General features: G+C 73.3%; 196 protein-coding genes, 3 tRNA genes, 4 pseudogenes and 1 riboswitch (1 of these 204 cut by a window edge). Of the genes and pseudogenes, 145 read left to right on the forward strand and 58 right to left on the reverse strand.

Annotated features, from left to right (window positions below):
• The 4 genes from IRY44_RS07190 to IRY44_RS07205 form a co-directional block, all read left to right on the forward strand.
• A protein-coding gene (locus tag IRY44_RS07190) for a hypothetical protein (protein ID WP_013284522.1) crosses the window boundary here: on the forward strand, positions 1-61 show its final stretch. It extends 236 nt beyond the left edge of the window; 61 of the gene's 297 nt are visible here — the last part of the coding sequence; the start codon falls outside the window, past its left edge; the stop codon is at positions 59-61.
• A gap of 9 nt (positions 62-70) precedes the next feature.
• A complete protein-coding gene (gene arfB, locus IRY44_RS07195) occupies positions 71-496 on the forward strand; it encodes an alternative ribosome rescue aminoacyl-tRNA hydrolase ArfB (protein ID WP_194799667.1) in 426 nt (141 codons plus the stop codon).
• Positions 497-545: 49 nt separating this feature from the next.
• A complete protein-coding gene (locus tag IRY44_RS07200; RefSeq protein ID WP_194799668.1) occupies positions 546-1,118 on the forward strand; it encodes a GNAT family N-acetyltransferase in 573 nt (190 codons plus the stop codon).
• An 87-nt stretch (positions 1,119-1,205) separates the two neighbouring features.
• The gene (locus IRY44_RS07205) at positions 1,206-2,363 is read left to right on the forward strand and encodes a cellulose binding domain-containing protein (RefSeq protein ID WP_194799669.1); all 1,158 of its coding nucleotides are present in this window, start codon (positions 1,206-1,208) and stop codon (positions 2,361-2,363) included.
• 23 nt (positions 2,364-2,386) lie between these two features.
• Here the strand turns inward: IRY44_RS07205 and IRY44_RS07210 are convergent, their stop codons facing one another.
• Entirely contained in the window at positions 2,387-3,271 is an 885-nt protein-coding gene (locus tag IRY44_RS07210) for a 3-methyladenine DNA glycosylase (RefSeq protein ID WP_194799670.1), read from the reverse strand.
• 34 nt (positions 3,272-3,305) lie between these two features.
• A complete protein-coding gene (locus tag IRY44_RS07215) occupies positions 3,306-4,790 on the reverse strand; it encodes a hypothetical protein (protein ID WP_194799671.1) in 1,485 nt (494 codons plus the stop codon).
• Between the two features lie 215 nt (positions 4,791-5,005).
• Here IRY44_RS07215 and IRY44_RS07220 point away from each other — a divergent pair, with 215 nt between their 5' ends.
• The 4 genes from IRY44_RS07220 to IRY44_RS07235 all read left to right on the forward strand — a co-directional run bounded on the left by IRY44_RS07220 (position 5,006) and on the right by IRY44_RS07235 (position 6,361).
• Positions 5,006-5,809, forward strand: coding sequence for a fumarylacetoacetate hydrolase family protein (locus tag IRY44_RS07220; protein ID WP_194799672.1), 804 nt, complete (start codon positions 5,006-5,008; stop codon positions 5,807-5,809).
• A 107-nt stretch (positions 5,810-5,916) separates the two neighbouring features.
• Positions 5,917-5,988, forward strand: a tRNA-Gln gene (locus tag IRY44_RS07225).
• 76 nt (positions 5,989-6,064) lie between these two features.
• Positions 6,065-6,137, forward strand: a tRNA-Glu gene (locus IRY44_RS07230).
• Positions 6,138-6,288: 151 nt separating this feature from the next.
• Positions 6,289-6,361 (forward strand) — tRNA-Glu (locus tag IRY44_RS07235).
• 140 nt (positions 6,362-6,501) lie between these two features.
• On the opposite strand, the gene IRY44_RS07240 is transcribed toward IRY44_RS07235, so the two are convergent.
• Complete coding sequence (locus IRY44_RS07240; protein ID WP_013284529.1) at positions 6,502-7,188, reverse strand: IclR family transcriptional regulator; 687 nt, start codon at positions 7,186-7,188, stop codon at positions 6,502-6,504.
• Between the two features lie 49 nt (positions 7,189-7,237).
• On the opposite strand from IRY44_RS07240, the gene leuC reads away from it, so the two are divergent.
• From leuC to IRY44_RS07260, 4 genes are all read left to right on the forward strand, one after another.
• Positions 7,238-8,680: a 3-isopropylmalate dehydratase large subunit gene (gene leuC / locus IRY44_RS07245; protein WP_194799673.1), complete on the forward strand. Its 1,443-nt coding sequence runs from the start codon at positions 7,238-7,240 to the stop codon at positions 8,678-8,680.
• 16 nt (positions 8,681-8,696) lie between these two features.
• Positions 8,697-9,284 carry a 3-isopropylmalate dehydratase small subunit gene (leuD, locus tag IRY44_RS07250; RefSeq protein ID WP_194799674.1) on the forward strand — a complete coding sequence of 196 codons (588 nt, stop codon included), beginning with the start codon at positions 8,697-8,699 and terminating at the stop codon, positions 9,282-9,284.
• A 159-nt stretch (positions 9,285-9,443) separates the two neighbouring features.
• Positions 9,444-10,055, forward strand: coding sequence for an HU family DNA-binding protein (locus tag IRY44_RS07255; RefSeq protein WP_135243714.1), 612 nt, complete (start codon positions 9,444-9,446; stop codon positions 10,053-10,055).
• A gap of 136 nt (positions 10,056-10,191) precedes the next feature.
• Positions 10,192-12,171, forward strand: a complete 1,980-nt coding sequence (locus IRY44_RS07260; RefSeq protein WP_194799675.1) for an endonuclease/exonuclease/phosphatase family protein — start codon at positions 10,192-10,194, stop codon at positions 12,169-12,171.
• Between the two features lie 6 nt (positions 12,172-12,177).
• On the opposite strand, the gene IRY44_RS07265 is transcribed toward IRY44_RS07260, so the two are convergent.
• The 4 genes and pseudogenes from IRY44_RS07265 to cofC form a co-directional block, all read right to left on the reverse strand.
• A complete protein-coding gene (locus tag IRY44_RS07265) occupies positions 12,178-13,095 on the reverse strand; it encodes an NUDIX hydrolase (protein ID WP_194799676.1) in 918 nt (305 codons plus the stop codon).
• Between the two features lie 7 nt (positions 13,096-13,102).
• Complete coding sequence (locus IRY44_RS07270; protein WP_370584876.1) at positions 13,103-15,409, reverse strand: RNA degradosome polyphosphate kinase; 2,307 nt, start codon at positions 15,407-15,409, stop codon at positions 13,103-13,105.
• A gap of 54 nt (positions 15,410-15,463) precedes the next feature.
• Positions 15,464-15,661, reverse strand: coding sequence for a cold-shock protein (locus IRY44_RS30620; RefSeq protein WP_043330566.1), 198 nt, complete (start codon positions 15,659-15,661; stop codon positions 15,464-15,466).
• A gap of 24 nt (positions 15,662-15,685) precedes the next feature.
• Positions 15,686-16,309, reverse strand: a pseudogene (cofC, locus tag IRY44_RS07275) (2-phospho-L-lactate guanylyltransferase); the annotation flags it as partial.
• A 95-nt stretch (positions 16,310-16,404) separates the two neighbouring features.
• Here cofC and IRY44_RS07280 point away from each other — a divergent pair.
• From IRY44_RS07280 to IRY44_RS07300, 5 genes are all read left to right on the forward strand, one after another.
• A complete protein-coding gene (locus IRY44_RS07280) occupies positions 16,405-17,130 on the forward strand; it encodes a 1-acyl-sn-glycerol-3-phosphate acyltransferase (protein ID WP_194799679.1) in 726 nt (241 codons plus the stop codon).
• A complete protein-coding gene (locus IRY44_RS07285) occupies positions 17,127-18,134 on the forward strand; it encodes an NAD(P)H-dependent glycerol-3-phosphate dehydrogenase (RefSeq protein WP_013284538.1) in 1,008 nt (335 codons plus the stop codon). Before IRY44_RS07280 ends, IRY44_RS07285 begins: the two co-directional genes overlap by 4 nt.
• A gap of 11 nt (positions 18,135-18,145) precedes the next feature.
• Entirely contained in the window at positions 18,146-19,264 is a 1,119-nt protein-coding gene (locus IRY44_RS07290) for a cystathionine gamma-lyase (RefSeq protein ID WP_194799680.1), read from the forward strand.
• Between the two features lie 172 nt (positions 19,265-19,436).
• Complete coding sequence (locus IRY44_RS07295) at positions 19,437-20,228, forward strand: putative protein N(5)-glutamine methyltransferase (RefSeq protein WP_194799681.1); 792 nt, start codon at positions 19,437-19,439, stop codon at positions 20,226-20,228.
• Between the two features lie 87 nt (positions 20,229-20,315).
• The gene (locus tag IRY44_RS07300; RefSeq protein ID WP_194799682.1) at positions 20,316-21,365 is read left to right on the forward strand and encodes an ROK family protein; all 1,050 of its coding nucleotides are present in this window, start codon (positions 20,316-20,318) and stop codon (positions 21,363-21,365) included.
• 22 nt (positions 21,366-21,387) lie between these two features.
• Here the strand turns inward: IRY44_RS07300 and IRY44_RS07305 are convergent, their stop codons facing one another.
• Together IRY44_RS07305 and IRY44_RS07310 are read right to left on the reverse strand one after the other, a co-directional pair.
• Complete coding sequence (locus IRY44_RS07305; RefSeq protein WP_194799683.1) at positions 21,388-21,579, reverse strand: DUF397 domain-containing protein; 192 nt, start codon at positions 21,577-21,579, stop codon at positions 21,388-21,390.
• A gap of 4 nt (positions 21,580-21,583) precedes the next feature.
• Positions 21,584-22,429: a helix-turn-helix transcriptional regulator gene (locus IRY44_RS07310; RefSeq protein WP_194799684.1), complete on the reverse strand. Its 846-nt coding sequence runs from the start codon at positions 22,427-22,429 to the stop codon at positions 21,584-21,586.
• A 234-nt stretch (positions 22,430-22,663) separates the two neighbouring features.
• Here IRY44_RS07310 and IRY44_RS07315 point away from each other — a divergent pair, with 234 nt between their 5' ends.
• Both IRY44_RS07315 and IRY44_RS07320 read left to right on the forward strand, forming a co-directional pair.
• Positions 22,664-22,888: a hypothetical protein gene (locus IRY44_RS07315; RefSeq protein WP_194799685.1), complete on the forward strand. Its 225-nt coding sequence runs from the start codon at positions 22,664-22,666 to the stop codon at positions 22,886-22,888.
• A gap of 166 nt (positions 22,889-23,054) precedes the next feature.
• The gene (locus IRY44_RS07320) at positions 23,055-24,158 is read left to right on the forward strand and encodes a D-alanine--D-alanine ligase family protein (protein ID WP_194799686.1); all 1,104 of its coding nucleotides are present in this window, start codon (positions 23,055-23,057) and stop codon (positions 24,156-24,158) included.
• Positions 24,159-24,196: 38 nt separating this feature from the next.
• Here the strand turns inward: IRY44_RS07320 and IRY44_RS07325 are convergent, their stop codons facing one another.
• Together IRY44_RS07325 and IRY44_RS07330 are read right to left on the reverse strand one after the other, a co-directional pair.
• Entirely contained in the window at positions 24,197-24,784 is a 588-nt protein-coding gene (locus IRY44_RS07325; RefSeq protein ID WP_194799687.1) for a DUF3515 domain-containing protein, read from the reverse strand.
• A complete protein-coding gene (locus IRY44_RS07330; protein WP_013284547.1) occupies positions 24,785-25,018 on the reverse strand; it encodes an Lrp/AsnC ligand binding domain-containing protein in 234 nt (77 codons plus the stop codon).
• A 163-nt stretch (positions 25,019-25,181) separates the two neighbouring features.
• On the opposite strand from IRY44_RS07330, the gene IRY44_RS07335 reads away from it, so the two are divergent.
• On the forward strand, positions 25,182-26,132 hold the full coding sequence (locus tag IRY44_RS07335; RefSeq protein ID WP_194799688.1) for a thiamine-phosphate kinase: 951 nt from the start codon (positions 25,182-25,184) through the stop codon (positions 26,130-26,132).
• A gap of 156 nt (positions 26,133-26,288) precedes the next feature.
• Positions 26,289-26,756 carry a GNAT family N-acetyltransferase gene (locus IRY44_RS07340; protein ID WP_135243728.1) on the forward strand — a complete coding sequence of 156 codons (468 nt, stop codon included), beginning with the start codon at positions 26,289-26,291 and terminating at the stop codon, positions 26,754-26,756.
• On the opposite strand, the gene IRY44_RS07345 is transcribed toward IRY44_RS07340, so the two are convergent.
• Together IRY44_RS07345 and rpmB are read right to left on the reverse strand one after the other, a co-directional pair.
• Complete coding sequence (locus IRY44_RS07345; protein ID WP_194799689.1) at positions 26,753-28,009, reverse strand: ATP-grasp domain-containing protein; 1,257 nt, start codon at positions 28,007-28,009, stop codon at positions 26,753-26,755. The genes IRY44_RS07340 and IRY44_RS07345 overlap by 4 nt on opposite strands.
• Positions 28,010-28,228: 219 nt before the next feature.
• Positions 28,229-28,420 (reverse strand): 50S ribosomal protein L28, encoded by a 192-nt coding sequence (gene rpmB / locus IRY44_RS07350; RefSeq protein ID WP_011905179.1) that lies wholly within the window; start codon positions 28,418-28,420, stop codon positions 28,229-28,231.
• A 209-nt stretch (positions 28,421-28,629) separates the two neighbouring features.
• Here rpmB and IRY44_RS07355 point away from each other — a divergent pair, with 209 nt between their 5' ends.
• From IRY44_RS07355 to IRY44_RS07410, 12 genes are all read left to right on the forward strand, one after another.
• Positions 28,630-30,243: a DAK2 domain-containing protein gene (locus IRY44_RS07355; protein ID WP_194799690.1), complete on the forward strand. Its 1,614-nt coding sequence runs from the start codon at positions 28,630-28,632 to the stop codon at positions 30,241-30,243.
• Positions 30,240-32,441: an ATP-dependent DNA helicase RecG gene (gene recG / locus IRY44_RS07360; protein WP_194799691.1), complete on the forward strand. Its 2,202-nt coding sequence runs from the start codon at positions 30,240-30,242 to the stop codon at positions 32,439-32,441. The genes IRY44_RS07355 and recG overlap by 4 nt, the downstream gene beginning before the upstream one ends.
• A gap of 76 nt (positions 32,442-32,517) precedes the next feature.
• Positions 32,518-33,453 carry a serine hydrolase gene (locus IRY44_RS07365; RefSeq protein ID WP_194799692.1) on the forward strand — a complete coding sequence of 312 codons (936 nt, stop codon included), beginning with the start codon at positions 32,518-32,520 and terminating at the stop codon, positions 33,451-33,453.
• Positions 33,454-33,533: 80 nt separating this feature from the next.
• Positions 33,534-34,097, forward strand: a complete 564-nt coding sequence (rsmD, locus tag IRY44_RS07370) for a 16S rRNA (guanine(966)-N(2))-methyltransferase RsmD (protein ID WP_194799693.1) — start codon at positions 33,534-33,536, stop codon at positions 34,095-34,097.
• A complete protein-coding gene (coaD, locus tag IRY44_RS07375) occupies positions 34,094-34,570 on the forward strand; it encodes a pantetheine-phosphate adenylyltransferase (protein ID WP_194799694.1) in 477 nt (158 codons plus the stop codon). Before rsmD ends, coaD begins: the two co-directional genes overlap by 4 nt.
• 263 nt (positions 34,571-34,833) lie before the next feature.
• On the forward strand, positions 34,834-35,331 hold the full coding sequence (locus IRY44_RS07380; RefSeq protein ID WP_135243736.1) for a hypothetical protein: 498 nt from the start codon (positions 34,834-34,836) through the stop codon (positions 35,329-35,331).
• Positions 35,332-35,455: 124 nt separating this feature from the next.
• A complete protein-coding gene (locus IRY44_RS07385) occupies positions 35,456-36,019 on the forward strand; it encodes a DUF177 domain-containing protein (protein ID WP_135243737.1) in 564 nt (187 codons plus the stop codon).
• Between the two features lie 5 nt (positions 36,020-36,024).
• Positions 36,025-36,198 carry a 50S ribosomal protein L32 gene (rpmF, locus tag IRY44_RS07390; RefSeq protein WP_030500827.1) on the forward strand — a complete coding sequence of 58 codons (174 nt, stop codon included), beginning with the start codon at positions 36,025-36,027 and terminating at the stop codon, positions 36,196-36,198.
• A 132-nt stretch (positions 36,199-36,330) separates the two neighbouring features.
• The gene (locus IRY44_RS07395) at positions 36,331-37,290 is read left to right on the forward strand and encodes a phosphate acyltransferase PlsX (protein ID WP_194799835.1); all 960 of its coding nucleotides are present in this window, start codon (positions 36,331-36,333) and stop codon (positions 37,288-37,290) included.
• A complete protein-coding gene (rnc, locus tag IRY44_RS07400) occupies positions 37,287-38,075 on the forward strand; it encodes a ribonuclease III (protein ID WP_194799695.1) in 789 nt (262 codons plus the stop codon). Before IRY44_RS07395 ends, rnc begins: the two co-directional genes overlap by 4 nt.
• Positions 38,068-38,925, forward strand: a complete 858-nt coding sequence (mutM, locus tag IRY44_RS07405; protein ID WP_194799696.1) for a bifunctional DNA-formamidopyrimidine glycosylase/DNA-(apurinic or apyrimidinic site) lyase — start codon at positions 38,068-38,070, stop codon at positions 38,923-38,925. Before rnc ends, mutM begins: the two co-directional genes overlap by 8 nt.
• Before the next feature lie 240 nt (positions 38,926-39,165).
• Positions 39,166-41,379, forward strand: a complete 2,214-nt coding sequence (locus tag IRY44_RS07410) for an MMPL family transporter (protein ID WP_194799697.1) — start codon at positions 39,166-39,168, stop codon at positions 41,377-41,379.
• A gap of 261 nt (positions 41,380-41,640) precedes the next feature.
• Here IRY44_RS07410 and IRY44_RS07415 read toward each other — a convergent pair whose 3' ends face one another.
• Both IRY44_RS07415 and IRY44_RS07420 read right to left on the reverse strand, forming a co-directional pair.
• Positions 41,641-42,510: an endo alpha-1,4 polygalactosaminidase gene (locus IRY44_RS07415; RefSeq protein WP_194799698.1), complete on the reverse strand. Its 870-nt coding sequence runs from the start codon at positions 42,508-42,510 to the stop codon at positions 41,641-41,643.
• Positions 42,511-42,587: 77 nt separating this feature from the next.
• Entirely contained in the window at positions 42,588-43,757 is a 1,170-nt protein-coding gene (locus IRY44_RS07420) for a CAP domain-containing protein (RefSeq protein WP_194799699.1), read from the reverse strand.
• A 372-nt stretch (positions 43,758-44,129) separates the two neighbouring features.
• On the opposite strand from IRY44_RS07420, the gene IRY44_RS07425 reads away from it, so the two are divergent.
• The 3 genes from IRY44_RS07425 to IRY44_RS07435 all read left to right on the forward strand — a co-directional run bounded on the left by IRY44_RS07425 (position 44,130) and on the right by IRY44_RS07435 (position 48,853).
• A complete protein-coding gene (locus tag IRY44_RS07425) occupies positions 44,130-44,324 on the forward strand; it encodes a hypothetical protein (RefSeq protein WP_013284566.1) in 195 nt (64 codons plus the stop codon).
• Between the two features lie 315 nt (positions 44,325-44,639).
• Entirely contained in the window at positions 44,640-48,239 is a 3,600-nt protein-coding gene (gene smc / locus IRY44_RS07430) for a chromosome segregation protein SMC (RefSeq protein WP_194799700.1), read from the forward strand.
• Positions 48,236-48,853, forward strand: a complete 618-nt coding sequence (locus IRY44_RS07435; protein ID WP_194799701.1) for an HAD-IA family hydrolase — start codon at positions 48,236-48,238, stop codon at positions 48,851-48,853. The genes smc and IRY44_RS07435 overlap by 4 nt, the downstream gene beginning before the upstream one ends.
• A gap of 6 nt (positions 48,854-48,859) precedes the next feature.
• Here IRY44_RS07435 and IRY44_RS07440 read toward each other — a convergent pair whose 3' ends face one another.
• The 5 genes from IRY44_RS07440 to IRY44_RS07460 all read right to left on the reverse strand — a co-directional run bounded on the left by IRY44_RS07440 (position 48,860) and on the right by IRY44_RS07460 (position 53,796).
• Complete coding sequence (locus IRY44_RS07440) at positions 48,860-49,387, reverse strand: DinB family protein (RefSeq protein WP_194799702.1); 528 nt, start codon at positions 49,385-49,387, stop codon at positions 48,860-48,862.
• A 68-nt stretch (positions 49,388-49,455) separates the two neighbouring features.
• Positions 49,456-49,944 carry a universal stress protein gene (locus IRY44_RS07445; RefSeq protein ID WP_194799703.1) on the reverse strand — a complete coding sequence of 163 codons (489 nt, stop codon included), beginning with the start codon at positions 49,942-49,944 and terminating at the stop codon, positions 49,456-49,458.
• Between the two features lie 2 nt (positions 49,945-49,946).
• Positions 49,947-51,536, reverse strand: a complete 1,590-nt coding sequence (locus IRY44_RS07450; protein ID WP_194799704.1) for an MDR family MFS transporter — start codon at positions 51,534-51,536, stop codon at positions 49,947-49,949.
• Positions 51,537-51,644: 108 nt separating this feature from the next.
• Positions 51,645-52,070, reverse strand: a complete 426-nt coding sequence (locus tag IRY44_RS07455) for a MarR family winged helix-turn-helix transcriptional regulator (protein ID WP_013284573.1) — start codon at positions 52,068-52,070, stop codon at positions 51,645-51,647.
• Between the two features lie 13 nt (positions 52,071-52,083).
• On the reverse strand, positions 52,084-53,796 hold the full coding sequence (locus IRY44_RS07460) for an alkaline phosphatase D family protein (RefSeq protein WP_194799705.1): 1,713 nt from the start codon (positions 53,794-53,796) through the stop codon (positions 52,084-52,086).
• A gap of 146 nt (positions 53,797-53,942) precedes the next feature.
• Here IRY44_RS07460 and ftsY point away from each other — a divergent pair, with 146 nt between their 5' ends.
• The 8 genes from ftsY to IRY44_RS07500 all read left to right on the forward strand — a co-directional run bounded on the left by ftsY (position 53,943) and on the right by IRY44_RS07500 (position 63,585).
• Positions 53,943-55,133: a signal recognition particle-docking protein FtsY gene (ftsY, locus tag IRY44_RS07465; RefSeq protein WP_013284575.1), complete on the forward strand. Its 1,191-nt coding sequence runs from the start codon at positions 53,943-53,945 to the stop codon at positions 55,131-55,133.
• An 8-nt stretch (positions 55,134-55,141) separates the two neighbouring features.
• The gene (locus tag IRY44_RS07470; protein ID WP_174361701.1) at positions 55,142-56,005 is read left to right on the forward strand and encodes an aminoglycoside phosphotransferase family protein; all 864 of its coding nucleotides are present in this window, start codon (positions 55,142-55,144) and stop codon (positions 56,003-56,005) included.
• Between the two features lie 166 nt (positions 56,006-56,171).
• Positions 56,172-57,527: an ammonium transporter gene (locus IRY44_RS07475; protein WP_194799706.1), complete on the forward strand. Its 1,356-nt coding sequence runs from the start codon at positions 56,172-56,174 to the stop codon at positions 57,525-57,527.
• Between the two features lie 25 nt (positions 57,528-57,552).
• Positions 57,553-57,891 (forward strand): P-II family nitrogen regulator, encoded by a 339-nt coding sequence (locus IRY44_RS07480; RefSeq protein ID WP_013284578.1) that lies wholly within the window; start codon positions 57,553-57,555, stop codon positions 57,889-57,891.
• A gap of 17 nt (positions 57,892-57,908) precedes the next feature.
• Positions 57,909-60,173 (forward strand): [protein-PII] uridylyltransferase, encoded by a 2,265-nt coding sequence (locus IRY44_RS07485; protein WP_194799707.1) that lies wholly within the window; start codon positions 57,909-57,911, stop codon positions 60,171-60,173.
• Positions 60,174-60,287: 114 nt separating this feature from the next.
• Positions 60,288-61,841, forward strand: a complete 1,554-nt coding sequence (gene ffh, locus IRY44_RS07490) for a signal recognition particle protein (RefSeq protein ID WP_194799708.1) — start codon at positions 60,288-60,290, stop codon at positions 61,839-61,841.
• 67 nt (positions 61,842-61,908) lie between these two features.
• Complete coding sequence (locus IRY44_RS07495) at positions 61,909-62,487, forward strand: Uma2 family endonuclease (protein ID WP_194799709.1); 579 nt, start codon at positions 61,909-61,911, stop codon at positions 62,485-62,487.
• An 18-nt stretch (positions 62,488-62,505) separates the two neighbouring features.
• Complete coding sequence (locus IRY44_RS07500) at positions 62,506-63,585, forward strand: amidohydrolase family protein (protein WP_194799710.1); 1,080 nt, start codon at positions 62,506-62,508, stop codon at positions 63,583-63,585.
• 42 nt (positions 63,586-63,627) lie between these two features.
• Here the strand turns inward: IRY44_RS07500 and IRY44_RS07505 are convergent, their stop codons facing one another.
• Positions 63,628-64,221 (reverse strand): TetR/AcrR family transcriptional regulator, encoded by a 594-nt coding sequence (locus IRY44_RS07505; protein ID WP_194799711.1) that lies wholly within the window; start codon positions 64,219-64,221, stop codon positions 63,628-63,630.
• A gap of 75 nt (positions 64,222-64,296) precedes the next feature.
• On the opposite strand from IRY44_RS07505, the gene proS reads away from it, so the two are divergent.
• From proS to IRY44_RS07565, 12 genes are all read left to right on the forward strand, one after another.
• Positions 64,297-65,703, forward strand: coding sequence for a proline--tRNA ligase (proS, locus tag IRY44_RS07510; RefSeq protein WP_194799712.1), 1,407 nt, complete (start codon positions 64,297-64,299; stop codon positions 65,701-65,703).
• A 1-nt stretch (position 65,704) separates the two neighbouring features.
• Positions 65,705-66,373, forward strand: coding sequence for a DUF402 domain-containing protein (locus IRY44_RS07515; protein ID WP_135243758.1), 669 nt, complete (start codon positions 65,705-65,707; stop codon positions 66,371-66,373).
• A gap of 242 nt (positions 66,374-66,615) precedes the next feature.
• The gene (gene rpsP, locus IRY44_RS07520) at positions 66,616-67,074 is read left to right on the forward strand and encodes a 30S ribosomal protein S16 (protein WP_018786330.1); all 459 of its coding nucleotides are present in this window, start codon (positions 66,616-66,618) and stop codon (positions 67,072-67,074) included.
• Complete coding sequence (locus IRY44_RS07525; RefSeq protein WP_026268109.1) at positions 67,049-67,309, forward strand: RNA-binding protein; 261 nt, start codon at positions 67,049-67,051, stop codon at positions 67,307-67,309. Before rpsP ends, IRY44_RS07525 begins: the two co-directional genes overlap by 26 nt.
• A complete protein-coding gene (gene rimM, locus IRY44_RS07530; RefSeq protein ID WP_194799713.1) occupies positions 67,309-67,848 on the forward strand; it encodes a ribosome maturation factor RimM in 540 nt (179 codons plus the stop codon). The genes IRY44_RS07525 and rimM overlap by 1 nt, the downstream gene beginning before the upstream one ends.
• 27 nt (positions 67,849-67,875) lie before the next feature.
• Entirely contained in the window at positions 67,876-68,664 is a 789-nt protein-coding gene (gene trmD, locus IRY44_RS07535; RefSeq protein ID WP_194799714.1) for a tRNA (guanosine(37)-N1)-methyltransferase TrmD, read from the forward strand.
• Between the two features lie 143 nt (positions 68,665-68,807).
• Entirely contained in the window at positions 68,808-69,167 is a 360-nt protein-coding gene (gene rplS, locus IRY44_RS07540; protein ID WP_013284591.1) for a 50S ribosomal protein L19, read from the forward strand.
• A 168-nt stretch (positions 69,168-69,335) separates the two neighbouring features.
• The gene (lepB, locus tag IRY44_RS07545) at positions 69,336-70,220 is read left to right on the forward strand and encodes a signal peptidase I (protein WP_194799715.1); all 885 of its coding nucleotides are present in this window, start codon (positions 69,336-69,338) and stop codon (positions 70,218-70,220) included.
• Positions 70,217-70,849 (forward strand): signal peptidase I, encoded by a 633-nt coding sequence (gene lepB, locus IRY44_RS07550; protein ID WP_194799716.1) that lies wholly within the window; start codon positions 70,217-70,219, stop codon positions 70,847-70,849. Before lepB (IRY44_RS07545) ends, lepB (IRY44_RS07550) begins: the two co-directional genes overlap by 4 nt.
• A gap of 90 nt (positions 70,850-70,939) precedes the next feature.
• Entirely contained in the window at positions 70,940-71,407 is a 468-nt protein-coding gene (locus IRY44_RS07555; protein ID WP_194799717.1) for an NUDIX hydrolase, read from the forward strand.
• Positions 71,401-72,276, forward strand: a complete 876-nt coding sequence (locus IRY44_RS07560; RefSeq protein ID WP_194799718.1) for a ribonuclease HII — start codon at positions 71,401-71,403, stop codon at positions 72,274-72,276. Before IRY44_RS07555 ends, IRY44_RS07560 begins: the two co-directional genes overlap by 7 nt.
• Positions 72,273-72,596 carry a DUF2469 domain-containing protein gene (locus IRY44_RS07565; protein WP_011905215.1) on the forward strand — a complete coding sequence of 108 codons (324 nt, stop codon included), beginning with the start codon at positions 72,273-72,275 and terminating at the stop codon, positions 72,594-72,596. The genes IRY44_RS07560 and IRY44_RS07565 overlap by 4 nt, the downstream gene beginning before the upstream one ends.
• Positions 72,597-72,620: 24 nt before the next feature.
• Here IRY44_RS07565 and IRY44_RS07570 read toward each other — a convergent pair whose 3' ends face one another.
• Together IRY44_RS07570 and IRY44_RS07575 are read right to left on the reverse strand one after the other, a co-directional pair.
• On the reverse strand, positions 72,621-73,727 hold the full coding sequence (locus IRY44_RS07570; RefSeq protein WP_194799719.1) for a sulfite oxidase: 1,107 nt from the start codon (positions 73,725-73,727) through the stop codon (positions 72,621-72,623).
• Positions 73,724-74,383 carry a methyltransferase domain-containing protein gene (locus IRY44_RS07575; RefSeq protein WP_194799720.1) on the reverse strand — a complete coding sequence of 220 codons (660 nt, stop codon included), beginning with the start codon at positions 74,381-74,383 and terminating at the stop codon, positions 73,724-73,726. Before IRY44_RS07575 ends, IRY44_RS07570 begins: the two co-directional genes overlap by 4 nt.
• A gap of 131 nt (positions 74,384-74,514) precedes the next feature.
• Here IRY44_RS07575 and IRY44_RS07580 point away from each other — a divergent pair, with 131 nt between their 5' ends.
• Positions 74,515-75,135: a M23 family metallopeptidase gene (locus IRY44_RS07580; RefSeq protein ID WP_194799721.1), complete on the forward strand. Its 621-nt coding sequence runs from the start codon at positions 74,515-74,517 to the stop codon at positions 75,133-75,135.
• A gap of 13 nt (positions 75,136-75,148) precedes the next feature.
• On the opposite strand, the gene IRY44_RS07585 is transcribed toward IRY44_RS07580, so the two are convergent.
• Together IRY44_RS07585 and IRY44_RS07590 are read right to left on the reverse strand one after the other, a co-directional pair.
• A complete protein-coding gene (locus IRY44_RS07585) occupies positions 75,149-76,330 on the reverse strand; it encodes an aminotransferase class V-fold PLP-dependent enzyme (RefSeq protein ID WP_194799722.1) in 1,182 nt (393 codons plus the stop codon).
• 48 nt (positions 76,331-76,378) lie between these two features.
• Positions 76,379-77,365 carry a tyrosine recombinase XerC gene (locus IRY44_RS07590; protein ID WP_194799836.1) on the reverse strand — a complete coding sequence of 329 codons (987 nt, stop codon included), beginning with the start codon at positions 77,363-77,365 and terminating at the stop codon, positions 76,379-76,381.
• Positions 77,366-77,806: 441 nt separating this feature from the next.
• On the opposite strand from IRY44_RS07590, the gene IRY44_RS07595 reads away from it, so the two are divergent.
• Positions 77,807-78,148, forward strand: coding sequence for a hypothetical protein (locus IRY44_RS07595; protein ID WP_194799723.1), 342 nt, complete (start codon positions 77,807-77,809; stop codon positions 78,146-78,148).
• A gap of 5 nt (positions 78,149-78,153) precedes the next feature.
• Here the strand turns inward: IRY44_RS07595 and IRY44_RS07600 are convergent, their stop codons facing one another.
• Together IRY44_RS07600 and IRY44_RS07605 are read right to left on the reverse strand one after the other, a co-directional pair.
• A complete protein-coding gene (locus IRY44_RS07600) occupies positions 78,154-79,335 on the reverse strand; it encodes a DNA-processing protein DprA (protein WP_194799724.1) in 1,182 nt (393 codons plus the stop codon).
• Positions 79,332-80,048 (reverse strand): annotated as a pseudogene (locus IRY44_RS07605) (ATP-binding protein); the annotation flags it as partial. The pseudogene IRY44_RS07605 and the gene IRY44_RS07600, both read right to left, overlap by 4 nt.
• 37 nt (positions 80,049-80,085) lie before the next feature.
• On the opposite strand from IRY44_RS07605, the gene IRY44_RS07610 reads away from it, so the two are divergent.
• The 6 genes from IRY44_RS07610 to IRY44_RS07635 all read left to right on the forward strand — a co-directional run bounded on the left by IRY44_RS07610 (position 80,086) and on the right by IRY44_RS07635 (position 86,957).
• Entirely contained in the window at positions 80,086-81,552 is a 1,467-nt protein-coding gene (locus tag IRY44_RS07610) for a recombinase family protein (RefSeq protein ID WP_194799725.1), read from the forward strand.
• 146 nt (positions 81,553-81,698) lie between these two features.
• A complete protein-coding gene (locus tag IRY44_RS07615) occupies positions 81,699-81,896 on the forward strand; it encodes a hypothetical protein (RefSeq protein ID WP_194799726.1) in 198 nt (65 codons plus the stop codon).
• On the forward strand, positions 81,893-82,279 hold the full coding sequence (locus IRY44_RS07620; RefSeq protein ID WP_194799727.1) for a hypothetical protein: 387 nt from the start codon (positions 81,893-81,895) through the stop codon (positions 82,277-82,279). The genes IRY44_RS07615 and IRY44_RS07620 overlap by 4 nt, the downstream gene beginning before the upstream one ends.
• A gap of 101 nt (positions 82,280-82,380) precedes the next feature.
• Positions 82,381-82,596, forward strand: coding sequence for a hypothetical protein (locus IRY44_RS07625; protein ID WP_194799728.1), 216 nt, complete (start codon positions 82,381-82,383; stop codon positions 82,594-82,596).
• A gap of 92 nt (positions 82,597-82,688) precedes the next feature.
• Entirely contained in the window at positions 82,689-84,152 is a 1,464-nt protein-coding gene (locus IRY44_RS07630; protein WP_194799729.1) for an AAA family ATPase, read from the forward strand.
• Positions 84,153-85,508: 1,356 nt separating this feature from the next.
• Entirely contained in the window at positions 85,509-86,957 is a 1,449-nt protein-coding gene (locus IRY44_RS07635) for a phage major capsid protein (RefSeq protein WP_194799730.1), read from the forward strand.
• 140 nt (positions 86,958-87,097) lie between these two features.
• On the opposite strand, the gene IRY44_RS07640 is transcribed toward IRY44_RS07635, so the two are convergent.
• On the reverse strand, positions 87,098-87,301 hold the full coding sequence (locus tag IRY44_RS07640; RefSeq protein WP_194799731.1) for a hypothetical protein: 204 nt from the start codon (positions 87,299-87,301) through the stop codon (positions 87,098-87,100).
• 288 nt (positions 87,302-87,589) lie between these two features.
• Between IRY44_RS07640 and IRY44_RS07645 the strand changes: the two genes are divergently transcribed.
• From IRY44_RS07645 to IRY44_RS07655, 3 genes are all read left to right on the forward strand, one after another.
• Entirely contained in the window at positions 87,590-88,147 is a 558-nt protein-coding gene (locus IRY44_RS07645; protein ID WP_194799732.1) for a hypothetical protein, read from the forward strand.
• Positions 88,144-88,446, forward strand: coding sequence for a hypothetical protein (locus IRY44_RS07650; RefSeq protein WP_194799733.1), 303 nt, complete (start codon positions 88,144-88,146; stop codon positions 88,444-88,446). The genes IRY44_RS07645 and IRY44_RS07650 overlap by 4 nt, the downstream gene beginning before the upstream one ends.
• 496 nt (positions 88,447-88,942) lie before the next feature.
• Positions 88,943-89,194, forward strand: coding sequence for a flavin reductase (locus tag IRY44_RS07655; RefSeq protein ID WP_145753154.1), 252 nt, complete (start codon positions 88,943-88,945; stop codon positions 89,192-89,194).
• A 225-nt stretch (positions 89,195-89,419) separates the two neighbouring features.
• On the opposite strand, the pseudogene IRY44_RS07660 reads toward IRY44_RS07655, so the two are convergent.
• Positions 89,420-90,313 (reverse strand): annotated as a pseudogene (locus tag IRY44_RS07660) (magnesium chelatase domain-containing protein); the annotation flags it as partial.
• A 1-nt stretch (position 90,314) separates the two neighbouring features.
• Positions 90,315-90,674 (reverse strand): YraN family protein, encoded by a 360-nt coding sequence (locus IRY44_RS07665; protein WP_194799734.1) that lies wholly within the window; start codon positions 90,672-90,674, stop codon positions 90,315-90,317.
• 138 nt (positions 90,675-90,812) lie between these two features.
• Here IRY44_RS07665 and IRY44_RS07670 point away from each other — a divergent pair, with 138 nt between their 5' ends.
• From IRY44_RS07670 to IRY44_RS07710, 9 genes are all read left to right on the forward strand, one after another.
• Complete coding sequence (locus tag IRY44_RS07670) at positions 90,813-90,974, forward strand: hypothetical protein (protein WP_194799735.1); 162 nt, start codon at positions 90,813-90,815, stop codon at positions 90,972-90,974.
• Between the two features lie 91 nt (positions 90,975-91,065).
• On the forward strand, positions 91,066-92,115 hold the full coding sequence (locus IRY44_RS07675; RefSeq protein ID WP_194799736.1) for a hypothetical protein: 1,050 nt from the start codon (positions 91,066-91,068) through the stop codon (positions 92,113-92,115).
• A 328-nt stretch (positions 92,116-92,443) separates the two neighbouring features.
• Positions 92,444-93,310 carry a 30S ribosomal protein S2 gene (gene rpsB, locus IRY44_RS07680; RefSeq protein ID WP_194799737.1) on the forward strand — a complete coding sequence of 289 codons (867 nt, stop codon included), beginning with the start codon at positions 92,444-92,446 and terminating at the stop codon, positions 93,308-93,310.
• A gap of 126 nt (positions 93,311-93,436) precedes the next feature.
• On the forward strand, positions 93,437-94,264 hold the full coding sequence (tsf, locus tag IRY44_RS07685) for a translation elongation factor Ts (protein WP_030269902.1): 828 nt from the start codon (positions 93,437-93,439) through the stop codon (positions 94,262-94,264).
• Positions 94,265-94,421: 157 nt separating this feature from the next.
• Positions 94,422-95,189 carry a UMP kinase gene (pyrH, locus tag IRY44_RS07690; protein ID WP_013284607.1) on the forward strand — a complete coding sequence of 256 codons (768 nt, stop codon included), beginning with the start codon at positions 94,422-94,424 and terminating at the stop codon, positions 95,187-95,189.
• An 86-nt stretch (positions 95,190-95,275) separates the two neighbouring features.
• On the forward strand, positions 95,276-95,833 hold the full coding sequence (frr, locus tag IRY44_RS07695; RefSeq protein WP_013284608.1) for a ribosome recycling factor: 558 nt from the start codon (positions 95,276-95,278) through the stop codon (positions 95,831-95,833).
• 254 nt (positions 95,834-96,087) lie between these two features.
• On the forward strand, positions 96,088-97,413 hold the full coding sequence (locus IRY44_RS07700; RefSeq protein WP_194799738.1) for a phosphatidate cytidylyltransferase: 1,326 nt from the start codon (positions 96,088-96,090) through the stop codon (positions 97,411-97,413).
• Between the two features lie 104 nt (positions 97,414-97,517).
• Positions 97,518-98,663, forward strand: coding sequence for a 23S rRNA (adenine(2503)-C(2))-methyltransferase RlmN (gene rlmN / locus IRY44_RS07705; protein WP_135243775.1), 1,146 nt, complete (start codon positions 97,518-97,520; stop codon positions 98,661-98,663).
• Between the two features lie 22 nt (positions 98,664-98,685).
• Positions 98,686-99,885: a DivIVA domain-containing protein gene (locus tag IRY44_RS07710; RefSeq protein ID WP_194799739.1), complete on the forward strand. Its 1,200-nt coding sequence runs from the start codon at positions 98,686-98,688 to the stop codon at positions 99,883-99,885.
• Between the two features lie 78 nt (positions 99,886-99,963).
• Here IRY44_RS07710 and IRY44_RS07715 read toward each other — a convergent pair whose 3' ends face one another.
• A complete protein-coding gene (locus IRY44_RS07715; protein WP_013284612.1) occupies positions 99,964-100,188 on the reverse strand; it encodes a hypothetical protein in 225 nt (74 codons plus the stop codon).
• A gap of 248 nt (positions 100,189-100,436) precedes the next feature.
• On the opposite strand from IRY44_RS07715, the gene IRY44_RS07720 reads away from it, so the two are divergent.
• Both IRY44_RS07720 and IRY44_RS07725 read left to right on the forward strand, forming a co-directional pair.
• Complete coding sequence (locus IRY44_RS07720; protein ID WP_194799740.1) at positions 100,437-102,017, forward strand: Rieske 2Fe-2S domain-containing protein; 1,581 nt, start codon at positions 100,437-100,439, stop codon at positions 102,015-102,017.
• A 108-nt stretch (positions 102,018-102,125) separates the two neighbouring features.
• On the forward strand, positions 102,126-102,764 hold the full coding sequence (locus IRY44_RS07725) for a TMEM175 family protein (RefSeq protein ID WP_194799837.1): 639 nt from the start codon (positions 102,126-102,128) through the stop codon (positions 102,762-102,764).
• A gap of 4 nt (positions 102,765-102,768) precedes the next feature.
• On the opposite strand, the gene IRY44_RS07730 is transcribed toward IRY44_RS07725, so the two are convergent.
• Positions 102,769-104,367: an NAD(P)/FAD-dependent oxidoreductase gene (locus IRY44_RS07730; protein ID WP_194799838.1), complete on the reverse strand. Its 1,599-nt coding sequence runs from the start codon at positions 104,365-104,367 to the stop codon at positions 102,769-102,771.
• Between the two features lie 124 nt (positions 104,368-104,491).
• On the opposite strand from IRY44_RS07730, the gene IRY44_RS07735 reads away from it, so the two are divergent.
• On the forward strand, positions 104,492-104,911 hold the full coding sequence (locus tag IRY44_RS07735; RefSeq protein WP_194799741.1) for a ribosomal protein L7/L12: 420 nt from the start codon (positions 104,492-104,494) through the stop codon (positions 104,909-104,911).
• A 104-nt stretch (positions 104,912-105,015) separates the two neighbouring features.
• Positions 105,016-106,185 carry an alkaline phosphatase PhoX gene (locus IRY44_RS07740; protein WP_194799742.1) on the forward strand — a complete coding sequence of 390 codons (1,170 nt, stop codon included), beginning with the start codon at positions 105,016-105,018 and terminating at the stop codon, positions 106,183-106,185.
• A gap of 10 nt (positions 106,186-106,195) precedes the next feature.
• Here the strand turns inward: IRY44_RS07740 and IRY44_RS07745 are convergent, their stop codons facing one another.
• The gene (locus tag IRY44_RS07745) at positions 106,196-107,038 is read right to left on the reverse strand and encodes a YhjD/YihY/BrkB family envelope integrity protein (protein ID WP_194799743.1); all 843 of its coding nucleotides are present in this window, start codon (positions 107,036-107,038) and stop codon (positions 106,196-106,198) included.
• A gap of 51 nt (positions 107,039-107,089) precedes the next feature.
• Here IRY44_RS07745 and IRY44_RS07750 point away from each other — a divergent pair, with 51 nt between their 5' ends.
• The 7 genes from IRY44_RS07750 to ispG all read left to right on the forward strand — a co-directional run bounded on the left by IRY44_RS07750 (position 107,090) and on the right by ispG (position 114,151).
• Entirely contained in the window at positions 107,090-107,635 is a 546-nt protein-coding gene (locus IRY44_RS07750) for a GNAT family N-acetyltransferase (protein ID WP_194799744.1), read from the forward strand.
• A 62-nt stretch (positions 107,636-107,697) separates the two neighbouring features.
• Complete coding sequence (locus IRY44_RS07755; protein WP_194799745.1) at positions 107,698-108,927, forward strand: PP2C family protein-serine/threonine phosphatase; 1,230 nt, start codon at positions 107,698-107,700, stop codon at positions 108,925-108,927.
• A 75-nt stretch (positions 108,928-109,002) separates the two neighbouring features.
• The gene (locus IRY44_RS07760; protein WP_194799746.1) at positions 109,003-109,476 is read left to right on the forward strand and encodes a YcxB family protein; all 474 of its coding nucleotides are present in this window, start codon (positions 109,003-109,005) and stop codon (positions 109,474-109,476) included.
• Positions 109,477-109,589: 113 nt separating this feature from the next.
• Positions 109,590-110,378 (forward strand): Uma2 family endonuclease, encoded by a 789-nt coding sequence (locus tag IRY44_RS07765; RefSeq protein ID WP_194799747.1) that lies wholly within the window; start codon positions 109,590-109,592, stop codon positions 110,376-110,378.
• Between the two features lie 129 nt (positions 110,379-110,507).
• Entirely contained in the window at positions 110,508-111,722 is a 1,215-nt protein-coding gene (gene dxr / locus IRY44_RS07770) for a 1-deoxy-D-xylulose-5-phosphate reductoisomerase (protein WP_194799748.1), read from the forward strand.
• On the forward strand, positions 111,719-112,966 hold the full coding sequence (locus IRY44_RS07775) for an RIP metalloprotease (protein WP_194799749.1): 1,248 nt from the start codon (positions 111,719-111,721) through the stop codon (positions 112,964-112,966). Before dxr ends, IRY44_RS07775 begins: the two co-directional genes overlap by 4 nt.
• Positions 112,967-112,975: 9 nt before the next feature.
• Positions 112,976-114,151 carry a flavodoxin-dependent (E)-4-hydroxy-3-methylbut-2-enyl-diphosphate synthase gene (ispG, locus tag IRY44_RS07780; RefSeq protein WP_194799750.1) on the forward strand — a complete coding sequence of 392 codons (1,176 nt, stop codon included), beginning with the start codon at positions 112,976-112,978 and terminating at the stop codon, positions 114,149-114,151.
• A gap of 57 nt (positions 114,152-114,208) precedes the next feature.
• Here ispG and IRY44_RS07785 read toward each other — a convergent pair whose 3' ends face one another.
• On the reverse strand, positions 114,209-114,883 hold the full coding sequence (locus IRY44_RS07785; RefSeq protein WP_194799751.1) for a helix-turn-helix domain-containing protein: 675 nt from the start codon (positions 114,881-114,883) through the stop codon (positions 114,209-114,211).
• A gap of 128 nt (positions 114,884-115,011) precedes the next feature.
• Here IRY44_RS07785 and IRY44_RS07790 point away from each other — a divergent pair, with 128 nt between their 5' ends.
• Positions 115,012-115,830 carry a class I SAM-dependent methyltransferase gene (locus IRY44_RS07790; protein WP_194799752.1) on the forward strand — a complete coding sequence of 273 codons (819 nt, stop codon included), beginning with the start codon at positions 115,012-115,014 and terminating at the stop codon, positions 115,828-115,830.
• 48 nt (positions 115,831-115,878) lie between these two features.
• On the opposite strand, the gene IRY44_RS07795 is transcribed toward IRY44_RS07790, so the two are convergent.
• Positions 115,879-116,466 carry a PadR family transcriptional regulator gene (locus tag IRY44_RS07795; protein ID WP_194799753.1) on the reverse strand — a complete coding sequence of 196 codons (588 nt, stop codon included), beginning with the start codon at positions 116,464-116,466 and terminating at the stop codon, positions 115,879-115,881.
• Positions 116,467-116,588: 122 nt separating this feature from the next.
• Here IRY44_RS07795 and IRY44_RS07800 point away from each other — a divergent pair, with 122 nt between their 5' ends.
• The 6 genes from IRY44_RS07800 (at position 116,589) to IRY44_RS07825 (ending at position 125,847) form a co-directional block, all read left to right on the forward strand.
• Complete coding sequence (locus tag IRY44_RS07800; RefSeq protein ID WP_194799754.1) at positions 116,589-117,815, forward strand: MFS transporter; 1,227 nt, start codon at positions 116,589-116,591, stop codon at positions 117,813-117,815.
• A 64-nt stretch (positions 117,816-117,879) separates the two neighbouring features.
• Entirely contained in the window at positions 117,880-118,719 is an 840-nt protein-coding gene (locus IRY44_RS07805) for a DUF4081 domain-containing GNAT family N-acetyltransferase (RefSeq protein WP_194799755.1), read from the forward strand.
• Positions 118,720-118,812: 93 nt separating this feature from the next.
• On the forward strand, positions 118,813-119,520 hold the full coding sequence (locus tag IRY44_RS07810; RefSeq protein WP_194799756.1) for an ATP-binding cassette domain-containing protein: 708 nt from the start codon (positions 118,813-118,815) through the stop codon (positions 119,518-119,520).
• Positions 119,517-121,667 carry a YhgE/Pip family protein gene (locus tag IRY44_RS07815; RefSeq protein WP_194799757.1) on the forward strand — a complete coding sequence of 717 codons (2,151 nt, stop codon included), beginning with the start codon at positions 119,517-119,519 and terminating at the stop codon, positions 121,665-121,667. Before IRY44_RS07810 ends, IRY44_RS07815 begins: the two co-directional genes overlap by 4 nt.
• A gap of 10 nt (positions 121,668-121,677) precedes the next feature.
• Complete coding sequence (locus tag IRY44_RS07820; RefSeq protein ID WP_073830318.1) at positions 121,678-122,271, forward strand: TetR/AcrR family transcriptional regulator; 594 nt, start codon at positions 121,678-121,680, stop codon at positions 122,269-122,271.
• A 90-nt stretch (positions 122,272-122,361) separates the two neighbouring features.
• Positions 122,362-125,847: an ABC transporter ATP-binding protein gene (locus IRY44_RS07825; RefSeq protein ID WP_194799758.1), complete on the forward strand. Its 3,486-nt coding sequence runs from the start codon at positions 122,362-122,364 to the stop codon at positions 125,845-125,847.
• 103 nt (positions 125,848-125,950) lie between these two features.
• Here IRY44_RS07825 and IRY44_RS07830 read toward each other — a convergent pair whose 3' ends face one another.
• From IRY44_RS07830 to IRY44_RS07845, 4 genes are all read right to left on the reverse strand, one after another.
• Positions 125,951-127,018, reverse strand: a complete 1,068-nt coding sequence (locus IRY44_RS07830) for an NADH:flavin oxidoreductase/NADH oxidase (RefSeq protein WP_194799759.1) — start codon at positions 127,016-127,018, stop codon at positions 125,951-125,953.
• Between the two features lie 69 nt (positions 127,019-127,087).
• Entirely contained in the window at positions 127,088-128,368 is a 1,281-nt protein-coding gene (locus IRY44_RS07835) for a dicarboxylate/amino acid:cation symporter (RefSeq protein WP_194799839.1), read from the reverse strand.
• A gap of 137 nt (positions 128,369-128,505) precedes the next feature.
• Positions 128,506-129,174, reverse strand: a complete 669-nt coding sequence (locus IRY44_RS07840; RefSeq protein WP_194799760.1) for a DUF998 domain-containing protein — start codon at positions 129,172-129,174, stop codon at positions 128,506-128,508.
• A complete protein-coding gene (locus tag IRY44_RS07845) occupies positions 129,167-130,132 on the reverse strand; it encodes a glutathione S-transferase family protein (protein ID WP_194799761.1) in 966 nt (321 codons plus the stop codon). The genes IRY44_RS07840 and IRY44_RS07845 overlap by 8 nt, the downstream gene beginning before the upstream one ends.
• 87 nt (positions 130,133-130,219) lie before the next feature.
• Here IRY44_RS07845 and pcaF point away from each other — a divergent pair, with 87 nt between their 5' ends.
• From pcaF to IRY44_RS07875, 6 genes are all read left to right on the forward strand, one after another.
• Positions 130,220-131,425: a 3-oxoadipyl-CoA thiolase gene (pcaF, locus tag IRY44_RS07850; RefSeq protein ID WP_194799762.1), complete on the forward strand. Its 1,206-nt coding sequence runs from the start codon at positions 130,220-130,222 to the stop codon at positions 131,423-131,425.
• A 116-nt stretch (positions 131,426-131,541) separates the two neighbouring features.
• Positions 131,542-132,360 (forward strand): SAM-dependent methyltransferase, encoded by an 819-nt coding sequence (locus tag IRY44_RS07855; RefSeq protein ID WP_194799763.1) that lies wholly within the window; start codon positions 131,542-131,544, stop codon positions 132,358-132,360.
• 5 nt (positions 132,361-132,365) lie between these two features.
• Entirely contained in the window at positions 132,366-134,516 is a 2,151-nt protein-coding gene (locus IRY44_RS07860) for a bifunctional diguanylate cyclase/phosphodiesterase (RefSeq protein ID WP_194799764.1), read from the forward strand.
• Between the two features lie 9 nt (positions 134,517-134,525).
• Positions 134,526-135,026, forward strand: coding sequence for a DUF456 domain-containing protein (locus tag IRY44_RS07865; RefSeq protein WP_194799765.1), 501 nt, complete (start codon positions 134,526-134,528; stop codon positions 135,024-135,026).
• A 262-nt stretch (positions 135,027-135,288) separates the two neighbouring features.
• On the forward strand, positions 135,289-136,863 hold the full coding sequence (locus IRY44_RS07870; RefSeq protein WP_194799766.1) for an amino acid permease: 1,575 nt from the start codon (positions 135,289-135,291) through the stop codon (positions 136,861-136,863).
• Between the two features lie 29 nt (positions 136,864-136,892).
• A complete protein-coding gene (locus IRY44_RS07875) occupies positions 136,893-137,270 on the forward strand; it encodes a nuclear transport factor 2 family protein (RefSeq protein ID WP_194799767.1) in 378 nt (125 codons plus the stop codon).
• A gap of 33 nt (positions 137,271-137,303) precedes the next feature.
• Here the strand turns inward: IRY44_RS07875 and IRY44_RS07880 are convergent, their stop codons facing one another.
• Positions 137,304-138,584 (reverse strand): MFS transporter, encoded by a 1,281-nt coding sequence (locus IRY44_RS07880; RefSeq protein WP_194799768.1) that lies wholly within the window; start codon positions 138,582-138,584, stop codon positions 137,304-137,306.
• An 88-nt stretch (positions 138,585-138,672) separates the two neighbouring features.
• Here IRY44_RS07880 and IRY44_RS07885 point away from each other — a divergent pair, with 88 nt between their 5' ends.
• Positions 138,673-139,602: a helix-turn-helix transcriptional regulator gene (locus tag IRY44_RS07885; RefSeq protein ID WP_194799769.1), complete on the forward strand. Its 930-nt coding sequence runs from the start codon at positions 138,673-138,675 to the stop codon at positions 139,600-139,602.
• Between the two features lie 245 nt (positions 139,603-139,847).
• Here IRY44_RS07885 and IRY44_RS07890 read toward each other — a convergent pair whose 3' ends face one another.
• On the reverse strand, positions 139,848-141,038 hold the full coding sequence (locus IRY44_RS07890; protein ID WP_194799770.1) for a serine hydrolase: 1,191 nt from the start codon (positions 141,036-141,038) through the stop codon (positions 139,848-139,850).
• Positions 141,039-141,217: 179 nt separating this feature from the next.
• Here IRY44_RS07890 and IRY44_RS07895 point away from each other — a divergent pair, with 179 nt between their 5' ends.
• From IRY44_RS07895 to IRY44_RS07930, 8 genes are all read left to right on the forward strand, one after another.
• Complete coding sequence (locus tag IRY44_RS07895; RefSeq protein ID WP_269696302.1) at positions 141,218-142,378, forward strand: histidine kinase; 1,161 nt, start codon at positions 141,218-141,220, stop codon at positions 142,376-142,378.
• Positions 142,366-143,061 carry a response regulator transcription factor gene (locus IRY44_RS07900; RefSeq protein ID WP_194799772.1) on the forward strand — a complete coding sequence of 232 codons (696 nt, stop codon included), beginning with the start codon at positions 142,366-142,368 and terminating at the stop codon, positions 143,059-143,061. Before IRY44_RS07895 ends, IRY44_RS07900 begins: the two co-directional genes overlap by 13 nt.
• A 46-nt stretch (positions 143,062-143,107) precedes the next feature.
• Positions 143,108-144,472, forward strand: a complete 1,365-nt coding sequence (locus IRY44_RS07905) for a glutamine synthetase family protein (protein ID WP_194799773.1) — start codon at positions 143,108-143,110, stop codon at positions 144,470-144,472.
• Positions 144,473-144,601: 129 nt separating this feature from the next.
• On the forward strand, positions 144,602-145,948 hold the full coding sequence (locus tag IRY44_RS07910) for an aldehyde dehydrogenase (protein WP_370584887.1): 1,347 nt from the start codon (positions 144,602-144,604) through the stop codon (positions 145,946-145,948).
• A 5-nt stretch (positions 145,949-145,953) separates the two neighbouring features.
• Entirely contained in the window at positions 145,954-146,721 is a 768-nt protein-coding gene (locus IRY44_RS07915) for a 3-oxoacyl-ACP reductase (RefSeq protein ID WP_135243808.1), read from the forward strand.
• Positions 146,718-147,431 carry a gamma-glutamyl-gamma-aminobutyrate hydrolase family protein gene (locus IRY44_RS07920; RefSeq protein ID WP_194799775.1) on the forward strand — a complete coding sequence of 238 codons (714 nt, stop codon included), beginning with the start codon at positions 146,718-146,720 and terminating at the stop codon, positions 147,429-147,431. The genes IRY44_RS07915 and IRY44_RS07920 overlap by 4 nt, the downstream gene beginning before the upstream one ends.
• A gap of 206 nt (positions 147,432-147,637) precedes the next feature.
• Complete coding sequence (locus IRY44_RS07925) at positions 147,638-151,306, forward strand: SpoIIE family protein phosphatase (RefSeq protein WP_194799776.1); 3,669 nt, start codon at positions 147,638-147,640, stop codon at positions 151,304-151,306.
• 54 nt (positions 151,307-151,360) lie between these two features.
• A complete protein-coding gene (locus IRY44_RS07930; protein WP_194799777.1) occupies positions 151,361-152,608 on the forward strand; it encodes an aromatic acid exporter family protein in 1,248 nt (415 codons plus the stop codon).
• A gap of 20 nt (positions 152,609-152,628) precedes the next feature.
• Here the strand turns inward: IRY44_RS07930 and IRY44_RS07935 are convergent, their stop codons facing one another.
• Entirely contained in the window at positions 152,629-152,973 is a 345-nt protein-coding gene (locus IRY44_RS07935; protein ID WP_194799778.1) for an STAS domain-containing protein, read from the reverse strand.
• 64 nt (positions 152,974-153,037) lie between these two features.
• Between IRY44_RS07935 and map the strand changes: the two genes are divergently transcribed.
• Entirely contained in the window at positions 153,038-153,895 is an 858-nt protein-coding gene (gene map, locus IRY44_RS07940; RefSeq protein ID WP_073830294.1) for a type I methionyl aminopeptidase, read from the forward strand.
• Positions 153,892-154,608, forward strand: a complete 717-nt coding sequence (locus tag IRY44_RS07945; protein ID WP_194799779.1) for a VIT1/CCC1 transporter family protein — start codon at positions 153,892-153,894, stop codon at positions 154,606-154,608. The genes map and IRY44_RS07945 overlap by 4 nt, the downstream gene beginning before the upstream one ends.
• A gap of 19 nt (positions 154,609-154,627) precedes the next feature.
• Here IRY44_RS07945 and IRY44_RS07950 read toward each other — a convergent pair whose 3' ends face one another.
• From IRY44_RS07950 to IRY44_RS07980, 7 genes are all read right to left on the reverse strand, one after another.
• On the reverse strand, positions 154,628-155,356 hold the full coding sequence (locus tag IRY44_RS07950) for a nucleotidyltransferase domain-containing protein (RefSeq protein WP_194799780.1): 729 nt from the start codon (positions 155,354-155,356) through the stop codon (positions 154,628-154,630).
• A 100-nt stretch (positions 155,357-155,456) separates the two neighbouring features.
• On the reverse strand, positions 155,457-155,924 hold the full coding sequence (locus tag IRY44_RS07955) for a nitroreductase family deazaflavin-dependent oxidoreductase (protein WP_194799781.1): 468 nt from the start codon (positions 155,922-155,924) through the stop codon (positions 155,457-155,459).
• Between the two features lie 162 nt (positions 155,925-156,086).
• Entirely contained in the window at positions 156,087-158,765 is a 2,679-nt protein-coding gene (locus IRY44_RS07960; protein ID WP_194799782.1) for an FtsX-like permease family protein, read from the reverse strand.
• Positions 158,762-159,493 carry an ABC transporter ATP-binding protein gene (locus tag IRY44_RS07965; RefSeq protein WP_194799783.1) on the reverse strand — a complete coding sequence of 244 codons (732 nt, stop codon included), beginning with the start codon at positions 159,491-159,493 and terminating at the stop codon, positions 158,762-158,764. The genes IRY44_RS07960 and IRY44_RS07965 overlap by 4 nt, the downstream gene beginning before the upstream one ends.
• Before the next feature lie 19 nt (positions 159,494-159,512).
• The gene (locus IRY44_RS07970; RefSeq protein ID WP_013284661.1) at positions 159,513-160,094 is read right to left on the reverse strand and encodes a PadR family transcriptional regulator; all 582 of its coding nucleotides are present in this window, start codon (positions 160,092-160,094) and stop codon (positions 159,513-159,515) included.
• Positions 160,095-160,163: 69 nt separating this feature from the next.
• Positions 160,164-160,610, reverse strand: coding sequence for a ferritin-like domain-containing protein (locus IRY44_RS07975; protein ID WP_194799784.1), 447 nt, complete (start codon positions 160,608-160,610; stop codon positions 160,164-160,166).
• Positions 160,607-161,050: a hypothetical protein gene (locus IRY44_RS07980; RefSeq protein ID WP_194799840.1), complete on the reverse strand. Its 444-nt coding sequence runs from the start codon at positions 161,048-161,050 to the stop codon at positions 160,607-160,609. Before IRY44_RS07980 ends, IRY44_RS07975 begins: the two co-directional genes overlap by 4 nt.
• Positions 161,051-161,313: 263 nt before the next feature.
• Here IRY44_RS07980 and rimP point away from each other — a divergent pair, with 263 nt between their 5' ends.
• From rimP to IRY44_RS08040, 12 genes and pseudogenes are all read left to right on the forward strand, one after another.
• Positions 161,314-161,964 (forward strand): ribosome maturation factor RimP, encoded by a 651-nt coding sequence (rimP, locus tag IRY44_RS07985; protein ID WP_018785889.1) that lies wholly within the window; start codon positions 161,314-161,316, stop codon positions 161,962-161,964.
• Positions 161,961-163,004 (forward strand): transcription termination factor NusA, encoded by a 1,044-nt coding sequence (gene nusA, locus IRY44_RS07990; protein ID WP_194799785.1) that lies wholly within the window; start codon positions 161,961-161,963, stop codon positions 163,002-163,004. The genes rimP and nusA overlap by 4 nt, the downstream gene beginning before the upstream one ends.
• Before the next feature lie 15 nt (positions 163,005-163,019).
• A pseudogene (locus tag IRY44_RS07995) lies at positions 163,020-163,356 on the forward strand (YlxR family protein).
• 93 nt (positions 163,357-163,449) lie between these two features.
• Complete coding sequence (infB, locus tag IRY44_RS08000; protein ID WP_069089329.1) at positions 163,450-166,455, forward strand: translation initiation factor IF-2; 3,006 nt, start codon at positions 163,450-163,452, stop codon at positions 166,453-166,455.
• 82 nt (positions 166,456-166,537) lie between these two features.
• Positions 166,538-167,581 carry an SAM-dependent methyltransferase gene (locus IRY44_RS08005; protein ID WP_194799787.1) on the forward strand — a complete coding sequence of 348 codons (1,044 nt, stop codon included), beginning with the start codon at positions 166,538-166,540 and terminating at the stop codon, positions 167,579-167,581.
• A 41-nt stretch (positions 167,582-167,622) separates the two neighbouring features.
• Entirely contained in the window at positions 167,623-167,916 is a 294-nt protein-coding gene (locus tag IRY44_RS08010) for a DUF503 domain-containing protein (protein ID WP_194799788.1), read from the forward strand.
• A 181-nt stretch (positions 167,917-168,097) separates the two neighbouring features.
• Positions 168,098-168,586, forward strand: a complete 489-nt coding sequence (gene rbfA / locus IRY44_RS08015) for a 30S ribosome-binding factor RbfA (protein ID WP_194799789.1) — start codon at positions 168,098-168,100, stop codon at positions 168,584-168,586.
• Positions 168,583-169,596: a bifunctional oligoribonuclease/PAP phosphatase NrnA gene (locus tag IRY44_RS08020; RefSeq protein WP_194799790.1), complete on the forward strand. Its 1,014-nt coding sequence runs from the start codon at positions 168,583-168,585 to the stop codon at positions 169,594-169,596. The genes rbfA and IRY44_RS08020 overlap by 4 nt, the downstream gene beginning before the upstream one ends.
• Before the next feature lie 135 nt (positions 169,597-169,731).
• A complete protein-coding gene (locus tag IRY44_RS08025; RefSeq protein ID WP_194799791.1) occupies positions 169,732-170,139 on the forward strand; it encodes a hypothetical protein in 408 nt (135 codons plus the stop codon).
• Positions 170,139-170,348, forward strand: a complete 210-nt coding sequence (locus tag IRY44_RS08030) for a DUF6186 family protein (RefSeq protein ID WP_175438725.1) — start codon at positions 170,139-170,141, stop codon at positions 170,346-170,348. The genes IRY44_RS08025 and IRY44_RS08030 overlap by 1 nt, the downstream gene beginning before the upstream one ends.
• A gap of 551 nt (positions 170,349-170,899) precedes the next feature.
• A complete protein-coding gene (locus IRY44_RS08035; protein ID WP_269696310.1) occupies positions 170,900-171,409 on the forward strand; it encodes an adenylate kinase in 510 nt (169 codons plus the stop codon).
• 47 nt (positions 171,410-171,456) lie between these two features.
• Positions 171,457-172,776 carry an MATE family efflux transporter gene (locus tag IRY44_RS08040; protein ID WP_194799792.1) on the forward strand — a complete coding sequence of 440 codons (1,320 nt, stop codon included), beginning with the start codon at positions 171,457-171,459 and terminating at the stop codon, positions 172,774-172,776.
• Positions 172,777-172,782: 6 nt separating this feature from the next.
• On the opposite strand, the gene IRY44_RS08045 is transcribed toward IRY44_RS08040, so the two are convergent.
• The 3 genes from IRY44_RS08045 to IRY44_RS08055 all read right to left on the reverse strand — a co-directional run bounded on the left by IRY44_RS08045 (position 172,783) and on the right by IRY44_RS08055 (position 175,147).
• Positions 172,783-173,724: a hypothetical protein gene (locus IRY44_RS08045; protein ID WP_194799793.1), complete on the reverse strand. Its 942-nt coding sequence runs from the start codon at positions 173,722-173,724 to the stop codon at positions 172,783-172,785.
• Between the two features lie 84 nt (positions 173,725-173,808).
• Positions 173,809-174,108, reverse strand: a complete 300-nt coding sequence (locus IRY44_RS08050) for a hypothetical protein (RefSeq protein ID WP_194799794.1) — start codon at positions 174,106-174,108, stop codon at positions 173,809-173,811.
• 43 nt (positions 174,109-174,151) lie between these two features.
• Complete coding sequence (locus IRY44_RS08055; protein WP_194799795.1) at positions 174,152-175,147, reverse strand: hypothetical protein; 996 nt, start codon at positions 175,145-175,147, stop codon at positions 174,152-174,154.
• A 108-nt stretch (positions 175,148-175,255) separates the two neighbouring features.
• Between IRY44_RS08055 and truB the strand changes: the two genes are divergently transcribed.
• From truB to IRY44_RS08090, 7 genes are all read left to right on the forward strand, one after another.
• Entirely contained in the window at positions 175,256-176,140 is an 885-nt protein-coding gene (truB, locus tag IRY44_RS08060; RefSeq protein ID WP_194799796.1) for a tRNA pseudouridine(55) synthase TruB, read from the forward strand.
• Between the two features lie 32 nt (positions 176,141-176,172).
• The gene (locus IRY44_RS08065) at positions 176,173-177,099 is read left to right on the forward strand and encodes a bifunctional riboflavin kinase/FAD synthetase (protein ID WP_013284677.1); all 927 of its coding nucleotides are present in this window, start codon (positions 176,173-176,175) and stop codon (positions 177,097-177,099) included.
• Between the two features lie 182 nt (positions 177,100-177,281).
• Entirely contained in the window at positions 177,282-177,551 is a 270-nt protein-coding gene (gene rpsO, locus IRY44_RS08070; RefSeq protein WP_013284678.1) for a 30S ribosomal protein S15, read from the forward strand.
• A 220-nt stretch (positions 177,552-177,771) separates the two neighbouring features.
• On the forward strand, positions 177,772-180,117 hold the full coding sequence (locus tag IRY44_RS08075) for a polyribonucleotide nucleotidyltransferase (protein WP_194799797.1): 2,346 nt from the start codon (positions 177,772-177,774) through the stop codon (positions 180,115-180,117).
• Between the two features lie 121 nt (positions 180,118-180,238).
• Positions 180,239-181,606: a pitrilysin family protein gene (locus IRY44_RS08080; protein ID WP_194799798.1), complete on the forward strand. Its 1,368-nt coding sequence runs from the start codon at positions 180,239-180,241 to the stop codon at positions 181,604-181,606.
• A 54-nt stretch (positions 181,607-181,660) separates the two neighbouring features.
• A complete protein-coding gene (gene dapB, locus IRY44_RS08085; protein WP_194799799.1) occupies positions 181,661-182,422 on the forward strand; it encodes a 4-hydroxy-tetrahydrodipicolinate reductase in 762 nt (253 codons plus the stop codon).
• Between the two features lie 77 nt (positions 182,423-182,499).
• Positions 182,500-182,967 carry a GNAT family N-acetyltransferase gene (locus tag IRY44_RS08090; protein ID WP_194799800.1) on the forward strand — a complete coding sequence of 156 codons (468 nt, stop codon included), beginning with the start codon at positions 182,500-182,502 and terminating at the stop codon, positions 182,965-182,967.
• 185 nt (positions 182,968-183,152) lie between these two features.
• Here IRY44_RS08090 and IRY44_RS08095 read toward each other — a convergent pair whose 3' ends face one another.
• Complete coding sequence (locus tag IRY44_RS08095) at positions 183,153-183,737, reverse strand: GNAT family N-acetyltransferase (RefSeq protein ID WP_194799801.1); 585 nt, start codon at positions 183,735-183,737, stop codon at positions 183,153-183,155.
• Between the two features lie 35 nt (positions 183,738-183,772).
• Between IRY44_RS08095 and IRY44_RS08100 the strand changes: the two genes are divergently transcribed.
• Entirely contained in the window at positions 183,773-185,077 is a 1,305-nt protein-coding gene (locus tag IRY44_RS08100) for a glycosyltransferase family 87 protein (protein WP_194799802.1), read from the forward strand.
• On the opposite strand, the gene IRY44_RS08105 is transcribed toward IRY44_RS08100, so the two are convergent.
• On the reverse strand, positions 184,982-185,527 hold the full coding sequence (locus tag IRY44_RS08105; RefSeq protein WP_194799803.1) for a GNAT family N-acetyltransferase: 546 nt from the start codon (positions 185,525-185,527) through the stop codon (positions 184,982-184,984). The genes IRY44_RS08100 and IRY44_RS08105 overlap by 96 nt on opposite strands.
• Before the next feature lie 79 nt (positions 185,528-185,606).
• Between IRY44_RS08105 and IRY44_RS08110 the strand changes: the two genes are divergently transcribed.
• The 6 genes from IRY44_RS08110 (at position 185,607) to IRY44_RS08135 (ending at position 192,865) form a co-directional block, all read left to right on the forward strand.
• Positions 185,607-186,836: a winged helix-turn-helix domain-containing protein gene (locus tag IRY44_RS08110; protein ID WP_194799804.1), complete on the forward strand. Its 1,230-nt coding sequence runs from the start codon at positions 185,607-185,609 to the stop codon at positions 186,834-186,836.
• A gap of 4 nt (positions 186,837-186,840) precedes the next feature.
• Entirely contained in the window at positions 186,841-187,521 is a 681-nt protein-coding gene (locus IRY44_RS08115; protein ID WP_370584884.1) for a DUF2752 domain-containing protein, read from the forward strand.
• Positions 187,522-187,683: 162 nt separating this feature from the next.
• Positions 187,684-188,421: an FAD-dependent thymidylate synthase gene (gene thyX / locus IRY44_RS08120; RefSeq protein WP_194799842.1), complete on the forward strand. Its 738-nt coding sequence runs from the start codon at positions 187,684-187,686 to the stop codon at positions 188,419-188,421.
• Between the two features lie 52 nt (positions 188,422-188,473).
• On the forward strand, positions 188,474-189,400 hold the full coding sequence (dapA, locus tag IRY44_RS08125) for a 4-hydroxy-tetrahydrodipicolinate synthase (RefSeq protein WP_194799806.1): 927 nt from the start codon (positions 188,474-188,476) through the stop codon (positions 189,398-189,400).
• A gap of 51 nt (positions 189,401-189,451) precedes the next feature.
• Complete coding sequence (locus tag IRY44_RS08130) at positions 189,452-191,140, forward strand: ribonuclease J (RefSeq protein ID WP_135243833.1); 1,689 nt, start codon at positions 189,452-189,454, stop codon at positions 191,138-191,140.
• Between the two features lie 174 nt (positions 191,141-191,314).
• On the forward strand, positions 191,315-192,865 hold the full coding sequence (locus tag IRY44_RS08135; RefSeq protein WP_194799807.1) for a S1 family peptidase: 1,551 nt from the start codon (positions 191,315-191,317) through the stop codon (positions 192,863-192,865).
• A gap of 145 nt (positions 192,866-193,010) precedes the next feature.
• Here IRY44_RS08135 and IRY44_RS08140 read toward each other — a convergent pair whose 3' ends face one another.
• Positions 193,011-194,660: a YbjN domain-containing protein gene (locus IRY44_RS08140; protein WP_194799808.1), complete on the reverse strand. Its 1,650-nt coding sequence runs from the start codon at positions 194,658-194,660 to the stop codon at positions 193,011-193,013.
• Positions 194,657-195,136 (reverse strand): YbjN domain-containing protein, encoded by a 480-nt coding sequence (locus IRY44_RS08145; RefSeq protein ID WP_194799809.1) that lies wholly within the window; start codon positions 195,134-195,136, stop codon positions 194,657-194,659. The genes IRY44_RS08140 and IRY44_RS08145 overlap by 4 nt, the downstream gene beginning before the upstream one ends.
• A 113-nt stretch (positions 195,137-195,249) precedes the next feature.
• Here IRY44_RS08145 and IRY44_RS08150 point away from each other — a divergent pair, with 113 nt between their 5' ends.
• Positions 195,250-197,706 (forward strand): DNA translocase FtsK, encoded by a 2,457-nt coding sequence (locus tag IRY44_RS08150; RefSeq protein WP_194799810.1) that lies wholly within the window; start codon positions 195,250-195,252, stop codon positions 197,704-197,706.
• Between the two features lie 63 nt (positions 197,707-197,769).
• Here IRY44_RS08150 and IRY44_RS08155 read toward each other — a convergent pair whose 3' ends face one another.
• Together IRY44_RS08155 and IRY44_RS08160 are read right to left on the reverse strand one after the other, a co-directional pair.
• The gene (locus IRY44_RS08155; protein ID WP_194799811.1) at positions 197,770-198,015 is read right to left on the reverse strand and encodes a hypothetical protein; all 246 of its coding nucleotides are present in this window, start codon (positions 198,013-198,015) and stop codon (positions 197,770-197,772) included.
• An 84-nt stretch (positions 198,016-198,099) separates the two neighbouring features.
• Positions 198,100-198,414, reverse strand: coding sequence for a multidrug efflux SMR transporter (locus IRY44_RS08160; RefSeq protein WP_194799812.1), 315 nt, complete (start codon positions 198,412-198,414; stop codon positions 198,100-198,102).
• A 59-nt stretch (positions 198,415-198,473) separates the two neighbouring features.
• Positions 198,474-198,539: riboswitch (guanidine-III (ykkC-III) riboswitch) on the reverse strand.
• A gap of 96 nt (positions 198,540-198,635) precedes the next feature.
• Between IRY44_RS08160 and IRY44_RS08165 the strand changes: the two genes are divergently transcribed.
• The 7 genes from IRY44_RS08165 (at position 198,636) to IRY44_RS08195 (ending at position 204,763) form a co-directional block, all read left to right on the forward strand.
• Positions 198,636-199,559, forward strand: a complete 924-nt coding sequence (locus IRY44_RS08165) for an ornithine cyclodeaminase family protein (protein ID WP_194799843.1) — start codon at positions 198,636-198,638, stop codon at positions 199,557-199,559.
• Between the two features lie 50 nt (positions 199,560-199,609).
• Positions 199,610-201,112 carry a 30S ribosomal protein S12 methylthiotransferase RimO gene (gene rimO, locus IRY44_RS08170; RefSeq protein ID WP_194799813.1) on the forward strand — a complete coding sequence of 501 codons (1,503 nt, stop codon included), beginning with the start codon at positions 199,610-199,612 and terminating at the stop codon, positions 201,110-201,112.
• A 47-nt stretch (positions 201,113-201,159) separates the two neighbouring features.
• A complete protein-coding gene (gene pgsA, locus IRY44_RS08175) occupies positions 201,160-201,741 on the forward strand; it encodes a CDP-diacylglycerol--glycerol-3-phosphate 3-phosphatidyltransferase (protein WP_194799814.1) in 582 nt (193 codons plus the stop codon).
• A gap of 71 nt (positions 201,742-201,812) precedes the next feature.
• Positions 201,813-202,355, forward strand: a complete 543-nt coding sequence (locus IRY44_RS08180) for a CinA family protein (protein ID WP_194799815.1) — start codon at positions 201,813-201,815, stop codon at positions 202,353-202,355.
• 210 nt (positions 202,356-202,565) lie between these two features.
• A complete protein-coding gene (locus IRY44_RS08185) occupies positions 202,566-203,006 on the forward strand; it encodes a helix-turn-helix domain-containing protein (protein WP_194799816.1) in 441 nt (146 codons plus the stop codon).
• A 127-nt stretch (positions 203,007-203,133) separates the two neighbouring features.
• Positions 203,134-203,985 carry a PspA/IM30 family protein gene (locus tag IRY44_RS08190; RefSeq protein ID WP_091419792.1) on the forward strand — a complete coding sequence of 284 codons (852 nt, stop codon included), beginning with the start codon at positions 203,134-203,136 and terminating at the stop codon, positions 203,983-203,985.
• A gap of 16 nt (positions 203,986-204,001) precedes the next feature.
• Positions 204,002-204,763: a hypothetical protein gene (locus IRY44_RS08195; RefSeq protein ID WP_194799817.1), complete on the forward strand. Its 762-nt coding sequence runs from the start codon at positions 204,002-204,004 to the stop codon at positions 204,761-204,763.
• Positions 204,764-204,830: the final 67 nt, after the last annotated feature.

Genomic DNA, 204,830 nt, shown 5'->3' on the forward strand with positions numbered 1-204,830 from the left:
GGAACGGGCCGGTCCCACGCCGAGCGCCACCCCCACCCCGAGTCACCGCGCCGGGCGCTAGCCTCGGGGAGTGGACGACGGACTGCGGGTCACCGATCGGCTCACGGTGCCCGCCGCCGAGCTGCGCGAACGGTTCTCCCGCTCGTCCGGCCCGGGCGGGCAGGGTGTGAACACCACCGACTCCCGGGTGGAGCTGAGCTTCGACCTGGGCGGCTCGCCGAGCGTGCCGGAGGCGCTGCGGGAACGCGCGCTCGCCCGGCTTGAGGGCCGTCTGGTCGGCGGCGTGCTCACCGTCACCGCCAGCGAGCACCGCGCCCAGCTGGCCAACCGGGAGGCGGCCCGCGAACGGATGGCCACGCTGCTGCGCGAGGCCGTCGCCCCGCCGCCGAAGGCGCGCCGCCCGACCCGCCCCTCCCGTGGCGCGAAGGAGCGCCGTCTGGCCGAGAAGAAGCGCCAGTCCCAGCGCAAACGCGACCGCCGGGTGGACGGCGACTGACCGAAAATCCGTTGAGCCGCCACGCGCGCCGCGCGGAGAATTCCGCCACGTGATCGACTTCTCCGTCAAGCCCACGCTCACCGGCGAGCTCGTCGTGCTGCGCCCGTTCCACGACGACGACCTGCCGGCGCTCGCCGAGATCCTGGCCGACCCGGAGGTGGCCCGGCTGACCGGCAGCCCGGCCGGCGAGACGTTCGAGCCGTCCCGGCTGCGCGCCTGGTACGGCACCCGCAACAGCCAGGACGACCGGCTCGACCTCGCCGTGGTGGACCGGGCCAGCGGCGCCTGCGTCGGCGAGGTGGTCCTCAACGAGTGGGACCGGACCAACGCCAGCTGCAACTTCCGCACGCTGATCGGCCCCGGCGGCCGCGACCGCGGCCTCGGCACCGAGGCGGTCCGGCTCATCGTCGGGTACGGCTTCGAGCAGCTCGGCCTGCACCGCATCGGCCTGGAGGTGTTCGCGTTCAACCCCCGTGCCCGGCGCGCCTACGAGAAGGTGGGCTTCGTCGCCGAGGGGATACTGCGGCAGGTGCTGCGCGACGGCGACGACTGGGTGGACGCCACAGTCATGTCGATCCTCGCCCCGGAGTGGAACCGGCACCGGGGGCACCCGGAGGGTTGAGCCGAAGGCGTCGAAGCGCTTCAATGCGTACGGGAGCTTCAGGGCCGTCACCGACCACCACGTCACAGTGACAGGAGTCCCTTCCGCATGTCCCGAAACCCCCTGCGCGCCGCGCTGACCGCGCTCGCCGCGCTGCTGCCGGTCCTCGCTCTCGGCCTCGCCCTCACCGCCACCACGCCCCCGGCCGCCGCGGCGGCCACCCCGGTCCGCGTCATGCCGCTGGGCGACTCCATCACCGGGTCGCCCGGCTGCTGGCGGGCGATGCTCTGGAACCGCCTCCAGTCCACCGGCCACGCCGACGTCGACTTCGTCGGCACGCTCGGGCCGCAGGGCTGCGGCGTGCCGTACGACGGCGACAACGAGGGCCACGGCGGCTACCTCGCGACGAACGTGGCGAACCAGAACCTGCTGCCCGGCTGGCTTGCCGCCACCCGCCCGGACGTCGTGCTCATGCACTTCGGCACCAACGACGTGTGGAGCAACATCGCGCCCGCCACGATCCTGGCCGCGTACTCGAAGCTGGTGGACCAGATGCGGGCCGCCAACCCGGCCACCACGGTGCTGGTCGCGAAGATCATCCCGATGAACCCGGCGAGCTGCCCCGAGTGCGGCCAGCGGACCGTGGCGCTCAACGCGCTGATCGACGGCTGGGCGGCCGGGAAGACCACAGCCGCCTCCCCGATCGTGGTGGTCGACCAGTGGACCGGGTTCAGCACCGCCACCGACACGTACGACGGCGTGCACCCGAACGCCGCCGGCGACCAGAAGATGTCCGATAGGTGGTACCCGGCGCTGGTCGCCGCGCTGGGCCGCACCACGCCCGGTCCGACCACGTCCCCGACCGTCAGCCCCACCTCGTCGCCCACCGTCAGCCCCTCACCGACGACCAGCCCTTCACCCACGACCAGCCCGTCACCCACCACCGGCCCGACGTCCGCGCCCGGCGGCTGCACCGCCACCTGGCGGGTCGCCGGTCAGTGGCCGGGCGGCTTCCAGGGGGAGGTGACAGTCCGCAACGACGGCGCCGCGCCGATCGCCGGCTGGACCGTGCGCTTCCCGCTCACCGCGGGCCAGCGGATCAGCCAGGCGTGGAGCGCCGACGTGACACAGAGCGGAACCACTGTGACCGCCCGGAACGCGAGCTGGAACGGCGCCCTGGCCCCGGCCGCCCAGACCACGTTCGGGTTCCTCGCCGACGGTGCCGTCCCGAGCCCGGCACCGGCAGTGAGCTGCGCCGCGAACTGATCCCGCGCCGGCCGGCCCCGCGCTCAGCGGCGGTCGGCCGGCACGGCGCGGTCCAGCGCGGCCAGCAGCCGGGCGCGCAACCCGGCGGCCCGCTCGGCGAACCCGCGCTGGGCCGTGGCGTACTCGGCCCGGCCCTCCGGCGTCTCCACCCGCACCGGCGGGTAACCCAGGTCGGCCAGGTCGTACGGGCTGGCCCGCATGTCCAGCGCCCGGATTTCCCGGGCCAGCGCGAAACAGTCCGCCACCAGTTCCGACGGCACCAGCGGCGACAGCTTGTACGCCCACTTGTAGAGATCCATGTTGGCGTGCAGGCAGCCCGGCTGCTCCAGCGCGTGCTGGCCCTCCCGGGTCGGCTGGAGCACGTTCAGCGGCCGGGCCGGCGCGGTGAAGAACCGGAACGCGTCGAAGTGGCTGCACCGCACGCCGCGCTCGGAGACCACAGCCGCCGTCTCCGCCGGGCTCAGCCGCAGCGGCCAGGCGTTGTGGCGTACCTGCTCCTGGGTCTGCCGGTAGACCATCGCCCACTCGTGCATACCGAAACAGCCGAACTGCGCCGGGCGTCCGGCGGTCGCCGCGAGCAGCGAACGGATCCAGGCGATCGACTCGGCGCGCCGCGCGCGTACCCGATCGGTGTCGAGGGTGAGCCCGGCGGCGGCCGCGGTGTAGTCCGGGCCGAAACCGGCCGGGTCGGCGTCGCGCAGCACCACGCCCGCGCCCGGGTGCCAGCGGCGCAACTGCGCCGGGCGGTGGGAGTAGTAGGTGAACAGGAAGTCCTCCACCGGGTGCTTCACCCCGGTGCGGCGGCGCTCCAGGTGCGGCGTCAGCCAGGCGTCCACCCGCGCCTCGTGGGCGTGCCGGCGCGCCTGCCAGTCGGCCAGGTCGAGCGCGGGGGCGAGGGCGGCGGTCACACACCCCAGGGTACGACCGCCGCCCGTGCCCGGATCACGCCACGTCCACCCGCACGCCCGCCGAGAAGACGCCGCTACGCAGCTCCAGCCGTTTCGGCGGCTCGTCGCCGCGCATGGTGAACACCAGCGGCAGCAGCACCCGCCGCCCGGCGGCCACCGGCTGGGAGAAGACGTCCCGGCCCAGGTTCGCCACCCGGGTGGCGTCCTCGTCGGCGGCGACCCAGTTGCCGCTGGGCAGGTACGCCCGCTGCAACTGCCCGTGCCAGGTCTGGTCCTCGTTGGTGAGATTGCGCACCCCGACCGTGGCCAGGCACGGCCGGCCACCACCCGGCGCCGGCGGCAGGACGTCGGCGCCGCAGCTCAGCCGGTAGACGGTGAACTCGAACGCGGTCTCGCGCAGCGGCTGGCCCAGCGCGCCGGTGACGCTGCTGCCCACCCACGCGCCGCTCGTCGGCTGCTTGGTGGTGTCCATCGCGGCCACCCGCTGCGTGGCCGACCAGGCCGCCGCGCCGACCACACCGGCCAGCACAGCCGCCGCCACGCCGACCACGAGCCACACCGGCGGCCGGCGACGACGGCTCGCGGGCGACGGCACCGCCGTACGCGGATAGACGGTTCCGCGCTCGGCCGGCCCGCTGTGGCCCGGCACGCCGTGGCCCGCTCCGCCCTGGCCAGGGCCGGCCCGGCCGGGCTCGGCTCCGCCCGGCACGCCCGGGCCGGGCACGCCGCTTCCCGGGGCGCCGGTGTGCATGGCGCCGCCTCCGGGCGTACCGGAGGGAGTCGCGGCGCGTCCCGCCGCCGTGCGCCGGCGGCGGCGCCACACCGCCCACCACAGCACGCCGGCGGTGACCACCAGCAGCGCGGTGAACGCGGCGAGCAGCACCGGCGGCCGCCGCCAGGCCGGGGCGGCGGTGACCTGCGCCGCCGGGGCCGTCGCGGCGCCCACCCAGGTCGCCGTGGCGCAGTCGAACGGGCGCGTGCCGTCCGAGCCGTAGACGCAGGTGGGGGCCGTTACCGAGCGGCCCGGACCGGGGACCGACAGCGCGGTGTGCAGCGTGGTGGTGCTCTTCGCCGGCAGCCGCAGCCGCCAGGTCACCTCACCGGCGCTCATCCCGGCGGGCCGGCTGGCCCGGCCGCCGCCGGTCACCGTGGTGGCCCGCGACCCGTTCGGCAGCTCCTGCCGGACCATCGTGTCGACGGGCGAGGTGCCGGCGTTGCGGACCTCGATCCGGTAGCCCGGCGCCGGGGTGCCCGACGCGCCCACCGCCACGCTGACCGGGGGCATCGACGGCCGGACCGGTGCCGGGCCGGTGGTCGGCACCGCCGGGGGCACCGCCGGCACGCCGGTCGGGATCGGGGTGGCCGCGGCGCCGGGGATGACAGCCGGTGCCGGGGCCGGACGGGCGGGGGCGGCGGCCGCGCCGGGCGTCGCCGGGGACAGCGCCGGTACGGCGGCGATGACGCCGAGGCAGTTCACGAACACTGCCAGGGCCCTCTGGTGTCGTCTCGATGCAGGCATACCAACGAACCTCCGGACCCGAAGCTATGGGCCGGGGACCGCCGGGCGGGTACGAAGCCGCCATTCCTGCCCCGTCCGGCGCGATCGCGCGTACCCTGTCCGGCCCTTGCCGATCCGGTGCCGCCGGCGCCGGTGAGGGTGTGGCGCGCGGCGGCCGGGGCGTGCCGCCTGCCGGTGTCCGCCGGGCGGCCCGCGGGCGGGGATAGATTGGCCGGGTGCGTATCGCTCGTTTCGCTCATGCCAAGGGAATGTCGTTCGGGGTCGTCGAGGGCGAGCCGGAGGCCGGGCCGCAGGGCCTGACCATCGCCGAGATCGAAGGCCACCCGTTCGGGCAGATCCAGTTCTCCGGCGCCCGCTGGGCGCTCTCCGACGTCCGGCTGCTGTCGCCGATCCTGCCCAGCAAGGTGGTGTGTGTCGGCCGTAACTACGCCGAACACGCCTCCGAGCACGGCAGCGAGGTGCCGAAGGAGCCGCTGCTCTTCCTCAAGCCGTCCACCTCCGTGATCGGCCCGCGCGACGCCATCCGGCTGCCGATCTTCTCCAAGCAGGTCGAGCACGAGGCGGAACTCGCCGTGGTGATCGGCGCCCCCGGTGCCCGCCGCGCCGACCGGGCCGCCGCCGAACGGGCCATCTTCGGTTACACCTGCGCCAACGACGTCACCGCGCGGGACCTCCAGCGCTCCGACGGGCAGTGGACCCGCGCCAAGGGCTTCGACTCGTTCTGCCCGATCGGGCCGTGGATCACCACCGGGCTCGACGTCAGCGACCTGGAGATCCGGTGTGAGGTGGGCCGCAACCCGGAGGAGATGGAGGTACGCCAGCTCGGCCGGACCAAGGACATGGTGTTCGACGTACCGGGCCTGGTGTCGTACATCTCGCACGTGATGACGCTGCTGCCCGGCGACGTGGTCCTCACCGGCACGCCGGCGGGGGTTAGTCCGCTCACCGAGGGGGATACGGTCACCGTGCGGATCCAGGGGATCGGGGAGCTGAGCAACCCGGTGGTCCCTGTCGCCTGATCCGCTCCGATGCCTCGTTTCCGCTGGTCAGGTGGGTTTCGAGGGGTTGGATTTGGCCTGTCGGCACCGGGAGGGTAAAGTTCATTCCCGGCGCCGCAAGGGGCCAATGGGGTATGGGGTAATTGGCAGCCCGACTGATTCTGGTTCAGTTAGTCTAGGTTCGAGTCCTGGTACCCCAGCGCAACCGAGGGTTCGTGAGAGCCCTCGGACGCTGGATTCCGGCAGTTCACGCTGGCGGAGTGCAATGAAGGTTCTGGCCCCGTCGTCTAGCGGCCCAGGACGCCGCCCTCTCAAGGCGGTAGCGCCGGTTCGAATCCGGTCGGGGCTACAGCACCGACAGCCCGTCCCGTTCTCCGGGGCGGGCTTTCTGCTGTCCGGCGCACGTGTGCAGGGGGTGACCCCCCTCCGTGGTGCCGCGCGGGATGCCGCTAGACTACTGCCACACCGCCCGGCAGGGTGGTGAAGCACGAAAAGTGCCTGGCCCCGTCGTCTAGCGGCCCAGGACGCCGCCCTCTCAAGGCGGTAGCGCCGGTTCGAATCCGGTCGGGGCTACACCCACGAACGGCCCGTCTCGCCAAGCGAGGCGGGCCGTTCCGCGTCCCCGCCCCGCCCCGTTGATCATGAAGTTGGCGGCAGCCGGGGAGATCAAAAATGCCGCCAACTTCATGATCAACGCGGTAAGAGGGGCGGGGTCAGAGGCCGGAGAGGCGCTGGCCGGCTCGGACCACGGCCATGGCGTGGCGTTCGCCGGGGCGGCGGCCGAGGCGCTCGATCGGGCCGGAGATGCTGATCGCGGCGATCACCCGGCCGGTGCGGTCCCGGATCGGTGCCGAGACGCTCGCCACACCCGCCTCCCGCTCGGCGACGCTCTGCGCCCATCCGCGCCGCCGCACCTCGGCCAGCGTGCGGCCGGTGAACTTGGAGCGGGGGAGCAGCGGCATGACCGCCTCCGGGGGCTCCCAGGCGAGCAGGATCTGCGCCGCCGAGCCGGCGGTCATCGGCAGCACCGAGCCGACCGGGACGGTGTCCCGCAGGCCGCTGGCGCGCTCGGCGGCGGCCACGCAGATCCGCTCGTCGGCGCGGCGCAGGTAGAGCTGGGCGCTTTCGCCGGTGGCGTCCCGTAGCGCGGCGAGCAGCGGCTCGGCGGCGGTCAGGAGCACGTCCGGGGCCGCGTTCGCCAACTCGCCCAGGCGTGGACCCGGGCGCCAGCGCCCCTGGGTGTCCCGGACGAGCATCCGGTGGATCTCCAGCGCCTGTGCCAGCCGGTGCGCGGTGGCCCGGGGCAGCTTGGTGCGTTCAACGAGTTCGGCCAGGCTGGCGCCGTCGACACAGGCGGCCAGGATGACCACCGCCTTGTCGAGAACGCCGACACCGCTCATACTGTGTCCCACAAGCCGAAATTTACCTCCCAGAATTTAGGATGTCCAGATGGTGGGAGTCACTCAACCGAGGACCCTGGCCGAGAAGGTCTGGGACGCACACGTGGTCCGCTCCGCCGCCGGCGAGCCGGACCTGCTCTTCATCGACCTGCACCTGCTGCACGAGGTGACCAGCCCGCAGGCGTTCGACGGGCTGCGTCTGGCCGGGCGCGGGGTCCGCCGTACCGACCTGACGATCGCGACCGAGGACCACAACACCCCGACCGGGTACGACGACCCGGCGTTCCGCCTCCGGCGCGGCGACCTGCTCACGATCGCGGACCCCACCTCCCGCACCCAGATCGAGACGCTGCGCCGCAACTGCGCCGAGTTCGGCGTCCGCCTGCACCCGCTGGGCGACGAGAACCAGGGCATCGTGCACGTCATCGGCCCGCAGCTCGGCCTCACCCAGCCCGGCATGACGATCGTGTGCGGTGACTCGCACACCGCCACCCACGGCGCGTTCGGCGCGCTGGCGTTCGGCATCGGCACCAGTGAGGTCGAACACGTGCTGGCCACGCAGACGCTGCCGCAGGCCCGCCCGAAGACCATGTCCGTGAACGTGGTCGGCGAGCTGGCGCCCGGCGTCACCGCCAAGGACCTGGTGCTCGCGCTGATCGCGCAGGTCGGCACCGGCGGCGGGCGCGGGCACATCGTCGAGTACCGGGGCGAGGCGATCCGCGACCTCTCGATGGAGGGGCGGATGACGATCGCGAACATGTCGATCGAGTGGGGCGCCAAGGCCGGCATGATCGCGCCGGACGAGACCACGTTCGCGTACCTGAAGGGGCGGCCCAACGCCCCCCAGGGCGACGACTGGGACGCGGCGCTGGAGTACTGGCGGACGCTGCCCACCGACGAGGGCGCGACCTTCGACACCGAGGTCACCCTCGACGCGAGCCGGATCACGCCGTTCGTCACCTGGGGCACCAATCCCGGGCAGGGCGTGCCGCTGGGCGCCACCGTGCCGGACCCGGAGGACTTCGTCACCGAGCCGGAGCGGGTCGCCGCCCGCCGCGCGCTGGAGTACATGGACCTCACCCCGGGCACCCCGATGCGCGACCTCGCCGTGGACGTGGTGTTCGTCGGCTCCTGCACCAACGGCCGCCTGGAGGACCTGCGGGCCGCCGCCGAGGTGCTGCGCGGGCGCCGGGTCGCCGACGGCGTACGCATGCTCGTGGTCCCCGGCTCCGCCGCGGTCCGCGAGGCGGCCGAGATCGAGGGGCTGGACAAGGTCTTCACCGACGCGGGCGCCGAGTGGCGCTTCGCCGGCTGCTCCATGTGCCTGGGCATGAACCCGGACACGCTGAAGCCGGGTGAGCGCTCCGCCTCGACCTCCAACCGCAACTTCGAGGGCCGCCAGGGCCGGGGCGGGCGTACCCACCTGGTGTCCCCGCCGGTCGCCGCCGCCACCGCCGTGGTCGGCCGGCTGGCCGCCCCCGCCGATCTGTAAGAAGGGCAGCCGACTGATGGACAAGTTCACCACCCACACCGGCACGGCCGTGCCGCTGCGCCGATCCAACGTGGACACCGACCAGATCATCCCCGCCGTGTACCTCAAGCGGGTGACTCGGACCGGATTCGCCGACGGTCTGTTCAACGCGTGGCGGGAGGACCCGTCATTCGTCCTCAACGATCCCGTCCATTCAGGTGCGTCGATTCTGATCGCCGGCCCCGAGTTCGGCACCGGATCCTCGCGGGAGCACGCCGTCTGGGCGCTGCGGGACTGGGGCTTCCGGGCCGTCATCTCGCCTCGCTTCGGCGACATCTTCCGCGGCAACGCGCTCAAGGAAGGCCTCCTTCCGGTCGAGCTGGAATTGAAAGCCGTGGAAGAACTGTGGGATCTCGTGGAATCCGAGCCGACCACGCCGATCACTGTCGACCTCGCCGCCCGCCAGGTCCACGCCGGTGACGCCACCTGGGCGTTCCCGCTGGACGACCACAGCCGTTGGCGGCTGATGGAGGGCTTGGACGACATTGGACTCACCCTCCGGCACGAGTCCGAGATCAGCGCGTACGAGGCGGCCCGGCCGGCGTTCCTGCCCTCGATCGCCTGACCTCAAGCGCTATTCGCCCCCACCGGTGCATCCGGTGGGGGCGAATCCGTTACGACACAAGGGCTTTTTTCCACCGAATGTTTGTGTCCAGGCAGCACAGGGCATACCGTGCGCGCAGAATGGCTCGCGTCGAGTCAGTTGCACAATCGGGAGGAAGTCGTGAACAAGGCCGAGCTCATCGAGGCGCTCGCCGTTCGCCTGGGGGACCGGAAGACGGCGACGGCCGCGCTCGACGCGGTTCTCGCTGAGGTCCAGGCGGCGGTCACCAAGGGCGAGAAGGTGGCGATCACCGGTTTCGGAGCGTTCGAGAAGCGCGTCCGGGGAGCCCGAACAGCGCGCAATCCGCGGACCGGCGAGGCGGTGAAGGTCAAGAAGACCTCCGTCCCGACGTTCCGGGCGGGCGCGGGCTTCAAGGAGATGGTGGCCAGCGGCAAGGTGCCCAAGGACACCGCCGCCGCGAAGAAGACCACCGGTGCCGCCAAGGCCACCGGCGGCCGGACCACCGCTGCCGCCAAGAAGACCACGGCGGCGAAGGCCACCAAGGCCACCAAGACCACCGCTACAAAGAAGGCCGCGCCGGCGAAGAAGGCCGCCGCGACCAAGACCACGGCGGCGAAGAAGACGACCGCGGCGAAGTCCACCGCGGCGAAGAAGACCACCACCGCCAAGAAGACGACCGCGGCGAAGTCCGCCACGGCGAAGAAGACAACGGCGGCCAAGAAGGCGCCCGCGAAGAAGGCACCGGCCAAGAAGGCCGCCACCCGGCGCTGACCGGACGGTCCACGAAAGGGCGCCCACCGTTCGCGGTGGGCGCCCTTTCGCATGGGTACGTCGTTGACCGCCCGCCGTCGCGCCCCGCAGAATCGCCGTGCCGAAAACCCCCGTCGGTCACGAGAAGAGGCGCCCCGTGCGGCACCGTCACCTCTCCACCCTCACGCTCGCGCTCGGTGTCGCGGTCCTGCTGGACGTGCTCCGGGTCTGGCTCCCGTCGGTCATCACCCTGTTCGGCCGGGCCGCCGAGACGCCCGCCGAGCTGCTCGGCGCGTTCGCGCTCGGCTGGTTCGTGCTGGCGCTCGCCGCGCCCACACTCGTACGCCGCATCGGCGCCGCCCCGGTCGGACTCGCCGCGGCGGGTGTGCTGGCGGTCGCCCGGCTGGCGCTGACCGCGCAACCCGGCGGCCCGGCCCAGCTCTGGCTGGCCTGCGCCGGACTGCTCGCCGGCCTGATCTGGCTCGCCGCGATCGCCGCGTCGGTGCCGAGGCCGGTCGCCGGGCTGGCGCTCGGGCTGGCCGGGAACGCGGTCGGGCACGCCCTGCTCGGCACCGAGGACCTGGTGTGGCGCGGCGGTGTGCTCGCCTGGAGCCTGAGCGCCCTGCTGGTGCTGGCGTTCCTGGCCGCCTCGGTGGCGGTGCGGCGGGAGCGGGCCGCCGCTCCGGTACGCGGCGACGCGGCGCGGACGGCCGCCCCGGCGACGGATGTGACGGACGGCGACGCCGGGCGGCGCGCGCCCAGCCCGGGCCGCCGGGCCTGGTTGCTGTGCGGTCCGGCGCTGTTGCTGGCCGGTCAGGTGGCGCTCGCCCCGGCGCTCTGGAGCGCCGCCGCCGGCACCGGATCGCCTGATTTCCCCGGCCTCGTCCGTCCCGGAAACGGTGCCCTGCCGGGCGCGCTCGCGGTGCTGCTGTTCCTCGCGGCGGCGTTGTTCCGGGCACCGGCGCGCGTGGCGCGGGTGCTGTGGCCGCTGGCGCTGCTCGCCGGGTCGGTGCTGTTCGTGACCGGGCTGCTCGTCCCGGCGTACCTGCTCACCGCCGCCGGTCTCGGCGGCTGCCTGGCCCGCACCGACACGGCCGCCGACGACGGCCGGGCCGCCGCCACTGACGAACGAGGCGCGGACGACGGGCGGGTGGAGGCGCGGCGCGGGCGGGCGGCGGCGCTCGGGATGCTTGTGTTCGCGGTGGCCACGGTGGCCTACTACGCCGCCTACGACCTGGGGTACCCCAACGGCTGGGCGCCGGTCGCCACGGCCGTCCTGGTGGCTCTGGTGGCGGCTACCGCGCCCGTCCAGCCCGGCGCGGCCCCACCCGGCCCGATGCTGCCCACCACGGTCCGGGTCGCGGCCCTGGCGGGGCTCACCGCGCTGGCCGGGCTCGCCGCCGCGCTGCACGTACCGCCCGCGCCGGCCCGGGCCACGACCGCGCCGGCGGCGGTACGGGTGGCCGCGTACAACATCCGGATGGGGTTCGGCCTGGACGGGCGGCTGGACCTGGACGCGGTGGCGCGGGAGCTGCGCGGCGCGGACGTGGTGCTGCTCAGCGAGGTCGACCGGGGCTGGTGGCTCAACGGTGGCCACGACACGCTGGCGTTGCTGGCCGGGCGGCTGGGGATGCCGTACGTCTTCGGGCCCGCCGCCGACCCGGTCTGGGGCGACGCGGTGCTCAGCCGTTTCCCGATGCGGTCCGGGCAGACGCGGCGGCTGACCGCGCACGGCGCGCCGACCGGGGCGCAGGCCCTCGGCGTCACGCTCGACCTCGGCGGGCGGGAACTGGCGGTGGTCGCCACGCACCTGCAACCGCCGCCCGGCCGGGATCCGGTCGAGCAGGCGGGTGAGGTGGCCGAATTCGCCGGCCGGTACGCGAACGGCCGTCCACTGGTGCTCGGCGGTGACCTGAACACCGAGCCGGACGACCCGGCGTTCGCCGCGTTCACCCGCGCGGGGCTGGTGGACGCGCTGGCCGCGGCCCGGCCGCTGCGGACCAGCCCGGCCGACGATCCGCGCACCCAGATCGACCACGTCCTCACCTCGCCGGGGCTGACCGCCACCGAGGTACGCGCGCCGCGCACCGAGGCCAGCGACCACCTCCCGGTGACGCTCACCGTCACGCTGCCCTGAACCGCCTCACAGGCGGTCGGGGAGGACCAACCGGTCACCGGCGAACGGCAGCAGCCAGCCGCCGCCCTTGTCGGTGGTGAAGTCCTCGTCCACGCGGCCGGTGAGCCGTTCCAGCGCGCCCGGGATCACCTTGCCCTGGCTGCACACCGCCACCGTCCCGGCGGCCTGCGCCAGCGCGACGAGCCGGGCCGCGGCGGCGAGTGCGCACTCCTCGACCTGCTGGCCCGGCGCCGGCTCGTCGAAGTCGCCGCAGACCTCGATCGGCAGGTCCAGCCGGGCCGCCGCCGGGTCCAGCGTCTGCACGCAACGCCGGGCCGAGGCGGAGAACAGGCGGGCCGGACGGACCAGCGCGACGAGCGGGACCAGCGCCCGCGCCTGCGCCCATCCCTCGTCGTCGAGCGGGCGGCCGTGGTCCGGGCCGGTCCAGGTGCCGCGCTTGCCGGCGTGCGCGTGCCGGAGCAGCAGCACCGTCGCGGTGACCGGCGGCAGCGCCGCGAACGCGGCGATCACCTCGGCGTCGTGCGGGTAGCTGACCCGGCGTACCGCGTCGTCGACCGGGAACCAGGCCACGTCGTCGACCTCGGTGCCGGGCTGGAAACCGCCGGTGCCGGCCGCCCGCATGGACCAGTAGTCGACCGCCTTGGCGAGACCCTCGCTGCGGTAGCGGACGGTGGGCAGGCGGACCTGCGGCACGGCGCGGACGTCCGATTCCTCGGCCACCTCGCGAACGGCGGCCACGAGCGGGTGCTCGCCACGGTCGAGCTTGCCCTTCGGCAGCGACCAGTCGCCGTACCGGGGGCGGTGCACCAGGCAGACCTCGACGCCGGCCGGACCCGGGCGCCACACCACGCCACCGGCGGCCCGGATCCGTACCGGTTCGTCGTCGCTCACCCGCTCACCGTATGCCCGCCCGGCACGCGCCACGGCCCGGTCAGTCCGCCCGGCCGCCGACCCGGCGCAGCAACAGATCCTGGAGGTGGGTCAGCGGCACGTCGCCGTCCCCGGTACGCCGGTGCCAGGTGCCGTCGGCGGCCAGCTCGAACGCGTCCACGTCCGGGTCGAACGCGGCGGTGAGGACGTGGTCCAGTTCGGCCCGTGCCACCGGGTCGCTCACCTGCACCAGCGCCTCGACCCGGCGGTCCAGGTTGCGGTGCATCAGGTCGGCCGAGCCCATCCAGAACTCGGCGTCGCCGTTGTTGCCGAACCGGAAGATCCGGGAGTGTTCCAGGAACCGGCCGAGGATCGAGCGGACCCGGATGTTCTCCGACAGCCCCGGCACGCCCGGCCGCAGCGTGCACATGCCGCGGATCAGCAGGTCCACGTGCACGCCGGCCCGCGACGCCCGGTAGAGCGCGTCGGTGATCTCCTCGTCCACCAGGGAGTTCACCTTGAACTGCACGAGCCCCGGCATGCCCAGCCGGACGTGTTCGATCTCCCTGTCGATGCGTTCGATCAGGCCGCTGCGGATGCCCTGCGGCGCCACCAGCAGCCGCCGGAACGCGGTCTGCCGGCTGTAGCCGGTGAGCACGTTGAACAGGTCGGTCAGGTCGGCGCCGATCTCCGGGTCGGCGGTGAGCATGCCGAAGTCCTCGTAGAGCCGGGCTGTCTTCGGGTGGTAGTTGCCGGTGCCGATGTGGCAGTAGCGGCGGATCTGGTTGCCCTCCTGGCGTACCACCAGCGCGGTCTTGCAGTGCGTCTTGAGCCCCACCAGGCCGTACACCACGTGGCAGCCGGCCCGTTCCAGCGTGCGGGCCCAGCCGATGTTCGCCACCTCGTCGAAGCGCGCCTTCAGCTCCACCAGCACCACCACCTGCTTGCCGGCGGCGGCCGCATCGACGAGCGCGTCCACGATCGGGGAGTCGCCGCTGGTGCGGTAGAGCGTCTGCTTGATGGCGAGCACGTTCGGGTCGGCCGCCGCCTGCTCGACGAAGCGCTGCACGCTCGTCGCGAACGAGTGGTACGGGTGGTGCACCAGCACGTCGCCGTCGCGCAGCGTGGCGAAGACGCTGCGCGGCACCTCACCCTCGGCCAGCCGCGGATGGGTGGCCGGCACGAACGACGGGTCCTTCAGGTCGGGCCGGTCCGCCTCGCCGTACACCTGCCACAGCGCGGACAGGTCGAGCAGGCCACGGACCCGCAGCACGTCGTGGCCGTCCATGTCCAGCTCACGGACCAGCAGCTCCAGCATGTGGTCGGAGATGGACGCGGCGACCTCCAGGCGTACCGGCGGGCCGAACCGGCGCCGGGCCAGCTCCCGTTCCAGCGCCTGGAGCAGGTCCTCGTCTCGGTCCTCGTCCACCTCCACCTCGGCGTTGCGGGTCACCCGGAACAGGTGGCACTCGACCACCTGCATGCCGGAGAACAGCTGGCCGAGGTGTACCGAGATGAGGTCCTCGACCGGCAGGAACCGCACGCCCGGCTGGTCGCGGTGCACCCGGACGAACCGGGGCACGTTGTTCGGCACCTTGACCCGGGCGAACAGCTCCGAGCCGCCGTCCGGGTCGCGTACCGACACGGCCAGGTTCAGTGACCGGCCGGAGATGTACGGGAACGGGTGCGCCGGGTCGACCGCCAGCGGGGTGAGCACCGGGAAGATGTGCTCCCGGAACCAGGTGCGCAGCCGCTCCCGCTCGGCGTCGTCCAGGTCGCTCCAGCGCAGTATGCGGATGTCCTCGGCGGCGAGCTTCGGCAGCACGTCGTCGACCAGGCAGGCGGCGTGCCGGGCGACCAGGCCGGCTGCCTTCTCGGTGATCAGGTCGAGCTGGGTGCGCAGCGGCAGCCGGTCGCCGCCGCGTACCGGCAGGCCGGCGGAGAGCCGCCGCTTCAACCCGGCGACCCGGACCATGTAGAACTCGTCCAGGTTGCTGGCGAAGATGGCCAGGAACTTCGCCCGTTCCAGCAGCGGGGTACGCGGATCCTCGGCGAGCGCCAGCACCCGGGCGTTGAAGTCGAGCCAGGACAGCTCCCGGTTGAGGAACCGGTCCTCCGGCAGCGGCGGTACGGCCGGCGGGGCGGCGTCCGCGGCGGTCTCGCCGGCCGGGCCGGGGCCCTCCACCGGGTCGAGCGGCTCGTCCAGGCCGGTCGCGCCGGCCGCGTCCGGGTCGGCGCCGAGGCGCTCCTCCGGGGGCCGGGTCTGGCGGAACCGCCCGTCCGGGCCGCGGGTGGGGCGGCCGTTGCGGGGCGTGCCGGGGTCGAGGATCGGCGGCGGGCCGTCGGGGTGCTCGCGAGGGGTGCTCACCACCTCATGATTCCCCGACAAGGGTGAACGGAAAATGAACTCGGGCCAGGTTGTTCACGCCATCGTCGGCAAGGTCACCCGGACCACCTCGCCGTCGGCGTCCCGCTCGATCCGGACACGCTGCCCCAATCGGAGCAGCCGCAGCCCGGAGGCGTCGAACGCGCGGGCCGGGAACGCCAGCTCGGTACCGTCGTCGAGCAGCAGCACGCCACTGCGGGTCGACGCGTCGTAGGTGGCCACCGTCCCCTGCATGCCAGCACCGTACCGGACCGCCCCGGCGACCCGGGCCAGCAGCGCGGCGGTGCGCGGCCCCACGCCCAGCCCGGCGGCGTCGGCCAGGTCCGCCGGGGTGTCCACGTCCCGGCGCAGGCTGGGCCACTCCCCGGCGAGCGGCAGCGCCCCGCTCGCCGCGTGCGCCGCGGCCGAGCCGGGCCCGAACCGCGGCGACAGCGCCGCGCCGGCCGGCGCGGCGAGCAGCACCGTGCCTCCCCCCGGGGCATCAGCCACGAACCCGCGTACCCGCTGGGTGGCCCGCAGCGCGGCGGCCAGGTCGGCCGGTCGCAGCGCGGGCAGGTCGGCGGTCAGGCAGGCCACCGCGGCGCGCGGCCCGGCGACCGCCGCGCCGTGCCGGAACGCCGCGTTGAGGCCGCCGCCGGGGTCGCCGGCGACGTCGGCGCCCGTCGCGCCGGCCGCCGCCGCCACCAGCGGGTCGTCGGTGACCACGAGCACCAGGGCCACCGCCGGGCACGCCCGCACCGCGCGCAGCGTGTCGGCCGCCAGGGCCAGTGCCAGCTCCTCATGGGGTACGCCGGGCAGCGCGCCCCGCAGACGGCTCTTCGCCGCCGGCAGGCGCTTCACCGGCATCACCACGGTCCAGCGGGCCTCAGACACGCCGACCATCCTGCCAGCGGGGCCGCCGGTACCCGCACTGGCCGCAGCGGGGGCGAACAGGCATGATTCTGTGCCGGGGCGCGTGGGCGGATCGAGGAGGCACTGTGGCACGGCGCAGGCTGGGGTTCTGGCGACGGCTCGCCGTGGTGCTGGTGAAGCCGCTGATGACGGTCTGGACCCGGCGCACCTGGCGGGGCATGGAGCACCTGCGCGGCGACGGCGGCGTGATCCTCGTGCCGAACCACATCTCGCACGCCGACCCGCTCGTGGTCGCGCACTACGTCTACGACGCCGGGCGCTGGCCGCGCTTCCTCGGCAAGGCCAGCGTGTTCCGGGTGCCGGTGGTCGGCTGGATCCTGCACCGCTGCCAGCAGATCCCGGTCGAGCGGGGCACCGTCGAAGCGGTCAAGTCGCTGGACAAGCTGGTCGCCGCGCTGGCCGAGGGAGGCGCGGTGGTGATCTACCCGGAGGGCACCACCACTCGGGAGCCGGACCTGTGGCCGATGAAGGGCAAGACCGGCGCGGCCCGGCTGGCGCTGGCCACCGGCGCCCCGGTGGTCCCGATCGCGATGGTCGGCCCGGAACGGATGTTCGACCCGCGTACGGCCCGGTTCGGGCTGCGCCCGCGTACCCCGGTGACGGTGATCGCCGGGCCGCCGGTGGACCTGAGCCGCTGGGCCGGCGCCACGCCGACCCGGCCGATCCTGGAGGAGATGACGGACACCATCATGCTGCGCATCCGGGATCTGGTCGCGGAGATCCGCGGCGGCACACCACCGCCGCTCTGGCAGCGGCCCGCCCGCACCGGCACCCGGGAGGTCACCGAATGAGCGGGCACGTCGCCGTGCTGGGCGCCGGTTCCTGGGGGACCGCGTTCGCCAAGATCCTCGCCGACGCCGGGCGGGACGTGACGGTCCTGGCCCGCCGGGCCGCCGTCGCCGAGGCGATCCGGACCGGGCGGCACAACCCGGAGTACCTGCCGGGGATCCGCCTGCCCGAGCGGGTGACCGCCACCGGTGACGCCGCCGAGGCGATCGAGGGAGCCGAGGTGGTGGTGCTCTCGGTGCCCTCGCAGACGCTGCGCGGCAACCTCGCCGACTGGACGCCGTACCTGGCGCCGGACGCCACGCTCGTGTCGCTGATGAAGGGCATCGAGCTGGGCACCACCAAGCGGATGAGCCAGGTGATCACCGAGACCGCCGGGGTGCCCGCCGACCGGGTGGTGGTCGTCTCCGGGCCCAACCTGGCCCCGGAGATCGCCGCCGAACAGCCGGCCGCCACAGTGGTCGCGGGCACCGACAGCCGTCGCACCGCGCTGGTGCAGGCGTCCATCCGCACGCCGTACTTCCGCCCCTACACGAACGACGACGTGATCGGCTGCGAGCTGGGCGGCGCGGTGAAGAACGTGATCGCGCTGGCGTACGGCATCGCCACCGCGATGGGCTTCGGCGACAACACCCGCGCCATGCTGATGACCCGCGGCCTGGCCGAGACCGCCCGGCTGGGCGTGGCGCTCGGCGCCGACCCGATCACGTTCGCCGGGCTGGCCGGCATGGGTGACCTGGTCGCCTCCTGCTCGTCGCCGATGGCCCGCAACCGCACCTTCGGCGAGCACCTGGGCCGGGGCGAGACGCTGGAGCAGGCCCAGGCGGCCACCCGGCAGACCGCCGAGGGCGTCAAGAGCTGCCTGGCCATCCGCGACCTGGCCCGGGCGCACGGCGTCGAGATGCCGATCACCGAGCAGATCGAGCGGATCTGCCACGAGGGGATGGATCCGCGCCTGGCGGTGGACGCGCTGATGAGCCGTACCGCCAAGCCTGAGTCGTACGAGTGAACGGAGCGGGGATGAGCAGCGAGCACTGGGGTGACGGCACGCGCAGCGTGCACGCCGGCCTGCCGGACGCGGTACCCGGGCAGCCGTTCCTGCCCGGCCCGGTCTTCGCCGCGCCGTACCACCTGGACCCGGAGCGCGGCCCGTCGGCGGCGGTGGACGGGTACGGGCGGCCCGACAACCCGACCCGGCGGCTGCTGGAGACCGCGATCGGTGAGCTGGAGGGCGGCGACTGCCGGGTCTTCGCCAGCGGCCAGGCCGCCATCACCGGGCTGCTGCTGACGGTGCTGCGTCCCGGCGACACCGTGCTGCTGCCCGCCGACGGCTACTACTCGGTGCGCTCCTTCGCCTCCGGCGCGCTGGAGCAGCTCGGGGTACGTGTGGTGCTCGTGCCCACGGCCGGGCCGTACCCGTCGTTCGACGGTGTCCGGCTGGTGCTGCTGGAGACCCCGGCGAACCCCGGCCTGGATGTCGTCGACGTCGCGGCGGTGGCCGCCGCCGCGCACGCCGCGGGAGCGCTGGTGGCGGTGGACAACACCACCGCCACGCCGCTCGGCCAGCGCCCGCTGGACCTCGGCGCGGACGTGGTGGTCGCCTCCGGCACGAAGGCGCTGACCGGCCACTCGGACCTGCTGCTCGGCTACCTGGCGACACGGGACGCCGGGCTGCGGGACGCGGCGACCACCTGGCGCAACACCACCGGCGGTGTGCCCGGCGCGTTCGACTGCTGGCTGGCCCACCGGTCGCTGGCCACGCTCGACCTGCGGCTGGCCCGGCAGACCGCGAACGCGCGGGCGCTGGCCGACCTGCTCGCGGACCGCCCGGACGTCACCGGCCTGCGCTGGCCCGGACGGCCGGACGATCCGGCGTACCCGGTCGCGTCGGCCCAGATGCGGCGCGTACCGGGTGTGCTCTCGTTCGACCTGGATGACGAGCGCCGGGTGGCCCGGTTCCTCGCCGCCTCCCGCCTGGTGGCCGCCGCCACCTCGTTCGGTGGCCTGCACAGCACCGCCGACCGGCGGGCCCAGTGGGGCGACGACACGACGCCGGGCTTCGTGCGGTTCTCCTGCGGCGTCGAGGACACCGCCGACCTGCTCGCCGACGTGACGGCGGCGCTGGACGCGGCGGGCTGACGCCGTATCGGCCGCTGGGCTAAGGTGACGGGCAGCCACGGCCCGTGCGGCCCCGACCCGAGGAGGTGAGTCCGATCCACGAGCAGAGGACCGGCGCTCCCTCCGAGTCCGCGTCGCTTCGGGGCTGAGGCGACGCCGGGGGCGCCGACGAGCGCTTCCCGAAAGGCTTGCCATGGCATCCACCGTGTTCACCCCCGACCGCCCGGCCCTCGTCCGGCGGCTGCGCGCCGCCGGTTGCGTCTTCGCCGAGGACGAGGCGGACCTGCTGATCGCCGCCGCCGACTCGGCGCAGTCGCTGACCCGGCTGGCCGACCGTCGCGTCGCCGGCCTGCCGCTGGAGCACCTGCTCGGCTGGGCCGAGTTCTGCGGCCGGCGCATCGCCGTCCACCCGGGGGTCTTCGTGCCGCGCGGCCGGACCGCCCTGCTCGTCGACACCGCGACGGCGCTGGCCGGGCCGGCGCCCGCGGTGCTCGACCTGTGCTGCGGCTCCGGCGCCGCCGCCGTGGTGCTGCACGAGCGGCTGACGCCGCGCTGGCTGGCCGCCGCCGACATCGATCCGGTGGCGGTGGCCTGCGCCCGGCGCAACCTCGAACCACTGGGCGTCCCGGTCTACCAGGGCGACCTGTTCGACGCGCTGCCGGCCGGCCGGCGCGGGACGCTGGACCTGGTAGTGGCGAACGCGCCGTACGTGCCGACCGCCGCGGTGGCCTCGCTGCCGGCCGAGGCACGCCTGTACGAGGCGCCGGTGGCGCTGGACGGCGGCACCGACGGCCTGGCCGTGCTGCGCCGGGTCGCCTCCGGCGCGGCGCAGTGGCTCGCCCCGGGCGGGCACGTCGTGGTCGAGGTGAGCGTCGCGCAGGCCCCGGAGCTGTGCGCCGTGTTCACCGCCGCCGGGCTGCAACCGGCGGTGGTCCGCGACGAGGAACGCGAGGCGACAGCGGTGACCGCCCGCCGTCCCGGCTGACCGCGGCCGGGGAGTCCCGCCGGGGGGCGTGGCGGGTGGCCCGGACGGGAACTAGCCTCGGGTCAGGCGCGGCGGGAGGCGGTGGCGGTGGGCAGCGCAGGTGTGCCGGTGGTGGTGGGGCTGGACAACGGGGGCACTAGTGACAACGCCACGGTGCTCACAGTCGACGGCCGGTTCCTGGTGGACGGGCTGCTGGAGATCCCGAGCGACGTCGGCGCCGGCCCGGAGGCGGCGGTGGAGGCACTGGCGCGGGCGTTCGACGGCGTCCTGGCCCACACCGGCGTACCGCGTGACCTGGTCCGCGCGGTCGGGCTGGACACGCCCGGCCCGGCCAGCGCCACCGGTGTGATCTCGTCCCGCGGCTCGACGAACTTCTCCCAGCCCGCATGGCGGGGCTTCGACGTGCGCTCCGCGCTGGAACGGCGGCTGGGCCTGCCTGTGGTGTACGCCAACGACGGCAACGCCGCCGCCCTCTACGCCCACCACGTCTACTTCGGCGCCGAGGCGATGGCCCGGTCGTCGGTGTCCGCGATCGTCGGCACCGGGCTCGGCGGGGGCGTGGTGGAGTCCGGCCGGGTGGTCGGCGGCGCGGCCGGCATGGCCGGCGAGTTCGGGCACGTGCACATCCCGCTGGACGGCCTGATCGAGCCGGACCAGGCGGCGCCGGTCTGCGCCTGCGGTTTCACCGGGGACGCGGAGAGCGTCGCCTCGCTCACCGCGATCCGGCGCAACCTGCTGCCGTACTGGCTGGCCCGGCATCCGGAGCATCCGCTCGCGGCGGAGGAGCCGGACCGGGCGGCGAAGCTGCTGCGCGGCTACGGCGAACGCGGCGACCCGCTGGCCCGCCTGGTCTTCACCCAGCAGGCCAAGGCGCTGGGCCGGCTGTTCACCATCGCGGCCAACTTCACCGACCCGCACGCGTACTTCGTCGGCGGGGGCGTGGTGGAGGCGGCGCCGGAGTTCCGGGACTGGTTCCTCGCCGCGGTCGCCGAGCACACGGTGCTGCGGGAGGAGCAGCGGGCGGTGGCCACCTTCGCGCTGGTGCCGGACCGGGACATGGCCGGCGCGCGGGGGGTGGCCATCGCGGCGCTGGAGGCGGTACGCGGTGCCGCCACCGCCGCCGCCCCACTCGGCTGACGCCGCCCGCCGGACGGGCCGGTCAGGCGCTCGGCGGCGCGGCGGTGAACGCGGCCCAGGTGTGCGGCGGGAACACCAGCACCGGGCCGGCCGGGTCCTTGGAGTCGCGGACCGCCACCGCGCCGGGCAGCGGCGCCATCTCCACGCACGCGCCCTCGTCGCCGCTGTGGCTGCTCTTGCGCCAGCGGGCCGGTGTGGGATTCGTGCCGTTCATCTGGTCACCTCTCGTTCAGCAGGCGGAGGAGCTGGTCCCGACTGGCCGCCGGGCTCAGCGCCACGGTCCGCAGGTGCTCCATGATCTTGGCGCAGGTACGCAGGTCACTCGGCCGGTCGAGGACCATCTGCCCGGCGACTGTCTCCACCGAGGCGATGATCGGGTCCTCCGGGTCGGCGAACTCCAGGATGTGCAGCGATCCCCGGGTGCCCCGGTGGTAGCCGGCGGCGAGCGGGATCACCTGCACCGTGACGTTCGGCAGCTCGGCCATCTTCAGCAGGTGCTGGAGCTGGCCGGACATGACCGAGTGGTCACCGACCGGGCGCAGCAGCGCGCCCTCGTCGATGATGGCGTCGAGGATCGGCGGCTCGGACCCGGAGAGCCGCTGCTGGCGGTCCAGCCGTAGCTGGACCCGTTGCTCCACCTGCTCGTCGGTGAGCGTGTGGGGGCCGCCGCGCATCACCCCGCGGATGTAGTCGGCGGTCTGCAGCAGACCGGGCACCACAGACGGTTCGAAGTTCGCGATACCGGTGGCCTCGGCCTCCAGCGCGATGAAGTCGATGGTGCGCTGGTCCAGCAGGTACGAATAGGACACCCACCAGCCCGGCTTGCGGGCGTCCTTCGCCAGCTGCACCGCCGCGGCGATGTCGGCCGGGTCCACGCCGTAGCTGGTCAGCAGCGCGCGCACGGTGGCGGGGCTGACGAGCGTCTGCGCGTTCTCGTAGCGGGACAGCGTGCTCCGGGTGCTGTTGATCTCGTCGGCTGCGGCCTCCAGGGTGAGGCCGACGGCCTCCCGGTGGGTCCGCAGGGCGATGCCGAGCCGTCGGGCCCGGGCGGTCTTCGGCGCCATGCATCGATGGTCGCACATCTCTCGGGAAAGTGGGCGTGAGAGAAAGTCGATGAGAGTTGCATTCACGCCGGTCAACCTGTCAATGTGTGACGGCGTCCTCACCGCCGGTTGTCGTGGCGACGGTGGTGGTGAGCGACCGGAGGGGATGGGGCGCGCGGTGGTCGGATTCTTCACTCCCCCACGATCCGACCGCCGCGTGCCCCTGCCGGTCCACGAGACGGGAGGAATTGCGCGGTGACCAGGTTCCTCGTCGTCCTCACCGACGTGCGTCCGCCGGACGGCAGTCGACGCGACGAACGGACCAGCCCGGAACGCCGCCGTCAGGTCGTCGGCGCCAGCAGCCGGGAGGCGGCCGACCGGATCGCCGGCGCGTTCATGGCGCTGGGCATGGTGCGGGCGGGCCGGCAGCGGGTGAAGGTCATCGCGGTCGGCCGCCGGCCCCGGCACCCGGCCTTCTGAGGCACACCACTCCGTTACTCCCCGTATATGTCACCTTGACCGTTTGCCACGCGACTCCGCGTCTCCCCGGGTAACGACCACCGCTTGCGGCAACGCACAGTAAGGTCAGTCGGGTGAGCGCCACCGGCGAGCACGGCCAGCCGCAGTCGCGAACGATGAGGTGACCATGACCACCCCAGGCAAGACCCGTGTGGCGATCGTCTTCGGCGGCCGCAGCCCCGAACACGGCATCTCGTGCGTCAGCGCCGGCAGCGTGCTGGCCGCGCTCGACCCGGACGAGTTCGAGGTGGTCCCGGTCGGCATCACCCGGCAGGGCCAGTGGGTGCTCGCCAGCGGCGACCCGAGCCGGCTCGCCATCGCCGACCGCAAGCTCCCCGAGGTGACCGCCGGCTCCGGCGCCGAACTGGTGCTGCGCGCCGACCCCGCCGTCGGCGGCCTGATGGTGCTCGACCCCGCCCAGGGTCCGGTCGCGCTGGCCGACGTGGACGTGGTCTTCCCGGTGCTGCACGGCGCGTACGGGGAGGACGGCACCATCCAGGGCATGCTGGAGATGGCCGACATCCCCTACGTCGGCGCGAACGTCTTCGCGTCCGCCGCGGCCATGGACAAGGAGTTCACCAAGAAGCTCTGCGCCGCCGAGGGCATCCCGGTCGGCCCGTACGCGGTGCTGCGCGCCGGGATGTCGCTCAGCGACGAGGACAAGGAGCGCCTCGGGCTGCCCGTCTTCGTCAAGCCGTCCCGGGCCGGCTCCTCGTTCGGCATCACCAAGGTCGACGACTGGGCGGACCTGGACGCCGCGCTCGTCACCGCGCGGGAGATCGACAGCAAGGTGCTCGTCGAGGGCGCCGTGGTCGGCCGCGAGATCGAGTGCGGCGTGCTGGAGGGCGAGGCCGGTGGCGCGCCGGAGGCCTCCGTGCTCGCCGAGGTGCGGATGATCGGCGATCAGGACTGGTACGACTTCGAGGCCAAGTACATCTTCGCCGACCAGGTCTGCGAGTACGACGTGCCGGCCGACCTGCCCGAGCCGGTCGCCCGGCAGGTGCGCGACTACGCCACCCGGGCCTTCACCGCGCTCGACTGCTCCGGCCTGGCCCGGGTCGACTTCTTCGTGACCCCGCAGATGGATGTCTACCTCAACGAGATCAACACGATGCCGGGCTTCACCCCGACGTCGATGTTCCCGCGGATGTGGTCGGCCAGCGGGCTGGAGTACCCGAAGCTGGTCAACCGGCTGATCCGTACCGCCCTGCACCGCCGCGCCGGCCGCTGACGGCCGGCACCGCCCGCCGGCCGCTGGGCCGGCGGGCGTCAGGCGGAGCAGCCCGAGGGGGCCTGCTTCGCCGAGGGGACCGAGCTGACGATCGTGTCGGAGATCGAGGTCACCCACTGCAGCGGCGGCTCGTACGACTTCGGCATCCGCACCCGGATCGGGGTCTCCCGGTCGACGGTGGTCAGCACCGTGGCGTCGGCCTCCTGCGCCGCGTGCCAGCAGACCTGGTTGACCGTCCACACCTCGTCGGTGGGCGGGAACTCCGCCGGGCTGCCGCCGCAGGCCACGGTCAGCGCCGGGTCGCCGTACGCGGCGTTCTGCTCCGGGCCCGCGGTGACCGGACGCTGCGGCAGGTCACGCACGCTGTCCGGGAGCTGCGACATCAGGGCGCGGCAGAGGATGGTCGGGCGCTCGGCCAGGGCCGGGGCGGGCATCTCGACCGGCGCGCTGGACTGCGCCCGGGGACTCGCCGACGCGCTCGGCGCGGCGTCCGGCGACTCCGGGGCCAGCTTGGCGAACGTGAACCCGGCCACCGCCAGGGTCACCGGCACCGCGACCAGCGTCGCCCAGAGCGCGGCACGGCGGGTGGCGCCGTCCCGGCGGGGGGAGGTGTCCTTCTCGTCCACTTACAGCCGCACCACCGAACACGTGAGGGTGCGGGTGATGCCGGGCACCATCTGCACCTTGCTGACGATGAGTTTGCCGAGCTCGTCGACGGTGTTCGCCTCGGTGAGCACCACCACGTCGTACGGCCCGGTGACGGCGTCGACCCGTACCACGCCGGCCAGGTCCGCGATCAGACCGGCCACGTCACGCGCCCGGCCGACCTCGGTCTGGATGAGGATGTACGCCTGTACCACGACTCGACCTCCGTCCGTCGCCTCCGGGCGACCCGAAGGGTGAAACTACCGTACTGAGCGGCCGTGATCCCTATCGGTTGCCGGTCGGACGCGGTGAGCGAGCACACGCCGGTGCGGACAGGGGTGGGACGTGCGGAACGACGCAGCGGAGCGAGGGGACGGAATGACTGTCACTGATGTCGGCGAGTTCGGCCTGATCGGCCGGGTGACCGCCCGGCTGGCACAGGGACGGAACTGCCTGCTCGGCCCCGGCGACGACGGCGCGGTGGTGGCCGCGCCGGACCGGCGGGTGGTCGCCTCGACCGACGTGCTGGTGGAGGGGCGGCACTTCCGCCGTGACTGGTCGTCGGCGCGGGACGTGGGACACCGGGCGGCGGCGGCCAACCTCGCCGACATCGCCGCGATGGGCGCCACCCCGACGGCGCTGCTCGTCGCGCTCTGCATGCCGGCCGAGCTGGACCCGGCCTGGGCCGAGGAACTGGCCGACGGGCTGGGCGCGGAGGCGGCGCTGGTCGGCGCGAGCGTGGTCGGCGGGGACATGTCCGGCAGCCCGACGCTCACCGTCGCGGTGACGGCGCTCGGCGACCTGGCCGGCCGTGACCCGGTGGTGCGCTCCGGCGCCCGCCCCGGTGACATTGTGGCGCTGGCCGGACGCACCGGCTGGTCGGCGGCCGGCTACACCGTGCTGTCCCGGGGTTTCCGCACGCCGCGGCTGCTGGTCGAGGCGTTCCGCCGCCCCGAGGTGCCGTACGCCGCCGGACCCGCTGCCGCCGCGGCCGGGGCCACCGCCATGATCGACGTGTCGGACGGGCTGCTGGCCGACCTCGGGCACGTGGCGACCGCCAGCGGCGTCGCGATCGACGTGAGCCGCGACGCGTTCGAGGTGCCCCGGCAGATGCGGGACGCGGCGCAGGCGCTCGGCGTCGACCCGTACGCCTGGATCCTGGCCGGCGGCGAGGACCACGCGCTGGCCGCGACGTTCCCGGCGGACGCCGCGCTCCCGGACGGCTGGTTGCCGGTCGGGCGGGTGGCGGCCGGCGCCGGGGTCACCGTCGACGGCGCCGCCTACAGCGGTCCGCGCGGCTGGGACCACTTCCGCCGGACGGCGGAATAGTCGGCCCGGCCGCCGGACGGCGGAATAGTCGGCACGGCCGCCGGACGGCGGAGTAACCGGCGCAGCCGCAGGGCGGAGTGACCGGGCGGGAGTGATCTGCGTCCGACCCCCGGCGGCCGGGCCGGGCCGGGCCGGCGGCGGTCGTAACCTGGCACGGTGAGCGAGATCGAGATCCGGGAGCGGCGCTTCGACGCGCCCGAGTCGCAGGCGCTGATCCGGGCGGCGCTGGCCGACCTCGGCGCCCGGTACGGCGGCAGCGGCGACGAGACCCCCGTCGACGCGGCCGAGTTCACCCCGCCGGACGGCACGTTCCTCGTCGCCTACCTGGACGGGCGGCCGGTCGGCTGCGGCGGCTGGCGCAGCCACGGCGAGGACGGCGACACGGCCGAGCTGAAGCGGATGTACACCGACCCGGCGGCCCGGGGCCGGGGCGTGGCCCGCGCGGTGCTCGGCGCGGTCGAGCGGTCCGCCCGCGATCACGGCCGCAAGCGGATCGTGCTGGAGTGCGGCGACAAGCAGCCCGAGGCGATCGCCATGTACACCTCGGCCGGCTACGAGCGGATCCCGAACTTCGGCTTCTACAAGGACGCCCCGGGCTGCCTGTCGTACGGCCGTACCCTCTAGCCCACCGAGATGCGGATCGCCCCGGCGGCGCGACGGGCGGCGTCCGCCGCCTCGTCCGGGGTGGCACCCCAGGTCATCAGGTGCCCGCTGCGGTGCGCCGAGGAGAGCAGCTCCGGCACGGTCTGACCGACCTTCGTCTCCACCTGCACGTCGAGCACGCCCGGCACGCGCAGCGCGTCGCGCCTGCCGTCCACGGCGGTCACCCGGCCGGGCGGCGCGATCAGGAACTCGATCGCCGCCGCGCCGGTCGCCCGCGCCGGCAGCTCCGGCCGTTCGCCACGCAGGATCCGCAGATACGCCTCGATGACGTCCCGCTCGTAGGCGATCGAGATGAGCGCGGTGATCATGTCGCCCGGCATCCGGGCCGCGCACTCCACCAGCGTCGGCACGCCGTCGGCGAGGATCCACTCGCTGTGCAGCATGCCGCTGCGGAAGCCGGCCGCCTCGGCGAGGCGTACCGCGGCGGCGCGCAGCGCGTCGTTCGCGTCGGCGGGCAGCGCGGACGGCACGGTGTGGCCGGTCTCGACCGGGTAGCGGCCACCGGCGATCCGCTTGTCGGTGACGTTGGCGAAGACCACCTCGCCCTCGGCCACGAGCAGCTCCACGCTGTGCTCGGAACCGACAAGCAGCTCCTCGACCAGCACGCCGGTGGGCAGGCCGCGCTCGGTGGCCTCGGCCGGGTCGGGCGGGGCGGCGCTGGCCGCCCAGCGGGCCGGCACCTCGGCCGCGTCGGTGATCAGCTGCACGCCCAGGCTGCCCGAGCGGCGGGTGGGCTTGAGCACGCACCGCCCGCCGTGCGCCTGCGCGAACTCCACCGCCCGCGCCGGGTCGTCGACCAGCTCGTACGCCGGGTTGGCGAGCCCGATCCGGTCGGCGAGCAGCCGCATCCGGTGCTTGTCGGAGAAGACGTCGGCGGCCTCCACCCCGGCGCCGGGCAGGCCGAGCCGGTCGGCGAGCCGGGCGGTGGCGCCGACCGCGTACTCCAGGCCGGGCAGGACCAGCCGGGCGTCGGCGAGGCCGGGCTCGCGGGCGAGCAGGGCGTCCGGGTCGAAGCCGGTCTGGTACTCGGCCGCGACGAGACGCCCGATCATCGGCAGCCGCTCGGCGAACCGGGCCAGGTCGCGGCGGGCGATCACGTCCGGCTCCTCGACCAGCACCACGCTGCCCGGCGGCAGCTCCTGGTCGAACCAGCTCAGCGAGCCGAACGACGCGCCGACCACCACCAGTTGCTCGCGACCCAGATCGAGGTCCACCGGTCACCCTCCCCACGGCTCGCGCCGGAACCGGACGGCCGGCGCAGCAGCACCCTAACCGGCCGGATCGAGGCGGTCGCCGTACGGTCGGTCAGGGGTGCGGGGGCGGGTCGGCCGATACCGGGCCGGTGGGCACGGCGGGTCGCCGGACACGACAGAAGCCGGCGGACCCCGAAGGGATCCGCCGGCGACCGACGATGTTCCGGTGGCGCTACCGCGTCAGGCGCGGGTGACCTTGCCGGCCTTGATGCACGAGGTGCAGACCTTCAACTTCTTGGTGTTGCCGCCACCGGCCGGGGTGCGCACCGACTGGATGTTCGGGTTCCAGCGGCGGTTGGTCCGCCGGTGCGAGTGGGACACGTTGTGGCCGAAGCCCGGCCCCTTGCCACAGACGTCGCACACGCTAGCCACGGGATACTCCTGGGATTGAAACGTTCATGAGGTCGCCGCCAGGCGCTGCCCGGGCAACCTGGTCAGGTTACCCGATGACAGTCGGTACGCCCAACCGGCCCTTTCGCGAGCCCACCCAGCGTACCGGCGTCCCGGCCGGGCCGTCCGCCGGGGCGGACACGCGGCGACGACCCCGGCGCGTGTCGGTGTGCGCCAGTAGGCTTCCCGACGTGCTGGAGACCCTCGACGCCGCAGCGGTACGCCGCTGGTGCGCGAGCGGGCTGACCGCCCTCCGGGCCCACCAGGGCGAGATCGACGACCTGAACGTCTACCCGGTGCCCGACGGCGACACCGGCACCAACCTGGTGCTCACGTTCACCTCGGCCCAGCAGGCCCTGGCGATGGACCTCGGCACCCTCCCCGACGACGGGCACACCCCGCACGGGCACGCGCTGCGGCTGATGGCCCGGGGCGCGCTGCTCGGCGCACGCGGCAACTCCGGGGTGATCCTCTCGCAGATCCTGCGCGGTCTCGCCGACACGCTCGCCGCCGTGCCCGCGGTGCGCGGGCGGCAGCTCGCCGACGCGCTGGCCGACGCCACCACCGCCGCCTACGCCGCTGTCGCCCGGCCGGTCGAGGGCACGCTGCTGAGTGTGGTCGCCGCCGCGGCGCATGCGGCTCGCCGGGCGGACAGCGACGACCTGCGCGCCGTGGCCCGGGCCGCGAGCGAGGCGGCGGCGCACGCGCTGGCGCGTACCCCCGAGCAGTTGCCGGAGCTGGCCCGCGCGGGCGTCGTCGACGCCGGCGGGCGCGGCCTGTGCCTGCTGCTGGACGCGCTGGTCGAGGTGATCACGGGGGAGAGCCCGGGCCGGCCGGCGCCCGCGCCGCCCGCCCGCCGCGCGCCGGTCACCTCCGTGCGGGAGAGCGGCTCCGACGCGTACGCCTACGAGGTGCAGTATCTGCTCGACGCAGGCGACGACGCGGTGACCCGGCTGCGCGCCGAGCTGGACGCGCTCGGCGACTCCCTCGCGATCGTCGGCGACGGCGCCGGCACCTGGAACGTGCACGTGCACGTCAACGACATCGGGGCGGCGGTCGAGGCAGGCGTGGTCGCCGGCCGCCCGCACCGGATCAGCGTGACCCGCTTCGCCGACCAGACCGCCCCGGCGCCCGGGCCGCAGGTGCCGCTGCCGGAGGGGCGGGCCGCCGTGGTGGTCGCCACCGGCGCGGGCATCGCGGAGCTGTTCGCCGCCGAGGGCGCCGTCGTGGTGCCCGCCAACCCGTCCACCGGTGAACTGCTCGACGCGATCCGGGCCACCGGCGCCGCCCGGGTGGTGGTGCTGCCGAACGACCCGAACACCCAGTCCGTGGCGAGCGCGGCAGCCCGGGAGGCGCACGGCCTCGGCGTGAAGGTGAGCGTGGTGCCCACCCGCTCACCGGTGCAGGCGCTCGCGGCGCTCGCCGTCCGCGATCCGAAGCGGCGGTTCGAGGACGACGTGATCGCGATGGCCGAGGCGGCCGGCGCCTGCCGGTACGCCGAGGTCTGCCACGCCGCCCGGGAGGCGCTCACCGTCGCCGGCCCGGCCCGCCCGGGTGACGTGCTGGCCCTGGTCGAGGGCGAGGTGCACCTGATCGGGCAGGATCTGGTCGACACCTGCACCGCAGTGGTGGACCGGATGCTCGGCGGTGGCGGCGAACTGGTCACGCTGCTCTGCGGCGCTGACGCGCCGGCCGGGCTGGCCGACCGGGTCCGCGCGCACGTCGAGGGGGCCTGGCCGTTCGTCGAGGTGCAGGCGTACGAGGGCGGGCAGCCGCACTATCCGCTCCTGGTGGGGGTCGAATGACTGGTGAAGCGGCCACAGTGGACACGCCGCTGAAGAAACTGGTCGGTGAGCGCACCGCGAAGGCGCTGGCCGGGCATCTCGACCTGCACACCGCGGGCGACCTGATCTACCACTTCCCGCGCCGGTACGACGAGCGCGGCGAGCACACCGACATCCGCTCGCTCGACGTGGGGGAGCAGGTCACGGTGCTCGCCCAGGTGCAGCGCACCGCCGTGCGCCCGATGCGCCAGCGGCGCGGCAACCTGCTGGAGGTCACCGTCGGCGACGGTTCCGGCGGCGTGCTCACCTGCACGTTCTTCGGCAACCAGGCGTGGCGCGAGCGGGAGCTGCGGCCCGGCCGGTGGGGGCTGTTCGCCGGCAAGGTGACCGAGTTCCGGGGCAAGCGGCAGCTCAACGGCCCGGAGTACGTCCTGCTCGGCGAGGGCGGCGAGGGCGAGGCGGCGGCGAACGAGGAGGTCGAGGAGTTCGCCGGGGCGCTGATCCCGGTCTACCCGGCCGCGGCGGCGGTGCCGACCTGGGTGATCGCCCGCTGCGTCCGCGTCGTGCTCGACACGTTCACCCCGCCGGAGGACCCGCTGCCGGCCACCGTGCGGGCCACCCGCAACCTGGCCGACATCGGCACCGCGTTGCGTGAGATCCACCGTCCGACCAGCAAGGAGGCGCTCTACCGGGCCCGCCGCAGGCTGAAGTGGGACGAGGCGTTCGCCGTGCAGCTCACGCTGGTGCAGCGCAAGCAGCGGGCGGCGGCGTCCCCGGGACGGGCCCGGCCGGCGAAGGCGGGCGGCCTGCTCGACGCGTTCGACGCGCGGCTGCCGTACGAGCTGACCTCCGGCCAGCAGGTCGTCGGGCGGGAGATCGCCGCCGACCTGGCCCGGCCGCACCCGATGCACCGGCTGCTCCAGGGCGAGGTGGGCTCCGGTAAGACGGTGGTGGCGTTGCGCGCCATGCTCCAGGTGGTCGACGCCGGTGGACAGGCCGCGTTGCTGGCCCCGACCGAGGTGCTCGCCGCTCAGCACCACCGGGGCATCCTCGACCTGCTCGGCCCGCTCGGCCGGGCCGGTGAGCTGGGCGCCGCCGAGGACGCCACGCGGGTCGAACTGATCACCGGTTCGCTCGGCGCGGCGGCCCGGCGCCGGGCGCTGGCCGAGGTGGCCGAGGGCCGCGCCGGCATCGTGCTCGGCACGCACGCCCTGCTCTACGAGGGCGTCGACTTCCACGACCTCGGCCTGGTGGTGGTGGACGAGCAGCACCGCTTCGGCGTGGAGCAGCGCGACGCGCTGCGCGCCAAGGCCGAGCAGCCGCCGCACGTGCTGGTGATGACCGCGACACCGATCCCGCGCACCGTGGCCATGACCGTCTACGGCGACCTGGAGACCTCCACGCTGTCCCAGCTCCCGCAGGGCCGTTCGCCGATCGCCTCGCACGTGGTCCCGGCCGCCGAGAAGCCGGCGTTCCTCGACCGGGCCTGGCGCCGGTTGCGCGAGGAGGTCGCGAAGGGCCACCAGGCGTACGTGGTGTGCCCGCGGATCGGTGAGGGGCCGGTGTCGGACGAGGAGGCGCCGCGGGAGGACGACAACGGCCGGCGCCCGCCGCTGGCGGTGACCGAGGTGGCCCCGCTGCTGGCCGAGGGGCCGCTGCACGGCCTGCGGATCGGGGTGCTGCACGGGCGGCTGCCGGCGGACGAGAAGGACGCGGTGATGCGCGCGTACGCCGACGGCGAGCTGGACGTGCTGGTCGCGACCACAGTGGTCGAGGTCGGCGTGAACGTGCCGAACGCGACGGTGATGATCGTGCTGGACGCCGACCGGTTCGGAGTCTCCCAGCTGCACCAGTTGCGCGGCCGGGTGGGCCGGGGCTCGGCGGCCGGTCTGTGCCTGCTTGTCACCGAGGCGGCCGAGGGCTCGTCCGCGCGGGAACGGCTGGACGCGGTCGCCTCCACCACCGACGGGTTCAAGCTCGCCGAGCTCGACCTGGAGCAGCGCCGCGAGGGCGACGTGCTGGGCGCCACCCAGTCCGGCCGGCGCTCGCACCTGCGGCTGCTGTCGCTGCTGCGCGACACCGAGCTGATCCGCGACGCGCGGGCCGAGGCGATCGAACTGGTCGAGGACGACCCGGATCTGGCTCGGCACCCGGCGCTCGCGGCGTCGGTGGCCGCGCTCGTCGACGAGGAGCGCGCCGAATACCTGGAGAAGGGCTGACGCGCGGGCCCGGCCGGCGCCCCGGTGCGGCGTCGCGGGACTGCGGCACGGGCGTCGCGTGCCTAGGCTCGCGCAGATGTCGACACCATCACTCGAACACGGCGTGCTGCTTCTGACCCGGGGCGACGACCACGTGGTGGACCGGGTGGCCGGCGTCGCCGACGAGGCGTCCGGCCGGCGGTGCACCGCGGCGACGCGGTTCCAGATCGCCTCGATCAGCAAGCAGATGGCCGCCGTGGCGGTGCTGCTGCTCGCCGAGCGGGGAGCGCTGAGCCTGTCCGACCCGGTGGTACGCCGGCTGCCCGGCACGCCGCCGCCACAATGGTCCGGCATCACGCTGCACCACCTGCTCACCCACACGTCGGGCCTGGGCCACTGGGAGGACTACCCGGCGATCGACCTGCACGGGCCGGCCGAGCCGGACGAACTGCTCGACCGGTTCGCGGCGCTGCCGCCGCTGTTCCGGCCCGGAACCGCGTGGCACTACAGCAGCCCCGGCTACGTGCTGCTGGCCCGGACCGTCGAACGGGTGGCCGACCGGCCGTACGCCGATTTCCTCGCCGAGGAGGTCTTCGCGCCGCTGGGCATGACTCGTAGCTTCGCCGGTTCCGGCGACGGGCGAGCGGACGTGGCGATCGGGCACGAGGGCGGCCGTCCGGTGCCGTCCTGGGACCTGACGACGGTCAGCCTGGGCGCGGGTGACGTCTGGAGCACCGGGGCGGACCTGCTCACCTGGCTGGACGTACCGCGCCGGGGCCGGCTGCTCGGCGCGGCCTCGGTGGCGGCGATGACCGCGCCGCACGCGCCCACCGGGCGACCCGACGAGGCGTACGGCTACGGCTTCTTCGTCGGCCCGCTGGCCGGCCGGCGGGCGCTGCACCACTCCGGGGACAACGGCGGCTACAAGGCGTTCGCCGCCTGGCTGCCCGACACCGACCAGCGGCTCGTGCTGCTGACCAACCGGGCCGAGGTCGATCCGCGAACGATCACGTCGGCGCTCGACGCGGTCTGACCGCCCGTACGCACGGCGAGGGCGCGCCGGCCGGGTGCTCGGCGCGTCGCGTAGCGTCGGGGTATGCACAGGGAGCGACGGTGACCCGGATCGTGGCCGGCACGCTCGGCGGCCGGCGGATCGCCGCGCCGCCGGGTGCCGGCACCCGGCCCACCTCCGACCGGGTCCGCGAGGCGCTGTTCAGCGCCGTGCACTCCCACGTCGATTTGGACGGGGCGCGCTTCGCCGACCTGTACGCCGGTTCCGGCGCGGTCGGTCTGGAGGCGCTGTCCCGGGGCGCGGCGCACGTGCTGCTCGTCGAGTCCGACGCGCGGGCCGCCCGGGTGATCCGGGAGAACATCGCCGCGCTGCGGGCCGCGCCGGCCGCGCGCCTGGTCACCGGCAGGGTCGCGACCGTGCTGGCGGCGGGTCCGGACGGCGGGCCGTACGACGTGGTCTTCGCCGATCCGCCGTACGCGGTGCCGGACGCGGAGATCACCGCGATGCTGGCGGCGCTGGTCGACGGCGGCTGGCTCGCACCGGACGCCCTGGTGATCGTCGAGCGGTCCAGCCGTACCGGACCGGTCACGTGGGTGGAAGGTGTCACTCCGGAGCGCAGCAGACGTTACGGCGAGACCACTCTTTGGTACGGTCGCCGATCATGAGACGTGCGGTCTGCCCGGGCTCGTTCGACCCGGTCACCAACGGACACCTCGACATCATCGGCCGGGCCAGCCGGCTGTTCGACGAGGTGATCGTCGGAGTGCTGGTCAACCAGTCCAAGCAGGGCCTGTTCACGGTCGAGGAGCGGATCGACATGCTCCACGAGGTCACCGCCTCGTACGACAACGTCCGGGTGGAGTCGTTCCGCGGCCTGCTCGTCGACTTCTGCCGGGCGCAGCAGGCGAGTGTGCTGATCAAGGGCCTGCGCGCGGTGAGCGACTTCGACTACGAGTTGCAGATGGCCCAGATGAACATCGGCCTGGCCGGCGTGGAGACGCTCTTCATGCCGACCAACCCGCTCTACTCGTTCATCTCGTCCAGCCTGATCAAGGACGTGGCGAAGTGGGGCGGCGACATCTCCGCCCACGTCCCCGACCTGGTCCGCGCCCAGCTGACCGCCCGCCTCCGCCCCTGACCCCCGTCTCACCCTCCCTCCGCCCACCCACCCCCGCGATCTTGCAGTTTCGGCCCGGACATTCCTCCCGCAAGGGACGGACGCCGGGCCGCAAGTGCAAGATCGCCGGGGAGAGGGGACGGGGAGGGTGAGGGCGGGGCGACGCGCCGGGTGGGGCGGGTGGGGCGGTTGTGGCTCGGGCGCGACATGATGTCTGCAACGCCGAGACCGGGCGCGAGGCCGCATGATGGAGGGCGGCCGACGAAGACAGGAGTGAGGTACCGGTGGACCCGCTCGATCGCATCGACGAACTGATCGCCATGGTGGAGCAGGCCCGCTCCGTCCCGATGTCGCGCAACAACTGCATGGTCGACCGGGGCGAGATGATCGCCGCGCTCGACGAGCTGCGCGCGGAGCTGCCCGCCGACCTGCGCCGGGCCGCCGCGCTGCTGGAGGAGCGGGACAAGATCATGGAGGCCGGCAAGCGCGAGGCCGACCGGATCATCAGCGAGGGTGAGGCGGAACACGCCCGGCTCGTCTCGGTCAACGAGATCACCGTCTCGGCCGAGCACGAGGGCGCGCGGATCATCGCCGAGGCGCGGGCCGAGGCGCAGCGCCTCCGCGAGGAGGTGGACGACTACGTCGACACCGCGCTGGCGAACTTCGAACAGTTCCTCACCCGGGCGCTGGCCTCGATAGAGCGCGGCCGGGACAAGATGCACGCGCTGCGCGAGATCGGGACCTTCGGCGGGGACGAGGCGGACCGCCCGCTACCCTTCTGAGCGGCGCGCGGGCCGGTCGCCGACAGCCGGCTCCCGCCGGGCCGGAGGCGAGCCCCCGGTTCGACGGTCCGCCCGTCTGGCAGGTAACCTTCTTTGTCGGCCTCTCAACGGCCGGAGTCTGACTATGCCCAAACACTCGCCAAGCACACTCAACCCCAGGTCGCCGCTGGTCCTCGACACGAGGGAACTGCCGCGCCGACCTGGCGCGTTGCGTACGCACAAGCGGGTCGTGCCGGCACCGGCGGACCTCGGCGTGGAGTTGATCGGCGTGCCGGAGGGCGCGGACCTCGACCTCGACCTGAGGTTGGAGTCGGTGTCCGAGGGCGTACTCGTCTCCGGGACCGTCACCGGTCCCGTCAAGGGCGAGTGCGGCCGCTGCCTGCGCGAGATCGACGACTCGTTGGCCGTGACGATCCAGGAGCTGTACGCGTACGAGAACAGCACCACGGACGACACGACCGAGGAGGACGAGGTGGGCCGGATGCAGGGCGATCTGATCGACCTGGAACCGGCGTTGCGGGACGCGGTGGTGCTGGCGCTGCCGACGAACCCGCTCTGCCGGGAGGACTGCCCAGGCCTGTGCCCCGAGTGTGGGGTGCACTGGGACGATCTGCCGGCCGACCACAGCCATCAGCAGGTCGACCCGCGTTGGGCGAGCCTGACGCAACTGACCCGTACAGAGGAGTAAGAACCGTGGCCGTCCCCAAGCGCAAGATGTCGCGCAGCAACACCCGCGCCCGCCGGGCGAACTGGAAGGCCTCGGCGGTGGCGACCGTGGCCTGCCCGCAGTGCAAGTCGGCCAAGCTGCCGCACGCCGCCTGCTCCGTCTGCGGCACCTACAACGGCCGTCAGGTCCTCGAGGTCTGACCCGGCCGCCGAGTGACGTCCCCGACCACCGGTCGGGTGACGCGCGCACCAAGGCTCTCGCCCGGTGCCCCGGCTCCCGCCACCGCCGACCGGCTTCCGGCCGGCGGACCGTCGGAGCCGGGCACCGCGCGGATCGCCGTCGACCTCCTCGGCGGGGACGATGCTCCCGCCGTCGTGGTTGACGGCGCTCTGCGAGCGGTACGCACGGATCCCGCCCTGCACCTGCTGCTCGTCGGCCCGATCGAGGTGGCCGACGAGCTGATCGGTGCGCTCGAACCGGCCCAGCGCGCCCGGGTCACGGTCCGCCCGGTGCGGACCGTCGTCGGCATGGCCGACCATCCCACCGCCGCCCGCGGCGAGAGCACTGTCCGCACCGCCGTGCAGGCCGTCCGCGACGGACTCGCCGACGCGGTCGTCTCCGCCGGCTCGACCGGCGCCACTGTCACCGCCGCCGCGCTCGGCCTCGGCCGCTGGACCGGGATCCGCCGCCCGGCGCTCGCCGCCACGCTGCCCGCCGTCGAGGGGCCGGTGGTGCTGCTCGACGTCGGCGGCACGCTCGAACCCGGCCCGGCCACGCTGGCCCGGCACGCCCTCCTCGGCGCCGCCTACGCGTCGGTGGCCCACGCCGTCACCGCACCCCGCGTCGGTCTGCTCTCCGTCGGCCACGAGACGGGCAAGGGCGACCGGTTGCGCCGCGTCGCCGCGCCCGCCCTCGCCGCCGCGCCGCTGCCCTGCGACGGCCGCTACGTCGGCCTGGTCGAGGGGTACGACATCTCGCTCGGCGCCCGCGCCGACGTCGTGGTGACCGACGGCTTCACCGGAAACGTCCTGCTCAAGGCCATCGAGGGCGCGTACGCCCTGGCCGGCGGCCCACCCGCACGCGGCGGCGCCCCGCGCGCCGCGGCCCTGCTCGGGGTGGGCGGCACCGTGGTCGTGTGCCACGGCGCGGCCGGCTCCGAGGACGTCGCCTCCGGTATCGCGCTCGCCGCTCACCTGTGGCGCCGCGACGCCGCCGCGACGGTCCGTTCCCTGCTCGCGGACATCCCGCACGATCTCGCACCTGACCGACACGACACCGAGGTAGCACCATGACCAACGACAAGCGGCGGCGTGCTCCCGTCGGCCACCTGGAGGCGGCCTTCGGGGTGTCGCTCGACCCGGAACTGCTGGAACGCGCGCTGACCCACCGCTCGTACGCGTACGAGAACGGCGGCCTGCCCACGAACGAGCGGCTGGAGTTCCTGGGCGACTCGGTGCTCGGCGTGGTGATCACCACAGCCCTGTTCCACAACCACCCGGACCTGCCCGAGGGGCAGCTGGCGAAGCTGCGCGCCAGCGTGGTCAACATGCGGGCGCTCGCCGACGTGGCGCGTGGCCTGGGCCCGGACGGGCTGGGCGCGTACCTGCTGCTCGGCAAGGGCGAGGAGGCGACCGGCGGACGGGACAAGGCGAGCATCCTGGCCGACACGCTGGAGGCGCTGCTGGGTGCGATCTACCTCCAGTACGGCCTGGACACCGCCGCCATCGTCATCCACCGGCTGTTCGACCCGCTGATGGCCGAGTCGGCGGGCCGGGGCGCGGCGCTGGACTGGAAGACCAGCCTCCAGGAGCTGACCGCCGCGCTCGGGCTCGGCGTGCCCGAGTACCGGATCGAGGGCACCGGACCGGATCACCTGAAGACGTTCACCGCCTGGGTGGTGGTGGCCGGCAACCGCTACGGCGGCGCGGAGGGGCGCAGCAAGAAGGAGGCCGAGCAGCGCGCGGCCGAGTCGGCCTGGCGGATGCTCACCGAGCAGGCCGAGGCCGAGGCGGCGGCGCAGGCGGAGGCGGAGACGAGCGACACCTCCGACGTGGAGGCGGGCGCCGGCCGTGCCTGAGCTGCCCGAGGTCGAGACCGTCCGGGTGGGCCTCGCCCAGTGGGTGATCGGCCGGCGGATCGCCGCCGTCGAGGTGCGCCACCCCCGGGCGGTACGCCGGCACGCGCCCGGCCGCGCGCACTTCGCCGACGTGCTCGCCGGCCGGACGATCACCGGGGTACGCCGCCGCGGCAAGTACCTCTGGCTGCCGCTGGACAGTGGCGACGCGGTGATCGGCCACCTCGGCATGTCCGGCCAGCTGCTGCTGCAGCCGGTCGGCGCGGCCGACGAACTGCACCTGCGGGTCCGGTTCCGGTTCGCCGACGACGGGCCGGAGCTGCGCTTCGTCGACCAGCGCACGTTCGGCGGGCTGTCCGTGTCCGAAGGCGGGGCGGAGTTGCCCGCCGAGATCGCCCACATCGCCCGCGACCCGATGGACCCGGAGTTCTCCGACGAGGCGTTCGTGGCGGCGCTGCGGCGCAAGCGTACGGAGGTCAAACGCGCGCTGCTCGACCAGACGCTGATCTCCGGGGTGGGCAACATCTACGCCGACGAGGCACTGTGGCGGGCGAAGCTGCACGGCACCCGCCCGGCCGACGCGCTCACCCGTCCGGCCGCGCTGCGGCTGCTCGGGCACGTGCGGGACGTGCTCGCCGAGGCGATCAAACAGGGCGGCACCAGCTTCGACGAGCTGTACGTCAACGTCAACGGCGAGAGCGGCTACTTCGACAGGTCGCTGAACGCGTACGGCCGGGAGGGTGAGCCGTGCCCGCGCTGCGGCGCGCCGATCCGGCGGGAGGCGTTCATGAACCGGTCCTCCTACAGCTGCCCGCGATGCCAGCCGCGGCCCCGGGGCACCCTCCGGGGATGACCCCGAGCCGATTCGGGGTTGCGCCGGTGTGCATCGTCCGACGGTCCCCCGGAGACGCGCCGGAGCGTACCCGGAGATGCCCTTTTCCGCCCGGTCCGCGGGGCCGGTTCCGGCCGCGCGGACCTCGCCCGGCGGATCGGGGACGAGCGGGGGCCGTTCCCCGATGTCGGGGCCCCGCCCGCTGCCTAGCGTCATCTGGGGTCGGCACAGGGCCGGCATCAGGAGGGTGGAACCCGGGACATGGGCAGGCGACCGGTGACCGTGCGGCTGGCACGGTGGAGTGCGGAGCATCCGTGGCGCGCGATCGCGTTGTGGGTGGTCTTCGTGGCGGTGTGTTTCGTGGGCGGCAGCGCCGCCGGGCTGAACGAGGCGACCGACGAGGATCAGGCGATCGGCGAGTTCGGACGGGCACAGCTGATCGTCGACAGTGGCGGGTTCGACCGGCCGGCGACCGAGAACGTGCTGATCACCGCCCGCTCGGGTTCGCTCGACCAGGCCGCCGCGAAGGTCGCGGCGCAGGACGCGGCGGACCGGCTGCGGCAGGTCGACGGCGTGGCCGCGATCGGTACGCCGATGCCGTCGCGCGACGGCAGCGCGCTGCTGGTGCCGATCACCATGTCGGGCGACCCGGGCACCGCCGGGGACCGGGTGCAGCCGCTGCGGGACACCACCGCGAAGGTGCAGGACGCGCACCCGCAGCTGCGGGTGGAGCAGGTGGGCGGCCCGTCGATCGACAAGGCGCTCGACGACACGCTCGGCAAGGACTTCAAGCGCGCCGAGCTGCTCAGCCTGCCGGTGACGCTGGCCATCCTGATCATCGCGTTCGGCGCGCTGATCGCCGCCGGGGTGCCGGTGCTGCTGGCGCTCTCCTCGGTGGCCGCGGCGATGGGTCTCTCCACACTCGCCTCGCACCTGGTGCCGGCCACCGACACCACGGCCAGCGTCATCCTGCTGATCGGCATGGCGGTCGGCGTGGACTACTCGCTGTTCTACGTGCGGCGGGAGCGGGAGGAACGGGCGAAGGGCCGATCCGGCCTGGACGCGGTGGAGATCGCGGCGGAGACCTCCGGGCACGCCGTGGTGGTCTCCGGCACCGCCGTGATCATCTCGATGGGGGGTCTGCTGCTCGCCCAGGACGCGATCTTCTCGTCGCTGGCGGTCGGCTCGATCCTGGTGGTGGCGGTCACGGTGATCGGCTCGCTCACAGTGCTGCCGGCGCTGCTGGCGAAGCTGGGCCGCTGGGTGGACCGGCCGCGGGTGCCGCTGCTGTGGCGCCTCACCGCGCCACGCAACGGACAGCCGGCCCGGCCCCGGTTCTGGCCGGCGGTGCTCAAGCCGGCGCTGCGCGCGCCGGTGGCCACGCTGCTGATCTCGGTCGCGCTGCTGCTCGCGCTCGCCGCGCCCGCGCTCGGCATGAAGCTGAAGTTCCCCGGCCCGGAGGACGTGCCGCGCACCACCGCCGCCATGCAGGCGTACGACCGGCTCACCGCGGCCTTCCCGAGCAACGGCACCAGCCACACGGTCGCCGTGCGGGCGCCCGCCGAGCAGGCCGACCGGGTGCGGGCCGCGCTCACCGACCTGGCCGGCCGTACCGCCGCCGACCCGCTCTTCGCGCCGGCCGAGGGGGACGGCCCGGAGATCAAGGTGTCGGCGGACCGGCGGGTGTCGGTGCTGGAGGTGGCCACGCCGCATGCCAGCCGCTCAGACGAGGCGTCCCGGTCGCTGCACGAGCTGCGCGAGGACCTGGTCCCGGCCACGCTCGGCGGCATCCCGGGCGTGGAGTACGCGGTCGGCGGCGGCGTGGCCGCCAGCGAGGACTACGCCGCCCACATCTGGGCGAAGCTGCCGATCGTCGCGGCGTTCGTGCTGGCGCTGACGTTCCTGGTGATGGCGTGGACGTTCCGGTCGATCGTGGTGGCGCTGACCTCGATCGTGCTGAACCTGCTCTCCGCCGGCGCCGCGTACGGGCTGCTGGTGCTGGTCTTCCAGAGCACCTGGGCGGAAGGGCTGCTCGGCTTCACCTCGATGGACGCGATCGTCACCTGGCTGCCGCTGTTCCTGTTCGTGGTGCTGTTCGGGCTGTCGATGGACTACCACGTGTTCGTGGTCAGCCGGATCCGTGAGGCGGTCGACCGGGGCATGCCCACCCGGGAGGCGGTGGCGTACGGCATCACCTCCTCGGCCGGCGTGGTGACCAGCGCGGCGGTGGTGATGGTGGCGGTGTTCTCCATCTTCGCCACGCTCAGCATGATCGACTTCAAGCAGCTCGGCATCGGCCTGGCGGCGGCGATCCTGCTGGACGCCACGATCATCCGGGCGGTCGTGCTGCCCTCGGTGATGACGCTGCTGGGCGACGCGAACTGGTGGGCGCCACGCTTCATGCGCCGTCGGCGGCCCGTCCCGGCGGTCGAGCCGCCGCCCGCCCCGGCACCGGAGCTGGTCGGCGTCCGCTGATCCCGAGCGGACCCGCCCCGGGGCCCGGTCCCGGCGCCCAACCGGTGGTGCCGAACAGCTTGACATCAGCGCCGGCTCGTGCCGGCCGCTGAGAAGGCATTCGTGTTCGCGCGGTATACCTGAGAGTCATAACTATGACTCTCAGGTATACCGCCTTCCGTGCATCTGTTCGCCGCTGAGGGTCACGGAGAGTGTTGGCAGCTTTCGTACTGGATGATCGTCATCGGCGCCCCGCTCCCCGGCGGGCGGGGCGGCGGGGTGTCACGGCAGGGCGCACGGCTCCCGCCAGGCGTCCAACCGGCGGTCCTTGCGGATCGAGGCGAAGCCGTAGCCGACCGAGGTGACGCAGAAGTCCGCCGGCTCGCCGGTGTACTCGACGTGGAAGACCGGCTTCCCGGCGTCGGCGAACGGCAGCAGCTTCGCGCACTCGCGGCGGCGTACGCACTCCTGGTTGACCGCGAAGTCGAAGTCGGGGGCCAGCGCCGCCACCTGCGGCACGTCGTCGACCAGGCCGGGGGAGAGGCCCAGCTTGCGGGCCAGCCCGGCCAGCCGGCGGTGGAACAGCAGCTGGTCGTCGAAGTCCAGCGGGAAGCCGGAGCGGTGCCGGTAGCCGTCCGCGTCGGCGAGCGCCACCGCGCCGAAGCCCTTGCCCCGGCACAGCCGGAACCGGTCGGCCAGCACCGGCGCGAGCGCGTCCCAGGCCCGTACGTCCAGGAAACGGCTCCCCGGCCGCCCCGGCACCACCGCGCCGCGTACGGCGGTGGGGAAGCGGGTGGCGTCCGGGTCGGCGGCGGCGTACGTGCCGACGCGGACGTGGCAGACCAGCCGGCGGCCCCGCTCGCGCAGCGCGGCGGTCTCGGCCGAGGTGGTCGCCACCGGGTCGAGGAGGAAGACGTCGGCGTCGACAGTCACGTCCACCGGGGAGGTGAGCTGCCACTGCCACCGCCAGCCGGCTGCCTGCGCGGCCGGCCAGGGCGTGGGCGCGCCGGGTGGCGTGATCGGCCGGCGGCAGGCCGGCACCGGGGCGAGCAGCAGCGCGGTCAGCGCGAGCGCCACGCCCCGGCGCGGGCCACGTCGGCGGACGCGGGCCGGCCGGGAGCGCGGCACGGCCCACACCGGCCGGATCCGCATCGACAGCTCCCCGGACGCGGGCGGCCCGACGCCGCCCCCGACCGGTCAACGAGCGCCGGGCCGGTCACGACGCGCGGTCAGCTCGGGGTGGCGAAGACCTGCGTCCAGTACGGCCCGTTGCTGCGCGCCACACCCACCCCGATCTGGGTGTACGAGCAGTTGAGGATGTTCTTCCGGTGGCCCTCGGAGTTCATCCAGCCCTCCATGACCGCCGCCGGGGTCTGGTAGTTCCAGGCCACGTTCTCGCCCACCATGCGGTAGCTGTAGCCGGCGGCCTTGACCCGGTCCCAGGGCTGGCTGCCGTCGCTGCCCGTGTGGTCCATCTTCTGGTGGTCGGCCTGGTCCTGGCTGTGCCGCTGGGCGGCCAGGTTCAGCTTGGCGTTGACGGTGAGCGCCTTGCAGCCGGCCTTCGCCCGCTCCTGGTTGACGATCGTGACGACCTTCTGCAGCTCGGTGCTCAGCCCGGTCGTGGCGGTGGCCTTGGTGCTCGTGGAGCCGCCGCTCGACCCGCCACTGCTCGACCCGCCGCCGGGGGCGCTGCTGCGTTCCTGCTGCCGCGACGGGGCGGTGCTGCGGCTCGGCTTCGGGGTGGCCTTCTTCGTCGGGCTCGGCGCGGCGGTGGTCGGTACGGCGGACGGGCTCGCCGACTCCGGCGCGGGCGCGTCGGCGGGTGCGTCATCGGACCCGTCGGGCGCCTGCGGCGCGGCGGCTACCGGCGCGTCGGCCGAGGTGCGCTTCGTGCCCTGGTCGTCGCCGGGCAGCAGGACGGCGCCCACGCCGAGGCTCACCACGAGCGTCGCCGCGGCGGCGGCCCCGCCGATCACGAGCGGCCGGGACAGGCGCCGCTTCGGGCGCCGCCGGTCGTCGGCCGGGGTGTCGGTCGCCGGCTGCCAGGTCGTGGTGGGCTGCTCCCAGCCACCGGCCGGCTGCTCGTGCCCCTGCCAGGCGGCGGGCTGTTCCCGGCCCTGCCATGCGGGCTCCTGGCCGTGCCATGCGGGCTGCTGGCCGTGCCATGCGGTGGTCGGCTGCTCCTCGCCGTTCCACCGGTCCCGGGGTGCCGGAGGCGCGTTCTCCGGGCCGTAGCCCGCGTGCGCCGGGCCGGCGGGCGCCCGCTGCGCATCGTCCCCGAACAGGTACGACGACCGCGGCTCGGGCCGGTCGCTGAGCCACGCCGGACCCTCGTCGGTCGGCGGCTCGGGACGCCGACGGGCGTCCTCCGGTTCGATCGGGTCGTTCCAGCGGTACACGCCTGTCCCCTCCACGGGTCGGTTGCGGGCCCGGGTGACGCTACGGGCGCGCTCCAAGCTGCGGCAACGTGGCTAAGAAAGAGTTAAGGCGAAGCCCGCGCCGAGGATGAGTCGTTCACGCATTTCCGGCGTACAGTAAAGGCGTCCGGACAGAGCGTGTCCGCGCCTTCTGGCAGCCCCCCGGCGAGTGGACCGGCCGACGTGGAGATGATCTACGCCCTTGGTCAACTTGACGAAGGAGGGGTTTTCGGCTCAATATGTAGGTGTCGCCAGTCGCGCCCAGCCATGCCCCGATGCAGTGGGAATGGCAGCCGCGAACATCATGGGCGCGCGTTGGCCGGCCTTTCCGGCAGCGCACATCAAGGAGTCAGCATGGCGAAGGCCCTCTACGGCCACGTAAGTGCAGCGCCCGACCGGCGTCTGCTCGACGAGGTCACCCGACTGCGTGCCAGGGTTCAGGCACTGGAGTTCGAGATCACGCGTCTGCGCGCCGACAACGATCGGCTTGCGGCGGCAGCGGCGGAGGCCGATGACCTCCTCCGTCTGGCCGAGCCCGCACTGACCTGATCTCCAGTTGTCGGAAAACTGAATCGCACCACACCGAAAAGCGCGCCGACACTCAAGTGCCGGCGCGCAGCCATGTGTGGACCCCTTTTCGTCGCCGCCGGCGCAATTATCGATCTTGCGGAAGCGCCCGGAATTGCGCCCGGTAATTGTGATCATGCATTTCCGTTCCGTCCGCGACGGCCGGGCGGAAAGCGGACAGCCGGTCCGGCGGGTGGGTCGCATGGCGGCGGCGCCCCGGTCCCGGGTTAGTCTGCGGGTTCACCAGGTCCGCGCAGCCGGCGACGGTACGGCGGCCACCGGACGAGGATCGAGAAGGTGCATCTCAAGAGCCTGACGGTGAAGGGCTTCAAATCCTTCGCCTCCGCCACGACGTTGAAGCTGGAACCCGGGATCACCTGCGTGGTGGGCCCGAACGGCTCCGGCAAGTCCAACGTCGTCGACGCCATCGCCTGGGTGCTCGGCGAGCAGGGCGCCAAGGCGCTGCGCGGCGGCAAGATGGAGGACGTCATCTTCGCCGGCACCGCTGGGCGGGCGCCGCTGGGCCGGGCCGAGGTCACCCTCACCATCGACAACACCGACGGCGCGCTGCCGATCGAGTACACCGAGGTCTCCATCACCCGCCGGATGTTCCGCTCCGGCGAGAGCGAGTACGAGATCAACGGCGACTCCTGCCGCCTGCTCGACATCCAGGAGCTGCTGTCCGACTCGGGCATCGGCCGGGAGATGCACATCATCGTCGGGCAGGGCCGGCTCGACGGCATGCTGCACGCCAAGCCGGAGGACCGGCGCGCGTTCATCGAGGAGGCGGCGGGCGTCCTCAAGCACCGTAAGCGCAAGGAGAAGGCGCTGCGGAAGCTCGACGCGATGCAGACCAACCTCAACCGCCTGACCGACCTCACCGCCGAGCTGCGCCGCCAGCTCAAGCCGCTGGGCCGGCAGGCCGAGGTGGCCCGCCGCGCCGCCGGCATCCAGGCCAACCTGCGCGACGCCCGGCTGCGGCTGCTCGCCGACGACCTGCACACGCTGCGGACCACACTGGACAAGGAGATCGCCGACGAGACGGCGCTGCGCGAGCGGCGCGAGCTGATCGAGGCCGAGCACGGCGAGGTGCAGGGCCGCCTCGGCGAGCTGGAGGCGGCGCTGGCCGAGGACGCCCCGCTGCTCGCGGCGGCGCAGGACACCTGGTACCGCCTCTCCGCGCTCCAGGAGCGGTTCCGCTCGATCGAACAGCTGGCCCGGGAGCGGCTGCGTCACCTCAGCGCCGCCGGTGACGACGAGCGCCCCGGCCGCGACCCGGAGCAGCTGGAGGCGGAGTCGCGGCGCGTACGCGAGCAGGAGGAGGAGCTGCGCGCCGCGCTCACCGACGACCAGATCCGGCTGGCCGAGGCGGTCGAGCACCGCCAGGAGCTGGAACGGCAGCTCGCCGCCGCCGAGCGGGAACTGGTCGCCGCGGCCAAGGCGATCGCCGACCGGCGGGAGGGGCTGGCCCGCCTCACGGGCCAGGTCAACTCCGCCCGGGCGCGGACCACGAGCGCCGGCGAGGAGATCGAACGGCTCGCCGCCGCGCACACCGACGCGATGGGCCGGGCCGAGAAGGCGCAGGCCGACCTGGACGCGGTAGCCGAACAGTCGACCGAGGCGGACCGGGACAACGCCGACCTGGACGCCCGGCACGACGAGGCGGTGGCCGTCCACGAGCGGGCCCAGGCGGCGGTGCGCAGCCTTGCCGACGGTGAGCGCGCCGCCGAGAAGGACGCCGCCACCTGGAAGGCCCGCGAGGAGGCGCTCGCCATGGGCCTGCGCCGCAAGGACGGTGCCGGTGAGCTGCTGGCCCGCGCCGACCAGGTGCCCGGCCTGCTCGGCAGCCTTGCCGGGCTGCTCACCGTCGCGCCCGGTGACGAGGCGGCGCTGGCCGCCGCGCTGGGTGGTCTGGCCGACGCGGTGGCGGTCAGCGGCGTGGACGAGGCGGTCGAGGCGATGCGGCTGCTCAAGATCTCCGACGCCGGTCGGGCCGGGCTGCTCGTCGGCAGCCCCGCCGGACCGGGCATGGACGGTCCCGCCGACGCGCTGCGCCCGAAACTGCCCGAGGGCGCCCGCTGGGCCCCCGACCTGGTCGAGTGCTCGGCGGCGATCCGCCCGGCCGTGCACCGCGCGTTGCGCGACGTGGCGCTCGTCGACGATCTCGCCGCCGCGTCCGCGCTCGTCGCCGCGAACCCGGAGCTGCGCGCGGTCACCCCCGACGGCGACGTGGTCGGTGCGTACGCCGCGGCGGGCGGGTCGGCCAAGGCGCCCAGCTTCATCGAGGTGCAGGCCGCCGTCGAGGAGGCGCGGGCCAACCGGGCCACCGCCGAACGCTCCGCCGCCGAGCTGCGCGAACAGCTCGCCGAGGCGCGCGCCGAGGTGGCCGCCGCCAAGGAGGCGGTGCAGCACGCCGCGGCCGCGAAGCGGGAGGCGGAGAGCCACCGCAACGCCGCCGCGCGCCGCCTGGCCGAACTGGGCGCCGCCGCCCGGTCGGCCAAGGCGGAGACCGACCGGCTCGGCGAGTCCCGGGCCCGCGCCGAGGCGGCCCGGGAACGGGACCTCGCGGCGCTGGCCGAGCTGGAGGAACGGCTGCGGCTGGCCGAGGCCACCCGGATCGACGCCGAACCGTCCACCGAGGAGCGGGACCAGCTCGCCGCCCTGGTGCCGCAGGCACGGCAGAACGAGATGGAGGTCCGGCTCGCGGTGCGTACCGCCGAGGAGCGGGTGGCCTCGATCGCCGGGCGGGCCGACTCGCTGGCCCGGCAGGCGACCGCCGAACGGGCGGCGCGGGAGCGCGCCGCGGCCCGGCGCGCGGCCCGCACGCGCGGCGCCCAGATCGCCCGGGCCGTGGTCGGCGGCGCCCGCGAGGCGCTCACCCGGCTCACCGTCTCCATCGCCCGCGCCGAGGAGCACCGCGACGTCGTCGCCCGCGAACGCGCCGCGCGCGAGGCCGAGCTGTCCGAGGTACGCGGCGCGGCCAAGCGCCTCGCCGCCGAGCTGGAACGGCTCACCAGCCAGGTGCACCGGGACGAGGTGGCGCGCGCCGAGCAGCGGATGCGCATCGAGCAACTGGAGGCCAAGGCCGCCGAGGACTTCGGGCTGGACGTGGCCACGCTCGTCGCCGAGTACGGCCCGGACCGGCTGGTCCCGCCCACCGACGCGGACGTGGCGCTCGCCGAGAAGGAGGGCCGGCCGGTGCCCGAGCCGGTCCGCTACGAGCGGCCGGTGCAGGAGAAGCGGGCGGCCAAGGCGGAGCGGGAACTGGCCCTGCTGGGCAAGGTGAACCCGCTCGCGCTGGAGGAGTTCGCCGCGCTGGAGGAGCGCTACAAGTTCCTCTCCGAGCAGCTGGAGGACCTCAAGGCGACCCGGCGCGACCTGCTCACCGTGGTCAAGGACGTGGACGACCGCATCCTTGAGGTCTTCGCCAGCGCGTTCGAGGACACCGCACGGGAGTTCGAGCAGGTCTTCACCGTGCTGTTCCCCGGCGGCGAGGGCCGGCTCGTGCTCACCGACCCGGAGGACCTGCTGACCACCGGCGTCGAGGTCGAGGCCCGCCCGCCGGGCAAGAAGATCAAGCGGCTCTCGCTGCTCTCCGGCGGAGAGCGGTCGCTGACCGCGGTGGCGATGCTCGTGGCGATCTTCCGCGCCCGGCCCAGCCCGTTCTACATCATGGACGAGGTGGAGGCGGCGCTCGACGACGTGAACCTGGGCCGCCTGATCACGCTGCTGGCGCAGTTGCGGGAGAAGAGCCAGCTCATCGTGATCACGCACCAGAAGCGGACCATGGAGATCGCCGACGCGCTCTACGGGGTGACAATGCGCGCCGGTGTGACCCAGGTGATCAGCCAGCGGCTCAACCGGGCCGACGACGAGGAACAGGTGACGAGCGAGTGAGTCGGGAACGCGCCACGGCGCTCCTGGTGGACTTCGACGGCGTACTGCGCCGCTGGGATCCGGCGGTGGCCGCCGGCGTCGAGCGGGAGTACGGGCTGACCGAGGGCGTCCTCGGTGAGATCGCGATGTCCTGGGGACTGCTCCAGCCGGTGCTCACCGGCCAGGTCAGCCATGCCCAGTGGATGGTGAGCGTGGCCGACGCGCTGACCCCCGCCGTCGGCGCGGATCGGGCCCGCGCGGCGGTCCAGGAGTGGCAGAGCTACCGCGGTGAGGTCGACCCGGAGGTGCTGGCGTTCCTCCGCGAGGTGCGTGCCGCCGGTATCCGGGTCGGGCTGGGCACGAACGCCACTGACCTGCTCGACGCCGACCTGGCCGCGCTGGACCTGACCGAGGAGCTGGACGTGATCGTCAACTCCTCGGTCGTGGGGGTGCACAAGCCGGCGAAGGAGTACTTCCAGGCCGCCTGCGAGGCGCTGGCGACGCCACCGGGGCGGGTGCTGTTCGTCGACGACGAGGACCGCGCGGTGGCCGGCGCCCGGGTGGCGGGTCTGTCCGCGCACCGTTGGAGCGGCCCGGCCGACCTGCGGTACCTGCGGGCGGCGCTGGCGTACTGAGCCGGCTCAGGCGCCGGTGACGCCGTCGATGCGTTCCCGGATCAGGTCGGCGTGGCCGTTGTGCCGGGCGTACTCCTCGATCATGTGGACGTAGACCCAGCGCAGGCTGATCTCGTGCGTGGTGTCGCCCCGGCGGTGGTGGAAGGTGTGCTCCAGCGGCAGGCCGGCCACCGCCTCCCGGGCCGCGTCGATCTCGGCGCGCAGCGTGGCGAGCGCCTCGGCCGGGTCGGCGTCGGCGATGTCGTTGTGGTCCGCGTCCGGGTCGGTGCTGTAGTCGTACAGCGTGGGCACGTCCTGCCCGCCGGCGCGGATGCGGAACCACCAGCGCTCCACGTCGGCCATGTGCCGGACCAGGCCGAGCAGGGTCAGCCCGGACGGCTCCACGCTCGGCGTGCGCAGTTGCTCGGCGGTAAGCCCGGCGCACTTGTGCACCAGCGTGTCGCGGTGGTGGTCGAGCCAGCCTTCGAGCATGGTGCGCTCGTCGGCGACGTAGGGCTCGTGGCGGCGGTCGATCTCAGGAACGGTCCAGGTCATGGGCGCAGATGGTAAGAGGGGCCCCCGGTACAACGCGAGGCGTTAACAGGGGGCCCTTCCTTGCACCCTCAGGGGACCACGACGACGGGCCAGCGGCCGGTGCGCACCAGCCGGGTGGCGACCGAGCCGACCAGCCTGTGCCCGGCCTGCTCGGACGAGCCGACCACCACCATGTCGGCCCGGTGCTCGTCCGCGGCCCGGCACAGCTCGGTGTAGGCGTCGCCGCGCCGGCACAGGAACGTCACCGGCAGGTCCAGTTCCTCGGCCCCGCGCCGGCACTCCGCGCGCAGCTCGTCGGCCAGCTCGTCGTGGGTCTGCTGGACCGCACCGGCCACCACGCCGGAGAGCATCGCGCTGTACGAGGCGGGCGAGCTGACGAACACCGCCACCAGCGTGGCGCCCTGCCGCCGGGCCAGTCCGGCGGCGTACGCGGCGGCGCGCATCGAGGTGCGGCTGCCGTCCACGCCGACGAGCACCACCCGTGGCCCGTCCGTACCCCGTTCGTAGGGCAGCGGACGGGTCTGCGGGCCGTACCGTTCACGCTCCGCGGCGTCCATCGTCAGTCCTTCGTTCCGGCCGGAACGGCCTCGGCCGTCTCCCGTCCGGCGGGCACCGGCTCGGCGTTGGAGCGGCGCAGCGGCACCTCCCGGATGAGGACCACAGCGATCAGGGCGAGCAGTCCGAACGGGGCGGCGGCCAGGAAGATGTCACCGGCGGCGTGGCCGTACGCGGACTCGACCACGGCGCGGATCGGGCCGGGGAGCGTGTGCACGTCCGGCAGGCCGCCGCCACCCGACCCGGAGGCCGGGACGCCGAGGCGGCTCAGGCCGTCGGCCAGGTAGCCGGTGACCCGGTGCCCGAGGATCGCGCCGAGCGCGCTGACGCCGATCGCGCCGCCGAGGCTGCGGAAGAACGCCACCACCGAGCTGGCCGCGCCGAGTTCGTCCGGGCGGACCGTGTTCTGCACGGCCAGCACCAGGTTCTGCATGCTCATGCCGACGCCGAGGCCGATCAGCGCCATGAACACGGCGAGGCGCCAGTACGGGGTGTCCGCGCGCATGGTGCCCATCAGCGCGAAGCCGGCGGTGAGCAGCACCGAGCCGATGACCAGCCAGCTCTTCCAGCGACCGGTGGCGGTGATGATCCGGCCGACCACCGTCGAGGAGACCAGCAGGCCGCCGATCATGGGCAGCGTCATCAGGCCGGACATGGTCGGGCTGGCGCCACGGCTGATCTGGAAGTACTGGCCGAGGAAGACCGAGGCGCCGAACATGCCGACGCCGACCGCGATGCTGGCGATCACGGCGAGCGTGATGGTGCGGTTGCGGAACAGGTGCGGCGGGATCATCGGCTCCGCGGCACGCTTCTCGACCCGGGCGGCGAGCACGCCGAGCACCGCCGCGCCGGCCACCATCACGCCGCTGGTCCAGGAGATCCAGTCGTACCTGTCGCCGGCCAGGGTGATCCAGACCAGCAGCAGCGAGACGGCGGCGGTGATGAGCGTGGCACCCCACCAGTCGATCTTCACCTCGCGCCTGACCACCGGCAGGCGCAGCGTCCGCTGGAGCACGACCAGGGCGAGCACGGCGAACGGCACGCCGACGTAGAAGCACCAGCGCCAGCCGAGCCAGGAGGTGTCCACGATGACGCCGCCGATCAGCGGGCCGCCGATGGTGCCGACGGCCATCACCGCGCCGAGGTAGCCGCTGTACCGGCCGCGCTCGCGCGGCGCGATCATCGTCGCCATGATCACCTGGGCCAGGGCGGTGAGGCCGCCCGCGCCGACGCCCTGCACCACGCGGCAGGCGATCAGCTCACCCGTGGTCTGCGCCTGCCCGGCGAGCACCGAGCCCAGCACGAAGACCACCAGGGAGAGCTGGACCAGCAGCTTCTTGCTGAACAGGTCGGAGAGCTTGCCCCAGATGGGCGTGGTCGCGGTGGTCGCCAGCAGCGTCGAGGTGACCACCCAGGTGTACGCGGACTGGCCGCCGCGCAGGTCGGTGATGATTCGCGGCAGCGCGTTGGAGACCACGGTGGAGGAGAGGATCGCGACGAACATGCCCAGCAGCAGGCCGGAGAGCGCCTCCAGGATCTGCCGATGGGACATGTCGACGGCGGTCGCCCGCGCGGGCGCAGTCGCCTGGGTCATCGTGGATTGCCTCCGGAGCGGGAGAAAGGTTGCCTTGGGCAACCGTATAAGTCGTTGCCTTGAGCAACAACTCCTGCCGGACCGGCTTTGTTCCCCCCGCCGGGGGCATCAGAACGACTCGTTGAAGCGGTGCATCAGCCGGGCCAGGTCCGCCACGTCCTCTTTCGGCCAGCTTTCGAGCGAACGCCTTATCTGTCCGAGTCGCGCCGCCCGGGCCGCGTCGAACCGCCGCGTGCCCTCCTCGGTCAGGCTCAGCTGGGCCGCCCGCCGGTCGGTCGGGTCCGGGTCGCGCCGGACCAGGCCCAGCGCCTCCAGCCCGCCGATCTGGCGGCTCAGCGTGCCCTTCCCGATGCCCAGCTTCGCGGCCAGGTCGGTGAGGCGGATCGATCCGGAGCGGCGCAGCCAGAGCAGCAGGCCGTACGCGTTCGGTTCCAGGTTCGGGTGGACCTCGCGGGCGATCTCCCAGGACAACGCCCGGCCGCGGCGCAGCAGCGCGGTCAACTCGTGCTCCACGGCGCGCAGCGTCTCGTCCACGCTCAGAGGGTACTCAGTCCCCGTCGCTGAGTTGCTGTTGCGCCACCGGTCGCAGCTCGCCCTCGCTGGTCGTGCCCTCTATCACCACGGCGGCCCTGCGACCCTGATGCGTGAGCGTGGCGACCGCGTTACCGAAGTAGGGCCCCGCCAGCTTCCGCCAGCGCACCGGCGGGCGGCGTACCCCGGCCGAGCGTGCCAGCGCCCGGGTCGCCCCGGCCGGGCCGGGATTCCAGCCCAGCGTCATCAGCGGGCGCATCGCGGCCGGCACCTGGTTGTGGATCGGCGAACAGGTGAGCTGGTACACGGGTGTGCGGACGTCACGGTCGGCGAACCGGGCCCGCGCCACGTACGAGTGGTGCACGTCACCGGAGAGCACGCTGATCGACGCCGGTCGCGCGTACGCCGGCCCGGCGCCCACCCGCGCCCCGGTGCGCGGCGCGGTACCGCTGCCCAGCCGCGCGAACAGCTCGCCCAGCGCCTCGAACGAGCGCCGGAACGCGGCCCAGTGCTCCAGGTCCAGGGCCCGGCGGATCTGCTCGGAGATCCGCGCCACCCACTGCCGGTCGGAGTCGGCCAGGCGCTCGTTCCACGCCTCGACGTGGTGGATGCCCGGCGGCAGCAGCCACGGCAGCGAGCTGCCCACCACCAGATGGTCGTAGGTGCCGTGCGCCTGGTCGAGGAACCACGACCACTCGCCCGGCGGCAGCATCGCCCGGCTGCCGGGCAGGAGCACCCGGCTGGACCGGTTGTCCAGCATGACCAGGCGGGTACGGCCCAGGTCCAGCGCGTAGCTCCACTGGTATTGCACGGCCCGCCAGCGCTCGGTGTCGTGCGCCAGGTCGGCCTCCTTGTCGACCCGCTCGCCGAACTCGTGCAGCACACCGGTGGCGTCCTCGGCGGCGATCACCTTCGCGTACACCGGGTCGGCGGCGATCTCGTCCGGGCTCAGGTTGCCCAGGTGCTGGTAGACCCAGTAGGAGGCGAGGCCGCTGCGGATCCGCTCGGCCCACCACGGCTGCTCGCGCATGTCCGCGCGCCACGACTGCGAGGTGTTCCAGTCGTCGATCACCTCGTGGTCGTCGAAGATCATCACGCTCGGCACGGTGGAGAACAGCCAGCGGATCTCCGGGTCGCGCCACGACTCCAGATAGAGCTTGGTGTACTCGTCGAAGCTCACCACCTGCGTCGCCGGGGCGTCCTTCGGCCGCCGCCGGCGGCGCTTGAGCAGCCGCCGCACCGTGGGCGAGGTCTCGTCCGCGTACACCTGGTCGCCGAGCAGCACCAGCAGGTCGGGCAGCACGGCCTCGTCGGGCGCCGCCATCACCCGCCGGGCGTACGCGTCCAGCGCATCAGGCGGCAGCTTCCGCGCGGTGGAGTGCTGGGTGGTCTCCCGGCACGAGCCGAACAGCAGCCGCACCGGCTGGTCCGCGTCGTCGAGCGCGCGGGTGCGGATCACGCTGGGCGGGAACGACGAGTCCGGCAGCGGCCACGCCACCTCGTCGTCGATCAGCACCTCGTAGGTCGTGGCGGCGTCCGGGGTGAGCCCGCTCACCACGACGATCGCGTAGTGGTGGTCGTACGCGGAGAAGGTGGGCGAGCTGCCGGTGGCGCCGTCCGCCGTGCGGACGGTGACCACGGCGGGCGAACTGGTCTCCACCCAGACGGTCGCCCGCGTGTCGACGACCCTGCGCAGCAGCGGGCCGATGAGCAGGCGGGAACCGGGCACGACGCACCTCCGACAAGATCGTTGCGGCTGATTCCTACCCGGCCGGCGGTTGCGGTACGCCTTCCGGTGTGAGCGTACCCGCAGGTTGTTCGCGTGCCGAGGCGGTGAGTGGGACGCCGTCGCCGGCATCTGACAGGATTTCGGGCATGACGGAATACCTCCTCGTCGCTCTCGCCCTGCTCGGCGTGCTGATCATCGGCGGCCTGAGCCTCGTGGTGCCCCGGCTGCGCCGGCGCCCGCAGCCGCCGCTGCCGCGTACGGAGGTCGACACCCGGACCGAGGAGGACCTGGCCGGCCCGCCGGTCGAGGCCCCGGAGGCGGAACTCACCACCGGCGTGGTGGTCGAGGCGCCGCCGGCCCCTCCGGTCGAGGTGCCGCAGGTCGAGGTGCCGGAGCCGACCGCCGGCCGCCTGGTCCGGCTGCGCTCGCGGCTGTCCCGCTCGCAGAACGTCTTCGGCAAGGGCCTGCTCGGCCTGCTCAGCCGCGACCGGCTGGACGAGGACACCTGGGAGGAGATCGAGGACAGCCTGATCACCGCCGACGTCGGCATCGACGCCACCCGGGAGATCGTCGACCGGCTGCGCGAGCGGACCCGGGTGCTCGGCACGCGGACCGGGGAGGAACTGCGCGCGCTGCTCGCCGCCGAGCTGGTCAACGCGCTCGACCCGGGCCTGGACCGCTCGCTGCGCACCGCGCCGAAGGAGGGCGTCCCGGCGGTGGTGCTCGTGGTCGGCGTCAACGGCGCCGGCAAGACCACCACCTGCGGCAAGATCGCCCGGGTGCTCGTCGCGGACGGCCGCAGCGTGCTGCTCGGCGCCGCCGACACGTTCCGGGCCGCCGCCGCCGACCAGCTGGAGACCTGGGGCGGCCGGGTGGGCGCCGAGACGGTCCGCGGGCCCGAGGCCGCCGACCCGGCGAGCGTCGCGTTCGACGCGGTCAAGCGCGGCATCGACACCGGCGTGGACACCGTGCTCATCGACACCGCCGGCCGACTGCAGAACAAGATCGGCCTGATGGACGAGCTGGGCAAGGTCAAGCGGGTGGTGGAGAAGCACGGCCCGATCGACGAGACGCTGCTGATCCTCGACGCCACCACCGGCCAGAACGGGCTGGAGCAGGCGCGGGTCTTCACCGAGGCGGTGAACGTCACCGGCGTGGTGCTGACCAAGCTCGACGGCACCGCCAAGGGCGGCATCGTGATCGCCGTGCAGCGCAAGCTCGGCATCCCGGTCAAGCTCGTCGGCCTCGGCGAGGGCAAGGACGACCTGGCCCCGTTCGACCCGGCACAGTTCGTCGACGCGTTGCTCGGCACCGAGCCGCTCGCCCGGGACGCGTAGCCTCTCCCGTGACGACTGACGATCGCGCCTACGCGGGGTGGCGCGACCCCAGCCACCCGTCGCCACGCCTCGGGAGACCGTACGTGACTTCGCAGGAGATCCCGCTGCACGGCGGGAACGTGAGCACCGTGGTCCGTGTGGGAGACACGGTCCGGCGCAACGCCGGCCCGTGGACGCCCTCCGTGCACGCGCTGCTGCGCCACCTGGAGTACGTCGGATTCACCGGCGCGCCCCGGGCGCTCGGCATGGACGAGCGCAACCGGGAGGTCCTGTCGTACCTGGAGGGGGAGTGCGGGGAGTACCCGCTGGCCCCGCACTGGGTCACCGACGAGGCCCTGGTCACGGTGGCCACCATGCTGCGGATGTTCCACGACGCGCAGTACGGCTTCACCCCGCCGCCCGGCGCGGTCTGGCGCTCGTTCGGGCCGCCCCCGCCGGACACCGAGGTCATCTGCCACCACGACGCCGCGCCGCACAACGTGATCTGGCGTCCCGACGGCACGCTCGGGCTGATCGACTTCGACCTCGCCTCGCCCGGCGCCCGGATCTACGACGTGGCGTACGCGGCCTGGACCTGGGTGCCGATCTTCTCCGACCGGGACTCGATCACGCTCGGCTGGAAGCACCCGGACCGGCCGCGCCGGCTGCGGCTGTTCGCCGACGCGTACGGGCTGATCCCGCGCGACCGGCACCGGCTCATCCGGACCATCCGCAAGCGCATCGTCGACCACGTCGAGGGCATCCGGCGGATGGCCGCCGCCGGTGAGCCGGCGTTCGTCCGGATCGTCCACAAGGGCCACCTGCGTCGCCCTATGCGTGACCTGCGGCTGCTCGACTACGAGCGGCACCAGCTGGAGTACGCGCTGCGCTGAGCAAGATCGGCGTTCTTCACACGCCGGAAACAACCCGTCACGCGTCGGAAATCGCGCGGTGTCGCTGAAGGAAACAGCCGGCGACAAAGCTTCCGCGCAACCGGCTGACGGGCGATGCTGCCAGGTCTCAGTCGGAGGGAGGAATACGACAACGAGAGGAGGCAGCGTGGAGATCGACACCGGGAACACTGCCTGGTTGCTTGTCTCGACTGCCCTCGTGCTGCTCATGACCCCCGGTCTCGCGCTGTTCTACGGCGGCCTGAACCGGTCCAAGGGCGTTCTGAACATGATGATGATGAGCTTCTCGTCCATCGGGCTCGTCAGCATCCTGTGGCTTTTCTACGGCTTCACCGTCGCCTTCGGCGAGGGCGGCAGGTTCTGGGGTGACCTGGGCCAGTACCTCGGCACCAAGACCTTCGTCGGCGAGAGCGACCTGTGGGGCGAGACCGGCATCCCGATCTACGTCTTCATCGCCTTCCAGATGATGTTCGCGATCATCACCGTGGCGCTGATCAGCGGTGCGCTGTCCGACCGGGTGAAGTTCGCCGGCTGGCTGCTGTTCGCGTTCGGCTGGGCCACCCTGGTCTACTTCCCGGTCGCCCACATGGTCTGGGGCGGCGGGCTGATCGGCGGCGACATCGGCGCGCTGGACTTCGCCGGTGGTACAGCCGTGCACATCAACGCCGGTGCGGCGGCGCTCGCGCTGGTGCTCGTGCTCGGCAAGCGGGTCGGCTGGCCGCGCGAGAGCATGAAGCCGCACAACGTCCCGATGGTCGCCCTCGGCGCCGCGCTGCTGTGGTTCGGCTGGTTCGGCTTCAACGCCGGTTCCGAGCTGACCGCCGACGGGGTCACCGCGCTGGCGTTCATCAACACCCAGGTCGCCACCGCCGCCGCGCTGCTCGGCTGGATCGTCGTGGAGTGGCTGCGCGACGGCAAGCCGACCCTGGTCGGCGCCTCGTCCGGCGCCATCGCCGGCCTGGTCGCGATCACCCCGGCCTGTGCGTTCATCACCCCGGCCGCAGCGGTGCTGCTGGGCGTGGTGGCCGGTGCGGTCTGCGCCCTCGCGGTCGGCCTGAAGTACCGGCTCGGCTACGACGACTCGCTCGACGTGGTCGGCGTGCACTTCGTCGGCGGCTGGATCGGCTGCCTCTGGATCGGCCTGTTCGGTACCGCCTCGGTCAGCTCGCTGGTGGAGACCGACGGTTTGCTCGTCGGCGGCGACGCCTCGCTGCTCGGCAAGCAGGCGATCAGCGCGCTGATCGTCAGCGTCTACTCCTTCGTGGTCGCCTTCGCCCTGGGCTTCGTGATCGACAAGACGATCGGCCTGCGGGTCTCCGCCGAGGCCGAGGTCGACGGCATCGACATCGCCGAGCACGCGGAGAGCGGCTACGACCTGTCGCCCACCACGGGCAGCAGCGGTGGTGCGTTCGCGATGGCCGGGATCGGCGCCGGCAAGTCGGCCGCGGAGCCCGCCGTCGAGACCGACGAGTCCGCGCCGGTCAGCGAGAAGGTCGCCGGTTAACGTTCCTGGGATGGAGGGGTTGGACATGAAGCTGGTGACCGCGGTCATCAAGCCGTACCAGCTGGACGCGGTGAAGGAGGCCCTGCACGCGCTCGGCGTGGCCGGGCTGACCGTCAGCGAGGTCCAGGGCTACGGCCGGCAGAAGGGGCACACCGAGGTCTACCGGGGTGCCGAGTACACGGTCGAGTTCCTGCCCAAGATCCGGGTCGAGGTGCTCACCGACGAGATGGACGTCGACAAGATCGTGGACGCGATCGTCGGCGCCGCCCGGACCGGCAAGATCGGCGACGGCAAGGTCTGGGTGACCGGCGTCGAGGAGGTCGTCCGGGTGCGTACCGGCGAGCGCGGGCTCGACGCCCTCTGATCGCCGGATCCGCCGACGTGACCTCGTTGACCACGGCCGCCGCCCCCACCGGGGACGGCGTGCCCGTGGTCAACGAGGTCGCCGGCGTTCCCGCCGGCATCGGCGCGGCCGCCCGGACCGCCCGGGCCGACGCGCTCGACGCCTGGCTGTGCCGGGCCTTCCCGGACCGGGACGGGGTCGCGCTCGTCGCGGTGGGCGGGCTGGGCCGTCGCCAGTGCGCCCCCTACGGCGACCTCGACCTGGTGCTGCTGCACGCCGGGGTACCCGGCATCGACGAGCTGGCCGCGTCGCTCTGGTATCCGATCTGGGACGCCGGGCTGCGGCTCGACCACTCGGTCCGCACCGTCGCCGAGGCGCTGTCGGTGGCCCAGGACGACGTCAAGGTCGCCCTCGGCCTGCTCGACGCCCGGCACGTGGCGGGCGATCCGGCGCTCACCGACCAGCTCTCCCGTACCGCCACCGACCACTGGCGGCGGACCGCGATCCGCCAGCTCCCCGGCCTGCGCGAGATCACCGCCGCGCGCTGGGAGGCGCACGGCGAACTGGCCTTCCTGCTCGAAGGTGACCTCAAGGAGGCGGCCGGCGGGCTGCGCGACGTGGGCATCCTGCGCGCCATCGCCACCGCCGGCGTCACCGACGCGCTCCGTCCCGCCGTGTACGCGGCGCACCGGCGGCTGCTGGACACCCGCGACGCGCTGCACCAGCAGGTGGGCCGCCGGGTCGACCGCCTGGTCGCCCAGGAACGCGACGGCGTGGCGCGGCTGCTCGGCGCCGAGGACGGCGACGCGCTGCTGCGGCTCGTGGCCGGCGACGCCCGCACCGTCAGTCACGCCCTCGACGACGCCTGGCGGGCCGCCGACCGGCTCCGCTCCGGCCGGCACCGCGCCGCGCCCGGCCGCCCGCTGCGCCGCCCGGTCGCCCGGGACGTGGTGGAGCAGGACGGCGAACTCGTGCTCGCCCGCACCGCCATCGGGGCCCGCCCCGACCCGAGCCTGTCGCTACGTGTGGCCGCCGCCGCTGCCACCACCCGGCTGCCGATCGCGCGCGCCACCTGCGAGTGGCTCGCCGCGTACTGCCCGCCGCTGCCCGCGCCCTGGCCACCGGCGGCCCGCGCCGCGCTGATCACCCTGCTCGGCGCCGGTCCCGGCCTGGTGCCCGCCTGGGAGACCTGCGACAGGTACGGGCTGATCGACCGCTGGCTACCCGAGTGGACCCGGATGCGCAGCCTGCCCCAGCACAACCCGGTGCACAGGTTCACGCTCGACCGGCACCTGGTGCAGACCGCGTACGAGGCGAGCCGGCACACCCGCGACGTGGAACGGCCCGATCTGCTGCTGCTCGGCGCGTTCCTGCACGACATCGGCAAGGGGCTGGACGGCGACCACTCGACCGTCGGCGCGCCGCTGGCCGAGGCGGTGGCCACCCGGATCGGGCTGCCGCCGGACGAGGCGGCGCTCATCGGCACGCTGGTCCGGCTGCACCTGCTGCTGCCCGACGTGGCCACCCGCCGTGACCTGTCCGACCCGAAGACCGTCGCCGGCGTCGCCGAGCGGGTCGGTGACACCGGCACGCTGGAACTCCTGCACGCCCTGGTCCGCGCCGACGCCGCCGCCACCGGCCCGGCCGCCTGGTCCGGCTGGAAGGGCCGGCTGATCGCCGAACTGGTGAGCCGGGTGCGCACCACGCTGGACACCGGTGTGGTGCCCGCCCCGCCGGCCCCGGACCCGGCGCTCGTGGCCGGGCCGCTGCCTGTCGTACACCTGGGGGAGGACCGGGTGTCGGTGGCCGCGGCCGACCGGCGCGGGCTGCTCGCGACGGTGGCCGGGTGCCTGGCGCTGCACCGCCTGGAGGTGATCTCCGCGGACGCCGCCACCGTCGACGGCCGCGCCCTGGTCGAGTGCCGGGTGCAGCCGCGCTACGGGCTGGCCCCGGAGCCGATCGCGCTCAGCGCCGACCTGCGCCGCGCGGTCGGCGGCGACGTGTCGGTCATCCAGCGGCTGCGCGGCCGGGCCCTCGCGGCGCGCAGCCAGGGCGCCGCGCCGCGGGTGGTGTGGCACCGGGAGGCGGCCACCGACGCGGTGCTGCTGGAGCTGCGGGCCGCCGACGCCGCAGGGCTGCTGTACCGGGTGACCTGCGCGCTGGACGAGGCGGGCGCCCAGGTGCGGGCGGCCCGGATCTCGACGCTGGGCGGCGACGTGGTGGACGCGTTCTACCTGGTCGGCGGCTGGCCCTCGGACGAGGAACGGGCCCGGATCGAGGCTGCGGTGCTGGCCGCCGTGTAGCGGAACGCGCCGCCGGGCCGGAGCGGGGGTGCGGGCGGCGGGCTACCCTAACGGTGGGCTGGACCACCGGCCCGGCAGCATGTACCCGCCGAAAACGACAAACGGGATGTTCGCGTGTTTGACACCTTGAGTGACCGCCTGTCCGGGATCTTCACCAAGCTCCGCGGCAAGGGCCGGCTCACCGACGCCGACATCGACGCCACCGCGCGCGAGATCCGGATGGCGTTGCTGGAGGCCGACGTCGCCCTGCCGGTGGTCAAGGGCTTCATCGCGAACGTCAAGGAGCGGGCGCGCGGCGCCGAGGTCTCCCAGGCGCTCAACCCGGCGCAGCAGATCGTCAAGATCGTCAACGAGGAGCTGATCAAGGTCCTCGGCGGCGAGGGGCGGCGGCTCCAGTTCGCCAAGCACCCGCCGACCGTGATCATGCTGGCCGGTCTCCAGGGTTCCGGTAAGACGACGCTCGCCGGCAAGCTGGCCCGCTGGCTCAAGAGCCAGGGCCACCAGCCGCTGCTCGTCGCCGCCGACCTCCAGCGTCCCAACGCCGTCGGTCAGCTCCAGGTGCTCGGTGGCCGGGCCGGGGTCGAGGTGTACGCCCCGGCGCCCGGCAACGGCGTCGGCGACCCGGTGCAGGTGGCCCGCGACTCGATCGAGCACGCCCGCCGTGCCGCCCGGGACATCGTCATCGTCGACACCGCCGGCCGGCTCGGTATCGACACCGAGATGATGCAGCAGGCCGCGAACATCCGCGACGCCGTCCAGCCGGACGAGGTCATCTTCGTCATCGACGCGATGGTCGGCCAGGACGCGGTGCGTACCGCCGAGGCGTTCCGCGACGGCGTCGGCATCACCGGCGTGGTGCTGTCCAAGCTCGACGGCGACGCCCGCGGTGGCGCCGCGCTCTCCGTCCGCGAGGTGACCGGCCAGCCGATCCTGTTCGCCTCCACCGGCGAGAAGCTGGAGGACTTCGACGTCTTCCACCCGGACCGGATGGCCAGCCGGATCCTCGGCATGGGCGACGTCCTCACTCTGATCGAGCAGGCCGAGGCGGCCTTCGACTCCGATCAGAAGGAGAAGATGACCGCCAAGCTGATGGGCGGGGAGACCTTCACGCTGGAGGACTTCCTCGATCAGCTCATCGCGGTCCGGCGGATGGGCCCGATCGCCAACGTGCTGGCCATGATGCCGGGCATGGGGCAGATGAAGGACCAGCTCGCCGAGCTGGACGACAAGCACTTCGACCGGGTCACCGCGATCATCAGGTCGATGACCCCGGCCGAGCGCACCAACCCGAAGATCATCAACGGCTCCCGCCGGGCCCGCATCGCGAACGGCTCCGGCGTCACCGTCATGGACGTCAACCAGCTGCTCAACCGCTTCGCCGACGCGCAGAAGATGATGAAGCAGATGGGCGGCATGATGGGCCTGCCCGGCGGCGGCCGGCGCAAGGCGACCAAGTCGCCGAAGAACAAGCGCAAGGGCACCAAGGGCGGCGGGCGGCCGCGTACCGGCGCCGGCATGCCGGGCGGCTTCCCGGGCGGGATGCCGCAGCTCCCGCCGGGCCTGGACCCGGGCGACCTGGCCGGTGGGCAGGGCCTGCCGCCGGGCTTCAAGCTCCCGAAGATCGACTTCAACAAGCTCGGCAAGGGCGGCGACAAGGGCCCGCGGTAGCGTGTCGGTGACGGTGGGCGACATTGCTGTCTCTTAAGGTGATGTCGCCCCCTGGAAGGAGATGTCAATGACCGCGGCCCCGATCCTGCCGGAGCGGCACGAGTGGACGGTCGACGACCTGGGCGAACTGCCCAAGGACCTTCCGTACGAACTGATCAACGGAAGGTTGATCGTGCCGTCGCCCACTCTGCTGCACCAGGACATGTGTGTCCGTCTCCTGCTCGCGTTGGAGGTCAACTGCCCGAAGGAGTACCAGGTCGGCATCGACCTGTCGATGCGGGTCGACCACCGGAACGAGCCCCGGCCGGACGTCGTCGCGGTCGTGCGGGGTAACGCCAACCGGAGCCCGCTGCCGGTCGAGGACGCGGTGCTCGCCGTCGAGGTCATCTCGCCGACCTCCACCTTCCGCGACATGTACGACAAGGCCAGGGTCTACGCGTACGCGGGCGTCCGCTCCTACTGGGTGCTCGACCCCATCAAGGAGAAGATCACGCTGACCGAGTACGCGCTCGGCGCCAACCTCGAGTACAAGCAGGTCGGTCAGACAGACGACGTGTTCGTCACCGCACGGCCGTGGAAGGTCTCGATCGATCTGCCGGCGCTGACCGCGCGCCGCAACGACCTGCTCGCCGGCGAGGAGGGCTGATCGGGTAGGACTGTGCACATGGCTCTGCACGTGCGCGGTGTGTTCCTTCCCGACGACGAGGTCCGGGACGTCTGGCTGGTCGGCGACCGGGTCACCTTCGAACCGGTGCCCGGCGCCGAGACGGTGGCCGACGGCGGCTTCGTGCTGCCCGGCCTGACCGACGCCCACTGTCACATCGGCATCGCCCGCGGCGGAAGCCCGATCACCTCGCTCGACCAGGCACGGGACCTGGCCCGGATCGACCGGGACGCGGGCGTGCTGGCGATCCGCGACGCCGGCTCGCCGTACCCGTACCCCGAACTGGAGGACGAGCCGGACCTGCCGCGACTGGCCCGCGCGGGCCGGCACGTCGCGCCGCCGAAGCGCTACCTGCGCGACATCGGCGTGGAGGTCGGCGCTGCCGAGGTCGCCGCGACGGTGGCCGCGCAGGCCGCGGCCGGCAACGGCTGGGTCAAGCTGGTCGGCGACTGGATCGACAGGGGCGTGGGCGACCTGGCGCCGGCCTGGGACGCCGACACGATGACCGCGGCGGTCGCCGCCGCCCACGCCGCCGGCGTACGCGCGGCGGTGCACACGTTCTCCGAGTCGGCGGTGGAGATCATGGTGCGGGCCGGGGTGGACTCGGTGGAGCACGGCACCGGGCTGAGCCTCGACCTGATCGACCTGATGGCCCGGCAGGGCACCGCGCTGGTCCCCACGATGATCAACATCCGGACGTTCGGCCACATCGCCGAGCAGGCCCGGCCCAAGTTCCCCGGGTACGCCGACCACATGCTCGCCCTGCGCGACCGCTTCCCCGAGGTGGTGCGCGCCGCGCACGAGGCGGGCGTGCCGATCTACGTCGGCACCGACGCGGGTGGGGGCATCGACCACGGCCTGGCGGCCGAGGAGATGCTGCTGCTGCACGAGCAGGCCGGGATGTCCGCGCCGGACGTGCTCGCCGCCGCCTCCTGGCGGGCCCGGGAGTGGCTCGGCTTCCCCGGGCTGGTCGAGGGCGGTCTCGCCGACCTGGTGGTCTACCCCGAGGACCCGCGCCGCGACCTGCGCGTGGTCCGCGCCCCCAGCCGGATCGTGCTGCGCGGCCGGGTCGTCCGCTGACCTGCGGTCGGTGGCGGTGGTGACCGGCCGCCGTCGGCGGCCCTAGCGGGCCGTCGCCGCCGTCAGGAACAGGCGTACCGCCAGGTCGGCCAGCCGGTCGGCGGTCTCGTCCACCGGGCCACCGGGCAGCACGATGTGGCTCACCACCAGGCGTACGACGCTGTCCGCCGCGAACGCCAGGGCCGCCGGATCGGCGTCGGGCAGACGCTCACCGGTCCACTCCAGCAGCGCCCGCGCGGCCTCGGCGAGCACCAGCTCGGACCGGGTGGTGAGGTAGGGCAGCAACTCCTCCGAGCCGCCCCGGGTGCTGGTCAGCACCGCCCTCACCAGCGGGTTCTCGGCGGCCGAGGCGAGCGTGCGGTGGATCGCCGCGTACGCGGCCGCGCGGACGTCGGAGTCGTGCTCGTCCAGCGCGGACCGGACCTGGCCGACGAACCGGTCCACCTCGTGCCGGGCCAGCGCCTCGCCCAGGCCCGCCTTGGTGCCGAACTCGTTGTAGACCGTCTGCCGGCTCACCCCCGCCGCGCTCGCGACCGCACCCATCCGGACCCCGGCCCAGCCGGTCGTGACGGTCAGCGAGCGGGCGGCGTCGACGATCGTGTCGCGCACCGGCGTGACGTTCCTGGGCTTAGACATGGTGATCGAAGTCTACGGGCGCTGTTCCGCGCCCGGCTGCGCCGACCCGTCACGGGACGCATAGGATGTGCGGTCATGGCACGCGTGCTCACTCCCCGTGCGGAGGACTTTCCCCGCTGGTACCAGGACCTGATCGCCAAGGCGAAGCTGGCCGACAACGGCCCGGTCCGGGGGACCATGGTGATCCGACCGGCCGGCTACGCCATCTGGGAGCGGATGCAGGCCGAGATGGACGCCCGGATCAAGGCGGCGGGTGCGGAGAACGCGTACTTCCCGCTGTTCATCCCGGAGAGCTACCTGAAGCGGGAGGCCGAGCACGTCGAGGGCTTCTCGCCGGAGCTGGCGGTGGTCACGCACGGTGGCGGCAAGCAGCTCGCCGAGCCGGTGGTGGTGCGGCCCACGAGCGAGACGGTCATCGGCGAGTTCATGGCCAAGTGGATCGACTCGTACCGCGACCTGCCGCTGCTGCTCAACCAGTGGGCGAACGTGGTCCGGTGGGAGCTGCGCCCGCGGATCTTCCTGCGTACCAGCGAGTTCCTCTGGCAGGAGGGGCACACCGCGCACGCCACCCGTTCCGACGCCCGCGCCTACGCGCGGCGGATCCTGCACGAGGCGTACGAGGATCTGATGGTCAACGTGCTCGGCATCCCGGTGGTGGTGGGCCTGAAGACCGCCCGGGAGCGCTTCGCCGGCGCCACCGCCACGTACACGTGCGAGGGCATGATGGGCGACGGCAAGGCGCTCCAGCTGGGCACCAGCCACGAGCTGGGCCAGAACTTCGCCAAGGCGTTCGACATCAGCTACTCGTCGGCCGAGGGCGGCCGGGAGCACGCGTGGACCACCTCCTGGGGCACCTCCACCCGGATGCTCGGCGGCCTGATCATGTGCCACGGCGACGACAACGGGCTGCGGGTGCCGCCGAAGCTGGCGCCGGTCCAGGCGTACGTGATGATCGTCAAGGACGGCGAGGGCGTGAGCCAGGCGGCGGCCAAGCTGTGCGACGCGCTGCGCGACGCCGGGGTGCGGGTGGCGCTCGACGACCGGACCGACACCGCGTTCGGCCGCCGCGCCGTCGACGCCGAGCTGCGCGGCTACCCGGTCCGCGTCGAGGTCGGCCCGCGTGACCTGGCCGCCGGCAACGCTGTGGTGGTCCGGCGTACGGACGGCTCGAAGGCCCCGACGCCGGTGGCCGACGTGGTCGGCGCGGTGGTGGCCGCGCTGGAGGCCGACCAGCGGGCGCTGCACGACCAGGCGCTGGAGTTCCGCCGGTCCCGCACCGTCGAGGTGTCGACGCTGGCCGAGGCGATCGAGGCGTCCGCCACCGGCTGGGCGCGGGTGCCGTGGTCGGCGGTCGGCGTCGAGGGCGAGGCCGAGGCGAACGGCCAGGGCGTGACGGTCCGCTGCCTGGTGCGCGCCGACGGCTCGGTGCCGGACTCGGAGGACGAGCCCGACCTGGTGGCGATCCTCGCCCGCGCGTACTGAGATGCGGCCCGGCGATCCGGCCGGCCGGTTCGCGCCGGGGCGGCTGATCCTGCACCGGAACGTGCGGCACGGCCGGATCGGCTGGGTCCGGTCGGCCCGCGTGGTCTCCGACGACGAGCGTGGCCTGCTGCTCTGGGTGGCGCGGACAGCGCCCGTCGCGCACGAGGTGACGGAGGCCGGCCTGGGCATGCGGGCCGTGCCGTTCGCCGAGTGGGTGACGTCGTCCTACCGGCTCGCGCAGGGGCTGTGGAACGGCCCGCCGGTGCTGAAGTTCCTGCCCACCGGCGCGGCCCACTCGGTCTGGTGGTTCCGCGACGCCGCCGGCCGCTTCCAGAACTGGTACGTCAACCTGGAGGAGCCCGGCGTCCGCTGGGACGACGGCACGGTGGCCGGGGTCGACATGGTCGACCAGGACCTCGACGTCGTGGTCCACCCGGACCTGAGCTGGGAGTGGAAGGACGAGGACGAGTTCGCCGAGCGGCTGGCGTTCCCGGAGCACTACTGGGTGACAGACGAGAAGGCGGTACGCGCCGAGGGCGAGCGGGTGATCCGGATCGCCGAGGCGGGGGAGTTCCCGTTCGACGGCACCTGGTGCGACTTCACCCCGCCCGCCGAATGGGACGTACCGGACGAACTTCCGCCGGGCTGGGACCGCCCGCCGGTGCGCTGAACGAGTGTCCTCGGTCACGGTCCGGGCTGCCCCGGGCGTGGTGTCCGGGTCCGGTGTGAGAGTTCCGGTCCGGATCTGGCAGAATGGTTCGCTGGTATCCGGCACGCGTCCGGCGCCCTCTAACCCGGGCGCGTCGCCAGTTCACCGAGCAGTCTCCGGCCCAAACCCCACTGTGCCGGTCGGCGCTCACCCGCCACACCGCCCGTACGGGCCGGTGAGATCGCAACAGGAGCGAAACAACTGTGGCCGTAAAGATCCGGCTCCTGCGGATGGGCAAGATCCGCAACCCGCAGTACCGCATCGTCATCGCCGACTCGCGCACCAAGCGTGACGGTCGCGCGATCGAGTTCGTCGGTGTGTACCAGCCGAAGGAAGACCCTTCGGTGATCGAGGTCAAGTCGGAGCGGGTCCAGTACTGGCTCTCGGTCGGCGCCCAGCCGAGCGAGGCCGTGCAGCGCCTGCTGGAGCTGACCGGTGACTGGCAGAAGTTCAAGGGCCTGCCGGCCCCGCCGCCGCTGAAGGTCGCCCCCGAGCGGGCCGACCGCAAGGCGGCGTACGAGGCCGAGGCGAAGGCCGCCGCCGGCGTGGCGGACACCCCGGCGAAGCCGGCCAAGAAGGCCGCCGCCAAGGCGGAGGAGCCGAAGGCCGAGGCCCCCAAGGCCGAGGAGCAGACCGGTGCCGAGTCCGGCGAGCAGGCCTGACATGCCGCTGCGTCCCGCTCTGGAGCACCTGGTCAAGGGCATCGTCGACCACCCGGACGACGTCCGGGTGCGCATGGTCGACTCCCGTCGGGGCAAGCGCCTCGAAGTCCGCGTGCACCCCGAGGACCTCGGCACGGTGATCGGGCGGTCCGGCCGGACCGCCAAGGCGCTGCGCCAGGTGATCGGCTCCATCGGCGGGCGTGGGGTACGCGTCGACATCGTCGACTCGTACTGATGCTTCTCGTCGTCGGCCGGATCGGTAAGCCGCACGGCATCCGCGGTGAGGTCACCGTGGAGGTGCGTACCGACGAGCCCGAAGCACGGTTCGCCCCCGGCTCGGTGTTGACCACCGAGCCGGGGGCCACCCCGTCGGAGCCCGGTGCCTGGCGGGTGCCGCCGACACTCACCGTCGAGTCGGCCCGCTGGCACCAGGGCCGCCTGCTCGTCGCCTTCGAGGGCGTGCTGGAGCGCGACGTCGCCGAGGCGCTGCGCAACACGCTGCTCGGCGTGGACAGCGCCGACGTCGCCCCGCCGGAGGACCCGGAGGAGTTCCACGACCACCAGCTGGTCGGGCTCGCCGTGGTCACCCGCGACGGCGAGCACGTGGGCGAGGTGGCCCGCATCGACCACGCGCCCGCGTCCGACATGCTGGTGCTGCGGCGCCCCGAGGGGCGTACCGCGCTGGTCCCGTTCGTCAAGGCGATCGTGCCCGAGGTGGATCTGGCCGGCGGTCGCGTCGTCGTCGACCTGCCCGGTGGCCTGCTCGACCTCTAGCTCTCGACCTCCGGCTGGAGCCACCGCATGCGCGTCGACATCGTGTCGATCTTCCCCGAGTACTTCGCCCCGCTGGACCTGTCGCTCATCGGCAAGGCCCGCGCGAACGGCACGCTGCGGCTGGCCGTACACGATCTGCGGACCTGGACCCACGACGTGCACCGCACCGTCGACGACACGCCCTACGGCGGCGGTCCGGGCATGGTCATGCGGCCGGAGCCGTGGGGTGAGGCACTGGACGCGCTGGCGCCCGGCGAGCTGAGCCCGGACGGGCACACGCTGCCCCGGCTGCTCGTGCCGTCGCCCGCCGGCGTCCCGTTCACCCAGGCCCTGGCGCACGAGCTGGCCGCCGAGTCGCACCTGCTGTTCGCCTGCGGCCGCTACGAGGGCATCGACCAGCGGGTGCTGGACCACGCGGCGACCCGGATGCCGGTGACCGAGGTCTCGCTCGGCGACTACGTGCTGTTCGGCGGCGAGGTGGCTGTGCTGGTGATCCTGGAGGCGGTCACCCGGCTGCTGCCCGGTGTGCTCGGCAACGCCGGGTCGCTGGACGAGGAGTCGCACGCGCACGGGTTGCTGGAGGCCCCGCTCTACACGAAGCCGGCGAGCTGGCGCGGGCTGGACGTGCCCGAGGTGCTGCGCTCCGGCGACCACGCCCGGATCGACCGCTGGCGGCGAGACGAGTCGCTGCTGCGGACCGCGGCCCGGCGCCCCGACATGATCGGCGCGCTGGCCCCGGAGACGCTCGACGAGCGGGACCGGGCGACGCTGGACCGGGGCGGATTTTCCCCGCCACCGGGGCATGTGGCAAAGTAGAGGGGTTGCCGCATCCGTCCACGCCGTGGGCGGCTGCGAGGACCCCCGACCGGGGCCGGTCCCGCCGGTCACCACCCGGGGGTCAGAATCACCCATCCGCGCATCGAGTGACGATGCGCCGTGAGCCTCACGAGGACACAGCGATGAACATCCTGGACGCCCTTGACGCCCAGTCGAAGCGTACCGACCTGCCCGACTTCCGTGCCGGTGACACCGTCAAGGTGCACGCGCGGGTCGTCGAGGGCAACCGCTCCCGGGTCCAGATCTTCCAGGGCGTCGTCATCCGCCGCCAGGGCGACGGCCTGCGCGAGACCTTCTCGGTCCGCAAGGTCAGCTTCGGTGTCGGCGTGGAGCGGACCTACCCGCTCAACGGCCCGGGCATCGACCGGATCGAGGTCGTGACCCGCGGTGACGTGCGTCGCGCCAAGCTCTACTACCTGCGTGAGCTGCGCGGCAAGAAGGCCAAGATCAAGGAGCTGCGGGAGAAGCAGCCGGCTAACTGATCCGCGTTCGCCACGCCGCCCGGGCTGCGCGGATGTCGTATCGACCAGACCGCATTACCCTGGTCGGTACGGGCGCAGCCGGACGGTGCGAAACGGTCCACTACCGCCCGTGGGGTCTCCGAGGAGACTCCCGGGCGGTAGTGTCGTTTCCGCGGACCGGAGAGTGGCATGGTGCAGATGGTTGACGAGGACGGCGCCGTCGATCCCTGGCGCCGGCGGGCCCGTCGCGGCCGCCGCCAGATGCCGCTCTGGCAGGAGCTGCCGCTGCTGCTGATCGTGGCGTTCTGCCTCGCGGTGCTGATCCGGACGTTCCTGCTCCAGGCGTTCTTCATCCCCTCCGGCTCGATGGAGGACACGCTGCTCGTCGGTGACCGGGTGCTCGTCAACAAGGTCGTCTACGACGTCCGGGACCCGATCCGTGGCGAGGTGGTGGTGTTCCGGGGCACCGACCGCTGGGTCGCCCAGGAGGCGCCCGCGCCGCCGACGAACTTCGCCGGCCGGGTCGGCCGCACACTCGGCGACCTGGTGGGCGTCAGCCGCCCCGGCGAGAAGGACTTCATCAAGCGCGTCATCGGCGTACCGGGCGACAAGGTCTGGTGCTGCGACGACGGCCGGGTGGTGGTCAACGGGGTGCCGCTGGACGAGACGGCGTACGTCTCCGAGGACTCCCCGGTCGAGCTGCCACCCAATCCGAAGGAGTGCCGGTCCCGGCAGTTCACCGAGGTGGTGGTGCCACCGGGGCAGATCTTCGTGATGGGTGACCACCGGCTGGTCTCGCAGGACGCCCGATGTCAGGGACCGGTGCCGATCGAGAACGTGGTCGGCCGCGCCTTCATGATCGTCTGGCCCTCGCAGCGTTGGACGAGTCTGCCCGTACCGGAGACCTTCTCGAGCGTGCCGCGCGCGGACGCCGCGGCGGCGCCGGGGCCGGTGCCGGTGGATCCCGACCCGGTCGGCGGCGTCGTCCTGATCCTCCCGGTCGCGGCGACGCTCACCGTTCTGGCGGGTTCGGGGCGACCGCGGCATACCCGGCGACGTAGGCTCCACCCGTGATCGACGAGCAGACCGAGAAGCCCCGCAGCTCCTTCTGGAAGGAGCTGCCCATCCTCCTGGGCGTGGCGATCCTGGTCGCGGTGCTGGTGCGTGCCTTCGTGCTGCAGACCTTCTTCATCCCGTCGCCGTCCATGGAGAACACCCTCAAGATCGACGATCGGGTGCTTGTCAACAAGCTGGTCTACGACTTCCGTTCGCCGCACCGGGGTGAGGTCATCGTCTTCAAGGCGCCCACCGAGTGGAGCGGCAACCCCGACGGCGAGGACTTCATCAAGCGGGTGATCGGCGTCGGCGGCGATCACGTGGTCTGCTGCGACCGCACCGGCGGCCAGGAGCGGCTGGTCATCAACGGCAAGCCGATCGACGAGCCGTTCATCTTCCCCGGCAACAAGCCCGCCGACCAGGACTTCGACATCACCGTGCCGAATGGGCGCCTGTGGGTCATGGGTGACCACCGGGAGGCGTCCGGCGACTCGCTGGAGCACTGGCAGCAGTCGGGCGAGGACATCAACGTCGCCACCATCCCCGAGGGCGAGGTCGTCGGCCGGGCCTTCACCATCTTCTGGCCGGTCAGCCGCGCGACCTGGCTCAGCGTTCCGAAGCAGTTCGACGGGATCCCCAATCCCTGAGCAGGCTCGCGCCACGCTCCGGCCCGCCGGCCCTGCGCGGCCGGCGGGAGGGCGTGGTCGTTCGTCGCAGGCGTCTGGCAGGCTGGTGCGGTGACCGTCTACACCCCTCGTCGCGCGGCCCGGGTGCTGCTGGTCGACGCGTCCGACCGGGTGCTGCTCTTCCAGGGCAGTGATCCGGCCCGGCCGGGTCACCGGTACTGGTTCACCCCCGGCGGCGGGCTGGACCCGGGGGAGTCCCCGGCCGACGGCGCCGCCCGGGAACTGGCCGAGGAGACCGGCCTGCGGCTGGCCCCGGCCGAGCTGGGCGCGCCGGTCTGGGCGGACACCGTCGAGTTCCCGTTCGACGGCGTCTGGTACCGCCAGGAGCAGCAGTTCTACCTGGTCCGGGTGACGGGCTGGGAGGTCGACACCGCCGGGTTCACCGACGTCGAGCGGGCGAGCGTGCACGGGCACCGCTGGTGGCCGGTCGCCGAGCTGGCCACCAGCACCGAGCGCTACTACCCACCGGACCTGCCCGGCTGGCTCGGCGCCGTGCTGTCGGGAGGCGGCGCATGCTGACTCCGCCGCGCACCGTGGTACGCCGCGACGGCGGCCTCTACGCGCTGGAGCGGGCCCTGCAACGGCGCGGCTTCCGGCACGTGGCGGGCGCCGACGAGGCCGGTCGAGGCGCCTGTGCCGGGCCGCTGGTGGCCGCCGCCGCGATCCTGCCCGAGGGCCGGCGCGGCGAGATCGACGAGCTGGCCGACTCGAAGCTGCTCACCCCCGCCGCCCGCGAGCGCGTCTACGACGAGGTGGTGGCACGGGCCCTGGCGTACGCCGTGGTGGTCATCCCGGCCGAGGAGGTCGACGCCCGCGGGCTGCACGTGTGCAACCTCGCCGCGATGCGCCGGGCGCTCGCCTCGCTCACCACCCGCCCGGAGTACGTGCTGACCGACGGCTTCGGCGTCGACGGGCTGGACGTGCCGGGCCTGGCGGTCTGGAAGGGTGACCGGGTGGCCGCGTGCGTGGCGGCGGCCAGCGTGCTGGCGAAGGTCACCCGGGACCGGATGATGGTGGAACTGGACGGGCGGTTCCCCGGCTACGGCTTCGCCGAGCACAAGGGCTACATCACCGCCGAGCACAGCGCCGCCCTGCGCGCGCTCGGGCCCTGCCGGGAACACCGCTTCTCGTACGTGAACGTGGCCGCCGTCTCCGGACGGGACGGCCGGCCTCCCCGCGCCCGCCGCCCGGCGGGCACCGACGCACCGTCGCCCGAGCCCGTAGCAGGGCTGCCGGGTCTCGGGCCCGGCGCGTTCGCCGGCCGCCCGGACGAGCCGATGGGGCGCTGCGGCGCGTCAGGGGGTACCGTCGGCGTGGCGTTGGGCGAGCAGCCGCGACCTCCGGCGTCGGTGGGGGAAGATGTGGTCATGGAAGGCGGAGTGCGATGAGCGCGGAAGATCTCGAGAAGTACGAGACCGAGATGGAGCTGCAGCTCTACCGGGAGTACCGGGACATCGTCCGCCAGTTCTCCTACGTGGTGGAGACCGAGCGCCGTTTCTACCTGGCCAACCAGGTCGACCTGCACGTGCGCAACTCCGACGGCGAGGTCTACTTCGAGGTCGAGATGCACGACGCCTGGGTGTGGGACATGTACCGCCCTGCCCGTTTCGTCAAGAATGTGCGAGTGATGACGTTCAAGGACGTCAATGTGGAAGAGCTCGAAAAGCCCGACATCTCGCTTCCCGCAGATTCCGGATTCGGGAGCTGACCGCAGGCGGCTGAACGCCGGAGATCACTCCGCCGGCACGACCACCTCGACCCGCTGTACCAGGTTGTTCGCGAACCCGCCCCGGTTCCACGGCTGCTCGACCGGCTGGGTACGCCCCGACGCGTCGGTCGCCCGGGCGCCGAGCACGTACCGCCCCGGCGTCGCCGTCCAGCTCACCGACCAGCGGCGCCACGCCCACTCGCCTCCGGCCGGCTCGTCCAGGACCGCCGGCGTCCACGTCCCACCGCCGTCGGTCGTCACCTCGACCGAGATCACCGGCGCGTGGCCGGACCAGGCCCGGCCGTCCAGAGTGCACGGCCCGGGCCGCAGCACCCGGGTGCGGGACATGAAATCCGGGAACCCGGGCGGACGCACCAGCGCACGCGGCTCGATCCGGGTCACCGGCACACCCGGGTCGTCGGCGTCGCGCCGCAGCCGGTAGGCCACCGCGTTCTGGTAGCCGTCGAACGGCTCGGTCGTCACGGTGATGTCGCGCAGCCACTTCACGTGCGCCATGCCGTACCAGCCGGGCACGATCAGGCGCAGCGGCGCGCCGTGCTGCGGCAGCAGGGGAGCGCCGTTCATCTCGTACGCCAGCAGCACCTCCTCACGCAGCGCGTCTGCGACCGGCAGCGCCCGCTGGTAGTCCTGCTCGACGCCGCGCTCCACCCCGTGGTCCGCGCCGGTGAACACCGCGTCCACCGCGTCGCCGGACAGGCCGGCCTCGCGCAGCAGCGGCGCCAGCGGCGTACCGGTCCACTCGGCGTTGCCCACCGCCTCCACCAGCCAGGGCTGGCTGACCGGGCGGGGATGCAGCAGCGCCCGCCCGTTGCCGGCGCACTCCAGCGTCACGCGGTGTGTCACCCGGGGCCGGTCGCGCAGCGCCGCCAGGTCCAGCCGCAACGGACGCTCGACCGCGCCGGACACCTTCAGCGCGTACGCGGCCGGGTCGACGTCCGGGATGTCGTAGTGGATGAGCAGGTAGTGCAGGCCCGCCGGGGTCACGTCGTACCGCAGCGCCTCCAACGGGATGCCGTGGTTACGCGCGGCGAGCTGAAGCTCCTCGGCGCTGATCGCCTCGTCCGGCCCGGCCACCCGGGAGGGCCGGCTGACGTCGTCCACAGTGGTCATTCCTGCTCCGTCCGCTCCAGCACGTCGTAGCCCGCGAACGTGAACATCCGCGCACCCGGCGCCAGCGGGCGGGGCGTGCCGGTGAAGCGGTGCGCGCCGACGCCCACACCGTCGGCCGGGCTGGTCACCGCGACCGGCTCGAAGCCCTCCTCGGCGAACCACTCGCAGATGACCGGCACCAGGTCCGGCTCCCGCCGGTGCCGCGTCCACAGCACCGTGCCGCCGGTGGCGCAGAGCGAGGCGCAGTGCCGCACCGTGGCCCGGATGTCGTCGTCGCTGATGTTGCCGAAGATGCCGCAGACCAGCACCAGGTCCGCCGGCGCCAGGTCGGCGTACCGGTCGGTCAGCGAGGCGTCCCCGGTCACCACCTCCACGCCGGTGAGCCCGGCGTCGGCGGCGGCACGGCGGGCCGGATCGGTGTTGCGCGGATCCAGCTCGACCAGGCGGGCGGTCACGTCGGCGCCCCGCGGATGGGCGGCCAGCACCGGGATCAGGTCGCGGCCCTGGCCCGCGCACAGACTCAGCGCGCGCAGCGGACCGGGTGGTGCCGCGTCGAGGGCGTCGGAGACACGCTGCCGCACCTCGGCGAGCCGCCGGGCCAGTGCGGACTCGGGCTGGTCGTAGTCGCGGTGCCAGGCGTACCAGTCCTTCGTCACCCGGCCAGCATAGGCGTCCGGGCCGTAGCAGATCGGCCCCGAATTCGGCGCTCGTCCACAGTGAGGGCGTCGTCCACAGGGCCGGCGGGTGGGGTGCGCGGGAGGGTGCCCGGGCTGGGCAGGGTGCTCGCGTGCGTTCCTCGATCTCTTACGCCGTGGTGTTGTTCCTCGTCGTCTGTCTGCCGGGGCCCTCCGCGTCTTCCCGGACGACGCTGTCGGCCTCGGTCGGGCCGTTGTCGGGGTTACCTGCGGGTGCCCCGACTCCTGGTGCTTCGGCGGCGGGCGGCTCGGCTGCGGGACTTCGGGGTGCGCCCGGTGGGCGGTTCCGGTGGCCGCTGCCGGGCGCGCCCCGGGTGGTGCGGCGCTTCGACCCGCCGCCGCAGCCCTGGCTGTCCGGGCACCGGGGTGTCGACCTCGCCGCCGAGCCGGGCGCGCCGGTGCTGGCGGCCGGCGCCGGGACCGTCCTGTTCGCCGGCACCGTCGCCGGCCGGCCGGTGCTCACCGTCGGCCATGCCGACGGGCTGCGCACCACATACGAACCGGTCCGCTCCCGGCTCGCCGCCGGTACCCGTGTGGACGCCGGCACGCCGGTCGGCGTCCTGCTCGCCGGGCATCCCGGGTGCGTGGAGGCGGCCTGCCTGCACTGGGGACTGCGACGCGACGCGGAGTACCTCGATCCGCTGGCCCTGCTCGGGCTCGGTCGCGTCCGGTTGCTGCCGCTGCACCCCGTCCCCGCCGACCTCGCCGGGTGATCGGGCGTGTCGCTCAGCCCTGGGCGAGCAGCGCAGGCAGCCGGACGGCCAGCCGGTCGTACTCGTCGGGGGTGTTGTAGACCTGTCCGCACAACCGCAGGTAGCCGCGCCCGTTCCAGCCGGCGATCGACACCTCGGCGGAGAGCCGGTCGGCGATCCGGGTCCGCAGCTCCCGGGCCGCGTCCAGCGTCGTCGCGACACCGGGCGGCAGCGGCACGAGCCGCATGGCGACCGCCGGTCCGCCGGGCTCCGGCAGCCGCTCCGGCGCCACACCGAGCGCGTCCCCGACGACCCGTTGCCCGTACGCGGCCAGCGCCGCGTTGTGCGCGCGTACCCGGTCCACGCCGAGGCTGCGCAACGTGAACAGGCCCACCGGCGCGGCCAGCCAGCCGGTGTAGTCGAGCGTCGCCTGCCACTCGACACGGACCGGGAAGCCGCTGTCCTGCTCCCACGAGACGACGAGCGGCTGGATCTTCTCCCGCCACTGCGGCGCCACCACGAGTACGGCGGTGCCGCGTGGCGCGTACGCCCATTTGTGCAGGTTGCCGACCCAGAAGTCGGCGCCTACCGACGCGACGGTGGCCGGCAGCATGCCCGGCGCGTGCGCGGCGTCCACCAGCACCGGCACGCCCTGCTCCCGGGCCACCGCGACGATCGCCGCGGTCGGGAAAAGCCGGGCGGTCGGCGAGGTGAGCTGGTCGACGATCAGCAGCCTGGTACGCCCGGGCCGCAGCCCGGTGCGGACGATCTCGACCACCTCCTCGTCGGTGGCGGTCAACGGCACCGGCAGCGTGCGGTGCACCGCCCCGGTGCGGGCGCACTCCCTGGCGATCGAGAGCGCCACCGCCCCGTACCCGTGGTCGGTGGTCACGATCTCGTCGCCGGGGCGCAGCGCCAGCGACTGCAACACCACGGCCGCGCCGGTGGTGGCGTTGCCGACGAGCGTGGTGCCGTCCGGGTCGGCGCCGAGGAACGCGGCCAGGTGACGGCGGGCGTGGGCGATCCGGTCGACCAGGCCCTGCGTGAAGAACCGCAGCGGGTTGGCCTCCATCTCGTCGCGCAGGCGCTGCTGGGCGCGTTGCACGGCGATCGGTACGGCGCCGAACGAGCCGTGGTTGAGATGGCTGACGGAGGGATCGAGGGAGAAGAGCAGCCGAGCCCCGGGAATCGGCTCGGGCGGCTGCGGCACCGTCATGCACCGATCCTAGCCCGGGATGGATCATGCGCCGGCCGCATTCGGTGGTCAGGCGCGGGGGTGTGCCTGGCGGTACGCGGCGCGGAGCCGCTCCACCGAGACGTGCGTGTAGATCTGGGTGCTGGCGAGCGACGAGTGCCCCAGCAGCTCCTGCACGGCGCGCAGGTCCGCGCCTCCTTCGAGCAGGTGCGTCGCTGCGGAGTGGCGCAGCCCGTGCGGCGTGACCCGCGGTACCCCGGCGGCCCCGGCCCAGCCGGACACGATCCGCCGCGCGGTGGTCGGGTTGAGCCGCCCGCCCCTAGCTCCGAGCAGCAGTGCCCGGCCCGAGCCCGGGGTCAGCAGAGTGGGCCGGCCGTCGCGCAGCCAGGCGTCGAGCGCCCGCTGGGCCGGCACTCCGTAGGGCACCGACCGCTCCCGCCCGCCCTTGCCCAGCACGCGTACCACCCGGCGGGCCTGGTCGACGTCTGTGACGTCGAGGCCGCACGCCTCGCTGACGCGTACCCCGGTGCCGTAGAGCAGTTCCAGCAGCAGCCGGTCGCGCAGCAGCACCGCGTCGGGCGGTCCGTCGCCGGCCGCCTCGGGGGCCGTTGCGTGGTCGCGTCCGAGCCCGGCGCCGTCGGGGTGGACCGTCGAGCGGTCGGCCTCGGGCGGGCCCGGGCGCTGCGACGGTGCCTCCACCAGGGCGGCGGCCTGGTCGGCGCGCAGCACCGTGGGCAGTTCCCGCCGGGCGCGAGGGCTGGCCAGCGGCGCGGCCACGTCGTCGGCGAGCAGGCCGGTGCGGTGCGCCCAGGCGCTGAACGTCCGGGCCGCGGCGGCGCGTCGCGCCATCGTCGTCCGGGCCGCTCCCACGGTCCGCTGCTTCGCCAGCCAGCTGCGCACCACGGCGAGGTCCAGCTCCGGCAGTTCGGCGCAGCCCATCCGGACGGCGTGATCCAGCAGCGACACGAGATCCGTGACGTACGCCCGGACGGTGTGGACGGAGCGGTTGCGCACCCGCGACAGATGATCGGCGAAGTCGTCCACCGCCTCGCGCATCGAGGCCGGCAGTTCCTCGTGTGCGTCCCGGGTGCCGCGCTGCCGTCTGCTCACCGCGGCACCCGGTCCGGGCGCACACGGTCGCGGCGGCGGAGGCGGACGGCGATCACCGCCCCAGCGTAAGGCCGGAGCGCCGCCCGTCGCCGTGCCGCCACCTCGCCGTGCCGCCCGGCTGTCGCTCCCGCCTTCGCGGCGGGTCGGCCGTCGCCCGTGGGCTGTGCCGTCCGCCACGTCGGCCGCGTCCTTCCGGCGTGGAAAGCGTGACGACGCGCTGAGCGGGGTGGCAGAAGCCGGTCTGGACAGGGGAAACTCATTCTGCGGCACGCTCCGGTGCGGCGACCGGCGGGCAGCGCGGCCGAGCCGGCCCCGACGGAGGCCGATCCGGCCGCGATCAGGCCAGTGCGTCCCCGTGACGGTGACGCCGGTACGAGGAGGCCGAGAGTGGGAGTGGACGCCGTCCTCTACCGGCAGATATCGGCGGGCACCGGTCGTCGCCGGCCCGCGTATGTCTCGATCGAGGCCGTCGCAGACCCGCAGGACGTGCTGCTCGACCTGCTCAAGCGTGTCCGGGGCGGCGGGCGGACCCCGCTGCTGGACCGCGTCGACCCGCTCGGTGAGCTGACAGTGAGCGCCGAGCGGATGCCGCAACTGCTCGCCGAGCTGCGGTGCCTGGCCGAGGTGGCCGGGGCGCCGGCGGAGGTCGACCACGTGCACCGGCTGGCCCGGCTCGTCCGCCGATGTGCCGAGCGCCGCGACGCCGAGATCCGGTTCGAGGGCGACTGACGCGCTCACCAACGGGCGACCGGTGGGGGCGGTGCGAGTGCGTATCCGTCGTCGCGGCGTACCACCATCGCCAGTTCCTCCAGCATGGACAGTTTGCGCATGGCGGTACGCAGGTCGACGCCCGCCCGCGCGGCGATGCTCTCCAGGTCGAGGGCCCGGCGGCGGGGCAGCGCCTCCAGCACCTGGGTGGCCTCCTCGTCGAGCCGGTCCCGGGGGCGTTCGGGCGCCCGGGCGGGCGGGGCCAGGTCGTACCCGATGCGTCCCACCTCCTCCAGCACGTGCGCGACGTTCGCTACCAGCCGTGCCTCCGGCCGTTCCCGCAGCACCTCGTGGCCACCGACGGACATCGCTGACGTGACCGGCCCGGGCACCACCATCGCCGGGCGGCGCAGGCCGAGCGCCCGGTTGAGTGTCTGGGTGGCGCCGCTGCGGGCGGCGGCCTCGACGAGGACAGTGCCGTTCGTCGCCGCCGCGATGACCCGGTTGCGGATGAGGAACCGGGGCCGCAACGGCTCCGCGCCCGGAACCCATTCGCTCACCAGCAGGCCGGTCTCGGCGATCCGGTCGAACAGCGCGGCGTTGCCCATCGGGTACGGGCGGTCCACGCCGCAGGCGAGCACGGCGACGGTGCGCCCGCCCGCTGTCAGCGCCCCGCGATGCGCGGCGGCGTCGATGCCGAACGCCCCGCCGGACACGACTGTCCACTCCCGGTCGGCGAGACCGTAGCCCAGCTCGGTGGCGATGTGCGCGCCGTAGGGGGTGGCCGCCCGCGCGCCGACGACCGCCACCGAGCGCGCCAGCGCCTCATCGAGCGGCCACGCTCCGCGTACCCAGAAACAGAGCGGCGGATCGGTCTCCACGTCGACCCGCCGGGTGGCCCCGGAGAGCGCCAGCCGGCGCAGGTCGCCGACCTGGGCGGGCCATTCGTCGTCGTCCGGGGTGACCAGCCGGGCCCCGAGCCGTTCGCCGCGGGCCAGCGCGTCGGCGGCGACCGCCCGGGCGTCCCCGGCAGCGCCGCGCGCCGCGACGGCCGACCGCAGCGTCCGCTCCGGCGCCCCGCCGGACAGCAGCAGATCGAGTGCGGCGACCGGGCCGAGCCGCTCGACCAGGGCGTACACCGACCGGGTGCCGGGTTCGGCGAGCCAGGTGAGCGCGACCCGCGCCAGCCGGCGATCGTCGGCGCTCACGCGCCCTGCCCGGTCCGGAGCTGGATGGCCTCCGCCACGTCGTCGTGGCCGGGCCGGTCCCGCCCGTCCAGGTCCGCGATGGTCCAGGCGAGCCGGAGTACGCGGTCGTAGCCGCGCGCGGACAGCGAACCGGTGTCGAGCCGGCGGCGCAGATCCGTGGTGACCCGGGCCGGCAGGTGCCACGGCGGCCGGCGCAGGTACGGGCCGGGGACGTCGGCGTTCACCCGGTGCCCGGTGGCCGTCCAGCGCTCGGCGGCGGCGTGCCGCGCGGCGACCACCCGGGCGGCGACGGTGGCCGAGGACTCCTGCGCGGCGCCGGTGCTCAGCAGCTCCGCCGCGCGTACCGCCTTCAGCTGGACCTGCACGTCCACCCGGTCGAGCAGCGGACCCGACAACCGCCCCAGGTAGCGTCGCCGGGCCGGCGGCGGGCACTCGCAGTCGACGTCGCCGGACGGTTTCGCGCACGGGCAGGGATTGGCCGCCAGCACCAGTTGGGTGCGGGCCGGGTACTCGGTGGCGCCCCGGGTACGCGCCACCCGCACCCGGCCGCTCTCCAGCGGCTGCCGCAACGCCTCCAGCGCGCCCTTGCTGAACTCGGGCGCCTCGTCCAGGAACAGGACCCCGCGGTGGGCGAGCGACACCGCGCCGGGCCGGGCCAGCCCGGAACCGCCTCCGACGAGCGCTGGCACACCGGCAGTGTCAGCAGGGGCGGGGTTGCTTCTGAGACAAGGACCGTGTTCCGATCCCGGCATGACCGAGACGATGCGGCCCTACCTGCGCGTCAGCCAGGACCGGCACGGACACAGCACCTCAACCGGCGAACAGGGCGACGTGTTGACGGCAACGGCGGACCGCCGAGGCTGGGCGATGCACCCGACGCCGTACCTCGACCGTGGCCTGTCCGCTTCGATGTACGGCGACAAGCCTCGGCCCGACTTCGAGCAGCTCCTGCGGGACCTGTCGGACGGGAGCTTCGGGGCGACGCTGCTCGGCATCTACGAGTCGAGCCGGGGCAGCCGCCAACCCGCCGAGTGGGAAGAGCTGATCCGGCTGGCCGCAGCCGCCGGGGTCAGGTTCTGGGTGGAGACGCACCAACGCGAGTACGACCCCCGCAACGCCCGGGATCGGCGGGCCCTGCGGGAAGACGCGATCGATTCGGCCTACGAGTCGGACAAGGTGAGCGAGCGGGTCAGGCGTACAGCGGCGGCCAAAGCAGCCGAGGGCAGGCCCTGGGGCAACGTGCCGTACGGATACCGGCGGGTGCGGGACCCGAGGACCGGCGCGCTGCTCGGCCAGGAGCCGCACCCCGACGAGGCACCGAACGTCCGGGACCTGTTCGAGAAGCTGGCCGACCGGTGGAGCTTGGCCGCCATCGCACGGGAGTGGGAGGCCCGGGGGGTGCTCAACGCCAGCGGACGACCGTTCAGCCCGGTCCACCTGCGCCAGATCGCGATCAAACCCGCATACGCCGGGCGGAGGGTTCACCACGACCAGATCTATCCGGCGCAGTGGGAGCCGCTGGTACCGCCGGAGCTGTTCGACACCGTGCAGGCGATCCTGCGCGACCCGACCCGCAAGACCACCCGGGCAGGGCTCGGCATCCACCTGTCGACGGCGGTCGTCCGGTGTGGAGTCTGTGGGGGCCCAACCTCATCCAGCGAGCGCGGAGGCGAGCCCCGGCACCTGAGGTGTCACGACCGCGACTGCCTCCAAATCAACCAAGAGTTCATCGACTACCTGGTTGAGGAAGCGATCATCGATGCGCTGACGGACGAGAGCCTGACGAGGCGGCCAGGCGGGACAGATGAGCGGCTCGACCAGGTGCGCGCCGAGCTGGCCGCCGTCCGGCTGCAACTGACCGACCTCGCCGCAGCAGTGGCCGCCCGCACAATCTCAGTCCTGCTCGCGGTTTCGGCCGAACCGCCGTTGCGGCAGGAGCTGGCCCGGCTTGAAGCCCTCGACCGGGAGTTGTCGGTGCCGCCGGTCCTGTCTCGGTTCGTCGCCCCGGCCGACACCGAGGCCCGTAAGCGGTGGGCCGGGATGCCGATGTCGGCCCGGCGGGACGCGGCCCGCGCGCTGTGTGTCCCGGGGCGTCTCGGAGTGCCGACGGTGCACCGGACGACGGACCGGGGGTGGTGTGCGGCCCGGGAGCACGAGAGGCCCCTCCAAACCTGCGTTCACACGGTGGGCCGGCGACTCACTTGGGAGGACGCGTGACGGTAGCCACACCGATTCTGACTCGCATGTAAACCTGGTGTTCCCCTGGGGTGGCGGGGGGACGACCCCCCTCCGGTTCACTTCCACGGAGGACACCCAAGATGACACGGCGACGAGCAATCGATTGGGCCCTGCACCCTGACCTCGTGCGAGCGGGTGGCGTGTACGGCTCGATGGTCAGCAAGCATGGGCCCGACTCGGCCGAAGCAGCTGCGGCCAAGACCACCGTGCGAGCCATCCGGGCCCGGCTGGCGGTCGAAGACCTGATCAACTCGGCTCCCGCGCCGACCCCCGGGCAGATCGAGGCCCTGCGTCGGCTGCTGCCCCCGGCGGTGACCCGATGAGCTGCCCCCATGCCCCGCGAGTCGTCACCCCTGCGAGCTGGCTGCCCGACATCAGCCAGGCGTGCGCGGTTGAGTTCCTCGTCCCGGGCGCGCTGTTCGCCAACCGGGTTGTCGCCTTCCTCGGGCACGACCAGGACGGCAAGGGCGTGTTTTGTCTGTGCGAGGACCTCGCCGACCGGTGCCTGCTGGTGCTGCGGGCCGGGGGAGTGCTCGCGATCCCGACCGACCAGTACCCGGAGTCGGCAGCCAGCCAAGCCGTCGAGGCCCAGCCCGAGGCGGAGCCCCTGCGGGTCGTTCAGGTTCCGTTCAAGCAGCTCGACACCGGGCGGATCGTCTCGGTCGTCGGGGTCAGCGAGGACTTCTACCGGCGGTTGGTGGCGTGATGCGAACCAAGCCGAGGACCAAGCGGGGCCCCCGGCGGGGCCGGGGCCCGCTGGTGGTCAGTGTCCGCAAGAGCAGCCACCCCCGGATTGTCCTGGTGCACATGCTCGCCGACGCGGGGATGGTTCGGGCCGATGGGCTGGTCGATTACCGCCCCCTGCGGTCGGCTGTCCTGCGCCACGGCGTCAGCCAAGCCGAGTTCGAGCGGGAGCTTGGCCGCCTCGCCGACGAGGGTGTGTTGGCCATCGAGCGTTACCGACCGCCCGGCGGTCTGCTGTTGAGCCGCTACCGGCTCGCGACAGAGCTTCGGGTCAAGTAGGCCCGGGATACGCGTCGGGCCCCGGGTGACGACCGGGGCCCGACCAACCAACTCAACGCCCTGGGGTGGGGCGAGACAGGAGACATCACACCATGAGCCTTACCAGGGAGACCAGTCCGCCATTCCTAGTGGACGGCGTCCCGACGTACGAGATCGGCCCGGCGGCCGACCACGACTGCGAACCCGGCATCTGCTGGTGTCGGCAGCCGCTTTGCTGGCTGGACGACGCGACCCCGGGCGAGCGGGTGTGGCTCGGCACCTGGGTCGTTCGGATCGAGATCGGCCCGGATGGGGTCGAGCGGATCGTGGAGTTCGACGACCTCACTGAGGAGGAACAGCGGGTGGAGCTGGACAAGCTGCGGGCCGAGCCCTGGCACCAGCGCGAGCAGGCGGCCAAGCCCCACCACCCGGAGCTGTGGCCCTGGCCCGGACAGGCCCTCACGATGCCCTCCGGAGCCACGGGGACGGCCTCGGAGGCCCTCGCCGGTATGTCGGTGGGGATCCAGCCCGCGCAGGCTCCCGGAAGCCAGCCCGCAGGATTGCCGCCGACCGTCCGGGACCGCTACCCCGCGACTGATTGGGGAAGCCTGCTCGATGCGGAGCTGCCGCCTCTGGAACAGTGGCCCGGGTCGCTGCTCGCCCGAGGAGAGCAGGCCAGCTTGGTCGGACCCGGCAAGGTCGGCAAGAGCCTGGTAGCGCTCGACATGTCCTACCGCATCGCCGCCGGTCTGCCCTGGCTCGGCGACCCGGCCCGCGACCCCGCCCGGGTGCTCTACCTGGACAAGGAAAACGGGCAGCGGGTGTTCATCGGCCGGATGAAGGCGCTGGGGTTCCGGCCCTGCCCGAACCTGGTCTACCTGAGCTTCCCGAACCTGCCCGCGCTGGACACCCCGGCCGGGGGCCGGGAGCTTATGGACATCGTGAGTGAGTACCGGCCCGACCTGGTGGTGTTCGACACCGTGAGCCGGTTCATCAGCGGCAAAGAGAACGAGTCGGATACCTGGCTCGCCCTCTACAACAACAGTCTCATGCCGTTGAAGGGAGCCGGTATCGCGTCGCTGCGGCTCGACCACACCGGCAAGGACGTCGAGCGGGGCAGCCGGGGCAGCTCGGCCAAGAGCCAAGACGTCGATCACGTGTGGGGCATGTCGGAGGTCGCAGGGCTGTACCTGCTGGAACGGACCGACACCCGAACCGGAGACGGGATCAGCCGCAGGTGGATCGAGCGCAAAGCCGACCGAGGCCCGGACGGCGGATGGACTAACACCCGGCACCTGTCCAGCGACGGGCCCGACGCCCCCAAGGGCGGCCAGCACAACTGGCTCATCCAGGAGCAGATCATCAAGTGGGTTGTCGACAACATCGGCACCGACGCGGGCAATCCCCGGGTCAAGGCTCGTAAGGCTGAACTCGAAGCCCACCTGCGAGGCGAGGGCGGGTCGCCCGACTTCACGGTGTCGGACGGGAAGATCCGCGAGGCCCTGGCGGTCATGAAGGAGCGGATCGGCCGGGGCGAGTCGCCCACCCTGCCGGAGGTGCCCCCGCTGCCCGAGTGACCCCATATCCCCGCGCGACGACCGAGGGCACCCCCCATCCCGGGCGGGTGCCCTCGGCATGTTGTCGGAGGGCCCGACAAGTGATGGCGCCGTCACTTACCTCTCTGTCACCGTGGCCCACCGACAAGGTGCCGACAAGGCAGGCGGCCAGGACAGGACAGCGTGGCCGGTCAGAGGCTATGCGGAGGGTTGTCGACAAGGCCCCGACAACATCCGACAACATCAGTAGCCGCGACAGGGACGGGCCTTGTTTGTCGGGCCCCCACACCCGGAGGGTGGGGGCCGACAACAAGGTCTGTCGACAACAACAACGAGGGACCAACGCTCCCGCGTGCTGGCCGCCTTTTAAGCGACGGACCCCGACGGAAACCCCGCCACAATCCGCTCTCTCCGTCTCCGCAGGCTGGGGGATCTCGCTAAAACCGTCGAGGTCGGGCCTGGTTCGCTGGTGATCATGGAACCCTGGACGGAGCCGAAGCGCGACCTGTGGGGAGGGGAGTCGCTTCGGGACTTCAAGCGCAGGGCGAGGGGCGAGCGTGCCGCCTGGCTCCGTGCGGCTGGCCGCCCGTGGGAGGAGGTGGCCGAGGAGGTCGGGTTGGCGTCCAAGGGTGCCGCCTACAACTCGGCCAAGCGGTTTGGCCGGCCCGAGCATGTTGCCCTTTGGCCGGAGGGCAGGGCGGAGCCGTGAAGCAGTACCGCAAGCCTCGGTCGACTCGTCGGGCCCGTGCCGCGCGGCTGCTGATGTTCGAGATCTACGGGACGGTCTGCCATCTCTGCGGGCACGGGGGCGCGCGGGAGGCCGATCACCTCATCCCGCTGCGGGACCTGCCAAACCAGACCCCGGACCCTCACGCGATGCGACCAGCCCACGGGGCCCTCTACAGGAGACGAGACGGGACGGTCCTGCGGGACAACCGGTGCCCCGAGTGCGGCAAGGCGTGCAACCAGAGCCGGGGCGCGAAACCCCTGTCGGCTGTGGCCGCCCCGGCAATCGAGGACTACGAGGACGACCAGTGGTGAGGCGACAGCGGAGGCAGAACCGGCGGCCAGCGCAGCAACTCCCGCCGGAGGGCGGTCCGTGTGTCGGCTGCGCGGGTCCTCGGGCGGTGAAGCGTCGGGTCCACCGGGGGATGGTGTGGCGTCCGCGTGGCCGCTGGCATTGGCGCTGACCTCACCAAATCGTCATGTTTCGCTGGATCTTGGCACGGGTCGCCCGGCTGGCGGGGAAGCTCTCCGAGTCCGTCACCACCGATCCTGTCCGACCGCCCGACCTGGTGAAGCTCTCCGAGCAGCCAGCGACACGGCATCGGGTCGCCGACCAAACCTGATGGATCGTGCCTGAGGAGGGCAACCGAAATGACCACGAAGATTCCCACGCTCGCCGAGCTGCGGACTCAGTACGGCGACGACCTGGACGCGATCCAGCGGGCGGCCGACGCGGCGATCGACCTGCACACGGCGGAGATGCACCGGGTCCACAACGAGGCCCGCGACGGCGACCTGACCGCCTCACAGCAGCGCCAGTGGGACGCCCACAGCGGCCACGCGGACGAGCTGCGCCGGTTCGTCGCCGAGCAGCGGCTCGCCCGGGTCGAGCGGTCCCGCAGCCAGTACGGGTACCGGACCGGTGACGACACCCCGGACGTGTTCGGCGGGTCGGTGCGGGACCAGGCCAAGCGGACCGTCGACACCCTGCACCGTTCGGGCCAGCTCCCGGACCACGCGGCCGAGAAGGCAACCGACCTGCTGACCAAGCAGGGCAGCACGTACGACCAGGGTGTGGCCGCCCGGTGGCTCGTCGTCGCGGGCAACGAGCAGTACCGGTCGGCGTTCAACAAGCTCCTCGCGGACCCGGCGAAGGGGCACCTGCTGTGGAGCCCGGCGGAGCAGGAGGCGTACCGCCAGGCCGAGCAGTTCCGGGCGGAGACGCGGGCGATGTCCGAGAGCGTCTCGGGTGCCGGTGGCTACATGGTTCCGGTCACGCTCGACCCGGCGATCATGCTGACCTCCGGCGGCTCGGTGAACCCGCTGCGGCGGATCTCCCGGGTCGTGCAGACCACGGGCAGCCAGTGGTCGGGGATCACCTCGGCCGGGGTGACCGCCGAGTGGCTCGGTGCCGACAACACCACCCGGGAGATGGCCGACGCCTCGCCGACCGTCGCCAACCCGAACATCCCGGTGCACCTGGGCGACGCGTTCGTCCCGTACTCGTACGAGGTCGGGATGGACGTGCGCGACTTCGAGTCGGAGATCCGAGGGCTGATGCTCGACGGGGCCGACCAGCTCATGGCGACCGCCTACACCACCGGTTCCGGCGTCGGTCAGCCGAAGGGCCTGATCACCGCGCTGGTGGCGGCGGGCGGCTCGACCCTGGTGGCCTCGGCGGTGGCGGACGCGTTCGGCAAGGCGGACCCGTACAACGTGCAGAACGCCCTGCCGCCCCGGTTCCAGCCGCGTGCGGAGTGGGTGGCCGCCCTGCCGACCATCAACACGATGGCGCAGATGGAGACGGCGGCCGGGGCGCGGCTGTTCCCGGAGTTGGGCAACGGTCGGCTGCTGAACCGCAGCATCCACGAGCTGTCGAACATGGATGGCACGATCGAGACGTCGACGGCGAACTACCTGCTCGCCTACGGCGACTTCTCGAACTTCGTGATCGTGGACCGGATCGGCACCACGATCGAGCTGATCCCGAACCTGATGGGTGCGGCCGGTCGCCCGACCGGTCGGCGGGGCCTGGTGCTCTACTTCCGGACCGGCTCCGACGTCGTGAACCCGAACGCGTTCCGTCTGCTGAACGTGTGAGCCTGAACCACCCGGCGGCTGTCTCCTCGGTCGGCCGCCGGGTGGTTCTCCTGTCGAGGCCCGGTGGGGGCTTGGTCGGTCCCCCGCCGGGCCTCGGCCTATGTCGGCCCCGGGCGACCGCCACCCGGGCTCCGCCCGGCTCATGCGTTCCGGTTCATTACGAAGTTGAGCGCTGTGATCATCAAGACCAGCGACCCGCCGAAGGCGGTGCCCCCGGTGAGCAGAGCCTTGCCGACGTTCGGCTCGATCGCGTAGGAAACCAAGCCAGCGACTACGCCGATCAGGCTGGCCGTAAGGACGGCGACGACCAGCAGCAGCACTCGGGTAGCGACGTTGTTACTCATTGAGGGGGGCCTCCACTAGAAACACTGATCCCTTTTGGATCTGTGTCCCCCCAGGACGACGCCTTGCTCCGCAAGATTCCATCGCCTCGGGGCGGTGGTCAACTAGGCGCGCCCGGGAGTGTTTGGCGGCGCGCGGCAAAACTACGCATGCGCTCGGCCCGCTGCGGGCTCCGCTGATGTTGGAGCGGGTTCGACACGTCCGGGGTGCCCGGAGGGATTGTGCCGTTTCCTACCTGCATGATGGGATTTTCCCGAGAGGCAAGATCATCTAGCAGCGGGAGTGGCGAAATGGCGAAGCGCACAAAGGTCGGGAAGCTCGGCCCCTGCACCTGCTCGAAGTTCGAAGTCGGCGTCACCGTCGACGGGCCCGACGGCAGCGAGCCGGACGTCACCATCGAGACGACCGGCTGCGACCGGCGGACCCCCCGGCTGTTCGCCCAGGGCCACGACGCGAAGCTGACCAGCTTCCTGGTCCGGGCCGAGCTGGACGGCAAGGAGGTCCGGTACGGGCGAGGCGAGGGCACCGTCATCACCTCCGACGCGGTCACCGCGCTCAAGTCGGTCAGCGAGGCCCTCGCGGTGAAGGCGGCAGCCATGCTGACCAAGGCCCAGGAGCGGGCGGCCAAGAAGGCGGCCAGCAAGAAGACCGAACTGACCCCGCAGCCGCAGCCCGAGCCGGAGACGACCCCGGACAACCCGCACGGGCACGGGCAGCGGATCAAGGTCGGCCGGTGGGTCTACCCGGCGACCGTCATGCCGCAGGGTTCGGCGGTCTACCACACCCCAAAGGGTGAGCGCCGGGTCGCCGAGGCCGGCAAATGGAGCCTGGTGGAGGAGGGCAAGTGAGGAACGCCGAGCTGTACCGCGAAGCCCTGCACTGCCTGGCGGTCGCTGAGGATGAGGCCCACACCATCGTCCGGGAGCGGTTGGCCGCCGGGCACCCGGACGCCTTGGTTCCCCTCGCGAATCGGGCTTGGATCCCGCAGCGGGCGATGGACCTGATGGAGGGGAGGTCGGCGGGTTGGTTGCTGGCCGCCAGCGAGGACGAGTGCGAGCGGCGGCAGGCCCGCATCTACCGGCAGGTCTGCCTGGCCGCCGATGAACAGTCGAACTGGCAGACCTTGGAGGAGCAGCCGCAGCCGTAGCGACTCGACGGAGCCCTTGGGAGCCCTGGACCGGTGCTAGTGCCGGACGGGGCTCCCTCGTTTGAGGGCGGCCACAGGAGATGGGTCGTCGGGCCTACTCGTCGTCGTCCGCTGGCCGGGGCTGCCTGTGCTCAGCGATCCAAGCTTCGACGTCGGCCTTGAGCCAAACCTTTGTGGCTCGCAGCTCCTGGTACGGCTTCGGAAACGAGGGGCGCATGGCGATCTGCTGAAACCGCGACCGGGAGACGTTGAGCCGCTCGCAGATCTCCCAGGGCCCCATCAGTTCGCCCGGTCCCTCCGTCATAGACCGAACCTAGGCACGGCTGGGGCCCCCCGGATGGGGGTCCCCGATCGGGGACACACGAACGGGGGTCCCCAGATGATTGACGGAGGGGTAACCGCTGGGGTGCGATGGCGGAAGGCCCCCCGCCCGGTGGCGAGTTTCGCGGCGGGCGGGGGTGCCACCTGCAAGCCGACCCACCCAGGAGGCCCGAAGGTGACCCAACGCCACGCCCCGCTCAAACCCCTGTGGGTCTGCACCGCAGACCTGCTCAACTGGCCGTGCGAGAACGCCAAGGTCGAGTTGGTCGCGGACTACAAGCACGACCGGCGCAACCTCGCCGTCGACCTGGCCGCCCTGATGCGGCAGGCAACGGACGACCTGACCAGGCTCTACTCCGAGCCGCCGGACCCCGCCGAGATGCACACGCGGTTCCTCGGCTGGCTGCGGTCGGTGCGCAATGTCTGACCCGATCGGCACAGGTCTGCTGTTGGCTGCCGTCATCGCCCAAGCCGTCGGCTGCTGGGTCGCCTGGTCGTGGGGGCGGCAGGCCCGGCGCAGCCTCCGGCAGACCATCGACCGGGCGACCCCCGAGCCTCCGCCCGGCTGGCAGCCACGACACCGCCTGTCCGCGCTGAACGCCCCGACCCGGCGGTACCCTGCCCTCACCCCGCGCCAGTAAGTAAGGCCCCCGAGCCCTCGACCCCCTCCGGTCGGGGGCTCGGCTGTAGACCCCGCCCTCTGCGACAGGGCGGGCACCGTGGCGGTGTGGTGCGGCGCCTGGAACGGGGGACGGCGCAACAGCCCGCCGCCGGGTGGCAGCAGACCGGCGATCGAGTGCAGCGCGGTCACCTCCAGGGCTGCCTCGTCGTCCAGCTCGGGCAGGATCGACGGCAGCCGTTCGGCGAGCATGGTCTTGCCGGCGCCGGGCGGACCGAGCAGTGCGAGGTGGTGGCCACCGGCGGCGGCGATCTCCAGGGCGCGCCGCCCGAGCGGCTGCCCGGCCACGTCGGCCAGGTCGGGCCCGGCCGTGCCGCCGGCCGGGACGTGGGCGGGCGGGGCGAGCAGCGGGCTGCCGTCGCGGACGTGGGCGACGAGCCGGTGCAGCGTGTCGACCGCGTGCACGCGTACGCCCGGGATGACTGCCGCCTCGGCGGCGTTGCCGGCGGGTACGACGACGCGGGTGTGCCCGGCGCGGGCGGCGGCGGCGACCATCGGCAGCGTGCCGCGGACGGGGCGTACCGTGCCGTCGAGGCCGAGTTCACCGAGCACGACAGTGGCGTCAAGCGCGACCGGTGGCAGTTCACCCGAGCCGGCCAGGACGGCGAGCGCGATGGCGAGGTCGAACGCCGAGCCGTACTTCGGCAGTGTGGCAGGAAGCAGGTTGAGCGTGATGCGCCGGTTGGGCCACTTCTGGCCGGAGTTGACGATCGCGGCGCGGACCCGGTCGCGTGCCTCGTGAAGCGCGGTGTCCGGCAGGCCGGAGATGATCACGGCGGGCAGGCCGGGCGCCAGGTCGGCCTCGACCTCGACGAGATGTCCGGCGACTCCGGCCAGGCCGACGCTCAGCACTTTCGCGTACCCCATCTCAGAACGCGCCGCGGACGTGCTCGACGCGGGCGGGGCCGGTGAGCGGGAGCCGGACGGAGAGCACGTCGAAGCGGACCTCGTCGGCGGTGGTGCCGGTCTCGGCGAGCCAGCGCGCGGCCAGGCCGCGCAGCCGGCGGGCCTTGGCCGGTACGACGGCCTCGGCGGGGGAGCCGAACTGCTCGGTACGGCGCGTCTTGACCTCGCAGATGGCCAGGACCGGGCCCTCCCAGGCGATGATGTCGATCTCGCCCTCGGGGCAGCGCCAGTTGCGGGCGACCGGGCGCAGGCCCGTCTCGATCAGGTGCCGTAGCGCGCACCGCTCGCCGTACGCCCCGACGGCTCGGTTCCGGTTCGTCATGCCGGCCAGGATGCGACCGGCGGACGGGAGCGGGGGCGTCGTGCGGGGCCGCCCTGTGGACAAGGTGCCGCCTGTGGACGGAACGACGATCATGACTCCGATCTGCTACGGAGAGCGCGGGAGAGACGTGAGGCTTGCATGAATCGGTACGTCGAGCGGCTCGCGCGGATGGTGCCGCCTCCCGCCCGGTCGAGCGCGCCACCGAACTGGCCGGCGGTGGAGCGCTCGCTCGGCTTCGCGCTCCCCGGCGACTTCCCCTACCCGGACGTCGCGCCGATCTTCACGCCGTACGGCTACTGAGCGTGTTTTGTCGGCGACCCGGCGATATCGGCGCTGACCTGGGCCGATCCTCGGGAGGCCCGAATGGCGCGGCTGGAGCCCGTCGCATACCGTGCCGGTCGTGGACGGACGACGCAGCTATTCCGAGGATGAGCAGGGGTCGCGATGGGGCGACCGGGGATACGAGTCGGACTGGCGCGCCGCGGGCGAGCCCCGCTACCGCGACGACGACTACCGCACGCCCGAGCAGCGCGCCGGTGACAGCCGGTACGCCGAGCCGGGCCGGTACTCCGCCGCCGATCCGCTGGTGGACGACACGAGCAGCTGGCGGTCGCAGCGGCCGGACGACCCGGAGGTCTCCGGTGAGCTGCCCGGGTCGCGCGCCGGCCGTCGCGCGGCACGCGAGTCGGCGGCCGACCCGCTCGGCGCGGTGTCCCGCAGCGGCGTCGACGCGCTCGGCACCGCCGCGCACGGTAACCCGCTGTCGAGCACGCTCGGTGCGCCGGCAACCGCCCCGCTGACCGGCGCCGCACCGGCCGGTGCCGACCCGTACGGCCTCATCGTCCACGGCAGCGACCCGGCGGGCGGCGCCGACGCCCGGAGCGCTGCTGCCGGCGTCGAGAAGCCCCGGCTCAGCCCGATCGGCGGCTACCCGGTCGTCGAGCCGGCGCCTGGTGCCGACGGCGGGGCCGAAACGGCCGCCGCGGCACGGCTGAACCCCGGCGAGGCCACTCCGCTGCGAATCGGCGAGCGTCCGGGTGGTCCGGCCCAGCCGGCGGCGACCCCGAACCCGCTGGAGATGCCGACCGGCCCGATGCCGGCACTCATGCCCCGACCGGACGGTCCGCCGCCCGGCGACGGCGTCTACCGGACCCGGCGCCCCGCGCTGGCGGTGCTGCTGGCGGCGCTGGTGCTGGTGCTGGAGGTGCCGGCGGTGCGGGTGCTGCTGCACGGCCTGTTCGGCGACCCGGTGTCGACGTCGCACGTGGTGGTGGGCATCTTCCTGGTGGTGGGTCTGCCGATCTTCGGCACCGGCCTGTACGGGCTGCGCACCGGCGGGCTGGCGCTCGCCGACGGCAGCCGGGGCTGGCTGCGCCCGCCGACCGCCTACCTGACCGTCGGCCTGGTCCTCTTCCTCGCCGCCGCCCTCGCGGCCGGTTGAGCCCGACCCCAGTACGCCGGAGTGGCGGTGTCACCGACAGGGTGACGCCGCCACTTCGCCGTCCTGGAGTCGATCAAGGCGCACCTGGAGTCGATCACGCCGGCCTCCGCACCCGGGGGCCGGGCAGCGGAGAGGGCGCGTACACTGGTCGACTGGCGACCGCCTCGCGCGGTCGACCTCGCGTGCCCTCTCCACGGTCTCCTCCGTGGGGCGACGGCCTCCCTGGTCCCGGTCTGACGTACCGGGCCCACCCTGGCCGGCGACCGGGCGCCAGGCGTCCGGCCGCCGGCTGGACGGACAACCAGGGACAACGTAGGAGTAACCCACCATGGCCGTCGTGACCATGCGTCAGCTGCTGGAAAGCGGTGTGCACTTCGGGCACCAGACCCGCCGCTGGAACCCGAAGATGAAGCGCTTCATCTTCACCGAGCGCAACGGTATCTACATCATCGACCTGCGCCAGACGCTCGACTACATCGAGAAGGCGTACGAGTTCGTCCGCACCACCGTCGCCGGTGGCGGCAGCATCCTGTTCGTCGGCACCAAGAAGCAGGCCCAGGAGGCCATCGCCGAGCAGGCGACCCGGGTCGGCCAGCCGTACGTGAACCACCGCTGGCTCGGTGGCATGCTGACCAACTTCCAGACCGTGTACAAGCGGCTGCAGCGGATGAAGGAGCTGGAGGCCCTGGGTGACCTGAGCGGCACCGCCGCCGGTTACACCAAGAAGGAGACGCTCCAGCTCTCCCGCGAGAAGATCAAGCTCACCAAGACCCTCGGTGGTCTGCGGGACATGCAGAAGCTCCCGGCCGCGGTCTGGATCGTCGACACCAAGAAGGAGCACATCGCCGTCGACGAGGCCCGCAAGCTGGGCATCCCGGTGATCGCGGTGCTCGACACCAACTGCGACCCGGACGAGGTCGACTTCCCGATCCCGGGCAACGACGACGCCATCCGCTCGGCCGAGCTGCTGACCAAGGTCGTCGCCGCCGCCGTCGCCGACGGTCTGATCGCCCGTTCCGGCCGCAACCGGGGCGCGGACGAGAAGCCCGAGGCCGGCCAGGTCGCCGCCGACGAGCCGCTGGCCGAGTGGGAGCGCGAGCTGCTCGAGGAGCCGAAGAAGGCCGACGAGCAGCCCGCCGCCGCCGAGCCGGCCGCGCCGGCCGCCGAGCAGCCGGCGACCGCCTCCGCGGAGTGATCTCGCCGTCGCGTCCCCACCGTCCGGGTTCCCGGCGGTGGGACGCGACGGGTACGCCGGGCAGAACCGGCCCGGAACCGGGTAACCAGCACCCCAGACCACCTCACTGACACCGAAGAGAGAGTCATGTCCAACTTCACCGCCGCGGACGTCAAGAAGCTCCGCGACCTCACCGGCGCCGGCATGATGGACTCCAAGAAGGCGCTGACCGAGGCCGAGGGCGACTTCGACAAGGCCGTCGAGATCCTGCGCGTCAAGGGCGCCAAGGACGTCGGCAAGCGGGCCGGGCGCACCGCCGCCAACGGCCTGATCGCCCACTCCGGCCAGGCGCTGCTCGAGCTCAACTGCGAGACCGACTTCGTCGCCAAGAACGACGCCTTCATCGCGCTGGCCCAGCAGCTGGTCGAGCACGGCGTGGCCAGCGGCGCCACCAACGCCGAGGAGCTGCTCGCCAGCAGCATCGACGGCAAGAGCGTGGCCGACCTGATCCAGGAGCAGTCCGCCAAGATCGGCGAGAAGCTGGTGCTCAACCGCTTCGCCAAGCTGGACGGCACCACCGCGGTCTACATGCACCGCAAGAGCCAGGACCTGCCCCCGGCGGTCGGCGTGCTGGTCGAGTTCACCGGCAAGTCGGACGAGGCGGCGGACGCCGACGCGCGCGCCGTGGCCATGCAGATCGCCGCGATGCGGCCGAAGTACCTCACCCGCGACGAGGTGCCGGCCGAGACCGTCGAGTCCGAGCGGCGCATCGCCGAGCAGACCGCCCGCGAGGAGAACAAGCCCGAGGCGGCGCTGCCGAAGATCGTCGAGGGCCGGGTCAACGCCTTCTTCAAGGACTTCGTCCTGCTGGAGCAGGCGTCGGTCGCCGACAACAAGAAGACCGTCAAGCAGGTGCTGGCCGACGCCGGCATCGAGGTGACCCGCTTCCTGCGGTTCGAGGTCGGCCAGGCCTGAGCCGCCGCACCGGGCCGTCCGGCCCGGGCACAGGGGAGAACGTCGACGAGGAGGCCGCCGGTGTACGCGACAGGCACCGCGGCCTCCTCGTCACATAGGGTCGGCAGGGGCACGTACGCGACGCTCGCGCGATGCGCGGGGAGAAGGGGCGGGGCGGATGACGCAGGTTGTGAGTGACCGGAGCCTGGCGGCGGAGGACCCGACCGCCCCTCCGCCCGGTCGGTCCCGCCGGGTGGTGCTGAAGCTCTCCGGTGAGGTCTTCGGCGGCGGCGCGATCGGCGTCGACCCCGACGTGGTGCAGGGCATCGCCCGCCAGATCGCCACCGTGGTACGCCGCGGCGTGCAGGTGTCGGTGGTGGTCGGCGGCGGCAACTTCTTCCGCGGCGCCGAGCTGCAGAAGCGCGGTATGGACCGGGCCCGCGCCGACTACATGGGCATGCTGGGCACGGTCATGAACTGCCTGGCCCTCCAGGACTTCCTGGAGAAGGAGGGCATCGAGACCCGGGTGCAGAGCGCCATCACGATGGCCCAGGTCGCCGAGCCGTACATCCCGCTGCGCGCGATCCGCCACCTGGAGAAGGGCCGTGTGGTCATCTTCGGCGCCGGCGCCGGCATGCCGTACTTCTCCACCGACACGGTCGCCGCCCAGCGGGCGCTGGAGATCCGTGCGGACGTGGTGCTGATGAGCAAGAACGGCGTGGACGCGGTCTACACCGCCGACCCCCGGATCGACCCGACCGCGAGCAAGCTCGACTCGATCACCTTCTCCGAGGTGCTGCGCCGTAACCTGCGGGTGGCCGACGCCGCCGCGTTCAGCCTCTGCATGGAGAACGGCCTGCCGATGCTGGTCTTCGGCGCCCAGGGCGACGACACCATCGTCCGGGCCGTCGGGGGCGAGAAGATCGGCACCCTGATCACCGCCTGACCGGCCCGCCGGACCGGCAGCGGTCCCTCTGCCACGGCAGCACCCGCACCACACACGACGAGCGACAGAAGGAGGCGAGGAGACCGGTGATCGACGACACCCTCCTCGAGGCGGAGGAGAAGATGGAGCGTGCCATCGAGCACGCCAAGGAGGAGTTCGGCGGCATCCGTACCGGACGCGCCAACGCCGCCATGTTCTCCCGGATCGTCATCGACTACTACGGCAGCCCGACCCCGCTGCCGCAGATGGCGTCCATCGCGGTGCCCGAGCCGCGCATGGTCATCATCAAGCCGTACGACAACTCGCAGCTGGGCGCCATGGAGAAGGCGATCCGCGACTCGGACCTCGGGGCCAACCCGAACAACGAGGGCAACCAGCTCCGCATCGTCCTGCCGCAGATGACCGAGGAGCGGCGCCGCGACATGATCAAGGTCGCCCGGCAGAAGGGCGAGGAGGCCAAGGTCGCCGTCCGCAACATCCGCCGCAAGGCCAAGGAGGAGCTGGACCGCCTGGTCAAGGACGGCGAGGTCGGCGAGGACGAGGGCCGGCGCGCGGAGAAGGAGCTGGACGACCTGACCCAGCGCTTTGTCGCCGGCGTCGACGAGTTGGTCAAGCACAAGGAGAGCGAGCTGCTCGAAGTCTGAGCACCCGCGTACCTCGCACGGCACCGCGCCGCCGTCGCCCGCCCGGGCGGCGGCCCGGTGCCGTCGTCGTGCCCGGCGGCGCACACCCTCGGGGCCGGGGCGGGTGCAGTAGGCTCGGCACGATTCCCGACCACCACGGGGTGAACGGCGGGAGTCGCCCGGCCGTCGGTCGGTAAACAGGAAGTCTCACGCCGGTAGGGGATGGTCTTGGTCTTGCGTCATGTGGTGGCTCTCGTACCGGCTGCCGGTGCGTGATGTCCCACCCCGACCCCTACGGCAACACCGAGTCGCGTGGCTGGGACCGCCCGGCCGCCCCGGCCCTGCCCTGGCCGGACACCGACCTGGAACCCGGCCCCTGGCGACCCGGCCCGGCCGCGCACACCCACCCCGCCGAGCCGGACACCTACGCCCGTCCCGGAGCAGGCCCGGACACGTACGCCGGTCCGGACACCTATGCCGCTCCGGACACGTACGCCGGGCCGTACCCGACGACCTCGCGGCACCACGACGGCCCGGGCCGGTACGACGGACCGCCGGCCGGCGACAGCGGGCGGCCCGCCGGGCCGGACCACGACGGGCCGTGGGGTGAGCCCGCCCGCGACGACGAGTACCCGACCGCGCAGATCGCGCCGGTGCGTGCCGAGCCCACCGAGCAGATCCCGGCGGTACGCGACGAGCCCGTCTCGGAGCCGCCGGCCGGCCGCCGCGGGCCGGGGCGCCGGCGGGCGAGCGCCGAGCGCCCGCCGACCACCGCGCCGAAGACGTCCCGGGCGGGGCGCAACCTGCCGGCCGCGATCGGCGTCGGGGTGGCCCTCGGCGCGGCGGTCGTGGTGCCGCTGTTCTTCTTCATGCCGGCGTTCCTCGCCGTGCTCGCGACCGCTGTGGGGATCGGCATCTGGGAGATGGCCCGCGCGGTACGCCGCAGCGGCGCCCACCCGCCGCTGGCGCCGCTGGTCGCCGGTGGCGTGATCACCGTGGGCCTGGCCTGGTACGCGGGTCCCGACGCGCTCTGCCTCGGCCTGCTGGTCACGGTGCTGGGCACGATGATCTGGCGGCTGGGCGACGGGCCCGGCAACTACCAGCGCGACCTGACCGCGGCCACCCTGATCGCGGTGTACGTGCCGTTCCTCGCCGGGTTCGCGGCGATGCTCGCGGCGGCGCCCGGTGACGGGCACCTGCGGGTGCTGGTGACGCTGGCGGCGGTGGTGCTCTCCGACACCGGCGGATACGCCGCGGGCGTGTCGTTCGGCAAGCACCCGATGGCGCCGACGATCAGCCCGAAGAAGTCCTGGGAGGGCTTCGCCGGCTCGGTGACCGCCGCCGCGGCGGGCAGCGCGGCGCTGCTGTGGGCGTTGTTCGACGTGGCCCCCTGGTGGGGTGCGCTGTTCGGGATGGCGATCTCGGTCTCGGCGGTGCTCGGTGACCTCGCCGAGTCGATGATCAAGCGGGATCTCGGTGTCAAGGACATGAGCAACCTGCTGCCCGGGCACGGCGGCCTGATGGACCGGCTCGACTCGATCCTGTTCGCCGTGCCGGTGGCGTACCTGCTGCTCGCCGTCTTCGTCCCGGTGGTGAACTGAGGCATGCGTCACGGCGGCGACCCGCTGCGGGCCGGGTGGCCGGGGGCGATTCGACACGTACGGACGGGTGCGTCCGGGCGGGAGCGTGTCAGACTGGACGCGCCATGACGAGTCTTCCGCTGATCTCCGTAGACCCCGACGCCCGCGGCCGCCGGCCCGCGATGCCTCCCCGCCACCTCGCCGACCTGGACCTGCCGGGCCGGCAGGCGCTCGTCACCGAGCTGGGTGAGCCCGCGTTCCGCGCCAAGCAGGTCTCCAACCACTACTTCGGCCGCCTGGTGCGCGACGCGGAGCGGATGACCGACCTGCCGGCCGCGACCCGGGAGCGGCTGGCGGGTGAGCTGCTGCCCACGCTGCTCACCCCGGTCCGCGAGCTGGCCTGCGACGACGGCGCGACCCGCAAGGCGCTCTGGCGGCTGCACGACGGCTCGCTGGTGGAGAGCGTGCTGATGGGCTACCCGGACCGGGTGACCGTCTGCATCTCCAGCCAGGCCGGCTGCGGCATGGCCTGCCCGTTCTGCGCCACCGGCCAGGCCGGGCTGACCCGTAACCTGTCCACCGCCGAGATCGTCGACCAGGCGGTCTACCTGGCCGGGGTGGCCGCCTCCGGCGCCGTGTCCGGGTCGCCGCCGCGGCTGTCGCACGTGGTGTTCATGGGCATGGGCGAGCCGCTCGCGAACTACTCGCGGGTGGTGGCGGCGATCCGCCGGCTGGTCGCCCCGGCGCCGGAGGGACTGGGCCTGTCGCAGCGGCACATCACCGTCTCGACCGTCGGTCTGGTGCCGGCGATCCGCCGACTGGCCAGCGAAGACCTCTCGGTGACCCTTGCGCTGTCGCTGCACGCCCCCGATGATGAGCTGCGCGACGAACTCGTCCCGGTCAACCAGCGCTGGAAGGTGTCCGAGGTGCTGGACGCGGCGTGGGACTACGCGGCCACGACGGGGCGTCGCGTGTCCATCGAATACGCGATGATCAAGGACGTGAACGATCAGCCGTGGAGAGCCGATCTGCTCGGGCGGCTACTGGCCGGCAAGCTGGCCCACGTGAACCTGATCCCGCTCAACCCGACTCCGGGCAGCCGCTGGGACGCCAGCCCGAAGCCGGTCGAGCGGGAGTTCGTCCGGCGGTTGCGCGACGCCGGGGTGTCGACCACGGTGCGCGACACCCGGGGACGCGAGATCGACGGGGCCTGTGGGCAGCTCGCCGCCGCCGGGGACACGGACGGCGACTCACGCGCGGCAACGGCGTAGCGGTACGAGACCAGGAGACATAGTGGCGAGTCAGGGTCAGCGTTTCCGGCGTAAGGCGCTCCGCCGGGGCTACAAGGTCGACGAGGTCGACGCCTTCCTGGACCGGGTCGAGGCGACACTCGACGGCCAGCCGATCGGCGCGCCCGTGGCCTCCCAGGAGGTCCACGACGTCGTCTTCCGGGTCCGGTTCAACGGCTACGACGAGTGGCAGGTCGACCTGCACCTCGACCGGGTCGAGCGGCAGCTCGCCGAGCTGGAGGAGCGCGGTGGCGCGCCGGCCGGGCGCGGTGGCGACCCCCGGATGGCCGACCGGCTCGGCCCGCCGATGCGCGACGACCGGGGCATGTCGCCGGTGCCGCAGCCGCCGATGCCGCCCCGCCAGATGCCAGCCCAGCCCGGCCCGCCCGCCGACCGGTACGGCAACCGCTACGACGAGCCGACCGGCGCGTTCGCCGGTGGCTACGACGGCCCGCGCGGTGGCTACGACGGCCCCCGTGGCCCGGGTGGCCCCGGCCCGATGGGCCCGGGCGCGCCGATGGGGCACGGCGGCCCGCCGCCGCGCGGCCTGCCGCCCGGCCCGGGCGGTTACGGCCCGCCGGACAACGGTCCCGGTGGGTACGGTCCGCCGGACAACGGCCCGGGTGGCTACGGTCCCCCGGACAGCGGTCCCGGTGGGTACGGCCAGGAGGAGCGCTTCGACGGGTTCGAGGCCGGTCGGCGTGCCCGTGCCGACATGACCGCCGAGATCCGCATGCCCGAGCGTGAGCTGCGTGGTCGTGGCCCCGGCGGCCCGCCGGCGCTGCCGCAGCAGGGTTACGGCGCACCGGAGCCCGGCTATGGTCCGCCGGACCCGGGTTACGGGCCGCCGGACCAGGGCTACGGCCCGGGCCCCTCGATGACCGGCCCGCCGCTCGTGAGCCCGCCGGTCGCCGGTCCGCCGATGGTGGGGCCGCCGATGGCCGGCCCGCCCGGCAGCGACCTGCACCGGGTCGACCAGATCCGGCGCAGCTTCCAGGTCCGGCGGTTCGGCAGCGGGTACGACCCGGACCAGGTCGACCGGTTCTTCGAGACGCTGCTCGGCGGCATGCAGGGGCGCAACCCGATGCCGGTGAACCCGAAGGAACTCGACACGCTGCGCTTCGGGCTGGTGCCCGGTGGCTACTTCGAGGCCGAGGTCGACGCGGCGCTCAAGGACGTGCAGGACATCCTGCTCGGCCGCTGACCCCGCCTCCCGAGACGACGAAGGGCCCGCCCCCGGTGAGGGGGCGGGCCCTTCGCGCACTACCGTGGGCGCCGCGCGTCAGGACCGCAGGCCGTTGCGGCGCAGCACGGCGTCGCCGATGACGATGGCGATCAGCAGTCCGGCGATCCCGAACAGCCAGATGTGCTCCACCCGGCCCTCCTCGATCCCGCAGAGCGCCATCAGTACCAAAGCCACCGCCGACAGCACCGCACCGATCCGTCCGGACTTGCGGTGTCCGGGCTTGTGCTGATCTGGCGCGGTTACCGGCTCGTCTCCTGCCACTGTCGGTCCTTCCCTCGCGATCGGATCTCCGATCAGTCTGGCACGGCCCCAACCGGGCCCGGCGCAGGGTCCGACCTCCTGTGCCGGGGATGACCCGGGCGGGCGACAGCGGGCGGGCGGCGCGGCCCGGGTCGTTGGTCCCGTACCGGTGGGGGCGGATGGCCACTACCGGCGTCGCGGGACGGCGAGCACACTGCCTCCGGTAGCGTCTTGACGTACACCTTGATGCCTTTTTGAGGAGGACTGCGGTGCGAGTGACCGGTACGGGGCATGCCAGCATGCGGATCGACACGGCCGCGGGCAGCATCCTGTGCGACCCGTGGGTCAACCCCGCCTACTTCGCCTCGTGGTTCCCCTTCCCGGACAACTCCCTGCTCGACTGGGCGACCCTCGGCCAGGTCGACTACCTGTACGTGTCGCACCTGCACCGGGACCACTTCGACGCGAAGCACCTGCGTGACTTCGTGTCGAAGGACGCCACCGTCCTGCTGCCCGAGTTCCCCACCTCGGAGATGGAGGACGAGTTCCGGGAACTGGGCTTCACCAAGTTCCTCAAGGCCCCGAACGAGCAGGTCGTGGAGCTACCAGGCGGCCTGAAGATCATGATTCAGGCGCTGACCAGCCCGACCGACGGCCCGATCGGCGACTCGTCGCTCTGGGTCGAGTACGACGGCGTGCGGCTGCTCAACCAGAACGACGCCCGCCCGACCGACCTGAGCGTGTTCGCCGAGCTGGGCCACGTGCACGCGCACATGCTCCAGTTCTCCGGCGCGATCTGGTACCCGATGGTCTACGAGCTGCCGCAGGCGGCGAAGACCGCGTTCGGCAAGCAGAAGCGGGACCGGCAGTTCGACCGCACCTGGCGCTACATCGACGACCTGAAGGCCGACCACGTCTTCCCGATCGCCGGCCCGCCGTGCTTCCTCGACGACGAGCTGTGGCAGTTCAACGACATCTTCGGCGACGAGGGCAACATCTTCCCCGACCAGTCGGTGTTCCTGGCCGAGTATGCCAAGGTCGGCGGCACCAACGGCATCGTGCTGCTGCCGGGCAGCGTCTCGGAGGTCACCACCGAGGGCGCGACCACCACGCACCCGGTGCCGGTGGAGGAGTTCTTCGCGAACAAGGTCGCCCACCTGGAGGAGATGCGGGAGCGCAAGCGCGGCGTCATCGAGGCGGAGAAGGCGTCCTGGCGGCACCCCGAGGTGGACGTGCTGGGTGAGATGAAGCGCCGGATCGAGCCGCTGCTGGACGAGTCGATCTACCTGGCCAAGGGCGTCGGCGGGCCGGTCCGCTTCGACCTGGTCGGCTACGACGGCGCCGAGGTCGAATCCATCGTGGTGGACTTCCCGGGCAAGGAGGTCCGGCCGTACGCGGACGAGAAGGTCCGCTACCGGTTCCGGACCGAGCGGGCGCTGATCGAGCACCTGCTGCACATCGGCGAGGTGGACTGGGTCAACTCCCTCTTCCTGTCCTGCCGTTTCTCCGCGGCCCGCATCGGCCAGTACAACGAGTTCGTCTACGCCTTCTTCAAGTGCCTGTCCGAGGAACGCCTCCAGTACGCCGAGGGCTGGTACGACGAGCACGAGCGGGCGGTCGACGCCGAGGACATCACGCTCGACGGCTGGGTGGTGCAGCGGCGCTGCCCGCACCTGAAGGCGGACCTGAGCCGGTTCGGCATCGTCGACGGCGACCAGCTCACCTGCCAGCTGCACGGCTGGAAGTTCGACCTGGCCAGCGGGCGCTGCCTGACCAGTGTCGGGCACAAGATCCGCGCGCACCGCGCCGACGCGGAGACCCCGGCGCCGGCCGGGGAAGCGGCCGTCTGACGAGTTCCGCCCCGTCCGCCGCCCTCGGCACGCGACCATCGGTCGGGAGGGGGCGGCGTGACGGGTGCGGACAGGGAACCGGCGTACCGGTTCGGGCGTGGCAACGAGATGGCGCGCGACGCCTCCCGGGTGGAGGCGTTCAGCGACGCTGTCATCGCCATCGTGCTCACCCTGATGGCCGTCGAGCTGCTGTCGTTCGACCCGGACACGCCGCAGGACGACGGTCTGCCGGCCGCGCTGCTGCACGAGTGGCGCGCCTACCTGGCGTACGTGATCACCTTCGCCATCGTCGGCCAGGTCTGGCTGACCCACCACAACATGTGGCGGTACGTCCGCCGGGTCGACCAGATGCTGCTGGTGCTGAACCTGCTGCTGCTGATGTTCGTGGCGGCGATCCCGTTCACCGCCGACCTGCTCGCGGACAACCTGCGCGGCACCGTCGGCGACCAGCGGCTGACCGCCGCGCTGTACGCGGGCGTGGTGCTCGGTGAGGCGCTGTTCTTCAACCTGAGCTGGTGGTGGGCGCGCCGCCGCGGGCTGCTGCAACCGGGCCTGGACCCGAGGCTGGCGCGGGCGGTGGCCCGCCGGTTCCGCCTCGGTCCGCTGCTCTACCTGGTCGCGTTCGCGATCGTGTTCGTCGACCCGGTGCTGAGCCTGCTGGCGTACCTGCTGCTGGTCGGCGTCTACCTGGTGCGCGGGCCGGGCGACCTCCCGCCCGCCGGTCAGGAGGCACCCGACACGCCGTGAGGACTCAGCCCAGGTCGGCGAGGATGCGGCGGGCGGCGTTGTGCCCGGCGGCGCCGATCACGCTGCCCGCCGGATGGCAGCCGGCGCTGCCCGCGTACACCCCGTCCACCCCCGTCGCGTACGGCATCCGGTCGGTGAACGACACAGTGTTGTCGACGTGGTGGATGTGCCCGCCGGTGATGCCGAAGTGCGCCTCGATGCCGGGCGGCGGCAGCGGCACCGCGTCCGCGACCAGGTCACCGGCGCCCGGGGCGTACCGCTCGCAGATCGCGAGCAGCCGCTCCACGTAGCCGGGCAGCGCCGCCTCCCAGGTGGTGCCGGCCAGCTCGTAGGGGACCGACTGCACGAACAGCGCCGACGAGTGGTGGCCCGCCTCGTCGGACAGCGACGGGTCGACAGTGGTGTGCAGGTACCACTCGATCGTCGGCTCCTCCGGCAGCCGCCCGGCCCGCACGTCCGCCCACATGCCGCGCAGCGCCGCCATCGGCGACTCGCCGCCGTCGCCGACGAGCGAGGCCGAGCCGGGCAGCAGGTGGATCGTCGACCCGAACGGGCTCGGCGCGTCGGTCGGCAGGCAGGAGAAGCGCGGCAGCCCGGTCAGCGCCAGGTTGAGCTTGAGCGTGGTGCCGGGGCGGCGGACCGCCGCCATCCGCGCGCCCAGCTCCGCCGGGAGCGCGCCGTCGGGCAGCAGCTCCATCAGCCGGTACGGGTCACAGGCGCCGAGCACCACAGGGGCGTCCACCTCCCGCCCGTCGGCGAGCGTCACCCCGGCGGCGGCGCCTCCGGCCAGCCGGATCGCTGTGACCGGCGCGTCGGCCACGATCCGCGCCCCGGCGCGCACGGCGGCCTCGGCGAACGTGCGGGACACCGTACCCATGCCGCCCCGGGTGATCATCCAGGTGCCGTCCGCGCCGGGTAGCCGGCACATGTTGTGCACCAGGAAGTTGTGCCCGGTGCCGGGGTCGTCCGGTCCGGCGTTCAGCCCGGACAGGCCGTCGGTGACCGCGTACATGCTGACCAGCAGCTCGGAGCGGAAGTCGAAGCGGGCCAGGTGGTCGGCGACCGAGCCGCGGACCAGGTCGACGAAGACCTGCCGCAGCGCGGGCCGCACGTAACGCTCGGCGGTCTCCTCGACCGGCAGCGGCTCGGCCAGCCACGCCGGGGCGAGATCCTCCCGCAGTTGGGCCAGCTCGGCGTGCAGCGCGTCGTCGGCGGCGACGTCGGCGGGGGAGAACATCTCCGCGAGCTGCCGCCGGCTCGCCGCCACGTCGCTGCCGGCCAGCAGGTACGGCGAACCGAGCCCGCCCGGCGTGGGCAGGAAGTAGTGCGGGTCGCGGCGTAGCACCGGGATGGTCACGTCGAGCGTGGCCAGCAGCTCCGGCGGCATCAGCCCGAGCAGGTACGACCCGGTGGAGTGACGCAGCCCCGGCACCTTCGGGAACGGGTTCTCGGTGCGGGTCGCCCCGCCGATCACGCCTGACGCCTCCAGCACCAGCACGTCCAGGCCGGCGCGGGCCAGCAGGATCGCCGAGACCAGGCCGTTGTGCCCGGCGCCGACCACCACGACGTCGGCGCGGGACGACAGCTCACTCGCGTCGCTCATGGCGTGCCGGCTGGGCATGCGCTCACGGCCCTCGCTTCGCTCGGTGCGTTCGCTCATGCCGCGGAGCGTAGCGGCGGGCGAGCTGTTGCGGGAGGGTTCGCCCTGGGGCGCTACCGTTCCCGGCATGTCCCCGGCTGTCCAGATCGCGCTCGCGGTGGCGCTCGTCGTGGTGGTGCTCCTCCTCCTGCTCGTGCTGCGGCGCGACCGTCCCCGGGACCTGGTCGCCCCTGATCGCCCGGCCGGCGACGGGCAGGCCGAGGTGCTCCGGCTGGCCCGCGCGGGGCGTACGGTCGAGGCGGTCAAGGTGCTGCGCGAGCAGACCGGGCTGTCGCTGCTGGACGCGAAGCGGGCGGTGGACGCGCTGGCGACCGGTGGAACCTGGTCGCCCGGCCCTCCGGCCCCCGGAAGGGGCGTCGACGATTCGGTGCGGGCCGAGGCCGCGCGGCTGCTGTACCAGGGGAAGAAGATCCAGGCGATCAAGGTGGTGCGGGAGCACACGCACATGTCGCTCGCCGACGCGAAGCGGTACGTCGAGGGGCTCTGACGCCGGACGGCCGTCACCGGGCGTTCACCCTATAGTGGCAGTTGTCGATGCATTTCCGTCCTACCGTCGACGGGACACCCACCGCCTCCGGGAGGTAATCCCCGATGGATCGTCGTACCGTCCTGCGTGCCACAGCCGTCGGTGGCGCCGCCGCTTTCGCCGGTGGTCTCTGGGCCGCCGCTGCCGCCCCGGCCCAGCCCGCCCAGCCCGGTCCCGGCCCGTACGGCGACCTGCTGGCCGCCGACGCCAACGCCCTCCAGTTGCCGGCCGGGTTCACCAGCCGGGTGATCGCGCGGTCCGGGCAGCGGGTCGCCGGCACCTCGTACACCTGGCACCCCGCGCCCGACGGCGGCGCCTGCTTCCCGTCCGGCGACGGCTGGATCTACGTCTCCAACTCGGAGGTGCCGCTCGTCGGCGGCGCCTCGGCGGTGCGGTTCGCCGCCGACGGCGCGATCGCCGCCGCGTACCGGATCCTCGGCGGCACGAACGTCAACTGCGCCGGGGGCCCGACCCCGTGGGGGACGTGGCTGTCCTGCGAGGAGGTGCCGCTGGGCCGGGTCTTCGAGACCTGGCCGGAGGGCGGCCGGGCCGGTGAGGAACGGACCCGGATGGGCCGCTTCAAGCACGAGGCGGCGGCCTGCGACCCGGTGCGGCGGGTGGTCTACCTGACCGAGGACGAGGGGGACGGCTGCTTCTACCGGTTCGTCCCGGACACCTGGGGCGACCTGCGCACCGGCAAGGTGCAGGTGCTCTGCGCCCCGGACGGCCAGGTGACCGGGCCGGTCACCTGGCGGGACCTGCCGGACCGCGACGGGTTCCCGGTGCCCACCCGCTACCAGGTCGCCGCGGCGCAGACGTTCGACGGCGGCGAGGGCTGCTGGTACGCCGACGACACCTGCTGGTTCACCACCAAGGGGGACAACCGCGTGTGGGCGTACGACGCGGTGAACCAGCGGCTCGACCTCGCGTACGACGACTCGCTGGTGCCGGCCGGAGCCGCGCCGCTCACCGGCGTCGACAACATCACCGGCACCGCCGGCGGTGACCTCTACGTGGCCGAGGACGGCGGCAACATGGAGATCAACGTGATCACGCCCGCCGGTGTGGTGACCCCGTTCCTGCGGCTGCTCGGGCAGTCCGAGTCGGAGATCACCGGGCCGGCGTTCTCGCCGGACGGCAGCCGGCTCTACTTCTCCTCGCAGCGCGGCACCAGCGGCGCCCGGGCCGGGACCGGCGGCATCACGTACGAGGTGCGCGGCCCGTTCCGGCGCTGACCTGCAGCCGTCAGGCGCGGGCCGCCACCCGGGCGGCCCGCCACCGGCTCGCCGCCAGCGTCGCCGAGTAGCCGGACAGCACGATCACGTGGAACAGATAGAGCCACAGCAGCACCGCCACGCCGCCGCCGATCTCGTCGAACCCGCCGAACGGCACGCCCAGGTCCAGCGGCAGCGAGCAGAACAGCACGAACCCGTGCAGGAAGCCGGACAGGTTCGCCGCGGTGAACGAGCCCAGGCCCACTGTGACGAGCCAGTCCGGGGAGGCCGGGCCGACCACCCGGAACACCCAGATCAACACCGGCGTGAGCACCAGCCACACCGCCAGGAACGACAGCACCACGCCGAGCGCGCCGATCCAGCCGCCCTGGCGTACCAGCCGGGTGGTCATCGGCAGCCCGAGCAGGATCGACAGCAGCAGCACCGGGGCCGGCGCCAGCAGCGGGAGCAGTAGCAGACGCCCCCGCCAGCCGACCAGCGCACCGGACTCGGCGCGCGGCTCGGCCACCGAGACGAACGCGCGGCGCAGTCCTTCCCCGTAGAGCGAGGCAGGCAGCAGCGACGCCAGCGCCAGCAGCGGGGTCAGCCCCAGCCCGGCCTCGACGAGCGCGGCCGCCGCCCGGTGGGCGCCGATCTCGGTGGGTAGCGTGTCGATCGCGTACCCGGTCAGCCGCCGCACCCGGTCCGCCCCGGCGAGCAGCCCGGTCAGCCAGATCGCCAGCAGCGCCACCGGCACCACGGCGATCGCGCCGTAGAAGGTGATCGCGGCGGCGTGCAGCGACAGGTCCCGGCCGCGGACCGGCCGGAACGCCGCAGCCGTGATCCGCTTGGTCCGCTCCCACCCGTCGCCCATCGCCCTCTCGTTCCCCGTACGCCACCGCGCCACGCATTACGATCCGGCGGCATGACGATCGCCACGACCGACCGGCTGGTGCTCCGCGACTGGACCGAGTCGCCGGACGACCTGGCCCGCATCTACGACATCTACTCACGGGACGAGGTGATGCGCTGGCTGGGCGGCGGCAAGGGGCGGATGACCGACCCGTCCGAGGCGCGCGAGCGGGTCCGGATGTGGCACGAGCGCTGGGCGCCGTACGACGGTCGCTGGGGCCTGTGGGCGATCGAGCCGCGCGACGGCGGACCGGTGGCGGGGAGCATCCTGCTCAAGCCGCTGCCGGGACGCGACGGCGTCACGCTGACCGACGACATCGAGGTCGGCTGGCACCTGCACCCCGACGCCCAGGGCAACGGCTACGCCACCGAGGCGGCCCGCGCGGTGCTGGAACGCGAGTTCGCCACCGGCACCCCGAGGGTGTACGCGGTGGTGATGGCCGGGAACGACCCGTCGATGGCGGTGGCCCGGCGCCTCGGCATGACGCACGTGGGCGTGCGCACCGACTGGTACGGCGGTGCCGAGGTTGAAACGTTCGTCCTGGAACGTCCGGCCTGAGCCGTGCCGTTGGCAGTTCGCCCTCGGCCTCCTACGGTGGTGGGGACACGGGGGAGGCACGGATGGTCGACGGTGGCGACGCAGCGCGCTGGCTGCACCTCCACGCCGCCCGGGGCGGTCCGGACGACCTGTCGCTCCTGGTGAACCGGGTCGCGCCCGCCATCGGGGCCACCGACATCGTGATCTACCTGGCCGACTACACGCAGTCCTCGCTCGTACCCCTGGTCGGCGCGGGCGCGCCCCGGGACGAACTCACGATCGAGACGACGCTGGCCGGCCGGGCGTTCACCGGCCTCCAGGTGCAGCGCGCTCCCGACCGCCCGGACCGGCTCTGGGTGCCCCTGCTGCTCGGCTGCGAACGGCTGGGGGCACTGGAGATCGTGTCGTCGCGCGCCGGCGACCCCGCGCTGGACCGGCCGGCCTGGGAGGTTGCGGTCGCCGTCGCTCAGGTCCTGGTGAACCGCCGGCTCTACGGCGACGTCGTGGAACGGATCCGCCGCCGCCTGCCGATGCAGGTCGCCGCCGAGACCGTGTGGGGGCTGCTGCCGCCGCTGACCTTCGCAACGGACGAGCTGGTGATCACCGCCATCCTCGAACCGTGTTACGACGTCGGCGGGGACATCTTCGACTACGCGCTCAACGGTGACGTGCTCAGCGTCGGGCTCTTCGACACCTGTGGGCACGGGATCAAGGCGAGCGCGATGGCCTCGCTCGTGGTCAGCGCGTACCGCAACGCCCGGCGTACCGGTCTCGACCTGGTCGACACGGCGATCAGCATCGACAGGTGGGTCCGCTCCGAACACCCCGGCCTGTTCGCGACCGCGCTGCTCGCCGAACTCGACCGGCGGACCGGCGTGCTGCGGACCATCAACGCCGGCCACCCCGGCGCCATGCTGCTGCGGGACGGCAAGGCCGTCCGGGCACTGCCCGGACCGACCGCGCTGCCGCTCGGGCTGGGCAACCTGTCGACGCGGCGCCCGCGGGCGCACGAGGAGGCGCTGCACCCGGGTGACCGCATCCTCGCCTACACCGACGGCATCACCGACGCCCGGGGCGACGACGGGGAACGGTTCGGGCTGGACCGGCTCGTCGACTTCGTCGAGCGTGCCCTCAACGAGCGGCTGCCCAGCCCGGAGACGATGCGCCGGCTGGTGCGCGCCGTCCTCGCCTACCAGCAGGACCAGCTCGACGACGACGCCACCGCGCTGTTCCTGGAGTGGCAGCCCTCGCACCTGCCGTTGGAGCACCTGGAGCACCTCACCGCGCCAGACGGGACGATCGCGTCCCCGTAGCCTCATCCCGCAGCGACAGCCCCGCCTGACCGTTCGGCGGAGATCGCCGGGCGTGGGCGCGGTTTACCGTACGTCGTGCTGATCGAGTTCGAGGCCGCGCCCGAGCGGGGGCCGTTCACCGTGGCGTGGCGCCGGCTCCTGCGGGGCGTGGTCCTGCCCTATCGATGGGTGGGCGGCACGCTGGCGCTGCTGTCGGTCTTCACGCTCGTCGTGGAGCCCCGCCTCGTCGCCGCTGCGCTGGCGGGTGGGGCCGTGCTCTGCTGGTTCCTCGCCCCGGCCGTGATGCTGCACCGTGCGGTGGGGGCGGCCTGGCAGTGGGGCTCCGTTGCGGCCCGCTGGAACCTCTCGGACGAGGGGTTGCGGTGCGAGAGCCCGGAGGGCCACACGCTGGTGTGGTGGTCCGCCGTGTCCGCCGTCGAACAGGTCCACGGCCAGTTGCTGGTGCGACTGTCGGGAGGGCGAGCGCTGATCGTGCCCTTGGCAGAACTCACGCCGCAGCAGAGACAGGACGTTCTCGCCTTCCTCCACGACCGGACCTTGCTCGTCTGAGCGCGTCGGTTCGCCACCGGGACGCACCATCTGTGCGAGCGACGGCACGAGAACGGGTGAAGCTCGACTCCGAGCATCCGGCTCGGCCTGGTCGAGGAGAAAGGGTGTCTTCGGTGAGCGGAGGCACGTCGAGTGACGCGGAGCGGAGTCCCGTCCTGCCCGGCACGGCTGCCGTCCCGGCCGGCGAACTCGCACGCCGCCAAGGTGCCGAGCCGGTCACCAGCCTCGACGATCTGGCTCGTCCGGACCTGATCGGGTCGGACGAGGAACTGGAGGTTCTCCTTGCCGACCTCGACGCCTCGCGGCATCGGGACCGGCCTGACCGCGACTCGTCCGGTAGGTCGTTGGATCTTCTGGGGTGCCTTGACCAGCCCTGGACGGCCGCGGCGGCACTCGACCTGCTGCCGGAGAACAACGGCCCGAGGATCGAGGTGCTGCGCGGCTGTGTGATCGTCACGCCGGGCAGCGGCGTCGACCGGCGTACGGCGCATCTCCATCTCGCGTACCTGATCGGGAGGGCGGCGCGGGCCGCCGGCCGGTGGGGCTGCCGGTCCGTCAACCTGGTCTCCGCTGACGACCTGTTCATTCCCGATCTGGCGGTGCTGCGACACCCGGCCGGTGGTCTCCGCGCCGTCACAATCGAGGACGCGCTGCTGGTGGGGGAGATCGCGCCGTCAGGCGTGATCGACAGGCCGCGGGAGTACGCGACCGCCGGTGTGCCGTACTTCCTCCGGGTCGACCTGCGTAACCGGGTGCCGGCGCTTGCCCTCTACGAACTGGTCGACGGCGAGTACCGGCCGCTTGCGGCCGCGGCCGCCGGTACGACGTTCGTGATGCGGCAGCCGTTCGAGTTCAGCGTCGACCCGGCCGACCTGCTCGACGAGGAGGCGCCGCAGGCGTGATCGACACCAGTTCGCCGAAGTGGTGGCATCGCGGCGCCTGGGATGCCGCCACCTCGGTGAAGTGGAGTGGATCATGTCGCCGGGCACTCCGGGACGAACCGGGGTGAGGCGCTGGGGAACAATGGTCCGGTGACCACTCCCCGAGATCTCGTGCTGCTCGGCTCGACCGGCTCGATCGGCACCCAGGCCATCGACATCGTCAAGCGCAACCCGGACCGCTTCCGGGTGGTGGCCCTCGGCGCGGGTGGCGGCAACGTGGAGTTGCTCGCCGCGCAGGCGCTGGAGCTGGGCGTGGAGGCGGTCGGTGTGGCCCGCGCGTCCGCCGCGCAGGATCTTCAGCTCGCGTTCTACGCCGAGGCGAGCAAGCGCGGCTGGGCCACCGGCGACTTCAAGCTGCCGAAGATCGTGGCCGGGCCGGACGCGATGACCGAGCTGGCGCAGTGGCCTTGCGACGTGGTGCTCAACGGCGTTGTCGGCTCGCTGGGCCTGCCGCCGACGCTGGCCGCGCTGCACGCCGGTCGTACCCTCGCCCTCGCCAACAAGGAGTCCCTCGTCGCCGGCGGCCCGCTGGTCAAGGCCGCCGTCTCGCGACCGGGGCAGATCGTCCCGGTGGACTCCGAGCACTCGGCGCTGGCGCAGTGCCTGCGCGGCGGCGCCCGGGGCGAGGTACGGCGGCTGGTGGTCACCGCCAGCGGCGGCCCGTTCCGGGGGCGGCGGCGTGACGAGCTGACCGCCGTGACGCCGGAGCAGGCGCTGGCACACCCGACCTGGAACATGGGCCCGGTCGTCACGATCAACTCCGCCACGATGGTCAACAAGGCGCTGGAGGTGATCGAGGCGCACGAGTTGTTCGACGTGCCGTACGCCGACATCGAGGTGATGGTCCACCCGCAGTCGGTGATCCACTCGATGGTCGAGTTCACCGACGGCTCCACCCTGGCCCAGGCCAGCCCGCCGGACATGAGGCTGCCCATCGCGCTCGGTATCGGCTGGCCGGACCGCGTGCCCGGCGCCGCCGCGGCTGTCGACTGGACCACTGCCCACACCTGGGAGTTCTTCCCGCTCGACGACGCGGCGTTCCCGGCTGTCGCGCTGGCCAAGGCGGCGGGCGAGGCCGGGCGCTGCCGCCCGGCGATCTACAACGCGGCGAACGAGGAGTGCGTGGCCGCGTTCGTCGCGGGCCGGCTGCCGTTCCTCGGCATCGTCGACACCCTCCAGCGGGTGCTGGAGGACGCACCCGATTTCGACGAACCAGGTACCGTCGAGGACGTGCTCGCCGCCGAGTCGTGGGCACGGGCGCACGCCCAGGAGATCATCGTCGGGTCGGTGGAAGGAGCTCGATGAGCTATCTGCTCGGGGTGGTGCTGTTCGCCCTGGCGATCCTCATCTCGGTGAGCCTGCACGAGGCGGGGCACATGCTGACCGCCAAGGCGTTCGGGATGAAGGTCACCCGCTACTTCGTCGGCTTCGGCCCGACCCTGTGGTCGTTCAAGCGGGGCGAGACCGAGTACGGCGTCAAGGGCATCCCGCTCGGCGGCTTCTGCAAGATCGTCGGAATGACGCCGCAGGACGACGACGTCGAGCCGGGGGACGAGAAGCGCGCCATGTGGCGCTACCCGGTGTGGAAGCGGACGATCGTGATGTCCGCGGGCTCGATCACCCACTTCGCCCTGGCCCTGATCGCGCTCTGGATCATCGCGGTGTCGGTGGGGCTGCCGAATCCGAAGTTCCCCAGCACCGAGGCCGGCTTCCGGGCCGAGCCGGCGGTGATCGCCATCGCGCCGTGCGTGGTGGTGGAGAACGCGGCCCGCGCCTGCGAGTCCGGCGACCCGGCCAGCCCGGCCGAGAAGGCCCAGCTCAAGGACGGCGACCGGATCACCGCGGTGAACGGCAAGCCGGTCTCGACCTGGGGCGACATGCTCGACGTGGTCCGGGCCACTCCGCCCGGCACGGCCACCGTCGCCTTCGTGCGCGACGGCAAGCCGGACGAGGCGCGGGTCGACCTGGCCTCGGTGCAGCGTCCGCCGCTGGACGACCCGAAGGGCGCCGCCTCGGCGGTCTCCGCGCTCGGCGTGGCGCTCTCGCCCACCACCCCGACCCGGGTCGAGTACGGCCCGGTCGCCGCGTTCGGCGCCACCGCCGACTTCACCGGCACGATGGCCGTGCAGACCGCGCACGCCATGCAGCGCATCCCGCAGAAGGTGCCGGCGTTGTGGAACGCGATCACCGGCGGCGAGCGCGACGTGGACACCCCGATCAGCGTGGTCGGCGCCAGCCGGCTCGGCGGCGAGGCCGTGGAGAACAACGCCTGGCTGGTGTTCTTCATGCTGTTCGTGTCGCTGAACTTCTTCATCGGCGTGTTCAACCTGCTGCCGCTGCTCCCGCTGGACGGCGGCCACATCGCCATCGCCTGGTTCGAACGGGCGCGGTCCTGGCTCTACGCGCGCATCGGCCGTGCCGATCCGGGGCGCGTCGACTACCTCAAACTCATGCCGTTCACGTACGCGGTGATCCTGATCGGTGGCGCGTTCACGCTGCTGACGGTCACCGCCGATGTCATCAACCCCATCACGCTCTTCTCAAGGTGAGTGCCTGAAGTGACCGCTGTCAGTCTCGGTATGCCCCCCGTACCGCCGCCGCCGCTGGCCCCGCGCCGGGCCAGCCGCCAGATCATGGTCGGTTCGGTGCCGGTCGGTGGTGGCGCGCCGGTCTCGGTGCAGTCCATGACCACCACCCTCACCGCCGACGTCAACGCCACGCTCCAGCAGATCGCCGAGCTGACCGCGTCCGGCTGCCAGATCGTCCGGGTCGCCGTGCCGTCGCAGGACGACGTGGAGGCGCTGCCGGCGATCGCCAAGAAGTCGCAGATCCCGGTGATCGCCGACATCCACTTCCAGCCGAAGTACGTCTTCGCGGCGATCGACGCCGGCTGTGCCGCGGTGCGGGTGAACCCGGGCAACATCCGGCAGTTCGACGACAAGGTCAAGGAGATCGCGCGGGCCGCCGGCGACGCGGGCGTGCCGATCCGGATCGGCGTGAACGCGGGCTCGCTGGACAAGCGCCTGCTGGCCAAGTACGGCAAGGCCACCGCCGAGGCGCTGGTGGAGTCGGCGCTGTGGGAGTGCTCGCTGTTCGAGGAGCACGGCTTCCGGGACATCAAGATCTCGGTCAAGCACAACGACCCGGTGGTGATGATCCGGGCGTACCGGCAGCTGGCCGAGCAGTGCGACTACCCGCTGCACCTCGGTGTCACCGAGGCCGGCCCGGCGTTCCAGGGCACGATCAAGTCGGCGGTGGCCTTCGGCGCGCTGCTGGCCGAGGGCATCGGCGACACCATCCGGGTCTCGCTGTCCGCCCCGCCGGTCGAGGAGATCAAGGTCGGCAACGCGATCCTGGAGTCGCTGGGCCTGCGCGAGCGTGGCCTGGAGATCGTCTCCTGCCCGTCCTGCGGCCGGGCGCAGGTCGACGTCTACAAGCTGGCCGAGGAGGTCACCGCCGGGCTGGAGGGCCTGCCGGTGCCGCTGCGCGTCGCGGTCATGGGTTGCGTGGTGAACGGTCCGGGTGAGGCCCGCGAGGCCGACCTGGGTGTGGCCTCGGGCAACGGCAAGGGCCAGATCTTCGTCAAGGGCAAGGTCGTCAAGACCGTGCCGGAGGCGCAGATCGTGGAAACGCTGATCGAGGAGGCGCTGCGGATCGCCGACGAGATGGGCGCCGAGATCCCCGAGGAGCTGCGCGACCTGGTGCCGGGCGGTGCCACCGTCACCGTGCACTGATCCACTTCCGCGTTGTCGTGCGGCCGTCCCCGGCAGGGGGCGGTCGCACGCGGCGTCTCAGGGCCGGGGCACGGCGGCGAAGGGGGAGAGGGTGAACCAGCCGGGCGCGGCGCGCCGCAACGTCTCCGGTCCGGTGACCTCCACCGTGCCGCCGCGCAGCGCCGCGGCCCACTCCAGGTCGCCCATCCAGACCTGGACCAGGGCGCGCAGGTCCGCCGTGACGGTCACCGTCACGTCGTGCCCCGGGTCGATGTCGCAGACGTCGGCTTCGCCCCCGGCGATCACCATCCACCAGTCGCGCTGCGCCGTGGGCACGTCCCGGAAGCGGAACCGTACGACGGTACGCCCCGGCGGGACCGCGTCGTGGTCGACGTGCCGGTGCATGTCCCACAGCAGCAGCTTCGGGTCCAGGTCGGCGTCGCCCAGTTCGCCGATCCAGCGCACGCCCCAGGCACCGAGTGCCTCCAGCACGGGCCGCAGCTCGCGCCCGGCGGCGGTCGGGACGTAGCGCACGTCGACGCCGTCGACCCGCCGCTCCACCACCCCGGCGCGGACGAGCTGGTGCAGCCGGCGGGACAGCAGCGTGGGTGACATCCGGGGCAGGCCCCGGCGCAGCTCGTTGAAGCGTTCCGAGCCGCTGACCAACTCCCGGACCACGAGCAGCGTCCACCGCTCGTCGAGCAGTTCCATGGCCTTCGCCACGGGGCAGAACTGGTGGTAGGAGGCCCCCATGGCGGGCACGCTACGCCCGGCCCGGCGGCCCGGCCAGGCGCCTGTCGGGAGCGGTACAGATCTCGTACTGGGGGCCGGGTCGTCCGCTGCCTAGCGTCCTGTGCAGGGACGACTGTGAGGAGCGACAGATGATCGAGGAACGGGAACAGGACGCCGCGGTGAAGGCCCGGCACCGCGCGATGTGGGCGATGGGCGACTACGCCGCCGTGGCCGCGCAGGTGATCCCGGAGCTGGGGGCGACGCTGGTCCGGGCCGCCGGGGTGGCGCCGGGCATGCGGGTGCTGGACGTGGCGGCCGGGACCGGCAACGCGGCTCTGCCGGCGGCCCGGGCCGGCGCGGAGGTGGTGGCGGGCGACCTCACCCCGGAGTTGCTGGCGATCGGGCGGGCGGAGGCTGAGCGGGAGGGCTTGGCGCTGACCTGGGAGGAGGCGGACGCGGAGGCGCTGCCGTACGCGGACGGCGCGTTCGACGCGGTGCTGTCCTGTGTGGGTGTGATGTTCGCGCCCCGGCACCGGGCCGCCGCCGACGAGGTGCTGCGGGTGTGCCGGCCGGGCGGGACGATCGGCCTGGTCAACTGGACCCCGGAGGGCTTCGTGGGCCAGTTGTTCGCGGCCATGCGGCCGTTCGCGCCGCCACCGCCGCCGGGCGCGCAGCCGCCCCCGCTCTGGGGCGACGAGGACCATGTCCGGGAGTTGTTCGGCGACCGTGTCGACGCGCTCCGGCTGGGGCGCGACGACGTGGTGGTGAACCGGTTCGCCACGCCGGAACAGTTCCGGGACTTCTTCGCCACCCACTACGGGCCCACAGTGGCGGTCTACCGGGCGAACGCGGGCGATCCGGAGCGTACGGCGGGGCTCGACCGCGCGCTGACCGACCTGGCGGCCCGGCACCTGGACGGCGGCGTGATGCGCTGGGAGTACCTGCTCGTCACCGCTCGCCGCGCCTGACGGCACGCCGGTCGTCGTCCGGCCGGCGTGCCGTCGCGGCGGCGGTGCTCACTCGGACTCGGCGAGGATGGCGTAGAGCTTGCGCCGGGTCTCGTCGAGCACCTGGGCGGCCCGGGCGCGCTGGTCGTCGGTGCCGGTGGTCATGACCTGCCGCAGCGCCTGCATGGCCTGCGCTCCGGCGTCGCGGATGTCGTGCCAGCTGTTGACTGTCTGCTCGGCGAACTCCGCCCAGGGCGGGGTCTGCGCCGCGTCGGCCGCCTCGGCCTGCCCCGCCTCGGTCAGCGCGAACCGCTTGCGCCCGCCCTCGGAGTCGGCGGCCGTGGCGATGACGCCCTCGTCCTCCAGCAGTTGCAGTGTCGGGTAGATCGAGCCGGGGCTGGGCCGCCAGGCCCCGCCGGTGCGGGAGTCGATCTCCTGGATCATCTCGTAGCCGTGCATCGGCCGCTCGGTGAGCAGGGCCAGCACGGCGCCGCGGACGTTCGGCCGCCGTCCGCGTCCCCGGCCGCCGCGCCCTCGCCCGCGACCGTGCGGTCCGGGGGAGAAGGGCGGCGGACCCGGGGGTACGGGCGGGAAGCCGAAGCCGCCGTGGCGGCGCATCTCGTCGTGCATGGCGTGCATGCGTCGATGGAAACCCATCAGTGGTTCTCCTTCTGTAGTCGCATCACTGATGCATCAACGATATATCGGCAATGCATCGCCGACAAGACGTCGCGAAAACCGGACTGCAAACCGTACGTACGTATTGTTAGGCTGCCGGTGTGCGCCTGCTTCCCGAACCGGGCCCGTCCCGGACCCTCGCCCTCTCCACGCTCGTCAACACCGTCGGGCGGGGCACCTGGCTCACCGCCAGCGCGCTGTTCCTCACCCGGTCGGTCGGGCTCACGGTGGCCCAGGTCGGCGTGGCGCTCACGCTCACCGCGCTGGTCAGCCTGGTGGCGAGCACCCCGATGGGCTATCTCGCCGACCGCCTCGGCCCGCGCGGGCTCCAGATGGCCGCGCTGCTCGCCTCGGCCGCGTGCACGACCGCCCTGGTCTCGGTGCGCTCGTTCACCGGCTTCCTGGTCGTCGGCATGCTGATGGCGGTCGCGGACGCGGGCACCCGGGGCGCCCGCGGGGCGCTGATCGCCGGCGCCGTACCGCCCGACCAGCGGGTCCGCACCCGCGCCTACCTGCGCGCCGTCACCAACGTCGGGATCTCGGTGGGCACCGTGCTGGCCGGGTTCGCGCTCGCCGCCGACACCCGCAGCGCGTACGTCACGCTGATCCTGCTCGACGCCGCCACGTACGTGCTGGCGGCGGCGGTGCTGCTGCGGCTCCCGCCGGTGCCGCCGATGCCCGCCCCGGCGCACGGGCCACGGCTGATCGCGCTACGGGACCGCCCGTTCCTCGCCTTCACCGTGCTGGACGGGCTCATGTCCATGCACTTCTCGCTGATCAACATCGCCCTGCCGCTGTGGATCGCCGGGCACACCAGCGCACCGAACTGGCTGATCTCCGTCTGCCTGCTCGTCAACACGGTGGTGGTGATCCTGTTCCAGGTCCGCGCCTCGCGGGGCACCGAAGACCTGACCGGCGCGGGCCGGGCCGCCCGCCGGGCCGGTGTCCTGCTCGCCGCCGCCTGCGCGCTGTTCGCCGCGGGTGGCGGCGTCCCGGTGGCGGTTGCGGTGCCGCTGCTGCTGGCCGGCGCGCTGGTGCACGTCGTGGGCGAGCTGTGGCACGCCGCGGCCGGCTGGGGCATCTCCTTCGGCCTGGCTCCGGCGCACGCGCACGGGCAGTACCAGGGCGCGTACGGGATGGGCATGCAACTCGGCTCGATGGTCGCCCCGGTGGTGGTGACCACGCTCGCGATCGGCTGGGGCGTACCCGGCTGGCTGGTGCTCGGCGTGGTGTTCCTGCTGCTCGGCGCGTTGGTGCCGCCTGTGGTGCGGTGGGCCGCCCGGACCCGGCCGCCCGCGCCCGAACCGGTGCCGGCGGCGGCCGGCTGAGGGCCGTGCGGCAGGTGCCCGGTCGGCCCGCGCGCGCCGGGGTGGATCTGGCAGGCTGGTAGTCGTGCTCACGGTGCCGGTACGCCAACTCGGGGAGTCGGAGCGCCGCGCGGTCGAGCGGCTGCTCGACCTCGACCCGTACGCCGGCGCGCAGGTCGCCGAGCGGGTGGCGGCACGCGGTCTGGCCTGGTGGCGGGCCGAGGCGCGGATCCTCGGGTACGGCTCCCGCCGGCACCTGGAGTCGATCTGCTGGCTGGGCGGCAATCTGACCCCGGTGCTCGCGTCCGAGTCGGCGGTGACCGCGTTCGCCGACCAGTTGAGCGCCGAGGAGCGGCTCTGTTCCTCGATCGTGGGCCGGGCCGACGCGGTGCTCGGGCTCTGGGACCGCCTCTCCGCGCACTGGGGGCCGGCTCGGGACGTACGCCCGAACCAGCCGTTGCTGGCGACGGACGCGCTGCCCGCCGTGGCGCCCGACCCGCACGTGCGGCGGGTGCGCGGTAACGAGGTCGACCGGCTGTTCCCGGCGGCGGTGGCGATGTACACCGAGGAGGTCGGGGTGTCGCCGCTGGCCGAGGACGGCGGGCGCGGCTACCGGCGGCGGGTGACCGAGCTGGTGCGCGCCGGCCGTGCCTACGCCCGCTTCGTCGACGGGCGGGTGGTCTTCAAGGCGGAGCTGGCAGTGGTGACCCGCCGGACCGCGCAGGTGCAGGGCGTCTGGGTGGCGCCCGAGTGGCGCGGCCGGGGCATCGCCACCGCCGCGATGGCCGCAGTGGTCCGCGACGCGCTGGAACGGGTCGCGCCCACTGTGAGCCTCTACGTAAACGACTTCAACCTGCCCGCCCGCCGGGTCTACGAGCGCTGCGGCTTCCGCCCGGTCGGCACGCTCGCCACAGTGCTGTTCTGAGGATCACTCCCGCCAGGCGTCCCGAACCGGACACCCGGCGCTATGCTGGGCATGTTTTTATACTGACTAGTCAGTTCGGAATTCGGGAGCGGAATGAACATCGTCGAGGCCGTCGGCCTGGGCCTGCGCACCCGCCGCGGCTGGGTCTACCGGGACGTCGACCTCACCGCCGCGAGCGGTGAGCTGCACGCCGTGACCGGCCCGCCCGGCAGCGGGCGCACCTCGCTGCTGCTCGCCCTGGCCGGGCGCTTCCCGCACAACCACGGCGAGCTACGCCGCCGCGGACCGGCCGCGCTCGGCCAGGTGGCGGGCGTGCACGAACCCGACCCGACGCTCACCGTCGCCGAGCACATCACCGAACGCCTGCTGCTGCTCGGCCCGGTGCCCCGCCGCCGGCGCCGCCTCGTGCCGGTGGCAGCGGTCCGAGCCCGCCGGGCCTACCGCCGCGACGCCTACGCCGCCGCCGTCGCCGGCGCCGGACTCACCGACGCGCCCCTGGACCCCGACCGGTACGGCCGCGACCTCACCCCGGTCGAACGGCAGGTGCTCGGGCTGGTGCTCGCCAGCCTCGGCGGCCCCAGCCTGATCGTCGCCGACGACGTGGACGCCGGCGCCGACCGCCCCGAGCGGGAGTGGATGTGGGGCGCGCTGGAACGCCTCGCCGACCAGGGGTACGCCGTGGTCGCCAGCGCCCGCGCCGTCGAACCCGGCGTGGCCGCCACCGTGCACCGCATCGGCGACCCGGTCCCGCCCGTCCCCGCCCTCACCGTTCCCGCCGAGCCCGCCGAGGTGCCCGCATGAGCGTCCTGCGACTGGCCCTGTTCGAGCTGCGCCGGATGACCCGGGGCCGGCTGCCGCGCGCCGCCCTCGCCGTGCTCACCATCGTCCCGCTGCTCTATGGCGCCCTCTACCTGTACGCGTTCTGGGATCCCTACGGGAAGATGGACCGGATCCCGGTCGCCCTGGTCAACGCCGACCGTCCGGCCACCGCCGGTGACGGCAGCGAGGTGCACGCCGGCCGTGACCTCACCGACAAGCTGCTCGACCGCAAGGTGTTCGGCTGGACCGTCACCGACCAGGGCGACGCCACGAAGGGGCTGCGCGACGGGCGCTACCACCTCGTCTTCTCCATCCCGGAGGACTTCTCCGCCACCCTCGCCGCCGGCCCGGAACCGGACCGCCCGGCCCGGCAGGGCGAGCTGAAGGTCGTCAACGACGACGCCACCAACTACCTCTCCGGCCTGCTCGCCCGGTCGGCGTTCAGCGAGATCCGGGCCGCAGCCGCGCAGAGCACCGCCGCCACGTACTTCGACAAGATGCTGATCGGCTTCACCGACGCCAAGGCCGAGACCGGACGCGCCGCCGACGGCGCCGGGAGGATCGCCGACGGGCTCGGCAGCTCCCAGCAGGGCGCGGGAAAGATCGCCGACGGGCTCGGTGACGCCGAGGACGGTGCCGGGCAGCTCGCCGGCGGGCTCAACCAGTCGGTCCAGGGCGCGGACAAGCTCGCCAAGGGCCTCGACCAGCTGCGGACCGGCGCCGCCCAGCTCGCCGACGGCGCCGGCCGCGCCGCCACCGAGACCAAGGCCGCAGCGGCCACCGTGAACGCCGCCGCCGACAAGTACGAGCCGGTGCTGCGCCGCAACGCCGACAAGATCGAGAAGGCGGCCACGCTCGTCGCCGACGGCGCGCAGCAGCTCGCCGCCGGGCTGGACGCGCTGCCGGGCAAGGCCGCCGAGGTGGTCGCTACCGCCGAGGAGATCCGCGACCGGCTCGACGCGGTCGCGAAGGAACACCCCGAGCTGGCCGACAACAGGGACTTCGCCGCCGCCCGCAAGGCCGCCGACCAGGCCGTCACGCAGGCCCGTTCCGTGGTGGCCGCGCTGGACAAGACCGACATGGCCACGCTGCGCAAGCAGATGACAGACGTGTCGAAGACCGCCCGCGAGGTGGCCGCCGCCGCGCCGCACCTGGCCGACGACGTCGCCTCCGCCCGCGCGAAGGTCAACGAGCTGGCCGGCGGGCTCGCCACGCTGGCCCAGGGTAGCGCCAAGCTCCGCGACGGGCTGGGCGACGCGTCGACCGGCGCGAACGAGCTGCGCGGCGGCCTCTACCGGCTCGCCTCGGGCGCCCGCCAGCTCGACGGCGGCCTGGCCCAGCTCGGCAGCGGCAGCAACCGCCTGGTCGACGGGCTGACCCGGCTGGAGGGCGGTGCCGGCGACCTCGCCGACGGGCTCGCCGCCGGGGAGCGGAAACTGCCCGGGTACGACGACGCGGCCACTCGCGCCGGCGTGCTCGGTGACCCGGTCGGCCTGATCCGCGACTCGCAGAACCCGGCCGGCTCGTACGGCGTCGGCTTCGCCCCGTACTTCCTCTCGCTGGCGCTCTGGGTCGGCGCGATGATCACGTACATGCTGTTGCGGCCGGTCAACCGGCGGCACGTGATGTCCGGCGCGCCCGGCTGGCGGGTCGTGCTCGCCGGGTGGCTCCCGGCCGCCGGTATCGGCCTGGCCCAGGTCACTGTGCTCTACACGGTGGTGACGCTCGGGCTCGGGCTCGACCCGAGGCACGGGGCGGCCACGTTCGGGCTGCTCGCGCTCACCTCGCTGGCGTTCACCGCGATCATGCAACTGCTCGGCGTGGCGCTCGGCCCGGCCGGCCGGCTGGCCGCGCTGGCGCTGCTGATGCTCCAGCTCACCTCGTCCGGCGGCACCTACCCGGTGCAGACCTCGCCCGGCTTCTTCCAGGCCGTCCACCCCTGGCTGCCGATGACGTACGTGGTGGACGGCCTGCGGCACACCATCAACGGCGGTACGACCGCCCCGGTGGTCACCGCCGCGCTGGTGCTGCTCGCGTTCGGGCTGGGCGCGACGGCGCTCACCGTCGGCGCGGCCCGCCGGTCCCGCCGGCTCACCCCGTCGAAGCTGCACCCCGAACTGACCATGTGAGGATGAGCCGGTGACGGACGGACGGACACGCCGGCGCGAGGACACCCGCCAGCGCCTCTTCGTGGCGGCGGTGGACCTCATCGCCGAGCAGGGCTTCTCGGCCACCACTGTGGACGACATCGCGGCCCGCGCCGGTGTGGCGAAGGGGACCGTCTACTACAACTTCGAGTCCAAGACCGTCCTGTTCGAGGAACTGCTGCGGCACGGCATCGGCCTGCTCACCGCCGAGTTCCGGGCCGCCGTCGACGGGCTGCCGCCGCTGGAGGCGCTCGGCGCGCTGGTCCGCGCCCAGCTGGAGTACATCCGCCGCTACCGCGCCTTCGCCCAGCTCCTGCTCTCGGAGATGTGGCGGACCAACAGGGAGTGGCAGCAGACGCTGCGGCTGCTGCGAGGCGAGGCCATCGCGGTGATCGCCGACACCGTGCAGGCCGGCGTGGACAGCGGCGACCTCCCGGCCGACCTGGACGTGCGTACCGCGAGTTCGGCGCTGTTCGGCGTCGGGCTGGTGGTGGCAGTGGACTGGCTGGTCTTCTCGCCGGAGCGGCCGATCGACGAGGTGCAGGAGTCGCTGCTCGGCATCGTCCGGCGGGTCGCCCGGACCTGACCAAGGGCCGGTAATTCGGTTGAATCCGGGCCGCCGTGAGGACGAGGCTGGGGACACCGCCCCCACCGAGCCGAGTCCGGAGGACCTTCCATGCGCCTGCTCCGAGATCTCTGGGCCACGGCGCCCCGGCGGATGACGGCGGTCCTGCTGCTGATCGTGCTCGGCGCCGCCGGCCAGGCGGCCGCCGCCGCGCTGGCCGGGCCGGTGCTTGTGCACCGCTCGTCCGGCTGGTTCGTCGCGCTCGCGGTGGCGCTCGTCGCCGCTGTCGTCACCGACCTGCTGATCGGCCTGATCATGGCCCGGCTCACCGCCGACTGGTCGGCCGACGTGCGGCGACGGCTCTGCCGGGTCGCGCTCGGCCAGGACCTGCCCACCCTGGAGACCACACCGGTCGGCGAACTGCTCGACCGGATCGACAACGACGTCTACCAGGTCGCCGCCGAGATGCGGAACACCGGCGTACGGCTGGCGCAGGGCCTCGCGGTCTGCGTACTCGCGACGGTGAGCGCGCTGATCGTCTGGTGGCCCGCGGGCATCGGCATGATCCTGCTCATCGCGCTGCTCGTGGTGACGCTGCGCCGTCCGACCGCCCGGATCGCCCCGGCCCGGATGGCCGAGGAGGAGGCGTGGTCCGACCTCGCGGCGGTGATGGAGGAGGCGGTGCACGGGCAGGACGACGTGCGCACCAGCCTCGCCCGGCCGTACGTGCTGCGCCTCTACGCGCGCCGCGCGGCCGAGGTGATCGCCCGGTGCGTCCGGGTGTTCCGGCTCTCCGCGCGGGTCACCGCCACCGCCGCGGGCGCGGTCGGGCTCGGCGTCGCGGGCGTGGTGCTGGGCGGCGCGTGGGCGCTGGCCACCGGCCGGGTGGACGCCGCCCGGCTCACCGCGATCTGGCTGCTGGTGATCGCGTTCGGCGCGACCGTCGAGCAGATCGCGCGCTGGGTGCCGCACCTGCAACAGGCGTTCGGCGCGTGGGGCCGGGTGCAGCTGCTCGCCGGGTCGCCGCAGGAGCCGGACGGCGGCGCCACCCCGGTCGACGGCGACCTGACCGTGCGCGGTCTCACCTACCGCTATCCGGCCGGCGGGGACGACCGCGGTCCGGCGCTGCGCGACGTGCACCTGGACTTCGTCCGCGGGCGCTCGTACGCGCTCGTCGGGCGTACCGGCTCGGGCAAGTCGACGCTGGCGAAGGTGCTCACCCGGGCGGTGGACGTGCCGCGCGGCACGGTGTTCCTCGGCGGCACCGACCTGGCCGACCTGGACGTGGAGGAGTTGCGCCGGTGGATCGCCGTGGTGCCGCAGCGCACCGAGATCCTGGCCGGCACGCTGGCCGAGAACGTGGCGCTGTTCGACCCGGAGCTGCTGGACGCCGCCGAGCGGGCGCTGGCCGAGCTGGGCCTGGCCGGCTGGATCGCCGAGCTGCCCGACGGCGTGCACACCCGGCTCGGCGACGGCGGGTACGTGCTCTCCGCCGGGCAGGAACAGCTCGTCGCGTTCGCCCGCATCCTGGTCCGGGACCCGCACGTGGTGATCCTCGACGAGGCCACCGCACGGCTCGACCCGGTCACCGAGAACCGGGTACGCGAGGCCACCGAACGGCTGCTCACCGACCGGATCGGCATCGTCATCGCGCACCGGCTCTCCTCGGTGCGCCGCTGCGACGAGGTGGTGGTGATGGCCGACGGCGCGGTACTGGAGGCCGGTCCGCTGCGCGAGTCGGCCCGCTTCGCCGAACTGCTCGCCACCAGCCACGCCGGGGCGTACGCCGGAGTGGGCGCCCGGGGCGGCGGCGTGAACCTGCTCGACGCGCCCGCCTGGGACGACGCCCCGGCCACGCCGACCGCACCCGCGACCCGGCCGGCCGCCGTGCCGCGCGCCGACCCACCACCCGCGCCGCCCTTGCCGCCCGCGCGGACCATGCGGGAGATCTTCCGGCTGGGCACCAACGACACCCGGTACGGCCTGCTCTCGGTCGGCCTGTTCATCGTGATGACGGTGCTCGGCATGGACGGCGCGGTGCTGCCCTGGCTCTGGGCCGACCTGATCGGCGGAGGCGACCCGTGGCTGCCGGCGCTGGGCATCGTGGCCGCGCTGCTCGTGGTGCTGCCGCTGCCGTACCTGACCAATTTGTGGTTCCCGCAGTGGTGGATCCGGCAGATGCTGCGGATCAGCGCCCGGCTGGTGCACGGGCAGACCGGCGCGCGCCGGGTCAGCGGGCACACCCCGGCCGAGGTGGTGGCCCAGGGCGGCGACACCGACCGGGTGGTGCACCTGGCCGACAACCTGATGGACCAGTTCATCTCGCTGGTCATCGTGGTCGCCATGACGCTGGTGACGGGCAGTCTCGTACCGGCGATGTTCTTCGTCGGCACGATGGTGGTCTCCGGGCTGGCGGCGACGCTGTTCGCGCCCCGGCTGGAACGCACCGCGGCCGGCACGGTGAAGGCGCGCGCCGCGTTCGCCACCGCGCTGGTCTCCGCGCTGTCCGCCGCCCGTACGGTCAAGCTGGCCGGCGCGACCCGCCCGGTGCTGCGCCACCTCGCCCGGCTGGACGAGGTACGCAGCGAGCGGCAGCGACGCGAGATCGCCATGCAGGTGTGGGCCCGGTCCACTCCGTCGGTCGCCAGCGGCCTGCTGCCGATCGGCGCGTGGGCGCTCTACCTGGCCGGGGAGCTGTCGGCGGGTGCCACGCTGGTGGCCGTGTCCACCCTGGCCGCGGCCCGCTGGTTCGCGTGGACCACCGCGTCGCTGGTCTCGCAGTACCCGTCGGCGCGGGTGTGGACGAAGCGGACGGTGGCGATGACCGGCGAGGCCGTGTACGCGGCGCCGGTGCCCGGCCTGGACCTGGTCGCCGGCACCGCGCCCGCGCCCGAGCCGCCGCCCCGGCACCCGCTGCGCCGCCTGGAGCTGGCCGGCTTCGGTGCGCTGCACTCCGACGGCACGCTCGCCGTCCGCGACGTGGACCTGGTGGTCGAGCGCGGGCAGTTGGTGCTGGTCGTCGGCCCGGTCGGGTCCGGCAAGTCGTCGCTGCTGCGCGCGCTCGCCGGGATCGTGCACCACGTCGGCGAGCTGCGCTGGAACGGTGACCCGGTGACCGAGCCGGAGATGTTCCTGCGTCCCAACCAGGTCGGGTACGTGGGCCAGATGCCCCGGGTGCTCTCCGGCACGGTGGCCGACAACATCGCGCTCGGCCACCAGGTGGACGCCGCCGGGGCGGTCACCACCGCCCAGCTCGAACACGACCTGGCCGCGGCCGGGGGCGGGCTCGGGTTGCTGATCGGGCACAAGGGCACCCGGCTGTCCGGCGGTCAGCTCCAGCGGCTGGCGCTGGCCCGGGCGCTCGCCCCGCGTACCGAGCTGCTGGTGGCCGATGACGTGTCGTCGGCGCTGGACGTGAGCACGGAGCTGGCTCTGTGGGCGGCGTTGCGCGAGCACGGGGTCACTGTGGTCGGCTCGACCGCGAAGCGGGCCGCGCTGGTCCGGGCGGACCACGTGGTGGTGCTGATCGACGGCACGGTGGCCGACCAGGGCACCTGGACCGACCTGGAACCCCGCTGGAACCACCTGGCCGGCTGACCGCGTTTTCCCGGGCTTCCCCGCCCCGTTGATCATGAAGTTGGCGGCGACAAATCGGACGCAGAACGCCGCCAACTTCATGATCAACGCGCGGGGCGGATGGTCAGAAGGCTCGGGTGTACTGGTTGGGCCAAGTTGGGGTGGCGTCCAGCTTGGCGGCGGCGCGGTGCGGCCAGTACGGGTCGCGCAGCAGCTCCCGGCCCAGCAGCACCAGGTCCGCCTCGCCGCCGGCCACGATCTGCTCGGCCTGCTCGGGCTCGACGATCAGGCCCACCGCGCCGGTCGGCACCCCGGCTTCGCGGCGGATCCGGGCGGCCAGCGGCACCTGGTAGCCGGGTCCGACCGGGATGGACGCCCGGACCGCCGCGCCGCCGGAGGACGTGTCGACCAGGTCGACTCCGGCGGCGGCCAGTTCGCCGGCGAGCACCACGCTGTCGTCGACGGTCCAGCCGTCGTCGGTCCAGTCGGTGGCGGAGATCCGGGTCAGCACCGGCACCGACTCGCCGACGGCGGCGCGTACCGCGCGGGCCACGTCGAGGGTGAGCCGCATCCGGGCGGCCCGGTCACCGCCCCAGCCGTCGGTGCGCCGGTTGGTCAGCGGGGACAGGAACTCGTGCAGCAGGTAGCCGTGCGCGGCGTGGATCTCCACGGCGGCGAACCCGGCGTCCAGCGCCCGCCCGGCGGCGGTCGCGAAGGCGTCCACCACCGCCGCGATGCCCGACTCGTCCAGCGCGGTCGGCGTGCGGTACTCCGGAACGAACGGCTGGTCACCGGGGCCGACCGGGGTCCAGCCGCCCTCGGCGTCCGGCACGCCGCCGCGCGCCGGCGCCCACGGCCGGTACGTGGACGCCTTGAACCCGGCGTGCGCGAGCTGCACGGCCGGCACCGCACCCTGACCGGCGACGAACGCGGTGATCGGCCGCCACGCGTCGACGTGCGCGCCGGACCACAGGCCGGTGTCCTGCGGGCTGATCCGGCCCTCGGGCACCACTGCCGTCGCCTCGGTGATGACGAGCCCGGCCCCGCCGACGGCGCGGGAACCGAGGTGGACGCGGTGCCAGTCGGTGGGCAGGCCGTCCGGTCCGGCGCTGTACTGGCACATGGGCGCCAGCGCGATCCGGTTGGGCACTGTGGCGCCGCGCAGGGCGAGCGGGGTGAACAGGGCGCTCATTGGCGAGGATCCTCCGGTCATGACTTCGGGTGCGCCCCGTTGCGCGGGACGCACCCGAAGAGGTGTGGATCAGGCGGGTACGGGGTCGAGCCGCTCGGTCTCGACCGGCTCGATCAGGTCGCGCTTGCCGGCCGAGTCGTACGCGGCCCGGTCGAGCGTGCCCTCCCGGGCGGCCACGATGGTCGGCACCACGGCCTGCCCGGCCACGTTCGTGGCGGTACGGATCATGTCCAGGATCGGGTCGATGGCCAGCAGCAGACCGGCCCCGGCCAGCGGCAGGCCCAGCGTGCTCAGGGTCAGCGTGAGCATGACGATCGCACCGGTCAGGCCGGCGGTCGCGGCCGAACCGACCACCGAGACGAACGCGATGAGCAGGTAGTCGGTGACGCCCAGGTTCACGCCGAACACCTGCGCCACGAAGATCGCGGCGAGCGCCGGGTAGATGGCGGCGCAGCCGTCCATCTTCGTGGTGGCGCCGAACGGCACCGCGAAGGAGGCGTACTCGCGGGGGACGCCGAGGCGCTCCACCGAGCGCTGGGTCACCGGCATGGTGCCCACCGAGGAGCGGGAGACGAAGGCCAGCTCGATGGCAGGCCAGGCGCCGGCGAAGAAGCGCAGCGGATTGAGCCTGCCGGCCACGGCGAGCAGCACCGGGTAGACCACGAACAGCACCAGCGCGCAGCCGACGTAGACGGCCGTGGTGAACTTCGCGAGCGGGGCGAGCAGGTCCCAGCCGTACGAGGCGACGGCGTTGCCGATCAGGCCGAGCGTGCCGATCGGGGCGAGCCGGATGACCCACCAGAGCGCCTTCTGCACGATCGACAGCAGCGAGCGGTTGAGCGACACGAACGGCTCGGCGGCGTCGCCGACGAGCAGCGCGGCGGCGCCCACCACCAGGGCGAGGAAGACGATCTGCAGGACGTTGCCCTCGACGAACGCGCCGACCGGGTTGGTCGGGACGATGCCGGTGAGGAAGTCGATCCAGGAGCCGGTGGTCTTCGGTGCGGTGGCGCCGGCCGGGTCCAGGTCGACGCCCCGCCCGGGGTCGGTGAGCAGGCCGATGCCGATGCCGATGCTCACCGCGATGAGGGCGGTGACGGCGAACCAGAGCAGTGTCTTGACGGCGAGCCGGGCGGCGTTGGCGACGCCGCGCAGGCTCACCACGCTGACCACGATGGCGGTGAAGACAAGCGGCGGCACGGCGAGCTTGAGCAGCTGGACGAAGAGGCCGCCGACGGTGTCGAGCGTGCTGGTCAGCCAGGCGAGGTCGGCGGCGCGGGCGAGGAAACCGAGCGCCACGCCGAGCACGAGGCCGAGCAGGATCTGGACGGAGAAGGGAATTCTGCGCAGGGCGGAAGTCATGGGGACGGATCCAAGGTCTGGAGAGGGAAGGCGGGCGTCGGGGGCGTGGAGCTACGCCGGACAGACGCCGCTGGCCTGCCGTCGGAGATCGACGTACAGGCGCTCGGTGAGGCACCAGACATTGGTCATCGTCGCGACACGTTACTCCCGTCCCGGGTCGGAACGGAAGGACCGTCGCCGGTGAGGCTCCTTACAGCCAGGTAGCCGGAGGTGATCAGTCCCCAGGCGGCCACCACGACCAGCAGCACCCGTTCCGACACCCCGAGCAGCGCGCTGCGGCCGACCAGCAGCAGCGCCGCCGCGACCACGACGGCCACCGGCAGCGCCAGTGCCGCGCCGACCGCCGCGATCCGCCGCAGCCCCCGGTCCGCGGCCGGGGAGAACAGCACCACGAGCATGGCGAGCACCACAGCGGCCGTCGCCGCGATGCTGGCCCCGCCGTGCACCAGGTCGGCCACCGTGGGCGCCTCGAACGGCGGCAGCGGGCAGCCCTCGCTGCACGTGACAGCGCCGGAGAGCACAGTGGCGACCGCGCCGACGCCGAGCAGCCCGGCCGCCCCGCGCAACCCCGGCGGCAGCGCCCCGGCGAGCAGCAGCAGCGACGCGGCCACCGAGAAGATCCCGATCCGGTACGCCCCGGCATACCCGCTGTCGGTGATGCCCGCCTCACTCACGTACCCGGCGGGGCCCGGACCGGGACCGGCGACCACCGCAACGGTCACCGCGGCGACGCCTGCGGCCAGGCAGACGCCGGCGAACGCGGCGGCGATCCGGCGGGCCGTGTCCTCAGCCACGTCCGTGCGGGGTGGTCCAGCCGGACAGATCGGGGCCGAGCGGCACGATCCGGGTCGGGTTGATCATGTCGTGGGTGGCGTAGTAGTGCCGCTTGATGTGGCCGAAGTCCACCGTCTCGCCGAAGCCCGGCGTCTGGAACAGGTCCCGCGCGTACGCCCACAGCACCGGCATCTCGGTGAGCTTGCGCTCGTTGCACTTGAAGTGGCCGTGGTACGCCACGTCGAAGCGCACCAGCGTGGTGAACAGGCGCACGTCCGCCTCGGTGATCGCGTCGCCCATCAGGTAGCGCCGACCGGACAGCCGCTCGCTCAGCGCGTCCAGGCGGGCGAACAGCGCGGTGAACGCCTCGTCGTACGCCTCCTGGGAGGTGGCGAAGCCGCACCGGTAGACGCCGTTGTTGACGTCCCGGTGGATCTCCGCCATCAGCGCGTCCATCTCCGGGCGCAGCTCGACCGGGTAGAGGTCGGGCGCGTCCGGCGCGTGGAACCGCCGCCACTCGGTCGAGAAGTCCAGCGTGAGCTGCGGATAGTCGTTCGTCACCACCCGCCCGGTGAGCGTGTCCACGAGCGCCGGCACGGTGACCCGGCCGGTGTAGTCCCTGTCGGTGGACAGGTACGCCTCGGACAGGAAACCGATGCCGAGCACCGGGTCGAAGCCGTCCGGGTCGAGCGCGAACCGCCAGCCCCGCTCGTCCCGGATCGGGTCGACGGTGCCCAGCGAGATCACCTCGTCCAGGCCGAGCAGGCCGCGCACGATCCGGGCCCGGTGCGCCCACGGGCAGGCCCGGCACCAGATCAGCCGGTAGCGGCCCGCCTCCAGCGGCCAGCGCCCCGCCTCGTCCGGCCCGCCGCCCTCGGGTGACGTGGAGTGCGGGGTGACCCGGCCGGTGAACCGGTTGGGCTGGCGGACGAACGCGCCGCCGCCGCTTGTCTCTGCGCTGAACTGGGCCCCGGACATGCGGCAAACCTATCCGCTCCGGTCACGGATATCCTGGCGCCGGGTACCCCCACCGACCCCTTCCCACCCCCGAAGGACGTACGCGCGATGACAGTGGCCTATCTCGTTGCCGGAGTCCGTACCCCGATCGGCCGGTACGCCGGCGCCCTGGCCGGGGTCCGCCCGGACGACCTGGCCGCGCACGTCGTCCGCGAGCTGGTGGCCCGCCACCCGTCTGTCGACTGGGCCCGCACCGACGACGTGATCCTGGGCTGCGCCAACCAGGCCGGTGAGGACAACCGCAACGTGGCCCGGATGGCGGCGCTGCTCGGCGGCCTGCCGGAGGAGGTGCCGGGCAGCACCGTCAACCGGCTCTGCGGCTCCGGCCTCGACGCGCTCGCCTCCGCCGCCCGCGCGATCGTCGCCGGGGAGGCCGACCTGGTGGTGGCCGGTGGCGTGGAGAGCATGAGCCGGGCGCCGTTCGTCATGCCGAAGGCGGCCACGCCGTTCGCCCGCACCGCCGAGGTGTACGACACCACGATCGGCTGGCGGCTGGTCAACCCGCTGATGCGCAAGGGCTGGGGCGTCGACTCGATGCCGGAGACGGCGGAGAACGTGGCGGCCGAGTTCGGCGTGGACCGGGCCGCGCAGGACGCCTTCGCGTACCGGTCGCAGCAGCGGGCCGCCAAGGCGCAGGCCGACGGCCGGCTGGCCGAGGAGATCGTCCCGGTGACGGTGCCCGCCGGCAAGCGGGAGTCGAAGCTGGTCGAGGCCGACGAGCACCCGCGCGAGACGACGCTTGCGAAGCTCGCCACGCTGCCCACCCCGTTCCGCGAGGGCGGCACCGTCACCGCAGGCAACTCCTCCGGCGTCAACGACGGCGCCGTCGCGCTGCTCGTCGCCTCCGCGGCCGCCGTCGAACGCTATGGCCTCACCCCGCTGGCCCGGGTACGCGGCGCCGCGTCCGCCGGCGTACCGCCGCGGATCATGGGCATCGGCCCGGTCCCGGCGACCCGCAAGCTGCTCGACCGGACGGGCCTGTCGCTCGTCGACGTGGACGTGATCGAGCTGAACGAGGCGTTCGCCGCGCAGTCCGTGGCGGTGCTGCGTGAGCTGGGCCTGCCGGAGGACGCCGAGCACGTCAACCCCGGCGGCGGTGCCATCGCGTTGGGTCACCCGCTCGGTGCCAGCGGCGCCCGGCTGGCGTTGACCGCCGCGCTGGAACTACGCCGGCGGGGCGGCCGGCGGGCGCTCGCCACCATGTGCATCGGCGTCGGCCAGGGCATCTCGCTGCTGCTGGAATCGGCCGGCTGAACCGGGCCGCCGGCATCGCCCGCTGTGGATCTCCCGAACCCCGCCGTACCGGCCTAGAGTGGTCTGGACCACATGATCCGCCATCGACGGCGGACGACGACCTGGGGGACCGAGCGATGCAGACGCCGGAGAGCCTGCCCACCGAGATCGACCTGAGCCGGCCGAGCGCCGCTCGGGTCTACGACTACTTCCTCGGTGGGGCGCACAACTTCGAGATCGACCGGCAGCTCGCCGAACAGATCGCGGCCATGACGCCGAACCTGGCCGCCACCATGCGCGCCGGGCGGGAGTTCCTGCGCCGGGCCGTACGGGTGCTGCTCGACGCCGGCATCGACCAGTTCCTCGACATCGGCTCCGGCATCCCCACCGTCGGCAACGTGCACGAGGTCGCCCAGGCCGCCAACGCGGACGCCCGGATCGTGTACGTCGACATCGACCCGGTCGCCGTGGCGCACAGCCACGAACTGCTCGCCGGCAACGACCGGGCCACCGCGGTCCTGGCCGACCTGCGCGAGCCGAAGCTGATCCTGGACCACGCCGCCGCCAGCGGCCTGATCGACTTCGACCGGCCGCTGGGCATCCTGCTCGCCGGCGTGGTGCACTTCGTGCCCGACGCCGACCGCCCGGCCGACATCCTGGCCACCCTGCGCGCCGCCGCCGCACCCGGCAGCTACCTGGTCATCTCCCACTCCACGTTCGAGGACCAGCCGCAGGAGATGCTGGACGCGCAGCGGCTGTCGGCGCGTACCGCCACCGAGATCACGCTGCGCTCGCGGGCCGAGATCACCGGCTTCTTCGGCGACTGGACGATCCTCGAACCGGGCGTGGTGCACATGCCGCTGTGGCGGCCCGACTCCCCGTCGGACGTGGACGAGCACCCGGAGCGGTTCGGGGCCTTCGGCGGCGTCGCCCGGCACGACCGCGCCGCCGGCTGAACCCCATGCGCGCCCCGGACAGCGACGGGGGAGACGTCAGCCGGCCCGGCGCCGCCGCGTACGCCGCCGAGTGGGCTCGCGCGGTGCGTCGCATCGGGTTCGTGCCGCTGAGCGCGGCCGAGACCGAGCGCCTGCTGGTGCCGCTCACCGAGCGGCTCGGCGAGGCCCTGCTCGCCCCCACCTTCTCCGCCGGCCCGGCGGAGGAGGTGGGGCGTGCCCTGGTCCAGGCGCACCTCACCGAGCCGGGCGTGCTCGACTGGTCGGTGCAGGCGCTCGGTGACCGGTTCCTGCCCTGGGTGCTGCCGTCACGCACCGAGTCGCCGGAGCTGCGCGAGCGGGTGGCGCTGCTGCAGGGCGCGTTCGCTGCCGGGTTCGCCCGCGCGCTGCGCGACCGGGTCTTCAGCCAGCAGGAGCGGATCGCCCGGTCGGCGTGGCAGGCCCGGGACACCGTCGAGCAGGCGCTGCGCGACAGCGAGGCCCGCTTCCGGGCGGTCTTCACCGGCGCCGTCATCGGCATCGGCATCGCCGGGGTGGACGGGCAGATCATCGAGGTCAACCAGGCGTTCGCGGACATGCTCGGCTACACCGTCGCGGAGATGCGGCGGATGAACGTGTCGGCGCTGGCCTATGCCGACGACGCGGCCGGGATGTGGGAGCTGTACAAGGAGCTGATCGAGGGCAAGCGGGACAGCGCCCGGGTGGAGAAGCGCTACTACCGCAAGGACGGCAGCGTGGTCTGGACCGACCTCGCGGTCTCGCTGATCCGGCACGACGACGGCCGGCCCCGGTTCACCGTCGCGATGGTGGAGGACATCACCCAGCGGTACGAGCTGCAGCAGCGGCTGCGCTTCCAGGCGCTGCACGACCCGCTGACCGGCCTGCCCAACCGGACGCTGTTCTTCGAACAACTCGGCGAGGTCTTCGACGGCGCCGGCCCGGACCAGCGCGTCGGCCTCTGCTTCATCGACCTGGACGGCTTCAAGGCGGTGAACGACAGCCTCGGCCACGACCTGGGCGACCGGCTGCTCAAGGTGATCGCCCGCCGGCTCAGCGACTGCGTGGCCGGGCGCGGTCACCTGGTGGCCCGGATGGGCGGCGACGAGTTCGTCATCCTGGTCGACTCCGACGGCGGCATCGACGACGCGGTGGAGGTCGCCGAACTGGCCCTGGCCGCGGTGTCCGCGCCGGTGCACGTCGGCGACCAGCAGCTGGCCGTATCGGCGAGCATCGGCATCGTGGAGTGCCCGGCGGCGGAGACGAGCGTCGGTGACCTGATGAAGGCCGCCGACACCACGCTCTACTGGGCCAAGGCGGAGGGCCGGGGCCGCTGGGCGGTGTACGACCCGGAGCGCAGCGCCGCCGACATCGCCCGTTCCGCGCTGGCCGCGAACCTGCCCGCCGCGCTGGACCGGGGCGAGTTCGTGCTGCACTACCAGCCGATCGTGTCGCTGCTGGACGGCACGATGGTGGCGGTCGAGGCGCTGGTGCGCTGGCAGCACCCGGAGCTGGGACTGATCGGGCCGGACCGCTTCATCGGGCTGGCCGAGGAGACCGGCCTGATCGTCCGGCTCGGCGCCTGGGTGCTGCGTCAGGCGTGCCGCGACGCCGAGTCGTGGCGGCGTGCGTACCCGGACACCACGCCGGTGGTCAGCGTCAACCTGGCCGCCCGGCAGGCCGACGACCCGGCCATCGTGGAGACGGTGGCCGAGGCGTTGCAGCACACCGGCCTGCCGGCCGAGCTGTTGCAGCTGGAGCTGACCGAGAGCGCCGTCATGGGCAGCGCCGGTGAGCCGCTGCGGACGCTGCACCAGCTCGCCGGCCTCGGGCTGCGGCTGGCTATCGACGACTTCGGCACCGGCTACTCGAACCTGGCGTACCTGCGGCGGCTGCCGATCCACTGCGTGAAGCTGGCCGGCCCGTTCGTCGAGGGGATAAAGGGTGACGGCGGGGACGTGGCCGCCGACCACCGGGACGAGCGGATCGTGGACGCGCTGGTCCGGCTGGCGCACGCGCTGGAGCTGTCGGTGACGGCCGAGGCGGTGGAGACCGAGGTACAGGCCGAACGGCTGCGCGCGCTGCGCTGCGACACCGGGCAGGGCCGGCTGTTCGGCGCACCCGTGCCCGCCGACGGCATCCGCGCCCGCCTGGGCGGGTAGGAGAGAACTGTGAGCCTTACCGATTCGCAGGCCGTGGTGTCGGTGGTCGCCGCGCTGGCGATCGTCGCCGGCCTGGCCGGAGTGATCGTGCCGGGGCTGCCGGCTCTGCCGCTGTGCTGGGGCGGGGTGCTGGTGTGGACGCTGTTCGGCGACGCCGGGCCGGGCCGCTGGGCGGTGCTCGCCGCCGCCACCGCGATCGCCGCCGGCGGCACCGTGCTCAAGTACCTCTGGCCGGGGCGCAACCTGAAGCGGACCGGCGTGCCCACCACGTCGCTGCTGGCCGGCGGACTGCTCGGCGTGGTCGGGTTCTTCGTGATCCCGGTGATCGGGCTGCCGATCGGCTTCGTCGGCGGGATCTTCGGCGCGGAACGGCTGCGGCTGGGCGATACCCGCCTCGCCTGGCCGGCCACGGTGCAGGCACTCAAGGCGGCCGGGCTGTCGATGGTCCTGGAGTTCACCGCCGGCCTGATGATCGCCGCGCTGTGGGTCGCGGGGCTGCTGTTCGTCTAGAGGTGCGGCGGCGCGGGGCGTCCGGAGGGTACGGCAGTTCGCCGTACATCAGTGAGAGAGAGGTGGACGCCGCGCGCCGCCGCGGACCGGGCGTTGCCGAGCGCCCGGTGCCGGCCCGTCGGGTCGGGCCTGGTCACGCCCACAATGATGCCCCGGGTGGGATCGGGCGACAACGCAATTACCGGGGTACGTATTGACCACCTTGATCGGCCGGGAGCACACTGCGAGCACTCGCACGAGCATCGCCTCGAGGAGGTGTGCAGTGGCCACGACGCCCGCGCCGACCGCCGAGCAGCCGATGGACGACGACGCCCGACGACTCGCCGAACTCGGCTACAAACAGGAGCTGCGCCGCAAGTGGAGCGGCTTCTCCAACTTCGCGATCTCGTTCTCCATCATCTCGATCCTGGCCGGCTGCTTCACCACGTTCGGTCAGGCGTGGAACAACGGCGGCCCGGTGGCGATCTCCTGGGGCTGGCCGCTGATCTCGCTGTTCATCCTGATCATCGGCTTCTGCCTGGCCGAACTGGTGTCCGCGTACCCGACAGCGGGCGGGATCTACTGGTGGGCGGCGACGATGGGCCGGCCGGTGCACGGCTGGTTCACCGGCTGGCTCAACCTGATCGGGCTGGTCGCGGTGACCGCGTCGGTCGACTACGGCTGCGCCACGTTCCTCAACTTGACGCTGTCGGCGTTGTTCGACGGCTGGGCCGGCACCGGGCACCAGACGTTCGGGCTGTTCGTGGTGATCCTCGCGCTGCACGGGCTGATCAACATCTACGGGCACCGGATCATCGACGTACTCCAGAACGTCTCGGTCTGGTGGCACGTGGCCGGCGCGGCCGCCGTGGTGCTGATCCTGGTCCTGGTCCCGGACAACCACCAGAGCTTCCAGTTCGTGTTCACCGAGCGGTTCAACAACTCCGGCTTCGGGGACGGCGACACCGGCGGGCTGGCGTTCTGGTTCTACGTGCTGCCACTGGGTTTCCTGCTCACGCAGTACACGATCACCGGCTTCGACGCCTGCGCGCACGTCTCCGAGGAGACCCGGGGCGCGTCCAAGGCCGCCGCGCAGGGGCTGTGGCGGTCGATCTTCTACTCGGCGGTGGGTGGCTGGATCCTGCTGCTGGCGTTCCTGTTCGCGGCCACCGACGTGGACGCCATAAACGAGGCGGGCGGCTTCTCCGGGGCGATCTTCGAGAGCGCGCTGACGCCGTTCTTCTTCAAGGCCGTCATCATCATCTCCACCATCGGGCAGTTCTTCTGCGGCATGAGCTGCGTGACGTCGATGTCGCGGATGGCGTACGCGTTCAGCCGGGACCGCGCGGTGCCCGGCTGGAGACTCTGGTCGAAGGTGAACCGCAACGGCACGCCCGTCAACGCCATCATCGGCGCGACGCTGGCCGGGCTGGTGCTCACGCTGCCCGCGCTCTACCAGCGTGGCGGCATCCCGGTCGCGTTCTACGCGGTGGTGTCTGTCGCGGTGATCGGGCTGTACCTGTCCTTCATCATCCCGATCTTCCTGCGGCTGCGGATGGGCGACCGGTTCACCCCGGGCCCGTGGACGCTCGGCCGCCGCTACAAGCTGCTCGGCTGGATCGCGGTGGTCGAGATCGCGGTCATCTCGGTCTACTTCGTGCTGCCGATCGTCCCGGCGGGTGTACCAGGCAACCCCGACTTCAGCTGGACGGCGGTGAACTACGCGCCCATCGCCATCGGTGGCGTACTGCTCGGCGTCGCCATCTGGTGGTACGCCTCGGCCCGCAAGTGGTTCACCGGCCCGCGCCGCACCGTCGACCAGGCCGAACCCGAACCCGAGCCCGCCGAGCCGTCGTAGCTGTCGGTGGGTCCTGCCATCATCCGGTAATGGACTCGGAAGCGGTGGTACGCGCGTTGTGGGAGCGCATGCAGGCCCGGGACTGGGCCGGCGTCGGCGAGCTGCTGGCCGACGACGTGGTGGTGGAGTGGCCGGCCAGCGCCGAGCGGATCGTGGGCCGCGACAACTACGTGAAGATCAACGCCGAGTACCCGGAGGGCTGGTCGATCCGGGTACTGCGGGTGGTGGCGGCGGGCGAGACGGTCGTGTCCGAAGTGGAGGTGCCGCACGAGGGGATGGGCGTGCACCGGGTCGCGTCGTTCTGGACCGTGCGCGACGGGCGGATCGTCGACGGTCGGGAGTACTGGACGAGCCTCGGTGCGGACCCGTCCCCGCAGTGGCGGTCCGCCTGGGTCCGGCCGATGTGACGCGTCAGCGTCGGCACCTCGGATCGCGGCGAGTCAGTCGCGATCCGTGGAGGCGTTCGCGCGGGCTTCCAACCGCCGGAACTCCGGCGAGCTGACCGTACGCAACGTCACCGCGATCACCAGGGCACACAGCGCTGCCCCGCCCCAGAAGACCGCTCTGACGCCGATCAGTTCCGCGGTGAAGCCGGCGAGCAGAGCCCCGAGCGGCATCGATCCCCAGCTGGTCAGGCGACTCACCCCGCTGTAGCGCCCCATCATCGCATCGGGGACGACGAGCGCGCGCAGTGAGCTGTAGGTGACGTTCCAGGCGCCGCTGCCGGCGCCGCCCAGGAGGGTGGTCACGGCGATCAGCGGGGGTGACGAGGAGATCGCCGGTGCCGCCAGCAGCACGGCGAAACAGGCCATCGACGCGGTGAGGACGACCGGCCTTCCCAGCCGGCGGGTGAGCGCCGGCGCGACACCGGCGCCCAGCACGCCGCCCACTCCCAGGGCGCCGATCAGCAGTCCGTACTCCGAGCGGCTGAGGTCCAGCGGTCCGGGCGCGACCGCATAGACGACGATGACCGACATCCACGCCGCCCAGCAGCCACTCGCCGCGCCGGCTACCAGCAGCAGCGTCCGCAACACCCGCTCCCGCCACACGTACCGGACGCCCTCCCGGATGTCGGCACGAAGGCCGGACGCGCTCGGCGTCGAGCCGGGGTGGCGGTTGCTGCGATAGGGACCGGTCATGAGCGCCAAGGCGAGCAGCGCGCCGGCGTAGCCGACGCCTCCGGCGCCGAGCGCGACGGCCAGCCCGGCGGCAGCCAGCAGCCCGCCCAGAGGAGGCCCGATGAACTCGTTGGCGACGGTCTCGGTCGCGGTCAACTTGGCGTACGCGGACTCCATGCGGTTCCGGGGGACGACCATCGGCACCACCGACATCCGGGTGGTGTCGGTGAACACCTCGGCGATGCCGAGTGCCAGTGCTCCCGCGTACAGGCCGGCCAGCGGCAGCGCGTCCGCGAGGAAGCCGGCGACGAGCACGGCCAGGATCAGGGCGCGCACGACGGTCGAGGCCATGATCAGGCGTCGGCGGTCGACCCGGTCGGCGAGGACGCCGGCGGGCAGCGAGAACAACAGCCAGGGCAGGGTGTTGGCCAGAGTGGTGCCGGCGACCAGTGCGGGGGAGTCCGTCATCGACACGGCCACCAGGGGCAGGGTCAGCTTGACGACGCCGTCGGCCAGGTTGGTGATCCCGACACCGGCCCACAACGCCCTGAAGTTCCGCCCGCCCACGGTCCGCGGTTCGGTCGACTGAATGACGCTCTGCATGGCCGGCAGCTTGAGGTATCGCGCGGTGCGACCCTAGAGTTTCGACTGGAGGCGAAACGTGGCGGTGTTCCTGGTCGACGCAGAAGTGATGGCGCAGGCACGTTTCGGCACGTCACAACTCACCGAGACGTTGGGGGCGCTCAACATCCTGCGCCGAGGTCAGCCGCTTCCGTGGCACCGGGCCTGGCGGGACCAGCACGCCGACGCATTCCGAGGTTTCCTCGACGGCGACCCCGTGACCGCGGCCATCGTGGCGCACGCCATGTCGCCCTCCTGGATGGCCGACTTCATGACGGTGCCTCCCGCCCGTCCGAACATGACGCTCGACGACGAGATCGTGGCGCTGGAATCGCTGCCGGACGAGCGGATCCGAGCGGATCTGGCCCGCGTACGCTCCCCGCTGCCCCCCGAGTTGCGCGGTCCAGGGTTGGCGGGCCGGGCTGCTGCTCTGCTGCGCTGGGTCTGGCACCACACGATCGAGGCGGACTGGCCGCGCCGGCAATCGGTACTGCGCGCCGACGTGGTGTCCCGGATCTCCCGCCTGGGCAGGGACGGATGGGCCGGGGTCATCGACGACATGCGGCCGGGCATGTGCTGGCTCGGCGACGGCCGGTTGCAGGTCGAGGAACGGCCCTACCCGCCGTTCGACGTACGGGGCGGGGAGCTGACCTTCTTCGCGGCCCACTGCCGGGGAGGCTGGGTCTCCTGGAGGTTGCCCGACCGGTTCGGGATCGTCTATCCGGTGACGGGGATCTTCGCCGGGGCGCCTCTCGGCACGCCGGATCCTCTGCGGCGTCTGCTCGGTGACGCACGGAGCCGGATCCTGGTGCAGGCGGCCGAACCGATCAGCACCACCGCATTGGTCGCCGCGACCGAACTGCCACTGGGCACTGTCGGGGGTCACCTGCGCGTGCTGACGGAGGCCGGCCTGCTTCAGAAGCGCCGGTCGGGCCGCGAGGTCTTCTACTGGTGGACCGACGCGGCCCGGGCGCTCGTGGCCGGTGCCTCATCGTTCTGACGTGACTGATCCCGGGCCGCGCTGTCCGCGTACCCCCGGGTCAGCTCGTGGGGCGACGGTGGGTGAGCGGTAAACGGAGGACGCGGTCGTCGGCCGCCGTCGTGCCGCGACCGTCGAGGTTGCTCGTCGCCACCCACAGCGGGCCGCCCTGCGGCGGCTGAGCTGGGCCCCGCCTACCGCAGAAATGGGCCCGACCCGCGTGCTCGCCGGTCGGGCTCTCGTTCACGGCACGCGGCTTGGTCCGGTCACAACCGGCCGCACAGCGCGTTCTGGATCAGCGTGTCGGCGCCGCGTTGCTGCCCGAGCATGTGGTCCAGCGAGTCGCCGAGCGAGGCGGACATGGACACGACGGCGCTGCGCCGGCCGTCGTCGCTGACGCCGGTGACGGTGATGTAGCCGCCGTCGCCGCCGTCGTGGCCCCAGTAGACGCCCCCGCAGGGCAGCGGGCGGCTGACCAGGCCGAGCCCGTAGCGGCCGCCCGGCCAGATCGCGCCGATGTCCTCGTTGATCTCGACCGTGCGTCTCATCTCGGCCAGTTGTGCGGGGCGCAACAGCCGGCCGCCCAGCAGGGCCCGGAAGAACCGGTCGAGGTCTCGGGTGCTGGAGACGATGGAGTCCGGGTCGACCAGAACCTGCTCGGTGACGTCCACCAGCTCACCGGTCTCGAACAGTTGGTATGCCCGGGCGTGCGGGCGGGGCAGGGACGGCGAGGTGCCGGGCCAGGTGGTGTCGTGCAGGCCGAGCGGACTGACGATCCGGTCGGTGGCCTCCTGTCGCAGCGACCGGCCGGTGACCCGCTCGATGATCATGCCAGCCAGGACGAAGCCGGTGTTGGAGTAGTTCCAGCTCGCTCCGGGTTCGAAGTCCGGCCGGTGGTTCATCGCCCGCGCCACGAGTTGCTCGCGTGTGTAGACGTCGTACCGCTGCTGGAGGTATTCCTCGGGTGTGGTGTAGCCGGGCAGGTCGTCGTGGATGCCGCTGGTGTTCTGCAGGAGGTGACGCACGGTGATCCGGTGGCCGTCGTTGCCGTTGCCGCGGACCACGCCCGGTAGCCACCGCTCGACTGTGTCGTCGAGGGACAGCCGGTGCTCCTCGACCAGTTGTAGGAGGACGGCGGCTTCGAACGCCTTGCGGGTACTCGCGATCCGGAAGCGCCCGGTCGGTGGCACCGGGCGTCCGGTGGCCCGGTCGGCGACGCCGCTGGTGGCGACGAGGTGCCGGCCGTCGGCGGTGGTCACCCGGGCTTGGACGCCGGTCACCCCGAGGGCGTGGATCGCGTCGGTGTCCCGTTGCAGCCGCCTGTCCGGGTGACCCGGACGGGTCGCCGATCCTTCCGCGGGGCCGAGCCCGGTGACCGCGACTCCGAGGGCGACAAGTCCGGCCGCCGCACCCGACGCGACTCGTCGTAGCGAGGGAATTCTGCTGTTCGATCTCATGCCGTCGACGCTAGGAGCGGCTTCGGCGCGGGCCGATACCTCGTACCACCGCATTTCAGGTACAGCTGCCTGTAGTGCCCCGGGCGGCAGTCGCCGGGCAGACTTGGCGCCGGGCCGGGACACCGCCCCGCCGGTACGCGGAAAGGCATGCTGTGACGTCAGGACGACGATGGGTGCAGGTGTGGCGTGCTGGCGTGTTCCTGCTGGCGGCACTGGCCACCGGAATCGCGACGTTGTGTGCGCTGCCGCTGCTGTGCCATCCGAGGCTCGCCCGGCGGTGGGCGAACTGGCACCGGAGCCGAGCCGGCCGCCTGCTCGGGACGCCCTTGGCGGCACGTCCCGCCCTGCCCGTGCCGGGCCGCCGGGCCTGGGCCGATCCGGCCACGCTCCGCGACCTGCTCTGGCTGCCGGTGAACGCCCTCACCGGGACGGTGTTCGGTCTGCTCACGCTGTTGTGCGTAGGCAACCTCGTGCCCGCCGCGGTCGCCACACCGCTGTGGTGGGCGTTCGCGCCGGAAGAACGGCCCCGGCTGTTCATCGACATCCCGGTTACCGGCTGGACGTCGGCTCTCACCCTCGGCCCCCTGCAGATGCTCCTGCTCGCGGCGCTGGCGTACCTGGCCCTGCCGCCGATCGCCCGCGCGCACGCCCGGATCTGTCTGGCGGTGCTGTCGCACTCCACGACCGAACAGCTCGCCGACCGGGTCGCCGTGCTGACCCGTACCCGGGCGGACGTGCTCGACGCGCACGGCGCGGAGCTGCGCCGGATCGAGCGCGACCTGCACGACGGCACCCAGGCCCGGCTGGTGGCCATCGCCATGCGGTTGGCCGTGGCCCGACGGGCGCTGTACGACAACCCCCGGAACGAGCAGCTCCTGGAGGATCTTCTCCGGGACGCCCACGAAGGAACCGAGGAGGCGATGACCGAACTCCGTGAGGTGATCCGCACCGTCTACCCGCCGATCCTCGCCGACCGCGGCCTGACCGGGGCGTTGACCGCGGTGACGGCCCGCTGCGGCGTGCCGACCCGGCTGGACGTCGGCGACCTCGACACCGTGCCGGCGGCGGTGGAGGCCGTCGTCTACTTCGCCGTTGCCGAGGCGCTCACCAACGTCACCAAGCACAGCCGGGCGACAGCGGCCGGCATCACGGTGACCCGCAGGGCCGACCGGTTGTCGGTGGCGATCACCGACAACGGCGTCGGCGGCGCCGACGATCGGGTCGGCACCGGCCTGGCTGGAATCCGTCGCCGCGTGCTCGCGCTCGACGGGGCCGTCGACGTCGACAGCCCGGCCGGCGGGCCGACGACGATCACCTTGGAGCTGCCGTGCAGGTTGTGATCGCCGAAGACAACGTGCTGCTGGCCACCGGGCTGAAACTGCTGCTCAACAGCGTCGGATTCGACACCGTCGCCATCGCGGGCGACGCGGCGGGCTTCCTCACCGCCGTGCGGGACCACCGGCCGGACATTGTCATTGTCGATGTCCGGTTGCCGCCGTCGTTCCGCGACGAGGGCATCCGGGCCGCACTGAAGGCCCGTCGACAGCATCCCGACCTGCCGGTCCTGGTGCTGTCGCAGTACGTCGAGCAGCAGTACGCCGCAGAACTCCTCGCCACCACCGGCGGCGGTGTCGGCTACCTCCTCAAGGATCGGGTCAGCCGGGTGGACGAGTTCGTCGACGCGCTGCGCCGGGTGGCCGCCGGTGGCACCGCCATGGACACCGAGGTCGTCGCCCAACTCCTGGCCCGCCGCCGGGACCCCATCTCCGTCCTCACGCCCCGCGAACGCGAGGTGCTCGCGCTGATGGCCCAGGGACACGACAACACCGCCATCGCCGACCGGCTCGTCATCACCGACAACGGCGTACACAAGCACATCGGCAACATCTTCACCAAGCTGGGCCTCGCCGTGACCGACAGCGGCCACCGCCGCGTCCTGGCCGTTCTCACCTACCTCAACGGGGCGGGCGGGCCTCCGCCCTCGACCGATCGCGTTTGCGACGGTGGCCGCAGGGGGCATTGACGGTGATCCGGTTCTGCCAGTAGACCTTGGTGATGGAGGCGCGTCGATGAGGAAAACTCCGTTCTCGCTGGAGCAGCTGCGGGTCGCCGTCGCCGAGGGTGAGATCGACACGGTGGTGCTCGCGCTCACCGACATGCAGGGGCGCTTGCAGGGCAAGCGGTTCCACGCGCCCTACTTCCTCGACCAGGTGGTCTCGCACGGCAGCGAGGGCTGCAACTACCTGCTCGCCGTGGACGTCGACATGAACACCGTCGACGGGTACGCGATGTCGAGCTGGGAACGCGGCTACGGCGACTTCGCCATGCGCCCCGACCTGGATACGCTGCGCCGGATGCCCTGGCAGCCCGGCTCCGCGCTGCTGCTGGCCGACCTGGAGTGGCTGGACGGCTCCGGCCCGGTGGTCGCCTCGCCCCGGCAGATCCTGCGCCGCCAGCTCGACCGGCTGGCCGCGCACGGGCTGACCGCGTACGCCGGCACCGAGCTGGAGTTCGTGCTCTACCGCGACTCGTACGAGGAGGCGTGGCGGCGCGGCTACCGCGACCTGACCCCGGCCAACCAGTACAACGTGGACTACTCGCTGCTCGGCACCGCCCGGGTCGAGCCGCTGCTGCGCCGCATCCGCACCGAGATGGCCGGCGCCGGGCTCACCCCGGAGAGCGCGAAGGGCGAGTGCAACCTCGGCCAGCACGAGATCGCCTTCCGGTACGACGAGGCGGTGCGCTGCGCCGACCACCACGTCATCTACAAGAACGGCGCGAAGGAGATCGCCGCCCAGGAGGGCATGGCGATCACGTTCATGGCCAAGCCGAACGAGCGGGAGGGCAACTCCTGCCACATCCACTTCTCGCTGCGCGACGCCTCCGGCTCGTCGGCGATGCTGGGGGACGGGCCGGCGCACCTGAGCGTCACCGGGCAGCGGGTGCTGGCCGGGTTGCTCGCCACCATGCGCGAGTTCAGCCTGTTCTTCGCGCCGAACATCAACTCCTACAAGCGCTACCAGCCCGGCTCGTTCGCGCCGACCGCGTTGCGCTGGGGCACCGACAACCGCACCTGTGCGTTGCGGCTGGTCGGGCACGGGCAGGGGATGCGGGTGGAGAACCGGGTGCCGGGGGCCGACGTCAACCCGTACCTGGCGATCGCCGCGCTGGTGGCCGGCGCGGTGCACGGGATCGAGAACGAGCTGGAACTGGGCGACGAGTGCACCGGGAACGCGTACGACGACCCGGACGCCGAGCGGGTGCCCACCACGTTGCGTGACGCGCTGGACCTGTGGCAGCGCTCCGAGGTGGCCCGGGAGGCGTTCGGCGACGAGGTGGCCGCCCACTACGCCAACCAGGCGAAGGTCGAGCTGACCGCCTTCGACGCTGCGGTGACGGACTGGGAGCTGACTCGTGGCTTCGAACGCCTCTGACCCGCCGTCGCGCCCCGCTGTCCACGTCGATCTTGCACTTGCGGCCCCCGGCCGGGGTGTTGTGCGGCTTTTGCCGGGGCAGCAACTGCAAGATCGGCGGGGAGAAGGGGAGGGGCGCGCGTGGGTGAGGTGATTTCGCCTGTCGACGGGGCGGGGATCGGGGTCGTTCCGGGGTGCTCCGTCGAGGACGTGGATGCGGCGGTCGCGCGGGCTTCCGCGGCGTTCGAGACGTGGCGTCGGGTGGCGCCGGGGGATCGGGGGCGGCTGCTGCGGCGGTTCGCCGCCCGGGTCGACGCGCATCTGGATGAGCTGGCGCTCCTGGAGGTGCGCAACGCCGGGCACACCATCGGCAACGCGCGCTGGGAGGCGGGCAACGTCCGCGACGTGCTCGACTACTACGCGGGCGCGCCGGAACGGCTGACCGGGCACCAGATCCCGGTGCCCGGCGGGCTCGACGTGACCTTCCACGAGCCGCTGGGCGTGGTCGGCGTGATCGTGCCGTGGAACTTCCCCATGCCGATCGCCGGCTGGGGGTTCGCCCCGGCACTGGCCGCCGGCAACACGGTGGTGCTGAAACCGGCCGAGCTGACCCCGCTCACCGCGCTGCGCCTGGCCGAACTGGCCCGCGACGCCGGCCTGCCCGACGGCGTGTTCACCGTGCTGCCCGGTCGGGGCAGTGTGGTCGGCGAGCGGTTCGTCACCCACCCGGCGGTCCGCAAGATCTGCTTCACCGGCTCGACCGAGGTCGGCACCCGGATCATGGCCGGCTGCGCGGCCCAGGTGAAGCGGGTGACGCTGGAGCTGGGTGGCAAGTCGGCGAACATCGTCTTCGCCGACGCGGACCTGGAGAAGGCGGCGGCGACAGCGCCGTACGCCGTCTTCGACAACGCGGGCCAGGACTGCTGCGCCCGCTCCCGGATCCTGGTCCAGCGCCGGGTGTACGACAGGTTCCTGGAACTGCTCGAACCGGCCGTACGGGCGGTGCGGGTGGAGGACCCGGCCCGGGACACGGCCGAGATGGGCCCGCTGATCTCCGCCGCGCACCGGGACCGGGTCGCCGGGTACGTCGACGGGGCGGACGTCGCATTCACCGGCTCGTGCCCCGACGGTCCCGGCTTCTGGTACGCCCCGACGGTGCTGCTCGCCGGCTCCCCGGCCGATCGGCACTGGCGGGAGGAGGTGTTCGGCCCGGTCGTCTCGGTGCTGCCGTTCGACGACGAGGCGGACGCGATCCGGCTCGCCAACGACACCGAGTACGGGCTCTCCGGCTCGATCTGGACCCGGGACGTCGGGCGGGCGGTGCGGGTGGCCCGCGCCGTCGAATCGGGCAACCTCAGCGTCAACTCGCACTCCTCGGTGCGCTACTGGACCCCGTTCGGCGGGATGAAGCGTTCCGGCCTGGGCCGGGAGCTGGGTCCGGACGCGCTGCACGCCTTCACCGACGTCAAGAACGTGTTCATCGGCACCGAGGAGTGATCACAGTGCAGGGACGGCTTTCCGACCGGGTGGCGGTCGTGACCGGCGCGGGCAGCGGCATCGGGCTGGCCACCGTACGGCGTTTCGCCGCCGAGGGCGCCCGGGTGGTGTGCGTGGACATCGACGCCGACGCCGGTACCCGGGCCGCCCAGGAGGTGGGCGGCGAGTTCGTCGCCGCCGACGTGGCCGACGAGACGGCCGTGCGTGACCTGTTCGACGGGGTGGTGCAGCGGCACGGCCGGGTGGACGTGTCGTTCCACAACGCGGGCATCTCGCCGCCGGACGACGACTCGATCCTGGAGACCGGCCTGGACGCCTGGGAGCGGGTGCTGCGGGTCAACACCACGAGCGTCTACCTGTGCTGCAAGTACGTCATCCCGCACATGCGGCGGCAGGGCAAGGGCTCGATCATCAACACCGCGTCGTTCGTGGCGCTGATGGGCGCGGCCACCTCGCAGATCGCGTACACGGCGAGCAAGGGCGGGGTGCTGGCGATGACCCGGGAGCTGGGCGTGCAGTTCGCCCGCGAGGGCATCCGGGTCAACGCGCTGTGTCCCGGGCCGGTGGCGACGCCGCTGCTGCTGGAGTTGTTCGCCAAGGACCCGGAGCGGGCTGCCCGGCGGCTGGTGCACGTGCCGATGGGCCGGTTCGGCGACCCGACCGAGATCGCCGCCGCGGTGGCGTTCCTCGCCAGCGACGACGCCTCGTTCATGACCGCCGCGCAGTTCGTCGTCGACGGCGGCATCACCGGCGCGTACGTCACTCCGCTATGACGCGACCTGTCATCGGCATCACCGCATACGTCGAGCCGGCCGGCTGGGCGGTGTGGCGGGACGTGCCGGCGACGCTCGTGCCGCACGCGTACGTCCGGGCGGTCACCGCGGCGGGCGGCCGGGCCGTGGTGCTGCCCCCGGACGACGCCGACGCGGACGTGCTGGGGCTGCTGGACGGGCTGCTGCTGGCCGGCGGCGCGGACGTCGGCCCGGAGCGGTACGGCGAGCCGCCGGACCCGCGCACCGAGAGCCGGCCGGAGCGCGACGCGGGGGAGACGACGCTGTTGACCGCCGCGCTCGCCGCCGACCTGCCGGTGCTGGGCGTGTGCCGGGGGATGCAGCTGCTCGCGGTGGCGTACGGCGGTCTGCTGCACCAGCACCTGCCGGACGTGGTCGGGCACGACGGGCACCGGCCCGCGCCGGGCGTGTACGGGTCGCATCCGGTGCGCTTCGCCACCGGCAGCCGGGCCGCCGAGGTGATGACCGGGGTGGACCGGGTCAACTCGTACCACCATCAGGCGGTGGCCGACCCCGGCGGCCTGGCGGTGACCGGCTGGGCCGACGACGGGGTGGTCGAGGCGGTGGAGGATCCGGCGCGGCGCTTCGTGCTCGGGGTGCAGTGGCATCCGGAGAACGAGGCCGATCCGCGGCCGGTGGCCGCGCTGGTCCGGGCCGCGATGTCGGCCAGATCACACACCCGCGTTTCGTAGGTGCGCGGACAGCCGAATCGGCGGTCCCGCCGACCCTGCGAGGTCGCCCGAGTCGCCCCGGAGCGTCGGTTACGCCAGGATGACACGGAGGTAAGCAGCGTCGAACGGTGCGGGTGCGTTACGTTGCTCGACCGTCGGGGTAGTAGGCGGGGACGGTCGGCGTGACAGCGCCGACCGTCGTGATCATGGCCGGAGCGGGAGGCTGCATGAGCTCGGCCCAGGGGGGCGGGGGCGACAGTCGTTCGTCCCCGGCGGCCGGCGAGGCGTCACTGTCGCCGCTGCTCGCCGCGGCGTTCGCGGCCGGCGGCGAGATGGGCGAGCGGCTGCGCGCCTTCGACTGGCGCGCCACCCCGCTCGGCAGCCCGGACCGCTGGCCCGCCGCGCTCAGCCACGCGATGAGCACCATGCTGTCGTCCCGCGCCCAGATGGTGGTGTTCTGGGGCGAGGAGCATCTCGCCTTCTACAACGACGCCTACCGGCCCACCATCGGCGACAAGCACCCCGCCGTGATCGGGCAGGCCGCGCACCGGCACTGGGCCGAGACCTGGGACGTGCTCGGCCCGCTGCTGGACGGGGTGCGCCGCACGGGCGTGCCCTACCGGGGTGAGAACCACCCCTTCGTGCTGAACCGGCACGGCTTCCTGGAGGACGTCTACTTCGACGTCTCGTACGACCCGATCCGCGACGTCGACGGCAGCGTCAGCGGGATCTTCTGCTTCGTCAACGAGACCACCGGGCGGGTGCTCGGCGAGCGCCGGCTGCGCGCCCTGGCCGAGCTGGGCAACGAGCTGGGCGACGTGCCGAGCATGCTCGAACTGGGCCGGGCCGTCACCCGTGTGCTCGACGCCCACCGCGCCGACGTGCCGTTCAGTGCGCTGTGGTTCCCCGACGAGCGCGGCACGCTCGTGCCGGGCGGCTGCTCCGGCGTGGATCCGGCCACCGTCGCCGATCCGCCGCCCGGCCTGCCCGAGGGCGAGCCGTTCACCGAGCCGCGCTGGATCGCCACCGCCGACCTGCCGGGCGCGATGCCGCCGGACGCCGCCGGCCAGGCGCTCCTGCTGCCGCTGACCGCGACGAACGAACCGGCCGGTGTGCTGCTGCTCGGGGTGTCCCGGCGGCTGCCGTTCACCGACGACTACCGGGACTTCGTCGACCTGGTCGCCGCGCAGGTGTCCCGGGCCGTGGGCAAGCAGCGGGCGTACGAGCAGGAACGCGCCCGCGCCGCCGAGCTGGCCGCGCTGGACCGCGCCAAGACCAGCTTCTTCGCCAACGTCAGCCACGAGTTCCGGACTCCGCTGACGCTGGTCCTCGGGCCGATGGAGGAGATGCTCGCCGACCGGGAGCTGCCCGAGCGGTACCTCGACCTGCTCACCGTCATGCACCGCAACGGGCTGCGTCTGCTCAAGCTGGTCAACACGGTGCTCGACTTCTCCCGGCTGGAGTCCGGCCGGTTGGCCGCCCGCTACCAGCCCACCGACCTGTCCGACTACACCTCCAGGCTGGCCAGCACGTTCCGCTCGGCCACCGAGCGGGCCGGGCTACGCCTGGTGGTGGACTGCCCGCCGCTGCCCGCGCCGGTCTACGTCGACCGGGACATGTGGGAGAAGATCGTCCTCAACCTGGTGTCGAACGCGGTCAAGTTCACCTTCGACGGCGAGATCCGGGTCCGGGTCCGTGCCACCGACGGCGCCGCCGTCCTGGAGGTGACAGACACCGGCGTCGGCATCGCCCCGGAGGAACTGCCGCAGGTCTTCGAGCGGTTCCACCGGGTGGCCGGTGCCCGCTCCCGTACCCACGAGGGCACCGGGATCGGGCTCGCCCTGGTCCGCGAGCTGGTCGAGATGCACGGCGGCACTGTCACCGCGCACAGCGTCGTCGACCGGGGCACCACCTTCACCGTGACCATGCCCTTCGGGTACGCGCACCTGCCCGCCGACCGGGTGGCCGCCCTGTCGCCGGTGCCGCTGAGCGAACCGGAGCAGGCCCGCCTGTACGTCGCCGAGACGGCGCTGTGGACCGACGAGGTGGCCCGCCCCACCGGGCTGCCGGAGCCGTCCGGCTCACCCGGCGGGTCCGGCCGAATCCTGTTCGCCGACGACAACCCCGACCTGCGCGAGCACGTCGTCCGGCTGCTCTCCCCGGCGTACGAGGTGGTGGCCGTGCCGGACGGCGTGGAGGCGCTGCGGCTGGCCGTGGAGACCCCGTTCGACCTGGTGCTGACCGACGTGATGATGCCCCGGCTGGACGGCTTCGGGCTGGTCGCCGCGCTGCGCGCCGAACCGGCGACCCGGCACGTGCCGATCGTGCTGCTCTCCGCGCGGGCCGGCGCCGCCGAGGAGGTCGCCGGCCTGTCAACCGGCGCGGACGACTACCTGACCAAGCCGTTCTCCAGCCAGGAGCTGGTGGCCCGGGTGCGGGCCAACGTCGAGCTGGGCCAGTTGCGCGGGCAGATCATCCGCCGCCTGCGGGCCCTCGCCGACGCCGCCGTGGAGATCAACACTGCCCGGTCCACCGCCGAGGTGGTGCGGGTGGCCGCCCGGCACGCGCTGCGCCTGGCCGAGGCCGGACGCGTCCGGGTCACCGCCACCGGGGCGCGCCACGAGGAGGACGCCGGCGGCGACCTGCCCGTCGAGCCGACAGTGGTGCTGCCGCTCACCGGCACCGCCGGCGAGCAACTCGGCGAGCTGCGGGTGTGGCGCCGCGAGGGCGGCGGCACCGAGGAGGCGGCGCTGGCCCAACTGGCCCGGCTGATCGGCGTACGGCTGGAGAACGCCCAGCTCTACGAGGCCGAGCACCACATCGCCACCACGCTCCAGCACAGCCTGCTGCCGCGTACGCTGCCGCAGTTGCCCGGCGCGGTGGTGGCCAGCCGCTACCTGCCCGGCAGCGCCGACGTGGAGGTCGGCGGCGACTGGTACGACGTGATGGCCACCGCCGACGACGACCTGGTGCTGGTCATCGGTGACGTGGTCGGCAAGGGCGTGCGGGCCGCCGCGGCGATGGGCCAGCTCCGCAACGCGCTGCGGGCGTACGTCCTGGAGGGCTACGACCCGGGTGAGGCGCTGACCCGGCTCAACCGGCTGGTCCACTCCGCCGGCAGCGGCTCCTTCGCCACTGTGGTCTGCCTCGGCTTCTCGCCGCGCACGGGCCGGATCCGGTACGCCAGCGCGGGTCATCCGTCACCCCTGCTGATCCGAGGAGACGACGTGGCGTTCCTGCACGATCGGGCCCTCGGACCGCCGATCGGGGCGATCCCCGGCGCCGTCTACCCGGCCGCCGAGGGCGAACTCGCACCGGGCAACCGGCTCCTGCTCTACACCGACGGCCTGATCGAGGACCGGTCCGCGGGCATCGACGCCGGGCTGGGCCAGTTGCGGGCCGACGCGACGGCGCGCGCCGGGCACGTGGCGGACCTGGTCGACGCCGTCATGGCCCGGGTGGCCGAGCGGTCCCGGCACGACGACGTGGCGGTGCTCGCGCTGGAGGCGGCCGAGCTGAACCGGTTCGCGCTGCGCCTGCCCGCCGACCCGACCCGGCTCAGCGTGCTCCGCAAGCGGCTGGAGGACTTCCTCGTCGCCCACCACGTCGGCGAGACCGACCTGTTCGACCTGACCGTGGCGGTCTCCGAGGCGGCGGCGAACGCGATCGAGCACCCGGTCGACCCGGTGGACCCGACGATCGAGGTCGAGGTGACTATCGCCGACCGCACGGTCACCGCGACCATCCGGGACAGCGGACGCTGGCGGGAGTCGAGCGGGTCGAGCTTCCGGGGACGCGGGCTGGCGCTGATCCAGGCGCTGGGGGAGATGGACGTGACGCGTACGGAGGCGGGCACCGAGTTGACGCTGCGCCGCCGGCTGACCGACCGGAACTGAGGGCTGTTGTCGCGTAAAGCGGATCAAATACGGCGAAGTCCCTAGGATCGCCTCATGGGGCGTGAGTCGTTCCGTCCTTCCCGCGGCAGCGGGGACGACCCGGTAGGTGCGGCGTGGACGGCGATTCGCCGCACCGGCCGGGCCACTGCGCGGGATCGGCTGCGGCGGGTGCGGTTGAGCCTGCTCGTGGCGGTGCAGTGCGGAGTGGCCGCCGCAGTCGCGTGGTGGGTCGCGAAGGATCTGATCCACAACCCGCAACCGCTGTTCGCGCCCGCCGTCGCGGTCGGCACCATCGCCAGCTCGGTGAGCCAGCGCTTCCGCCGTACGCTGCTGCTCATCGCCGGCGTGGCGGTGGGCATCGCGCTGGGCGACCTGCTGGTCTCCTGGATCGGGCAGGGATACGTCCAGATCGGCGTCATCGTCGCCGCCGCGATCCTCGTCGCCGTCCTGCTCAGCGACGAGGGGGCGTTCGTCACCCAGGTCGGCGGCAGCGCGATGGTGATCGCCGTGCTGTTCCCGGCCCGGACCGACATCGCGCTGCCCCGCTTCGTCGACGGCGTCGTCGGTGGGGCGGTCGGCATCCTGGTCGCGGTCGTGGTGCTGCCCCTGCACCCGATCCACCGGATCCGGCGGGCCGGCCGGCCCCTGCTCGACCAGATGGCCGCCGAGCTGGACCGTCTCGCCGACGCGGCCCTGGCCCGGGACGCCGAGCTGGCCCGTCAGGGTCTCGACAGGCTGCGCCGGCTCGACACCTCGGAGGTGGAGGCCGCAATGTCGGGCGCCGACGAGGTCGTCCGCATCTCGCCGTTACGGTGGCACAACCAGAGCGCGCTGCAGGGATGGCGGCACGGCGCCATCCTCATGATCCGCTCCCTGCTGCACAGCCGCGACGTCGCGCTCAACCTCGAACGCGCGATCCGTGACGACGAGCCCGTCCCGCCGTCGCTCGCCGAGGCCGCGCGGTGCCTGGCCGAGGCCGCGCGCACCGTCGGTGCGGGCTGGTCCCCGTCCGCCGGCCGGCCCTCCCGTTCCCAGCGGGCCGCGATGTCGGCCCTCCGCCTGGTTCAGGAGGCATTGCGCAGCGGCCTGCGCGTCAGCGGCATCAACGTGGCGAACGAACTCACCATCATCGCGGTGAACACGATCCGGGCGAGCGGGGTGCGCAAGCGCGACGCCGAGTCGCTGCGTCGTGATCTCGCCCCGGACACCGCGGGGGAGACGGGAGAGCGGCACCCCGCGTCGGATCGCGGGCGGCCGGAACCGGGGCCGGGCCTGTCGCCCGGGATGGGAGAGGCCTCCTAGCCGGAGGGCGCCCGAGTCGGTCAGGGCCGGGCGAGCCAGTCCTGGTCGCCGAGGCCGGAGATGTCCAGCACGCGCCGGACCTGCGGGGACGGCAGCACGGTGAGCGCGGCCGGGAACCGCTGGGCGAGCCGGACCACGGCGTGGATGGCGGCCGAATCGAAGAAGGTGACCGCCCGCAGGTCGAGCGTGAGCTGCTTGGCGGGCTCGCGGAGCGCGGTCTGGAACATGGTGTCGGCGGTCGCCATGTCGACCTCGCCGGTCACCTGGACGCGCAGTCGGTCGCCGTCGACCTGCGCCGTCACGGAGAACACGGGCGCCGCGCCCCCTTGATCCACGGAGCAACAATGGCACAGCGTTTGCGGCACGGCAACAACCTGCCCGGCGGGCCTGTGGCGGGGGGCACACCACCCCCGGCGATAGGCTTGGGCCATGACCGTCCGTGCGCCGCTGACCCCCGGCACGCTCTCCCCGTGGCGAGCGGTCCCCGCCCACATCCCGCGCCCGGAGTACGTGGGTAAGAAGCGTCCCCAGGAGTGGCGCGGATCGCACGTGCAGACGCCGGAGACCATCGAGAAGATGCGCGTGGCGGGGCGTCTCGCCGCCCAGGCCACCCAGCTCGCCGGTGAGCACTGCAAGCCCGGGGTGACCACCGACGAGATCGACAGGGTGGTGCACGAGTTCCTCTGCGACCACGGCGCCTACCCGTCGACGCTCGGCTACCGGGGCTTCCCCAAGTCGTGCTGCACGAGCCTCAACGAGGTCATCTGCCACGGCATCCCGGACACCACGGTGCTCCAGGACGGCGACATCATCAACGTCGACGTCACCGCCTTCCTGAACGGCGTGCACGGCGACACCGACGCCACGTTCTGCGTGGGCGAGGTGAGCGAGGAGGCCCGCCTGCTGGTCGAGCGGACCCACACGGCGATGATGCGCGGCATCAAGGCCATCGCGCCGGGCCGGCAGATCAACGTCATCGGCCGGGTGATCGAGTCGTACGCGAAGCGCTTCGGCTACGGCGTGGTCCGCGACTTCACCGGACACGGCATCGGCGAGGCGTTCCACAGTGGCCTCTACGTGCCGCACTACGACAGCCCGCGCCCCACCGACGTGATGGAGCCCGGCATGACGTTCACCGTCGAGCCGATGATCACGCTCGGCACCTACCAGTACGACATGTGGGACGACGGCTGGACCGTGGTCACCAAGGACCGCCGGTGGACGGCCCAGTTCGAGCACACCATCGTCGTCACCGACGACGGCTACGAGATCCTGACGCTGCCGTGACCGACACCCCTGCGGCACTGCGCGAGGCGCACCACGCGGACGTCTCCGGCGGCTGGCTGCGCCCGGCCGTCTTCGGCGCGATGGACGGACTGGTCACCAACATCGCGCTGATCGCCGGTGTGGGCGGCGGCGGGGTGTCGCCGCGCAGCGTGGTGCTCACCGGCACGGCCGGCCTGGTGGCCGGCGCCATCTCGATGGGTCTCGGCGAGTACACGAGCGTCCGGTCCGCGAACGAGCAGGTCGCCGCCGAGGTGGCCAAGGAGCGGCGCGAGCTGGAACGCCACCCGGAGGCCGAGGCCCGGGAACTCGCAGACGCCTGGGTCGCCCGTGGACTGTCCCGCGAGCTGGCGACGCAGGTCGCCGAGGCGGTACGCGCCAACCCGGAGGAGGCGCTGCGGGTGCACGTACGGGAGGAACTGGGCGTCGACCCCGACGACCAGCCCAGCCCGTGGGCCGCGGCGATCTCGTCGTTCGTCTGCTTCTCGATCGGCGCGCTGGTGCCGCTGTTGCCGTACCTGCTCGGCTTCACCAGCCTCTGGCTGGCGCTCGGCGTCGGCGGCGTCGGCCTCTTCGTCGCCGGTGCGATCGTGGCCCGGTTCACCAACCGCGCATGGTGGCGTGCCGGTCTGCGGCAGTTGCTGCTCGGCGGGCTGGCGGCCGGCGCGACCTACCTGATCGGCGCGCTGATCGGCGTCAGCGGCGGTATCGGCTGAGGCTGAGCCACCCCGGCCGTCAACCGGACAGCAGGTCGTCGATCGTGCCGTCGACCGGCCGCCCCCGGGCGGCCAGTTCCTCGGCCTGGCGGGTCAGCGCCGCGCCCACCTCGGTCATGTCCGCCCCGGCCAGCCCGGTACGCCGCACCGCGTCCCCGGGATCGCGGAAGTAGGTGCGGCTGAACAGTCCCTGCACGGTGGCGGCGGCCAGCCGCGCCTCGCCGAGCATGAGCAGCGCCTGGTCCGTCTCGTACCATTCGGCCAGCCGCAACGCGCGGGCGTGCGCCGCGCTGCCCCGGTACCACGCCTGCCGCGCCGCGCTCGTGAACTCCGCCGGCCGGGCGCGTGCCAGGCGCGCCAGGTGCTCGTCGCGCAGCTTCCGCAGCCAGCCGGTCGGATCGTGCAGGGCGCGGGTGGTGACGTACCGGTCCGCGGCCAGCGGCCAGCGGGACGTGATCGTCGTCGCCCGGCGCAGGTAGTCGTCCGCCCCGGCCACCGTGAGGTCGACGAGTACGCCGTCCACCCGCCGGGTGGCGGGCGGCGGTCCGGCGCCGGGCCGGTAGGTGACGACCAGCAGGCCGACCTCGCGGTCCCCGCCGCCGTCGTCTTCGCCGTGCGCGAGCGGACCGTGTACGGCGACCGCCAGCACGTCGGCCGGGAACCGCCGCAGGACGGCGTCACCGACCCGCTCGGCCACCTGCCACCGTGGATCGTCCAGACGCCGCTCGGCGTCCACGTCGAGCGCCACGGTCCACCTCCGACAGATCGCCTGCGGCAACCCTAGCCAGATCGGGACCGGCAGCCCCGGTGGCGCGGATGTCGGATTGTGCGCGTCTGCGGCGGGGCGCTCAGGCGTTCGGGGCCAGGCGGAACACGCGGATCTCGCGGCCACCGGCCCGCTCGACGTACGTGCGGTACGCGGGCCACTCCTGCACCAGCCGCTGGAACAGCCGTTCCCGTTCCTCGCCGGTGACCTGCTGGGCGGTGACCGGGATCCGGCGTCCCTTGACGTCCACCTCGGCGGCCGGGTTCGCTATCAGGTTGAACGTCCAGGACGGCTGGTGCTGCTGCCCCCAGTTCGAGCCGATCACCACGTAGGCGTCGCCGTCGGGGACGTACACCAGGGGGTTGCTGCGGGGCTTGCCGGAGCGGCGGCCGGTGGAGGTGAGCACCAGCGTGGGCACGAGCCCGAAGGCGACCACGCGGCCCTTCGTCATCCGGCCGACCAGCCGGTCGGCCGGGACGAGCAGGCGCATGGTGGCGCCGAACCAACGCTGGTGACCGAGACGGCGGGTGAGGGTTCCCAGGGCTGACATCCGACAAGTGTGCCGCCCACACCGCGCCCCGTCACCCCCTCGGACGGTCAGTCCGCCCCAAGGTCGACTCCATCTCCCCGAAGTGGTGGCATCCACCCCGCCGCGATGCCGCCACTCCGGCGGAATGGTGTCGATCATGATCGGGTGGCCCGGGCGGCCGGCTCAGTCGAGCCGGCGTTCGATCGGCAGGCGGGACCGGGTGAGCAGCGCCGCGCCGCCCATCGCCACCAGCGGCACCACGACCAGCACGGCGAGCGTCACGCCGGGCACCGTCACCGGGTACGGCGGCTGCACCGGCCATGATTCGGCGTACCGCTGGTTGAGCGAGGCCAGGACGACCACGGCGGAGCCGAGCCCGGCGACGATGCCCAGCGCCGAACCGAGCACCGCGATCACCCCGGCCTGGCAGAGCGACAGCAGGCGGCGTACCCGGGGATCGGCGCCGACCGCCGCGAGCGTGGACAGGTCCCGGCGGCCCTCGGCCGCGGCGAGGCCGGTGGCGACCGCGGCGGCGCCGAGCGTGATCACACCGGAGGCCACCGCGAGCAGGAGCAGCATCGGGCGCTGGTCCGACGGCGGGTCGGCGGTCGCCAGCTGCGCCGACATGGGCCCGATGTCGAACAGCTCGTCGGCCAGCATCTCCATCTGCCGGTCGGTGGGGGAGCCGGCGGTGTCCAGCAGGTAGCCCATCGGCACGGCGGTCAGGCCGAGCGCGTCCGCGGCGGCGGAAGAGAGCACCAGCCGGTCGACTGTGAGACCGCCGCGCAGCGCGTACGCGGGCAGGAGACGCCCGGTGGGCGGACCGCCGGAGTTGTCGTTCACCTCCACCCGGACCTGCCCGTCCACCACCCGCCGGGCGTCGGTGACCACCACGCCACCTGCGGCGAGCGTCCGCCGCGCGGCGGCCAGTTCGTCCGCCGGCGCCCCGGTGAGCGCGGCCAGCGCGCCGCCGTCGTCCACGAGCGCCGGCAGGTAGACGTCGACCGGGTCCTGGAAGGGGCTCACGCAGCGCGGATCCCGCCGGGCCGCGTCGGGGACCGGGCCGGCGGCGTCGTACGGGCAGCGCTGCTCGGGCGGAACGAGCGCGTACGCGGTGCAGTCGTTCTTGTCCCGGACGTCGCCGACGCATCCGGGGGTCGCGACGGACACCACTGTGGCGTCGGGCAGGACCACGCGGGCCCGGCCGGCGACGACCTCGGCCGACGGCGGGTCCGCCGGGGTCTCACCGGAGTGGGTGAGCAGCACGTTCCCCGGCGGCAGGCCGGGTTGCCAGAGCTCTCGCGACCGCGTCTCGTCGCTGGCCACGTAGACGCCGAGCGCGACGCTTCCGGCCACCGCCGCCATCACCGCCGAGATGGCGGGCGCGGCCGAGGACCGGTTGCGGCTGGCGTCACGCAACGCGAGCCGGGGGGTCAGCGGCAGCAGCCGGCCGGCCCGGCCCAGCACGCCGACCAGCGACGGGGTGCAGAACACCAGCCCCAGCTCGCCCAGCGCGACACCGGCCAGCACTCCGGTCTGCGAGGTGCGGCCGGCGGCGAACGCGGCGATCGCGGTCCCGGCGACGGTGAGCGCCACCCCGACCAGCAGCCAGCGGCGGCGTGGCCGGGTCGCGTCGCGCCGGCCGGCCAGGCCGGTCGCCACGTCCTGCCGGGCCGCCGCCCAGGCCGGCGCCATCGCCGCGAGCACCCCGGCCAGCACCGCCGTCGCGGCGATCGCCACCAGCGCGGCCGGGAAGATCCGGTACGCCCCGAGGCGTTCCCCGAGCAGGTACTGCTCGACGATCGGCCGGCCCGCGAACGCCGCCCCGATGCCGAGCAGCATGCCCAGGGCGGCCCCGCCGGCACCGAGCACCACCCCGTCGGCGAGCACGATCCGGCGCAGGTGGGAGGCGTCGCCACCGGCCACCGCGACGAGTGCGAGGTCCCGCCGCCGGCGCCGGACGCTCACCGCGAAGGCCGGGCCGACAAGCAGCACCACCTCCAGCAGGCCCAGCCCGCCGACCACTCCGACGACGCCCGCCTCGTCGGCGTCCGGTACGGACATGCCGCGGCTGAACTCCTGCCGTCCCGGCAGCGGGCTGCGGACGACGACCTGGACGCCCTGCGCGTTCAGCCGGTCGGCGAGCCCCGGTTCCAGCGGGCCGGGCAGGTCCACCAACCAGGTGTCGCTGCCGGCCGTGCCGTCCGGAGTCACCCCGGGCAGCGTGATGACGTCCCGGAGGTTGTCCGGATACTCCACCACCCCGACCACCCGGTATGTGGTGCCGTCGATGGTGCGTACCGGGTCGCCGATGCGGGTCTCCAGCCGGCGCAGCGCCGTCGGGCTGACCGCGATCTCGTCGGGGCGTACCGGCGGCCGGCCGTCGCGTACCCGGGCCAGCGGCCGGGTGAGCGGGTCGGTCAGGTCGACGGCGCGCGCCTCGATCGACTCGACGTGCCGGTCCACCCGTGTCGAGAACGTCATCCACCAGCGGGTGCGAGCCAGCCGGCTGCCCTCGGGCAGCAGCGCGCGCACCTCCTCGGCGGTCGCCGGACGGGTCCGGCCGACCCACTCGCCCTCGACCGGCCAGGCCGACTCGCCCCAGGCGTCCTGCGTCACCGGCGTCAGGCTGTCCCAGCGCAGGGCGACGTCGGCGCCGCCGAGCTGGCGCTCGATGCGCTCGGCGCGGGTCAGATCACCCATGTCGTAGCTGACCGCGGCGAAGCTGAGGCCGAGAACCGGCAGCGCGATCATCACCAGCACCAGCAGCGTGCGCCGCCGGGACCGCCGGGCCTCCCGGCGGGCGATCCGCAACGCGGTCCGCCACGATCCGCGTACGGCGGCGAGGCGGCCGCCGGTCACCGGCTGCTGCCGCTGAGCAGGTGGTCGACGCCGATCAGCGGGGCGGTCGAGTCGACCATCACCCCGTCGCGCAGGAAGACCACCCGGTCCGCCCAGCCGGCGTGCCGGGCCTCGTGGGTGACGAGCACCCCGGCCGCGCCGGCGTCCACCCGGCGGCGCAGCAGGTGCAGCACCGCCTCGCCGGTCTGCGAGTCCAGCGCGCCGGTCGGCTCGTCGGCGAGGACCAGGCGGCGTTCGCCGACGAGGGCCCGGGCGATCGCCACCCGCTGCTGCTGGCCGCCGGACATCTGGTCCGGGAAGCGGTCGGCCAGGTCCTCCAGGTCGACCTCGCGCAGCGCGGCCAGCGCCGACTGGCGGGCCGCCCGTACGCCGGTGCCGTCCAGTTCCAGCGGGAGCGCCACGTTCTCCACGGCGGTCAGGCTGCCGAGCAGGTTCAGGTCCTGGAAGACGTAACCGATCCGGCGGCGCCGCAGCCGGGCCAGCTCGCGGGCGGACAGCCCGACCAGCGCCTCACCCTCGACCACCACCTCGCCGCCGGTGGGCCGGTCCAGGCCACCGGCGAGCGCCAGCAGCGTGGACTTGCCGGACCCGGAGGGGCCCATCACGGCCACGAGTTCGCCGGCCCGCACGGTCAGGCTCACGCCGCGCAGCGCGTGCACGGCGGCCTCACCGGCGCCGTGGGTCCGGCGGACGTCCCGCAGTTCCAGCACCCCGTCGATCGGGTCCATCAGCGCCTCCCGTGCCGGGTCACCGGCGGGCTTCGTCGCCGGCCCGGTCCACCGCCTCGGGGTGGTCGACCGCCCGGATCGGCGCCGGGCGGTGCCGGACCAGGCTCGTCTCGCAGTGGTCGAGCCACCGCACCTCGGCCTCGGTCTGGAAGATCATCGCGTCCAGCACCAGCCGCCAGGGTAGATCCTCCGGCTTGTCGCTCGTGTACTTCAACCGGGTGAACTCCTGGAGCGCGCGCATGGTGGCGGTGCGCTGGGTCTGCACCACCGACCGCACGTCGACGCCGGGGGTGGTCAGCGCCAGCGCCAGTTTGATGGACAGCTCGTCCCGGGGCCGGTCGGCGCGGCTGATCGGCGTGGCGAACCACAGCGCCAGGTCCGCCCGTCCGGCGTCGGTGATCTCGTACGGCCGCTGCCCGCTCTCGTTCTCCGGCAGCGGGCGGACCAGTCCGTCACGTTCCAGCCGGGCCAGCGTCGTGTAGACCTGTCCGATGTTCAGCGGCCACGTCGACCCGGTCGACTCCTCGAACGCGGCGCGCAGCTGGTAGCCGTACATCTGGCCGCGTTCGAGCAGGGCGAGCAGGCCGTGACGGATGGACATGACCGCGAGTATGCATACCTGGTATGCGCAACGCAACCGGAGGGTTCCGCCGGGTGACCGGCGCCGCGCTCAGGCCGGGCGGCCCGGAAACGGAACGGTGACCGGCGTCACTCCAGCCGTACGCCGCCAGCGGGTGGCGCGCAGCGCGCAGTCGGTGAGCGCGGCGAGCGCGGTGTTCCGGTCCGCGCCGGTGGTGTGCGGCAGCGCGGCCCGCCAGTGCCCGGCCGTCCGCTCCTCGATCTCCACCGCCAGGCGCAGCGCGCTCGCCCGGTCCGTCACCGGGTAGGGCAGCGCGTATCCGGCCCGGTCGGCGGGCACCTGCCCGGAGCCCTCGGCGAGTTGGAGCAGCAGCGCGTCGCGGCGGGACCGGTGGGCCGCCTCGGCGGCACGGGCCGCGGTGCGCGCCGCCTCGGTCAGGTGCACGCCGATCACCCCGTACGCCCAGATCGCCGCGTACTCGGCGGCGAGCGCGTCGGCGAGGGCCTGGGCGGGGCTGGGGCTCTTGGTCGGGTTCACTTGAGCGCCTCCACGTGTGTGGCCCGCGCGGCCGCGATCGACCCGAGCAGCGCGGCCCGCTCGGCCGGCGCTGCCGCGCAGGCCTTGGCCGCGTTCGTCCGGCCCTCCTGCTCGGCCCGGCGCAGCTCGGTGAGCACGGCGTCGGGCGCGCTCGCCGAGCCGGCGGCCGCCGGTGTGCCGGAGGGTGCGGGCCGCCCGATCACGCGGCGTAGCTCCTCGGCGTGCGCCCGGTGCGCGTCGGCGATCGGGGTGAGCCGGTCGGCCAGCGCCGGGTCGGCGGTGGCGGCGGCCCGGTGGCGGGCCTCCAGCGCGAGCGCCTCGGCCACCAGCGGCTCCAGCGCGTCCGGCTCCGGTGGTTCCTCGTCGCGGTCGAAAAGATCACAGCCGGTCAGCGGCGCGGTCGCGCCGCCGAGCACCACGAGCCCGCCGGCGCGCAGCAGCCAGCGCCGGGAATGCCCCGCTCTGACCTGGTCGGATGGTGTTCTGCCGATCCCCACCTGACAGAGTCAACACCATTCGCGCCGTCTCGTGGGTCAGGGTCTCGGTGCGCCGCCGGGTCCGTCGGCGGTCGTTAGCGTTACGCTCTGCGCAACCACCGGGCGCGGACGCCCCGGTGGCGCGCCGGTATGGCGGGCCGATCGCCCGCACCGGCCAGGGACAACACGGCCCGCGGGTCGTGGCAACAGCAGGAGAGGTGCGCGCAATGACGCAGCGTGGCCGTGCCACCCGGTCGACGGGGCCCGCCGGGCGGCCCCGCCGCTCCGACGGCCCCCGCGGCACGGACCGGAGCGGCGCACCCCGCGGCGATCTCGCCGCCCGCCGCAACCGGCTGCGCGAGGTGATCGAACCGGTCGTCACGGCGGCCGGTTACGACCTGGAGGATCTCTCCGTCTCCCGCGCCGGCCGCCGGCACGTGGTCCGGGTGATCGTGGACGCCGACGGCGGGATCAACCTGGACGCCGTGGCGGACGTCTCCCGCGCGGTCTCGGCGGCGCTGGACGCGGCCGAGGAGGCCGGCGGCGACATCGTGGCCGGCGAGTACCAGCTGGAGGTCAGCTCGCCCGGCGTGGACCGCCCGCTCACCCTGCCCCGGCACTGGCGGCGCAACGCCGGGCGGCTGGTCAAGGTCACCGTCCGCGGCGACGCGGGGGACCGCCAGCTCACCGGCCGGATCACTGCTGCCGACGACGAACGCGTGGTGCTGGAGACCGACGCCGGCCCCGCCGAACACCCGTACGCCGAACTCGGGCCCGGCCGGGTTCAGGTGGAGTTCAACCGCCTGGACGACCTGGCCGACGAGGACTTCGGTGACGACACCGACGACGACGAAGATCTGGAGGACGAGGAGAGGTGAACATCGACCTCGCGGCGCTGCGCGCCCTGGAGCGCGAGCGGGAGATCCCGTTCGACACGATCCTCGCGGCGATCGAGACCGCGCTGCTGACCGCCTACCGGCACACCGACGGCGCCGAGCCGCACGCCCGGGTGGAGATCGACCGTAAGAGCGGGGCCGCCTCGGTCTACGCGCAGGAACTGGACGCCGATGGCTCGGTGACCCGGGAGTGGGACGACACCCCGCACGACTTCGGGCGGATCGCCGCCATGACCGCCAAGCAGGTGATCCTCCAGCGGCTGCGGGAGGCCACCGACGAGGTGCACTTCGGCGAGTACGTCGGCCGCGACGGTGACCTGGTCACCGGTGTGGTGCAGGCGCACGAGACCCGCCGGGAGAAGGGCATCGTCAGCGTCGACCTGGGCAAGCTGGAGGGCGTCCTGCCGCAGTCCGAGCAGGTCCCCGGCGAGCGGTACGAGCACGGCGAGCGGATCCGCTGCGTGGTCGTGCACGTCGCCAAGGGAATGCGCGGCCCGCAGATCACGCTGTCCCGGTCGCACCCCGCGCTGGTGAAGAAGCTGTTCGCGCTGGAGGTGCCGGAGATCGCCGACGGCACCGTGGAGATCGGCGCGATCGCGCGTGAGGCAGGTCACCGTACGAAGATCGCCGTGCGCTCGACCACCTCCGGCGTCAACGCCAAGGGCGCCTGCATCGGCCCGATGGGCCAGCGGGTCCGGGCCGTGATGAGCGAGCTGCACGGCGAGAAGATCGACATCATCGACTGGTCGGACGACCCGGCCACCTTCGTCGGAAACGCGTTGTCGCCGGCCAAGGCGCTGCGGGTCGAGGTGGTCGACCTGGCCTCCCGTACCGCCCGGGTGACAGTGCCGGACTTCCAGCTCTCGCTCGCGATCGGCCGGGAGGGGCAGAACGCCCGCCTCGCGGCCCGCCTGACCGGTTGGCGCATCGACATCCGGTCCGACGCGGAGACCGCCGCCCCGCAGAGCCGGGGCGGAGCTGATCACGTACCGGAGCCGGGCGGCGCGATCTCGGGAAGCTAGGGGTAGACTTTCTCAGTGGTACGACGCGCGCTGCCGGAGCGCACCTGTGTGGGCTGCCGGAAGCGAGCGCCGGCCAGCGAGTTGTTGCGGGTCGTCGCGATCGGTGACGAGGCTGGTCACACCAGTCTCCGGCCCGATCCGGCCCGCAGACTGCCGGGTCGGGGAGCGAACATGCACCCTGATCCGGCCTGCTTCGCGCAGGCGTTGCGGCGTCGCGCCTTCGGGCGAGCACTGCGCCTCACCGGGGTCCCCGACCACGGTGCGCTTGCGGAGCACGTCGACGCGCAACCCCCGACGACCGGTCAAGCCCGACCGGTCGAGGGTCGCTAGCAAGGTAGGACGACCGACATGAGCACACGATGAAGTCCCTGAAATGACCAGGCTTCAAGTGCACGAGTGAGGTCGCTGCGGGTGCTGCCCGCACGACCTCGGAGTGAGGAGTGCAGTGGCAGGAAAGGCCCGCGTACACGAGCTCGCCAAGGAGCTCGGGGTCGAAAGCAAGACCGTTCTCGCCAAGCTCAAGGAAATGGGCGAGTTCGTGAAGTCCGCGTCCAGCACCGTCGAGGCGCCTGTCGCCCGGCGGCTGCGTAGCGCGTTCGTCGCCGGTTCGTCGGCGCCAGCCGGCCCGCCGGCTGCCGCGCCCAGTGGCCCGGCACCGACCCCGACGCCCACCCCGACCCCGGGTGCCCCCCGGGTCTCGGCCAAGCCGATGCCGCCCCGGCGTCCGGCCGCGCCGACCCCTGGACCGAAGCCCAAGGGCCCGGTCCCCGGCCCGCCGCAGCCGGCGACTCCGGTCGCCAAGCCGGCGAGCGCGCACGACATCGAAGTGGCGGCCGCCGAGGCGCGTGCCGCCGCGCTCAAGGCTGAGCAGGAGGCCGCGGTCAAGGCCGCCCAGGCCGCCCGCCAGCAGCAGCGCGAGACCGTACGCCGGGAGCCCCCGGCCGAGGGCGGTCCGCGTCCCGGTCCGCGTCCCGGCCCGAACGCCATGCCGCCGCGTCCGGGCTCCCCGGCCGCCGGTCGTCCCGGCGGTCCGGGCCAGGGTCAGGGCCCCGGTGCCCGGCCCGGCGGTCGTCCGCCGGCGCGCGGCGCCGGTAACAACCCGTTCGGCATCCAGGGCGGCCAGCAGCAGCGGCCCCCGGCCGCCGGTGCGGGCGGTCCCCGTCCCAGCCCGGCCGGCATGCCGCCGCGGCCCAGCCCGGCGTCGATGCCGCCGCGGCCGAGCCCGGCCTCGATGCCGAGCCAGCGTCCGACCACCGGCCGTCCCGGCGGCCCCGGTGGCGGTCGTGGCGGACCCGGCGGTGGCGCCGGTCGTCCCGGTGGCGGTGGCGGTGGCTACCGCGGTGGACCCGGTGGTGGCGGCGGTGGCGGTGGCTACCGTGGCGGTCCCGGTGGTGGCGGCGGTGGCGGTGGCTACCGTGGCGGTCCCGGTGGTGGCGGCGGTGCTCCCGGCGGTGGTTTCCGTCCGGGTGGTCCCGTCGGCGGCGGTGGCCGTCCCGGCGGCGGCGGCCGTGGTCGTGGCGGTGGCGCGGCGGGTGCCTTCGGGCGTCCCGGCGGCCGGCCGACCCGCGGTCGCAAGTCCAAGAAGCAGCGCAGACAGGAGTTCGACAACCTGTCGGCCCCGACCATGTCCTCGGGCGCGCCCCGCGGTCAGGGTCAGGTCGTCCGGTTGTCCCGTGGCGCCTCGCTGTCGGACTTCGCCGACAAGATCAACGCCAACCCGGGTTCGCTGGTCCAGGAGATGTTCAACCTGGGCGAGATGGTGACGGCGACCCAGTCGTGCTCCGACGAGACCCTGCAGCTGCTGGGTGAGCACCTCGGCTTCGACGTGCAGATCGTCAGCCCGGAGGACGAGGACCGCGAGCTGCTCGCGCAGTTCAACATCGACCTCGACGCCGAGGTCGCGGCGGACCGCCTGGTCAGCCGTGCGCCGGTCGTGACCGTCATGGGTCACGTCGACCACGGTAAGACCAAGCTGCTCGACGCGATCCGTAAGGCGAACGTGGTGGCCGGCGAGGCGGGTGGCATCACCCAGCACATCGGCGCCTACCAGGTCCACGTCCCGCACGAGGGCGAGGACCGCGCGGTGACGTTCATCGACACCCCGGGTCACGAGGCGTTCACCGCCATGCGTGCCCGTGGTGCCCAGGTCACGGACATCGTGATCCTGGTGGTCGCGGCCGACGACGGCGTCATGCCGCAGACCATCGAGGCGCTCAACCACGCCAAGGCGGCGGACGTGCCGATCGTGGTCGCGGTCAACAAGGTCGACAAGCCCGAGGCGAACCCGGACAAGGTCCGCCAGCAGCTGACCGAGTACGGCCTGGTCGCCGAGGAGTACGGCGGCGACACCATGTTCGTCAACGTGGCGGCCAAGCCCGGTATCGGCATCGAGGAACTGCTCGAGGCCGTGCTGCTGACCGCCGACGCGTCGCTGGAGCTGACCGCTCCGATCGACGGGCCGGCGCAGGGTGTCGCGATCGAGGCGCACCTGGACAAGGGCCGTGGCGCGGTGGCGACCGTGCTGGTGCAGAAGGGCACCCTGCGTGCCGGTGACTCGATCGTCGCCGGTGGGGCGCACGGCCGGGTCCGGGCCATGCTGGACGAGAACGGCAAGCCGGTCGACGAGGCCGGTCCGGCCCGTCCGGTCATGGTGCTGGGTCTGACCACGGTGCCGGGTGCGGGTGACACCTTCCTGGCCGCCGAGGACGACCGCACCGTGCGGCAGATCGCCGAGCAGCGGCAGGCACGGCGGCGGGCGGCGTCGTTCGCCAACTCCCGTGGCCGGGCCACTCTCGAGACGCTCATGGAGCAGCTCAAGGAGGGCGAGAAGACCTCGCTCAACCTGGTGCTCAAGGGCGATGTCTCCGGTTCCGTGGAGGCGCTCGAGGACGCGCTGTTCAACCTCGACATCCCGGAGGAGGTCCAGCTTCGGATCATCCACCGGGGCGTGGGCGCGATCACCGAGAGCGACGTCATGCTCGCGAGCGCCTCGTCCGAGGCGGTCACGATCATCGGCTTCAACGTGCGGGCCTCGAACAAGGTCCGCGAGATGGCCGACCGCGAGGGCGTGGAGATCCGGTACTACACCGTCATCTACCAGGCCATCGAGGAGATCGACGCCGCGCTCAAGGGTCTGCTCAAGCCGGAGTACGAGGAGGTCGAGCTGGGCACCGCGGAGATCCGCGACGTCTTCCGCTCGTCCAAGATCGGCAACATCTCCGGCTGTATCGTCCGGTCCGGCCTCATCCGCCGCAACGCCAAGGCGCGGCTGCTGCGGGACGGCGCGGTCGTGGCGGACAACCTCACGATCAGCTCCTTGAAGCGGTTCAAGGACGACGCGACCGAGGTCCGCGAGGGCTTCGAGTGTGGTCTGACGCTGGGCGGTTACAACAACGTCCAGGTCGGCGACGTCATCGAGACGTTCGAGATGCGCGAGAAGCCGCGCGCCTGACGACCACGCGTACGACCGGCCGGCGGCCGGGGCCTTCGGGCCCCGGCCGTCGCCGTTTCCCCAGGCTGCGACAATTTCCGGCGTGATCCGGTACGCACTGCTCCTCGCCCCCTCCGCCAACCGCGTCTACGCCGACGCGGCGGCCCGGCTGGCCCGCGCCGAACTGGCCGTGTTCGCCGGATCGGGCGTGCTGGACGCCGTACCGGCCGACGCGGAGGTGACGCGGATCGGCGGGGTGGAGTACCTGACGTTCACCGCCCCCGAGCCCGGGCTCGGCGAGCGGGACCTGGCCCACCTGGCGAACCTGTCGGCCGCGTACGCGCTGTTCGAGCGCGTCGGCGACGACCTGCTGCGGCCGGTGCCGCTGCGCCCGCTGGCCCGGTACGACTCCGACCTGATCACCATCCCCAAGTACGCCGGCAAGACCAACGAGCAGTTCACCCGGCTGCTGCTCAACGTCACGGTGCTCGCCTCCGCCTCCGCGCCGCGGATGCTGGACGGGCCGGTGGTGGTGCTGGACCCGCTCTGCGGCCGGGGCACCACGCTCAACCAGGCGCTGATGTACGGCTACGACGGCATCGGCATCGAGCGTGACAGTCAGGACGTGGAGGCGTACGCGGCGTTCCTGCGTACCTGGCTGCGCCGCAAGCGGCTCAAGCACACCACCGAGTCGACGTCGGTGCGCCGGGACCGCAAGCTGGTCGCCCGCCGCTTCGAGGCCGTCGTCGCACCGTCGCGGGACGAGCACCGGGCCGGGGCCACCCAGCGGGTCACCGTGCTGAACACCGACACCACCCGGGCCCGGGAGGCGTTGCGCGCCCGCTGCGCGGACGTGATCGTCACCGACGCGCCGTACGGGGTGGCGCACGGCAGCCGTACCGGCCAGGGGTTGTCCCGCAGCCCGCTGGAGCTGCTCACCGCGGCCGTGCCGGTGTGGCGGGAGCTGCTGCGCCCCGGCGGCGCGATCGGGCTGTCCTGGAACACCCACGTGGCGCCGCGGGCGCAGGCGGAGGCGGTGCTGGCCGCCGCCGGGCTGCGGGTGCTCGACGGCCCCGGCTTCGGTGACTTCGCCCACCGGGTCGACCAGGCGATCGAGCGGGACGTGCTGGTGGCCGTCGCGCCTTAATCGCGTGCCGGGCCGGGCCGCCCGGCGTACCGTTGCTCGCCGTGTATACCGGAACCGCACTGTTCGACCTGTTGCTCCCGGGTGACTCCCGGTCCCTGAAGGCCAAGCGGTCCTACGTCCGGCCGATCGTCGCCGCGCTGCGCAAGTTCGAGGTCTCCGCCGCCGAGGTGGGGGCGCTGGACCTGCACGGCCGGGCCGAGATCGGGGTGGCGGTGGTGGCCGCCGAGCCGGCCCACGTCCGCGAGGTGCTCGACTCCTGTGAGCGGCTGGTCGCCGCCCGCCCGGAGACCGAGCTGCTGTCGGTGCGCCGTCGCCTGTACGGCGCGGACGACTGACGGCGCGTCGCGCCGCACTCCGGCCGTGCCGCGCGACGGCCGGCGGCGCGCGGGTAATGTTCTTCAGCGTTGGGCGGTCGGACCCGGCGGCGCCCACGCGCCCGCCGTCTCCGGCCGGCGGCCCGGGTCACATGATGATCCGGCGTCGTCATGGGTACAGGTGATCCCGGAGGTGGGGGACATGACGGATCAGGCAAAGGTTCGCCGGCACGCGGAGCGCATCCGGGAACTCGTCGCGTCGGTGGTGCGCAGCCAGATCAAGGACCCCCGGCTCGGCATGATCACGATCACCGACGCCCGGATCACCGCCGACCTGCGCGACGCCACCGTCTTCTACACGGTGCTCGGCGACGCGGCGGCCCAGGCGAGCACCGCCGCCGCGCTGGAGAGCGCCAAGGGCATGCTGCGCAGCACCGTCGGCAAGGCACTCGGGCTGCGGCACTCGCCGACGCTGACCTTCGTCCTGGACGACGTGCAGGACCAGGTCAAGCACATCGACGACCTGCTGGCCGCGGCGCGTACCGCCGACGCCGAGGTGCAGCGGCTGGCCGCCAAGTCCGCGTACGCGGGCGACGCCCAGCCGTACCGGGTCGAGGACGACGAGGACGCCGACGACGCCTCGGCGGAGGACGAGGACGACGACGAGCCGCGCGCCGGCGAGCGCCGGTGACCGAGGCGGCCGGGCCCACCGAGACCGCGTGGGCGGCCGCCGTCGCGGCGGTACGCGACCTCCCCGCCGACGCGCGGGTGCTGCTGATCTGCCACGTGAACCCGGACGGGGACGCGCTGGGCAGCATGCTCGGCTTCGGGCTGGGCCTGCGCCGGCTCGGTGTCCGCGATCTCCAGGCCACCTTCCCCGGCCCGCCGGAGGTGCCCGAGCCGTTCCGGTGGATGCCCGGCATGGACCTGCTGGTGCCGCAGGACGACGCGTACCCGGCTCCGGACCTGGTTATCTGCTTCGACGCGGCGAGCGAGTCCCGGCTGGGCGAGCTGGCCGACCGGCTGGACACGGCGGGCGTCTCGCTGGTGCTCGACCACCACGCCTCGAACAGCGGCTTCGGCCGGATCAGCCTGGTCGACCCGCACGCCGCCGCCACCTCGGTGGTCGCGCTGGAGCTGCTGGACCGGCTCGGCATCACGCTGGACGCGGAGATCGCGACCGGGCTGTACGTCGCGCTCACCACCGACACCGGCTCGTTCCGGTTCGAGGCGACCACCCCTGCGGTGCACGAGACGGCGGCGCGCCTGATCGCGACCGGCATCCGGCCCGGCGACATCTCCCGGCGGATCTTCGACACCCGCCCGTTCGGCGCCGTCCGCCTCTTCGGCGAGGTGCTGGGCCGGGCCGCGCTGGAACCGGCGGCCGCCGCCGGGCACGGGCTCGTCTGGACGTACGCCACCCGCGAGGACCTGGTCCGCCACGACCAGCCCGCGTACGTGCTGGAGGCGCTGATCGACTCGGTGCGCTGCACCGCCGAGGCGGACGTGAGCTGCGTAATCAAGCAGGCCGGCGAGGCCGAGTGGGCGGTGTCGCTGCGCAGCAAGGGCGCGGTGGACGTGAGCCGGGTGGCGGTGACGCTCGGCGGCGGCGGGCACCGGTTCGCGGCCGGCTTCACCGGGCGGGGATCGCTCGACGAGGTGGTCGGCCGGATCCGTGCCGAACTCGCTGCCGCCCCTTAAGGGCGGATTGTCCCTTAATCTCCGTGGTGCCGAGGCGTGTCGGCACACCGAGATGTGAGCTGATCGGCGGCTTTTCCGGGGATTACGAGGCGTGCCAGCCTTTCCGCCGTGCGTGACGCTGGGGACAATCGGGTGATGGATCATCCCCGTGAGCTCACCGTCGAGGCGCCCCGGGCCTGGGACCGGCCAGTCGTATCCGTGCCGGTGCTGATCTGCCTGTCCCTGGTCGGCGGCCAGCTGCCGTCCTTCTCGACCGCGGCGAATCTCTACATCCTCACCACCGGCGGCGGGTTGATCTGGGTCGGGCTGAGCAACCGGGTGCCTCGGCGACCGGCACCGCGCCGGCTGCCGTCGGTCGCGCTCTGGTGGCTGGTCCCGGTGACCGTCTTCGGGGTCTTCGAGGGGGCGACGTTCGTGATGGCGGCGGGCGACGACTTCCCCACCTTCTCCCGGCTGGCCGATCCGCTGCTGGAGGACAATCTGGCCCGGTCGGCGGCCTGGTTCGCGTGGCTGTCCGCGTTCTGGGGACTGGTGCGCCGATGATGCGGGCACTGGCGATCGGCGGGTTCGGAGTCTCGATCGTGCTGTTCGCCGTGGTCGAGTGGGCCGCGCGCCGGGAGGGGTCGCGGATCCCGTCGCTGGCCGACGTCTGCGCGTTCGTGATGCGGTACGAGGTGGGCCCGGTGCCGGTCGGCCGGATCGGGCTGTTCGGTTTCTGGTGGTGGCTGGGCTGGCACTTCCTGGCGCGCTGACAGCGGCCGGCCGAGCGGGACGATGACGTTGATCTTTCCGCATTTCGGGAACTGTGGGCAGTATCCGGAAAGTGAACGTTAATTTGGGTGCGGGATCGGCGCTTCGCGGCGCTGGTCACGGGCGGTGGTGCCGCACCCGGCGCCGCCTCCCTCCAGGGTCGGACCGACCCCGGGCTCCCGCTGCCAGGCGAGCCGCTCCGGTGATCCCGGACCGCTGCCAGGCGCTCAGCCGCCGACGACTTCCGGTCGCGGCGCGATTCGCCGTCGCGCCGATCCGGAGCGCCGGGCGCCCGTAGGGCCGCCACGTCCCGGTGGTCCGCACCCTGGAAGGACCTCAGATGCCCAGCAAGCGCAAGCCGCAGACCGAGACCACCACCGACGAGGCGCGCGAGCAGATGCGCCGCGCGCTGCAGACCTCGATGGACACCCGTCAGTGACGGACGCCGTCCGGCGGTGACGCCGGCCGGGCCTGCGGTCCACACCCCGGCCCGACGCCGACGTCACCGCCGCTCGGGGCGCATCGCCGCCCCGCGCGCCGTTACCGTCGCCCGGTGAGACGCATCCTCGTGGTCGGCAGCTCCGGCGCCGGCAAGAGCACGCTCGCCGGTGAACTGGCCCGGCGACTCGACCTTCCCCTGATCCACCTTGACCGGCACTACTGGCGCCCCGGCTGGACCGCCTCCGCCCAGGCCGACTTCCGCGCCGAGGTAGCAGCGCTCGCCGCCCGCCCGGCCTGGGTGATGGACGGCAACTACGCGAGCACGCTCGACCTGCGGCTGCCCCGCGCCGACCTGCTGGTGCTCTGCGACACCTCCCGGCCGCGCTGCCTCGTCCGGATCGTCCGCCGCCGGTGGGCGCATCGCGCCGCGTCCCGCCCCGACCGGCCCGAGGGCTGCCCGGAGCGGCTCGATCTCGACTTCCTGCCCGACGTCTGGCGTTACCCCCGCGACTCCCGGCCCCGGGTGCTGGCCGCGCTGTCCGAGCACGCCCCCGGGCTGCCGGTGCGCCGTCTGCGCGGGCGCCGTGACACGGCCCGGTTCCTGGCCGACGTGAGTAAGTAGTCCGCCGCCTTGCGGACCTTACTGGGCGCGTGCCAGGATCGGCGGCGATGAGCACCACCGCCACCCCCGTCACCGCCTCACCGCGGCGGATCGCCGCGCTCGCGCTCCCAGCCCTCGTGGTGCTGGCCGCCGAGCCGCTCTACGTCCTCGTCGACACCGCTGTGGTCGGTCACCTGGGCCGGGTGCCGCTGGCCGCGCTCGCCGTCGGCGGCACCGTCATGACGCTCACCGCCTGGGTCGGCACCGTCGTCGCGTACGGCACCACCGGCCGCTCGGCCCGTCGGTTCGGAGCGGGGGACCGGGCCGCCGCGGTGGCCGAGGGCGTCCAGGCGTCCTGGCTCGCGCTGGCCACCGGAGTGCTGGTGGCGATCGCCATCGGCATCGGCGGCGGCGCGCTGGCGCGTACCCTCGTCGGCGGCCCCGGCGAGGTGGCCGACGCCGCCGCCGGATGGCTGCGGATCGCGGCCCTCGGCGCGCCCGGCCTGCTGCTCGCCGCCGCCGGCAACGGCTGGCTGCGCGGCATCCAGGACACCCGCCGCCCGCTGCTGTTCGTGCTCGGCCCGAACCTGCTCTCCGCGGTGCTCTGCCCGCTGCTGGTCTATCCGGCCGGGCTCGGCCTGGTCGGCTCGGCGGTGGCGAACGCGATCGCGCAGACGCTCTCCGGTGTCCTGTTCGCGGCGGCGCTCGTGCGCGAGCGGGTCTCGCTGCGCCCCCGGCCCCGGGTGATCGGTCAGCAGCTCGTGCTCAGCCGGGACCTGCTCGTGCGTGGTGTCGCGTTCCAGGCCAGCTTCCTGTCCGCCACCGCCGTCGCGGCCCGCTTCGGGGCTGCCGCGGTCGGCGCGCACCAGATCGCCCTGCAACTGTGGTTCTTCACCGTGCTGGTGCTCGACGCGCTGGCCATCGCCGCGCAGTCGCTGGTCGGCGCCGCGCTCGGCGGCGGCGACGCGGCGGCCGCGCGGTTCCTGGCCCGCCGCGTCGCGTTGCTCGGCGGGCTGTGCGGCGTGGCGTTCGCGGTGCTGATCGCCGCCGGCGCCGGCGTGGTGCCGTCGTGGTTCAGCTCCGATCCGCAGGTACGCGAGCAGGCCATGACCGCCTGGCCCTGGTTCGTCGCGCTCCAGCCGATCGGCGGCGTGGTGTTCGCGCTCGACGGGGTGCTGATCGGCGCGGGCGACGTGCGCTACCTGCGGAACCTCACCATCGTGTGCGCGTTCGGCGGGTTCCTGCCGGCGATCTGGCTGGCGTACGGGCTGGAGCTCGGGCTGGGCGGGATCTGGGCCGGGCTGATGCTGTTCGTGGTGCTGCGGCTGGCCGGCCTGCTGCTGCGGATGCGCTCGGGCGCGTGGGCGGTGGTCGGCGCGGTGCGCTGACGCCGCTCAGCAGGGCTGGAACGAACCGGGACCGCCCATCCACGGCTCGACCACGAAGAAGCCCGCACCCAGCCGCGCGCAGTCGACGTTGCTCGTGCTCGCCTGAGCCGAGACGAGCCAGAGGCCGCGCTTCGCCGCCGGCAGCCCGTCGGGGTGGGGGACCTCCCAGACGACCCGGTCGCGAATGGTGGCGATTCCGGCCCGGCCCGGCGTCGTCCGCGGCACGTCGAACGCGTACATCCAGACGTACTCGGTGGTGATCCGCAGGAGCGGCCGGCCGTCGTCGCCGGTGACGGCCCGGTAGCGCATCTCACCCCGGACCCGGATCTCGTCGGCGCGGTCCTGCGAGCCGATCCGGGTGGCGTAGTTGAGGAACGACGAGTCCTCGAAGTCGGTACGCATCTGCGCGCGCGAGGCAGGCGCCAGCAGCGCCAGGAACGGCTCCGTGTCGCCGAGGATCATGGACAGGTCGAGCCGGGCCTGGATCAGCGCGGCCCGGACCCGGCCGAGCGCCGTGGCCACCTGGCCGGCGGTGAACGGCGGTCGCGCCGTGGCCTGCGGCAGGACGATCCCGGCCTCGCCGATCGCGAAGTCCGCGCCGAGTGTTCCGGCGAAGAGGTCGCGCGGCTCGCCCACCCGGCTGAGCGGAACCGGAGACGGGCTGGCCGAGGCCGAGGCCGCGGCGGCGGTGCCGGACCGCACGCGATCGACGGTGACCCGGCCGATCACGGCCGTGCCGCCGATCAGCACCAGGGCGAGCACCACCACGAAGGCGACGTGGCGCTTGCCGCGCTGCCGGGACCAGACCATGCGGAAGCGTTCGGCGCGGGTCAGCGGGACGTGCGTGTCCGCGCCGGTCATCCAGCTCGGCAGCCGGATCTCCTCGCCCCGCGAGGCGACGGCGTAGGGATCCGGCTCGGGTGGGGTGGTCCCGTCTTCGGTACTCATGCGGCGTTCCAGAGGGGGTGCAGGGGCAGGGGGCGCATGATCATTGCACCCGGCCGCCGATCCGGCTGTCCCGTTCCGTGCCGGTCAGATCCGCCCCTGCCGGATCGCCCACGCGAGGTAGAGCGTGCCGACGACCAGCAGCGTCGCGGTCACCAGGACGAACACGAACGCCCCGATCGCGGCCATCGTGGGATGCCGCTCGCCGAACCGGGTCCGGCCCTGCCAGGCCCAGATCCGGCGGCGCGCCGCCGCCAGCGCCGGTACGCCGTCGACCAGGTCGGACAGGCGGCGGCCGAGGGTACGGCGGGGCGGCTCCGGATTGCGCATCCAGTCCGGCAGGTCGACCCGGGCACGGTGCGGTGGCGGGGGCGGGGCGTCGCTCATCGAAAGGCTCCTACCGTGGGGCGGCGTGGTGAGGCGGGGCGGGTCAGCAGGTGTCCGGCAGGTCGACTGTCTTGTCCGGGTCGAAGACGGCGTCCGGGTCCGGGTCGGCCGGCCCGCCGAACGACGGCTTGCCGAGCTTGAGCAAGCCCTTGTCGAACGCCGCGCAATCGATGTTGGAGGCGTACGAGTCGGCCTTGTCGATCCACAGCCCGGCCGAGCTGCGGTCCACGTCGTCCGGATGCGCGACGCTCCACACCACCGTGTCGTGGACCACCACGACGCCGTCGCCCGGCTCGGTGCTCGCGGTGGGGAACGCGTACGCCCAGACGAAGTTCGTCGTCACCTCCAGCAGCCGGATGCCCTGGGAGTCCTTCGTCGCGCGGTAGCTGATCCGCCCCTTGACCCGGGGCTGGTCGGCGGTGAGCTGGGCGCCGGGTGCCAGCCGCGTCGCGTAGGTGCCCGCCTCGCCGGTGGGGAAGTCGTCGCGCAGGTCGGCCCGCGCGTCCGGGGCGAACTGGCGGACCAGCCGCTCCGGGTTCTTCGCGGTGAAGAACGTGCGGTCCAGCCGGGCGGTCACCAGCGCCGTGCGTACCTTGGCCAGCGTGTCGGCCACCTGCTTCTCGCTGAACGCGCCGGTCTGCTTGGCCCGGGGCAGCGCGATCCCCGCCGTGCCCTCCGGGAAGGCGGCCGCCGGGGTGCCGTCGAACGGGCCGGCGGCCGGCGGCGGGGACGCCGACGAGGACGCCTGCTCACCGACCGGCAGGCTGACCGTGGGGTGTTCGGCGGCCGGTTCCCGCCAGCGCTGGAAACCCTGGTAGCCGAGGCCCCCGACGAGCCCGAAGAACGCGAGCAGCACCAGCACGACCACGCCGCCGAGCAGCTTGCCGGAGTGCCCGCCGAGCGCGATCCGCAGGCGGTCGCCGCGGCCCGGCTCGACCTCCGGCGCGGGCCGGCGCAGCCACTCGGGCACCCGTCCCAGCTCGTCCTCCGTCGGACGATCGGTGGCGTACGGATCGGAGGCGGAGCGGTGATCGGTCATCGGACTTCCCGGGCAGACGGGTCGGGGGCGCACGATCTTGACACCCCGCCGAAGCTGGGCGGTATCCCCCGCAGGGCCGATCACCGGCGTCTGGCAGGCTTGGCGGTCGTGAGCACAGACGGTCTGATCGTGGTCGACAAGCCCGGCGGCATGACGTCGCACGACGTGGTGGCCCGCATCCGGCGGCTGGCCCGTACCCGCCGCGTCGGTCACGGCGGCACGCTCGACCCGATGGCCACCGGCGTCCTCGTGATCGGTGTGGGCCGGGCGACCCGGCTGCTCACGTACGTGATCGGCGCCGGCAAGAGCTACGCCGCGACGATCCGGCTGGGGCAGGTCACCGTCACCGACGACGCCGAGGGCGAGGTGGTCGCGACCACACCGGCCGGTGCGGTCACCGACGACGGGGTACGCGCCGCGCTGGCCGCCCTCACCGGCGAGATCGACCAGGTGCCGAGCGCGGTGAGCGCCATCAAGATCGACGGTCAGCGGGCGTACAAGCGGGTCCGTGACGGCGAGGCGGTCGAGCTGCCCGCCCGCCGGGTCACCGTGTCGCGGCTGGACGTGCTGGCGATCCGCCGGGACGTCCCGGACGTGGTGGACGTGGACGTGGACGTGACCTGCTCGTCCGGGACGTACATCAGGGCGCTGGCCCGCGACGCGGGCGCGGCGCTCGGCGTCGGCGGCCACCTCACCGCGCTGCGCCGGACCGCTGTGGGCGGCTTCACGCTCGACGAGGCGGCCACGCTCGACCAGCTCGAGGAGCGCGCACCGGACGTGGTGAACCTGCCGCTGGACGCCGCCGCCGCGCGGTTCTTCCCGCGCCGGGACGCGACCGCCGACGAGACCCGGGTGCTCTCCCACGGCGGGCCGCTGGCGCCGGCCGGGATCACCGGGCCGTACGCCGTCTTCGACCCGGCGGGCGGGCTGATCGCTATCGTCAGCGAGCGGGACGGTCGGGCCCGCGCGGAGATCGTGCTGGCCCCGGCCTGAACGGCGCGCGGGCGGACAGGGGGAGGAACGGCATGCAGCGGTGGCGGGGGTACGAGGCGGCGCCCGGCGGCTGGGGACGCTCGGTGGTCACCATCGGCGTCTTCGACGGCGTGCACCGGGGGCACCAGGCCACCATCGGGCACGCCGTGGCACGCGCCCGGGAGCTGGGCGTCAAGTCGGTGGTGGTGACGTTCGACCCGCACCCGGCCGAGGTGGTGCGCCCCGGCTCGCACCCGGCCGTGCTCACCGAGCCGGCGCGCAAGGCCGAGCTGATCGAGGCGCTCGGCGTGGACGTGCTCTGCGTGGTGCCGTTCACCGTCGAGTTCTCCCGGCTGCCACCCGAGGCGTTCGTGCACGACGTCCTGGTGGCGCACCTGCACGCCGCGCTGGTGGTGGTCGGCGACAACTTCCGGTTCGGGCACCGGGCCGCCGGTGACGTGCCGCTGCTGGAGCGGCTGGGCCGTACCTTCGGGTTCGCCGTCGAGGGGGCGCCGCTGGTCGCCGAGGCGGGAACGGTCTTCTCCTCCACGTACATCAGGTCCTGCGTCGACGCGGGCGACGTGGGCGCGGCGGCGGCGGCGCTCGGCCGCCCGCACCGGGTCGAGGGCGTGGTGGTCCGCGGCGACCAGCGCGGACGTGAGCTGGGTTACCCCACCGCCAACCTGCTGACCCACAGGTACGCGGCGGTGCCCGCCGACGGCGTGTACGCGGCCCGCCTGGTGCGCCGCGACGGTGAACCGCTGGCCGCGGCGGTGTCGATCGGCACCAACCCGACGTTCTCCGGCCGGGAACGGCGGGTGGAGGCGTACGCGCTGGACTTCAGCGGCGACCTGTACGGCGAGCGGCTGGCCCTGGACTTCGTGGCGCACCTGCGTGAGCAGCGGACATACGACGCGATCGAACCGCTGGTGGCCCAGATCGCCGAGGACGTGGAACGCACCCGCCGGGCGGTGCTCTGACCGGCGCGGGGGCACCTTGACCGGCCGTCCGTCCCGAGGGCTGGTAGGCTGACGGAGACGTCGGCTGACCGACGGGGGCCTCGCGTGCCTGCACGACGCCGCGGGTGCGAGGAACCGGTCCGTTGCACCGGTCACCACGACCGCTCCGGACCTCATCGAATGACCCACGAAACAGGGAGAACATGGCGCTCGACCAGGAAGCCAAGGCCAAGATCCGCCAGGAGTACGCCACCGCCGAGGGCGACACCGGCTCGCCCGAGGTGCAGGTCGCGGTCCTGACCAAGCGGATCGCGGAGCTCACCGAGCACCTGAAGGTGCACAAGCACGACCACCACAGCCGCCGTGGGCTGCTGCTGCTGGTCGGCCGGCGCCGCCGGCTGCTGAACTACGTCCAGAAGAAGGACATCAACCGCTACCGGTCGCTCATCGAGCGGCTCGGCCTGCGCCGATGACCTGACGGGGGAGTGGCCGCCTGGCTGCTCCCCCGTTCCGGTACCACCGAAGAACCCGGCCGCGCGACACCCGAAGAGGGAGCCGGTCAGCACCGGTCTCCGGTAGTGGCCCCCGGGAATCCCGGCACGACGCCGGCCGTCCCGGGCGCTTCGATCGAAGACCGGCCGCCTGAGCAGTTCCCGTGTCGTCGGCCGACGACGCGAAGGAGCACCACAGCACATGACCGAGACCAACCTCGGCACCGAATCCCGCACCGCGGTGATCGACAACGGGGCCTTCGGCACCCGTGAGATCACCTTCTCCACCGGCCGTCTGGCCCGCCAGGCCGCCGGCTCCGTCGTCGCCCAGCTCGGCGAGACGGTCGTCCTCTCCGCGACCACTGCCGGCAAGCAGCCGCGCGAGTCGTTCGACTTCTTCCCGCTGACCGTGGACGTCGAGGAGCGGATGTACGCCGCGGGCCGCATCCCCGGCTCGTTCTTCCGCCGCGAGGGCCGGCCCAGCGAGGACGCCATCCTCACCTGCCGGCTGATCGACCGGCCGCTGCGCCCGTCGTTCGTCAAGGGCCTGCGCAACGAGGTCCAGGTCGTCGAGACCGTGCTGGCACTCGACCCGCAGCACCCGTACGACGTAGTGGCGATCAACGCCGCCTCGATGTCGACCAAGCTGTCCGGCCTGCCGTTCTCCGGCCCGATCGGCGCGACCCGGGTCGCGCACGTCGACGGCCAGTGGGTCGCCTTCCCGACCCTGGAGGAGCTCGAGCGGGCCACCTTCGACATGGTCGTGGCCGGCCGCACCCTGGCGGACGGCGAGGTCGCGATCATGATGGTCGAGGCCGAGGCCACCCCGAACGCCGTGACCCTGATCTCGGGCGGCGCGACCGCGCCGACCGAGGAGATCGTGGCCAGCGGCCTGGAGGCCGCCAAGCCGGCCATCCGCGAGCTGTGCCGGGCGCAGAGCGAGCTGGCCGAGGTGGCCGCCAAGCCGGTCGCCGAGTTCCCGATCTTCCTGGACTATCAGGACGACGCGTACGACGCGGTGGCCGAGGTGGCCCGCGCCGAGGTCGCCGAGGCGCTGAAGATCGCCGGCAAGGCCGACCGCGAGGAGGCCCTGGACCGGATCAAGGCCAAGGTCGCCGACGAGCTGACCGGCCGGTTCGAGGGCCGCGAGAAGGAGCTCTCCGCCGCGTTCCGGTCGCTGACCAAGTCCGAGGTCCGCAACCGGGTGCTGCGCGAGCAGGTCCGCATCGACGGCCGCGGCCCGCGTGACATCCGTCCGCTGACCGCCGAGGTCGGCGTGCTGCCGCGGGTGCACGGCTCGGCGCTGTTCGAGCGCGGCGAGACCCAGATCCTGGGCGTCACCACGCTGAACATGCTGCGCATGGAGCAGATGGTGGACACGCTGTCGCCGGAGAACCGCAAGCGCTACATGCACAACTACAACTTCCCGCCGTACTCGACCGGTGAGACCGGCCGGGTCGGCTCGCCGAAGCGGCGCGAGATCGGCCACGGTGCGCTCGCCGAGCGGGCGCTGATCCCGGTGCTGCCCTCGCGCGAGGAGTTCCCGTACGCCATCCGGCAGGTCTCCGAGGCGCTCGGCTCCAACGGCTCCACCTCGATGGGTTCGGTCTGCGCCTCGACGCTGGGCCTGCTCTCGGCCGGTGTGCCGCTGAAGGCGCCGGTCGCCGGCATCGCCATGGGCCTCATCTCCGACGAGGTCGACGGCAAGACCCAGTACGTGACGCTGACCGACATCCTCGGTGCCGAGGACGCGTTCGGCGACATGGACTTCAAGGTCGCCGGCACCCGTGACTTCGTCACCGCGCTCCAGCTCGACACCAAGCTGGACGGCATCCCGTCGGACGTGCTGGCCGCCGCGCTCCAGCAGGCGCACGAGGCCCGGCAGACCATCCTCGACGTGATGCAGCGGGCCATCGAGGCGCCGGCCGAGATGTCGGACTACGCCCCGCGGGTGACCACCGTCAAGATCCCGGTCGACAAGATCGGCATGGTGATCGGCCCGAAGGGCCAGACCATCAACGCGATCCAGGACGAGACCGGCGCCGAGATCTCCATCGAGGACGACGGCACGATCTACGTCGGCGCCACGAACGGCCCGTCCGCCCAGGCCGCAGTCGACCGGATCAACGGGATCGCCAACCCGACGCTGCCCAAGGCCGGCGAGCGGTTCCTCGGCACCGTGGTGAAGACCGCCGCGTTCGGCGCCTTCATCTCGCTGCTGCCGGGCCGCGACGGCCTGCTGCACATCTCCAAGGTGGGCGACGGCAAGCGGGTCGAGAAGGTCGAGGACTACCTCAACGTCGGCGACAAGGTCGAGGTGGAGATCGCGGACATCGACGCCCGCGGCAAGATCTACCTGGACAAGGTCCGCCCGGAGGGCGCCGAGGCGCCGGCCGCCGCCGAGGGTGGCGACCGTCCGTCCGGCCGGGACCGTGGCGGCGACCGCGGCCCGCGTGACCGGGGTGACCGGGGTGACCGGGAGCGTCGTTCCGAGGGTGGCGAGGGCGGCGGCGAGTCCCGTCCGCGTCGCCGGACCCGGCACAGCTGATCCACCGACCGGCCCGGGTGACGTCCGCGTCACCCGGGCCGGCCCACGGCTCCAGGTCGCCCGCGCGAGCTGGAGCCGTCGTACGTCCCGCCGTTCCTCGTCATCCGGAGAGCAGGTTCTCGTGAGTTCGTCAGGCGCCTCGACGGGACGGGGGGTGGCGCCGATCGGCTCGGCGGCCCGCGCGGTCACCCGTACGCTCAGCGACGACCCGCTCGGCGGCACCGTCCGCCGTACCGTGCTGCCCAGCGGGCTGCGGGTGCTCACCGAGGCGATCCCGGCGATGCGCAGCGTGTCGTTCGGCATCTGGGTGGCGGTCGGCTCCCGCGACGAGACCGGCACGCAGGCCGGTGCCGCGCACTTCCTGGAGCACCTGCTGTTCAAGGGCACCAACAAGCGCAGCGCGCTGGAGATCTCGGCGCAGATCGAGGCCGTGGGCGGCGAGACGAACGCCTTCACCACGAAGGAATACACCTGCTACTACGCGCGGGTGCTGGACGAGGACCTGCCGCTGGCCATCGACGTCATGTGCGACCTGGTCGCCGACTCGGTGCTCGCCCCCGCCGACGTGGAGACCGAACGCGGCGTCATCCTCGAAGAGATCGCCATGCACGACGACGAGCCCGGCGACGAGGTGCACGACCTGTTCGCCCGCGCCGTCTACGGCGACCACCCGCTGGGCCGGCTCATCTCCGGCACGGAGGAGACGGTCACGCCGATGACCCGGCGGCAGATCCAGAGCTTCTACCGCCGCCGCTACACCGCGCCGCAGATCGTGATCGCCGCCGCCGGCAACCTCGACCACGCCGCGGTGGTCAAGCTGGTCCGGCAGGCGCTGCGCGGCACCCCGCTGGACACCGACCCGGCGTCGCCCGCGCCGCACCGGTCGGCCACCCCGGCGGTACGCACCAAGCCGGCCACCACGCTCGTCGAGCCGAAGGAGACCGAGCAGGCGCACGTCATCCTCGGCTGCCCGGGGATCGACCGCACCGACGACCGGCGGTTCGCCCTCGGCGTGCTGAACAACGTGCTCGGCGGCGGCATGTCCAGCCGGCTGTTCCAGGAGATCCGGGAGCAGCGGGGCCTGGCGTACTCGGTCTACTCGTACGCCAGCCAGTACGCCGACAGCGGCGTGTTCGCCGTCTACGCCGGCTGCGCGCCGGGCAAGGTGGACGAGGTGCTGGACCTGACCCGTGCGGGCCTGGCGCGGGTGGCCGCCGAGGGGATCACCGAGGCGGAGCTGGCCCGGGGCAAGGGGATGAGCAAGGGCTCGTTCGTGCTCGGGCTGGAGGACACCGGCTCGCGGATGAGCCGGCTCGCCAAGGGCGAGCTGCTCTACGGCAACCTGATGCCGGTGGACGACCTGCTGTCCCGGGTGGACGCGGTGACGCTCGACGACGTGAACGCGCTCGCCGCCGACCTGCTCGGCCGGCCGATGTCCCTGGCGGTGGTCGGCCCGTTCGACTCCGGGAGCTTCGCGGTCACGAGCTGAGCGGCCCGCCGGTCCGCCGGACCCCGTGCCGGGCGCTGGGATAGGTTGTGGGCCGTGACTGAGCAGCAGAAGACGGCGGCCCGGGTCGGTGTGCTTGGTGCCCGGGGCCGGATGGGCATGGAGGTCTGCAAGGCGGTCGACTCCGCCGCCGACCTGGATCTGGTCGCTGCAGTCGACCAGGGCGACGACCTGGACGCGGTGGCCCGGGCGGGCGCCGGGGTGGTCGTCGACTTCACCACCCCCGACGCGGTCATGGACAACCTGCGCTGGTGCGTCGAGAACGGCGTGCACGCGGTGGTCGGCACCACCGGCTTCACCGAGCAGCGGCTCGCCGAGGTGCGCGGCTGGCTCGCCGACCGGCCCGGCGTGGGCGTGGTGATCGCCCCCAACTTCGGCATCGGCGCGGTGCTGATGATGCAGTTCGCGGCGCGCGCCGCCCGCTACTTCGAGTCGGTCGAGATCGTCGAGCAGCACCACCCGCGCAAGCTGGACGCGCCGAGCGGCACCGCCACCCACACGGCCCGGCTGATCGCCGCGGCCCGCGCCGAGGCCGGTCTGGGGCCCGCGCCGGACGCCACCCGCGACGAGGTGGCCGGCGCCCGCGGCGCCGACATCGACGGGGTACGCGTGCACGCGGTACGCGCCACCGGCCTGGTCGCCCACCAGGAGGTGCTGTTCGGCACCCTGGGTGAGACGCTCACCATCCGGCACGACTCGTACGACCGGGTGTCGTTCATGCCCGGCGTGCTGCTCGCGGTCCGCGAGGTGGGTCGCCGGCCCGGTCTGACGGTCGGCCTGGACGCCCTGCTCGACTGACCGGCAAAACGGTTTCCCCCGGCCCGCTGGGGGAAACCGTTTTGCCTGGTCGGGGGCGTCGACCTAGGCTACTTTCCATGATCGATTCCGGACACTCCGACCGCACCGGCCGCCGGGTGACGCTGCGCCCGGTGGACGACGACAACTGGCGGGCCGTGGCGGACGTCGCGCCGCACGACGACCAGCGCGCCTTCGTGGCCGCGCTCGCCGCCCGCTACCTGCTCCTCACGGAACGCTCGGACGTCTGGAACTCGCTGGCCGTCTACGCCGACGAGACTGTCGTCGGCCACGTCATGTGGGGCGTGGACGACGACGGGTCGCGCTGGATCGGCGGCATGGTGATCGACGCCGCCGAGCAGGGCCGGGGCCTGGGACGCGCGACGGTGCGGACGCTCGCGGACTGGCTCGCCGAGGCGGGCCGGCCGATCCGCCTCAGCTACCACCCCGACAACAAGCCCGCCGCCGCCCTCTACACGTCCCTGGGCTTCCACCCCACTGGCGTGATGGAGGACGACGAACTGGTAGCCGAACTCCTTCCCGCCTGACCCTCACCCCCGGGCTTGCCCCCGGTCGATCATGAGGTTGGCGGCCTTCTCGATCTCCCCGACTGCCGACAACTTCATGATCGACCGGGTGAGGACGGGGGTGCGGCGGGTGGGGTGGCGGTCCTGCCCCGTGCCGGGACCGCCGGCCCACCCACGCGAGGGTGGACCGGCGAGACGAGCGGAACTCATCGCTGCGGCGGAAGATTTTCCTCCGGGACCGCCACGTGGAAGCGGAGCTGGGGGACGAGCATGTCGTCCACGTCCAGCGCCCGGGCCGCGCCGTCCGGCTCCCAGCCGGTCGAGCCGAGGAACTTGCGGGTCGCCGCGTCGGCGTCGAACGTCCACGCCACCGCCCGGGTCAGCACGTCGGACCGCCAGTGGTCGACAGCCGCGGCGAGCAGCCGGCTGCCGTGCCCGCGCCGCCCCCACCGGGGCTCGACAAGCAGGTCCGTCACCGCCGCGACGCCCGAGCCGAGCGCCTCGGCCGGCTCGTCCGGGGCGAGCGCGTCGGCGTCGGCCGGACCGGAGGCGACGAACCCCACCAGATAGGATTGCGCCGCCTGTTCGACGGCGACCAGCACCCGGTGCGCGCCCGAGGGCGGCTCCTGCACCGCCGCACTCCACCGCCGCGCGAGGTACGCCTCGTCGAGGTTGTCGAGCACGTGCCGGGGCAGGATCCGGCGGTACGCGACCCGCCAGGTCGCGAGCTGGATGCGTGCGATCTCGCCGGCGTCCTCGGGACGCGCGGGCCGGACGTAGCCTGCAGCCATGACACGTGAGCCTACGCAGGGCGAGGAGGGTGACGGTGGCGCAGGGTGCCGGGCGGACGATCACGCAGGTCGTCGCCGTGGTGGCGCTCGCCGCGGCGGTCACCGTGTTCCTCTCCGTGGCGGCGGTGCGGCACGGCTTCTTCGACCTGCAGGTCTACTACGGCGCGCTGACGTACTGGGCGCGTGACGGCGGAGAGATCTACGACTTCCTGCGCCCCGGGACGCAGTACGGCTTCACCTACCCGCCGTTCGCCGCCCTGGTGATGCTGCCGATGGCCTACCTGCCGTGGAGCGCGGCGATCGTGGTGAGCGTGACCGCGACGGTGCTGGCGAGCGCCGTGGTGATCTGGCGGCTGCTCGACCCGGTGGCCCGCCGGTCCGGCTGGACGCGCTGGTTCGCGCTCGCTGTCGCGCTCTGCCTGGTCGCCGCGTACGAGCCGATGCGCGAGACGGTCAACTTCGGCCAGGTCAACATGCTGCTGCTCTTCCTGGTGGCGGTGGACCTGCTGTGGCTGCTGCCGGCGCGCAGCCGCTGGGCGGGCGTGGGCATCGGCCTGGCCACCGCGATCAAGCTGACGCCCGGCATCTTCATCGTCTACCTGCTGGTCACCGGCCGATGGCGGGCCGCGCTGACCACTGTCGGCACGGCTGCCGTCGCCACACTCGTGGCCGCCGGTCTCTTCCCCGACGCCTCCCGGGAGTTCTGGACCGAGGCGCTGTGGAACACCGACCGGGTCGGCGAGCTGGCGTTCGTCTCCAACCAGTCGCTGCGCGGGGTGGTGGCCCGGCTCGACCCGCAGCACCCGAGCACGATCGCCTGGCTGGCGCTCGTACTCCTGACGCTCGTGGTGTGGGCGTGGCGGTCGCGGGCGGCGGTGGCCGCCGGCGACGAGGCCACCGGCCTGGCCCTCACCGGCGCCGTGATGTGCCTGGTCAGCCCGGTGACCTGGGTGCACCACCTGGTCTGGCTGCTGCCCGGGCTGATCCTGCTCGTGGACAACGGCATGGCGGCGCCCGCGCGCAGCCGCCGGCGCCGTCTGCTGCTGGCCGCCGCCTTGATCGGGTACGCGCTGCTGTGCAGCCGGATCGTCTGGTCCTGGGAGAAGGACTTCACCGGCGTGGACGGTTTCCTCGGCAGCAACACGTACGTGTGGATCAGCCTGGCGCTGCTGCTCGGGCTGCCGGTCCGGCGCCGGCTCATGCCGGCCGGCGGTGGGCGTCCCGGCGACGGTGTCCCGGCCGGGTCAGCCTCCGGTGGTGTACCGCAGCTCGCGGAGCAGGATCGGGGTGCGCCCGCCGGAGAGCGGCACCGGATAGGTGGACTCCTCACCGTCCGGTAGGTGCCCGGCCCGTTCGTAGAAGCGGCGAGCCCGGGTGTTGTCGGCGAGCACCCAGAGCCGGTACCCGGTCCAGCCCCGCTCGGCCAGCCCGTCGCGAGCCGCCGCGAGCAGCGTCCGCGCGGCGCCCGAGCCCCAGTGCGCCGGCTCCAGGTAGATCGCCAGCAGCTCGCCGTGCGCCGGGTCGAGGTCGCCCCGGTCCTGGTTGTTCCGGTACGGCCCGAACGTGGTGAACCCGACGATCGTGCCGCCGTCCTCGGCGACGAGCGTGGTGAACGGGTGTTCCGGGTCGGCGGTGCCGAGGTCGCGGCGGCGCTGCGCCCAGGCGCGCGGGTTCAGCCGGGTCAGCACCTCCTCGGGCATGATCCCGGCGTACCCGGCCTGCCAGCCGTGGACGTGCACCCGGGCGATCGCCTCGGCGTCGTCCGGTTCCTCCCGGCGAATGGTGAGCACCTGTCCGTTCTATGCCCCGGCGGGCGATCGGTCCAGCCGCCGCTCCCGGTGTCGTACCGCTGGATTAGGGTCGCCGGCGATGGCCGTACCGGAATCGCTCTCCCTCGCCCAGGCCCGCCGGATCGCCCTGGCCGCCCAGGGCTTCGCCGACCCGGCGCCTTCAGGCGTGCCCACCCGCCGCCATCTGCGCCGGGTGCTCGACCGGGTCGGGCTGATCCAGATGGACTCGGTGAACGTGCTCCAGCGGGCGCACTACCTGCCGCTCTACAGCCGGCTCGGGCCCTACCCGACCGCGCTGCTGGACACCGCCGCCTACCGCCGCCCGCGTGAGCTGTTCGAATACTGGGCGCACGAGGCGTCGCTGGTGCCGGTGGGGCTGCATCCGGCCTTGCGCTGGCGGATGGCCAAGGCCCGCGACGAGGCGTGGGGCGGGATGCGCCGGATCGCCGAGGAGCAGCCCGAGCTGGTCGCCTGGGTCCGTGACGAGGTGGCCGCCCGGGGGCCGCTGACGGCGGCCGAGATCGAGCACGACGCCCCACGGGAGACCGGAAACTGGGGCTGGAACTGGTCGGCCGTGAAGCGGGCGCTGGAGTTCCTGTTCTGGGCCGGCGAGGTCACCGCCGCCGACCGCACCAACTCGTTCGCCCGCCGCTACGACCTGCCCGAGCGGGTGCTCCCGGCCGCCGTGCTGGATGCGCCCACCCCGACCGACGCCGAGGCGCACCGGTCGCTGGTGTCGATCGCAGCCCGCGCCCTCGGTGTCGCCGCCGAGCCGGAGCTGCGCGACTACTTCCGGCTGCCGGTCGCCGGGGCGCGGCGGGCGGTGGCCGAACTGGTCGAGGCCGGCGAGCTGACCCCGGTCACCGTGCAGGGCTGGCGGCACCCCGCCTACCTGCACGCCGACGCGCGGCTGCCCCGCTGGGTCCGCGGCAACACGCTGGTCAGCCCGTTCGACCCGCTGGTCTGGGAGCGGGCGCGCACCGAGCGGCTGTTCGGCCTCACCTACCGGATCGAGATCTACGTGCCGGCGCCCCAGCGGGTCTACGGCTACTACGTGCTGCCGTTCCGCCAGGGCGAGCGCTTCACCGCCCGGGTCGACCTGAAGGCCGACCGGAAGGCCGGGGCGCTGCTGGTGCCCGCCGCCTGGGTCGAGCCGGGCGCCGACCCGGGGGAGACCGCGGTGGCGCTCGCCGCCGAGCTGTACCGGCTCGCCGGCTGGCTCGGCCTGGACGCGGTCGCCTCGCCTGCCGCGGGCGACCTCGCGGGGCCGCTGGCCGCCGCGTTGGTGGGCGTGGCCGGTGTACGGTGAGCGCGTGACGAGCGTTGACCGGCCTGCCACCGCGCCCGACCCGCACACCGAGCCGCACCCGCACGGGCCCGCGCAGCCGGAGTCCGGGCCGCAGGGCGAGGCGCACGCTTACGCGTACGCCGGGCAGCCTTCGCACGCCGAGACGCACGCGCACGCCGGTCCGCACGCTCCACCCGGAGCACCCGGAGCACCCGGAGCGCCGTGGCCGGGTTACCCGGCGGCGTACCAGCCGGTCGAGAGCGACCGGCTCACCCGGCTGGTGATGCGCCTGCACGCCCGCGCCCCGCGCTGGGCGGTGCCGCTCGCAGCGCTCGGCTGCGTCGGCCTCGGCATCGCGTACGCGCTGGTCAGTGACCCGACCCGGAGCGACCCGGACGCCGCGCCGACCTGCCTGCTCAAGCTGACCACGGGGCTGGACTGCCCGGGCTGCGGCGGCACCCGCGCGCTCTGGTACGTGCTGCACGGCGACCTGCCCGCCGCAGCCCGGCACCATTTCCTGTTCGTCTTCGCGCTGCCGTTCCTGACCTGGCTCTTCGTGGCCTGGGCCGGCAACCGGGCGTTCGGCTGGAAGCTGCCCGAGGCCCAGTTCAGCCCCAAGGTCATCGGCGTGTTCCTGGCCGCCTGGGGGGTCTTCTCGGTGGTCCGCAACCTGCCGTGGGCCCCCTTCACCTCGCTCTACGTCTAGCCCGGAGCCCAGCCCTGGCGAGATCTTGGTACGAAACGGCCCCCGGAGGGGCGCTTTCCTACCAAGATCTTCTTCGGGGCCGATCGCCGAGCCGGCGGTGCGGCCGCGTGGCCGATTTCCACGGTGGGGGGCGGGGCCACTACAGTCGCAGGAATGCCGGAGATGGTTCAGCCCCAGGTCAAGTTGATCGCGTGGACCCAGTTCCAGGCACCCGAAGAGGTGCCCTGGTCCACCGACGCGGACGGTGGGCAGGCGCTCGCCGAGTTCGCCGGCCGGGCCTGCTACCAGAGCTGGAAGAAGCCGAATCCGGCCACCGCCACCAACGCCGGCTACCTGGCGCACATCCTGGAGGTCGGCCACCTGAGCGTGCTGGAGCACGGCTCGGTGAGCTTCTACTTCAGCGGCGTCTCCCGCTCGTTCACCCACGAGCTGATCCGGCACCGGCACTTCTCCTACTCGCAGCTCTCCCAGCGCTACGTGCCCGAGCGGGACGCCGCGATGGTCGAGCCGTCGGTGATCGCCGACGACCCGGAGCTGCACAAGAAGTTCGTCGAGGCCACCGACGCGGCGGTGCGGGCGTACACCGAGTTGCTGGAGGGGCTGGAGAGCCGCTTCACCGACGAGCCCAACCCGACGCTGCGCCGCAAGCAGGCCCGCCAGGCGGCCCGGGCGGTGCTGCCGAACGCCACCGAGACGCGGATCGTGGTGACCGGCAACTACCGGGCCTGGCGCCACTTCGTGAAGATGCGCGCCACCGAGCACGCCGACGTGGAGATCCGCGAGCTGGCGGTGGAGTGCCTGCGCCAGCTCAAGGGCGTCGCGCCGAACGTCTTCGCCGACTTCGAGATCTCCACCCTGCCTGACGGCACCGAGGTGGCAGCGTCGCCGCACGCCGAGTGACTCGTCGCCCTTCGCCGCCGGGCCACCGGCGGCCGTCCGCTAGGTTGTGAGCATGACGCACGACCACTCCGCCGCCCCGAGCCGGGGCGCGTCGCGCCCGTTCGGGCGAGTGATGACGGCCATGGTGACCCCGTTCACGCCGGACGGCGGCCTGGATCTCGACGGCGCCGCCCGGCTGGCCGAATACCTCGTCGACGAGCAGGGCAACGACGCGTTGGTCCTCAACGGCACCACCGGTGAGTCCCCGACCACCACGGAGGCGGAGAAGGAGTCGCTGATCCGCACCGTGGTCGAGGCGGTCGGCGACCGGGCCCGCATCGTCGCCGGGGTGGGCACCAACGACACCCGGCACACCGTCGAGCTGGCCACGCAGGCCGAGAAGGCCGGTGCACACGGCCTGCTGGTGGTCACGCCGTACTACAACAAGCCGCCGCAGGCCGGTCTGCTGCGTCACTTCACCACGGTCGCCGACTCGACCGGCCTGCCGGTCATGCTCTACGACATCCCGCACCGGTCCGGGGTCGCGATCGCCACCGAGACGCTGGTCAAGCTCGCCGAGCACGGCCGGATCGTCGCGGTGAAGGACGCCAAGAGCGATCTGCTCGCCACCGCGGAGGTGCTCGCCCGCACCGACCTGGCCTACTACAGCGGCGAGGACGCGCTCACCCTGCCGATGCTGTCGATCGGCGCGGTCGGCGTGGTCGGCACCTCCACCCACTTCACCGGCGCGCTGACCAAGCAGATGATCGAGGCGTTCGAGGCGGGCGACAACGCCCGGGCGCTCGCCCTGCACCGGCGGTTGCTGCCGCTCTACACCGGCATCTTCCGCACCCAGGGCACGATCCTGGTCAAGGCCGGCCTGGGGACGCAGGGTCGCCCGGCCGGTCCGGTGCGGCCGCCGCTCGTCGACGCCACCGGTGACGAACTGGCCCAGCTGCGCGCCGACTGCGCCGCGGCGGGCCTGCCCCTGCCCGAATGAATCAACGACACGACGGACGCCGCGCGACGGCGTCGCAGAATGAGGTGACGCGTGACCGAGGCGCACATCGAGGGTGAACTGCCCCCGCCGCTGCCCGAGGGCGGCCTGCGGATCATCCCGCTCGGCGGACTCGGCGCCATCGGCCGGAACATGACCGTCTTCGAGTACGACGGCAAGCTGCTGATCGTCGACTGCGGGGTGCTGTTCCCCGACGTCGAGCAGCCGGGCGTGGACCTGATCCTGCCCGACTTCGGCCCGATCCTGGATCGGCTGGCCGACGTGCAGGCGATCGTGCTCACGCACGGCCACGAGGACCACATCGGCGCGGTGCCGTACCTGCTCGCGCACAAGCCGGACATCCCGCTCGTCGGCTCGCAGTTCACGCTCGCGCTCGTCGAGGCGAAGCTGGCCGAGCGGCGGATCCAGCCGTACACGCTGACCGTGCGGGAGGGCGGCCGGGAACGGCTGGGCCCGTTCGAGTGCGAGTTCTTCGCGGTGAACCACTCGATCCCGGACGCGCTCGCGGTGGCCATCCGTACGCCGGCCGGCCTGGTGCTGCACACCGGCGACTTCAAGATGGACCAGCTACCGCTCGACGGGCGGATCACCGACCTGGCCGGGTTCGCCCGGCTCGGCGCCGAGGGCGTCGACCTGCTGCTGTCCGACTCGACGAACGCGGAGATCCCCGGGTTCGTCACGCCGGAGAAGGAGATCGGCCCGGTCCTCGACTCGATCTTCGCGAAGGCCAAGGGGCGGATCATCGTCGCCTCGTTCGCCTCACACGTGCACCGGGTGCAGCAGGTCTTCGACTCGGCCGTCGAGCACGGCCGCAAGGTGGCGCTGATCGGCCGGTCGATGGTCCGCAACATGGGCATCGCCCGCGACCTGGGCCTGCTCAACATCCCGGCCGGGCTGGTGGTCGGGATCGAGGAGGCCACGAACCTGCCGCCCGAGCAGATCGTGCTGATGTCCACCGGTTCGCAGGGCGAGCCGATGAGCGCGCTGGGCCGGATGGCCAGCGGCGACCACCGGCACATCACCATCGCGCCGGGCGACACCGTGGTGCTGGCGTCCTCGCTGGTGCCGGGCAACGAGACCTCGGTCTACCGCGTGATCAACCGGCTGGCCCGGGCCGGTGCCGTGGTGGTGCACAAGGACGTCGCGAAGGTGCACGTCTCCGGCCACGCCCCGGCCGGTGAGCTGCTCTACCTGCTCAACGTGGTCCGCCCGAGCAACCTGATGCCGGTGCACGGCGAGTGGCGGCACCTGCGGGCGCACGCCCGGCTCGGCATCGAGTCCGGCGTCGCGCCGGACCGGGTCGTGCTCTGCGAGGACGGCGACGTGGTCGACCTGGTCGAGGGCCGTGCCAGCCTGGTCGGGCGGGTCAAGAGCCGGTACGTCTACGTCGACGGTCTCGCCGTCGGTGACGTCAGCGAGTCGCTGCTCACCGAGCGCCGCATCCTCGGCGACGGCGGGTTCATCGCCGCGACGGTGGTGGTGGACTCGGTCACCGGCAAGGTGGTCGCCGGGCCGACCGTTTCGGCGAAGGGCTTCTCCGAGGACCCGGAGGCGTTCAACCCGGTGGTCCCGCTGGTCACCGAGGCGCTGAACCGGGCCGCCGCGGACGGCATCACCGACCCGCACCAGCTCCAGCAGATCGTCCGCCGCACGGTGGGCCGCTGGGTCAACGACGCGTACCGCCGTCGGCCCATGATCGTCCCGACCGTCGTCGAGGTCTGACCCGACCGCGCCGCGCGCCGGTCCACCGTCCGCGGTGGGCCGGCGTCGTCGCTTTCCGGGTACGCCCCGGCACGGCGCGTCGAAACATGCCGCCGGTACTCATCCGATCGGCGTCCGTCTCCGTACCTCCCGACGGCCGGCGTGCCCCTGCGCCGGTCGGGAGGAGCGTGGCGGATGGACCGCAGACGGATGACAGTCATCGGCGTACTGGTGGCGGCGGCCGGGTTGACGGCGGCGGTGACCGTACCGTCGTTCGCCGGTGAGGAACCCCGGCGGGCCGCGCCGGCGGCCGACGGCGTCGCGCCGGAGGTCCTCGACGCGATGGGCCGCGACCTCGCGCTGACCCGCGACCAGGCGGCGAAGCGGCTGCGGACCGAGCGGTGGGCGGCCGGCACCGTCACCCGGCTGCGCGGCGAACTCGGCGCCGGCTACGGGGGCAGCTGGCTCAGCGCGGACGGCGCCACGCTCACCGTGGCGGTGGCCGACCCGGCCGGCGAGGCGCGGGTACGGGCGGCCGGCGCGGTCCCGAAGCGGGTCGCGCGGGGCGTCGCCGAGCTGGACGCGGTCAAGAGCCGGCTGGACGCGGCGGGCGCCGACGCCAGCCCGGACGTGGCCGGCTGGTACGTCGACGTGGCAGACAACGCCGTGGTCGTGATCGCCCGGCCGGGCGCGGAGGCCGACGGCCGCCGGCTCGCCGCCGCCGCCGGGTCGAAGGCCGGGATGGTCCGGGTGCGGACCGCCGACGAGGCCCCGCGTCCGCTGTTCGACGTGCGGGGCGGCGACGCCTACCTGATCAACAACGCGGGCCGCTGCTCGGTCGGTTTCTCCGTGGTCGGCGGGTTCGTCACCGCCGGGCACTGCGGCCGGCCGGGGGACCGCACCACCGGATCCAACCGGGTCGCCCAGGGCACGTTCGCCGCGTCCTCGTTCCCCGGTGACGACTGGGCGTTCGTGCGGGTGAACGCCGACTGGACGCCGCAGGGCGTGGTGACCGACTTCGCCGACGGCGGCACGGTGGCGGTGAACGGCTCCACCGAGGCTCCGGTGGGCGCGTCGATCTGCCGGTCCGGCTCCACCACCGGCACCCGCTGCGGCCTGATCCAGGCGAAGAACGCCACAGTCAACTACCCGGAGGGGACCGTCACCGGGCTGACCCGGACGAACGTCTGCGCCGAGCCGGGTGACTCCGGCGGCGCGTGGCTCTCCGGTGACCAGGCGCAGGGCGTCACGTCCGGCGGATCCGGCGACTGCACCCGGGGCGGCATCACGTTCTTCCAGCCGGTCAACGAGATCCTCCAGCGCAACGACCTGACGCTCGTCACCGCCGGCGACCAGCCCGCGCCCACGCAGCCGCCGGCGGGCGGCGGCGAGACCACGCCGCCGGCGACCGCCGAGCCCACCCCGCCGACGGGCGACACCGAGTGCTCCGGGCAGGTGAGCCGGACCGGCCGGATCGCCGCCGGACGAACCCAGATCCAGCCGGACGGGCGCTTCTACCGGGTGCCCGACGGCACGCAGGAGGCGTGCCTGTCCGCGCCGGGCGGCGCCCGCATGGTGCTGGAGCTGCAACGCTTCACCGGCGGCGCGTTCCGCACCGTGGCCCGCGCGGCCACCGCCGACGGCACGGCCCGGCTGACCGCCGAGACGTCGGCCGGCGCCTACCGGTACCGCGTCGTCGGGTTGTCCGGCTCCGGCGAGTACACGCTGGCGTTCTCCGCCCGCTGACCGCCGCACCCAGATCGCGGCCCCCGACCACCACCGCCCGGTGGTCTGGGGCCGCGCCGCGTCGGCGGCACGGTTCCTCCGGGAGCCACCACCGCCCGGTGGTCGGGGGCCGCGCCGCGTCCGGGTACTGCCACCTCGGTGGGGCTCAGGGCAGCGCGGCGACCGCTTCGGCGTACGCGGTGCCGGTGCGGATCGCGGCGGCCACCAGCACGGCGAGCTGTGCCGGGGCCACCCCGCAGGACAGGTCGGTGGAGACGCCCGCGGCCAGTACCAGCGTCCCGTCGCCGGGCTCGTGCACGTACGCGGCGGGCAGCAGCCGGTCGTGGTTCCAGGCGTTGCAGAACGCGTACGCCTCGGCGCGCCGCCCGGCCGGCAGCCGCCGCTGCGCCACCACCCGGGCGTGCAGCACGTCGCCGTCCCGGCCGAGCAGACGGAACTGGATCGTGGCCTCGCCCCACCGCCCGGCGAGCGTGCCGTCCGGCTCCACCGCGTACGGCTCGCCCCGGGCGTCGAGCGCGGCGGCGAGCAGCGCCGCGTCCAGCGGTGCCGGTTCCTCCGGCCCGGGCGGCAGGGGTTCGGCCGGATCATCGGCGTCCGGCTCCTCGTCGAACTCGCTCTCGGCAGCCAGCGACACCGGCGCGGCGAGCGGCCGCTCGGCCAGCCAGGAGGCGATCCGGCCGGACTGGTGCCCGGTGCCGTTGCGGGCGTCGAAGCTGCCGGCGAGCGCCGTCGCCAGTGCCTGCAACTGCGTACCGAGCGTCGCCACGTCCACCTCGGCCGCCGGCCGGGAACCGTGCCCCGGGCGGTGGATGCGCCGCCCGCCCAGCCCGGCCTCGGCGGCCAGTCCGCACAGCAGCGCGCCCGCCGCCGCGAACTCCATCGCGGACAGGTCGTCGGCCGGGCGGTCCAGCTCGGGCAGCTGTTCGGTGAGGATCTCCAGCCCACGATGCAGGTAGCCGCCCAGCGCGCAGAAGCGCAGGTGCGCGGCGAGCAGCGGGAACGCCGTCTTCTCGCCGCGGTGCCGGCGGTACGCGTACACGTGCGCCCGGGCGGCCCGCGTCACCGCGCCGGTACGCAGCCACGGCAGCAGCCCAACGGTGAGCGCCCGTTCCGGCTGGTCGGTGCAGGCCGTCGCGCCGGCCGCTGCCGCCTGCCGCTCGCCCCGCCGGGTCGGTGGCGCCTGCGGCTCGACCCAGCCGATCAGCGCCGGTGCCAGCGCCGCCAGTGCCGCGTCCGGCTCGCCCCAGCCGGCCAGCAGGTCGGCCCGTCGCGCCGGGGCGCACCCCGCACAGCCACCCACCGGGTCGTTCGCGTCCGCCGCCGACCAGCGCTCGTACGCCCGCCGGGCCGCCGGCTCGTCGCCGAGGTGGTCGGCGAGCCGGCAGCGCAGCTCCGCCACCGGCGCCGCGTCCTCGCCCAGCTCCCCGGCGAGCGCGTCCAACAGGGACCGGGCCTGGTCCAGGCCCACCCGGGGAGTGCCGAACGACGCCTCCACCGCCTGCCGCTGATGCCGGCGCAACCGGGTCAGCTCGTCCGGGCGGGCGTCCAGCAGTCCGGGGTGCCCGTCCAGCGTGGCCCGCATCCGCCGGACCGGCTCCACCGCCCGCCACCGTTCACCCCGGTGCAGGTACGCCTCGACCAGCGCGAACCGCGCCGACACCGCGGTACGTGGATCGCCGGTGGCGTCCGCCCGCGACGCGATCCGCTCCAGCTCGGCGCAGCGCTCCGCGCCGTCGGGCCGGTCCCGGGCGTCGGCGAGCGCGGCGGCCAGCCCCCTGTCGCGTGCCGTGGTCACCGGAGCGTCCCGCCGGCCAACTCGTCGACGGCGGCGGCGAGCTGGCACCCGGTGGTCACGCCACAGTCGACGAGCCGGTCGAGCTGGTGCGGCGTCACCCCGCGCTCCAGGTCGGTGGTGACCTCGCCGCACACCTGGGCGGACCCGTCGTCGGCGACGTGCACGTACGCCTTCGGCCAGAGCCGGTCGTGGTTCCACGTGTTGCAGAACGCGTGCAGCTCGGGCACACGCTCGATGCCGAAGTGGTGCGCGACGACGGTGCGCACCTGGAGCAGCTCACCGGCCGCGCCCCGGCGGTGGAACCAGATCAGGTTCCGCTCCCAGCGGCCCACCAGCGCGCCGTCGGGTTCCTCGGCCACCGCGTACCCCCGGTGGCCGAGCACGGCGGCGATCAGCTCACCGGTCAGCGGACGCAGTTCCTGCGGGTGTCCGGCCAGCGGACCGTCCGGACCGTCCTCGATCTCCGGCGACGCCATCGGGCATCCCTTCTGAGGCGAATAACACAAACGACGGTCCGACCCGTGCTGCGACGCGCGGACACGACCCGGAAAAGCGGCGATCCACCGGGTGCCGCCGTTACCGTGACTCTATGGCGGGCCGTACCTCTCAGGCGAGCCGGCGGCGCGGCGCGTCGCCGCGTGGCACCACGAACAACCGCGCCCGGCAACCGGCGAAGAAGGCGGCGGCGCGGAAGCCGGCGCGGCGGCGACCGGCTCCCGGGCCGAGCCCGGCCGCGTTCGTCGGCCGGGCGGTCGGCGCCGTCTGGATGGGACTGGCCCACACGGTCGGCTGGACGTTCCGGGCCGCCGGGCGGCAGGCCGCGTCCACGAGGGAGCTGGATCCGGAGCACCGCCGCGACGGCGCCGGGCTGCTGCTGTTCGGCCTGGCCATCCTCAGCGCGGTGGGCATCTGGGGCGGCGGCGCCGGGCCGGTGGGCCGGCACCTGGCCGACACCGTACGGCTGTTCATCGGTGCCATCTCGATAATCCTTCCGGTGCTGTTCATGGTCGGCGCGTGGCGGCTGATGCGGACCCCGGCCGATCCTGAGCACCGCGGTCGCGGCCTGGTCGGCTGGGGTTCGATGATGCTGGCGACCGCCGCGATGCTGCACATCGGGCAGAACCCGGTCGACGAGGTCCAGCGCGACTTCGCGGGCGGCCTGATCGGCGCGGGCGTGGGCGACCTGCTGAAGTCGGCGGTGACCGCCTGGGTGGCTATGCCGCTGCTGCTCCTGCTGCTGGTGTTCGGCCTGCTCGTGGTCACCGCGACGCCGATCAACAAGATCCCGGAGCGGCTCGGCCTGCGCGCCGACCCGGCCGGAGCGGACGTCGACGAGGAGTTCGCCGAGGACGAGGCGCCGGCGAAGCCGGCCCGCAAGCGGCCCGCGAAGCGGATGCCGCCGCCGTTGGAGCCGCTCGATCCGGACGACGAGCTGGCGGGCGTCGACCTCCAGGAGACCCTGGTCCTGCCGCGCAAGCCGCCCAAGGTGCCGGCGAACCGCAAGCCGGTCGAGCCGCCGGAGCACTCGCCGCTGCCCACCCGCGCCGAGCAGCTCGCGCTGACCGGGCTCGCCGGCGACTACACGCTGCCGCCGGCGAACCTGCTCGGCAGCGGCGCCAAGCCGAAGAGCCGCAGCAAGGCCAACGACGAGGTGATCGCGGCGCTCACCGGCGTCTTCGAGCAGTTCGACGTGGACGCCGCCGTCACCGGCTTCACCCGCGGCCCGACGGTCACCCGCTACGAGGTGGAGCTGGGTCCGGGCGTCAAGGTCGAGCGGATCACCCAGCTGTCCCGCAACATCGCGTACGCGGTGAAGTCGCCGGACGTGCGCATCCTCAGCCCGATCCCGGGCAAGAGCGCGGTCGGCGTGGAGATCCCGAACACCGACCCGGAGAACGTGTCGCTCGGCGACGTGCTGCGCTCCCGCGAGGCGACGAGCGACCACCATCCGATGGTGGTGGCGCTCGGCAAGGACATCGAGGGCGGCTACGTGGTGGCAAATCTCGCGAAGATGCCGCACATCCTGATCGCGGGCGCCACCGGCGCGGGCAAGTCGTCCTGCCTCAACTCGCTGCTGGTCTCCATCCTGACCCGGGCCACCCCGGACGAGGTGCGGCTGCTGCTGATCGACCCGAAGCGGGTCGAGATGACCGGCTACGACGGCATCCCGCACCTGGTCACGCCGATCGTGACCAACCCGAAGAAGGCGGCCGACTCGCTGGAGTGGGTCGTCCGCGAGATGGACATGCGCTACGACGACCTCGCCGCCAACGGGGTCCGGCACATCGACGACTTCAACCGCAAGGTGCGCAACGGCGAGATCAAGGCGCCGCCGGGCAGCGAGCGGGAGATGCGGCCGTACCCGTACCTGCTGGTGATCGTGGACGAGTTGGCCGACCTGATGATGGTCGCGCCGCGCGACGTGGAGGACTCCATCGTCCGGATCACCCAGCTCGCCCGGGCCGCCGGCATCCACCTGGTGCTGGCGACCCAGCGGCCCTCGGTGGACGTGGTCACCGGTCTGATCAAGGCGAACGTGCCGTCCCGGCTCGCGTTCGCCACCTCCTCGCTCGCCGACTCCCGGGTCATCCTGGACCAGCCGGGCGCGGAGAAGCTGCTCGGCCGCGGCGACGGCCTGTTCCTGCCGATGGGCGCGTCGAAGCCGCAGCGCATCCAGGGCGCCTGGGTGACCGAGCGCGAGATCGCCGACGTGGTGAAGTTCTGCAAGGACCAGCGCGAGCCGGAGTTCCGCCCGGACGTGCTCGCCCCGGCGCAGGACAGCAAGAAGAAGATCGACGAGGACATCGGCGACGACCTGGACCTGCTCGTGCAGGCGGTCGAGTTGGTGGTCACCTCGCAGTTCGGGTCGACCTCGATGCTCCAGCGCAAGCTGCGGGTCGGCTTCGCCAAGGCGGGCCGGCTGATGGACCTGATGGAGACCCGGGGCGTGGTCGGCCCGTCCGAGGGCTCCAAGGCCCGCGACGTGCTGGTCAAGCCGGACGAGCTGGAGGAGGTCCTGGCCGGCCTGCGCGGCGGCGAGGACTGACGGCCCCGCAACGGACGACGGCGGCCCCACCCGAGGGTGGGGCCGCCGTCGGCGGTTCGCGGGTCAGTTGTTGAGCAGCGCGGCGACGAGCACGGCGCCGATGATCGCGCCGACCACGCTCGCGGCGGCGGCGTACCAGCCCAGCGGCTTGTCACCGAGGACGGCGCCGACGATGCCGAGGATCAGGCCGAGGACACCGAAGATCAGCGGGGACAGGAAGATCGCGAGGGCCGCGAAGACGAACGCGATGATCGTGCAGATCCGGGCGGCGTTGCTGCGCGGACGGGCGCTGGCGTGGATGTCGGCCATGGGGTCCTCCGTGATGATCGCTCTGTCGGTCAACGGGAGACCGGGTACCCCGGGCGGTGCATCGTCCAAACCGGATGCGTGCGATCAGCTGAACAGCTTCAGCCCGATCACGCCGGCCACCACCAGCAGCAGGCAGGCCACGCGCGGCAGGTTGACCGGCTCGCCGAGCGCGAGCATCCCGACGAGCGCGGTACCCACCGCACCGATGCCGACCCACACCGCGTAGCCGGTGCCGACCGGGATGTCGCGCAGCGCGTACGCCAGGCCGGCCATGCTGCCGACCAGGGTGACGGCGAAGACGGCGGAGGGGAGCGGACGGGTGAAACCGGCGCTGCGATCAAGGGCGATCGCCCACGCGGTCTCCAGGAGTCCGGAGATCACCAGCACGATCCAGGCCACGGGACATCACCTCTGACGGGCGGGCCCGGCGCGGAGCGGGCCGGGCGACGGTTGGGTCACACGGGGCGTCTTGGCCTGACCGGGTACGCCCACCACTCGTCCGGGACGGCCCGCGGGCCGTCGTGGCCGACGGTAGCACCGGGCGGGCCGGACCGGCGGCGGGGTGAGAAAGCCCACCATGAGTGGAGTTGACGTCAACTTCAGGTTGCACGATGGAACACATGACCCTGCTCTTCTCCGACGACGACGTCGCGGCCGCCGTGGACGCCCCGCTCACCGTCGCGGCCATGCGGGACGCGCTGCTGGCCGCGCACGCCGGGCGGCTCATCGCCCCGCCCCGGGCGTCCGCGCCGCTGGGCGGGGGCCGGATGGTGCTCACCGCCGGGCACCTCACCGGGCAGTGGTATGGCTTCCGCTCGTACGACACGTTCGGCCACCCGGAGAGCGGTCAGCTCGTCGTGCTGCACGACGCGAGCACCGGCGCGGTACGCGCCATCGCCGTCGGCGAGGAACTCGGCTCCCGGCGTACCGGAGGACTCGGTGGCGTGGCGGTGGACGCGCTGGCCCGCGCGGACGCCGCCACAGTCGGCGTGGTGGGGTCCGGCCGGCAGGCGTGGACCCAGGTCTGGGCCGCCGCGGCGGTGCGGCCGCTGCGCGAGGTGACCGTGTACAGCCGCTCGGCGGCCCGGCGGGACGCGTTCGCCGCGCGGGTCCGCGCCGAGCTGGGCGTGCCGGCCCGCGCCGTCGGCTCGGCCGCCGCCGCGGTACGCGACCGGGACGTCGTGGTGCTCGCCACCACCAGCACCGTCCCGGTGCTCGACGCCGCCGACCTGGCCCCCGGCACCCATGTCAACACGGTCGGCTTCAAGCAGGTCGACCGGCACGAGTTCGGCCCCGACCTGCTCGACGCCGCCGACCTGCTGGTCACCGACTCACCCGGGCAGGCCGCCGCGTACGTCCCGCCGATGCTCGCCGCCGTCGAGCCGTACGCCGGGCGGTTGCGCGACCTGGGCGCGGTGCTGGCCGGCGCGGTTCCCGGCCGGACCACCGCGGACCAGATCTCGGTCTTCTGCTCCACCGGCCTGGCCGGCACGGAGGTGTTCCTCCTCGATCGGCTGGCCCGGGTGGCCGTGTCCGCGCGCTGACCCTGGCCGGACGGGTGCGCGGCGCACCGGAACCGGCCCGGTACCCTCGGATGGTGTCTGCCTCCTCCTCCACCCCGCGATCCGACGGGCGCCGCGTCGCCCTGCTGACCCTCGGCTGTGCCCGCAACGAGGTCGACTCGGAGGAGCTGGCCGCCCGGCTGCACGCCGACGGATGGCAGGTCACCACCGACGGTGAGGGCGCCGACGTGGTGGTGGTGAACACCTGCGGGTTCGTCGAGAAGGCCAAGCAGGATTCGATCCAGACGCTGCTGGCCGCCGCCGACACCGGCGCGAAGGTCGTCGCCGCCGGGTGTATGGCCGAGCGGTACGGCCGTGAGCTGGCCGACAGTCTCCCCGAGGCGCAGGCCGTGCTCAGCTTCGACGACTACCCGGACATCGCCGCCCGCCTCGACTCGGTGCTCGCCGGCGAGGCGATCGGCGCGCACACCCCCCGCGACCGGCGGGAACTGCTGCCGCTGACCCCGGTGAAGCGCCGCGACGCGGCGGTGTCGCTGCCCGGGCACGGCACCCCGGCCCGGGTCGCACCGGAGACCGACGCGCACACCCCGGCCCACCTGCGGCAGGTGCTGCGGCACCGGCTCGACACCGGCCCGGTGGCCTCGCTGAAGCTCGCCAGCGGCTGCGACCGGCGGTGCGCGTTCTGCGCCATCCCGGCGTTCCGCGGCGCGTTCGTCTCGCGTACCCCGGACGAGCTGCTCGCCGAGGCCGAGTGGCTGGCCAAGACCGGCGTCCGCGAGTTGGTGCTGGTCAGTGAGAACTCCACCTCGTACGGCAAGGACCTGGGCGACCCGCGCGCGCTGGAGAAGCTGCTGCCGCAGCTCGCCGCGATCGACGGGATCGTGCGGGTCCGCGCCAGCTACCTCCAGCCCGCCGAGACCCGGCCCGGCCTGGTCGAGGTGATCGCCACCACGCCGGGCGTGGCCGCCTACTTCGACCTGTCGTTCCAGCACTCCAGCGAGCCGGTGCTGCGCCGGATGCGGCGCTTCGGCTCCACCGACCGGTTCCTGGAACTGCTCGCCTCCGCTCGCGCGCTGGCGCCGGACGCGGGCGCGCGCAGCAACTTCATCGTCGGCTTCCCCGGCGAGACGAAGCAGGACGTGGCCGAGCTGGTCCGGTTCCTGACCGAGGCGCGGCTGGACGCGATCGGCATGTTCGACTACAGCGACGAGGACGGCACCGAGGCCGCCGGACTCACCGGCAAGGTCTCCGCCGCCACGATCAAGCGGCGGTACGACAGGCTCAGCGCGCTGGCCGACGAACTCTGCTCGCAGCGCGCCGAGGAACGCCTCGGCGCGACGGTGGAGGTGCTCGTGGACTCGATCGCCGACGGCGCGGTGGAGGGGCGGGCCGCCCACCAGGCGCCCGAGGTCGACGGCTCGACCACGCTCGTCGCGCCGGTCGGCGGCGGCGTCGATCTGGCCGCGCTGCGCCCCGGTGACCTGGTCCGGGCCACGGTGACGGCGACCGAGGGCGTGGACCTGGTAGCCGTACCGGATGAGATGATCTCGGCGGCGCCCGGCGCGGTACGGTGACGGCGGGCCCTGATGGAGCGGGGAAGCCACGTGGGGCGATGCGGGACATGACGGGAGCGGAGTCGACGGCCGCTGCCCCCGTACCGCTGCTCAACGCGGCGAACGTGCTCACCGGCGCGCGCCTGATGCTGGTGCCGGTCTTCGTGGCCACCGTGATCGCCTCCGGCATGAGCCACGCGGGCTGGCGGATGACGGCCTGCCTGATCTTCGTGGTGGCCTCCGCGACCGACCTGGTCGACGGCTGGATCGCCCGCCGGTACGAACTGGTCACCTCGCTGGGCAAGGTCGCCGACCCGATCGCCGACAAGGCGCTCACCGGCGCCGCCCTGCTGCTGCTCTCCGTCTACGACCTGCTGCCCTGGTGGGTGACGGTGGTGATCCTGGCCCGCGAACTGGGCATCACCGGGCTGCGCTTCTGGGTGATCCGGCACGGAGTGATCGCGGCCAGCCGGGGCGGCAAGGTCAAGACGGCGCTGCAGATCCTGGCCATCACCTGGTACCTCTGGCCGATGCCGGAGGCGCTCGCCGCGGTCGGCCCGTGGATCATGGGCGCGGCCGTGGTGGTCACCGTGGTCACCGGGTTCGACTACATCGCCCAGGCGTTGCGGCTGCGCCGCCCGGCCCGTTGAGCCGGTCGGCGGGCCCGTCGGTCCGGGCGGCGGACGAGTAAGCCGGCGTGGGGCGGGAAATGGGGGCGGGCATGGACACCGACGCGAGTAACCAGCGGCCCGCCGGCAGCCCGGCGGCCGCCGTGGTGCACCGCCTGCACGAGTGCGGCGAGACGCTGGCCACCGTCGAGTCGCTGACCGGCGGCCTGCTCGCCGCCGCGATCGTGGAGATCGCCGGGGTCAGCTCGATCTACCGGGGCGGCATGGTGGTCTACGCCACCGAACTCAAGGCGACGCTCGCCGGCGTACCGGAGGACCTGCTCGCCGACCGCGGCCCGGTCGACCCGGACGTGGCGGCGGCACTGGCCGAGGGCGGACGGCAGCGCTGCGGCGCTGACTGGGGCCTGGCCACCACCGGCGTGGCCGGTCCGGAACCGCAGGACGACAAGCCGGTCGGCCTGGTCTACGTGGCGGTCGCCGGACCGGACGGCACCGAGGTGCGCCGGCTCGACCTCGAGGGCGGCCGCGACCACATCCGCTCGGCCGCGGTGATCGAGGCGCTGCGGCTGCTCGCCGACCGCATCCAGCTCCCCGCCGACGCCGCCACCGAGGCGGCGGGGGCCGGCCGCCGGTGAGCCCGCGCGGCGCCGACACGCCCGGCGGCGGGATCGCCGGACCTGTCGATCCGCCCGGATTTTCAGAGGCGGGGTGGGATGTCGTCGTGGCGACCAACGGGTACGGTTGCGGGAAGGCTCCGGCGGTCACCGTCGGCGCCGGAGCGGTCCACCGCGTCCGGCGCGACGCGTTCCGGCCGGAGATGGTGGTCCCGTTCAGGGGGAGGTGCGATGGTCCTGCTACGCCGGGTGATCGGTGACGCGCTGCGAGCACGCAGGCAAGGGCAGCACCGCACCCTCCGCGAGGTCTCCTCCGCCGCCAACGTCAGCCTCGGCTACCTCTCCGAGATCGAACGCGGCCAGAAGGAACCCTCCAGCGAACTGCTGGCCGCGATCTGCGACGCGCTCGGCGCCCGCCTGTCCGAGCTGCTCCGCGAGGTGAGCGACACCGTCGCCCTCGCCGAGCAGATGCCCGGCGTGCTGGTTCCGGTGGCCGACGAGCCGGCCCCGGTGACGCCGGCCGCCGTCCGCAAGGCGACAAACAGGAGTGTCCGGCAGGTCACCTCCGACGGCGGCGTCGCCGTCCAGGTCCGGCAGGACTCGCCCCTCAAGGCCACGCTGCGCAGCACCCGCGTACGCCCCGCCGAGCGGGATGTGGTCTGCGCCGCCTGACCCCGGCTGTCACGTCGTGGGCAGTGCTGGCGTTCGCGTCGTACTGTTGATCAGGAGCGTACGGGTGCCGGAGTGGCGTCCGGCTGGGACGATGTAGGCGCGACGCTACTGAGGGGACGAGGCGGAGATGGCTAACCCGTTCGTCAAGGGTTGGAAGTACCTGATGGCGCTCTTCGGCGCGAAGATCGACGAGCACGCCGATCCCAAGGTGCAGATCCAGCAGGCCGTCGAGGAGGCACAGCGCCAGCACCAGGCGCTGGTGCAGCAGGCGGCCGCGGTGATCGGCAACCAGCGCCAGCTGGAGATGAAGCTGTCCCGGCAGATGACCGAGGTGGAACAGCTCCAGGGCAACGCTCGGCAGGCGCTCGCAGTGGCCGACCAGGCCCGGGGCCGGGGCGACGAGACCGAGGCCGGGCGCTACGAGCAGACCGCCCAGATGCTTGCCACCCAGCTGGTCTCCGCCGAACAGGCGCTGGAGGACCTCAAGACCCTGCACGACCAGGCGCTCGGCGCGGCGGCGCAGGCCCGCAAGGCGGTCGAGAACAACTCGATGATCCTCCAGCAGAAGCTGGCCGAGCGCACCAAGCTGCTCAGCCAGCTGGAGCAGGCCAAGATGCAGGAGAGTGTGGCCCGCTCGCTGGAGTCGATGTCGTCGCTCACCGCGCCCGCAAACACCCCTTCGCTGGACGAGGTACGCGACCGGATCGAACGCCGCTACGCCACCGCCATGGGCCGCGCCGAGCTGGCCGGCAACTCGGTCGAGGGCCGGATGCTGGAGATCCAGAAGGCCACGCTCGACTCGGCCGGATCGGCGAGACTGGAACAGATCCGGTCGAGCATGGCCGGCGAGCAGCTCGGCAGCCGGTCCGAGACCCCCGCCGTGGGGCAGCCGGCCGACCCGGCCGCCGCCGCCCGGCTCGACGAGATCCGAGCCAGCATGAGCCGGGAGCGTGGCACCGGGGAGACCACTACCGGCTGACGGAGGGGCGGACACGATGGCGGACGAACGGGCCCGGCACTTCCGCAGGCTGCGCCGGCTACGCAACTCGGCGCGGCGGTGGAGCGTACTGGCGGGAGGGCTCGGCGGCGCCGCCGCGGTGCTGACTCCGTACGCCGGACTGGGTCTGGCGGATGCGGCCTGGGCCGGCGCCGCGGGCAGCGCGATCGCGGTGGCCGCCTGGCGCTGGGTCGACCACCGGGCGCTGGCCGCCGTGCCGCCACCGCCCGCCCTGGATCCGGCCGAGGCCGCGGCCCGCTCCCGCGCCCGGCTGGTCGCCGCCGTCGAACGGCTCCCAGTCGGGCCGGGCGTCGTGGCGGAGGTACGCCGGGTCCGCTCCCGCCTCGCGCTGCGCGGCACCGCCGCGGCCGAGCCGTGGGCCCGGCTGGACCGGGCCGCGCTCACCCTGGCCGGGCTGGCCGGACGGCTGACCGGGCTGGCCGAGCCGGCGGTCCGGGAGGCGGCCGAGGCCGACCGGTCCCTGCGTGAGCTGGCGAACCGGGTGGCGGGCGTGGAACGCGCGGCGAAGCTGACCCCGCAGAGCACGCTGAACGAGGTGCACGCCACGCTGGTGGCCCAGTTGGAGGACGGGGTGGCCGCGTACGAGCGGCTGGTGGTGGCCGCCGCCGGTTACGTGGCCGAGGACGCGCGCCCGAACACCGAGCACCCGTCCGCCGCGCGCCTGACCGAGGCCACCGACCTGCTGCACGGCGTAGCCTCCGCCCTGGCCGAACTGCGCACCCCGCTCCGCGCCCCCTGACAGTCCCTCCCCGCCCGGCGCGCCCGACCAGCGCGGTCGATCATGAGGTTGACGGCATTTTCGATCT

The sequence above is a fragment of the Micromonospora sp. ANENR4 genome (genome assembly GCF_015354395.1).
In the GTDB taxonomy this organism is placed as follows: domain Bacteria; phylum Actinomycetota; class Actinomycetes; order Mycobacteriales; family Micromonosporaceae; genus Micromonospora; species Micromonospora aurantiaca.

Excerpts from the sequence above, each read along its gene's own strand:
- IRY44_RS07735 (WP_194799741.1), top strand. The coding sequence starts at position 104,492 with ATGTCCCCGGCTGTCCAGATCGCGCTCGCGGTGGCGCTCGTCGTGGTG.
- IRY44_RS07745 (WP_194799743.1), bottom strand. The coding sequence starts at position 107,038 with ATGGGCGACGGGTGGGAGCGGACCAAGCGGATCACGGCTGCGGCGTTC.
- IRY44_RS07565 (WP_011905215.1), top strand. The coding sequence starts at position 72,273 with ATGAGCGCGGAAGATCTCGAGAAGTACGAGACCGAGATGGAGCTGCAG.
- IRY44_RS30620 (WP_043330566.1), bottom strand. The coding sequence starts at position 15,661 with ATGCAGGGGACGGTGGCCACCTACGACGCGTCGACCCGCAGTGGCGTG.
- IRY44_RS07240 (WP_013284529.1), bottom strand. The coding sequence starts at position 7,188 with ATGAGCGGTGTCGGCGTTCTCGACAAGGCGGTGGTCATCCTGGCCGCC.
- coaD (WP_194799694.1), top strand. The coding sequence starts at position 34,094 with ATGAGACGTGCGGTCTGCCCGGGCTCGTTCGACCCGGTCACCAACGGA.
- IRY44_RS07795 (WP_194799753.1), bottom strand. The coding sequence starts at position 116,466 with ATGGGTTTCCATCGACGCATGCACGCCATGCACGACGAGATGCGCCGC.
- IRY44_RS08145 (WP_194799809.1), bottom strand. The coding sequence starts at position 195,136 with ATGGCGTCGCCGGAGATCGAGGACGGTCCGGACGGTCCGCTGGCCGGA.
- recG (WP_194799691.1), top strand. The coding sequence starts at position 30,240 with ATGACTGGTGAAGCGGCCACAGTGGACACGCCGCTGAAGAAACTGGTC.
- IRY44_RS07810 (WP_194799756.1), top strand. The coding sequence starts at position 118,813 with ATGAACATCGTCGAGGCCGTCGGCCTGGGCCTGCGCACCCGCCGCGGC.
- leuC (WP_194799673.1), top strand. The coding sequence starts at position 7,238 with ATGGTGGGAGTCACTCAACCGAGGACCCTGGCCGAGAAGGTCTGGGAC.
- rpsO (WP_013284678.1), top strand. The coding sequence starts at position 177,282 with ATGGCGCTCGACCAGGAAGCCAAGGCCAAGATCCGCCAGGAGTACGCC.
- IRY44_RS08055 (WP_194799795.1), bottom strand. The coding sequence starts at position 175,147 with ATGACCGATCACCGCTCCGCCTCCGATCCGTACGCCACCGATCGTCCG.
- IRY44_RS07590 (WP_194799836.1), bottom strand. The coding sequence starts at position 77,365 with ATGCGCGAGGCGGTGGACGACTTCGCCGATCATCTGTCGCGGGTGCGC.
- IRY44_RS07785 (WP_194799751.1), bottom strand. The coding sequence starts at position 114,883 with ATGGGGGCCTCCTACCACCAGTTCTGCCCCGTGGCGAAGGCCATGGAA.
- thyX (WP_194799842.1), top strand. The coding sequence starts at position 187,684 with ATGGTTCAGCCCCAGGTCAAGTTGATCGCGTGGACCCAGTTCCAGGCA.
- IRY44_RS07310 (WP_194799684.1), bottom strand. The coding sequence starts at position 22,429 with ATGGCGCCGAAGACCGCCCGGGCCCGACGGCTCGGCATCGCCCTGCGG.
- IRY44_RS08090 (WP_194799800.1), top strand. The coding sequence starts at position 182,500 with ATGATCGATTCCGGACACTCCGACCGCACCGGCCGCCGGGTGACGCTG.
- IRY44_RS08040 (WP_194799792.1), top strand. The coding sequence starts at position 171,457 with ATGAGCACCACCGCCACCCCCGTCACCGCCTCACCGCGGCGGATCGCC.
- dapA (WP_194799806.1), top strand. The coding sequence starts at position 188,474 with ATGACGCACGACCACTCCGCCGCCCCGAGCCGGGGCGCGTCGCGCCCG.
- IRY44_RS07570 (WP_194799719.1), bottom strand. The coding sequence starts at position 73,727 with ATGACCACTGTGGACGACGTCAGCCGGCCCTCCCGGGTGGCCGGGCCG.
- IRY44_RS07585 (WP_194799722.1), bottom strand. The coding sequence starts at position 76,330 with ATGACGGTGCCGCAGCCGCCCGAGCCGATTCCCGGGGCTCGGCTGCTC.
- IRY44_RS08135 (WP_194799807.1), top strand. The coding sequence starts at position 191,315 with ATGGACCGCAGACGGATGACAGTCATCGGCGTACTGGTGGCGGCGGCC.
- ftsY (WP_013284575.1), top strand. The coding sequence starts at position 53,943 with ATGACGGAATACCTCCTCGTCGCTCTCGCCCTGCTCGGCGTGCTGATC.
- IRY44_RS07295 (WP_194799681.1), top strand. The coding sequence starts at position 19,437 with ATGGCATCCACCGTGTTCACCCCCGACCGCCCGGCCCTCGTCCGGCGG.
- IRY44_RS08165 (WP_194799843.1), top strand. The coding sequence starts at position 198,636 with ATGACCCTGCTCTTCTCCGACGACGACGTCGCGGCCGCCGTGGACGCC.
- IRY44_RS07285 (WP_013284538.1), top strand. The coding sequence starts at position 17,127 with ATGAGCGGGCACGTCGCCGTGCTGGGCGCCGGTTCCTGGGGGACCGCG.
- IRY44_RS07560 (WP_194799718.1), top strand. The coding sequence starts at position 71,401 with ATGCTGACTCCGCCGCGCACCGTGGTACGCCGCGACGGCGGCCTCTAC.
- IRY44_RS07665 (WP_194799734.1), bottom strand. The coding sequence starts at position 90,674 with ATGACGAACCGGAACCGAGCCGTCGGGGCGTACGGCGAGCGGTGCGCG.
- IRY44_RS07635 (WP_194799730.1), top strand. The coding sequence starts at position 85,509 with ATGACCACGAAGATTCCCACGCTCGCCGAGCTGCGGACTCAGTACGGC.
- IRY44_RS07825 (WP_194799758.1), top strand. The coding sequence starts at position 122,362 with ATGCGCCTGCTCCGAGATCTCTGGGCCACGGCGCCCCGGCGGATGACG.
- IRY44_RS07700 (WP_194799738.1), top strand. The coding sequence starts at position 96,088 with ATGTCCCACCCCGACCCCTACGGCAACACCGAGTCGCGTGGCTGGGAC.
- IRY44_RS08195 (WP_194799817.1), top strand. The coding sequence starts at position 204,002 with ATGGCGGACGAACGGGCCCGGCACTTCCGCAGGCTGCGCCGGCTACGC.
- IRY44_RS07885 (WP_194799769.1), top strand. The coding sequence starts at position 138,673 with ATGGCGCAGGCACGTTTCGGCACGTCACAACTCACCGAGACGTTGGGG.
- IRY44_RS07625 (WP_194799728.1), top strand. The coding sequence starts at position 82,381 with ATGCTCGCCGACGCGGGGATGGTTCGGGCCGATGGGCTGGTCGATTAC.
- proS (WP_194799712.1), top strand. The coding sequence starts at position 64,297 with ATGGCACGCGTGCTCACTCCCCGTGCGGAGGACTTTCCCCGCTGGTAC.
- rpsB (WP_194799737.1), top strand. The coding sequence starts at position 92,444 with ATGGCCGTCGTGACCATGCGTCAGCTGCTGGAAAGCGGTGTGCACTTC.
- IRY44_RS07775 (WP_194799749.1), top strand. The coding sequence starts at position 111,719 with ATGAGCTATCTGCTCGGGGTGGTGCTGTTCGCCCTGGCGATCCTCATC.
- rlmN (WP_135243775.1), top strand. The coding sequence starts at position 97,518 with ATGACGAGTCTTCCGCTGATCTCCGTAGACCCCGACGCCCGCGGCCGC.
- IRY44_RS07320 (WP_194799686.1), top strand. The coding sequence starts at position 23,055 with ATGACCACCCCAGGCAAGACCCGTGTGGCGATCGTCTTCGGCGGCCGC.
- rnc (WP_194799695.1), top strand. The coding sequence starts at position 37,287 with ATGACCAACGACAAGCGGCGGCGTGCTCCCGTCGGCCACCTGGAGGCG.
- IRY44_RS08150 (WP_194799810.1), top strand. The coding sequence starts at position 195,250 with ATGGCGGGCCGTACCTCTCAGGCGAGCCGGCGGCGCGGCGCGTCGCCG.
- IRY44_RS07305 (WP_194799683.1), bottom strand. The coding sequence starts at position 21,579 with ATGAACGGCACGAATCCCACACCGGCCCGCTGGCGCAAGAGCAGCCAC.
- IRY44_RS08050 (WP_194799794.1), bottom strand. The coding sequence starts at position 174,108 with ATGAGCGACGCCCCGCCCCCGCCACCGCACCGTGCCCGGGTCGACCTG.
- IRY44_RS07505 (WP_194799711.1), bottom strand. The coding sequence starts at position 64,221 with ATGTCTAAGCCCAGGAACGTCACGCCGGTGCGCGACACGATCGTCGAC.
- IRY44_RS07610 (WP_194799725.1), top strand. The coding sequence starts at position 80,086 with ATGACCGAGACGATGCGGCCCTACCTGCGCGTCAGCCAGGACCGGCAC.
- IRY44_RS07640 (WP_194799731.1), bottom strand. The coding sequence starts at position 87,301 with ATGAGTAACAACGTCGCTACCCGAGTGCTGCTGCTGGTCGTCGCCGTC.
- IRY44_RS07630 (WP_194799729.1), top strand. The coding sequence starts at position 82,689 with ATGAGCCTTACCAGGGAGACCAGTCCGCCATTCCTAGTGGACGGCGTC.
- IRY44_RS08095 (WP_194799801.1), bottom strand. The coding sequence starts at position 183,737 with ATGGCTGCAGGCTACGTCCGGCCCGCGCGTCCCGAGGACGCCGGCGAG.
- IRY44_RS07425 (WP_013284566.1), top strand. The coding sequence starts at position 44,130 with ATGGCGAAGGCCCTCTACGGCCACGTAAGTGCAGCGCCCGACCGGCGT.
- IRY44_RS07670 (WP_194799735.1), top strand. The coding sequence starts at position 90,813 with ATGAATCGGTACGTCGAGCGGCTCGCGCGGATGGTGCCGCCTCCCGCC.
- rbfA (WP_194799789.1), top strand. The coding sequence starts at position 168,098 with ATGACGGATCAGGCAAAGGTTCGCCGGCACGCGGAGCGCATCCGGGAA.
- IRY44_RS07740 (WP_194799742.1), top strand. The coding sequence starts at position 105,016 with ATGGATCGTCGTACCGTCCTGCGTGCCACAGCCGTCGGTGGCGCCGCC.
- IRY44_RS07730 (WP_194799838.1), bottom strand. The coding sequence starts at position 104,367 with ATGAGCGACGCGAGTGAGCTGTCGTCCCGCGCCGACGTCGTGGTGGTC.
- IRY44_RS07415 (WP_194799698.1), bottom strand. The coding sequence starts at position 42,510 with ATGCGGATCCGGCCGGTGTGGGCCGTGCCGCGCTCCCGGCCGGCCCGC.
- map (WP_073830294.1), top strand. The coding sequence starts at position 153,038 with ATGACCGTCCGTGCGCCGCTGACCCCCGGCACGCTCTCCCCGTGGCGA.
- rimP (WP_018785889.1), top strand. The coding sequence starts at position 161,314 with ATGACGCAGCGTGGCCGTGCCACCCGGTCGACGGGGCCCGCCGGGCGG.
- IRY44_RS07860 (WP_194799764.1), top strand. The coding sequence starts at position 132,366 with ATGCGCGCCCCGGACAGCGACGGGGGAGACGTCAGCCGGCCCGGCGCC.
- leuD (WP_194799674.1), top strand. The coding sequence starts at position 8,697 with ATGGACAAGTTCACCACCCACACCGGCACGGCCGTGCCGCTGCGCCGA.
- trmD (WP_194799714.1), top strand. The coding sequence starts at position 67,876 with ATGCGCGTCGACATCGTGTCGATCTTCCCCGAGTACTTCGCCCCGCTG.
- IRY44_RS07970 (WP_013284661.1), bottom strand. The coding sequence starts at position 160,094 with ATGTCCATCCGTCACGGCCTGCTCGCCCTGCTCGAACGCGGCCAGATG.
- IRY44_RS07880 (WP_194799768.1), bottom strand. The coding sequence starts at position 138,584 with ATGCAGAGCGTCATTCAGTCGACCGAACCGCGGACCGTGGGCGGGCGG.
- IRY44_RS07750 (WP_194799744.1), top strand. The coding sequence starts at position 107,090 with ATGACGATCGCCACGACCGACCGGCTGGTGCTCCGCGACTGGACCGAG.
- IRY44_RS07495 (WP_194799709.1), top strand. The coding sequence starts at position 61,909 with ATGACCGCGGCCCCGATCCTGCCGGAGCGGCACGAGTGGACGGTCGAC.
- IRY44_RS08075 (WP_194799797.1), top strand. The coding sequence starts at position 177,772 with ATGACCGAGACCAACCTCGGCACCGAATCCCGCACCGCGGTGATCGAC.
- IRY44_RS07905 (WP_194799773.1), top strand. The coding sequence starts at position 143,108 with ATGAGGAAAACTCCGTTCTCGCTGGAGCAGCTGCGGGTCGCCGTCGCC.
- IRY44_RS07890 (WP_194799770.1), bottom strand. The coding sequence starts at position 141,038 with ATGAGATCGAACAGCAGAATTCCCTCGCTACGACGAGTCGCGTCGGGT.
- IRY44_RS08065 (WP_013284677.1), top strand. The coding sequence starts at position 176,173 with ATGCAGCGGTGGCGGGGGTACGAGGCGGCGCCCGGCGGCTGGGGACGC.
- IRY44_RS07215 (WP_194799671.1), bottom strand. The coding sequence starts at position 4,790 with ATGCCTGCATCGAGACGACACCAGAGGGCCCTGGCAGTGTTCGTGAAC.
- IRY44_RS07955 (WP_194799781.1), bottom strand. The coding sequence starts at position 155,924 with ATGTCAGCCCTGGGAACCCTCACCCGCCGTCTCGGTCACCAGCGTTGG.
- lepB (WP_194799715.1), top strand. The coding sequence starts at position 69,336 with ATGGTGCAGATGGTTGACGAGGACGGCGCCGTCGATCCCTGGCGCCGG.
- IRY44_RS07920 (WP_194799775.1), top strand. The coding sequence starts at position 146,718 with ATGACGCGACCTGTCATCGGCATCACCGCATACGTCGAGCCGGCCGGC.
- IRY44_RS07500 (WP_194799710.1), top strand. The coding sequence starts at position 62,506 with ATGGCTCTGCACGTGCGCGGTGTGTTCCTTCCCGACGACGAGGTCCGG.
- IRY44_RS07410 (WP_194799697.1), top strand. The coding sequence starts at position 39,166 with ATGGGCAGGCGACCGGTGACCGTGCGGCTGGCACGGTGGAGTGCGGAG.
- rimO (WP_194799813.1), top strand. The coding sequence starts at position 199,610 with ATGGTGTCTGCCTCCTCCTCCACCCCGCGATCCGACGGGCGCCGCGTC.
- IRY44_RS08030 (WP_175438725.1), top strand. The coding sequence starts at position 170,139 with ATGCGGGCACTGGCGATCGGCGGGTTCGGAGTCTCGATCGTGCTGTTC.
- IRY44_RS07385 (WP_135243737.1), top strand. The coding sequence starts at position 35,456 with ATGCCCAAACACTCGCCAAGCACACTCAACCCCAGGTCGCCGCTGGTC.
- IRY44_RS07515 (WP_135243758.1), top strand. The coding sequence starts at position 65,705 with ATGCGGCCCGGCGATCCGGCCGGCCGGTTCGCGCCGGGGCGGCTGATC.
- pcaF (WP_194799762.1), top strand. The coding sequence starts at position 130,220 with ATGACAGTGGCCTATCTCGTTGCCGGAGTCCGTACCCCGATCGGCCGG.
- IRY44_RS08155 (WP_194799811.1), bottom strand. The coding sequence starts at position 198,015 with ATGGCCGACATCCACGCCAGCGCCCGTCCGCGCAGCAACGCCGCCCGG.
- IRY44_RS07930 (WP_194799777.1), top strand. The coding sequence starts at position 151,361 with ATGGGGCGTGAGTCGTTCCGTCCTTCCCGCGGCAGCGGGGACGACCCG.
- IRY44_RS07790 (WP_194799752.1), top strand. The coding sequence starts at position 115,012 with ATGATCGAGGAACGGGAACAGGACGCCGCGGTGAAGGCCCGGCACCGC.
- pgsA (WP_194799814.1), top strand. The coding sequence starts at position 201,160 with ATGACGGGAGCGGAGTCGACGGCCGCTGCCCCCGTACCGCTGCTCAAC.
- IRY44_RS07815 (WP_194799757.1), top strand. The coding sequence starts at position 119,517 with ATGAGCGTCCTGCGACTGGCCCTGTTCGAGCTGCGCCGGATGACCCGG.
- IRY44_RS08180 (WP_194799815.1), top strand. The coding sequence starts at position 201,813 with ATGGACACCGACGCGAGTAACCAGCGGCCCGCCGGCAGCCCGGCGGCC.
- IRY44_RS07755 (WP_194799745.1), top strand. The coding sequence starts at position 107,698 with ATGGTCGACGGTGGCGACGCAGCGCGCTGGCTGCACCTCCACGCCGCC.
- IRY44_RS08190 (WP_091419792.1), top strand. The coding sequence starts at position 203,134 with ATGGCTAACCCGTTCGTCAAGGGTTGGAAGTACCTGATGGCGCTCTTC.
- IRY44_RS07450 (WP_194799704.1), bottom strand. The coding sequence starts at position 51,536 with ATGACCCAGGCGACTGCGCCCGCGCGGGCGACCGCCGTCGACATGTCC.
- IRY44_RS08185 (WP_194799816.1), top strand. The coding sequence starts at position 202,566 with ATGGTCCTGCTACGCCGGGTGATCGGTGACGCGCTGCGAGCACGCAGG.
- rplS (WP_013284591.1), top strand. The coding sequence starts at position 68,808 with ATGAACATCCTGGACGCCCTTGACGCCCAGTCGAAGCGTACCGACCTG.
- tsf (WP_030269902.1), top strand. The coding sequence starts at position 93,437 with ATGTCCAACTTCACCGCCGCGGACGTCAAGAAGCTCCGCGACCTCACC.
- IRY44_RS07335 (WP_194799688.1), top strand. The coding sequence starts at position 25,182 with ATGACTGTCACTGATGTCGGCGAGTTCGGCCTGATCGGCCGGGTGACC.
- IRY44_RS07965 (WP_194799783.1), bottom strand. The coding sequence starts at position 159,493 with ATGGACCCGATCGACGGGGTGCTGGAACTGCGGGACGTCCGCCGGACC.
- IRY44_RS07725 (WP_194799837.1), top strand. The coding sequence starts at position 102,126 with ATGGCGCGCGACGCCTCCCGGGTGGAGGCGTTCAGCGACGCTGTCATC.
- IRY44_RS07645 (WP_194799732.1), top strand. The coding sequence starts at position 87,590 with ATGGCGAAGCGCACAAAGGTCGGGAAGCTCGGCCCCTGCACCTGCTCG.
- IRY44_RS07925 (WP_194799776.1), top strand. The coding sequence starts at position 147,638 with ATGAGCTCGGCCCAGGGGGGCGGGGGCGACAGTCGTTCGTCCCCGGCG.
- IRY44_RS08110 (WP_194799804.1), top strand. The coding sequence starts at position 185,607 with ATGGCCGTACCGGAATCGCTCTCCCTCGCCCAGGCCCGCCGGATCGCC.
- pyrH (WP_013284607.1), top strand. The coding sequence starts at position 94,422 with ATGACGCAGGTTGTGAGTGACCGGAGCCTGGCGGCGGAGGACCCGACC.
- IRY44_RS07855 (WP_194799763.1), top strand. The coding sequence starts at position 131,542 with ATGCAGACGCCGGAGAGCCTGCCCACCGAGATCGACCTGAGCCGGCCG.
- IRY44_RS07205 (WP_194799669.1), top strand. The coding sequence starts at position 1,206 with ATGTCCCGAAACCCCCTGCGCGCCGCGCTGACCGCGCTCGCCGCGCTG.
- IRY44_RS07290 (WP_194799680.1), top strand. The coding sequence starts at position 18,146 with ATGAGCAGCGAGCACTGGGGTGACGGCACGCGCAGCGTGCACGCCGGC.
- IRY44_RS07620 (WP_194799727.1), top strand. The coding sequence starts at position 81,893 with ATGAGCTGCCCCCATGCCCCGCGAGTCGTCACCCCTGCGAGCTGGCTG.
- IRY44_RS07365 (WP_194799692.1), top strand. The coding sequence starts at position 32,518 with ATGTCGACACCATCACTCGAACACGGCGTGCTGCTTCTGACCCGGGGC.
- IRY44_RS07445 (WP_194799703.1), bottom strand. The coding sequence starts at position 49,944 with ATGGACGCCGCGGAGCGTGAACGGTACGGCCCGCAGACCCGTCCGCTG.
- IRY44_RS07830 (WP_194799759.1), bottom strand. The coding sequence starts at position 127,018 with ATGAGCGCCCTGTTCACCCCGCTCGCCCTGCGCGGCGCCACAGTGCCC.
- IRY44_RS07480 (WP_013284578.1), top strand. The coding sequence starts at position 57,553 with ATGAAGCTGGTGACCGCGGTCATCAAGCCGTACCAGCTGGACGCGGTG.
- IRY44_RS07875 (WP_194799767.1), top strand. The coding sequence starts at position 136,893 with ATGGACTCGGAAGCGGTGGTACGCGCGTTGTGGGAGCGCATGCAGGCC.
- IRY44_RS07845 (WP_194799761.1), bottom strand. The coding sequence starts at position 130,132 with ATGTCCGGGGCCCAGTTCAGCGCAGAGACAAGCGGCGGCGGCGCGTTC.
- rimM (WP_194799713.1), top strand. The coding sequence starts at position 67,309 with ATGCTTCTCGTCGTCGGCCGGATCGGTAAGCCGCACGGCATCCGCGGT.
- IRY44_RS07440 (WP_194799702.1), bottom strand. The coding sequence starts at position 49,387 with ATGACCTGGACCGTTCCTGAGATCGACCGCCGCCACGAGCCCTACGTC.
- IRY44_RS08025 (WP_194799791.1), top strand. The coding sequence starts at position 169,732 with ATGGATCATCCCCGTGAGCTCACCGTCGAGGCGCCCCGGGCCTGGGAC.
- IRY44_RS08045 (WP_194799793.1), bottom strand. The coding sequence starts at position 173,724 with ATGAGTACCGAAGACGGGACCACCCCACCCGAGCCGGATCCCTACGCC.